At 52.6% G+C, this 230303-nt stretch carries 217 protein-coding genes, 2 tRNA genes, 1 pseudogene, 1 riboswitch and 2 other annotated features (1 of these 223 running past the window's edge); of the genes and pseudogenes, 48 read left to right on the top strand and 172 right to left on the bottom strand.

Features of this window, described 5'->3' with window-relative positions; all coding sequences use genetic code 11:
• On the bottom strand, positions 1–83 hold the start of the coding sequence (locus KNP67_RS09075) for an MBL fold metallo-hydrolase (protein WP_131471263.1). Its footprint begins 538 nt before the window's first position; the window shows 83 of its 621 coding nt (coding positions 1–83); the start codon lies at positions 81–83; its stop codon lies off the left edge, out of view.
• 157 nt (positions 84–240) lie between these two features.
• On the opposite strand from KNP67_RS09075, the gene KNP67_RS09080 reads away from it, so the two are divergent.
• Positions 241–420 carry a DUF2759 domain-containing protein gene (locus KNP67_RS09080; RefSeq protein ID WP_021067729.1) on the top strand — a complete coding sequence of 60 codons (180 nt, stop codon included), beginning with the start codon at positions 241–243 and terminating at the stop codon, positions 418–420.
• 79 nt (positions 421–499) lie between these two features.
• On the opposite strand, the gene KNP67_RS09085 is transcribed toward KNP67_RS09080, so the two are convergent.
• The 22 genes from KNP67_RS09085 to KNP67_RS09190 all read right to left on the bottom strand — a co-directional run bounded on the left by KNP67_RS09085 (position 500) and on the right by KNP67_RS09190 (position 22987).
• Positions 500–2416, bottom strand: coding sequence for an LTA synthase family protein (locus KNP67_RS09085; protein WP_131471264.1), 1917 nt, complete (start codon positions 2414–2416; stop codon positions 500–502).
• A 242-nt stretch (positions 2417–2658) separates the two neighbouring features.
• Positions 2659–3621, bottom strand: a complete 963-nt coding sequence (locus KNP67_RS09090; RefSeq protein ID WP_131471265.1) for an ROK family glucokinase — start codon at positions 3619–3621, stop codon at positions 2659–2661.
• Between the two features lie 93 nt (positions 3622–3714).
• The gene (locus KNP67_RS09095; RefSeq protein WP_021065735.1) at positions 3715–3909 is read right to left on the bottom strand and encodes a YqgQ family protein; all 195 of its coding nucleotides are present in this window, start codon (positions 3907–3909) and stop codon (positions 3715–3717) included.
• Positions 3906–4928, bottom strand: a complete 1023-nt coding sequence (locus KNP67_RS09100) for a M42 family metallopeptidase (RefSeq protein WP_131471266.1) — start codon at positions 4926–4928, stop codon at positions 3906–3908. The genes KNP67_RS09095 and KNP67_RS09100 overlap by 4 nt, the downstream gene beginning before the upstream one ends.
• 15 nt (positions 4929–4943) lie before the next feature.
• Complete coding sequence (locus KNP67_RS09105; RefSeq protein ID WP_131471267.1) at positions 4944–5996, bottom strand: rhomboid family intramembrane serine protease; 1053 nt, start codon at positions 5994–5996, stop codon at positions 4944–4946.
• A gap of 155 nt (positions 5997–6151) precedes the next feature.
• Positions 6152–7108: an L-lactate dehydrogenase gene (locus tag KNP67_RS09110; RefSeq protein WP_021065732.1), complete on the bottom strand. Its 957-nt coding sequence runs from the start codon at positions 7106–7108 to the stop codon at positions 6152–6154.
• A gap of 169 nt (positions 7109–7277) precedes the next feature.
• On the bottom strand, positions 7278–8048 hold the full coding sequence (locus tag KNP67_RS09115) for a DUF92 domain-containing protein (protein WP_058763916.1): 771 nt from the start codon (positions 8046–8048) through the stop codon (positions 7278–7280).
• On the bottom strand, positions 8027–8581 hold the full coding sequence (locus KNP67_RS09120; RefSeq protein WP_214756517.1) for a 5-formyltetrahydrofolate cyclo-ligase: 555 nt from the start codon (positions 8579–8581) through the stop codon (positions 8027–8029). Before KNP67_RS09120 ends, KNP67_RS09115 begins: the two co-directional genes overlap by 22 nt.
• A 55-nt stretch (positions 8582–8636) precedes the next feature.
• Positions 8637–8801, bottom strand: a complete 165-nt coding sequence (gene rpmG, locus KNP67_RS09125) for a 50S ribosomal protein L33 (RefSeq protein ID WP_255313299.1) — start codon at positions 8799–8801, stop codon at positions 8637–8639.
• A gap of 84 nt (positions 8802–8885) precedes the next feature.
• Entirely contained in the window at positions 8886–11087 is a 2202-nt protein-coding gene (locus KNP67_RS09130) for a 1,4-alpha-glucan branching protein domain-containing protein (RefSeq protein WP_214756518.1), read from the bottom strand.
• A 14-nt stretch (positions 11088–11101) separates the two neighbouring features.
• On the bottom strand, positions 11102–11872 hold the full coding sequence (locus KNP67_RS09135; protein ID WP_021065728.1) for a DUF4912 domain-containing protein: 771 nt from the start codon (positions 11870–11872) through the stop codon (positions 11102–11104).
• Positions 11873–11992: 120 nt separating this feature from the next.
• Positions 11993–12655, bottom strand: a complete 663-nt coding sequence (gene phoU, locus KNP67_RS09140; RefSeq protein ID WP_214756519.1) for a phosphate signaling complex protein PhoU — start codon at positions 12653–12655, stop codon at positions 11993–11995.
• A gap of 15 nt (positions 12656–12670) precedes the next feature.
• Positions 12671–13432, bottom strand: a complete 762-nt coding sequence (gene pstB / locus KNP67_RS09145; protein WP_242678926.1) for a phosphate ABC transporter ATP-binding protein PstB — start codon at positions 13430–13432, stop codon at positions 12671–12673.
• 103 nt (positions 13433–13535) lie between these two features.
• Complete coding sequence (gene pstA / locus KNP67_RS09150; RefSeq protein ID WP_058763923.1) at positions 13536–14447, bottom strand: phosphate ABC transporter permease PstA; 912 nt, start codon at positions 14445–14447, stop codon at positions 13536–13538.
• A 1-nt stretch (position 14448) separates the two neighbouring features.
• The gene (pstC, locus tag KNP67_RS09155) at positions 14449–15393 is read right to left on the bottom strand and encodes a phosphate ABC transporter permease subunit PstC (RefSeq protein WP_021065724.1); all 945 of its coding nucleotides are present in this window, start codon (positions 15391–15393) and stop codon (positions 14449–14451) included.
• Positions 15394–15476: 83 nt separating this feature from the next.
• The gene (locus tag KNP67_RS09160) at positions 15477–16415 is read right to left on the bottom strand and encodes a PstS family phosphate ABC transporter substrate-binding protein (RefSeq protein ID WP_131471273.1); all 939 of its coding nucleotides are present in this window, start codon (positions 16413–16415) and stop codon (positions 15477–15479) included.
• Between the two features lie 153 nt (positions 16416–16568).
• Positions 16569–18626, bottom strand: coding sequence for a peptidoglycan D,D-transpeptidase FtsI family protein (locus KNP67_RS09165; RefSeq protein ID WP_198662263.1), 2058 nt, complete (start codon positions 18624–18626; stop codon positions 16569–16571).
• Positions 18627–18792: 166 nt separating this feature from the next.
• Positions 18793–19401 (bottom strand): superoxide dismutase, encoded by a 609-nt coding sequence (locus KNP67_RS09170; protein ID WP_021065721.1) that lies wholly within the window; start codon positions 19399–19401, stop codon positions 18793–18795.
• A gap of 83 nt (positions 19402–19484) precedes the next feature.
• Positions 19485–20954: an alpha-amylase gene (locus KNP67_RS09175; RefSeq protein WP_021065720.1), complete on the bottom strand. Its 1470-nt coding sequence runs from the start codon at positions 20952–20954 to the stop codon at positions 19485–19487.
• A gap of 125 nt (positions 20955–21079) precedes the next feature.
• Positions 21080–21153, bottom strand: a tRNA-Ile gene (locus KNP67_RS09180).
• Positions 21154–21158: 5 nt separating this feature from the next.
• A tRNA-Met gene (locus KNP67_RS09185) sits at positions 21159–21235 on the bottom strand.
• A gap of 108 nt (positions 21236–21343) precedes the next feature.
• The gene (locus KNP67_RS09190; protein ID WP_058763927.1) at positions 21344–22987 is read right to left on the bottom strand and encodes a Na/Pi cotransporter family protein; all 1644 of its coding nucleotides are present in this window, start codon (positions 22985–22987) and stop codon (positions 21344–21346) included.
• Positions 22988–23167: 180 nt separating this feature from the next.
• Here KNP67_RS09190 and KNP67_RS09195 point away from each other — a divergent pair, with 180 nt between their 5' ends.
• Positions 23168–23614 carry a hypothetical protein gene (locus KNP67_RS09195; protein ID WP_251128648.1) on the top strand — a complete coding sequence of 149 codons (447 nt, stop codon included), beginning with the start codon at positions 23168–23170 and terminating at the stop codon, positions 23612–23614.
• Between the two features lie 43 nt (positions 23615–23657).
• Here the strand turns inward: KNP67_RS09195 and KNP67_RS09200 are convergent, their stop codons facing one another.
• Positions 23658–25343, bottom strand: a complete 1686-nt coding sequence (locus KNP67_RS09200) for a methyl-accepting chemotaxis protein (RefSeq protein ID WP_214756521.1) — start codon at positions 25341–25343, stop codon at positions 23658–23660.
• A gap of 217 nt (positions 25344–25560) precedes the next feature.
• Between KNP67_RS09200 and ispG the strand changes: the two genes are divergently transcribed.
• On the top strand, positions 25561–26682 hold the full coding sequence (ispG, locus tag KNP67_RS09205; protein WP_021065716.1) for a flavodoxin-dependent (E)-4-hydroxy-3-methylbut-2-enyl-diphosphate synthase: 1122 nt from the start codon (positions 25561–25563) through the stop codon (positions 26680–26682).
• A gap of 71 nt (positions 26683–26753) precedes the next feature.
• Positions 26754–27335, top strand: a complete 582-nt coding sequence (locus tag KNP67_RS09210; RefSeq protein ID WP_236355694.1) for a hypothetical protein — start codon at positions 26754–26756, stop codon at positions 27333–27335.
• Positions 27336–27385: 50 nt separating this feature from the next.
• Here the strand turns inward: KNP67_RS09210 and KNP67_RS09215 are convergent, their stop codons facing one another.
• The 4 genes from KNP67_RS09215 to KNP67_RS09230 are packed head-to-tail and all read right to left on the bottom strand — an operon-like array spanning position 27386 to position 30857.
• Positions 27386–28783: an NAD(P)H-hydrate dehydratase gene (locus tag KNP67_RS09215; protein ID WP_214756522.1), complete on the bottom strand. Its 1398-nt coding sequence runs from the start codon at positions 28781–28783 to the stop codon at positions 27386–27388.
• Between the two features lie 58 nt (positions 28784–28841).
• The gene (locus KNP67_RS09220; RefSeq protein WP_021065713.1) at positions 28842–29252 is read right to left on the bottom strand and encodes a Fur family transcriptional regulator; all 411 of its coding nucleotides are present in this window, start codon (positions 29250–29252) and stop codon (positions 28842–28844) included.
• Complete coding sequence (locus KNP67_RS09225) at positions 29239–30102, bottom strand: metal ABC transporter permease (protein WP_058763937.1); 864 nt, start codon at positions 30100–30102, stop codon at positions 29239–29241. The genes KNP67_RS09220 and KNP67_RS09225 overlap by 14 nt, the downstream gene beginning before the upstream one ends.
• Complete coding sequence (locus tag KNP67_RS09230; RefSeq protein ID WP_214756523.1) at positions 30099–30857, bottom strand: metal ABC transporter ATP-binding protein; 759 nt, start codon at positions 30855–30857, stop codon at positions 30099–30101. The genes KNP67_RS09225 and KNP67_RS09230 overlap by 4 nt, the downstream gene beginning before the upstream one ends.
• A 189-nt stretch (positions 30858–31046) precedes the next feature.
• Here KNP67_RS09230 and KNP67_RS09235 point away from each other — a divergent pair, with 189 nt between their 5' ends.
• From KNP67_RS09235 to KNP67_RS09245, 3 genes are all read left to right on the top strand, one after another.
• The gene (locus tag KNP67_RS09235) at positions 31047–32579 is read left to right on the top strand and encodes a Ppx/GppA family phosphatase (RefSeq protein ID WP_021065710.1); all 1533 of its coding nucleotides are present in this window, start codon (positions 31047–31049) and stop codon (positions 32577–32579) included.
• A complete protein-coding gene (locus tag KNP67_RS09240; protein ID WP_058763938.1) occupies positions 32576–34741 on the top strand; it encodes an RNA degradosome polyphosphate kinase in 2166 nt (721 codons plus the stop codon). The genes KNP67_RS09235 and KNP67_RS09240 overlap by 4 nt, the downstream gene beginning before the upstream one ends.
• 92 nt (positions 34742–34833) lie before the next feature.
• A complete protein-coding gene (locus KNP67_RS09245; protein ID WP_021065708.1) occupies positions 34834–35004 on the top strand; it encodes a DUF1427 family protein in 171 nt (56 codons plus the stop codon).
• A gap of 33 nt (positions 35005–35037) precedes the next feature.
• Here the strand turns inward: KNP67_RS09245 and KNP67_RS09250 are convergent, their stop codons facing one another.
• From KNP67_RS09250 to KNP67_RS09270, 5 genes are all read right to left on the bottom strand, one after another.
• The gene (locus tag KNP67_RS09250; RefSeq protein ID WP_251128647.1) at positions 35038–35646 is read right to left on the bottom strand and encodes a hypothetical protein; all 609 of its coding nucleotides are present in this window, start codon (positions 35644–35646) and stop codon (positions 35038–35040) included.
• Positions 35603–36505, bottom strand: coding sequence for a deoxyribonuclease IV (locus KNP67_RS09255; protein ID WP_021065706.1), 903 nt, complete (start codon positions 36503–36505; stop codon positions 35603–35605). The genes KNP67_RS09250 and KNP67_RS09255 overlap by 44 nt, the downstream gene beginning before the upstream one ends.
• A gap of 81 nt (positions 36506–36586) precedes the next feature.
• Positions 36587–37939, bottom strand: a complete 1353-nt coding sequence (locus KNP67_RS09260) for a DEAD/DEAH box helicase (protein ID WP_031199865.1) — start codon at positions 37937–37939, stop codon at positions 36587–36589.
• 52 nt (positions 37940–37991) lie between these two features.
• Entirely contained in the window at positions 37992–38930 is a 939-nt protein-coding gene (locus KNP67_RS09265) for a sugar ABC transporter substrate-binding protein (RefSeq protein WP_021065704.1), read from the bottom strand.
• Positions 38927–40690 (bottom strand): ATP-binding protein, encoded by a 1764-nt coding sequence (locus KNP67_RS09270; protein WP_131471275.1) that lies wholly within the window; start codon positions 40688–40690, stop codon positions 38927–38929. The genes KNP67_RS09265 and KNP67_RS09270 overlap by 4 nt, the downstream gene beginning before the upstream one ends.
• A gap of 120 nt (positions 40691–40810) precedes the next feature.
• Here KNP67_RS09270 and KNP67_RS09275 point away from each other — a divergent pair, with 120 nt between their 5' ends.
• Together KNP67_RS09275 and KNP67_RS09280 are read left to right on the top strand one after the other, a co-directional pair.
• Entirely contained in the window at positions 40811–41764 is a 954-nt protein-coding gene (locus tag KNP67_RS09275) for a 4-hydroxy-3-methylbut-2-enyl diphosphate reductase (protein WP_029595228.1), read from the top strand.
• 90 nt (positions 41765–41854) lie between these two features.
• Positions 41855–43425 (top strand): IS3 family transposase gene (locus KNP67_RS09280; RefSeq protein WP_214756524.1). Its coding sequence is split into 2 segments (ribosomal slippage): positions 41855–42494 and positions 42494–43425, totalling 1572 coding nucleotides; the frame shifts between segments, so codons are not numbered across the junction.
• A 70-nt stretch (positions 43426–43495) separates the two neighbouring features.
• Here the strand turns inward: KNP67_RS09280 and KNP67_RS09285 are convergent.
• From KNP67_RS09285 to KNP67_RS09410, 26 genes are all read right to left on the bottom strand, one after another.
• Positions 43496–44608 (bottom strand): Nif3-like dinuclear metal center hexameric protein, encoded by a 1113-nt coding sequence (locus KNP67_RS09285; protein ID WP_214756525.1) that lies wholly within the window; start codon positions 44606–44608, stop codon positions 43496–43498.
• On the bottom strand, positions 44608–45324 hold the full coding sequence (locus tag KNP67_RS09290; protein WP_021065700.1) for a tRNA (adenine(22)-N(1))-methyltransferase: 717 nt from the start codon (positions 45322–45324) through the stop codon (positions 44608–44610). The genes KNP67_RS09285 and KNP67_RS09290 overlap by 1 nt, the downstream gene beginning before the upstream one ends.
• Positions 45325–45421: 97 nt before the next feature.
• Complete coding sequence (cccA, locus tag KNP67_RS09295) at positions 45422–45760, bottom strand: cytochrome c550 (RefSeq protein ID WP_021065699.1); 339 nt, start codon at positions 45758–45760, stop codon at positions 45422–45424.
• A 132-nt stretch (positions 45761–45892) separates the two neighbouring features.
• On the bottom strand, positions 45893–46987 hold the full coding sequence (gene rpoD, locus KNP67_RS09300) for an RNA polymerase sigma factor RpoD (RefSeq protein WP_021065698.1): 1095 nt from the start codon (positions 46985–46987) through the stop codon (positions 45893–45895).
• 35 nt (positions 46988–47022) lie between these two features.
• Positions 47023–48843, bottom strand: coding sequence for a DNA primase (dnaG, locus tag KNP67_RS09305; RefSeq protein WP_235045158.1), 1821 nt, complete (start codon positions 48841–48843; stop codon positions 47023–47025).
• Between the two features lie 107 nt (positions 48844–48950).
• Positions 48951–49799: a pyruvate, water dikinase regulatory protein gene (locus KNP67_RS09310; protein WP_051627707.1), complete on the bottom strand. Its 849-nt coding sequence runs from the start codon at positions 49797–49799 to the stop codon at positions 48951–48953.
• A complete protein-coding gene (gene ccpN, locus KNP67_RS09315; RefSeq protein ID WP_021065695.1) occupies positions 49786–50415 on the bottom strand; it encodes a transcriptional regulator CcpN in 630 nt (209 codons plus the stop codon). The genes KNP67_RS09310 and ccpN overlap by 14 nt, the downstream gene beginning before the upstream one ends.
• Positions 50416–50436: 21 nt before the next feature.
• Entirely contained in the window at positions 50437–52491 is a 2055-nt protein-coding gene (gene glyS / locus KNP67_RS09320) for a glycine--tRNA ligase subunit beta (RefSeq protein WP_021065694.1), read from the bottom strand.
• Positions 52484–53377 (bottom strand): glycine--tRNA ligase subunit alpha, encoded by an 894-nt coding sequence (gene glyQ, locus KNP67_RS09325; protein ID WP_370447070.1) that lies wholly within the window; start codon positions 53375–53377, stop codon positions 52484–52486. The genes glyS and glyQ overlap by 8 nt, the downstream gene beginning before the upstream one ends.
• Positions 53378–53665: 288 nt before the next feature.
• Complete coding sequence (gene recO / locus KNP67_RS09330; protein WP_021065692.1) at positions 53666–54415, bottom strand: DNA repair protein RecO; 750 nt, start codon at positions 54413–54415, stop codon at positions 53666–53668.
• Between the two features lie 3 nt (positions 54416–54418).
• Complete coding sequence (era, locus tag KNP67_RS09335; RefSeq protein WP_029595225.1) at positions 54419–55327, bottom strand: GTPase Era; 909 nt, start codon at positions 55325–55327, stop codon at positions 54419–54421.
• Positions 55328–55362: 35 nt separating this feature from the next.
• Positions 55363–55713: a diacylglycerol kinase family protein gene (locus tag KNP67_RS09340; protein ID WP_029595224.1), complete on the bottom strand. Its 351-nt coding sequence runs from the start codon at positions 55711–55713 to the stop codon at positions 55363–55365.
• Entirely contained in the window at positions 55710–56186 is a 477-nt protein-coding gene (ybeY, locus tag KNP67_RS09345) for an rRNA maturation RNase YbeY (protein ID WP_021065689.1), read from the bottom strand. The genes KNP67_RS09340 and ybeY overlap by 4 nt, the downstream gene beginning before the upstream one ends.
• Positions 56164–58245 (bottom strand): HD family phosphohydrolase, encoded by a 2082-nt coding sequence (locus KNP67_RS09350; protein WP_021065688.1) that lies wholly within the window; start codon positions 58243–58245, stop codon positions 56164–56166. Before KNP67_RS09350 ends, ybeY begins: the two co-directional genes overlap by 23 nt.
• An 18-nt stretch (positions 58246–58263) precedes the next feature.
• Positions 58264–59220, bottom strand: coding sequence for a PhoH family protein (locus KNP67_RS09355; protein ID WP_029595222.1), 957 nt, complete (start codon positions 59218–59220; stop codon positions 58264–58266).
• A gap of 134 nt (positions 59221–59354) precedes the next feature.
• Positions 59355–59789, bottom strand: a complete 435-nt coding sequence (locus KNP67_RS09360) for a hypothetical protein (protein ID WP_214756526.1) — start codon at positions 59787–59789, stop codon at positions 59355–59357.
• A gap of 5 nt (positions 59790–59794) precedes the next feature.
• On the bottom strand, positions 59795–60775 hold the full coding sequence (gene floA / locus KNP67_RS09365; protein WP_021065685.1) for a flotillin-like protein FloA: 981 nt from the start codon (positions 60773–60775) through the stop codon (positions 59795–59797).
• On the bottom strand, positions 60772–61284 hold the full coding sequence (locus tag KNP67_RS09370; RefSeq protein WP_021065684.1) for an NfeD family protein: 513 nt from the start codon (positions 61282–61284) through the stop codon (positions 60772–60774). Before KNP67_RS09370 ends, floA begins: the two co-directional genes overlap by 4 nt.
• Before the next feature lie 136 nt (positions 61285–61420).
• On the bottom strand, positions 61421–61870 hold the full coding sequence (locus tag KNP67_RS09375) for a GatB/YqeY domain-containing protein (RefSeq protein WP_021065683.1): 450 nt from the start codon (positions 61868–61870) through the stop codon (positions 61421–61423).
• Between the two features lie 33 nt (positions 61871–61903).
• Positions 61904–62098, bottom strand: coding sequence for a 30S ribosomal protein S21 (rpsU, locus tag KNP67_RS09380; RefSeq protein WP_029334745.1), 195 nt, complete (start codon positions 62096–62098; stop codon positions 61904–61906).
• Between the two features lie 77 nt (positions 62099–62175).
• On the bottom strand, positions 62176–62841 hold the full coding sequence (gene deoC, locus KNP67_RS09385) for a deoxyribose-phosphate aldolase (RefSeq protein ID WP_021065682.1): 666 nt from the start codon (positions 62839–62841) through the stop codon (positions 62176–62178).
• Between the two features lie 91 nt (positions 62842–62932).
• On the bottom strand, positions 62933–63811 hold the full coding sequence (gene rarD / locus KNP67_RS09390; RefSeq protein ID WP_021065681.1) for an EamA family transporter RarD: 879 nt from the start codon (positions 63809–63811) through the stop codon (positions 62933–62935).
• 132 nt (positions 63812–63943) lie between these two features.
• Entirely contained in the window at positions 63944–65101 is a 1158-nt protein-coding gene (locus tag KNP67_RS09395; RefSeq protein ID WP_021065680.1) for a bifunctional cystathionine gamma-lyase/homocysteine desulfhydrase, read from the bottom strand.
• Positions 65067–66005 (bottom strand): PLP-dependent cysteine synthase family protein, encoded by a 939-nt coding sequence (locus tag KNP67_RS09400; protein WP_214756527.1) that lies wholly within the window; start codon positions 66003–66005, stop codon positions 65067–65069. Before KNP67_RS09400 ends, KNP67_RS09395 begins: the two co-directional genes overlap by 35 nt.
• Positions 66006–66473 (bottom strand): S-ribosylhomocysteine lyase, encoded by a 468-nt coding sequence (locus KNP67_RS09405; protein ID WP_021065678.1) that lies wholly within the window; start codon positions 66471–66473, stop codon positions 66006–66008. It abuts the gene before it with no gap.
• Positions 66470–67114 carry a class I SAM-dependent methyltransferase gene (locus tag KNP67_RS09410; RefSeq protein ID WP_131471279.1) on the bottom strand — a complete coding sequence of 215 codons (645 nt, stop codon included), beginning with the start codon at positions 67112–67114 and terminating at the stop codon, positions 66470–66472. Before KNP67_RS09410 ends, KNP67_RS09405 begins: the two co-directional genes overlap by 4 nt.
• A 339-nt stretch (positions 67115–67453) precedes the next feature.
• Here KNP67_RS09410 and KNP67_RS09415 point away from each other — a divergent pair, with 339 nt between their 5' ends.
• Entirely contained in the window at positions 67454–71113 is a 3660-nt protein-coding gene (locus tag KNP67_RS09415) for a S8 family serine peptidase (RefSeq protein ID WP_214756528.1), read from the top strand.
• A gap of 87 nt (positions 71114–71200) precedes the next feature.
• Here the strand turns inward: KNP67_RS09415 and KNP67_RS09420 are convergent, their stop codons facing one another.
• The 6 genes from KNP67_RS09420 to hrcA form a co-directional block, all read right to left on the bottom strand.
• A complete protein-coding gene (locus KNP67_RS09420; RefSeq protein ID WP_131471281.1) occupies positions 71201–71947 on the bottom strand; it encodes a 16S rRNA (uracil(1498)-N(3))-methyltransferase in 747 nt (248 codons plus the stop codon).
• 3 nt (positions 71948–71950) lie between these two features.
• Positions 71951–72889, bottom strand: a complete 939-nt coding sequence (prmA, locus tag KNP67_RS09425; protein ID WP_029595213.1) for a 50S ribosomal protein L11 methyltransferase — start codon at positions 72887–72889, stop codon at positions 71951–71953.
• 18 nt (positions 72890–72907) lie between these two features.
• On the bottom strand, positions 72908–74017 hold the full coding sequence (gene dnaJ / locus KNP67_RS09430) for a molecular chaperone DnaJ (protein ID WP_131471282.1): 1110 nt from the start codon (positions 74015–74017) through the stop codon (positions 72908–72910).
• A 109-nt stretch (positions 74018–74126) separates the two neighbouring features.
• On the bottom strand, positions 74127–75950 hold the full coding sequence (gene dnaK, locus KNP67_RS09435; protein ID WP_029595211.1) for a molecular chaperone DnaK: 1824 nt from the start codon (positions 75948–75950) through the stop codon (positions 74127–74129).
• 29 nt (positions 75951–75979) lie between these two features.
• Positions 75980–76552 carry a nucleotide exchange factor GrpE gene (gene grpE, locus KNP67_RS09440; RefSeq protein ID WP_029595210.1) on the bottom strand — a complete coding sequence of 191 codons (573 nt, stop codon included), beginning with the start codon at positions 76550–76552 and terminating at the stop codon, positions 75980–75982.
• Positions 76553–76569: 17 nt separating this feature from the next.
• The gene (gene hrcA / locus KNP67_RS09445) at positions 76570–77592 is read right to left on the bottom strand and encodes a heat-inducible transcriptional repressor HrcA (RefSeq protein ID WP_029595209.1); all 1023 of its coding nucleotides are present in this window, start codon (positions 77590–77592) and stop codon (positions 76570–76572) included.
• A 191-nt stretch (positions 77593–77783) separates the two neighbouring features.
• Between hrcA and KNP67_RS09450 the strand changes: the two genes are divergently transcribed.
• Positions 77784–78389: a DUF1054 domain-containing protein gene (locus tag KNP67_RS09450; RefSeq protein ID WP_214756530.1), complete on the top strand. Its 606-nt coding sequence runs from the start codon at positions 77784–77786 to the stop codon at positions 78387–78389.
• A gap of 43 nt (positions 78390–78432) precedes the next feature.
• Here KNP67_RS09450 and hemW read toward each other — a convergent pair whose 3' ends face one another.
• The 5 genes from hemW to lepA form a co-directional block, all read right to left on the bottom strand.
• On the bottom strand, positions 78433–79599 hold the full coding sequence (hemW, locus tag KNP67_RS09455) for a radical SAM family heme chaperone HemW (RefSeq protein ID WP_029595207.1): 1167 nt from the start codon (positions 79597–79599) through the stop codon (positions 78433–78435).
• A 65-nt stretch (positions 79600–79664) separates the two neighbouring features.
• A complete protein-coding gene (locus KNP67_RS09460; protein ID WP_214714599.1) occupies positions 79665–80849 on the bottom strand; it encodes a DUF1015 domain-containing protein in 1185 nt (394 codons plus the stop codon).
• 12 nt (positions 80850–80861) lie between these two features.
• The gene (locus tag KNP67_RS09465) at positions 80862–82025 is read right to left on the bottom strand and encodes a 3-phosphoglycerate dehydrogenase family protein (protein WP_021065664.1); all 1164 of its coding nucleotides are present in this window, start codon (positions 82023–82025) and stop codon (positions 80862–80864) included.
• Positions 82003–83079, bottom strand: a complete 1077-nt coding sequence (gene serC / locus KNP67_RS09470) for a 3-phosphoserine/phosphohydroxythreonine transaminase (protein WP_214714597.1) — start codon at positions 83077–83079, stop codon at positions 82003–82005. The genes KNP67_RS09465 and serC overlap by 23 nt, the downstream gene beginning before the upstream one ends.
• Positions 83080–83180: 101 nt before the next feature.
• The gene (gene lepA / locus KNP67_RS09475; protein ID WP_021065662.1) at positions 83181–85004 is read right to left on the bottom strand and encodes a translation elongation factor 4; all 1824 of its coding nucleotides are present in this window, start codon (positions 85002–85004) and stop codon (positions 83181–83183) included.
• Positions 85005–85224: 220 nt separating this feature from the next.
• Here lepA and rpsT point away from each other — a divergent pair, with 220 nt between their 5' ends.
• Positions 85225–85485 (top strand): 30S ribosomal protein S20, encoded by a 261-nt coding sequence (gene rpsT, locus KNP67_RS09480; RefSeq protein ID WP_021065661.1) that lies wholly within the window; start codon positions 85225–85227, stop codon positions 85483–85485.
• A gap of 30 nt (positions 85486–85515) precedes the next feature.
• On the opposite strand, the gene KNP67_RS09485 is transcribed toward rpsT, so the two are convergent.
• Both KNP67_RS09485 and holA read right to left on the bottom strand, forming a co-directional pair.
• Positions 85516–85950: a GNAT family N-acetyltransferase gene (locus tag KNP67_RS09485; protein ID WP_029595202.1), complete on the bottom strand. Its 435-nt coding sequence runs from the start codon at positions 85948–85950 to the stop codon at positions 85516–85518.
• A gap of 9 nt (positions 85951–85959) precedes the next feature.
• Positions 85960–86970, bottom strand: a complete 1011-nt coding sequence (holA, locus tag KNP67_RS09490) for a DNA polymerase III subunit delta (protein WP_235045161.1) — start codon at positions 86968–86970, stop codon at positions 85960–85962.
• A 90-nt stretch (positions 86971–87060) separates the two neighbouring features.
• Here holA and KNP67_RS09495 point away from each other — a divergent pair, with 90 nt between their 5' ends.
• A complete protein-coding gene (locus KNP67_RS09495) occupies positions 87061–87225 on the top strand; it encodes a YqzM family protein (RefSeq protein ID WP_016508105.1) in 165 nt (54 codons plus the stop codon).
• A gap of 59 nt (positions 87226–87284) precedes the next feature.
• On the opposite strand, the gene KNP67_RS09500 is transcribed toward KNP67_RS09495, so the two are convergent.
• The 7 genes from KNP67_RS09500 to KNP67_RS09530 form a co-directional block, all read right to left on the bottom strand.
• Positions 87285–89417 carry a ComEC/Rec2 family competence protein gene (locus KNP67_RS09500; RefSeq protein WP_131471288.1) on the bottom strand — a complete coding sequence of 711 codons (2133 nt, stop codon included), beginning with the start codon at positions 89415–89417 and terminating at the stop codon, positions 87285–87287.
• Position 89418: 1 nt separating this feature from the next.
• Positions 89419–89988 carry a helix-hairpin-helix domain-containing protein gene (locus KNP67_RS09505; protein WP_021065657.1) on the bottom strand — a complete coding sequence of 190 codons (570 nt, stop codon included), beginning with the start codon at positions 89986–89988 and terminating at the stop codon, positions 89419–89421.
• Positions 89989–90143: 155 nt separating this feature from the next.
• Positions 90144–91787, bottom strand: coding sequence for a methyl-accepting chemotaxis protein (locus tag KNP67_RS09510; RefSeq protein ID WP_131471289.1), 1644 nt, complete (start codon positions 91785–91787; stop codon positions 90144–90146).
• Complete coding sequence (locus tag KNP67_RS09515; RefSeq protein ID WP_021065655.1) at positions 91784–92755, bottom strand: BMP family lipoprotein; 972 nt, start codon at positions 92753–92755, stop codon at positions 91784–91786. The genes KNP67_RS09510 and KNP67_RS09515 overlap by 4 nt, the downstream gene beginning before the upstream one ends.
• Before the next feature lie 143 nt (positions 92756–92898).
• Positions 92899–94413: a flotillin lipid rafts scaffold protein FloT gene (locus tag KNP67_RS09520; protein ID WP_021065654.1), complete on the bottom strand. Its 1515-nt coding sequence runs from the start codon at positions 94411–94413 to the stop codon at positions 92899–92901.
• 3 nt (positions 94414–94416) lie between these two features.
• Positions 94417–94938 carry an NfeD family membrane protein gene (locus KNP67_RS09525; RefSeq protein WP_021065653.1) on the bottom strand — a complete coding sequence of 174 codons (522 nt, stop codon included), beginning with the start codon at positions 94936–94938 and terminating at the stop codon, positions 94417–94419.
• Entirely contained in the window at positions 94938–95339 is a 402-nt protein-coding gene (locus tag KNP67_RS09530; protein ID WP_021065652.1) for a hypothetical protein, read from the bottom strand. Before KNP67_RS09530 ends, KNP67_RS09525 begins: the two co-directional genes overlap by 1 nt.
• A gap of 123 nt (positions 95340–95462) precedes the next feature.
• Here KNP67_RS09530 and rnhC point away from each other — a divergent pair, with 123 nt between their 5' ends.
• The 3 genes from rnhC (at position 95463) to KNP67_RS09545 (ending at position 98609) form a co-directional block, all read left to right on the top strand.
• Positions 95463–96374, top strand: a complete 912-nt coding sequence (gene rnhC, locus KNP67_RS09535; RefSeq protein WP_214756531.1) for a ribonuclease HIII — start codon at positions 95463–95465, stop codon at positions 96372–96374.
• A 72-nt stretch (positions 96375–96446) separates the two neighbouring features.
• Complete coding sequence (locus tag KNP67_RS09540; protein WP_021065650.1) at positions 96447–97259, top strand: alpha/beta fold hydrolase; 813 nt, start codon at positions 96447–96449, stop codon at positions 97257–97259.
• A gap of 327 nt (positions 97260–97586) precedes the next feature.
• The gene (locus KNP67_RS09545) at positions 97587–98609 is read left to right on the top strand and encodes a PTS sugar transporter subunit IIC (protein WP_214756562.1); all 1023 of its coding nucleotides are present in this window, start codon (positions 97587–97589) and stop codon (positions 98607–98609) included.
• 41 nt (positions 98610–98650) lie between these two features.
• Here the strand turns inward: KNP67_RS09545 and pheT are convergent, their stop codons facing one another.
• The 9 genes from pheT to infC all read right to left on the bottom strand — a co-directional run bounded on the left by pheT (position 98651) and on the right by infC (position 106204).
• On the bottom strand, positions 98651–101026 hold the full coding sequence (pheT, locus tag KNP67_RS09550) for a phenylalanine--tRNA ligase subunit beta (protein ID WP_214756532.1): 2376 nt from the start codon (positions 101024–101026) through the stop codon (positions 98651–98653).
• Positions 101027–101038: 12 nt separating this feature from the next.
• Complete coding sequence (pheS, locus tag KNP67_RS09555) at positions 101039–102061, bottom strand: phenylalanine--tRNA ligase subunit alpha (protein ID WP_214756533.1); 1023 nt, start codon at positions 102059–102061, stop codon at positions 101039–101041.
• A gap of 301 nt (positions 102062–102362) precedes the next feature.
• A complete protein-coding gene (locus tag KNP67_RS09560; RefSeq protein WP_214756534.1) occupies positions 102363–103109 on the bottom strand; it encodes a TrmH family RNA methyltransferase in 747 nt (248 codons plus the stop codon).
• A gap of 1 nt (position 103110) precedes the next feature.
• Complete coding sequence (locus tag KNP67_RS09565) at positions 103111–104190, bottom strand: M42 family metallopeptidase (RefSeq protein WP_021065645.1); 1080 nt, start codon at positions 104188–104190, stop codon at positions 103111–103113.
• A gap of 23 nt (positions 104191–104213) precedes the next feature.
• Positions 104214–104696: a dUTP diphosphatase gene (locus tag KNP67_RS09570; RefSeq protein ID WP_029595195.1), complete on the bottom strand. Its 483-nt coding sequence runs from the start codon at positions 104694–104696 to the stop codon at positions 104214–104216.
• 23 nt (positions 104697–104719) lie between these two features.
• Positions 104720–104974 (bottom strand): hypothetical protein, encoded by a 255-nt coding sequence (locus KNP67_RS09575; protein ID WP_021065643.1) that lies wholly within the window; start codon positions 104972–104974, stop codon positions 104720–104722.
• 86 nt (positions 104975–105060) lie between these two features.
• Entirely contained in the window at positions 105061–105420 is a 360-nt protein-coding gene (gene rplT / locus KNP67_RS09580) for a 50S ribosomal protein L20 (protein WP_021065642.1), read from the bottom strand.
• Between the two features lie 28 nt (positions 105421–105448).
• Positions 105449–105643 (bottom strand): 50S ribosomal protein L35, encoded by a 195-nt coding sequence (rpmI, locus tag KNP67_RS09585; protein ID WP_021065641.1) that lies wholly within the window; start codon positions 105641–105643, stop codon positions 105449–105451.
• A 30-nt stretch (positions 105644–105673) separates the two neighbouring features.
• Positions 105674–106204 (bottom strand): translation initiation factor IF-3, encoded by a 531-nt coding sequence (infC, locus tag KNP67_RS09590; RefSeq protein WP_021065640.1) that lies wholly within the window; start codon positions 106202–106204, stop codon positions 105674–105676.
• A gap of 338 nt (positions 106205–106542) precedes the next feature.
• Between infC and KNP67_RS09595 the strand changes: the two genes are divergently transcribed.
• On the top strand, positions 106543–106752 hold the full coding sequence (locus tag KNP67_RS09595) for a hypothetical protein (protein WP_029595194.1): 210 nt from the start codon (positions 106543–106545) through the stop codon (positions 106750–106752).
• 51 nt (positions 106753–106803) lie between these two features.
• Here the strand turns inward: KNP67_RS09595 and KNP67_RS09600 are convergent, their stop codons facing one another.
• The 8 genes from KNP67_RS09600 to KNP67_RS09635 form a co-directional block, all read right to left on the bottom strand.
• On the bottom strand, positions 106804–107667 hold the full coding sequence (locus tag KNP67_RS09600) for a DUF1002 domain-containing protein (RefSeq protein ID WP_029595193.1): 864 nt from the start codon (positions 107665–107667) through the stop codon (positions 106804–106806).
• A 113-nt stretch (positions 107668–107780) separates the two neighbouring features.
• Positions 107781–109718: a threonine--tRNA ligase gene (thrS, locus tag KNP67_RS09605; RefSeq protein ID WP_131471293.1), complete on the bottom strand. Its 1938-nt coding sequence runs from the start codon at positions 109716–109718 to the stop codon at positions 107781–107783.
• Positions 109719–110030: 312 nt separating this feature from the next.
• A complete protein-coding gene (gene dnaI / locus KNP67_RS09610; protein WP_214756536.1) occupies positions 110031–110945 on the bottom strand; it encodes a primosomal protein DnaI in 915 nt (304 codons plus the stop codon).
• A 5-nt stretch (positions 110946–110950) separates the two neighbouring features.
• Entirely contained in the window at positions 110951–112303 is a 1353-nt protein-coding gene (locus KNP67_RS09615; protein WP_021065635.1) for a DnaD domain protein, read from the bottom strand.
• A gap of 42 nt (positions 112304–112345) precedes the next feature.
• Positions 112346–112813, bottom strand: coding sequence for a transcriptional regulator NrdR (gene nrdR / locus KNP67_RS09620; protein ID WP_021065634.1), 468 nt, complete (start codon positions 112811–112813; stop codon positions 112346–112348).
• A 12-nt stretch (positions 112814–112825) separates the two neighbouring features.
• On the bottom strand, positions 112826–113197 hold the full coding sequence (locus KNP67_RS09625) for a hypothetical protein (RefSeq protein WP_029595189.1): 372 nt from the start codon (positions 113195–113197) through the stop codon (positions 112826–112828).
• Between the two features lie 111 nt (positions 113198–113308).
• Positions 113309–113695 carry an adenosylmethionine decarboxylase gene (gene speD, locus KNP67_RS09630; protein WP_029595188.1) on the bottom strand — a complete coding sequence of 129 codons (387 nt, stop codon included), beginning with the start codon at positions 113693–113695 and terminating at the stop codon, positions 113309–113311.
• A gap of 231 nt (positions 113696–113926) precedes the next feature.
• The gene (locus KNP67_RS09635) at positions 113927–114958 is read right to left on the bottom strand and encodes a glyceraldehyde-3-phosphate dehydrogenase (RefSeq protein WP_058763986.1); all 1032 of its coding nucleotides are present in this window, start codon (positions 114956–114958) and stop codon (positions 113927–113929) included.
• A 155-nt stretch (positions 114959–115113) separates the two neighbouring features.
• On the opposite strand from KNP67_RS09635, the gene KNP67_RS09640 reads away from it, so the two are divergent.
• The gene (locus KNP67_RS09640; protein WP_029595186.1) at positions 115114–115596 is read left to right on the top strand and encodes a site-2 protease family protein; all 483 of its coding nucleotides are present in this window, start codon (positions 115114–115116) and stop codon (positions 115594–115596) included.
• A 17-nt stretch (positions 115597–115613) separates the two neighbouring features.
• On the opposite strand, the gene coaE is transcribed toward KNP67_RS09640, so the two are convergent.
• The 15 genes from coaE to dnaE all read right to left on the bottom strand — a co-directional run bounded on the left by coaE (position 115614) and on the right by dnaE (position 135240).
• On the bottom strand, positions 115614–116219 hold the full coding sequence (gene coaE, locus KNP67_RS09645) for a dephospho-CoA kinase (RefSeq protein WP_029595185.1): 606 nt from the start codon (positions 116217–116219) through the stop codon (positions 115614–115616).
• Positions 116220–116231: 12 nt separating this feature from the next.
• Positions 116232–117056 carry a DNA-formamidopyrimidine glycosylase gene (gene mutM, locus KNP67_RS09650; RefSeq protein WP_029595184.1) on the bottom strand — a complete coding sequence of 275 codons (825 nt, stop codon included), beginning with the start codon at positions 117054–117056 and terminating at the stop codon, positions 116232–116234.
• Positions 117057–117076: 20 nt separating this feature from the next.
• Positions 117077–119674: a DNA polymerase I gene (polA, locus tag KNP67_RS09655; RefSeq protein WP_214756538.1), complete on the bottom strand. Its 2598-nt coding sequence runs from the start codon at positions 119672–119674 to the stop codon at positions 117077–117079.
• A 207-nt stretch (positions 119675–119881) separates the two neighbouring features.
• Entirely contained in the window at positions 119882–121609 is a 1728-nt protein-coding gene (gene pnpS, locus KNP67_RS09660) for a two-component system histidine kinase PnpS (RefSeq protein ID WP_214756539.1), read from the bottom strand.
• Entirely contained in the window at positions 121606–122310 is a 705-nt protein-coding gene (locus tag KNP67_RS09665) for a response regulator transcription factor (RefSeq protein ID WP_021065626.1), read from the bottom strand. Before KNP67_RS09665 ends, pnpS begins: the two co-directional genes overlap by 4 nt.
• A 185-nt stretch (positions 122311–122495) precedes the next feature.
• Positions 122496–123431 carry a malate dehydrogenase gene (gene mdh, locus KNP67_RS09670; RefSeq protein ID WP_021065625.1) on the bottom strand — a complete coding sequence of 312 codons (936 nt, stop codon included), beginning with the start codon at positions 123429–123431 and terminating at the stop codon, positions 122496–122498.
• A gap of 30 nt (positions 123432–123461) precedes the next feature.
• A complete protein-coding gene (gene icd, locus KNP67_RS09675; RefSeq protein ID WP_029595182.1) occupies positions 123462–124730 on the bottom strand; it encodes an NADP-dependent isocitrate dehydrogenase in 1269 nt (422 codons plus the stop codon).
• Positions 124731–124848: 118 nt separating this feature from the next.
• A complete protein-coding gene (gene citZ, locus KNP67_RS09680) occupies positions 124849–125961 on the bottom strand; it encodes a citrate synthase (protein ID WP_021065623.1) in 1113 nt (370 codons plus the stop codon).
• A gap of 183 nt (positions 125962–126144) precedes the next feature.
• The gene (locus KNP67_RS09685; RefSeq protein ID WP_021065622.1) at positions 126145–126609 is read right to left on the bottom strand and encodes a DUF441 domain-containing protein; all 465 of its coding nucleotides are present in this window, start codon (positions 126607–126609) and stop codon (positions 126145–126147) included.
• 67 nt (positions 126610–126676) lie between these two features.
• Positions 126677–128419 (bottom strand): pyruvate kinase, encoded by a 1743-nt coding sequence (pyk, locus tag KNP67_RS09690; RefSeq protein WP_021065621.1) that lies wholly within the window; start codon positions 128417–128419, stop codon positions 126677–126679.
• Positions 128420–128514: 95 nt separating this feature from the next.
• Positions 128515–129483, bottom strand: coding sequence for a 6-phosphofructokinase (pfkA, locus tag KNP67_RS09695; RefSeq protein ID WP_029595181.1), 969 nt, complete (start codon positions 129481–129483; stop codon positions 128515–128517).
• Between the two features lie 160 nt (positions 129484–129643).
• Positions 129644–130579, bottom strand: coding sequence for an acetyl-CoA carboxylase carboxyltransferase subunit alpha (locus KNP67_RS09700; RefSeq protein ID WP_021065619.1), 936 nt, complete (start codon positions 130577–130579; stop codon positions 129644–129646).
• The gene (accD, locus tag KNP67_RS09705) at positions 130572–131426 is read right to left on the bottom strand and encodes an acetyl-CoA carboxylase, carboxyltransferase subunit beta (RefSeq protein ID WP_214756540.1); all 855 of its coding nucleotides are present in this window, start codon (positions 131424–131426) and stop codon (positions 130572–130574) included. Before accD ends, KNP67_RS09700 begins: the two co-directional genes overlap by 8 nt.
• Before the next feature lie 14 nt (positions 131427–131440).
• Entirely contained in the window at positions 131441–131995 is a 555-nt protein-coding gene (locus KNP67_RS09710; RefSeq protein WP_021065617.1) for a FadR/GntR family transcriptional regulator, read from the bottom strand.
• Positions 131996–132069: 74 nt separating this feature from the next.
• Positions 132070–135240 (bottom strand): DNA polymerase III subunit alpha, encoded by a 3171-nt coding sequence (gene dnaE / locus KNP67_RS09715; protein ID WP_242678921.1) that lies wholly within the window; start codon positions 135238–135240, stop codon positions 132070–132072.
• Between the two features lie 102 nt (positions 135241–135342).
• Here dnaE and KNP67_RS09720 point away from each other — a divergent pair, with 102 nt between their 5' ends.
• Positions 135343–135534 (top strand): YtzJ family protein, encoded by a 192-nt coding sequence (locus tag KNP67_RS09720; protein ID WP_021065615.1) that lies wholly within the window; start codon positions 135343–135345, stop codon positions 135532–135534.
• 18 nt (positions 135535–135552) lie between these two features.
• Here KNP67_RS09720 and KNP67_RS09725 read toward each other — a convergent pair whose 3' ends face one another.
• The gene (locus KNP67_RS09725; RefSeq protein ID WP_131471297.1) at positions 135553–136518 is read right to left on the bottom strand and encodes a DHH family phosphoesterase; all 966 of its coding nucleotides are present in this window, start codon (positions 136516–136518) and stop codon (positions 135553–135555) included.
• A 77-nt stretch (positions 136519–136595) separates the two neighbouring features.
• Here KNP67_RS09725 and KNP67_RS09730 point away from each other — a divergent pair, with 77 nt between their 5' ends.
• Complete coding sequence (locus KNP67_RS09730) at positions 136596–136910, top strand: YtpI family protein (protein WP_235045157.1); 315 nt, start codon at positions 136596–136598, stop codon at positions 136908–136910.
• 44 nt (positions 136911–136954) lie between these two features.
• Here the strand turns inward: KNP67_RS09730 and KNP67_RS09735 are convergent, their stop codons facing one another.
• Entirely contained in the window at positions 136955–138265 is a 1311-nt protein-coding gene (locus KNP67_RS09735; RefSeq protein ID WP_021065612.1) for a DRTGG domain-containing protein, read from the bottom strand.
• Positions 138266–138426: 161 nt separating this feature from the next.
• On the opposite strand from KNP67_RS09735, the gene KNP67_RS09740 reads away from it, so the two are divergent.
• Positions 138427–139524, top strand: a complete 1098-nt coding sequence (locus KNP67_RS09740) for a M24 family metallopeptidase (RefSeq protein WP_029595176.1) — start codon at positions 138427–138429, stop codon at positions 139522–139524.
• Between the two features lie 43 nt (positions 139525–139567).
• Here the strand turns inward: KNP67_RS09740 and KNP67_RS09745 are convergent, their stop codons facing one another.
• Entirely contained in the window at positions 139568–140290 is a 723-nt protein-coding gene (locus tag KNP67_RS09745) for a metallophosphoesterase family protein (protein WP_029595175.1), read from the bottom strand.
• 12 nt (positions 140291–140302) lie between these two features.
• Entirely contained in the window at positions 140303–141028 is a 726-nt protein-coding gene (locus KNP67_RS09750; RefSeq protein WP_021065609.1) for an SDR family oxidoreductase, read from the bottom strand.
• Positions 141029–141211: 183 nt separating this feature from the next.
• Between KNP67_RS09750 and KNP67_RS09755 the strand changes: the two genes are divergently transcribed.
• Complete coding sequence (locus KNP67_RS09755; RefSeq protein ID WP_021065608.1) at positions 141212–141649, top strand: universal stress protein; 438 nt, start codon at positions 141212–141214, stop codon at positions 141647–141649.
• Positions 141650–141832: 183 nt separating this feature from the next.
• On the top strand, positions 141833–143473 hold the full coding sequence (locus KNP67_RS09760; protein ID WP_251130843.1) for an IS1182 family transposase: 1641 nt from the start codon (positions 141833–141835) through the stop codon (positions 143471–143473).
• Between the two features lie 41 nt (positions 143474–143514).
• On the opposite strand, the pseudogene KNP67_RS09765 reads toward KNP67_RS09760, so the two are convergent.
• The 6 genes and pseudogenes from KNP67_RS09765 to tpx form a co-directional block, all read right to left on the bottom strand.
• A pseudogene (locus tag KNP67_RS09765) lies at positions 143515–144081 on the bottom strand (serine hydrolase); the annotation flags it as partial.
• Between the two features lie 136 nt (positions 144082–144217).
• Positions 144218–145309: an RNA-guided endonuclease TnpB family protein gene (locus KNP67_RS09770; RefSeq protein ID WP_214756541.1), complete on the bottom strand. Its 1092-nt coding sequence runs from the start codon at positions 145307–145309 to the stop codon at positions 144218–144220.
• A gap of 255 nt (positions 145310–145564) precedes the next feature.
• Positions 145565–146158: a 3D domain-containing protein gene (locus KNP67_RS09775; RefSeq protein WP_021065606.1), complete on the bottom strand. Its 594-nt coding sequence runs from the start codon at positions 146156–146158 to the stop codon at positions 145565–145567.
• A gap of 432 nt (positions 146159–146590) precedes the next feature.
• Positions 146591–147802: an acetate kinase gene (locus tag KNP67_RS09780; protein WP_021065605.1), complete on the bottom strand. Its 1212-nt coding sequence runs from the start codon at positions 147800–147802 to the stop codon at positions 146591–146593.
• A 126-nt stretch (positions 147803–147928) separates the two neighbouring features.
• Positions 147929–148816, bottom strand: a complete 888-nt coding sequence (locus tag KNP67_RS09785) for a class I SAM-dependent methyltransferase (RefSeq protein WP_058764001.1) — start codon at positions 148814–148816, stop codon at positions 147929–147931.
• A 99-nt stretch (positions 148817–148915) separates the two neighbouring features.
• Positions 148916–149404: a thiol peroxidase gene (gene tpx, locus KNP67_RS09790; protein WP_021065603.1), complete on the bottom strand. Its 489-nt coding sequence runs from the start codon at positions 149402–149404 to the stop codon at positions 148916–148918.
• 155 nt (positions 149405–149559) lie between these two features.
• Between tpx and KNP67_RS09795 the strand changes: the two genes are divergently transcribed.
• Positions 149560–150378 (top strand): NAD kinase, encoded by an 819-nt coding sequence (locus tag KNP67_RS09795; protein ID WP_031199840.1) that lies wholly within the window; start codon positions 149560–149562, stop codon positions 150376–150378.
• 45 nt (positions 150379–150423) lie between these two features.
• Here KNP67_RS09795 and KNP67_RS09800 read toward each other — a convergent pair whose 3' ends face one another.
• Together KNP67_RS09800 and ezrA are read right to left on the bottom strand one after the other, a co-directional pair.
• Positions 150424–151995 carry an amidohydrolase gene (locus KNP67_RS09800; RefSeq protein WP_021065601.1) on the bottom strand — a complete coding sequence of 524 codons (1572 nt, stop codon included), beginning with the start codon at positions 151993–151995 and terminating at the stop codon, positions 150424–150426.
• Between the two features lie 74 nt (positions 151996–152069).
• Positions 152070–153800, bottom strand: a complete 1731-nt coding sequence (gene ezrA / locus KNP67_RS09805; RefSeq protein ID WP_029595170.1) for a septation ring formation regulator EzrA — start codon at positions 153798–153800, stop codon at positions 152070–152072.
• 236 nt (positions 153801–154036) lie between these two features.
• Between ezrA and KNP67_RS09810 the strand changes: the two genes are divergently transcribed.
• Positions 154037–154519: a GAF domain-containing protein gene (locus KNP67_RS09810; RefSeq protein WP_021065599.1), complete on the top strand. Its 483-nt coding sequence runs from the start codon at positions 154037–154039 to the stop codon at positions 154517–154519.
• Between the two features lie 222 nt (positions 154520–154741).
• On the top strand, positions 154742–155341 hold the full coding sequence (rpsD, locus tag KNP67_RS09815) for a 30S ribosomal protein S4 (protein WP_029595169.1): 600 nt from the start codon (positions 154742–154744) through the stop codon (positions 155339–155341).
• A 43-nt stretch (positions 155342–155384) separates the two neighbouring features.
• Here rpsD and KNP67_RS09820 read toward each other — a convergent pair whose 3' ends face one another.
• Both KNP67_RS09820 and tyrS read right to left on the bottom strand, forming a co-directional pair.
• Positions 155385–156011 (bottom strand): GTP pyrophosphokinase, encoded by a 627-nt coding sequence (locus tag KNP67_RS09820; protein ID WP_021065597.1) that lies wholly within the window; start codon positions 156009–156011, stop codon positions 155385–155387.
• Positions 156012–156118: 107 nt separating this feature from the next.
• Positions 156119–157366, bottom strand: a complete 1248-nt coding sequence (gene tyrS / locus KNP67_RS09825; protein WP_214756542.1) for a tyrosine--tRNA ligase — start codon at positions 157364–157366, stop codon at positions 156119–156121.
• 47 nt (positions 157367–157413) lie between these two features.
• Positions 157414–157611 (bottom strand) — a binding site (T-box leader).
• Positions 157612–157778: 167 nt separating this feature from the next.
• On the opposite strand from tyrS, the gene KNP67_RS09830 reads away from it, so the two are divergent.
• Entirely contained in the window at positions 157779–160280 is a 2502-nt protein-coding gene (locus KNP67_RS09830; RefSeq protein ID WP_029595166.1) for a transglycosylase domain-containing protein, read from the top strand.
• Positions 160281–160324: 44 nt separating this feature from the next.
• Here the strand turns inward: KNP67_RS09830 and acsA are convergent, their stop codons facing one another.
• Positions 160325–162031, bottom strand: coding sequence for an acetate--CoA ligase (acsA, locus tag KNP67_RS09835; RefSeq protein WP_021065594.1), 1707 nt, complete (start codon positions 162029–162031; stop codon positions 160325–160327).
• Between the two features lie 155 nt (positions 162032–162186).
• Here acsA and KNP67_RS09840 point away from each other — a divergent pair, with 155 nt between their 5' ends.
• From KNP67_RS09840 to KNP67_RS09850, 3 genes are read left to right on the top strand one after another with little or no spacing between them, the layout of a single operon-like run.
• The gene (locus KNP67_RS09840) at positions 162187–162816 is read left to right on the top strand and encodes a GNAT family N-acetyltransferase (RefSeq protein ID WP_058764004.1); all 630 of its coding nucleotides are present in this window, start codon (positions 162187–162189) and stop codon (positions 162814–162816) included.
• Positions 162817–162828: 12 nt separating this feature from the next.
• Positions 162829–163461: an acetoin utilization AcuB family protein gene (locus KNP67_RS09845; RefSeq protein ID WP_021065592.1), complete on the top strand. Its 633-nt coding sequence runs from the start codon at positions 162829–162831 to the stop codon at positions 163459–163461.
• A complete protein-coding gene (locus tag KNP67_RS09850) occupies positions 163458–164627 on the top strand; it encodes an acetoin utilization protein AcuC (RefSeq protein WP_021065591.1) in 1170 nt (389 codons plus the stop codon). Before KNP67_RS09845 ends, KNP67_RS09850 begins: the two co-directional genes overlap by 4 nt.
• Before the next feature lie 49 nt (positions 164628–164676).
• Here KNP67_RS09850 and ccpA read toward each other — a convergent pair whose 3' ends face one another.
• From ccpA to KNP67_RS09870, 4 genes are all read right to left on the bottom strand, one after another.
• The gene (ccpA, locus tag KNP67_RS09855) at positions 164677–165690 is read right to left on the bottom strand and encodes a catabolite control protein A (protein ID WP_021065590.1); all 1014 of its coding nucleotides are present in this window, start codon (positions 165688–165690) and stop codon (positions 164677–164679) included.
• A 126-nt stretch (positions 165691–165816) separates the two neighbouring features.
• Positions 165817–166908, bottom strand: coding sequence for a bifunctional 3-deoxy-7-phosphoheptulonate synthase/chorismate mutase (locus tag KNP67_RS09860; protein ID WP_021065589.1), 1092 nt, complete (start codon positions 166906–166908; stop codon positions 165817–165819).
• 139 nt (positions 166909–167047) lie between these two features.
• A complete protein-coding gene (locus KNP67_RS09865) occupies positions 167048–167764 on the bottom strand; it encodes a YtxH domain-containing protein (protein WP_029595164.1) in 717 nt (238 codons plus the stop codon).
• A gap of 22 nt (positions 167765–167786) precedes the next feature.
• Positions 167787–168305 (bottom strand): DUF948 domain-containing protein, encoded by a 519-nt coding sequence (locus KNP67_RS09870; RefSeq protein WP_021065587.1) that lies wholly within the window; start codon positions 168303–168305, stop codon positions 167787–167789.
• Between the two features lie 173 nt (positions 168306–168478).
• Between KNP67_RS09870 and KNP67_RS09875 the strand changes: the two genes are divergently transcribed.
• Entirely contained in the window at positions 168479–169591 is a 1113-nt protein-coding gene (locus KNP67_RS09875) for an aminopeptidase (protein ID WP_021065586.1), read from the top strand.
• Positions 169592–169631: 40 nt separating this feature from the next.
• On the opposite strand, the gene KNP67_RS09880 is transcribed toward KNP67_RS09875, so the two are convergent.
• The 6 genes from KNP67_RS09880 to KNP67_RS09905 form a co-directional block, all read right to left on the bottom strand.
• Complete coding sequence (locus KNP67_RS09880) at positions 169632–170084, bottom strand: Dps family protein (RefSeq protein ID WP_021065585.1); 453 nt, start codon at positions 170082–170084, stop codon at positions 169632–169634.
• 103 nt (positions 170085–170187) lie between these two features.
• A complete protein-coding gene (gene murC, locus KNP67_RS09885) occupies positions 170188–171495 on the bottom strand; it encodes a UDP-N-acetylmuramate--L-alanine ligase (RefSeq protein WP_021065584.1) in 1308 nt (435 codons plus the stop codon).
• A gap of 88 nt (positions 171496–171583) precedes the next feature.
• Positions 171584–172591: a hypothetical protein gene (locus KNP67_RS09890; protein WP_214756543.1), complete on the bottom strand. Its 1008-nt coding sequence runs from the start codon at positions 172589–172591 to the stop codon at positions 171584–171586.
• Positions 172592–172644: 53 nt separating this feature from the next.
• On the bottom strand, positions 172645–173265 hold the full coding sequence (gene ytpR / locus KNP67_RS09895; protein WP_214756545.1) for a YtpR family tRNA-binding protein: 621 nt from the start codon (positions 173263–173265) through the stop codon (positions 172645–172647).
• Between the two features lie 48 nt (positions 173266–173313).
• Entirely contained in the window at positions 173314–174105 is a 792-nt protein-coding gene (locus tag KNP67_RS09900; RefSeq protein ID WP_131471304.1) for a DUF1444 family protein, read from the bottom strand.
• 5 nt (positions 174106–174110) lie between these two features.
• Positions 174111–174422: a thioredoxin family protein gene (locus tag KNP67_RS09905; RefSeq protein WP_021065580.1), complete on the bottom strand. Its 312-nt coding sequence runs from the start codon at positions 174420–174422 to the stop codon at positions 174111–174113.
• A gap of 114 nt (positions 174423–174536) precedes the next feature.
• On the opposite strand from KNP67_RS09905, the gene KNP67_RS09910 reads away from it, so the two are divergent.
• Positions 174537–174869 carry a hypothetical protein gene (locus KNP67_RS09910; RefSeq protein WP_214756546.1) on the top strand — a complete coding sequence of 111 codons (333 nt, stop codon included), beginning with the start codon at positions 174537–174539 and terminating at the stop codon, positions 174867–174869.
• 49 nt (positions 174870–174918) lie between these two features.
• Here KNP67_RS09910 and KNP67_RS09915 read toward each other — a convergent pair whose 3' ends face one another.
• Together KNP67_RS09915 and KNP67_RS09920 are read right to left on the bottom strand one after the other, a co-directional pair.
• Complete coding sequence (locus KNP67_RS09915; protein ID WP_131471306.1) at positions 174919–175935, bottom strand: PTS sugar transporter subunit IIC; 1017 nt, start codon at positions 175933–175935, stop codon at positions 174919–174921.
• Positions 175936–176062: 127 nt separating this feature from the next.
• The gene (locus KNP67_RS09920) at positions 176063–177136 is read right to left on the bottom strand and encodes a M42 family metallopeptidase (protein WP_029595159.1); all 1074 of its coding nucleotides are present in this window, start codon (positions 177134–177136) and stop codon (positions 176063–176065) included.
• Between the two features lie 136 nt (positions 177137–177272).
• On the opposite strand from KNP67_RS09920, the gene KNP67_RS09925 reads away from it, so the two are divergent.
• From KNP67_RS09925 to dhaM, 4 genes are all read left to right on the top strand, one after another.
• Positions 177273–177575: a PepSY domain-containing protein gene (locus tag KNP67_RS09925; protein WP_021065576.1), complete on the top strand. Its 303-nt coding sequence runs from the start codon at positions 177273–177275 to the stop codon at positions 177573–177575.
• 104 nt (positions 177576–177679) lie between these two features.
• Positions 177680–178657: a dihydroxyacetone kinase subunit DhaK gene (dhaK, locus tag KNP67_RS09930; protein WP_131471307.1), complete on the top strand. Its 978-nt coding sequence runs from the start codon at positions 177680–177682 to the stop codon at positions 178655–178657.
• A gap of 23 nt (positions 178658–178680) precedes the next feature.
• On the top strand, positions 178681–179271 hold the full coding sequence (gene dhaL / locus KNP67_RS09935) for a dihydroxyacetone kinase subunit DhaL (RefSeq protein WP_021065574.1): 591 nt from the start codon (positions 178681–178683) through the stop codon (positions 179269–179271).
• Complete coding sequence (gene dhaM, locus KNP67_RS09940) at positions 179264–179632, top strand: dihydroxyacetone kinase phosphoryl donor subunit DhaM (protein WP_256442302.1); 369 nt, start codon at positions 179264–179266, stop codon at positions 179630–179632. The genes dhaL and dhaM overlap by 8 nt, the downstream gene beginning before the upstream one ends.
• 24 nt (positions 179633–179656) lie before the next feature.
• On the opposite strand, the gene KNP67_RS09945 is transcribed toward dhaM, so the two are convergent.
• Together KNP67_RS09945 and trmB are read right to left on the bottom strand one after the other, a co-directional pair.
• On the bottom strand, positions 179657–180166 hold the full coding sequence (locus KNP67_RS09945) for a hypothetical protein (protein ID WP_021065572.1): 510 nt from the start codon (positions 180164–180166) through the stop codon (positions 179657–179659).
• Positions 180167–180271: 105 nt separating this feature from the next.
• Positions 180272–180919 (bottom strand): tRNA (guanosine(46)-N7)-methyltransferase TrmB, encoded by a 648-nt coding sequence (trmB, locus tag KNP67_RS09950; protein ID WP_131471308.1) that lies wholly within the window; start codon positions 180917–180919, stop codon positions 180272–180274.
• A gap of 135 nt (positions 180920–181054) precedes the next feature.
• Here trmB and cydS point away from each other — a divergent pair, with 135 nt between their 5' ends.
• Positions 181055–181165, top strand: a complete 111-nt coding sequence (gene cydS, locus KNP67_RS15655; protein ID WP_021065570.1) for a cytochrome bd oxidase small subunit CydS family protein — start codon at positions 181055–181057, stop codon at positions 181163–181165.
• A gap of 45 nt (positions 181166–181210) precedes the next feature.
• Here cydS and KNP67_RS09955 read toward each other — a convergent pair whose 3' ends face one another.
• The 6 genes from KNP67_RS09955 to pepV are packed head-to-tail and all read right to left on the bottom strand — an operon-like array spanning position 181211 to position 188229.
• A complete protein-coding gene (locus KNP67_RS09955; protein WP_029595153.1) occupies positions 181211–182005 on the bottom strand; it encodes a phosphotransferase family protein in 795 nt (264 codons plus the stop codon).
• A gap of 50 nt (positions 182006–182055) precedes the next feature.
• Positions 182056–184221, bottom strand: coding sequence for a type I pullulanase (gene pulA / locus KNP67_RS09960; protein ID WP_165569416.1), 2166 nt, complete (start codon positions 184219–184221; stop codon positions 182056–182058).
• Between the two features lie 21 nt (positions 184222–184242).
• Positions 184243–185082 carry an NERD domain-containing protein gene (locus tag KNP67_RS09965; RefSeq protein WP_131471309.1) on the bottom strand — a complete coding sequence of 280 codons (840 nt, stop codon included), beginning with the start codon at positions 185080–185082 and terminating at the stop codon, positions 184243–184245.
• Positions 185052–185627, bottom strand: a complete 576-nt coding sequence (gene thpR, locus KNP67_RS09970; protein WP_131471310.1) for an RNA 2',3'-cyclic phosphodiesterase — start codon at positions 185625–185627, stop codon at positions 185052–185054. The genes KNP67_RS09965 and thpR overlap by 31 nt, the downstream gene beginning before the upstream one ends.
• Before the next feature lie 5 nt (positions 185628–185632).
• Positions 185633–186784, bottom strand: coding sequence for an MFS transporter (locus KNP67_RS09975; protein ID WP_131471311.1), 1152 nt, complete (start codon positions 186782–186784; stop codon positions 185633–185635).
• Between the two features lie 59 nt (positions 186785–186843).
• Positions 186844–188229 (bottom strand): dipeptidase PepV, encoded by a 1386-nt coding sequence (gene pepV / locus KNP67_RS09980; RefSeq protein WP_021065564.1) that lies wholly within the window; start codon positions 188227–188229, stop codon positions 186844–186846.
• Positions 188230–188535: 306 nt separating this feature from the next.
• Here pepV and KNP67_RS09985 point away from each other — a divergent pair, with 306 nt between their 5' ends.
• On the top strand, positions 188536–188757 hold the full coding sequence (locus KNP67_RS09985) for a DeoR family transcriptional regulator (RefSeq protein ID WP_081637897.1): 222 nt from the start codon (positions 188536–188538) through the stop codon (positions 188755–188757).
• Positions 188758–188840: 83 nt separating this feature from the next.
• Here the strand turns inward: KNP67_RS09985 and KNP67_RS09990 are convergent, their stop codons facing one another.
• Together KNP67_RS09990 and KNP67_RS09995 are read right to left on the bottom strand one after the other, a co-directional pair.
• The gene (locus KNP67_RS09990; protein ID WP_021065563.1) at positions 188841–189551 is read right to left on the bottom strand and encodes a pseudouridine synthase; all 711 of its coding nucleotides are present in this window, start codon (positions 189549–189551) and stop codon (positions 188841–188843) included.
• A complete protein-coding gene (locus tag KNP67_RS09995) occupies positions 189551–191248 on the bottom strand; it encodes a putative polysaccharide biosynthesis protein (RefSeq protein ID WP_214714552.1) in 1698 nt (565 codons plus the stop codon). The genes KNP67_RS09990 and KNP67_RS09995 overlap by 1 nt, the downstream gene beginning before the upstream one ends.
• Positions 191249–191376: 128 nt before the next feature.
• On the opposite strand from KNP67_RS09995, the gene KNP67_RS10000 reads away from it, so the two are divergent.
• On the top strand, positions 191377–192651 hold the full coding sequence (locus KNP67_RS10000; protein ID WP_035385657.1) for a BaiN/RdsA family NAD(P)/FAD-dependent oxidoreductase: 1275 nt from the start codon (positions 191377–191379) through the stop codon (positions 192649–192651).
• 44 nt (positions 192652–192695) lie between these two features.
• Here KNP67_RS10000 and KNP67_RS10005 read toward each other — a convergent pair whose 3' ends face one another.
• From KNP67_RS10005 to KNP67_RS10020, 4 genes are all read right to left on the bottom strand, one after another.
• Positions 192696–193208: a pyrophosphohydrolase domain-containing protein gene (locus KNP67_RS10005; RefSeq protein WP_021065560.1), complete on the bottom strand. Its 513-nt coding sequence runs from the start codon at positions 193206–193208 to the stop codon at positions 192696–192698.
• 14 nt (positions 193209–193222) lie between these two features.
• The gene (locus tag KNP67_RS10010; protein ID WP_214756547.1) at positions 193223–194263 is read right to left on the bottom strand and encodes a hypothetical protein; all 1041 of its coding nucleotides are present in this window, start codon (positions 194261–194263) and stop codon (positions 193223–193225) included.
• A 117-nt stretch (positions 194264–194380) separates the two neighbouring features.
• Positions 194381–196786, bottom strand: a complete 2406-nt coding sequence (leuS, locus tag KNP67_RS10015) for a leucine--tRNA ligase (protein ID WP_029595145.1) — start codon at positions 196784–196786, stop codon at positions 194381–194383.
• Positions 196787–196824: 38 nt separating this feature from the next.
• Positions 196825–197043 (bottom strand) — a binding site (T-box leader).
• A gap of 42 nt (positions 197044–197085) precedes the next feature.
• Entirely contained in the window at positions 197086–198276 is a 1191-nt protein-coding gene (locus KNP67_RS10020; protein ID WP_051627705.1) for an MDR family MFS transporter, read from the bottom strand.
• A 176-nt stretch (positions 198277–198452) separates the two neighbouring features.
• Between KNP67_RS10020 and mnmL the strand changes: the two genes are divergently transcribed.
• Positions 198453–199430, top strand: a complete 978-nt coding sequence (gene mnmL / locus KNP67_RS10025) for a tRNA modification radical SAM protein MnmL/YtqA (protein WP_029595143.1) — start codon at positions 198453–198455, stop codon at positions 199428–199430.
• On the top strand, positions 199384–199956 hold the full coding sequence (mnmM, locus tag KNP67_RS10030; protein ID WP_029595142.1) for a tRNA 5-(aminomethyl)-2-thiouridylate-methyltransferase MnmM: 573 nt from the start codon (positions 199384–199386) through the stop codon (positions 199954–199956). The genes mnmL and mnmM overlap by 47 nt, the downstream gene beginning before the upstream one ends.
• Before the next feature lie 30 nt (positions 199957–199986).
• Here the strand turns inward: mnmM and KNP67_RS10035 are convergent, their stop codons facing one another.
• Both KNP67_RS10035 and KNP67_RS10040 read right to left on the bottom strand, forming a co-directional pair.
• On the bottom strand, positions 199987–200703 hold the full coding sequence (locus KNP67_RS10035) for an alpha/beta fold hydrolase (RefSeq protein ID WP_021065554.1): 717 nt from the start codon (positions 200701–200703) through the stop codon (positions 199987–199989).
• 89 nt (positions 200704–200792) lie between these two features.
• On the bottom strand, positions 200793–201263 hold the full coding sequence (locus KNP67_RS10040) for a GNAT family N-acetyltransferase (RefSeq protein WP_214756548.1): 471 nt from the start codon (positions 201261–201263) through the stop codon (positions 200793–200795).
• A 164-nt stretch (positions 201264–201427) separates the two neighbouring features.
• Here KNP67_RS10040 and KNP67_RS10045 point away from each other — a divergent pair, with 164 nt between their 5' ends.
• Positions 201428–201925: a hypothetical protein gene (locus KNP67_RS10045; protein WP_029595140.1), complete on the top strand. Its 498-nt coding sequence runs from the start codon at positions 201428–201430 to the stop codon at positions 201923–201925.
• 39 nt (positions 201926–201964) lie between these two features.
• Here KNP67_RS10045 and metK read toward each other — a convergent pair whose 3' ends face one another.
• Positions 201965–203173: a methionine adenosyltransferase gene (metK, locus tag KNP67_RS10050; RefSeq protein WP_021065551.1), complete on the bottom strand. Its 1209-nt coding sequence runs from the start codon at positions 203171–203173 to the stop codon at positions 201965–201967.
• Between the two features lie 132 nt (positions 203174–203305).
• Positions 203306–203425, bottom strand: a riboswitch (SAM riboswitch).
• Between the two features lie 315 nt (positions 203426–203740).
• On the opposite strand from metK, the gene pckA reads away from it, so the two are divergent.
• Positions 203741–205312, top strand: coding sequence for a phosphoenolpyruvate carboxykinase (ATP) (gene pckA / locus KNP67_RS10055; RefSeq protein WP_029595139.1), 1572 nt, complete (start codon positions 203741–203743; stop codon positions 205310–205312).
• Between the two features lie 35 nt (positions 205313–205347).
• Here pckA and KNP67_RS10060 read toward each other — a convergent pair whose 3' ends face one another.
• The 12 genes from KNP67_RS10060 to KNP67_RS10115 form a co-directional block, all read right to left on the bottom strand.
• Positions 205348–206103 carry an alpha/beta hydrolase family protein gene (locus KNP67_RS10060; RefSeq protein WP_021065549.1) on the bottom strand — a complete coding sequence of 252 codons (756 nt, stop codon included), beginning with the start codon at positions 206101–206103 and terminating at the stop codon, positions 205348–205350.
• Positions 206084–206557 carry an RNA deprotection pyrophosphohydrolase gene (ytkD, locus tag KNP67_RS10065; RefSeq protein WP_021065548.1) on the bottom strand — a complete coding sequence of 158 codons (474 nt, stop codon included), beginning with the start codon at positions 206555–206557 and terminating at the stop codon, positions 206084–206086. Before ytkD ends, KNP67_RS10060 begins: the two co-directional genes overlap by 20 nt.
• A gap of 98 nt (positions 206558–206655) precedes the next feature.
• Positions 206656–208008 carry a glucose-6-phosphate isomerase gene (locus KNP67_RS10070; protein ID WP_029595138.1) on the bottom strand — a complete coding sequence of 451 codons (1353 nt, stop codon included), beginning with the start codon at positions 208006–208008 and terminating at the stop codon, positions 206656–206658.
• 106 nt (positions 208009–208114) lie between these two features.
• Positions 208115–209278: an iron-containing alcohol dehydrogenase gene (locus KNP67_RS10075; protein ID WP_214756549.1), complete on the bottom strand. Its 1164-nt coding sequence runs from the start codon at positions 209276–209278 to the stop codon at positions 208115–208117.
• A gap of 68 nt (positions 209279–209346) precedes the next feature.
• Positions 209347–210345 (bottom strand): Gfo/Idh/MocA family protein, encoded by a 999-nt coding sequence (locus KNP67_RS10080; protein WP_214756550.1) that lies wholly within the window; start codon positions 210343–210345, stop codon positions 209347–209349.
• Between the two features lie 94 nt (positions 210346–210439).
• Entirely contained in the window at positions 210440–210832 is a 393-nt protein-coding gene (gene yugI, locus KNP67_RS10085; RefSeq protein ID WP_016509788.1) for a S1 domain-containing post-transcriptional regulator GSP13, read from the bottom strand.
• A 194-nt stretch (positions 210833–211026) separates the two neighbouring features.
• Positions 211027–212271, bottom strand: a complete 1245-nt coding sequence (locus KNP67_RS10090) for a lysine N(6)-hydroxylase/L-ornithine N(5)-oxygenase family protein (RefSeq protein WP_035385656.1) — start codon at positions 212269–212271, stop codon at positions 211027–211029.
• 58 nt (positions 212272–212329) lie between these two features.
• Positions 212330–213520, bottom strand: a complete 1191-nt coding sequence (locus KNP67_RS10095) for an aminotransferase (RefSeq protein WP_214714532.1) — start codon at positions 213518–213520, stop codon at positions 212330–212332.
• Positions 213517–214011, bottom strand: a complete 495-nt coding sequence (locus KNP67_RS10100; RefSeq protein ID WP_021065542.1) for an Lrp/AsnC family transcriptional regulator — start codon at positions 214009–214011, stop codon at positions 213517–213519. The genes KNP67_RS10095 and KNP67_RS10100 overlap by 4 nt, the downstream gene beginning before the upstream one ends.
• Positions 214012–214014: 3 nt before the next feature.
• Positions 214015–214815, bottom strand: coding sequence for a glycosyltransferase family 2 protein (locus KNP67_RS10105; protein WP_021065541.1), 801 nt, complete (start codon positions 214813–214815; stop codon positions 214015–214017).
• Positions 214812–215060 (bottom strand): NifU N-terminal domain-containing protein, encoded by a 249-nt coding sequence (locus tag KNP67_RS10110; protein ID WP_021065540.1) that lies wholly within the window; start codon positions 215058–215060, stop codon positions 214812–214814. Before KNP67_RS10110 ends, KNP67_RS10105 begins: the two co-directional genes overlap by 4 nt.
• Positions 215061–215072: 12 nt before the next feature.
• Complete coding sequence (locus tag KNP67_RS10115; RefSeq protein WP_131471319.1) at positions 215073–215306, bottom strand: DUF1871 family protein; 234 nt, start codon at positions 215304–215306, stop codon at positions 215073–215075.
• Between the two features lie 509 nt (positions 215307–215815).
• Here KNP67_RS10115 and KNP67_RS10120 point away from each other — a divergent pair.
• Genes KNP67_RS10120 through KNP67_RS10130 form a run of 3 tightly spaced genes read left to right on the top strand, consistent with a single transcriptional unit; the run spans position 215816 to position 219616 of the window.
• Positions 215816–218083 (top strand): ribonucleoside-diphosphate reductase subunit alpha, encoded by a 2268-nt coding sequence (locus KNP67_RS10120; RefSeq protein ID WP_131471320.1) that lies wholly within the window; start codon positions 215816–215818, stop codon positions 218081–218083.
• Positions 218084–218112: 29 nt separating this feature from the next.
• Complete coding sequence (locus KNP67_RS10125) at positions 218113–218619, top strand: flavodoxin domain-containing protein (RefSeq protein WP_131471321.1); 507 nt, start codon at positions 218113–218115, stop codon at positions 218617–218619.
• The gene (locus KNP67_RS10130; RefSeq protein ID WP_131471322.1) at positions 218576–219616 is read left to right on the top strand and encodes a ribonucleotide-diphosphate reductase subunit beta; all 1041 of its coding nucleotides are present in this window, start codon (positions 218576–218578) and stop codon (positions 219614–219616) included. Before KNP67_RS10125 ends, KNP67_RS10130 begins: the two co-directional genes overlap by 44 nt.
• Positions 219617–219670: 54 nt before the next feature.
• On the opposite strand, the gene KNP67_RS10135 is transcribed toward KNP67_RS10130, so the two are convergent.
• Positions 219671–221614 (bottom strand): N-acetylmuramoyl-L-alanine amidase, encoded by a 1944-nt coding sequence (locus tag KNP67_RS10135; RefSeq protein ID WP_214756552.1) that lies wholly within the window; start codon positions 221612–221614, stop codon positions 219671–219673.
• A 126-nt stretch (positions 221615–221740) separates the two neighbouring features.
• Entirely contained in the window at positions 221741–222529 is a 789-nt protein-coding gene (locus KNP67_RS10140; protein ID WP_131473017.1) for a MazG nucleotide pyrophosphohydrolase domain-containing protein, read from the bottom strand.
• A gap of 85 nt (positions 222530–222614) precedes the next feature.
• Between KNP67_RS10140 and ytvI the strand changes: the two genes are divergently transcribed.
• Positions 222615–223742, top strand: a complete 1128-nt coding sequence (gene ytvI, locus KNP67_RS10145; protein WP_029595128.1) for a sporulation integral membrane protein YtvI — start codon at positions 222615–222617, stop codon at positions 223740–223742.
• Between the two features lie 4 nt (positions 223743–223746).
• Here the strand turns inward: ytvI and KNP67_RS10150 are convergent, their stop codons facing one another.
• The gene (locus KNP67_RS10150) at positions 223747–224406 is read right to left on the bottom strand and encodes a DUF429 domain-containing protein (protein WP_058764053.1); all 660 of its coding nucleotides are present in this window, start codon (positions 224404–224406) and stop codon (positions 223747–223749) included.
• Between the two features lie 135 nt (positions 224407–224541).
• Positions 224542–225984 (bottom strand): leucyl aminopeptidase, encoded by a 1443-nt coding sequence (locus tag KNP67_RS10155; RefSeq protein ID WP_131473016.1) that lies wholly within the window; start codon positions 225982–225984, stop codon positions 224542–224544.
• 329 nt (positions 225985–226313) lie between these two features.
• Between KNP67_RS10155 and ptsP the strand changes: the two genes are divergently transcribed.
• Positions 226314–228032: a phosphoenolpyruvate--protein phosphotransferase gene (gene ptsP / locus KNP67_RS10160; RefSeq protein ID WP_214756554.1), complete on the top strand. Its 1719-nt coding sequence runs from the start codon at positions 226314–226316 to the stop codon at positions 228030–228032.
• Between the two features lie 45 nt (positions 228033–228077).
• Here ptsP and ptsG read toward each other — a convergent pair whose 3' ends face one another.
• Positions 228078–230108 carry a glucose-specific PTS transporter subunit IIBC gene (ptsG, locus tag KNP67_RS10165; RefSeq protein WP_021065529.1) on the bottom strand — a complete coding sequence of 677 codons (2031 nt, stop codon included), beginning with the start codon at positions 230106–230108 and terminating at the stop codon, positions 228078–228080.
• Positions 230109–230303: the final 195 nt, after the last annotated feature.

The raw sequence follows: 230303 nt of genomic DNA on the forward strand, positions 1-230303 counted from the left end.
TCGACGATGAGGACCGTGCCTTCTTTTTCGAGCACGTATCCGTTCTCTTGGGCCAGGCCCGATGTGATTCTTACTATGTTCATCCAGAACACCTCCCCCATCATTCTAATCGATATTGTGGCAAAATTGTAGCGGAGGCTTTCTTTTCTCGACAGCGTCTACATTATCGGATAAAATAATAATGATATTTCAGTGAAATTTTTATGAATTTCATGACGTATAATAAAGGGGGAACTCGTCATGCATTTGTATGAACCATTTGGATGGATCTCGCTCATCGTTGCACTCGTTGCAATCTGGGGAATGGCCCGTTCGTTTAAGAAGCGCCAATTCTTTCCACTTGCTTTCGCCGCGGTCACTGTACTCGTATTCGGATTTTTCGGCGTCGCGACATTGATTTACGGTGGAATCCCAAGCTAATGAGCACGAAGACGACTCTGGTCGTCTTTTTTTGTATAACAAATAGCGCCGTCCCGGCTAAGCGGGACGGCGCTATTTGTTATTGTTCGGTCTGCTCTTTGAAGCGGAGCAAATCTGAGTAAATCAAATCATCGTTCATTTGGAGAATCTTCTCTGCTTCTGCGCTATCCGGTCCACAGAGCGAGACGTCCTCAACGACTTCACCGCTCGAAGCGTCATAGCATGTCGATTGCGTCCAGACGTATTCGTCGGTGATGACGGTGCCATCCCGGAAGATGGCGCGGCTCGTCCGGTCTTCCGATAACAAGTCACTTCCGAAACCTACCGTGTCCGACGTGTCGATCCCGAGCAAGTGCAAGATCGTCGGCTTCATGTCGACATGACTGCCGATCGTCTCGTGCACTTTACCCTTGTCTTGTCCCGGTAGATGAACCGCGAACGGGACGGACTGGAGCTTGGCGACGTCGTATGGCGTCAACTCGTCTTTGCCGAGCAAGTCGGCCATGGCGTCGTTATGGTTCGTCGAGATTCCGTAATGGTCACCGTAGACGACGAAAATCGTGTCGTCCCACATGCCGTTCGCCTTCAACTCGTCGATGAACAAGCCGAGCGCATAATCTTGATACGCGAGCGCTTGTGGGAAGTTGTTGAGTGTCGTCGAACTCGTCTCGAATTTCGGCACGAGTTCGTAGTCCTCGCTCGGCATCGTGTACGGGAAGTGGTTCGTGAGCGTGATGAACTTCGCATAGAACGGTTCCGGCAGCTCTTCGAGCATCGGAATCGACTGTTCGAAGAAGCTGTCATCGAGCAGTCCCCACTCCGTCATGTCCTCGGGGTTGCCGAGGTCATAGCTCTTCTCATCGAAGAACTGGTCGACGCCGATGTTTTTATACATCAAGTCCCGGTTCCAGAACGATTTGTTGTTCGCATGGAACACGGCCGAGTAGTAATTGTCTTCCTTAATCAATTCAGGGAGTGCCTGATACTCGTTATCGGCGTTCGTGAAGTAGACGGCACCACGCGGAAGTCCGTATAGCGAGTTGTCGAGTGCGAACTCGGCATCCGACGTCTTCCCTTGGCCGACCGTATGGTAATAGTTCGGCCAGTAGTGGGACTCTTCGATCAGTTTGTTCAAGTTCGGCGTGATGTACTCGCCGTTCGACGCTTTCATGTTGTGCGTGAAGTTTTGGGCCGACTCGAACGAGACGACGACCACGTTCTTGCCTTTATACTTCCCGAAGTAGTCCGGGTTCGGTGCTGCATAGTGTTGACGGGTGTACTTCTCGATTTTGGCGAGTTCTGACCCGTCAGCCATCGCCTTCTGGGCCGACGTTTTCGTTTGAAGCATCGCATCGTAGACGTGGAAGTTGAACGTCCCGATATTCTTGACCAACAGTTCCCGGTCGAACGAACGAGTCAACAGTTCCGGACGCTCTGTTTCAGCGAGCGACAAGTTGAACAAGAACACGACGACGGCCGTCGCGAATGTCACGAGCGCTCTCCGATGAGAGGCAGCCGTCGCTGTCGCGTTGATGCGCCATAGGATGAACGGCAAGACGAGCACGTCCCCGAGGATAATCAAATCTTTCCATTCCAACAGTGACGTGAACGATGTCGACAACGTCTCCATGTTCGACGGTTGCAAGATGACCGGCATCGTCAAGTAGTCGGTAAACTCGCGGTAATAAACGGCATCCGCAAACAAGATGAACGATGCTGCGGCATACAGCATGTACAAGACCCATTTCTGCTTATTTCCTTTAAAGAAGAAACTGAACGCGAATAGGAATAGAGTGGAGCTGATCGGGTTGATCAGCAGAATGAATGCCTGAGCGGTGTTTTCAATCGGGATATTGAAGAAAAATTGGTAAACTACGTACGTCTTCGTCCAAAGTAATAGCGAGAAAATCCAAAATAACCGATATTCATGAAACGAAGCGCGGACCGTATCATTCAGTCGCATAGTAAGCTTCGAGAAGCTCTGAGATGACTTCATCTGACGGCCTCCTCCTCTGTTCAACGGGCGACGAGATCAACTGATTCGCGTCCCCCTATTTTTTTATAAGTCCAATTGGCTTGTTATCCATTTCACGTACGATAACAGTCCGGTATCAAGTCCAAATCTTACCCCTTTTTTAACAAAAAATCAACTCCGTCATTACAAATTTTACATTATCCCATACCCGTTCCAAATAAAAAACACGCCTGCGTCAAATCGCAGGCGTACATGGACAAACGTTATACACGAGTCGGGATAAAGTGTTTACGAGCGAGCCACGCACAACCGATGACACCCGCATCGTTCTCGAGTTCCGCGATTTTGAACGCCGTCGACGCATAGACGCGCTCGAGGGCGAACCGTTTGAACTGCTCGTCGAGCGGCTCGAGGAGTGCTTCGCGTGCTTTCGAGACGCCTCCGCCGATGACAATCATTTTCGGGTTCAACGTGTTGGCGATATTCGAAATCGTCAATCCAAGATATTCGGTCATCTCGTTCACGACTTCTGTCGCGACGACATCATTCGCTTTATACGCTTCGAACACGTCGCGTGCCGTCACTTCGTTCAGTTCGTTCAACGATGTCGTCCGACCTTTACGTTTTTGGAGCGCCAGACGGGCGACCCCGGTGGCCGAAGCAATCGTCTCGATACAACCTTTACGGCCGCAGCCACACATGACGGCTTTCGACTCGTCACGTTCAACCGTGATGTGGCCAATTTCCCCAGCCATACCTGCAGCCCCGTGGACGATATTGCCGTTCGTGATGACACCGCCGCCGACGCCTGTGCCGAGCGTGATGGCGAGCAGTTCTGATGCGCCTTCGCCTGCCCCTTTCCACATTTCACCGAGTGCGGCAGCGTTGGCGTCATTCTCTAAGACGGCCGGCAAACCGACCGCTTTCTCGAACTCGCTGACGAGCGCAAAGTTTTTCCAACCGATGTTTGGTGAATATTCGACCACACCTTCTGAAAAGTTGATAAAGCCTGGTGCCCCGATGCCCGCTCCTGCGAAATCTTGCTTCGCTTTGCCCGACGTTTCTAAATAGGCTTCGAATGAAGAGGCAATATCAGTCGGAATATGTACCCCGTTCTCACGAATATCCGTTGTAATCTCCCACTTGTCAGAAATAATCCCGTTCATATCGAGGACGGCCATCTTCACCGTCGTTCCACCAATGTCGATTCCTAATAACCACTTCATGTGTTCCACTCCTCGTCTCGATTAAATCGCTTTCATCCCATAGTTTACACTATTAAACCCCTAGTGCAAACCTTTGCACTAGGGGTTTTTCTGTCAATCTCTTGAATTTTTCAGTTCATGGGTCAAAATAATCTTGGCCGTATCATATTCCCGTTGTTCAATCATTCCGCCCGCATGCAACTCATCGAGTTCCATCATCATGAGCCCGATTTCGGCATCGCGCTCACCGATATAAATGATCGTGCCGAACGATTTCAAAAATTGCTGGACGTCATAAAAATTTTTCATCGTTCGTCCTCCATCGCGGTGAGCACGAAACGGTACAGCAGTTCCCGGGTCGCTTCGAGCGATTTGAGATGCGTCCGCTCATAGCTATGGCTTGACTCGATGCCTGGTCCGACGAGCGCGTGGCGCACATCGTAGCCGGCTCCGATTGCAGCCGAGGCGTCCGATCCATAGTACGGATAGATATCGACTTTATGGGCGATGTCATGTTTACGGCATAGCGCGGTGAATTGACGGCGCAACCCGAGATCATACGGGCCTGACGAATCTTTCGCACAAATCGAAACTGTATACTCGTCCGAGTGTTGCCCGTCCCCGAGCGCACCCATATCGACAGCGATATATTCAGTCACCGCTTCGGGAATTCCGGCGTTGCCCCCGAACCCGACCTCTTCATAGTTCGAGATCAAGTAATGGACCGGGTGTGGCAACTCCGCCTCGACCAGATCTTTCGCCAAATCGAGCAAGATGGCAACGGACGCCTTGTCATCGAGATGACGTGATTTGATATAACCGGCGTCGGTCTGACGGAAGCGCGGGTCGAATGAGACGAAGTCCCCGACCTCGATACCGAGGGCCCTTACGTCTTCGGCTGTATGGACGTCCGCGTCCAAGCGCACTTCAATCGTTGACGCCGTCCGTTCGGCGCTATTCGTATCCTTATAGACATGGACGCTCGATTGATGAATGAGAATCGTTCCTTCAATCGGCGCACCCGTCTCGGCATGAACCAGACAGTTCTCCCCTTCGATTGCGGTCCAGGCGTATCCGCCGACTTGCGTCAAGCGCAAGCGGCCGCTCGGCAAGATTTCTTTCACCATCGCGCCGAGCGTATCGACATGGGCCGTCAACAGGCGGGCTCGATTCGATTTGCCCTCAAATGTCGCCAGAAGCGCCCCTTTGTTCAAGCGTTTCGTGGGGATCCCGAGTGCCGTCAGTTCTTGTTCGACGAATCCGATCGCCTCGTCCGTCATCCCGGACGGACTTGGAATTTCAACCAATTGCTTCAACGTTTCAATCATACCCTTACTCCTTTGTCATCGATTGTAGCCGAGCCAAAATAATATGCCGGACGCCACGAACACGAGCCCCGCAAATAGCAGGCGACGTTTCTTCACATGTTCATCCGGTAAGCCGACCACTCCCGCCATCAGAAAGCCCCCGACGAGTCCACCCGCGTGTGCGGAATGGTCCAAACTAGCGCCAAGGACGAAAGCGAGTCCCACGTTTAATCCTAACATAATAAACAGTGGAGGGCCGAGTGTCTTCATAAATAAGGAGCGGTCGCGCAGTCCGAAATAGAGCAGTGCGCCGACAAGCCCAAACAATGCCCCGGACGCGCCGGCCGAGATGGCTTCGCTGAACGCATACGAGGCGACCGTGGCGATGACACCTGCCAACAGATAAATGGTGGCGAAACGCGTCGACCCGTACATCCGTTCCACGAGCGGGCCGAGTGACCAGAGCGCGAACATGTTGATGGCGAAATGGAACCAACCGATATGAAGGAACATCGGTGTGATCAGACGCCACCATTCTCCTTCGTCGATGAGAGGATTCACTTTCGCACCGAAGCGGATGAGCGTGTTCGGATCGAGCGTCGAGCCGATTGATTCGGCGAACCACATGACGAGGAACGTCACGAACATGAGCGCATAGACGAACTGAGGCTTCCCAAAGGCGAACCGTTGCTTCAGTTCATTTTTCCGTTGTTGGTCGAGGGCGACGGCACGCGGGCGATATGACGTTTCCGTTTCGGCGCACGGCCGCATCTCGAGCTTCACTTTTGCCGCAATCGGGAACGTGAGCGACGACAGACGCTCTTCATCGACGAGCGGGTCACCATAAATGTGGACATGGAGCTTCTCGCGGCCGATTCGGGCCAAGCGAAACGAGTTCATGACCGCCTCGACGTCCAAGGCGACATGGTTCGCCCACGCCTTATCTGTCCGTATGTAGAGGTGATAGACATCCCCCGCTTTCGTGTCGAACAATAAAAGTGCCCGCGACGGCTCTAAGACGCCCTCGATGCGTCCTCCTGCTTCGACGGCACGATATACATCTTCCCAAAAACAAGCTGGTTCTGTCATGTTGGCTCACCTCCTTCTATACTTTCATTCTAAAGGAATTTAGGCAGGACGACAAAATCGAGCATCGCCCCAATCTGCCCCGCTCTTCCGTCGGTCCACAAAAAAACCGTAGTGGCGGGAGCCAACTACGGTCATGACAGAACGAGTAATCGTTCTTATAAGACAGGTTGCATCGTTTTCAATAACACTTCTGCCGAATGATGCATCTTTTGTTTTTCTTCGTCTGACAACTCGATTTCCACGACTTGACGGACTCCTTGGCGGTTGATGATGGCCGGTACACCGATATGGATATCGTTCAAGCCGTATTCACCATCTAAATGTGCGCCGACCGTCAACAACGTGTTCTCGTTACGGAGCACAGCCTTGACGAGACGGAGCAAACCGAGGCCGATGGCGTAGTACGTCGCGCCTTTGCGCTCGATGATGTGGTAAGCCGCGTCCCGAACGTTGACGTAGATGTCTTCGAGGTCTTCCCATGTATACTCGTCGTTCTCTTCAAGCAACTGCTCGACCGACTTCCCGTAGATGCGGGCGTTGCTCCAGGCCGCGAATTCCGTGTCTCCGTGCTCACCCATGATGTAGGCGTGGCAGTTGCGTGGATCGACGTTGAAATAGTCACCGAGCATGTAACGGAGACGTGACGTATCGAGTACCGTTCCTGATCCGAACACGCGGTGTTTCGGTAAACCTGAGTATTTCCAAGCCAAATGTGTCATGATGTCGACCGGGTTCGAGGCGATGATGATGATGCCGTCGAATCCAGATGCCATGATGTCCCCAATCATCGATTTCATGATTTTGGCGTTCTTCTCGACGAGGTCGAGGCGAGTTTCACCCGGTTTTTGCGGAGCACCGGCAGTGATGACGACGATATCTGCTGCACCACAGTCCGTATAGTCCCCTGCCCAGACGCGCATCGGTGAAGAAGCGAACGAGACGCCGTGGTTCAAGTCCATCGCTTCGCCTTCCGCCTTCGATTTGTTGATGTCGATAATGACGAGTTCCTCACAAAGACTTGCTGTCGTCAATTGGTACGCAAAGCTGGCACCGACCGCTCCGGCCCCAACGAGCGCGACGCGTGTTACTTTTGCATGATTTAATGTTTCCATATTGATTCTCCACCCTTCGAACAATCTGTTTCATGTTTTTGTTATGTCTGTTACATAAAGATTGTAACATCATTCACAAACACTCACTACTAAGGAAACCGTTTTCACTTTGGCGATATTGTGACAAAATTCACATTCGTTTGAAACATCTACATTTTCTGTACTACCCTCATCGTAACAAGAGGAAACTAATCGTCGCGGCCGCGGCGATCGACAAAAAGTTGACGGCGTCATTGCCGAGAAAACGCCAGCCCGACACATAAGCCGTCGGCTCACGATGATGCATTTTCTTCTCGGTCAATTTGCCGCACACACGGCATCGATATTTCCGTTGCACCGTGGCCCCTAACAATGTGTCGACGACGCTGCCGCTCAATCCGAGAGCAATCAAGACGAGCGCGAACGTCACATCGATCTCGATAAATGGAAGCGAGGCGAGGATGATGACCGTGGCCCCGACAATCGACATGACCGTACCGAACACGGACACCCCACCACTCGTTCCCGGTTCGACTTCACGGAACGTCCGAATCGAGCGCGGTTTCTGCTTGGCGAGGACGCCGAACTCAGATCCCCACGTATCACTCGTCGCTGCGGCAATCGAGGCGACATAGGCGAATAACCAGGCATCGTTTGGCGCAAGAATCATTCCAAGCGCCGTCACCATGCCGACGCCCCCATTGGCGAGCACTTGTACGAAATCACGGGGACCCGATTTCTCAACAATCTCATCGACAGGCGCCTTGTCCCGGGCACGATATTTCGAGGCGAGCGACGATGTCGAGAAGAAGACACCGAGTAAATAGAGCCCGAACCAACCGAAACCGTAGCCGATGACCGTCCCCGTCACGACCGTCAAGACGGCACCGGAGCGGGTCAACGAGCGCAATCGATAGCCGGCAAAGGCCACCAAACAAGTTACAACGAAGATGGCGAACATAAAATCGTTTCCCTTTCCGTCACGATGAATTCGACAGGAATGTCGTGTGGCTCAATCGGGATCTCATCGAGCAGTTGAACGTCATAGGCCAACGCGATGGTCGTCCCTTTGTACGTGGCGAGGTAGCGATCATAATAGCCGCCTCCCCATCCGATTCGATAGCCGGACCGGTCAAACACGCGGCCGGGGACGATACAGACGTCAATCGAGCGCATCGTCGCTTCAGTCGTCGGCTCCAATATATTCATGACGCCCGGCTCGAGGTCTTCTAGCGAATGAATCTCATGGAACGTGAGTCCCTGTTTCGTAACTTTCGGCACAAACACCAATTTTCCTGCCTTCCATGCTAAGCGGATGAGCGGCAACGTATCAATCTCTAAATCGAGGGCGAGCGTAACAGCCACCGTGTCCGCCTCTTGCCACGCCTTCAGTTCGGTCAATGTATGTATGATGACGCGGTCCCGGTCCGACCGGTCGTCGAGTTCACGGATTTGACGATGTACGGCTTGCCGAAGTTGTTTCTTTTCAATCATTTCAATTCCCCCTTGTTCAAAAAAAAGGCCGCCACATGAGTGACGGCCAGTCTCATTATTTCACTTCGCGGTAAAGCGTGTGACGACGGAGACGTGGGTTGTATTTGCGCAATTCGAGGCGCTCTGGGTTGTTACGTTTGTTTTTCTTCGTGATGTACGTGCGATCGCCTGTTTCTGTGCAAGCTAGTGTGATTTTAACGCGCATTTCTTTCACTCCCATCTTACTAATGTTGTATCAAGTGCTTTTGCTTTACAGTCTAAGCATACTCAATTATCCTACCAATTTTTATTTGAAAAAGCAAGGTTATTTCGTGTTCTTTTTCAAACGTTTTTGCCCGTATGGCGAAGCATCGAGCGGCAGGCAGGTTTTTACGTTATCACCAATCGCATAGCGCATTCCGACTTCCTCAGTCGATAGTTGTTCGCAGATGTACACCGTGTCGGCTTCAGCGAGGACGCTGTTCTCGATTCGGTGAATCGCGTCGAACAGACCGCCGTGTCCGTGCGGATTGCGGGTCGTTTCAAAGGACAACATAGTTGAGTATAACGGAACTTGTAGTGCTTTCGCAAGCGAACGTGCCGCAGGAATCGTCATCCAATCAAATTGATGGATCGCTTTGAACGGAACTTTGGCCACGAGCTCATGCGCAAGTTTGACGTACGCCACGTTTTGGGCCGCGACTTGGTTCATCACGTGCTCCAAGAACGGGCTCGTCAGACGAACGCGGTACACGTGGACGTGGTTGTGACGTTCATACTCCGGTAACCCTTCCTTGAACGGGGTCAAGACGTACACCGTCTCGCCTTCCGCCGCCCGGGCTTCGACCTCGTCGATGACACGGCGTCCGAGATCACCGACGACGTTGCCTGTATATTCTGGCGTCAAGACGAGAATCGCCTCGCCTTCACTGCCACGTTCCTCAGTCACGTAATAGTCGTGCGGAGACAGGAACGTGTCGATGTCAATGTCCACATCATCAAGGAACGGATACGCGCGATAATGGTCGGCGAGCAGTTCATCCGATAACTTGTCTTGATATAGGGCGGTCTCGAGCTCAGCGAACAGACGTGTGTGCTCGCGGAAGCGTTCGGCTGCATATTGGGCCGTCGTCTGTCCGTCGAGGATGAAGGCCCAGTCACTCGATACGGCGAGGACGTAATGTCGCACGAGTTGAATGAGCGCCCGATCGACGAGCGGTGAGGCGTGACGATAATCGGCCACGTCTTTGACGAGTTGTGTCTCCATCATGTGCAAGTGGCGGAGCATCCATTCGTTGCGCTCGTTGATCCACACATCACCATAACCTTTACGCCCCCACGTGTTCATCGAGACGTGTACTGTCTCGAGGTCTTGGAAGTGGCGCTCGAGGAACAGGGCCGGCGTAATCGTCTCGATTCCGAACTCTTCGAGCCGCTCGGCGACCTTGCCGAGGAATTCAGGTCCTTCAAACCACCAATGTCCGAACAACTCGGCATCGAACGGTGCCGTCACGAGGAACGGCGGGAACATTTGTCCACCATGGGCCTCAAGATGCCCTTCGAGCGTCTGCGCAAAATCGAGGGCGTGGTTGTCGATTTGATGTTCGGCCCAGGCGCGGACATAATAGTCTTTCTCATCCGAGTCGCCCGTGATGCGGTGCATCTTCAGACCGGTATCGAATCGAATCCCTTCTGGGTGCATGAACTTTTCAATATACGCCCAGTCGCGGTCATAGGCGAGGTCACGATAAAACTCGCGATAGTCAGGATGGCCCGGATACCCGATCATCGAGCTCCAAATCTTCCCGGAGATGATTTGGTCACGCGGGAACAAGGCGACGCCATGCGGCGAGTAGACCGGTGCGCCAATCCCCTTGTCCGGAGTAGGGTCGGCATCGAGTAAAGCGTGCTCATCGACGAACGTATAACGAACGCCTTCCTCGTACAAGATGCGGTCGACACCCGGCGTATAGGCACACTCCGGCAACCAAATGCCGGTCGGGCGGAACCCGTAATGACGCTCGAAACAGTTCAAACCGGTACGGATTTCCGTGCGGGCGGCCTGCTCCGTGAACAAGTGCGGGTTGAAGCCGTGCGTCGCCGTACATGTGACCATATCGATGAACCCTTGCTCACGATATGTACGGAACGCATGGTTCAAGTTCTTTTCCCAATGCAGGAACGTTGTTTTCAAATCGGTGTAGCGCCCGCGATAAAAATGGAGCGTCTCAACTTCCGGTTCGCTCCGTCCTTCGGCGAGCTCAATCTCAATCAATTCGAGCATCTCATCCAAATGTTCCACGTAACGGTCCTGGACGAGCGGGTCGGCGAGCATCTCGACGACGGGCGGTGAAATGCTGACCGTCCAATGAAGCGGCTTTTGCAGACGGTCGATTTGCCAAAGAATCGGGATATATGTCTCGGAGATGGCTTCATACACCCATCTCTCTTCTAAGCGGTGTTTCTCTTCATGTCGCACGTACGGAAGGTGGGCATGAAGGACGAGTGAAAAATAACCTGGTTTCATCAAATAAATCCTCCTCAGCGCACGAATCGGTATGCAGAATATTTAGGTAGCGTGTCGAGCAGTTCAGGAGACTCGACTTCCCCGTATTGCCAACGTCGTACCGGTTCAGCGAAACGACCATGGCCGGCTGGCTCCGCACGTGGCGTATCAATCGGTGAAGATGCGAGCAACGGAAGAAACTCCCCTTCCATCGTCCGAATCCCAAACTCGAACACATACGTCGTGTTCGGATCGAGTGGCCGAACGAACCAACTGTTCGTCATCTCCGGTAATTCGAACGTATATGAACGGTTCGCATGCCCGCTCGCGTAATCAAGCAACGTGATGTCGAGGATACGGAACGCCTTCGGCAAATCTTCCCACGGACGCATGAACTGCATCGACAACGTCTCCTTGACGCTGTCAGAAACCTCCCAAAAGACGTAGACGGCGTTCGGCGATTGAACGACCGCATGCATCAAATCTTGATCATAACGGTCAGGGAGCTTCCAGAACCCATCTGGGCCTTTATCTAGAAGCGGTGATTGGACTGGCAGCTCATGTTGCAGCGTCGAAGCGACCTGAGTCCCAGATGAGGCGGGTACTTGCTTCGATTTCGGTGTCATTGCTTTCTTCCCTTCGGTCTTTCGTTTTGGAGCGGCGGCTACCGGCTTGGCTGGTTCACCGTGTTGGGAACGCCATTTGCGCCAAGCGTACTGGACTTTCCCGATCGGCATGTCTAATTGTTCTGCAATCTGTTTTAACGTTAGTCCTTGTTGTTTCAAGGAAACGATTTTCTCTTCCATCTATTTGTGGCTCCCTTCCTAAAAAAAAATCCATGTGTTCTACTATTCGCCTCCAACCCGTGAATTCCTGCACAAAAAAAAAGTAAAGAACAACTGGTCTGTTGTTCTTTACCACTCTTCTTACTGGTTTAAATCATAATGTTTCCCTTTTTCGAGGAAAATGAGATGTTCCCCGAAATTCGTCACGTGATCGCCCATGCGTTCTAAATAGCGGGCGATGTTCGAAAACTCATAGACATCGTTCGTCCCGACAGCCATCGTCGGCACAGATCCCATGTATTGTTTGATGACCTGCAAGTTCAAGTCATCGATGACTTTGTCCATCTCGTTCAAGTCACGCACCCGGCTGACCTCGCCTTTATGATAAGCGCGAGTCGCCAGCTCGAGCATGTCAATCAACTGCTCGGCCATCTGTTTGAGCGGCTTGATGTCTAACACGTACGGGACGTGCTCGATGCGCGCAACGGCTTTGGCGATGTTCGTCGCATAGTCCGCGATGCGTTCAAGGTCTGTCGCCGACTTCATCGTCACGATCAAGCGACGAAGGTCGGTCGCGACCGGTTGTTGTTTCGCGATCAACAGAATCGCCTCGTCATTGATTTCGAGCTCGAGGTCATCGAGTTCGTTGTCGTTGTCGATGACCGTCTGAGCGAGTACGAGGTCATGTTTTTCAAGCACTTCGATGGCCGTAGCCGTTTGACGCATCGTCAAATTCGCCAAGCGAACGACCTTGTCTTCTAATTCGTTTAACTTCGTATTAAAAAATGTGCGATTTTGTGCCATGATTGTCTCCCCTTCTTAACCGAACCGGCCAGAAATGTAATCTTCAGTCCGTTTGTCCGTTGGATTCGAGAAGATTTTATCGGTCGCATCGAACTCGACGACTTCTCCGTTCAAGAAGAACGCCGTCTTATCCGATACACGGGCTGCTTGCTGCATGTTGTGCGTGACGATGATAATCGAGTACTGCTCTTTCAACTCTTGGACGAGCTCTTCGACTTTTAATGTCGAGATCGGGTCGAGCGCTGACGTCGGCTCATCCATGAGGATGACGTTCGGTTCGATGGCGAGTGTGCGGGCAATGCAGAGACGTTGTTGCTGTCCACCCGAGAGGCCATAGGCGTTCTCGTTCAAGCGATCTTTCACTTCATCCCAAATCGCGGCGCCGCGAAGCGAGCGCTCGACGATTTCATCGAGTACTTTTTTGTTTTTGATGCCGTGTGTACGTGGCCCGTACGCCACGTTGTCATACACCGATTTCGGGAACGGGTTCGGCTGTTGGAACACCATACCGACCGACGTGCGAAGATCTTCAACTTTATAATCGCGGTCAAAGATGTTGCGACCATGATACAAGATTTCACCGTTCGTACGGACAGACGGCACGAGCTCGACCATCCGATTCAACGTCTTGATGAACGTCGACTTCCCGCAACCCGACGGACCGATGATGGCCGTCACTTCGTTTTTCTTGATGTCGAGGTTGACGTCGATCAACGCTTGATCGTCGCCATACCATAAATTCAAGTTGTTCACGACATAGGCACTTTCTTTTTGCATCACCGTTTCGTTCGGTTGAGTCGTCGTTGTATTCACTTCATGATCTCCTTTGAGTTCTTTTTGTTTCATCATCTCGAGAGTCCTCCTCGTTTACTGCTATGACTTAATGTCGGTTCGTGTACTTGTTACGGATATAGATGGCAGCCGAGTTCATGATGATCAACATCGTCATCAATACAATGATTCCGGCAGCGGCCAAGTTTTGGAATTCGGCTTGCGGACGGCTCGTCCAGTTGTAGATTTGAATCGGGAGCGCTGTGAAATCAGAGAACACATTGCTCGGCGTCGTCGAAATGAACGTCGCTGCTCCGACCATGATCAATGGGGCCGTTTCCCCGATTGCTCGCGATACGGCCAAGATGATTCCCGTGATAATCCCTGGAATCGCCGACGGCAAGACGACGTTGAACGTCGTCTGCCACTTCGAGGCTCCGAGTGCGAGCGACGCATGGCGCAATTCCATCTTGACGGAACGGAGCGCTTCTTGTGACGCGACGATAACAATCGGTAAACTCATCAGTCCGAGCGTGAGAGCTCCGGCCATGATTGAGTTCCCAAGTTCCATAATGCGAACAAAAATCGTCAATCCGAGCAATCCGAAAACGATTGAAGGGACACCGGCCAAGTTTGAAATATTTACTTCGATAAATGATGTGACACGGTTTTTTGGTGCATACTCTTCAAGATAAATCGCAGCACCGACACCGACGATAAACACCATCGGGACGATCAACATCATCAACCAAAGTGATCCAATCAAGGCTGGATAGAGCCCGGCCTGTTCAGGTCGACGGGATGGGAAGTTGCGGAGGAAGTCCAAATTCACCCAGCCGCCACCTTTAGAGACGACATCATAAATCAATGTCGATAGGACGAGCAGGGCAAAGACGAGCCCTGCTAAAAAGACGTACTTAAAGATTTCATTTAATTGGAGACGGCGCTTAATCCGTTGTGAAACGGAAGCACGGTCCATCAAGTTCTTCGTATTCTTGAACTCACTGTTCGGCAATGCCATATTAGTACTCCTCTCTGAAGCGGCGCGTCACCCAGTTCGCGAATAAGTTCATCACGAGCGTAAAGATGAACAACAATGCGCCGACCGCATAGATACTGTAGTATTCGATTGTCCCGTATCCTGCATCACCTTTGGCGATTTGGACAATATAAGCTGTCATCGTTTGAATCGCGTTGAGCGGGTTGAACTCAAAGTTCGGTTGTGACCCACCTGCGATTGTTACGATCATCGTCTCACCGATGGCACGGCTCATCCCGAGGACGATTGAGGCGATAATCCCTGAGAGCGCGGCTGGCATGACGACTTTAATCGCGACTTCAAGACGCGTCGCGCCAAGGCCGAGGGCTCCATCACGAATCTTTTTCGGGACGGCGCTCATCGAGTCTTCCGAAATCGAAGCGATCATCGGAATGATCATGATTCCGACGACGATTCCCGGGCTGAGTGCGTTATAGATTTGAAGCCCTGGAATCAACGCTTGCAAAATCGGTGTGACGAACGACAAGGCAAAGAATCCGAAGACAATCGTCGGAACGCCAGCAAGCACTTCAAGAATCGGCTTCAAAATCGTGCGGGCACGCTCAGACGCATACTCGCTCAAATAAATCGCCGACGCCAAACCGAGTGGTACAGCGACAATCATGGCAATGACCGTAATCTGGAGTGTCCCCATGACAAGGGCCCAGACGCCGAAACGTTGATCGGCACTAAGCGGATACCATTCGGTCGAGCCTAAAAACTCGGCGACCGGTACGCGCTCGAAAAACTTGAACAGTTCAAAACCGAGTGTGAACGCGATGCCGACCGTCGTGACGACCGAAACGAATGCGCTCAAGAATAATAAGAACGGCATGACTTTATCAAACACGTTCGTCGTACTATATTTCTTTTTCTTATTGGCTTCAATCATCTCTCGAATTGACAGCCCTTTGTTTGGTTGATTCATCTCGTGTATCGCTCCCTACCTCTTCATACTAGAAAGCACGGCGAGAAGGCGAGAGCGACTCTCACCTTCTGCCTTCTGCGCTATTACTCGCCAGCGATCTCGTCGATCACTTCAGCGTTCTCATCATATCGTGCTTGTTCCATTCCGACATATCCAACTTCTTCTGAAAGGGCTGCTGCATTTTCATTCAAGAAGCGTGTGTAGTCAGCGACTTGTGGCTTGTCTTTCAATGACGCGTTGTTCACGTATGTGTAAATCTCACGTGAGAGCGGGTATGAAAGATCGTTGATCGTCTCTGTCGTCGGTTCGACGCCTTCGACGTTCATCGCACGAAGCGTATCTTGGTTTTCAATGTAGTACGCATAACCGAAGAATCCGATCGCACCTTTCGTACCGGCGACCCCTGTCACGAGGACGTTATCATCTTCTGACAATTGCGCGTCTTCACGAATGTCCGTGTCTTCAAGGACGGCTTCATTGAAGAAGTCGAACGTTCCTGAGTCTTTACCTGGTGAGAAGAATGAGATTTCTTCGTCTGGCCAGTCTGAGCGGACGTCTTTCCATGTCTTCACGTTAGGGTCAGTCCACATCTTGTTGAGTTCGTCGATTGTGATGTCTTGAGCCCAATCGTTCTCTGGGTTGACGACGAGCGAGAGACCGTCGAGAGCGACAGCGAGTTGTGTATACTCGACACCGTTCTTCTCGGCTTCAGCCGCTTCTTCTTCTTTGATTTCACGTGACGCGTTCGAGAAGTCTGTCTCGCCTGTTACGAAACGTTTAAATCCGCCACCCGTACCTGAGACACCGACCGTGACTTCAACGTCTGGCTGTTCAGCTGAATATTCTTCGGCTACGGCTTCCATAATCGGGAAGAGTGTTGACGAACCGTCCATGACGACTTTACCTGAAAGTCCTTCACCGTCGGCTGCGCCGCCACCTTCTTCATTATTCCCACACGCGGCACCGATGATGGCCACCGAAGTGATTGAAGCGACTAAAGCTGATTTTTTCATCCAAGACATTTCTGACGTCCTCCTTGAGTTTGCTTTGATTTGTGTTGTGGCTTCGTTGTTCTGTCCTACAATTAACATCCTAATAAACTACTATTAACGAGAAATAAACGGAACGTAAAAGAATTGTAAAGACGAAAAAAAGAAGCCACCGAAGTGACTTCTTTATTGAATCTGTGCTTGGACGTCTTCTAAGTCGAAATACGCCTTCATGATGTCGTGCGCGACACGGGTGTTGATCCCTTCCGCCTCGAGGCCTGGCATGATGATGGCCCAAGCGATTTCCGGGTCATCATATGGCGCCCAGCCGACGTGGTTCGAGTTGAGTGTCTTAATCGGTTCACCGTTCGCGTTTCGCTTCGCTTGACCATCTGGCCCTTCCGCGATCGCTTGAGCGGTACCGGTCTTACCGGCCGCCGTGATTCCCGTCTGTTGCAGGATACGAGACGTTCCACTCTCGACCCCTTGCCGGAATCCTTGGCGCGCCCGTTGAAGAAATTCATCACGAATATCGACTTTATTGAGCGCGTTCGGTTGGAACGTGCTGACGACTTGCTTGTTCGCTTCGTCGAGCGAGCCAGGTTCGATGATTTCTTTCAAGAGATGCGGTTGAATCCGGTATCCGCCGTTCGCAAGCGTCGACGTATACTGCGCCAATTGAATCGGCGTGTATGAGATGAACTGACCGATCGACATATCCATGAGGAGCGTAACACGGTCCGGTACGCTACGGAATCCGATTGATTCATATGGGAGGTCGATCCCTGTCTCAATTCCGAGTCCGAACTGCTTATAGTAATGTTCCATCGTATTGAATGCCTCGGTCACGTTCTCTCCGACGATTTGGCCGGTCGAGTAGTAATCGGCGAGCCGCAGGGCAATTTGGAACATATAAATGTTCGATGATAACGCGAGGGCATCAAGGTCGTTGATGTTCCCCATGTTCCGGTACGACGACTTGAGTGACGAACCGATACGAATCGGCGTGTCATAAATATATTCACCCGGTTGGATGACTTCTTCTTCAAGTCCGAACGCGACCGTCGCTCCCTTGATTGTCGAGCCGATTTGACTCGCCCGCAGGACCGTCCCGGTCGAGACGTCTTTGAATTCGTTCGTTTCATAGTCGAGCTCTTGTCCCGAGAGGGCGAGCAATTCACCCGTTTGCGGGTTCATGACGACGGCGAAGGCACGGTCAAAGTGCGGGCTGCCCGAGCGGCCGGCTCGAATCGCTTTCTTCAAAATCTCATCGATTTCTTTTTGGAATTCGATGTCCGTCGACAAGATGATATCTTTCCCTGGGTTCCCGCTAACGCGAGTCGGTTCTCCGACCGGTTCCCCTTTATACGTCGTGAAGACGTCATAGGCCGGGGTCCCGCGTAGCACGTCCTCATACTGTTGTTCGAGATAAGACGTTCCGACCCGATCATTCAAGCCATACCCCTTCGCTTGATACGAAGCGCGCTGCTCGGCTGGGATTTGACGATAACTTCCGAGGAAGCTTTGGAACGTCTCACCGAACGGATAATCCCGCTGATAATACGGTTCGACACTGACGCCAGGGAGCAGTTCCAAGTTTTCTTCAATCAGTGCCATTTCTTTTGGAGACGCCCCGATTTTAATGACTTGTGGGTCGAGCGCATAGCCTGACTCCATGTTATGTTTGATAGCGATGATTTCTTCGGTCGCATCGTCAAACGTGATTTCCGCGTCCGTGATGGAATCGAGCAACAACTGGTCGACGTCTTGGTTCGACAAGGCGGCCCGTTCTTCTTCCGATAAATCAGCCAACAGGTTTTGGACCCGTTCTTGCGAGCGCTCCGGATCGATGGCAATCCAATAATCCTTGCGGTCCCGCTCCGTCACTTTACGGTCCTTCTCCGGCACGTCGACGATTTCCGCGAGCTTGATGGCGACTTCGAGCCGCTCTTCCGTCTTCGTCACTTGCGACCGGCGATACATGACCGAGTAGTTCGAGATGGTGTCGGCGAGCACTTGGCCGTTGCGGTCATAGATTTTACCGCGCGGTACCTCGTACTTGATTTTGCTTGATTCGGTCTTCTGAACTTCACGGGCAATCAACTCACCGTTGACGATTTGGACGACGCCTAAACGGAAAATGAGTGTCGCGAATAAGATGAAGACGATAAAGAACAATAAGTTCAATCGCAACGGAAGGTGGTTGCGCCGTTTCTTCGGCACTTTCACACGGTTTCTGGCCAATTCAGTTATCTCCTTTCTGATTCAATTCCTTCTATAAGTATAGGTAACGTATATGTCAGTGTTATTTCTATTTTTCGACTCGATTTTCACTATATCATAATTTGTTTACAAAATAATGAAATGTAGAAAAAATCCCGAGATTCAATCGAATCCCGGGACAGTGTCATTATTTTGCGTCTGCGTAGAGCTTCGCGACGTAATCCCAGTCGATGACATGGAAGAACGCTTGAATGTAATCCGGACGACGGTTTTGATAGTTCAAGTAGTACGCATGCTCCCAAACATCGAGACCGAGGATTGGCTGAACGCCTTCCATGATCGGTGAATCTTGGTTTGGAGTCGATGTGACTTCGAGTTTGCCGTTTTTCACGACGAGCCAAGCCCAACCAGAGCCGAAGCGTGTTGTCGCTGCTTTCGTGAACTCCTCTTTGAACGCGTCGAAGCTGCCGAACGCTTCGTCGATTGCAGAAGCGAGTTCGCCCGTCGGAGCACCGTTCTCGTTCTTCTTCAACAATTTCCAGAAGAATGAGTGGTTCCAGTGACCGCCACCGTTGTTGCGGACCGCTGTTTGAATGTCAGCAGGAAGTGAATCGAGGTTTTGAAGCAACTCTTCGAGTGAAGAGTAGTTCACGTCTTTTCCTTCGAGTGCATTGTTTACGTTCGTGACGTAAGTGTTGTGGTGTTTCGTGTGGTGGATTTCCATCGTGCGTGCGTCAATATGTGGTTCAAGTGCATCGTATGCGTAATCAAGTTGTGGTAATTCAAATTTAGCCATAACTAAAATCCCCCTTAAATTGGTTTGAACAACGTTCGTTTTAAATGTAACAGATTTGTGACGGTCGACTCAATTGTAATGCTTCACTCGACGTCTTGTTCAGGTAACGCCCAAACCGAAATCGAACCTGCCGCTACTTTAAATACTCCATGTCCGTCTTCATCAATCTCAACGACCTCATCGACGGTCTGTGTCAAATCGACCCATTTCTCGCCGGCACGGTGCTCGCCGACGAACATCTGTTTCTCGGCTGCTTCACTGTTCGAGATGAGGACAGCACAACCCGAACGCTCGATCTCCTCGACACCTTGACGGACCCAACCGATGACGTGTTCGTCATCGAAGTAGTCGTCCTGTTGACCGTACGCTTTCTCACGGCGCGCATAAAGGAGCGGATCGATTGCCACTTTCTTCCCATCGGCCGGGTGCGGTCCGTTGATGCCGTAGTAGTCCCCATAGAACACACAAGGGTACCCGTCTTGGCGAAGCAAGATTAAACCGTAGGCGATTTGTTTGAACCAATCTTCGACCCATGACTCGAGTGCTTCCGCCGGTTGTGAATCGTGGTTATCGACGAACGTCACTGAGTGGAGCGGGTGGGACTGGACGAGCGTATCGTCAAAGATCGTCCGCATATCGAACGATTCTCCTTCTGTCGAGGCACGCTGCAAGTTGTAATGGAGCGGCACGTCGAACAAATCGACGTGATAATCGATGTTGTCGAGGAACTCACGGCATGCATCGAGCTCTGACTTCCAGAACTCACCGACCAAGTAGAAGTTGTCGCCTTTTTCAGCTTTCATTTTCTGGCTGAACTCTTTAACGAAATCATAGTTGATGTGTTTGATGGCATCGAGTCGGAACCCGTCGCACTGCGTCTCTTCGATAAACCACTTGCCCCAGCTAAGAACTTCTTCACGGACTTCTGGGTGGTGATAATCGATATTGGCGAACATCAAATAGTCATAGACACCGAACTCGTCATCGACGTTGTCGTTCCATTTTTTGTTTTCACCGAGGATGAAGAAGATACCGCTATGGTCGTTCGCAGCGTCATAATCTGTACCGTTAAAGTGATGGAAGTTCCATTTGAAAGAGGAGTGTTTGTCGTTTCGACCTTCGAAATCAAACTTGGTCCAGCCTTCAATCTCGAACGGCTCTTCTGACAGCACTTTCGTGCGATCTTCCGGGTCGACTTCGAGCACATCGAACTTCTCGGTCGCATCGGCCCCGGCTTTATGGTTTAAGACGACATCCATATAGACTTGCATTCCAAGTTCTTGGGCATGCTTCGTCGCCTCGAGTAATTCCTCTTTTGTTCCGTATTTGGTCGCGACCGTTCCTTTTTGGTCAAACTCCCCTAAATCATACAAATCGTACACGCCATATCCCGTATCCTCGTCGCTCTGTCCTTTCGTGACAGGGGGCAACCATAATGCGGTAATTCCGACTTCCTTCAATTCAGAAGCTCGTTCTTTCAATCGCTTCCAATGTTTCTGGTCAGCCGGGACGTGCCATTCAAAAAATTGCATCATCGTATGATTTCGTTCCATCTCGCTTCGCCTCATTTCATATTTTTCAAAAAACAAAATGCTAACGGATATTTACCCAGGACTTCGAGTTTGAAAACTAAAAATGAAAACAAAAAACAGCTTTCATCAGAAAGCTGTTCACAAAATGGACCCTGTAGGACTTGAACCTACGACCGGACGGTTATGAGCCGTCTGCTCTAACCAGCTGAGCTAAGGGTCCTTTATTGGTAGCGGCGGAGGGAGTCGAACCCACGACCTCACGGGTATGAACCGTACGCTCTAGCCAGCTGAGCTACACCGCCACGTTGTTATACAGTAATAATATACTGAATGAACGCGTCACTGTCAATCAAAAGTCACATTGAACCAAAAAGTCCCTCCGTCTCAAATGAGCCGGAAGGACCGTTGGATTAGACTGTTGCTTCGTTTCTATCTTCAAGCGTGATTTCTGTGATGTTCATGGCGTGATCACCGATGCGCTCCAAGTTCGAGAGCATATCGACGAAGAACATACCGGCTTGGCCGTCACACTCACCTGTATTCAAGCGGACAACGTGATTTTTACGGAACTGACGCTCCAGCATATCGAGTTTCGCTTCCATCTCGATGACTTGACGCGCTTCGACCATGTCTCCGCTCGCCAACGTTTGAAGTGACTTCTCGAGCGTGGCCCGTGTCAAATCGTACATTTCCGTCAACTCTTTCTGAGCACCGGTCGATAGTGTGACACGTGTCGCCGTCTTATAATCGATCAATTCGATAATATTCTCGACGTGGTCACCGATTCGCTCGATATCGTTGATGGCATGCATGAGTGTCTTATGTTCTTGTGATTCTTGCTCCGTCAAATCAACGGCAGCGAGTTTCACGAGGTAATCTGTGATTTTTGAGTTAAGCGAGTTGAGCGCCTCTTCAATGTGCGCTGACTTCTCGGCATGTTTCTTATCGCCAGTCGTCATATAGTTGCGCGCTTCATCAAGTCCAAGTTTTGCGAAGTCGCCCATGCGGATGACTTCAAACTTCGCTTGTTCGACGGCGATCGATGGTGACTGTTGGATGAAGATTGGATCCAAATGCTGTGCTTTCGTATCGACGATTGAATCTTCACCAGGAACCATTTTCGTCACGATCCAAGCAATCGTTCCGATGAACCAGAACTGGATGAACGTGTTGACGACGTTGAACGTCCCGTGGGCGAAGGCGATTTGCATCTTGTCTTCAATCGCTAAAATATCTGTGATCCAGTAAATATATTGTGTGAACGGGATCAACAAGATCATGAAGATCGTCGTCCCGACAATGTTAAAGATGACGTGGGCTGCTGCCGCACGACGGGCTGCTACCGAAGCACCGATTGAAGCGAGTACCGCTGTAATCGTTGTCCCGATGTTGTCTCCGAACAAGACCGGAAGTGCCGCGTCCAAGTCGATTGATCCACCGGCATACAACTCTTGCAAAATCCCGATCGTTGCTGATGACGATTGAACGATGACGGTAAACACCGTACCGACGACGACACCGAGGAACGGGTTGTCACTCATCGATTGCGTCAAGTCGATGAAGTATTCGCTCGAACGGAGCGGCTTCATGCCGCTTCCCATAAGTTCAAGACCGTAAAACAGCATCCCGAAACCGAAGAAGATTTGACCCAAATGTTGCAATTTCTCTTTTTTAAAGAAGAAAAGAAGAATCGCACCGATAGCGATAATCGGCAACGCGTAGGCGCCGACATCGAAACCGATGATGAACGCGGTCACTGTCGTCCCGATGTTCGCCCCCATGATGACCCCGATTGCTTGACGGAGCGTCATGAACCCGGCGCTGACAAGACCGACCGTGATGACAGTCGTACCTGACGATGACTGAATCAAGACTGTTACAATGATACCAGCTAGTACTCCGAGGAACGGATTCGATGTATACTTATCAAGGATGTCACGCAGGCGGTTACCTGCTGACTTTTGGAGGCCGTCTCCCATCGATTTGATACCGAAGAGGAAGATCCCTAATCCTCCAAAAAACATGAATAACATTTCTTGCAAATTGTATTCCACGATTTTTGTACTCCTTTTGATTGTGAATTAGTTGTGTTTGCTTGGTTTTTAATGCCCTACTCATTATGCCCGCATCACCCATTCGATGTAAACAGGTTTAATGTTAAGGTTTTATTAAACCACTGTATGATTTTTGTTTGTTTTTCTAGTTTTGTACTATAACAGATTGGAGTTCCATTTATGTTCAAGACAACGATTCAGTTTATCCGCCATAGCCTTTACCCGTCCAAGCAGGCGTTACGTCTCCGCTTGGCCCCACTCCACGCCTATATGATGGCGAGTTTAGTGTTGACGTTGACCGTCACGGCACTCGATTACATCGTGTTACAACCAAATTTCTTTTGGCCGATGTGGTTGTTCTTACATGCGTTCGCGATTTTCTTCTTCTATATGGGACTCGTCGCCCTCAGTGCCCTCCTCGTCCAACTCGTCACGAAATGGCGTACGAAGAAGATGTGGCCGTATCGCCAAGCTTGGCCGTATGCGGTCGCGATGTCGCTCATTCCGACAGTCAGTCTCGTCGTCCTGTATCACGTTTCGCCGTCCGCGTCGTGGTTCGGGATTCTACTATTATTTATTTATGTAGTCGTTCCATTATCGCTAATCCCGATTAAACGAACATCATAAAACAAGGCCGGATGAACGCTTCTATGCGCTCGTCCGGCCTTGTTTATTGGAGTGGTGCCAAATCATGCAAGACGTCGTGAAGACGTTCGCTTTGATTGCCGAGATGGGTTCCTGCCGTTTGTAAAGCTCGTTGTGTATCCGTCCATTCTTCGACACCGTCTTGTAAGTCATGCAGTTTTTGCTCGAGCATCATTCCGATTTCGGTCAATTGACCATTCGCTTCCGCCATTTCAAGCAACTGCTGTCCGGTCAGCGATGTCTGTTCCGTGATCGCTTGGAATTGGCTCATTTGTTTTGTGACCTCATGATCAATTTTCTCGATCCCCGCTTCGATATTACGCAATGCCGCCCCTAATGATTTAATGTCGGATTCGAAGCGTTCCATTTCCATGAACACTTCGCTTCGTTCTTGCCGAATGGCTTCAATCGTAGCCACAGCGGATAACGTCGATTCGTTCGTCACTTTCGCCAACTGTCCGACCTCGCTGGCGACAACGGCAAATCCTTTACCATGTTCACCGGCACGTGCTGCTTCAATCGAGGCGTTGAGCGCTAACATTTTCGTCGCAGCCGCGACAGAAAGGATTTTCTTTAGCGCATCATCCGCTCGCTCTGATGTCGCCTCGCTGTCTAATAATCGTTGCTGGACCGCTGCCGCTTTGATGGCAAACGATTCACTCGCTCCTTTGACGCTCGAGAACGATTCCATTTCTGACGCAATCGTTCGATTTAGTAACTCTGTCCGTTGATCGATTGCAGCGATATCTTTTTCGAATGAACGAACGTGGGCAGCGATATCGGTAAACCGATGGGTCGACTCGGTCGTGAACGACTGGTAAGACTGACTTGTCAGCGCGACCGTGGCCGCTACTTCCTTAAAGCCCACGATTTGCTGTTCATTCGCCTCCAGTTGTCTTCTGAACAGCGGCAAGCTTGATTCGAATGCTGTTGACGTCTCGGTCATCGTCACGAGCGAGCGCGTCCATAATCCAATTAACGTATTGTATGCCTGCTCTAGACTTCGCATTTCAATTGAGTTGGCGTCTAATGTGACTGCTGTGAATGAGCGCGTCGCCACCGACTCACGCAATCGTTCGGCAAACTGCGTCAACGGCTTGACCTCACGACGAATCATGACGGCAAACAAGCCAATCATGAACACGAGCATACTGATCAGGCCAACGAAGACGATTTCTCGTAGTGCCCACATCGAACCGAGTACCGACTGTTTCGTCACAACAATGACGTAATGAGCCTGAAGTTCAGGAATCGGCGTCGCAACGATAAACTCATCATGTTGATCACTGACACTCACGTCTTCCACTAAAATCTCATCTAGGCGATTGCTAAACCGGTCTTCAACTTTTTTCCCGCTCAATTTTTCGATATTATCATTGGTCACCAAATACTGACTCGCTTCGAGTCCGTCTGCAGCTAAGATCGAAGCCTGTTGCATATACGTCGACTTTAAAGAACGGGTTAACATCTTTTCGTTCGCGACATACGCCCCATACGTCGTCTTGATTGTCTCTCGCATCACAGTCGCTTCTCGATGCAACCGTTTTTCGATTTCGTCGGTCATCAACTGTTCGGCTTTCATGGCGAACCAGCCGAATACAATTGAAAATGATATGAGCATGATTGGCATCAACGTCCAAGTCAACCGACTTGCCATCGTCCACTCGTTTCGACGCTTCATCCTCTTCAATCGCTTAAATCGCTTCAACATCCTTCATTCCACCTCTTCACACGTCATTTCATTGAATATATCGGTCTTCAGACGGTGGAAAATTATGAAGCATCTGTTAAGATAACGTTAGCGTTTCGTAAGAGCACATCTCGCAAGCGCTTGCCGGGTGCTTTTTCACAAACATTTCGTTATGATAATAAGGAAACCACTCATCTTAAATCGATTGGAACCTTTCCAAAAGAAGGAGATTACGTATATGTCAGAAATTTTGCATCGTTCATTAACCCGTCCGATTCGTGTCGGCAACCTCATCATTGGGGGATCGAATGAGGTCGTCATCCAGTCGATGACGACAACGAAAACACATGACGTCGAAGCGACCGTCGCCGAAATTTTGCGTCTTGAAGAAGCAGGCTGCCAAGTCGTCCGCGTCGCTTGTCCGGATGAGCGCGCTGCCGATGCCCTCGCTGAGATTAAGAGCCGCATCAATATCCCGCTCGTCGTCGATATTCACTTCGACTACAAATTGGCGCTCAAAGCCATCGAGAGCGGTGTCGATAAGATTCGAATCAACCCGGGTAACATCGGTCGTCGCGAGAAAGTCGAAGCGGTCGTCAACGCCGCTAAAGCAAAAGGCATCCCGATTCGCATCGGTGTCAACGCCGGCTCACTCGAAAAGCAATTCCTTGAAAAGTACGGTTATCCGACGGCTCAAGGAATGGTCGAGAGTGCCATGCACCACGTCAAAATCTTAGAAGACCTCGGTTTCTATAACACGATCATCTCGCTTAAGGCATCTGACGTAAACTTGGCCCTCGAAGCGTATACGCTCGCAGCCAAGACGTTCGATTACCCGCTCCACGTCGGAATCACGGAATCAGGCCCGCTCTTCTCGGGATCACTCAAGTCTGCTGCCGGCCTCGGGGCAATCCTTTCGCTCGGTATCGGTTCGACGGTCCGTGTCTCACTATCTGACGACCCGGTCGAAGAAATCAAAGTCGCCAAAGAAGTGCTCAAATCGTTCGGTCTCGCGGCCAACGCGGCGACGCTCATCTCATGCCCGACATGTGGACGCATCGAAATCGACTTGATTTCGATTGCGAAAGAAGTGGAAGAGTATATCCAAAACATTAACGTCAACATCAAGGTCGCTGTGCTCGGCTGTGCGGTCAACGGACCGGGTGAAGCACGTGAAGCCGATATCGGCATCGCCGGTGCCCGCAACGAAGGCCTGCTCTTCCGTCACGGGAAAATCATCCGTAAAGTGCCTGAAGCCACGATGGTCGAAGAGTTGAAGAAAGAAATCGACGCCATTGTCGCCGAGAAACTTGCCGCTCGCGAACTCGAGGAGCAAGAACTCGCCAACCAATCTAACTAATCCTTCGCCCGCTCGGTTGCAACCGAGCGGGCTTTTGGTACAATAAGGGTTATGAGCAAGGAGGGACGAAGATGCACATTGGAATAGACCTCGACGGAACCGTCACGGATCCGCAAAGTTGTTTTCACTATATGAACGACGCACTCGGGTACGCCATCGATTATCATCAAGCGACCGAATACGAGTTGCATACGTATACCGATATGACGCAAGAAGCGTTTTGGCGCTTCATGATTGAGCAAGGCCACGAGGAAGCGATTTATCGTCGCTCACTTCCCCACTCTGAAGTGAACGACGTCCTTTGGCACATGCGAAAAGCACACCGTCTCCATTACGTCACGGCCCGCAGCGAAGCCGTCCGCGCCGTCACCGAGGAGTGGATTCGGCAGCATGAACTCCCACTCGACTCGCTCATCATGACAGGGAGCCATGACAAGGTCGGCGTCGTCAAACAGCTCGAACTCGACCTATTCATGGAGGACCGTTATGAGAACGCGATCTCGATCCATGAACAGACGACCATCCCGGTCCTATTGTTCGACGCGCCGTATAATCGCAAACCGTTACCGGATGGCGTGAAGCGGATCACATCTTGGAACGAGGCGCTCCACATCGTCAATCGCTTCGAGACGACCAAGTCTATCACCATTTAAAAAAAGCCCCATATACGTGGATAAGAATATCCACTGTATACGGGGCTTTTTTATATGCGTCCGATCGCTTCGATGACGTCTGTTGCGAGGACACTCGCCGGATGCATCTGCCGACTCGCGGCTTGTGCCGCCAAGGCGTGCCATAGGACGGCTTGTTCGTTCGGGGAAGACTCGGTGTCGATTCGGTCCGTCCGCGCCCAGAGCGCGAGCAACATTCCGGTCAACACGTCGCCGCTCCCTCCTTTCGAGAGCGCCGCGGCTTGAATCGTATTGACCGCCCCCGTCCCGTCTGGTTTGACAATCAGCGTATGCGTCCCTTTCAAGATGAGGTGAATCCCATGTTGCCGTGCGAAGTCTGACGCGATACGGAACCGGTCCGCTTCAATCTCGGCGACGGACCGTCCCGTCAAGCGAGCGAACTCTCCCGGGTGCGGCGTCAACGTGAGAGGACCTTCCGCTGCGAGATGTTCCGTCGTCAAGGCGCCCGCATCGACGATCAGCGGTTTCGATTGACGACTTACGGTTTGCCATAAACGGTCCGACCGTTCATCGTCGACGAGACCTGGCCCAATCGCCGTAGCCGCATACGTTTTGTCCGGTAATTCATCGATGCCATAATACATCGCCTCCGGTAAACTCGATGCCATGATGTGCGCCTCCGATGGGATGGCCAAGTCCAGTAAGCCAATGCCAGTCCGTAACGCCGCCCGGGCCGCCAAGAACGGGGCTCCAATCAAATGACGGCTCCCGCCAATCAAACATCCATGACCATATCGATTCTTATGACCGTACGGGTCGCGCTCGAGCAACCCCCGATCAAAGTCTGACTCGATCAACACACGCCATTCGGACTTGTGTGACAGTCCGATATCGACCATCTCGACCGTCCCATAATATGGGGCCGTCTGAGTTAAAAAGGCACTCCGCTTATAGCCGTGTAGCGAAAACGTCGTATCTGCCTTAACCGCATGTCCGTCAAATTCTGACGCCTCATCACTCGGGACACCGGACGGCACATCGATCGCCATGACCGGCGCCGACTGTTCACGCATCCAAGTGATGACGTCCCTCGCCTTTCCGGTGACCGGACCACGGAATCCGACCCCAAACAAGGCGTCGACGACATAATCGGCGTCTCGGGGCTCCTCGACGATGGTGACGAAACGGCGCGCATACGCCGCATGCCGTTCCCCTTCCGAAGACTTCGGTTCGCCAAATGGGGCATAGACAAAGACGTCACACCCTCGCTGTGCCGATTCTCGAGCCACGACCCAGCCGTCCCCACCGTTATTGCCGGCGCCGCAGATGACGAGCACCGACGAGCGTGGCCGGAAGGTCAGACGGGCCGCCACGGCTGATGCTGCCCGTTCCATTAACACGTCGGCCGGCATCCCTTGCCGGAGCGCCGTCGCATCGGCTTGTTTGATTTCGGCTGCGGTGTAAATCATCTCGACTCCCCCTCTCTTGATTCGACAAAAAAGGGATTGCATCCACAATCCCTTCTTGTCACTTACATTGTTTACAATACCCGTAAATCTCGAATTTATGATCGACGACCTCAAAATCAGGATCGAGCGTCTCGACATAGCGCATCGGGCAGAGCTCGAGCAGCTTCGTCTTACCGCAACCGCGGCAAATCAAATGGTGATGATGATGATTCGACCCGCACGTGACGCGGAACGCCTTCTCTCCATTCAATTCGGTCGCTTCGAGCAATCCTTCCTCAGCGAATGACTTCAAGTTGCGGTACACGGTGTCAAAACTCATCGTCGGATGTTTCGCGCGCATATAGTCGAGCACGTCCTTGGCACTGACGTAACGCTCTTCCGCCGCGAGAAAGGCAAACATCTCAATCCGTTTCGGTGTCACTTTGAGCGACGACGATTGCAGGCGGGTCAATTGTTCAGTTTCCTTCATAACGAACCTCCTTCTTCCGAGCGAGTCCGAGTCGTTCAGCCAGCATGACGACGGCTAAAATCATAACGGCGAGCAGAACGATGACACCACCCGGGGCGACATCGAGCTCATAGGCGAGGATGAGTCCGCCAATCGTCGCGACTTCTCCGAACACGATTGACCAGAGAATCGTTTGCTTGAAGCTGCTCGTGAACCGGAGCGCAGCCGCGACCGGTAATGTGATCAGACTCGAGACGAGCAGTGTGCCGACGATGCGCATGCTGACGGCGATGACGAGCGCGACGACGAACATGAACAGCACGTGGAGCATCGTACTCGGCAGGCCCGACACTTTCGCCTGTTCTTCATCGAACGACAAGAACAACAGCTGTTTATAGAACACGATGATGACGAGCAACGTGAAACCCGCCACCGCCAAAATCATCCAGATGTCTGATAGACTGACCGCTGAGATTGACCCGAACAGGAGCGTCGACAAATCGATGGAAAACCCGCGCGACAATGAGATGAAGATCGCACTGAGTCCCATCCCGGCCGACATCATGATCGGAATCGACAACTCTTGGAAATGGACGTATTTTCCGCGGAGCCAATTGAGGCCGAGCGCGGCGAGCACGGAGACGAGCGTCCCCAAGTAAAGCGGGTTCAAGTCGCTGAACAGCAGAATATACTGTCCGAGGAACAGACTGAACGAGATTCCGGCAAGCGTCATGTGGGATAACGCGTCGGCAATCAAACTCATCCGTCTGACGACGACGAACGAGCCGATGAGCGGCGCAGTGAAACCAATGACGACGGCTGCGATGAACGCATAACGTAAAAAGCTGTACGTGAACAGATCCGTGATCATGACGTACCTTCATGGACGAGCACTTTGACCGGATACGGTTTAATCGCCGTCAATTCGCCGAGTTCACTATATTCTTTTAATCCACAGTTGCAGGCCATACGCCCGTGATCGAGATGGACGACTTTCGTGACGAGGTCGGTGACGACGTTCAAGTCATGGGTGACGAGAATGAACGTACATGACGTGTGCTCACGCAACAGATGGAGCACCTCATAAAAATCACGCAAATGTTTTTGGTCGACCCCGACCGTCGGTTCATCCAAGATGAGCAAGTCCGGTTGGTTGACGATTGCTCGAGCGATAAAGACGCGCTGTTGCTGGCCGCCGGACAGGCTGCCGATTTTCCGATGTCGAAACTGCCACATATTGACCGTCTCGAGTGCATTTTGAATGGCCGCCTTGTCTTCGATATTCAACCGTTTGAACAGACCGAGGCGTCCATAACGGCCCATAGCGACGACTTCCTCGACCGTCACCGGAAATCCTGAGTTAAACGACGCGGCTTTTTGGGAAACGTAACTGATACGAGACTTGTCTTTGAACTGTCCTTGGGGACGGCCGAACAGTTCGACTGATCCGGTTTGCGGCGATAACAATCCGAGAATCGTCCGAATCAAGGTCGATTTGCCGGACCCGTTCTCCCCGACGACAGCGACAAAGTCGCCTTGTTTAATATCGATGGACACGTCCTGTAGCGCGGCGATCCCATCGTAATGATAGGAAACATGATTTAATTTTACGACGGATGTCGTCATAAGCTACCCTTCTCTCGTGTGATAAATCGTAATCATTTCTACTTGCTTGGCGTCTGTATTATACAGAATATCAGTCTATGCTTCAAGTATAGAGGCAATGCGAGCCGATTGGCGGCGCACGAACTGAAATCCGTATGTAATTTTATGATCTTCGTTGTACACTAGAGATAACGCAGAGGGGGTTTTTCCGTGGAGAAAAAACTAGCAGTCATCGATATCGGGTCCAACTCGATTCGTAACGTCATTTTTGAAGTGAACGGCCACGGTCAGTATTTTGAACGGTTGAACGTGAAAGAAGTGGCACGGCTGTCGAGCCATATCACCGATGACAATGAACTGTCCGAGTCTGGCATCGAGGCGCTCATCGAGACGCTGAATCACTTTAATCGCTTGAACGAGCATCACGAAGTGAAAGAAGTGTTGCCCGTCGCGACGGCCGCCATCCGCAACGCCAGCAATTCCGAGGCCATTTTAGAAGAAGTCCGGCAAGCGACCGGCATGGAGATTCGGTTGTTGAGCGACTATGAGGAGGCGTTTTACGGCTACTCGGCCATCATCAACTCGACGTATATCGAGGACGGCTATTCAGTCGATATCGGTGGTGGTTCAATGGAAGTGACCTACTTCAAAGATCGTGAACTCGTCTTCTATCACAGCTTCCCGTTCGGAGCCGTCACATTGACCGAGGACTTCATGAAGGGTGACACGCTCACGAAAGACGAGCGTAAACAATTGACGACGTTCTTGAAAAAGTCGTTCAAAGAGATCGACTGGCTCGAGCCGCACGGTATACCGCTCGTCGGTGTCGGAGGCACGGCTCGAAACCTCGTTCGGGTCGAACAGTCGATGTCCTTGTTCCCACTCGAGGGAATTCATCAATACACGCTCGGGGCCGACCGCCTGCATGATGTCGTCGACGAACTCATACAAATGTCGCCGAAACAACTTGGGCGTCTCGACGGTTTGTCGAAGGACCGGATGGACATCATCGCCCCGGCCGTGACCGCCATCGATGAACTGGCGAAGTATTTGAAAGTTCCTGAGTTCATGATGAGCAACAACGGACTACGCGAGGGCTTGTTCTATGAGTACTACTTAAAGGAAAACAATCGGGTCCGTTTCGGTGACGTCAAAGAAGAAAGTTTCCGTCATTTCGAGAAGCAGTATGCCGTCGACCCGGTCCGTCATCAACACTTGATTCATCTCGCCCGCCAAATTTACACCGGCTTGATTGAGACGAAGACGATTAAGCCGAAACCGTTCGAACCCGGTCTTTTAGAAGGGGCGTGCCGGCTCGCTTATGTCGGGGAATATATCGACCATAATAACAAGAGCGACCACACGTTCCACTTGATTACGACGAACGATTTTAAAGGGATGAACAACGAGGACAGGCTCGCCCTCGCCTTGGTGACGTCCTATAAATCACGACGCCTGCTCGAACAACATATCGAAGGCTTCCCCGAATGGTTCGACTCGAAGATGTTGAAGAGCTTAGAGCTGCTCGGCTCCATCGTCAAGCTCGTCGACGCGCTCGATTTGACCGAACGTCAAGTCGTAGAGAACGTCGACGTATCCTCGACCGAGGAAGGACTTGTCTTCACGCTTCATACGCACACATCCCCGCGCTTTGAACTGCAACGCGGCATCCGCCATAAAAAACATTTGGAACGTGCGATTGACCAATCAATCGAGTTACGCGTAGAGGAGAGAGATTCATGACCATCTACTTACCCGAACATTTCAATAACCGTGAGCTCAGCTGGCTGAGCTTCAACGAACGCGTCTTGCAAGAAGCGATGGACGAACGCAATCCGCTCATGGAACGGCTGAAGTTTCTCGGCATCTTCAGCTCGAACCTCGATGAGTTTTATATGGTCCGTTTCGGCGGATTGAAAGACGAGGTGCTCGCCGGCTTCAACCGTCCGGAAGACAAGGCCGGTCTGACGCCGAAGCAGCAAATCAAAGCCATCTCCATCAAGGCGCAAGAGCTCGTCGAGGTCCAGTACGCGACATATAAGAAAATCCTCAAGCAGCTCGCCGCGGAGAACGTCCGTTTCTTGCGGCCGAAACATTTGAATAAGACGCAACTCGAGTTCGTCAAACTCTATTTCCGGACGCATGTCTTCCCTGTCTTGACGCCGATTGCCGTCGACGCCTACCGGCCGTTCCCGATGTTGTTGTCTAAATCACTGAATATCGCCGTCGAGATCGCCTCGACCGATGAAGGCAAGAAACGGCTCGCTCTCGTCCAAGTGCCGGCCGTCTTGCCACGCTATCTCGAGCTACCGACCGAGGATGAGGACCATACCGACTTGATGTTGCTCGAGGATGTCATCATCCAGTTCATCGACTCGTTGTTCAAAGGGTTCGAAGTCGAGTCGACGATGCCGTTCCGAATCACCCGAAACGCCGATATGCCGTTCCATGAGGAAGGCAGCCGCGACGTCTTGAAACAAATCGAGAAAGAGTTGAAGAAACGACGCTACGGGGTCGCGATTCGGCTCGAGGTGCAGCAACGGTCACTCAGTAAAGAGCTGTTGTTCATGCTCCAGGACGTGCTCGACCTTCATGACCGGGACATCTTCCTCGTCGATGGTCCAATCGATTTGACGTTCTTGTTCGGGGTCTATAATAAAATCGGGATCGAGTATGATGAGATGATTAACGAGACGCTCATTCCGTTCGTCCCGGAAGGACTTGAACCGGGGAAAGATTTGTTCCAAGCGGTACTGAAAAAAGATTACTTGCTCCACCATCCGTACCATTCGTTCGACCCGGTCGTCCGCTTCATCGCCCAGGCGGCCAAAGACCCGAACGTCCTCGCCATCAAGCAGACGTTATATCGGGTGTCCGGTGACTCGCCGATTATCAAGGCGCTGACCGATGCCGCCGAGAGCGGGAAGCAAGTGACGGTGCTCGTCGAATTGAAGGCCAGGTTCGATGAGGAGAAGAATATTCAATGGGCAAAACAGCTCGAGAAAGCCGGCGCCCACGTCATTTATGGCTATAAAGAGTTAAAGACGCACTCGAAAATTACGCTCGTCGTCCGTATTCTTGAAGGCGGCGTCTTGCAACGGTTCGTCCATCTCGGTACCGGCAACTATAACGACTCGACCGCCAAGCTGTACACGGACATCGGCTTGTTGACAACGAACGAAGAGCTCGCCGAAGACGCGACCAACTTCTTCAACTGGCTCTCGGGGTACGGAGAACGTCCGTCGTGGCATAAATTCGAGACGTCACCGGACGACATGCACGACTTCTTCCTTCAAAAGATTGAGGACGAAATTAAACTGCACGAGAAATACGGCAACGGCCGCATCGTCGCCAAGATGAACTCGATTACCGACAAGCCAATTATCACGAAACTATACGACGCCTCACAGGCCGGCGTCAAAATCGATTTAATCATCCGCGGCATCTGTTGTCTGCGTCCGGGCATTAAAGGCATCTCGGAAAACATCCGTGTCATCTCCATCATTGATCGCTATTTGGAACACTCGCGTATCTTCTACTTCTATCAAAACGGGAAAGAAGACTTATATTGTTCCTCTGCCGACTGGATGACCCGTAACATGCGCAAACGGATTGAGATTCTATTCCCAATCCTCGATGCGGGACATAAGTCGTATATTAAAGACATGCTCGCGCTACAACTCGTCGATAACGTGAAAGCCAGAATCCAGCGTGCTGACGGCAGTTATGTGTATTTGAAACAAGAAGCCGGACAAGAACAAATTCAATCACAAATCATCATCCATCAATACACGGGCGGCCGCTGGAACAACATTCCGAGCGTGTTTGAACGGGAACCTTCGAACTGGGCCGAACGGGAAGTCCTTCGCTTACGAGCTGAAAATGAGAAAATGACAGATGACTGATGTTAGACTTCTCAAACGAGAATGAACATTGTATAATGAATTCGGTTACCTGTTAATAAAGCGTTTTCATTTCGATTATGGAGGAATCATTCATGCAAGAAATCCTATTGTCATTGCTCGCTGGTCTTATTTGTGGCATGATTTTCACCGCTTTGAAGTTGCCGCTCCCTGCCCCACCCGTTTTACCTGGTGTCATCGGCATCTTCGGTGTGTTTCTTGGGATGAAAGTATATCAATTCGCACTCGCGAACTGGCCATTTTAATTCAAAAAACGAAGCCCGCGGGCTTCGTTTTTTTTACATATCGTAATGTCTTGCTTTGTGACACGTCGGGCAAAGCCATGTACCGCTTCCTGCTTCGAGATGATACTCCATCAGACGAACCCCAAATGCTCCAAAACGGCTCAAGTCATCCCCGCATGCCTCACAGACAGTCGTCGGGGCGAGTTGTAACCTCGCCTGCTCGTCCGCCAAATGGGCGCGGAACGTCTCCCGGGTCCACTTCGCAGAAGGGACGCGGTACCCCCGCTCCCACTTATCACGAATCTCGACGTCCGTGTCCCCTTCATACAGGCCCGTTCGCAGCAGCGGATGATGAAAGTCGAGGCCGATCACATCGACGAGACTATACGCCGTCACCTCGGGCGTTGCCTCCGTCCGCCAATAGCGGTCGAACGGGCGCTGCGTCTTCTCGACGAGCATGACTTCGACTTCGGCCACGATTCCATATCCGAGAATCTCAATCCACGCTGTCGCCTCGTCAATCTGCCCTTCCACATAAAACGGGCTCGCTTCTTGAAAATATGTCGGAAGCGCAGACCAGACGTCATATACGTTCGGGTTGATTCGGATGACGCTCATCTTATTGGTGCGCGAGCGTGAACTGTTCGCGCCACTCGGCGTCAAAGCGGTTCGCCCGGAACATCTCGATTTCCTGCTTGTATGGTGCCACTTTCGTCTTCTCACTGATTGGAATATATGGCGTCTCTAAAATCTTCGGCAAGTGGGTGAACGCCTCGTGATGGATGATGCGGTTCAACGTATCAAAGCCGATCTCCCCGTATCCGATATTCTCGTGCCGGTCTTTCTTCGCGCCACGGACGTTCTTCGAGTCGTTGACGTGGATGACACCGAGCCGATCCAATCCGACGATTCGGTCGAACTGTTCGATGACGCCGTCCAAATCACCAACGAGGTCGTAACCTGCGTCATGGACGTGACACGTATCGAAGCAGACCGAGAGACGATCGTTATGCGTCACTCCATCGATGATGGTCGCTAGCTCCTCGAACGTCTTGCCGAGCTCGCTGCCTTTCCCAGCCATCGTCTCGAGCGCGATTTTAACCGTCTCATCGCCAGTGAGCACTTCGTTCAAGCCCTCGATGATGCGAGCGAGTCCGACGTCTTCACCGGCACCGACGTGGGCACCGGGATGGAGCACGACATGGCGCGCGACTTGGAGCGCCTCGGCCCGTTTAATCTCGGCTGCTAAGAACGACACGGCGAGTTCAAACGTCTCGGGTTTCGTCGTATTGCCCAAGTTGATGATATAAGGGGCATGGACAACGATTTCCTCGATGTCGTGCGCCGCCATATGAACGAGCGCCGCCTCGATATTCAAGTCTTCAATCGGTTTGCGACGTGTGTTTTGGGGCGCACCCGTATACACCATCATCGTGTTGGCACCGTAAGATACGGCCTCTTCACTTCCTGCGAGCAACATCTTCTTACCGGAAACTGAAACGTGGGAACCAATTTTTAACATAGTCATTTCTCCTTCATTCTCATCTGTCTTTAGTGTACACAAAAAGAAGAATCGACTCCACGAAGTCGATTCTTCTTTTGGTTAGCGACGGTTCTTCTTACGAACTTCGCGACGTTCCTGACGTTGGCTCTGCATATGTTCACGTGAGGCCGTCTCTTTCAACTTATACTTGAACTTCTTCTTGTAACCAGGCTTGACCTTTTTCTTCGCCTTCTTGATTTCGCCCGCCATCCGGCTGTGCGCCGTTTGCGAGACTTTCATCTTCCGGTCGGTCGTTCGGCGTTTGCGTGTCTTAATCTCTTGAAGTGACCCGTTCTTCACATCGACGTGCTTGAACGTGAAACCACGCTCTTCGAGTCGATTGATCGGACCGTTCTCGTGATCTTCATACAACGTGTACGCTTCACCCGTCTCACCGGCGCGGCCCGTCCGGCCGACGCGGTGCGTATAGAAGTCAAGGTCTTTTGGAATCCCGAAGTTGATGATGTGCGACACACCTTTAATATCGATGCCGCGCGCCGCCAAGTCGGTGGCGATGACGAACTGATATTTCGCGTCGTTAATGTCTTTGATGGCTTGCTTCCGGCGACGAGCTTGCATGTCCCCATGAAGCGTGCCGACGTTGAGTCCCGCCTCGCGGAACGACGTCTCCAACTCATCTGCATCTTGTTTCGTGTTTGTGAACACGAGACAGACGAACGGGTTAATCGTTTTTGCGATTTCGACCGTCAACGCCTTACGGTCACGGTGACGGACCGGGATGACGTGATGCTTGATTTTCGGAACGACACGGTGCTCTTCACTCGCTTCCGCGTAGCGTGGGTCGTGCAAGTATTTCTTCAAGAACGGCTGTAACTTCTCAGGGATTGTCGCTGAGAAGACCATCGTTTGAAGTTTCTCTGGCAACGACTGCGCGATGCGGTCGACTTCAGGCAAGAAGCCCATGTCAAGCATTTGGTCAGCTTCATCGACGACGAAGTGCGTGACTTTGTGCGGGAATAACGCTTGGACTTTCATCAAGTCGAGCAAACGACCTGGTGTCCCGATGATCAGTTGTGGTGGGTTTTTCATCTTGTCGATTTGTCGTTCCCGGTCAGTTCCTCCGACAATCAGACTTGTCTTAATATAGTCCGGCTGTTTGACGAGGAGTGTTTTCAACTCTTCGTGAATCTGCCAAGCGAGTTCGCGCGTCGGTGCGACGACGATGGCTTGGACCGATTCTTCTTTCGGATCGATTGCTTCTAAAATAGGTAAGAGGAACGCAAGCGTCTTCCCCGTCCCGGTTTGTGATTTCCCAATGATATCGCGGCCATTCATCGCAGCCGGAATAATCCGGGCCTGAATGTCCGTCGGTACTGTGATGCGCTTTTCTGTCAAGGCATCGACGATAAACGGTAACAATTTGAACTGTTGGAAGCTGTTCAATCGATACACCTCCTGTTTCTTTCCACTTTTCCTAGCATAGCGGAATCTAATCATTTGTCAATTAATCTTTTGCGAGCCCTTCATATAAATAGCTCGATGTGTAGTAGTGTGGTGCGATTTTTTTGCCGCTCAAATGTAGTTCGAGCGCTTTAAATCCGACCTCGATCATCTCGTTCGGAGATTGGACGACCGTCGCATTCACTTTGCCGTTGTGGATGAGCGGATAAATTTCTGTCACCCCGTCAACCGACACGAGCGTTTTGTCGCTGAGCCCATGACTTTCAAGGGCGCGGACGACACCGAACGTATTGTCATCGTTATGCGAGAAGACGGCATCGAACGGGATATCAGCCTCGAGCCAACGTGACATCTCAATCTCCGCTTGGAACGTATCATAGTTTCCGGTGATGGAAGCGACGACTTGAAGGTTGTCGTTCGCCTTATCATATTCCGTCAATCCGAGACTCCGGTCAATCGTCGAGCGGACTTTGGCCGTCCCGCGCACTTCGACGACTCGAATCGGACGGTCGAGCCCGGCGTGTTGGGCGGCGATATGGTTCGCCGCCATGCGGCCGATCTCGACGTTGTCGGACATGACGGACGTCAAGACGCTCTCATGGTCAATCATGCGGTCAATCGCGATAATTGGGATCCCTTCCCGCTCGGCACGCTCGAGCGACGGACGAATGAACGCCTCGTCGAGCGTCGTCACAAAAATCGCTTCGACCCCGCGGTCAATCAAGGCGTCCAACTTCTCTTTCTCTAACACCCGTGAGTCCTCGCTCGTCGTCGGGACAGGGATGAACCCTTTTTGATTCGCCGTCCTGACGAAAGCAGCCAACAATTTATTGGCGTGCTCATGCTTTTCACTGACGAAGACGAAACCGACTTCGTTGTTCTCACTCGAACGTTCCGGCAATTGAATCGAGGTGATCAGTAAAATCGTCAACGCCCAGACGACAGGTAGCCATAACCAGTAATGTTTGAATCCTTTCGTCATGGGTGCGACCGCCTTGGGATTTTAATCATCATGGCCGTACCTTCTCCTTCAACGCTCTCGATGTTCATGTCACCGTTCACGGCTTTCAAGTATTCGCGGATCATGTAGAGACCTAAGCCGTTGCCGTTCTCTTTCGTCGTGTAAAACGCCGATCCGACCGATTTGACTTGAGCCTCGGTCATGCCGATGCCGTTATCCTCAATCAAGAAGCGATAATCCCGCTCCGTGAACTGAATGGTGACCGTCACATTCCCGTCGGCCCCTTTCGAGTCGACGGCTTCGACCGCATTTTTGAACAAGTTGTAAATGATTTGAATGAGCATGTCGCTCGAGCAGTAAAACGGCGGCATGTCGTTCGGGAAGTTCAACTCCCAATTCGTGACCCGTTTATAACACTCGGCGTCGAGCAAGAATTCAAGGCGACTCGCAAACTCTGTCATATCGAGCCATTCTTCTTGCAGTTTCGCCTGATCTGGCTTGGCGAGCGTGAGCATCGTCGTAATCAAATGGTTGGCCCGGTCGAGCTCTGAGAGGGCGAGGTCAAGCATTTCTTGGCTGCTATGCCCCTCTTTCACCATCTGTAACGTGATTTGGACCGGTGTGAGCGGGTTGCGGATCTCATGAGCGATTCCGGCCGCAAGCTGTCCGAGCGAGGCGAGCTTCTCTTGCTGAAGCAACAGTTGTTGCTGGCTAAGCTGTTCCCGTCGTGCCGTCTCCATGCGGCGGGAATAGTCGTTATACGTATCAAGCAACGTCTCGACTTCTTTGGAGCCGGTCCGTTCTAGTTGAATCGGTTCGAGCGACTGCTGCTTCTTGATGTTTTGCACGAGCTCGAGGAGCGGGCTCGTCAACGTCTTCGACAAGAGCAAACCGACCATGATACTTAAAAAGAACGTGACGAGCGTAATCATTAAATATTGCCAGCGCGTCGCATAGACCGCCTCGTACACAGAATCAGTACTATGTTTGGCGAGGACGCTCCAGCCGGCGACGCGGGCGTCCGGTTCATACATGATGACGTCATCCTTAGTGCTGAAAATCGTCCGGACCGCATAGTCGTCCGTCGCCTCGATAATCGAGCGAGGCAGACGACGTTCCGCGTCCGTGACGAGATTGAACGACGTCGATAACACCTCGCCCCGCTCGTTCAACAAGTAAAGAATCATATCGTCGTTCGCCGATTCGAGCATGCGTCGATATAAATCGGAGTTGAGCACGCTGATGCTGCCGCCGAACATCCCGACCAACCGGTTATCCTCAAGGACCGGTACGTACAAAAATGTCCCGACGTCACCGGAGATGGAAATCGGTTCACTCATGAATAAGTCGTTGCCTCCACCGTTGAGCACTTCGTTAAACTTTGCATCGGCTTTCAGCGTCGTGGCCGGCACTTGACGTTGCGAGTACCATTTAAAGGCATCGTCCCGTAAATCATAATAAAAAATCGAGGTAAAGCTCGTGCGCTGATTCAAATAGCCGGTTCGAATCCGTTCTTCGATATACGTCTCGTTTCCGACGTAGGCGCCGAGATAGACCAAGTCTTCATACAGTTTACCGAGTCGCGTCTCTAGGTTCTCGATACTTCCGTCAATCGCATAATCAAATTGTTCTTTCGCTAGCTCTTCCGCCCGGGACACCGTCACACGATCGGCAGAGAACGCTAGTGAAGAGATGACAAGTCCTAGTATAATGAAGATAATAAATGTAATCTGAAAGAAGTACGATTTTCGAACTTCAAGCAATGTTCTCAAGCGTTCCACGGTGTCCCTCCTTTCTAACCTTAAGATTATAGCATGAATACACGCAATTCTTTTCGTATTTTCGAAACAATGTTAGACTAATACGTATGAAAGCATCGCGAAAGGAGCGTTCCTTACAAAATGAAAGTTAAAAAAATCAGTCCACGCGGATACTGCTACGGCGTCGTCGATGCCATGAAGCTCGCCAACGAAGCGGTGGCCAACCCAGATTTACCGCGTCCTATCCATATACTCGGCATGATCGTCCATAACCGACATGTCACCCAAGCGTTCGAGGACCTCGGCGTCAAGACGGTCGACGGCGAGGATCGCATGAAAGCACTCGAGACCATCGACCGCGGAACGGTCGTCTTTACCGCTCACGGCATCTCGCCGCTCGTACGTAAACGTGCCATCGAGAAAGGATTGACGATTGTCGATGCCTCGTGCCCGGACGTCTTGGTCACGCACGATTTGATTCGTGAAAAGACGGCCCTCGACTATGAGGTCATCTATATCGGGAAGCACGGACACCCGGAACCAGAGGGTGCCATGGGCGTCGCCCCGGGCAAAGTTCATCTCGTACAATATGAACGGGATTTCGAGGCGTTGCCGGCCCATCTCTATGAGACGAAAATCCTCGTCACGAACCAGACGACGATGAGTCAATGGGACGTCTCGGCCTTGATCGAAATGATTCAAGAGCGTTATCCACACGTCGAAGTGCATAATGAGATCTGTAACGCGACACAAGTCCGTCAAGAAGCGGTGGCCGAACAAGCCGGCGATTGCGAACTGTTAATCGTCGTCGGCGACCCGAAATCGAATAACTCGAACCGCCTGGCCCAAGTCTCTAAAGAGATTGCCGGCACGAATGCCTATCGCATCGGTGATTTGAGCGAGCTCGACCTGGCTTGGCTCGATGGTGTCGAGACGGTCGCCGTCACGTCAGGCGCGTCTACACCGACGCCGATCACGAAGAAAGTGATCGACTTCTTGAGCCAATATGACCCGCTCGATTTGAGCACACATGACAAGACCCCTTATCTCGAACTCCGTAGCATCCTCCCGAAAGTGAAGGCGCTCCGTAAGTGACATCAAACCCCGTCCTCGTGATGATATGCTCCCCAATAGGTAGACAGATGAAATAACAAATCTGTTTATCTGATTGGGGAGTGTTTTTTTATGGCGAGAAGTCGGCATTCGATCGAACAAAAACTGAGCGCGCTGCGCATGATGAATGAAGAAAAATATACTTGGAAGGAAATCATGGAGGCCCATCACGTCTCTAAGCATACCCTTCGGGTATGGAAAGTGAAATTCGATACCGGTGGGATCGATGCGTTGAAGGAATCGAAGACATGGAGACCTTACACCAAGGAACAGAAGATTGAGGCCGTCCGCGACTATCTAGATGGGATCACTACTATGGAAGTTCTCTCCAAACATCAGATCAGTGATTGGTCTGTTCTTCGAAGATGGGTTAAGAAGTATACTAGTCATAGCGAGTTAACAGATTCGAGGAAAGGGATGGATCGAGCTATGACAAAAGGAAGAAAAACTACATTCGAAGAACGCTTTGAAATCGTGAAATACTGTTTGGAGAATGGACGCAACTACCAACAGACCGCGGAAAAATTTCAGGTGTCCTATGCCCAGGTCTATGGCTGGGTCAAGAAGTATGACACGAACGGGGCAGAAGCGCTCCTAGACCGCCGTGGGCGTACGAAGCCAGAGGACGAACTAAGTGAAGAAGAGAAGCTGAAACGCCGTATCCGGCAAATGGAGCTTGAGAACGAACTTCTTCGTGCAGACAACCTGTACCTAAAAAAGTTAGAGGAGATCGAGAGGAGGTCGTGATCAGCCAGGTACGGCTACAGCAAAGATACACCGCCATCAAAGAACTATACGAAGAGGAGGCCATTTCGATCGTCCTCCTCTGTCGGGTCGCTGGCATCTCACGGGCGGCCTATTACAAATGGTTGAATCGCACCATACCGGTGCGTCAAGAAGAGAACGAGGAGCTTCTGGAGGACATTCGTCTACTCTATGACCAGGCGAACGGCACATACGGATACCGTCGGATCACGATGACAATCAATCGGCTGCGTCGGCAACAAGGTCTGTCCCCGTTCAATGAAAAGCGAGTCTATCGTTTGATGCATATCCATGGGATCCAATCAATCATCCGCCGGAAGCGGAAGAAACATAAGAAGTCGACGCCACAGCATGTGGCGGAGAACCTGATGAACCGAGAGTTCAGTGCGTCCCGCCCGGACGAGAAATGGTGCACCGACGTCACCGAGTTCAAATATGGTTCCGGAAAAAAGGCATATCTCAGCGCAATCATCGACCTGTATGACGGCTCGATCGTCGCCTATCGTATCGGGAGGTCCAACAACAACGTTCTCGTCTTCCAGACGATGATGCCAGCCATCGCGGGGCTCCGGTCAGGAGCGGGTCCGATGATCCATAGCGACCGAGGGTTCCAATATACCTCGAGAGGGTTCAAGCGAATGGTGGAAGACGCGGGACTGACCCACAGCATGTCCCGGGTCGGACGTTGTATCGACAACGCCCCGATCGAGAGTTTTTGGGGCACCTTGAAAGTTGAGATGTACTACTTGCGTCAGTTCCAGGCCTATAACGAACTCACGACGGCCATCGAGAAATACATATCGTTCTACAACCACGAGCGTCTCCAGAAACGACTAAACGGCTTGAGCCCTGTCGAATACAGGTCTCAAGCCGCCTAGGTTGGTTTTCATTATTTGCCCTGTCTACTTGACGGGGAGCAGTTCATGAGAGGACGGGGTTTTCACATCATCAATAGAAACGAAACGGATTCGTATCGGCTTCGGACACGAAGAATTCGACATCGAGCTTCGCACGTTCTCCTTTTTGCCGCATGACGTCGACGACACCCTGCTTCATGACACTCTCGACATGATGACCCGGGTCGACGACCGAAAGACCGAGAGCCATCGCGTCGTGCGCCACATGGAAATACAAGTCACCCGTCACATACACGTCCGCGCCTTTGAAATGGGCGGCCGACACGTATTTGTTCCCATCACCACCGAGGACGGCCACTTTCTCGATTGTCCGGTTCGGATTGCCAACGATACGCACCGCCTCGACGCCAAAGCTCGCCTTGACGTGCTCTGCGAACGCAGCGAGTGTGAGCGGGGTCGACAGACGACCAATGCGCCCGAGACCGAACACACGCCCCTCGATGTCGTCCCGAATCAAATCATAGGCGACCTCTTCATATGGATGTGCGTCCGTCATCGCCTTGAGTACTCGTTTCTTTTGGCTCTCCGTGACAATCGTCTCGATTTTCACTTCCTCGACATGTTCCATCTTGCCGTGTTGGCCTAGATAGGGGTCCGACCCTTCGAGTGGTGTGAACTGACCCTCTCCCGAGACGGTGAACTGACAGTCCCCATAATCTCCGAGACGACCGGCTCCGGCCCGGCCGAGCGCATCCGACACGGCTTGTCGATGCGTCGTCGGGACGAACACGGACAGTTTATACACCGGTTCTTCATACGTCGGGATGAGCACCGTCGGATCGACCAACCCGAGTGCCTCACTCATCCAGTCGTTGACCCCGCCCTCGCAGACGTCCAAGTTCGTGTGGGCCACATAGACGGCGATGTCATGCCGAATGCATTTCATGACGATGCGCCCTGCCGCACTGCGGTCGTTCACTTGTTCGAGAGCACTGAAAATCGGTGGATGATGGGCGATAATCAAGTCGACGTCTCGTTCGATGGCCTCATCGACGACCGATTCGAGCACGTCGAGCGTCACCATGACCCGATGTACCGGTTTATTCAACGTACCGATTTGGAGACCGATTTTATCGCCCTCGACGGCAAGATGTTTCGGGGCAAATTCGTCAAACAATTGGATGACATGGTTTCCGTTCGCCATTAGTTGCTCACCTCTCTCATTTTGTCACGTAACGTCTTGAACTCCTCCTGTTTCTGGATGAGCGCCTCGGTCTGTGCCCCCTCGGCCATTTGACCGAGCACATAATCGAGCTTGTCCGCTTCGCGTCCCCATTTCAGCTTGAACGCCTCAGGCCGTGTCTCGAGCAAGTAAGGTCCGAACATGAGCTGCCAAGCCCGTTCCGTTTCATCCGAACTATAGCGGGTCTCCGTACCACGTTCTCCGACGAGAATCTCATATACTTTATCGTTCTCTTCGACGATGGACTCGGCGATCAACACGAAACCTGCGTCGAGCAACCATTCGCGGACGTGTTGTCCATCCACGTTCGGTTGCAAGACGAGGCGTTCGACCGCGCCTAACTTGTCACGGCCACTCTCTAAAATCGACCGAATCAAACTTCCTCCCATCCCACAGATTGAGATACAGGTCGCCTCATCTGCTTCGAGGACGGCGAGTCCGTCCCCGAGACGGACGTCAATCTGTTCAGTCGCGCCAATCAACGCGACTTGCGCTTTTGCCGCCTCCATCGGTCCGCGGTTCACTTCGCCGGCGATGGCTCGATTGACGATGCCTTGTTGGACGAGGTAGCACGGCACGTAAGCGTGGTCAGATCCAATGTCCGCCACTACGCTACCTTTCGGGATGAAATCGACGACTTGCTTCAGCCGCCGGTCTAACGTCACTTGTTCTTGCATAGGGACAACTCCTTTTTCTACTTCTTCACTATTAGGGTAACGAATATTGATAGCCAGGACAATAAAAAACGTACCCCGTTAGGAGTACGTTTCCCTCTTATTGTTCGAGCAACCAAGTCGCGAGCACATCCGCCTCTTCGGCAGTGGCGAGGCCAGCTGGCATCGCACCTTTACCGTTGACGATGATGTTCGTGATCTCTTCAGCCGATAAACGTTCGCCGACACCAGTCAAGGCAGGACCGACGCCTCCTTCGAGATTTCCACCGTGGCAACCTGTGCAGCCTTTAGCCGCATACAAGTCTTCTGGGTTCATCTCAGTGACAGACGGACCTTCAGCAGCTTGTTGTGCTTGGTTTACGCCAAAATACGATAATGAGACCATGGCAATGATTGCGACGATCGCAATCGCTGCAAACGGTAACAATGGATTACGCATTGCATTTCCCCCTCATGTTCATTCCAAATTTCTACCCATCACTATTTTACTCAAAAAATAATAAAGAAGGAAGGAAAATCACTCATTTTCCTTCCTTTCTTCTAAAACTTCACATTTTATTCAAAAACACAATTAATCGAGGAAGTCTTTCAAGCGTTTCGAACGGCTCGGGTGACGAAGTTTCCGAAGTGCCTTCGCCTCGATTTGACGAATCCGCTCACGGGTGACGCCGAACACTTTACCGACTTCTTCAAGCGTACGCGTGCGGCCGTCATCGAGTCCGAAGCGGAGACGGAGTACGTTCTCTTCACGGTCCGTGAGCGTGTCGAGCACGTCTTCGAGTTGTTCTTTGAGCAATTCATACGCGGCGGCATCTTGTGGAGCCATCGCATCTTGGTCTTCAATGAAATCACCGAGGTGTGAATCGTCTTCTTCACCAATCGGCGTCTCAAGTGACACCGGTTCTTGAGCGATTTTCAAGATTTCACGCACCTTCTCAGGTGTGAGCTCCATCTCTTTGGCAATTTCTTCAGGCGACGGTTCGCGTCCGAGGTCTTGCAACAATTGACGTTGAACACGAATCAATTTGTTAATGGTCTCGACCATGTGAACCGGAATCCGGATTGTCCGGGCTTGGTCCGCGATGGCACGTGTGATTGCTTGACGAATCCACCACGTCGCATATGTCGAGAACTTGAACCCTTTCATATAGTCGAACTTCTCGACGGCTTTAATGAGGCCCATGTTTCCTTCTTGAATCAAGTCGAGGAAGAGCATGCCGCGCCCGACATAACGTTTCGCAATCGAGACGACGAGACGGAGGTTGGCTTCGGCAAGGCGTTTCTTCGCCTCTTCATCGCCTTGTTCAATCCGCTTCGCGAGTTCAGTCTCATCTTTCGCGCTAAGAAGATCGACGCGTCCGATTTCTTTCAAGTACATGCGGACCGGGTCATTGATTTTAATGCCCGGTGGGACAGATAGGTCGTTCAAATCGACCTCTTCGTCTTCTTTTTTCGATGGCGTCTCTTCGGCATCGGCCGCATCTTCTGTGACGCGGATATCTTTACCTTCTAAATCTTCGATGAAGTTATCGATAAAGTCTGAGTCCACCTCGAAATGGCTGAGGCGATCTTGAATCTCCTGCATCGATACGACGCCTTTTTTCTTCCCTAATTTCTCAAGTTCCTCTATGGCGTTAAATAAATCCTCTTTTTTCTTCTCTGCCATCTAGCAGTTCAACTCCTTCCAAACTTCCTCCACGTTCATCGTTCACGAAGCCGACGACTCCGGGTAATCAATTCTTGTAACTTGGATGCCTGGTCTACTATACTTTCGGCATCTTGTCCGATTTCCCTTTTCGCCCGCTCGATTTGACGCTGTTCCTCATAACTGTTTATGACCTTAATGTATTCATCTAAAACCTCTTCGGTCAGTTCATCCGGTGCGGCCATGAGTCGAATCTCGGCATAACGATTCGCATAGTCCGGACGTTGGTCACAATATCGTTCCATGAACGGAGGGGCGACCTGTTCGAACTCCTCGTGTGTCATGTCCTCGGAGACGATTTCATACAATGCCGTCGCCAACATCCGGTGCACCTCGTCCTGGTAGGACAGACCGAGGCGGTCCCGGACGAAACGAACCCGTTCCGGACCACTCAACATCGCCCGCAGCAATAACTTCTCCGCTTTGACGTAGCGTGGCTCGTTTGCTTTAGACGAACGCCGGCGGACCGGCTCCGGTTCGCGGACGGGCTGTGGGACGGCTTCTTTCGAAGACGTCTTCGGCATCCGCGACAATAACGTCTCGACCGGAATCTCAAATTCGTTGGCCAGCTTCTTCACGTACAGGTCACGGCGAATCGAGTTATCCGTTTTACTAATTTCCACAAGCATAGATTCAATAAACCGTATCCGTTCTCCTTCTCGATTCATGTTTTTCCCACGCCGGAGCGTGCGGTTCATGAAATCGAGGACGGACAACCGTTCCGATTCGACCAATTTACGCCACTGTTCCGCCCCGTTCGTCCGAATGTAGTCGTCCGGGTCGGTCTTCTCAGGTAACATCAACACTTGCACGTCGAGCGGATAGCCTTCGAGCAAGCGGACGACTTTCATCGTCGCTTCCTGTCCGGCCGTATCGCCGTCGTAACAGATGATGACTTCTTCGACCATGCGGGCCAAGGCGCGGGCATGTTGGGACGAGAACGCTGTCCCGAGCGAGGCGACGACTTCTTTCGTCCCGGCTTGCGCGACTTGTAAGACGTCGACGTTTCCTTCGACGAGCAAGACACGTTTTTGTTTGCGCATCGTGGCGCGGGCCTGTGAGAACCCGAATAAGAGTTCACTCTTATTAAATAACGGAGTATCCGCCGTATTGACGTACTTTGGCTGTCGCTCATCGATCGCCCGTCCGCTAAATCCGACGATGGTGCCGTCTCGATCCGCAATCGGAAAGACGACTCTGCCTTCGAACCGGTCGAAATATTCACCGGATCTAGACTTAGAAATCAATCCCGCTTCTACCATGACCTCGAGGTCGAAACCTCTTCGTTCTAATGAATCCACGGTGAATCGGCGATGGTCGGGCGCGTAACCGATCTTATACTGACCGATCGTCGACTCCTCTAAACCGCGCTGCTGCAAATACGTCAATCCGACTTCGCCCGCCTCGGTCTTCATCAACACCTCGTGATACAAGTCGGCCACGACCCGATGCGCATCGCGCATCTGTTTACGGAGGACTTGGTCTCGCGATAATTCCTCGTCGCCCGACACGCCACCTTCGATTGCGATATTCGCTCGCGTGGCGAGGCGTTCAATCGTCTCTGGAAACGATAGTCCTTCCGTCTCCATAACGAACGTGAACACGTTCCCGCCGGCGCCGCATCCGAAACAGTGATACATCCCTTTCTCCGGGGACACGGAGAACGATGGGCTGTTCTCCGAGTGGAACGGGCAAAGCCCGACGAGACGATGTCCTTGCTTCTTCAATTCAACGCGTTCACTAATTAAATCAACGATATCTGTGGCTTGTTTTACTTCCGCAATGACTTCATCCGGTATGCGCGGCAACTTGACCACTCCCTATCCAAACTCGCAACGAAACGGAACGTTCACCACGTTCCGTTTCAATGTCATGTCAGTACTCTATTATACCGTTATCACCAGTCGATTACTAATCCGAGTGCTCAATCCTCTTTTGATTGATCGAGCATCCGCAAAATGATGCCAGCCGTCTCTTCGACGGCCTTGTTCGTCACATCGATGACCTCGCAACCGATCCGCTCGTAAATCCCACGGGCGTATTCGAGCTCCCGGTTAATCCGTTCGAGTTGGGCGTAATCGGCCTCGGGTTTTAATCCGAGCGACTTCAACCGTTCCATCCGAATCGAAATCAATTTGTCAGGGGAGATAATCAAGCCGACACACTTGTCAGGCGGCAATTCAAACAGTTCTTCCGGCGGGCGTGACTCCGGCACGAGCGGCACGTTCGCGACCTTATAGCGCTTCAGGGCCAAATACTGCGAGAGCGGTGTCTTCGATGTCCGTGAGACGCCGACGAGGACGATGTCCGCCTTTTTCAACCCGCGCGGATCACGTCCGTCATCGTACTTGACCGCGAACTCCATCGCTTCGATTTTCCGAAAATAATCTTCGTCCAAACGATAGATGAGTCCTGGTTTTTCACGCGGACTCTCACCGAGTTGACCAGCGAGCACATCGAGCAAATCCCCGAGCAAATCGACCGTCTTCACACCGTACTCTTGTCCGAGACGGACGAGCAACGACCGGTGTTCTTCATTGACCAACGTGAAGGCGATGACCGCTCCTTGGGCACGCGCTTGTGTCACGACGTCGTGAATCGTCTGTTCATCTTCGACGAACGGGATGCGGAGCGTCTCAATCGCATTCTCATGGAATTGGATGCTCGCGGCCCGGACGACGAGTTCACACGTCTCGCCGACTGAATCGCTCACGACAAATACGAGTTGTTTTTGTGTCAGTGTCAAACCAGATTCCTCCTCAGAACGACTCATCGTTAGCGAGCGCGATTAATACTTTCGTCATGTTCGTCTTCGTCATGCGACCGAGCACAATCAGCTTGCCATCCTTCTCTTCAACGACCGGCATGGCATCGATTTGCTTCTCGATCAACTTCATTCCGGCCCGAATCAACGTCTCACCCTTCTCGCATACCGTGATGTTCGGCATCCGGGTCATGATGACGTTGACCGGCAACTGATCGAGATCTTGATTACCGATGGCAGCCCGGAGTAAGTCTTTACGCGATAGGACGCCGACGAGCTCATTGTCTTTCCCGACGACAAACAGCGAGCCGACGTCTTCCAAGAACAACGTCACGACAGCGTCATACACCGTCATCTCGTTACTGACGACTTTCGCCGACGACATGAAGTCTCCGACCGTCAACGAGTCAAGCTTTTCCCGAAGCAGGGATGAGTTTCGTTTGCCGACGAACGTGTAGCCGACACGCGGTCGGGCTTCTAGTATTCCAGTCATCGTCAAAATGGCAAGGTCCGGTCGGAGCGTGGCCCGGGTGAGCGATAGCTCTTGGGCGATCTGCTCCCCCGTGATCGGTCCGTTGACCCTTACGATTTCAACGATCTTCTGTTGGCGTTCATTCAGCTGCATAGCCAACCCCCTCAAGTTTGGTCAGAGTACGAGCGCGCTAAAATCGGCGACATTCTCGATTGTCGCAGCGAGTCGTTTCATCTCGCGCAGACGGTTCTCGCGAATCGCTTCGACATCGCTCATGACCATTGTATTTTCAAAATAAGTGCTAATCGGATGTTCTAGGGCGCGCAATGATGTGATTGCTTGATGATAGTCGCCCGCCTCGACCGCGCGTTCCGTCTCCGGTAACGTCGCTTCGATGGCAGCGTGGAGATCTTTCTCCTCCGTATTTTCAAACAATGACGGATCGACGTCCCCGGCCTCGCCTTTTTTAGCGATGTTGACGACGCGTGTCAATTGTTCGATGAGCAGTTTCGCCTCGCTCGCGAGCATGGCTTGAACCGCATCCGCTCTCGCATCGAGTCGGTCGATCGCAAGGCCAGTCGTCAAGACCGCGTCAATGACGTCATAACGGACTTGTCGCTCTTGCAGACGATACTTCAAGCGAAGCATGAAGAAGTCCTCGAGTTGCGCCTTGACTTGTTCTTTATCGGCATCGTAAAGTCCTGCCTGAAGTTGCGAATCGACAACTTGTGAAAGTAATTTGTCGAGTGGCAAAGCAATCTTCCAATCCGCCAAAATTTGAACGACCCCTTGGGCTTGACGACGGAGCGCAAACGGATCTTGTGAACCGCTCGGGATCATGCCGATTCCGAAGAAGGCAGCAATCGAATCCAGTTTATCGGCGAGTGCGAGTACGGCACCCGTCGATGTCGCCGGCGAGGCATCACCAGCAAAGCGCGGCATGTAGTGCTCACGGATCGCCGCGGCCACTTCCGCGTCCTCACCTTGTTGGAGCGCATACTTCTCACCCATCACTCCTTGAAGTTCTGTGAACTCATACACCATTTGGCTGACGAGGTCGAACTTATGGATGGCACCGGCACGCGCCACTTTGGCTGCATCCGCATTGAACAATGGCGCAAGCGTTCCTGCGAGCTGTTCGACGCGACGGACCTTATCTCCCGTCGTGCCCAACTTCTCATGGAAGACGATGCGGTCGAGACGGACGAGTTGTTCGTCAATCTTCGTCTTTTGGTCTTCCTCATAGAAGAAGACGGCATCTGCCAAGCGGGCCCGGATGACCTTCTCGTTCCCTTTGGCAACGTTTTGAAGGTGTTCAGCATTTCCGTTACGGACGGTCACGAAATAGTTTTTGAGCGTTTCACCGATATAAACCGGGAAATAGCGCTGATGTTCTTTCATCGTCGTAATCAAGACTTCTTCTGGAAGTTCGAGATAACGGGCATCGAATTCACCGAATAGCGCTGTCGGCCACTCGACGAGGTTCGTCACTTCTTCGAGCAACGAGGCATCGAGCGGGACGGTCCACCCCTGTTCTGAAGCCAACTCCTCGATTTGACGTTCGATGCGCCCTTTCCGGTCTTCGTACGAAGCGACAACGAACTCGCGTTCAAGCGTCTCAGCGTAGGCAGCCGGTTCCGTGATGACGACGTCACCCTTACTCAAGAAACGGTGACCACGCGTCACGTTCCCGGTCTTCACGCCTTCGATTTCGAAATCGATTTGTTCGGCACCGAACAAGGCGACGAGCCAACGAATCGGACGCATATAGCGTAGGCTGCTCGTGCCCCACTTCATGTTTTTCGGGAACGTCATGCCACGGACGACGTCTTCGAGTGCTGGGAGCAACGTGCTCGTCGGTTGACCTGATTCATGACGGTCGGCGAAGACGTACTCGACACCTTTCTCTTCGGCGAAGTACAAGTCGTCGACCGATAGGCCGCGGCCACGGGCAAAGCCGGCGGCTGCTTTCGACCAGTTTCCTTCAGCATCTTGAGCAATCTTTTTCGCTGGTCCGCGAAGCGTCTCCGTCAAATCTTGTTGGTTCTCTTCCACGTCTTTGACGAGAACGGCGAGGCGGCGCGGTGTCGAATAAACGGTGATGGCACCGAATTGGACACGGGCTTCCGTCAAGAAGGTAGTTACGCGTTCCGCCAATTGTTTTTCTGAACGGAGGACGTATTGGGCTGGTAATTCTTCAAGTCCGATTTCTAATAAAAGGTCACGCATCAAGGGCACCTGCTTTCTGTTGGTTCAAAAGTGGGAAACCGAGACGTTCCCGCTCTTCGATAAATTTGGCGGCACATGCACGGGACATGTTACGGACGCGTTGGATGAAACCGGTCCGTTCTGTCACCGAGATGGCGCCTTTCGCATCGAGAAGGTTGAACGTATGCGAACATTTAAGGATATAGTCGTAAGCCGGGAAGACGAGGTTTTCGTCCAAGGCACGCTTCGCTTCTTTTTCATACGTATCGAACAATGTGAACAACATATCGACGTCCGAGAGCTCGAACGTATATTTTGAATGTTCGAATTCCGGCTGATAGAAGATATCGCCATATTTGAATCCGTCTGTCCAGACGAGGTCAAACACGCTTTCGACTTCTTGGATATATGACGCAAGACGTTCAAGACCGTACGTGATCTCGACGGCGATCGGATCGCACTCGATGCCACCGACTTGTTGGAAATACGTGAACTGAGTGATTTCCATCCCGTTCAACCAGACTTCCCAACCGAGTCCGGCCGCACCGAACGTCGGGTTCTCCCAGTTGTCTTCGACGAAACGGATGTCGTGCTCGAGCGGATTGATCCCGATCAACTCTAAGCTCTCTAAGTAAAGCTCTTGGATGTTGCTTGGCGACGGCTTCATGATGACTTGGAATTGGTGATGCTGATACAAGCGGTTCGGGTTTTCTCCGTACCGTCCATCCGCCGGACGACGTGATGGCTCTGTGTAACAGACGTTCCACGGCTCGGGTCCGAGACTCCGTAGGAACGTCATCGGGTTCATCGTGCCGGCCCCTTTCTCAACGTCATACGCTTGCATTGTCAAACAGCCTTTCGACGCCCAGAAATTTTGTAACGTCAAAATAATTTCTTGCACGGTCATGTGCTTCATATGTGACACCTCCAAAAGTATTGAAACGACAAAAAACGCCCCTATGTGCCATGCACATAGGGACGGGATTACCCGCGGTTCCACCCTACTTGCCTCGAGATGAGGCCACTCTTTGGATTGTGGGCGCTCTGGAATTGCCATTCACTTCAACCTGGCGTTCGGCTTCCACCTTCCCGAACTCGCTGCACCCACGGTATAAAAGCTACTTGTTTTCCTTCATTGCGCACGCTATTTCATTTGTCTAATCGTAGATTATGGTATCGAATCTTGTCGAAAAAGTCAATCATCGTTCAAGTACAATCGCTGCATTTGGTCGAGGACCCGTTTCGTCTTCAGCCGCAGACCGCTATAGGAGTCCATATACGCATCAAACAGCTGTCGGAGCAGAATCCGCGTCTCTTTCGTGAGCGGAACGTTACTGAATTCGGACAGTTCGTGCCGGCTCATCAAATAGAGCAACTTCGCCAGACGCTCGCTCATGCGAATCGATCCTTCTTCTTGGTGCCGGGCGCAGAGGAAGCCGCCGGCCGTCACCGAGAAGTACATCGGGTCGGTCACATCGTTGCACCGGATGCAGCCGGTCAAGACCGGTGCGACCCCGAGCAAGTGCAAAATGCGCAGTTCGAAGTGATGCGTGATCACTTCCGGATCCATCCCTGCATTGAGCGCCTGCAGGGCGTCGTTCAAGATGCGATAGAGCGGACGGTTCGGGACGCGGTCCTCTACCGTCCGGTCGACGAGTTCGAGCCAATACATGGCGTATGCCATCCGCTCGACGTCTTTTCGGATTTCCGGATAAGACGTGATCACATCCGACGATTTCAATTGGCCGAGGCCACGACTCGCCGGAAAGATATATACCGCTTCGACGAACGGCTGACTCGACGAATGCAGACGGCTGCCCGGCTTTTTCGCCCCTCGTGCCATGACGGCAACTTTTCCGAGCTCTTCGGTGAACAAGGTGACGACTTTGTTCGACTCTCCGTAATTGACGGTCCGAATGACGATTCCCGTGACCTTTTGCAACATGGCTTAATACTCGTCGTCGCGGAAACCGAGGTCGCGGAGTTGGCCCATCTTGTTACGCCAATCTTTTTGCACTTTCACCCATAGGTTCAAATACACTTTCGTCCCGAGGAGCGCCTCGATGTCGTGGCGCGCTTCTGTCCCGATTTCGCGGAGCATCGCACCTTTTTTGCCGATGACGATTCCTTTTTGAGAATCACGCTCGACCATGATCACGGCCTCGACATCAATCATTTCCGAGTTTTCCCGTTTCTTGATCGATTCGATGGCGACCGCGATTGAGTGCGGCACTTCATCACGCGTCTTATGGAGCACTTTCTCGCGAATCAATTCAGAGATGATGAACCGTTCCGGGTGGTCGGTCACTTGGTCGGCCGGATAATACATCGGTCCTTCCGGGAGCAACTTTTTGATTTCTTTAAGGAGCGGTTCGACGTTGTTGCCTTGAAGTGCCGAAATCGGGACGTACGCCGCGAAATCGAGTTGATTCGTATACTGCTCGATGACAGCCGGAATCTCGTCCGGATGAATCAAGTCGATTTTGTTCATGACGAGAATGATTGGCGTGTCGAGCCCTTTCAACTTCTCGATGATGAACTCATCGCCGGCGCCGCGCGGTTCCGTGACGTTGACCATGAAGAGGATCGCGTCGACTTCACGTAGTGCGTTCGTCGCGACTTTCATCATGAAATCGCCGAGACGGTGTTTCGGCTTATGAATCCCTGGCGTGTCGATAAAGATGATTTGCGAATCATCCGTCGTATACACACCTTGGACCTTATTGCGCGTCGTCTGCGGCTTGTCTGACATGATGGCAATCTTTTGTCCGATGACCCGATTCAAGAACGTCGATTTCCCGACGTTCGGACGACCGATGATGGACACAAAACCTGATTTAAAATCTTCTTGATACATAGTGCACCTGCTTTCTAAATTTCCAATACGTTCAATCATATAACGAATTTGTCGATTATATAAGGGCCAAAAATGAATAGTGCCGTGATGGCGGCCCCGATCGCTGCGACGAGGACCGACCCGGCCGCGACGTCTTTCGCTTGCTTCGCGAGGGGGTGGATGTCTTTCGTGACGAGGTCGACCGTGCGTTCGACCGCCGTGTTCATCAGCTCGAGCGCGATGACGAGCACGACCCAGCCGAACAGAATCAAGTTCTCGAGTTTCGTCGTCGGGAGCCACCAGGCAAACACGACGACGAGCAGGCTCGATACGAGATGAATCAGCATGTTGCGTTCGGTCCGCACTGCGTGCACGATGCCGTGCAAGGCGAACCAGAACGGTTTCACACTTCGCCTCGTTTCAGCTCGAAGTGAGCGAGCACTTGTTCTTGGCGCGCCGTCATCTCTGCTTCTTCCTCGGGCGTCATATGGTCATACCCGAGCAAGTGGAGAAATCCGTGAATCGCCAAGAATCCGAGTTCCCGTTCGAACGAGTGGCCATAATCGGCCGCCTGTTCGCGACAACGTTCGACCGAGATGAGCAAGTCCCCTAAGAGACGGGGCTCGTCTTCATCGAGCATGAAGTCCATCTCGTCTTCTCCCATCTCATCAAAGGCGAAACTGATGACGTCGGTCGCCGCATCTTTCCCGCGCCATTCGCGGTTGATGGCTTGAATCTCATCGTTCGTCAAGAACGTGACCGATAGCTCACTCGGTTCTTCGACGTCTTCTTCCATCGCCGCATGGACCAATATGGATTCAACGAGCTCGATTTGAGCATCCGACAATAAGCCGTGCTCATCGTTCGAAATGATTTGCATGTAAGTCTCCTTCTTTCTTCAGTTCTGGATACTCGATTCGTTCATGGAACAGGCCGGTCAGCGTCTCACACGCGCTTTCCCCGACGCGCCATACTTCTTTCGTCGTCAACTCGCAGTCTTCGAATTGCCCGTCTTGTAGCTTATCACGAATAATCGCACTGACGAGCTGACGAATCCGTTCTGGTGTCGGTTGCTTCTGTGACCGGACCGCCGCCTCGATCGAATCGACGATCATGACGACCGCCGCCTCGCGTGTCTGCGGCTTCGGTCCCGGGTAGCGGAACCGTGATTCATTGACGTCACGCGTCTCTTTCGCTTTCACATAAAAGAACTTCAAGAGCGATGTGCCGTGATGTTGCTCGGCGATATCGATAATCTCTTTTGGCAACTTATAACGACTCAACAGATCGGCCCCGTCATATGGATGGGCCATGATGATGTCGGCTGATTCCTCCGGTGTGAGCCGGTCGTGCGGGTTGACGCCGTTCTGCTGATTCTCGATGAAATGGAGCGGACGCTCGGTCTTACCGAGGTCATGATAATAACTGGCGACCCGGGCGAGCAGTCCGTCGGCACCAATCGCCTCGCACGCCGATTCGGCCAAATTGGCGACCATCATGCTGTGATGATACGTCCCCGGAGCCTCCATCAACAACTTGCGTAACAGCGGATGCGTCGGACTCATCAATTCGATGAGGCGACCCGACGATAGGACGCCGAACCACGGTTCGAGGAACGGCAAGAAGCCGAACGTGAGCACGATGGACAACAGCGCGCTCGTGATGGCGAAACCGGATAAGTAGGCGACCATCTCCCACGTCACTTGCGTGTTGCGCAAGAACAAGAGCGCGAGCACCATGATGATATTGATAATGCCGAGCAACACACCGGACAAGAATAGTCGTTTGCGCTGAATCTTCGGTTCGACGAGGAAGACGGCCAAGAAACTTCCGGTCGCGAAATAGACGACCGTCATGAAGCTCGTGTTTTGCCCGAAACTCGCCACAATCGACCCGGCAATCATCGTGATCAACGCCGAGGCGAGCGCGACCCGTTCATCGACGAGGATACGCAACAACAGGACGACGAATGCCGTCGGTGCGAGCACGTACGCATATGTCGTGAACTCGATACCGATATAACCGACACCAAAGAAGATGCCGAGCTGTAACAATAATAATCCATAGACAGTAATCAAGATTTTAGGGCGGAGTAACAATTGTTGGATTTTCGAACGGATTAACATGAACAGAAAACCGATTGTCAACAGTCCGCTCAGTAAGTAAGCCCCGAACAGCGGTGCGAACGAACGATTTGGATCGATAGCCCCTGTCAATTCGAGTTTGCGGTATATTTCGCGCGTCACGACCTCGCCTTGGTTGACGAGCAACTGGCCTTCTTGAATGATGACCGGTTCGACCGCATCGACCGCCTGCTGTTCTTTCTCACGTGTCGCTTCAGAGTCGAACACGTAGTTCGGTACGATCAATTGATCGCTCAGGCTGTTAGCGATCGCCCGGAACTCGAGTGAGAGCGGTGATTGGTCGACAAGTGTCTCAGCCCGATCTCTCGCTTCTGAGATGGACTGTGAGCTCGTGTCGATGCGGTTACCCATCACTTCTTGGAGCGCCGTCACGGTGACGTCTTCGACCGTACGACGGGTGTTCTCGCTCGCCTCGAGCAGAAGGTTCAGTTCATCATCACCGAGGAATCCGTTCACCTCGGTCGAATTCAAGCGATTTTTGATGTCTGATAGCTCGGTGTCATCTTCCGTCTCTTCGAACGCTGCGAACAGTTGCTCGACTTTGGCGATCTGTTGATCGGCAAACTCGCGCCGCAACGAGAACTGACTGCCGACGCTATTGATCGCATCTTGTCGTAACCGCTCCGTCGCCGTCCGGTCTTCAATCGTGACCGGCGAGCGAATGTCCTGTTCGGCAATCCCGAGCGGCTCGACACTAATGATGGATGGGCGCACCGTAAAGTATAGAATCGCGCCTAAAATGAGAAAAAAGAGGACGGAGATTGTCGCGACCGTCCAATGACGTGCTTGCTGCATCAGTGCCCCCCCTTTTGGTTATGTGAGTTCGTTACTATAGGCGTTAATGATTTTCTTGACGAGCGGATGGCGAACGACGTCGGACGACGTGAAATGTTCAAAATGAATCCCATCGACTCCTTCAAGCAGATGTAACGCTTCTTGCAGTCCTGACGCTTTGCCTTTCGGCAAATCGACTTGCGTCAAATCACCGGTGACGACCATTTTCGAGCCGAAACCGAGTCGCGTCAAAAACATCTTCATCTGTTCTTTCGTCGTATTCTGCGCCTCGTCTAAAATGACGAACGCATCTTCAAGCGTCCGGCCGCGCATGTAAGCGAGCGGCGCGACTTCGATCGTGCCGCGTTCGAGCAATCGGTTCGTCTGTTCGACGCCATAGACGTCAAACAAGGCGTCGTACAACGGCCGTAAGTACGGGTCGACCTTCTCTTTCAAGTCGCCTGGCAAGAAGCCCAAGTTTTCACCCGCTTCGACCGCCGGACGCGTCAAAATAATTCGTTTGACTTGGCCTTCTTTCAGCGCACGCGCTGCCAAAACGACGGCCAAATATGTCTTCCCGGTCCCCGCCGGTCCGATTCCGAACACGAGGTCACGTTTTTCGATGGCCCGGACATATCGGCTCTGTCCGACCGTCTTCGCCCGAATCGGTTTCCCTTTGTTCGTCGTGAAGACGACTCGCTCATAATGCTCGAGCAACTCGTCGCCCTTGCCGACCTTGATGTGTTGAATCACACTGATGGCATCGCTTTCGTTCAAGCGAGCCCCTTTTTTAACGAGTTGTTGCAACGTCTTGATAACGGCCTTCGTCAATTCGAGCGTATCGGCCGTATCGGCCTGAATGATTAATTCTTCTCCACGAGGAGTGAGTGCGACCGCGAGTTCTGCTTCGATGGCTTGAAATACCTCGTCCTTCGGTCCGAGGAGCGCCTGCGCTTCGTTCGCATGTTCCATGACGAACGGAATTTTATCAGTCATAATCAATGGTTGTTTCTCCTCCCCATCAGTAGATTGTTCCTTCTTTACTTTAGCACTATCAAGCCGTTCGTGAAAGAAAGACCGTCCATTCCTCCAACAAAAAGAAGCAGTGACACGGAGTCACTGCCTCAGGTTTAACGACGGCGTTTCGACACCGGCGGTTGCAAAATTTCACTCCACACGACCGCTTGCCGAACTTGCTTCATCGAGATGCGCGGTTGTGGCCGCGACTCGGTCGACTCGGTAATCGGTGGAATTTTGACCGTCTGTTCGAACTGGGTACTCACGTGCGGTAGTTCTTCACGTCGACGCGGTGCATGTCGGTCTGTCGTTTCGGCCGGTGCGGCGACACGGCGACGTAGTTTCTGAGGAGCCGGTTTGTCTTGCTTGTTGCGCGGCTCATCGAACGTCGCCTCGACTTCTTTCATCATGTCACCGACCGTATCGAGATAACGTTTCAAATCCGTACTCGGTGGTCGTTCTCCAGTAGATGATGGTTTCTCCATCCGCTTCATGACCGCCGAGGCAATCCCGAAAGCGGCTAAGAGTAGTACCCAGAGTCCATCCATGTCCGTTACTCTCTATCAGATTCGACAGGATGACCGATTGCTTTACGCATTTCTGTATCGGCTTGGACGTTCAAGTAGTTGACGTAATCCATGACCCCGAGTTTGCCATTTCGAAGTGCGTCGGCCATCGCGAGCGGAACTTCCGCCTCGGCCGCGACGACTTTGGCGCGCATCTCTTCGACCGATGATTTCATCTCTTGCTCACGGGCGATTGCCATCGCGCGGCGTTCTTCCGCTTTCGCTTGCGCGATTTTCTTATCAGCTTCGGCTTGGTCGGTCTGGAGGACCGCCCCGATGTTTTTACCGATATCGATGTCGGCGATATCGATTGATAGGATTTCAAATGCGGTCCCTGAATCGAGACCTTTCGTCAATACGGTACGTGAAATCATATCAGGGTTCTCCAAGACGTGCTTATGGTTGTGTTGTGAACCGATCGTCGAGACGACCCCTTCACCGACACGGGCGATAATCGTCTCTTCCCCGGCACCCCCGACAAGACGATCGATGTTGGCGCGGACTGTGATGCGGGCTTTCGCCTTCACTTCAATCCCATCCATGGCCACACCAGCGATGAACGGCGTTTCGATGACTTTCGGGTTAACGGACATTTGAACCGCCTCTAACACGTTACGGCCAGCAAGATCGATTGCTGCGGCACGTTCAAACGATAATTCGATATCGGCACGGTGGGCCGCAATCAAGGCGTTGACGACACGGTCGACGTTACCCCCGGCCAAGAAGTGACTCTCGAGCTGGTTCGTGTTCAAGCCGATGCCGGCTTTGACCGCTTTGATGAGCGGGTTGACGATTTTCGATGGGACGACGCGACGGAGTCGCATCCCGATTAGTGTGAAGATCGAGACGTGGACGCCAGCGGCGAACGAGCTGATCCACAGCCCGACCGGTACGAACGTGAAGAATACGGCGAGCGCAATCAATCCTCCACCCGAGATGAGTAACGTGGTCAATAGTTCTGGTGTCATTCTGTTACATCCTCCTTCGGCTCTATAAAGTTGCGGACGACAACGCGTCCTGAATCGACTTTATACACCTGAATTTTCGTTTGCGAATCGAGATAGCTACCTTCTGTCACGACATCAATCCGTTCTCCGTCAATCTCAGCGGTACCCGCCGGGCGAAGCGGCGTCAACGTGACCCCGACTTTCCCGAGCAACCGTTTGCGGTCATCGTGGGACAAATACCCTTTGTCTGTTGACGTCGAATCGGTCAAAATCAACCCTTTATACATGAGCGATCGATTGGACTGTAGGCGACGATATGCCCAAAATCCGAGTCCAGCGACGATGGCCGTGGCTAAACCAAGCGACAACCACAGTTGTCCGATTGTGGCACCCGCCATAATCAAACTGGCGACGACCGCCCCAATCCCTAGCACGCCGAACAATCCAAAACCGGCAACGAACACTTCAATTCCTAGAAGGACGATCCCGACAAAAAACACCGTCAGAATCACTCCGAGACCAAATGTCATCGTATTGCAACCCCCTTCCGAGTTCACAAGCTACCTCTTATCTCTAGTGTATACGAAACAAGTTCGCTTTTGGTTTCGGAATACGCAAAAAAAGACAGAAACTTTTGGTTTGACCCAAAAATCCCTGTCTCTCTCATTAATTCGTCAATTGTTGTTTGACAATGCGGTTCACAAGACCACCGTCTGCCTTGCCTTTAACTTGAGGCATGACGACGCCCATCACCTTACCCATATCCGACGGGCCTGTAGCATTCGTTTGAGCAATAGCTGCTTTCACGATCGCCGTGACTTCATCTTCAGAAAGTTGTTCAGGCATATAGGCCTCTAGTACGACAATCTCGTCAGCTACTTTAGAAGCAAGGTCTTCACGACCAGCGCTTTCGAATTCTCGGAGGGAGTCTCTGCGCTGTTTCATCTCTCGGTTGAGCACCGTGAGTTCCTCTTCCTCAGTTAGATCTTGTCGACCAAATTTGATGGCCTCATTTTGGAGCGACGCTTTGACCATCCGGATCGTCGTGAGACGATCTTTTTGTTTCGCGCGCATGGCTTGCTTCATGTCGTCCGTCAAGCGTTCTTGAAGACTCATGAGCTAACACCCTCTCTACAAATGAAACTGAAATTAGAATTTCTTACGCTTACGCGCAGCTTCTGATTTCAATTTACGTTTTACGCTTGGCTTTTCGTAGTGACGACGTTTGCGAACTTCGGCAAGAGTGCCATCTTTCGAAACACCGCGTTTGAAACGACGAAGAGCGTCTTCAAGCGATTCGTTTTTACGGACACGAGTTTCCACTAGTTTTCCCTCCCTCCGAATTACACGACTAAGGAAACGTGTTTCACACGTCATAACATATTATAGTGAAAGTAAGTCGTGCGGTCAACCACTAGTTATTAATAGTCGCTGTCTGAACGTCCGCCTGTAACGATGGCGATTCCAGCTGATGCGCCGATGCGCGTCGCGCCGGCATCAATCATAGCTTGTGCGCCTTCGAAATCACGTACGCCGCCTGAAGCTTTAACGCCGAGATCTGGTCCGACCGTCTCACGCATGAGGCGGATATCTTCTACTGTCGCACCGCCTGTCGAGAAGCCAGTCGACGTTTTCACGAAGTCTGCGCCTGCTTTGACTGAAAGCTCAGCCGCTTTTTTGATTTCTTCTTTCGTAAGGAGGCACGTCTCAAAGATGACTTTAACGAGCGTTCCGTTTGCCGCTTCGACGACAGCGCGGATATCGCGCTCAACGAGATCGAAATCGCCGTCTTTCATGGCACCGATGTTGATGACCATATCGATTTCGCCTGCGCCGTTTGCAATCGCGTCTTTAGTTTCGAACGCTTTCACTTCTGGCGTGTTAGCTCCGAGTGGGAAGCCGATGACCGTACATACTTTGACGTCGTCATCTGATTTGAGTTGTTCCGCCGCGTACTTCACCCATGTCGGGTTGACACAGACGCTTGCGAATTTGTATTCGAGCGCCTCGGCACAAAGTTTTGTGACTTGATCTTTCGTTGTTTCTGCCTTCAAGGCTGTGTGGTCGATATAACGTGCTAATTCCATCGTAAAATTCCTCCTCTGATGTATCGGTCTGACATATAGGTCTGACATCTAACATATTATCATGTTTTCTTGAAATGTAACAGCTTTCAATTCAGACGAGTTGACGGCGTTTCCGCGTCTGGATCCAACTGTTCCAACTAAAGAAGAAAATGGCAATCCATATACATGTGAACGCAAAAACGTGATAGCCCGTGAACGGTTCATTATAGAGAATGACCCCGATTGCGAGACTGAGCGTCGGTGCGATGAACTGAAGAAACCCGACGAGCGTGAACGGGATATGTTGCGCCCCGTACCCGAACAAAAGAAGGGGTAGCGCCGTCATCACGCCTGTCCCGACCAACGCAACCCAAATGACCGGTTCGGTCGTCATCGTCAATCCTCCCTGAGACGTTTGCCAACCCAAGAAAATGATAGCGACCGGAACGACCGCGAGCGTCTCGATGCCGAGGCTAACCGTCGAGGCAAGTGGACGGCGTTTCTTCACCATCCCGTAAAACCCGAACGTACTGGCCAAAATGAACGCGATCCACGGGAACGACCCATAGCCGAACGTCAAGACGAGCACGCCGATTGCCGCCACGGTCACCGCCAGCCATTGTACTCGATTTAATGATTCCCGAAAAACAAGCACACCTAACACCATGCTCACGAGCGGATTGATGTAATAGCCGAGTGACGCTTCGATGATATAGCCGTGATTGACCGCCCATATGTAGACGAACCAGTTGGCACTGACGATAAATCCGTTCAACATAAAGGCGTTCCTTGTCGCCCGGTGCCGAAGCGCATAGTTGAACTCGGTCCACTGTTTCGTCCATTTCAAGACAAGTAAGATGAAGAGGAACGACCAGACGATGCGATGGGCCAAGATTTGACCGCTCGGTATTTCCTGCAAAAACTTCCAATAAATCGGTAGGACGCCCCACATGACGTAGGCCCCGACCGTTGGCATGACGCCTTTGTTCACTCTGTTCACCCGCTCTCGTAATCAATTATCGTCAGTGTAGTCGATGCGATTAGGACATTCAAGCGAATTCTTTCACCTTGCACACGACAAAAAGAGGCACGCTCGCGAGCGCACCTCGTATCGCTATGCAACTTAGTTCGGAATCGTCGCCACGGTCGCGAGCGCCTGCTCCAAATCTTCAATCAAATCTTGTACATCTTCAAGGCCGACCGAGATGCGGACGAGTCCGTCCGTAATCCCGAGTTCGAGACGGCGTTCCGCAGGAATTGACGCATGCGTCATCCGAGCTGGTACGCTAATCAAGCTCTCGACCGCGCCGAGACTTTCGGCGAGTGTGAAGTACTTCGTCTTCGCGACGACGAGTTCGGCCGCTTCGGCTGAACCGACGTCGAAGGCGATCATTCCACCGAAACCACGTGCCTGGGACAAGTGGACCCGCTTCGCTTCTTCGCTGCCGACACTCGGATGCAAGACACGGCTGACGGCTTCATGCTTCGTCAAGTAGTCGACGAGCGCGAGCGCGTTCGCTTCAATCGCTTCCATGCGGACCGCGAGCGTCTTGATGCCGCGAACAACGAGGAAGCTGTCTTGTGGTCCAAGTACCGCGCCGACTGAGTTTTGCAAGAACGCCAAACGCTCTCCCAGCTCTTCCGTGCGGGCGACGACGAGACCGGCGACGACGTCGCTATGGCCGCCTAAATATTTTGTGGCGCTATGAAGCACGTAGTCCGCCCCCAATTCGATCGGGTTTTGGAAGTACGGTGTCATGAACGTGTTGTCGACGACGAACAGGACGTCCGCCTCGTCGGCGATGGCGCGGATGAGGCGCATGTCCGTCACGTTCAACAACGGGTTTGTCGGTGTCTCGACGTAAATCATTTTCGTGTTCGGCTGGAGCGCTTCACGGACCGCTTGCGTATCGGCCGTATCGACAAAAGTTGCCTCCAAGCCAAGTGATTGAAATACTCGATTGAATACACGGTACGTTCCCCCATATACGTCAGAACCGACGATGACGTGGTCCCCTGATTTCATTAACATTAAAATCGTCGAGATGGCTGCCATCCCAGAACCGAACGCAAACCCGCTGGCACCGCCCTCGATATCGGCGATGAGCGTCTCAAGTGCCGTCCGTGTCGGGTTGGCCGTCCGCGAATATTCATACCCTTCGCGGAGATTGCCGATGCCGTCTTGCTTATACGTGCTCGTCTGATAAATCGGTGGTGTGACGGCTCCCGTCAACGGGTCCGTTGTTTTACCGCCGTGAATGAGTGCTGTTTTTGTACGCATATTCTGCCTCCTTGACTATTCCTTGACTTAAATAACGTTCAACGCTGTCCGGTAAAATCGTCACGATGACGCCTTCTGTCATCTGAGCCGCTTCTTGTACGCATGCCGCGATAGCCGCTCCGGATGAACTTCCGACGAGCAAACCTTCTTGTTTGGCGAGGTGGGCGACATAATAGAACGCCTCTTCGTCCGTAATCGTGTAAATCCCGTCGACGAGCTCGCGCGGCAAGAACGCCGGCCACGCCTCGACGCCGATGCCTTCTGTCTTGTGCGGCCCTGGTGCTCCACCGTTCAAAATCGACCCTTCCGGCTCGACGACGATCGTCTTCGTCCCGTTCGGCCGCAACTTGCTCGCGACACCTGTAAACGTCCCCCCTGAGCCGGCCCCGGCGATGAACACATCGATGTTCGGCAGGTCGGCCTGAAGCTCGAGCGCGAGCGTGTCGACGTATGCGTCCGGATTATCCGGATTCGAGAACTGTTCCGGCACATAGGCGTCATGTTCGATGGCGAGCTCTTTCGCCCGCGCAATGGCCCCTTTCATCCCGAGCTCCGTCGGCGTGTTGACAACGGTCGCCCCGAGAAGCGCCATGAGCGCTTGCTTCTCTTGACTGAACTTCTCCGGAGTGACGGTCATCAACTTGATGCCGTGACGTTGACAGGCGAGTGCGAGCCCGATCCCGGTGTTCCCGGCCGTCGGTTCGACGACCGTTCCCCCGCGTACGAGTTGTCCACGTTCAAGCGCCCGTTCAATCAATTGCAGACCGAGCCGATCCTTGACACTACCGCCCGGGTTCATCATCTCGAGCTTGCCGTACACTTTGACACCCGGAGGAACCGGTAACGTCCGCAATTCGAGAAGAGGCGTCTCCCCGATCAATTCATAGACGCTTTGGACAATCATTTACGCTTCGTCCTTGAAGATGATGTGCCACTCGTCACGCTTAGCAAGCATGTCGGCCGCGAGCTTCTTCGCACCCTCGAAATCGTGATGGTTCGCGCTGCCGCATTGAATCGGGTTTTGCGCTGGAAGTTCTGTCGCATTTGCTGCATCGCGGAGTGTCGCTTCAACGAGGTCGAGCATCGCTTCGTAATCCCCGTCGTTCAACATCGTCCAATAGAAGCCTGTCTGGCAACCCATCGGCGAGACGTCAATGATTTGATTCGAGTGGCTACGGCTGTTCTCGGCAATCAAGTGCTCGAGCGAATGGACGGCGCGCATCGGCATAAGCCCTTCGTTCGGTTGAATGAAGCGAATGTCATATTTATAAATCGTATCGGCCGTCCCTTTCTTCACTCCAGCTAAACGGACGTAAGGCGCTTGTACTTTTGTATGGTCTAAATTAAAGCTTTCGACTTTATAACTTTTCATGATTGAGTTCCTCCTGATTGTTTCGTGGCCACGACGAGCCAGACGAATTTATTTTTTTGCGTGAGCGTAACCGTATAGCCGTTTGCTTCGAGCATCGCTTGAATCGTCTGGGTATATGGATAAAACTCTCGATTCAAATCCTCGAGTAAATCGGTATAGCCGTTCGCTTCGGCCCAGTCCAAGATGTCCCGTTTCGCTGTTTGCGAGGCGAACATCGTATCGAGCAAGACGAAGCGCGGGGCGTCGAGGTGTTCGACGTAACTTCGAATCGCCGTCCGTTTCTCATCATCCGTCAAATGATGGAACGCATAGGATGACACGATTGTATCGACCTGTTGATCCGTCGGATAGTTGAGAAAGTCACCGTCGACGATATCGAGCTGTAACTTCTCGGCCGCGACGGCCCGCATTTCCGGAGACGGTTCGACCGAAATCAATTCGTGGCGCTCCAAGATTTTTGCACTCAAGTTCCCTGTCCCGCTTCCGAATTCCATGACCCGGCCTTCTAATTGGTCGACGACCTCGTTGAGCATCGTCTCGTACCCGGCGAACACTTCACGATACTGTTCGTCATGTCCGGTCACGGTCGCGTCATATTCTGACGCCCATTCCTTAAAAATGTCCATGAATTGTAATCCCATGTTGTCACCCCATCATCTTTATTCCGACTATATCGATAAGTTTTATATGATTTATCTACTACAGACTGTATCAACTTTAGATTAAAATCTCAAGCGAATTGCCCATATTGTTTGAGAGAGATGAATTATTTATTGTTAATCCGATGAAAGAGTCAGGAAATGAGAAAAGACCTATCCACATTTTAACGTGGATAGGTCCAAAGTAATTGTCAGAATCTTTTAATTTGTTCAAATTCATTACCCTATCGTTTAAAAAATAGGAAGAATTTTGGTTTGAAATCCGCTATCCTTTTCCACAAATGGATTTATTTTTTCAAAAAACGATTGGAGGATACTAAATTGCCACAACCGAAATTTTATTTGAACGTCTCCCTCGCGACTTGCCTCGCGTTGACGCCCGGCCTACTCGGCCTCGGCGCAGAACCTGTCCTAGCCAAGCCATCTGTCAAACAAAGCGTGAGCTCGACCGACAAACATGAGAAATTGCGCGTCGTCGTCGAACTTGTCGGTGCCCCAGCAATCGAACAAGCAAAGAAAAAGGGTAAAAAGTTTAACGAGTTGACGAAAACGGAGAAAGACGGCGCTCAAAAGCTCGTCAAAGCCGAACAAAAGAAAGCGAAAGCTGCCATCTCGAAAAAAGGCGTCAAGGCCGTGACGCTCGAAGAGTTCACGACCGTCTTCAACGGTTTCAGTACGATGCTCACAGCGACCGACGTCAAAAAGGTCGAGGCGTTGCCTGAAGTCGCAAGCGTCCACGTCGTCAACGAGTACGAACGTCCAGAAGTCAAACCGGACATGGTCACGAGTAATGGCATGGTCCAATCACAGCAGACGTGGGGCGATTACGGGTTCACGGGCGAAGGGACGATCGTCGCTGTCATCGATACAGGCGTTGACGCCGACCACCGTGACTTCCGTCTTACGGATGATTCAAAAGCCGAGTTGTCTCAAACAGAAGTCGAGACGGCCGTCAGCACGTTCGGCATGCCTGGAGCTTACATAAACGAGAAAGTCCCATACGCTTATAACTATTATGATGAGAACGATGATATCCGTGACGATTCACCTGGCGCCTCGATGCACGGGATGCACGTCTCGGGTACTGTCGCCGCCAACGGGGATGAAGCGGCCGGTGGCTTGAAAGGTGTCGCTCCTGAGGCACAAGTGCTCGGGCTCAAAGTATTCAGTAACGACCCGAACTATGCTTCGACATACGGCGATATCTACATTAAAGCCATCGATGACGCCATCAAACTCGGTGCGGACGTCATCAACATGAGTCTCGGCTCAACGGCCGGATTCGTCGATGCCGACTCACCGGAACAACAAGCCGTCCAACGTGCCGTCGATAACGGTGTCTTCATGTCGATTTCGGCTGGAAACTCGGCTTACTTCGGCAACGGTTACGACCTTCCGTACGCCGATAATCCGGACACGGGCGTCGTCGGTGCCCCGAGTGTCAGCTCGGCGTCGACATCCGTCGCTTCGCTCGAGAACGATCAAATTCAATTGGACGCGTTCTCAGTCAAGTCGGGTGACGCCACTGACAAAATCGGTTGGAAAAAACAAGACGGTCCTGCCTTCACGCAAGGCAATTACGACCTCGTTTACGTCGGCGACGGCCAACCGAGCCAATACGTCGGAAAAGACGTTAAAGGAAAAATCGTCCTCGCGGTTCGCGACGGCAGTTACTTCTATTCAAACATTCAACAGACAGCCGAAGCGAACGGCGCAGCTGGCGTCATTGTCCGTGGAGCTGTCGGTCACGGCGATTATGTGAGCATGGCATTGGCCAACCCGAAAATCCCGATGGCCTCGCTTAGCATCAAAGACGGGAACACGTTGCAACAACGTCTCCTCGCTGGTGAACAGATGACAATCGGCTTTGCCGGCGATCGCCTCAGTGTCACGAACGGCGCGGCCGGTCAGCTCTCGAACTTCACGTCGTGGGGCATGACGCCAAACCTCGACTTCAAGCCAGAAATTTCAGCACCGGGCGGACAGATCTTCTCGACGTTGAACGATAACCAGTACGGCTTGATGAGTGGTACATCGATGGCTGCCCCACACGTGGCCGGCGGAGCTGCCCTCGTCCTCGAACGCGTCGACCGCGACTTCAATTTGACAGGAACAGCACGCGTCACGATGGCGAAGAACTTGCTCATCAACACATCGAAAGCTGTCACGGATATCGGACCGCTCAACAAACAGTTACAACAAAACCTCCCTTACACGCCGCGTCGTGGTGGAGCTGGTCTCATGCAATTGCATGCTGCCGTCTCGACACCGGCAATCGCGTACGAGAAGAAGACGAAAGAAGCGAAAGTCGCGCTCAAGGAATTGAACCGCAGCAAGGCGACGTTCACGCTTGTCGTCGAGAACTTGTCGGACAAGGCTGTGTCGTATAACGTGTCTTCGTCACTCCAGACCGATCTCGCTATCGAGCAGACGTCTGGACTCGTTCAGAACGCGATGGAAGCCCAAGCGCTCGAGAATGCAAAAGTGACCGTCAACGGGAAGAAAGTCAGTACGGTCAAAGTAAAACCGAACGCGAAAGTAGAACTCAAAGTCGCACTTGACGTCTCGAAAGCGAAAGTGCTCAATCCGAAAACGCTCGACGGCCTCGTACCGGCGAAAGACGTCTTCGAGAACGGTTACTTCGTTGATGGATTCGTCCGCTTGACGGACGTCAACGGTCCTGAGGGCAACCCGTCACTCGTCGTACCGTTCGTCGGTTTCGAAGGAGACTGGGGCAAGGCGCCAATCTTCGATGCCTCCATCTATGAAGACGGCTCGTTCTACGAAGTATCAGGTATGGTCGATCAAACAGGGAACTATCTCGGTTCGAACCTTGACGAATCGGTCTCTGCCGACGCAATCGCCTTCTCACCAGACAAAGATGGCTCAAAAGATGTCGCTGTACCGGTGTTCTCGTTGCTCCGTAACGCCAAGGACGTCAAGTATCGCATCGTCGACGAGGCCGGCAATGTCGTCCGGACGTTGTTCCAAGACGAAGAACTTCGCAAGAACTACTTTGACGGCGGTGCCAACACACCTTATTACTACTCGGCCGCTTACACATGGGATGGTCAGTTGAATGGCAAACCAGCCCCGGCCGGCAAATACTTCTATGAAATCGAAGGAAGCATCGATTACATGAAAAAACAAGCCCAGACGCTTCGCTTCCCAGTCAAAGTCGATTACACGGACCCGACGTTCACGACGAAATGGCAAGGGGAGAGCTTGGCGGTCCAAGCGAAAGATGAGTTCTCAGGCATCCATTCGGTCGAATATTTCTTGAACGGAAAATCCGTCGCCAAGCAAGCTGATGGCAAGGCCTATACGTTCACAGGCGTCAGTGACGCCGATCAAGTCAGCGTTCGCGTCGTCGATCACGCTGGCAACAGCACAACGAAGACGGTCGCTTACTCGACAGACGCGGATAAGCCTGGAGTGTTCGTGAACGCCCCGCTCGCTTTGACGCCATACGCGACATCGGTTGTCCCGGTCGCTGGAACGATTCAAGACGCATCTGCGATCCAGTCGTTCCAAGTCGACGGTGTTGACGTTCCGCTCACATGGGACGATGCGAAGAAAGAACACATCTTCGACACGACGCGGACGTTCGCGGACGGTGTCCATAAGTTACGGTTCGTCGCCGAGGATGCGGCTGGAAACGTGACCAACTTCCAACGTGCGATTTTTGTGGATACGACACCAGCCAGCATCGAACTTGGAAAACTACCGAAAAAAATCGGTAAAAAACAATCGACGGTCAACGTCTCTGTAACGGTGAAAGACAACTTCGACGAAGTGAAACTTCTCGTCAACGGCGACTTGAAATTCAGCCAAGCGCTGAAAGAACCGTATGAGATGCGTTCATTCGCGAAAACACAGACGGTCACGCTTCCTGTGACGTCAGGTGAGAACACGTTCACGTTCGAGGCGACCGACCTCGCCGGCAACGTGACGACGAAGACGATCACACTCGTCAAATAATAATTCGACAGGCTCGCGCCCAAATCGCGAGCCTGTTTTTTCTAGGTACAAAAACGGCTCCCGCATCCGCGAGAGCCGTTTGATGTGTTAATTCAATTCGAGCGCATAAGAGACAGCGGCGAGCGCATAGAGCGGCGCCGTCTCCGAACGCAAGATGCGTGGTCCGAAAGCACAGGCCTGTGCCCCGCGTTCCGTCCACTCATTCACTTCACTTTCGTCAAAGCCGCCTTCCGGCCCGACGATGAGCAGGAGCTTCGCCCCAGGTCGAAGTGCTTTCAACACCGTCGCAAACGCTGCTTGCTCCCCTTGCTTCGCTTGTTCTTCATAGGCGATGACGACGGCATCGAACGAATCGATGCGGTCCGTCAGTTCCCGTGGTGTGATGTGTTGGCACATCGGAACGACGGCGCGGTACGACTGTTCGGCCGCTTCCTGCATGATTTTCTGGAGCCGTTCGACTTTTTTCGGTGCCTTTTTGGCGTCCCATTTGGCGACCGAGCGCTTCGATTCGAACACCCAGAAGTGATGCATGCCGAGCTCAGTCCCTTTTTGGGCGACGAGTTCGACTTTATCGCCTTTCGGAAGCGCATAGGCGAGCGTCACGTCGACGGGAAGTTCGGTCGTCGCTTGACGGCGTTCGAGCACCCGGGCCGTGCCCGTCTTCTTCTCGAGCGTCACGACCTCAGCCTCATATTCGAGGCCGGTACCGTCTAAAAGCACCATGCGATAACCGGGCGTCTCCCGGAGCACTGTCCCGATATGATGGACGACGTCGGCCGGTAAGGTGGCCGTGTCATTAACAAATGACTCACGCGGTAAAAAGTATCGTTGCATGGCTCATCCTTTCTTCGCGATGATGGCGACCCAGTCTTCCATGACCCGTGTCTCTTCAATCGCGAATCCGGACGCCTTGAGCGCCTCTGTCACCTCGGCCCGCTTCTGTCCGATAATACCCGACGTGATGAAGTAGCCGCCCGGTTTGACGCGCGCATATGCATCATCGATGAACAGCATGATGACGTCGGCCAAAATATTGGCGACGACGAGGTCATACTCCCCCGTCATCCCTTTCAACAAGTCACCCGTCTTCACGTCGATGACGTTGCCGACACCGTTCGTCTCGACGTTTTGACGCGCCGATTCGACGGCGACCGCATCCAAATCGAGTGCCTCGACTCGTTCGGCCCCAAGCTTCGCAGCAGCGATGGCGAGGACACCTGAACCCGTGCCGACATCAATCAATCGGTCACCCGGTCGGATATAGTTCTCGATCGCCTGAATGCAGAGCATCGTCGTCGGATGCGTCCCCGTCCCGAACGCCATACCCGGATCGAGTAAGATGACGTTCTCTTCCGGTTGTGGCTCATAATCTTCCCAAAGCGGAACGATCGTCAAATGTTGTGAGATTTTGACGGGCTTGTAGTACTGCTTCCACGAATGGGCCCAGTCCTCTTCGTCCATCTCGACGACCGTCACGTCACCGGTGCCGATATCGAGCACATGACGCAAGCCATCCACTTCTTTTTTGAACGCAGCGAGCGTGTCTTGAAAATCACCTGAGGCCGGTACGTATGCTTTCACATAAACACCGGACGTCGGATACGATTCACGGCCCGACACGTCCCAAATCTCGCCGAAATGGTCTTCGGCCATCATCTGGTCGTAATCTTCGACGTCCTCGATGACGACCCCTTGTGCCCCCACTTCATGTAGTAAATTCGATACGGCTTCGACTGCCTGCTGTGTCGTGTGGACACAAATTTCAGACCATTTCATTGTTTGAACACGCTCCTTTTACTGGCTAAAAAACTTCTTCATCTTTTGGAACAGGCCGTGTTGTTCTTCGACGCCTGCTTCTCCGCTAATCTCTTCGAATTCACGGAGCAATTCTTTTTGACGGTCGGTCATATTCGTCGGCGTCATGATGACGATATTGACGTACTGGTCGCCATTGCCGCCGCCGCGGACGCTCGGCATCCCTTTGCCGCGCAACCGGAATCGCGAACCGGTCTGCGTGCCGGCTGGAACTTTCAAACTCACTTTGCCGTGGACGGTCGGAACTTCGAGTTCCGCGCCGAGTGCGGCCTGGGCGAACGTGACCGGCATCTCCATCGTGATATGTTGGTCGACCCGTTCAAAGATTTCATGCGCCCGGACGCGAACGACAATATACAGGTCGCCGGCTGGGCCGCCGTTAAAGCCAGGACCACCTTTGCCTGATAGACGGATTTGTTGGCCGTTGTCGATTCCAGCTGGAATCTTGACTTCGACTTGCTTCTGTTTCTTCACATGGCCAGAGCCGTGACACGTCTCACATTTTTCTTTAATCGTCTTCCCGCTTCCGTGACATTGGCTACACGTCCGTTGATTGACCATCCGGCCGAGAATCGTGTTCTGTTCGACCGTCTCGACACCGCTGCCGCCACAACGGCTGCACGTATCCGGTTTTGTTCCCGGTTTGGCGCCGCTGCCCATGCACGTGTCGCATTCGACTTCAATCTCAAGGTCGATGATTTCCGTCTTGCCGGTCACACTCTCCATGAAATCGAGGTCGACGACGTATTGATAGTCTTCCCCGCGTCGTGGAGCGTTCGGGTCTTGACGACGTCCCCCACCGCCACCGAAGAACATGTCGAAGATGTCACCGAAACCGCCTTGGAAGTCGCCACCGCCGCCGAATTGGCTGGCCCCTTCAAAACCGAAACGGTCGTATTGGGCCCGTTTCTGTTCGTCTGACAATACTTCGTATGCTTCACCGAGCTCTTTGAACTTGTCGGCCGCATCCGGCTCTTGGTTGATGTCAGGGTGATACTGGCGTGCCAGCTTGCGATAAGCACGTTTGATGTCTTGTGCCGAGGCCGATTTATCTAGGCCAAGCACTTCATAATAATCTCGTTTCGCCACGTTACTCTCTCCTCTACACTGTCTAAACTAAAATTCTACCGAATCTACCTTAACATGGAAAGAGCCAAAGCAGAAACCTGCTTTGGCGCTCTCCTCTCTATCGGTTGCCTTATTTGCGATCGTCGAGATCTTCAAACTCAGCGTCAACGACGTTGTCGTCTTTCGCTTCCGTCTGCGTCTCTGCACCTTCAGCACCTTGCTGTTCAGCCATGTTCGCATATACTTTTTGCGTCAACTCTTGCACGACGTTCGACAATTCGTCTTTCGCCGTACGGAGGGCTTCGAGGTCTGTGCCTTCGAGTGCCGTTTTCGCTTTTTCTTTCGCAGCTTCAGCGCGCTCTTTGTCCGTAGCGTCGACTTTGTCGCCGAGGTCTTTGATCGCCTTGTCCGTTGCGAAGACGAGTTGGTCTGTCTCGTTGCGGAGTTCAGCTTCTTCTTTACGTTGTTTGTCAGCTTCCGCGTTCGCTTCCGCTTCTTTTACCATACGCTCGATTTCAGCCTCGTCGATCCCTGAAGACGATTGAATCGTGATGGACTGTTCTTTGTTCGTACCGAGGTCTTTCGCCGATACGTGAACGATTCCGTTCGCATCGATGTCGAATTTGACTTCGATTTGTGGCACGCCACGTGGTGCCGGCGGAATGTCCGTCAACTGGAAGCGACCGAGTGTCTTGTTGTCTGGTGCCATCGGACGTTCCCCTTGGAGGACGTGGATGTCTACCGCTGGCTGGCTGTCAGCCGCCGTCGAGAAGACTTGTGATTTCGAAGTCGGGATCGTCGTGTTGCGATCGATCAACTTCGTCATCACGCCACCCATCGTCTCGATACCGAGCGAGAGCGGAGTCACGTCGAGAAGGACGACGTCTTTGACGTCACCGGCAAGGACGCCACCTTGGATTGCGGCACCGAGGGCGACGACTTCATCCGGGTTCACGCCTTTGAACGGCTCTTTCTTCGTGAAGTCGTGAATCGCTTTTTGAACCGCTGGGATACGTGTCGAACCACCGACGAGGATGATCTTGTCGAGGTCAGACGGTGTAAGACCTGAGTCTTTCAACGCGCGGCGTGTCGGCTCCATCGTGCGCTCGACGAGGTCGGCTGTCAACTCTTCGAATTTCGCACGTGTGAGTGTCGTTTCAAGGTGAAGCGGACCAGCTGCTCCGGCCGTGATGAACGGAAGGCTGATGTGCGCGCTCGTCACACCAGAAAGGTCTTTCTTCGCTTTCTCGGCTGCATCTTTCAAACGTTGAAGCGCCATCTTGTCTTGAGCGAGGTCGATGCCGTTCTCTTTTTTGAATTCTGCCACGAGATAGTCGATGACTTTTTGGTCAAAGTCGTCACCACCGAGACGGTTGTCCCCTGCTGTTGCGACAACTTCGAAGACGCCGTCGCCAAGTTCGAGAATCGAGACGTCGAACGTACCGCCACCGAGGTCATAAATCAAGATCGTGTGGTCTTCACCTTTATCGAGACCGTAAGCGAGTGCAGCTGCCGTCGGCTCGTTGATGATTCGTTTGACGTCGAGACCAGCGATTTTCCCTGCATCTTTCGTCGCTTGACGCTCCGCATCGTTGAAGTAGGCAGGAACAGTGATGACTGCTTCCGTCACCGTTTCACCGAGGTAGTCTTCTGCATCTTTTTTCAATTTCTGCAAAATGATTGCCGAGATCTCTTGCGGCGTGAATTTCTTGCCGTCAACTTCGACCGTATGCGACGTTCCCATGTGACGCTTAATCGATTGAATCGTGTTCGGGTTCGTGATCGCTTGACGTTTCGCTACTTCTCCGACTTGACGCTCTTCGCCTTTGAATGCGACGACAGATGGTGTCGTACGGTTCCCTTCTGCGTTCGAGATGACGACTGCTTCGCCACCTTCCATGACTGCCACACATGAGTTCGTTGTACCTAAGTCAATTCCGATAATTTTACCCATTGTCTATTCCTCCATCTAATTAAGTAATGTTATTCTGAGACTTTTACCATGCTCGGACGAATGACGCGTCCGTGCATCGTGTACCCTTTTTGAAGCTCCATCGTCACGATGCCCGATTCGAACTCATCGCTCGGCTCTTGCATGACCGCTTGATGATAGTTCGGGTCGAACGGTTGGCCAACCGCTTCAATCACTTCGACGTTCTCACCGTTCAAGACGTCGAGTAACTGGCGGTGAATCATGTCGACGCCCGCTTGAATCTGCTTGGCGTCGTCCGAAGTCGCCTCGACTTGGAGCGCGCGCTCGAAGTTATCGATGAGCGGAATCAACTTCTCGACGACCGTCTGTGACGCGAACTTCACGCGTTTCGCGTTCTCTTCGTTCGTCCGACGACGGAAGTTATCAAAGTCCGCACGGATGCGGAGCTCGCTCGCTTTGAGTGCGTCGATTTCTTTTTGTAAATCCGTCCCTTCAGAAGTTTCTTCCACAAACTCAACATTTGAAACCTCTTCTGCTTCGACAGCCTCTGTCTGTTTCGGATCAAAATCTTTTTCTTCGAGCACTTCTTCTGGTTCAGGCCCGTTTTGTTTGTCAGTTGTCATAATGAGGCTCCTTTCCATCACTCTTCTAATTTCGTTCGCCTTAACGCCTCAATGATTTGTCCCATCATTTGGACACCGTGTCGATAGTCCATCCGGGTCGGTCCAATCATGGCGATTGTCCCGAACGTCTTCCCGTCGAGCGTATAGTCGGACGTGATGACGCTACAATTTTGAAGCGCGACGATGCCATTCTCGCTACCAATGCTCACATAAATCTCGCGGTTTGGCAACGATTCGAGCCAGTCGGTCAACCGTTCCTGTTCATCGATCCATTCGAGGAACGGACGCAACGTGTCGAGCGTCTGAAACTCAGGTTGGTTGAAGATGTTCTTCTTCCCCCCTAGATATAGCGAAGCAGGATGTTGGACTTCGACGGTCGATTGAATGAGTTGCATCATGAACTCAAATTGTTCCTGGTGCGCGAGTCGAAGTTTGGCCACTTCTTCCCCGATTCGGAACTTTAGCTGACCGAGTGGAGTCCCTTTGAGACGATCGTTCAAGAAACGAATCGTCTGTTCGACCAAGTCAGGCGCCATCGGAGAGTCGAATACGACCGTCCGATGTTCGACGTGGCCTTGATCGGTCACGATCAAGACGACGCCGCGCCGTTCGTCGAGCGGCATCAAGTCGATTCGGGCCAGGCGATTCATCTGGCTGTTCGGACCGAGTGCCACCGTCGTATAGTTGGTCAAATCAGAGAGCAGGTCAGCGGCTTGACGGATGAGCACTTCCGACTCTTGGGCCGAAGCGCGCAGTCGTTCACCGAGACGATACGTCTCGCGCTCGTCGATGATTTTCGTCTCGACGAGATGGTCGACATAATACCGATAGCCGATTTCGGACGGGATTCGTCCGGCCGACGTATGCGGCTTTTCAATCAAACCCATGTCTTCTAAATCGGCCATGTCGTTACGGATCGTCGCCGAACTGAATGATAAGTCATCCCGCTTCGATAACGTCCGCGACCCGACCGGTTGAGCCGTCTGAATATAATCATCGATGATCGCTCGTAAAATGAGCAATTGTCTCTCTGTCAGCACAACATCACTCCTCTCTGAAGGATTGGCCTCGCTTTATTAGCACTCATATTTACTGAGTGCTAATCACACTTCAAATATTATCATGTTCTCCTTATTTGTCAATTCATTTGGCTCATTTTTTCCAGTCCGTTCAAGCGTTCGGATATGCATGTTTCGTCAACATTCGGTATGATACGAAATGAGGTGATTAGATGTTTACAACACAACAATTCGACGTATTCACGCAAGACGGACTCGACGCCCGGATGGCCGGGATCCGCTCAGAGATTCAACCGCTGTTTCACCGGATTTATGACGAGGTCGGGCCTCAGCTCGAAGCCGACGTCGGCATCCCGCTCTATTTACATGTCGCCAAGCATGCCCGCCGGACGGTCAATCCGCCGAAGGACACGTGGATGGCGATTTGCCATGACAAACGCGGCTATAAGAAACATCCCCATTTCCAGGTCGGCTTATTCGACGACCGCGTCTTCGTCTGGCTCGCCTTCATCTATGAGATGCCGAACAAGGAAGCAATCGGCCGCCGGCTTATGGCACTCGACTTCAAATCGGATTTCCCTGACTTCCATATCGCCGGGGACCATATGAAGAAAGACGCGTTTTTAATCGAGGATATGTCAGCCGAATCGATTGAGACGATGACGGAACGCTTCGCGACCGTGAAAAAAGCTGACTTCTTAATCGGCCGCCAACTTCCGGCCGATGCGTCGATTCTTCAAAACGAAGCCGCCTTCCTGGCGCTCGTCGAGGATACGTTCAGCCGGCTCATGCCGATTTATCGTGACCTCGTGTTATAACCGAAACAAGGGCGAACCCGCATTGGGTTCGCCCTTTTGTTGTTCAGTTAGATACTTGCGCTTGCGAGTCGTTCCATTTCGCTTCACCGATGAAGGCCGCGAATGCCTCATTGGCGAGCGGGAGTCCCGACTCGGTCAAGCGGACGTGTGTGTCCGTCGTCTCAATCAACCGCTTCGCCTCGAGCTCCGTCAGGACGTGCCCGAACACCGAACGCATCGATACACCGTACTTCGACTCGAACGTCGCAAACGACACGCCTTGGCGCATCCGTAGTCCGAGGAACAGCTCTTCTTCCATCTTCTCGAACGTCTCGAGCGTCGTCGTATTGCGGACCGGTAACCCCTCCGCTTTGATATAGTGCGGAATCGGTGCGATGTTCGCCCGACGTTCCCCGTTCAAATAACTGTGCGCGCCGGCGCCGAAGCCGTAATACTCTTCGTTGCGCCAGTACACTTGGTTATGACGGCTCTCCCGTCCTTCAAGGCTATAGTTTGAAATCTCATATTGTTTCAATCCACGCCGTTCGAGCGTCTCCATCACTTTTAAATACATCGCGACTTCGATATCTTCGCCCGGAAGGCGCAACTTCCCTTTTCGCTCTTGAATCGCGAACACGGTGTGCGGCTCGAGAATCAACGAATAGGAAGACACGTGTTGAATCGGGAGCTCGAACGCCAAGTCGAGGTCGCGCTCAATCTGCTCGAGCGTCTGTTCCGGCAACCCGAACATCAAGTCGATCGAGATGTTATCGAATCGCTTCGCAGCTTCCGTCACGGTCGCAAACACGTCATCGGCCCGGTGCGTCCGTCCGATGCGCTCGAGTCCGCCGTCGTCGAACGTTTGGACGCCGAAACTGACGCGGTTGACTCCTCCTTGCTTCATCGTGTCGAGTTTCTCCGCACTGACGAAGTTCGGGTTCGCCTCGACCGAATACTCCAAATTCGGAGACGCGAGCGGGAGCAGATGACGTGCGACCATGTCCATGAGTCGTTTCATCTGCGCCTCATTGAGCGCCGTCGGTGTCCCACCGCCGATAAAGATCGTCTCGATCGTATCGGTCGGGTATTGTTCGAGCGAGAGGATGATTTCCCGTTCAAGTGCATCTAAATAGTCATCAACCGGTTGGTTCTTTAAGAACACCTTGTTGAAATCACAGTAATAACAAATATGTTCACAAAATGGAATGTGAAGATATACGGCTTTAGCCATGGCGGCCACCCCTTTCTTCTCTTCCATTTATAACGCTTTTCACGCCGAGACGCCACTCTGCACGTTCAATCGAACCGATGAATGAACAGACCGCTCTTCAGTTTCGGTTCGAACCACGTCGATTTTGGCGGCATTTGACCGTTCTCGTCGGCGACGCGCATCAGCTCTTCCATCGCCGTGGCATGACACGTCAATACGACGACGTCATCACGTTCAGCCAAGTCGGCGAGACGTTTCGGTGCGTCTTTGCCGCCGATGAAATCGATTCGGTGATCGGTGCGAACGTCCGTGACGTGAAAATACGGTTCGAGCACATCCCGTTGCAGCGTCGCGACGTCGAGCGACGTCGTCGTCTGCAGTTTTTTGAGCATGAAATGCTCGCCCCGGTAAGACAAACCGAACGTGCCCCGCTCGTTCGGGACATACAAAGCAGGGACCGACTCGAGGTCATACGATAAATCCAGATTTTCGAGCAGTACCATCACTTCTTCTGTGTCCACTTGATTCAGGATCCGGTGATATGGCAAAATCGTCAGCTCATCGCTCGGGAACAAGACGCCGAGGAAGTGATCCCGCTCTTGTTTCGATTCCCCTTCATGAATCGGGCTCCGTGCGACGACGGCTGCGGCTTTGGCCCGGTGATGCCCATCGGCGATATAGATGGCCGGAATGCTGGCCCCGAGCATGATGACGCGTGCTTGATGCTTGGATGGCACGGCATAGCCTTCATGGATGACACCTTCACTGTCCGTGAAGGCGAACAACGCCTCTCCTGTCGTCGCATCGTCCAAGATGCGACGCAACCCTTCGTCCGGCGCGTGGCTCATCAAAATCGGGCCAGTGTGCGCTTTCGTCGCCGATACGTGCTCGACGCGTTCGCGTTCTTTCGCGGCACGGGTGTGCTCATGAATCTTGATGCGACCGGCCTCATAATCGGTCACCGAGAATGTGGCGACGAGCCCTGTCTGGACACGCCCTTGATCGGTGAGCCGGTAAACATAAAATCCGTGGGTCCGTTCGGTCAACTCGCTCTCGTAAAGCCGTTCGAGCTCATGACGGGCTCGTTGTCCCCACGCCTCGAGCGGCATGTCCGCCGTGAACACTTCTGGTTTATCGACCGCAAGGAACGAGTCGGGACGCAGTTTGACGTCTTCACGTGCTTGTTCGACGCTGACGATATCGTACGGGTCGGCTGCGACGTTCTCGGGATGGGTTGGCATGTATGGGGCAAACGGTTTGAATACGACCATAATTATTCCTCCTTAAAATTCGCGGACGCGCATGACGCCCTCGATGTCGTACAGGGCGTGCACAGATAGCGTCTCATGTTTATGGTTGTCGATGTCGATCAACGTATAGGCCACGTCGTTGCGGCTCCGGTTGACCATGTTATCTATATTGATTCCGTTCTCGGCGAGCCGGCTGGCGATTTGACCGACCATGTTCGGGACGTTCAAATGGAGCACGGCCAAACGCCGCTTGCCGACGTAAGGGAGTTCCGTGTTCGGGAAATTGGCCGAGTTTCGGATACTACCGGTCTCGAGATACAGTTTGAGCGTATCGACGGCTTGGATTGCACAGTTCACCTCAGACTCGTGGGTCGAGGCGCCGAGGTGCGGGAACGCGACGACTTGCGGATGTCCGAGCAGCACTTGTTTCGGGAAGTCGGTGATGTATGTCGCCACGTTGTCATCGAGCGCTTCTAACAAATCGGCGTCATTCACGAGTTCACCCCGCGCGAAATTCAAAACGGTGGCGCCCGGTTTCATCTGCTTGAACCATGTCGCATCAATCATGTGGCGCGTGTCATCCGTAAGCGGCATATGAATCGTCAGGATGTCGACGTCGGCGAGCAACTCGCTCAACTGCTTCGCCCGTTTTACTTGTTGTGAGATATTCCAGGCCCCGTCGACCGATAAGTGCGGGTCGTACCCGATGACGTCGATGCCGAGATGGAGCAAATCGTTCGCGAGCGACGCCCCGATTGCACCGAGACCGACGATGCCGACGCGCTTGCCTCGCAGTTCGGACCCGACGAAACGCCGTTTCTGTTGTTCCATCGCTTCTTCGAGCGATGTCTGATCGGCAAACGTATGATTGTTGACCCAGTTCGCCCCTTCCAAAATCGGACGGACCGATAACAGCATGCTGGCGAGCACGAGTTCTTTGACCGCGTTCGCATTCGCGCCCGGCGTATGGAACACGACGACCCCTTGACGGGCGAGCCGGTCGAGCGGGATATTGTTCACGCCGGCACCGGCCCGGGCGATGGCGAGCAAGTAAGGCGGGATGTCCGCCTGATGGACGTCATGGCTCCGAATGACCCAGGCGTCCGCTTGTTCGGCGTCATTTACGGCATACTCGCTCGGCTCGAAACGCCGTAACCCGTCTTCTGCGATTTGATTATACGTTTTTATATGAAACATCTTGTCCCTCCTGTTCAAACTCATGCATCACATCGATGAGACGCTTCACGCCTTCGAGCGGCATCGCGTTGTATAGACTGGCTCGCAGGCCGCCGACCGAACGGTGACCCCCGAGCTCGATTAATCCGCGTGCCTCGGCGAATCGTTGAAACGCCCGGTCCGTCTCGGCATCCCCGGTCGTGAACGGGATGTTCGTCAGCGACCGCTGCTTGCCCAAGACGACGGCATGAAACATTGGCGATGCATCCAAGGCGTCGTAAAATAGACCACTCTTCTCGACGTTGCGACGTTCCATCGCCTCGACCCCGCCTTCTCCCTCGACCCAGGCGAGCACGCGCTCGGCGACGTATAGACTGAACGTCGATGGAGTGTTGAGCAGCGTATCGACGTGCTTGCTGTACGCGAGGTATGACGGCAAGTCACGGTCGACAATCAAATCGCGACGGATGATGACGAGCGTCAATCCGGCCGGCCCGATATTTTTTTGGGCACCGGCATATAATAGCCCATAGCGCTTGACGTCAATCGTTTCCGCCAAGATGTTCGACGAGACGTCGGCGACGATCGGGACGTCCGTGTCCGGCAGTTTCGTATAGCGCGTCCCTTCAATCGTGTTGTTCAACGTCACATGAAGATAGTCGACGTCTGAAATCGTCTCTGGCCATGCGGGAAGGTCTCGATACTTGACCGCTGCCGAACTGCCGGCGACGACGACGTCACCGTAGTGTTTCGCATCAGCAATCGCTTTTTTCGACCAAATCCCGCTGTCGAGATAGGCGAAGCGCCCCGACTCGCGCAGGTTCATCGGCACCATCGAGAATTGTAGGGTGGCACCGCCTTGTAGAAACAGGACGGCATAGTCGTCAGGAATCTGCATCAATCGCCGCAGTCTCGCCTCGAGCTGCTCGACGATTGTGGCGAACGTGTCGGAACGGTGACTCATTTCGACGATGGACACCCCTTGTTTATAGGAAAGAAACTCGGCTTGCACTTCACGTAAGACCGGTTCCGGCAAGACGCCCGGCCCGGCTGAAAAATTATAGATCACCGCCACTCCTCCTCTATTTCTCTGTAAGTACGTACTATTCCGTGCCTGACGTGCCGAATCCTGCCAAATGACAAAAATCGCCCTTATCCGGAGATAAGGGCGAACGATTATTCTTCGTCCATCGACAAGACGGACATGAATGCTTCTTGTGGCACTTCGACGGAACCAACCATTTTCATGCGCTTTTTACCTTCTTTTTGCTTCTCGAGCAATTTACGTTTCCGCGAGATGTCACCACCGTAACATTTGGCGAGAACGTTCTTACGGAGTGCCTTGATTGTCGAGCGGGCCACAATTTTCGTTCCGACTGCTGCTTGAATCGGCACTTCGAACTGCATCCGCGGGATGAGTGCTTTCAGCTTCTCGACGATGACCTTCCCACGTTCGTAGGCGAAATCACGGTGCACGATGAAGCTCAAGGCATCGACGAGCTCGTTGTTGAGGAGGATATCCATCTTGACGAGTCGCGACGGACGATAGCCGATCAAGTCGTAATCGAGCGACGCATAGCCTTTCGTGCTCGACTTCAACTGGTCGAAGAAGTCGTAGACGATCTCACTGAGCGGGATGTCGTACGTGATTTTGACGCGGGTCGTGTCGATATACTGCATATCGATGAAGCTACCGCGTTTCTTCTGACAGAGCTCCATGATGGCACCGACATAATCGTTCGGTGTCATGATGGCCGCTTTGACGTATGGCTCTTCAATCAATTCAACTTTTTGCTGTTCTGGCATCTTCGACGGGTTGTCGACGTGGATGACGTCCCCTGCTGTCGTCGTGACGTGATAGATAACCGACGGTGCCGTCGTAATCAAATCAATGCCGAATTCACGCTCGATTCGCTCTTGAATGATTTCCATGTGGAGCATGCCGAGGAATCCGCTCCGGAATCCGAATCCGAGTGCCTGTGACGTCTCCGGCTCGAACTCGAGCGCCGCGTCCGACAACTGAAGCCGTTCAAGTGCTTCACGCAAATCGTTGTACTTCGCCGCGTCAATCGGATAGAGACCGCAGTATACCATCGGGTTCATCTTCCGGTAACCCGGGAGTTGTTCCGTCGAAGGGTTTTTGGCGAGTGTGATCGTATCACCGACACGAACGTCGCCGACCGTTTTAATCGACGCCGAGAGCGTCCCAACGTCGCCGACATTCAATTCTTTCACCGATAACGGTTTCGGTGTCGAGACGCCGAGGTCCGTGACTTCAAACGATTTGCCCGTCGACATCATTTGTACCTTGTCTCCGACTTTGACCGAACCGTTAACGATTCGAATCGAAGCGACGACGCCGCGATAAGCGTCATAATACGAGTCGAAAATCAACGCCTGAAGTGGCGCTGACGGATCTCCCGTCGGTGCTGGGACGAGTTCGACGATCTGTTCGAGAATCTCTTCAATCCCGATTCCCGCTTTGGCCGAAGCCGGTACGGCATCACTCGCATCCAAACCGATGACGTCCTCAATCTCTTGACGGACGCGTTCGACGTCCGCAGACGGCAAGTCGATCTTGTTGATGACCGGGATGATTTCAAGGTCGTTATCAAGCGCGAGATAAACGTTCGCGAGCGTCTGGGCCTCGATGCCTTGCGCCGCATCGACGACGAGGACAGCCCCTTCACATGCTGCGAGTGAACGTGACACTTCATACGTGAAGTCGACGTGTCCCGGTGTATCGATCAAGTGAAGGATGTACTCTTCTCCGTCTTTTGCGGTATAGTTCAATTTAACGGCGTTCAACTTGATTGTAATCCCACGTTCCCGTTCGAGATCCATCGCATCGAGCGTCTGTTCTTTCATTTCACGCGCCGTGAGCGCACCAGTTCTCTCGAGAATCCGGTCAGCGAGCGTCGACTTCCCATGATCGATGTGAGCGATGATGGAAAAGTTCCGAATCTTCTTCTGACGATTCTCTAATTCTTGTTTGTTCATATATGGGTTCACCTATCCTTCTCATGCATACCGTGTCATTATATCAAAATCCTAAGTTAATGTGTACGACCTACTTCAACAATACCACATATAGTTTTCAGAATAATCATCAAGTGGTTGCTTTTCGAATAAGCGTTTGCTACAATTGTGCTTGTTCTGTTGAATGATTACTTGAAGTAATAAGAACATACACTTTCTTGTTTCAGGGGGTGACAAAACAATGGCAAACATCAAATCAGCAATCAAACGTGCAAAAACTTCTGAAAAGCGTCGCGTCGCGAACTCGCAAGAGAAAGCAGCAATGCGTACAGCAGTGAAACGTGTTGACGCTCTCGTACTCGAAGGAAACAAAGAAGCTGCTCAAGAAGCTTTCGTCCTCGCTACGAAGAAAATCGACAAAGCTGCAGCAAAAGGTCTTATCCACCAAAACAAAGCTGGCCGTGACAAATCACGTCTTGCAGCTCGCATCGCAGCTCTCTAATTAGAGACTAAAACGAAACAGCCGCCTCCATTAGGAGCCGGCTGTTTTTTGGGTTCGCATGACGTAATGGGTCCCGATTTCAGGAATCTCGAACGGTTCGCCCACGACGACTAGCCCGTTCCGCTCATAAAAACGGACTGCCACTTCTCGGGCGTTGCACCACCACGACTCATTGACCGCTTCATGCAACGCCTGTAAAAACGACGAGCCAATCCCTTGACCAGTAGATGTCGGGTCAGTCGCCATCCCTCTGAGTTGGTACGGCACCGTCTGACCATCGAAGTCACGCCCCACTTCCATCACGGTCGCGATGGACACGACACGTCCATCTTCGACCCAGGCGAAGTGACGCGTCGTCTCCGCGTCATCCCCTTCAAAATAACACGTCTCCACCGGCAAACCGGGCCGCAACACTTCATGCCGAAGCGGAATCACCGCTTCTAACCCTACTTCCTGTAACCCCATGTCCTCACCTCACAGTAATGTCAATTGGCAGACGAGCGTATCAAACACGATCTGCTTGTCACCCCGTCCCGTCTTCATTGCCTCATCCGCGTCGGCAATCAATGTCAGTGCCCGTCCGAGCTGAGCCTCGGAGAAATTCCGGCTCGCTTGCGAGGCCAGTTTCACCGTATACGGATGCGCCCCGATTTTCGAGGCGATTTGCTTCTCGCCATACCCCTTCTCCGTCAGCTGTTTCGCGAGATACATATTCCGGTACTGTCGCGCGAGGAGTGCTAACAAACCGATCAGCTCTTGACCTTGCTTCTCTAAATCACGGACGAGCCGAAGCGCCGCATCCGCACGACGGGCCACTAAGAATTCGGACAGTTGGAACACGTTGTCTTCGAGTGTCCGCGGGACGAGATCGTTGACGATATCAATCGGAATCTCTGCCCCTTCACTCGCGTACAGTTGCAACTTCTCGAGCTCGCGGACGAGTTTGCCCCAATCATCCTGACAGAGGAACAACAGCCGTTCGACGGTCGCCCGCTCCATTTTTTGGCCGCGCCGGTTCAGCTCGTCGCCGACGTAGCGCATCAGCTCCGACTGGCTCGGTTTTTTCGCTTCGAGCACGATGGCCCGCTCTTTTAAGCGCTTGACGACTTTTTTCCGTTCGTCGAGCTTCTCCGCTTCGATAATAAAGACGAGTACGGAATAAGGCGCTGGTTGTAACGCGTATTCGGTCAATCGCTCGACGTTTTGCTTTTGCTTCTCTTTTGCCCCCGTCAAGAACTGCGCTTGTTTGACGATGACGGTCCGATACTCGCTAAAGAACGGTACCGTCTCCGCCTCATCGAGCGCCGTGTCGAGTGACGTCTCGTGCAAGTCGAGCTGCATGACATCAAAGTGGTCACCAGATGGGTTGGCCGCTTTGATGATGGCCCGCTCCCACGTCTCTAGCAAATATTTTTCTGTCCCAAACAGGACGTACACGTTCGACAACTTTCCGTTATGCAGCCACGGTTCATTCAAAACACACACCACTTTCACAATTTATTCTTATCTAAACATAGATTATCCTTCACTGATTCGCTATACTTAGGACGGAACCATTTCAAGGAGGGACTCACTATGCATATTAACTCTGTTCGCCCACAAAGCGAAAACCCGTTCGAGAACGACGTACAGTGCAAACGTAACGATGCCATCGATTCAGCAATCGGCTTCATCGTCCCGTTCGGCTTTTTCTTCACCATCTTCGCGATTGGTGTCCTCATCAAGTTCTTGAGCTTATAAGTCAGTCAGAAAGCGATTGCCCCGGGGGAGCAATCGCTTTTTTAGTTTATCATAGTTTTTCATGGCGGTACTGCCTTCGTCACAATCCCGCGACACCGATTTCGTTCACAGACGACCATCCCGTCCTCGTCCGTCCGTAATACCCGCTTTCCCTCGAGACGTTGTAGCGTGTCAAGATGCGGATGTCCGTAACGATTGTTCCTTCCGACACTGATGATGACCCATTCCGGATTGATTCGGTTCAACAGCGCCTCACTCGACGATGTGTTCGACCCATGATGCCCTAATTTGAACACATCGACGTCAACGGTCGGAATCATCTCTTCCCGCGTGTCCGGCAAATCCCCAGTCAATAAATACGTGAGCGCCCCGACCTGCATGAACAGCGACACCGAGTTCGCATTCTCGTCCTCGCCCGCCTTTCCCGGTGCGACGACCCACATCCATGGATACGGCCTATCCCCGCTCGACAGGAGCCTGACCGGGACTTGATAGGTCTCCAGCTCGGCCAGTAACTCGTCTCGTTTGCCTTGATCCGCTACTTCCGCCGAGAGCCACACCTCATCGACTTCGATGGACGAGAGCAAACCGGACAGTCCGCCGACGTGATCATGATCGGCATGGGTAAGCAATAAGAAGTCGAGGCGCGTCTCCCCTCGCTTCCATATGTACGGGGCGACGACGTCCGCTCCCGGGTCATAGGTGGACCGTTTCGATTCTTTCGGGTCTTGAAACACTCCGCCGACATCGATGACTCCCGTGACCTCGCCGTACTCGACGACGACGGCATCGCCTTGTCCGACGTCTAAAAACGTGACGCGCGGCTCTTCGCCCCATTCAAGGACGCCATGCATGAGCAAGAGCGCAATCACGGCAAGCCCCCAACCGCTCCATCGTTTCCACTCAAGGAGCATCAATCCGCCCCACAGGACGACAGCGAGGCCAAGAGCGTGCCAAAACGTAAACTCATGCAGCGGAAGCCAAGGCCGCCAATCGTGATGCAGGGCGAACGTCCCATTCAGGCCATCGAGGATCGGATGCAGGAGCTTTTCAGCGGTCGGCACGATATACGCGAACAGGGCGAGCGGAATGACGATCCAGGAAATTAAGAAAGCGCCGACGACGTTATACACGGGTGCCAACACCGATATAATCGGTTGAACGGGCCATAACAAGATGAGCCCGAACCATTGAGCATATACGGCCAGCCCGAACGGTCCTGTCCAAATCGGGCGAGTCACGAGCAAGAACAACGTCATCGCAACCGTCAACTGAAACCCTAAATTCCATAGCAAGTACGGTTGCAAGGCGAGCAAGAACGCCGCGCACCAACTGAGCAACCGAATCGGGTCGCGGACACGGTAACCAAACAGTGACAGCCCGAGCAACACGTCGGCGACGAGCACGGCCCGCGCCACTGGCGGCGAAAACCCGGTCAACCATCCGAACAACGTGACCACAACGAGAATCAACATTGTCTTCGTCTCTCGTCGCAACGGCAACGGCCGCGTCGTCCAACGCAATCCGAGCACGAGGAGCGCGATATGTGAACCGGAGATGACGAGCAGATGGAGCAGACCGGTCACCCGGTAAGAAAACGAGGTATCCTCATCGAGCAACCGACTCTCCCCGAACAATAACGCCTCCATATAAAGCGCCACATCCGGCCGATACGTCGTCTCGATTCTCGCGAGCTGTCGTTCCTTCCAACGGAGCATCCGTCCACTCATGCCGTCACTCGGACGACACGCCTCGATGGCGACGTCACTCCCTTTGAACGCAAGTCCGGCCCCATACGCCCAAGCCGCCTCGTCGAACCCACCTGTATTGCGCAACGGTGCGAACGGGGTCTGCGTGAACGTGACGAGGCACGTCTCTCCGGGACGACCGAGCGAGAGGTCACGGCCGGTCAATACACCCTCCTTTCCGTCGATTTGTCCATACAGCCGCGCCGATTGGCCATTGTCCCGCCGGCTCTCGATGGCGAACAGATAGGGTCCGTCCACCGGCAACGGTTCGGCGTCAGGACGTACGAACACGAACAGGACGAGCAGGACGGCACCAACGTGCGCATAGACGGATTGACCACGCCAAGTGAAGGCGATGGCGACAGACAACAGGAGGCAGAGGGCGACTGATCCGTGTATCCCGGCAATGAATAGGCTGATTGGCAACAATGGATACAGTGGCATGTCATGGAACCAAGAGATAACCTTCCATGCTTTCTAACGTCTTCTCCCCGAACCCTTTGACGTTGCCGATCTCTTCATATGACTTGAACGGCCCATGCTGTTTCAAATGATTGAGAATCGCCTCGGCTTTGGCCGGACCGATGCCCGGTACTGTCATCAATTCGTCCTTCGTCGCACTGTTAACATGGACCCCGTTCGTCCCCCCGCCCGCTTCTTCAGCGGCAGGCACAACGACCGTCTCCCCTTTTTTCGGGACGCTCACTTTCGTCCCATCGACGAGCAATTGGGCCAAATTCAATTGTTCGGGATCAGCCTCGGCCGTCAAGACGGCGAGAGACAACACATCCCCAACACGGGCCCCTTGCGGCATCGTATACATATCGGGCGCCTCGACAGCCCCGGTCACATAGACGACGATTTCGGTCGGGACGCTCGGCTCGATTTCCGGCTCGGGTGTCGCCACGAACTGTTCGACCATCGGCGTCTCCGGTTCTTTCGAGTAAAACATATAGCCCACCCCAATGAATAATCCGACGAGCAGCACGACGACATACCGTCTCCACTTTTCCATACGTCTCCTCCTCGCGTGAGTCTTCCCTCTAGTATGAGCAAATAGACATCGGTGCGCCCGTTCCGCCTTTGACGTTTCTGATGCGCTTATGACCCTGATAGGCGTGTGTCGCATCCGCTTCGAGACGACAAAAAAGAGACAAGCCGAAACTTGTCTCAGTGCTCTTCAAAATGTTGGACTTGGCTCGCGAGTGCGGCGGCCTGCCCTTCTAACTCCTGCATCAAGGCGAAAATTTGATCGAAGCTCGCTTGTTGCTCTTTCATCGAGGCCGCGACTTCTTCATTGCCCGCCGCGAGTTCCTCGGTCACCCCGCTCACTTCCTCGACCCGTTTCAAGACGTTCGTGACTTCCGTGCTCGATGCGACCATCTCGCGCTCGATCGTCCCGACGAACGAGGCGACGTGATCGGTCCGGTCATGGATTCGACTGAACGCCTGCTTCGTCAATCCGAACGCCTCGAGCTGTGCCGTCTGCTCACGACTCGACTCTTCGACCATATCCGTCAAGCGGGCGACCTCATCGCGAATCGTCTGGACGACTCCGAAAATCGAACGTGTCGCCACGTTACTTTCTTCAGCCAGCTTCTTGACTTCGCTGGCGACGACTGCAAACCCTCGTCCGGCCTCCCCAGCCCGTGCAGCCTCGATGGCGGCGTTCAAGGCGAGCAGGTTCGTTTGGGCGGCGACGTCTTCCACGAGTTTTGCCATTTTTTCAATCTCTTCGGTCTTCCGGGCGAAGTCATCCATCCGATTGACGAGTGATGCGTTGCGCGCGCTCGAGCGCTCTAGAATCTCTTCCTGGTCCGTCAGCGTCTCGATACCGGCCGCGACTTCACGAGTCATCTCGGTCGTCTGTTCAGTCGTCTGCTTCGTCTGGTTCAAACTCGTCTCGAACGAGGTCGCCATGATGCCGACCGATTCGAGCGTCTCTTGCAGTTCCGTTGCAATCGACTGTGCCCCGTTCGCCATCTCATCGACTGCATTCGTGATGTTCGACGTCGTGCTGACCACGGCCTCGTTCTCGGCGGCCGCTGTCTCCGTCATATCGTTCACTTTCATCGAAGTGACGCGAATGGACCCGATGACCGTCTGGAGCGACATCGTCATCTCTTGCATGGCCCGCTCTAACCGTCCGATTTCATCACGGCGCGTCGAATCCGGCAACGTGATTAACCGGCCGGCCGCGATTGCTTCCGCCGCCTCAACGTTTCGCTCGAGCGGATGGGTGATCGAGCGGGCGAAGAAGAAGTTATAGACACTGAGTGCGCCGATGACGAAGACCGTCAACAATACCGATACGAGCAGGAGACGTTTCGTCTCGCTCGCCGCCTCGGCCTGTAGCGCCTCATAGAACGTACCATTTTTCAAGAGGAGTGTGTTCACATCGTTCAATACTCCTTCGAGTTTGGCGGCTTGAATCCGGGCCGCAATTCCGCCGGCCTCGGCCGTCTCCACTTCAGCTTCAATCCGTTCATACTTCGTTGTCGCCCGTTCAAGGTGCGTCGCGAACTCTGGAATCAGATATGTCTGTTCGAGCATCGCAAACGTTTCTCCGTTCGTCGCCCGGATGCGCTCGAGTTGCGTCAGCGTCGATTGACTCATCTGCTCGCCGAGCGATGTCCAAAGTGACTGTTCTTGCAAGAGCGACGTCTCGAGCTGTGACAGCTCGATCATTTGCGTCCCATACTGTTCATTGTACGTCTGCAGACGATTGAGTGTCGTCAAAACGTAACTCATCATCAACACAATCAACAAGACCGTGAACACGGTCGAAAAGATAAACCGTTTCCGTAAACTCATTTCAGCGTCCCCTCCATCAACTGTTTCTGAAACGCCTCAAACTGTTTTGTCTCTTCGTCATCCCACTGGACACGACGAAGAGCGGCCAAACCGACACCGTTTTGATCGATTCCGAGTTCGACGTGGGTATTGAACGCCTCGTTCTCGAGTCGATTCGCGATTTCAACGATGGCCAAATCAACTTGTTTCAACATCGACGTGATGACCGCGTCCGGTGCAATCATCGATTGATCACTGTCGACCCCGATGGCCTTCACACCGTTCCGCTCAGCCGCCTCTAGAACTCCGACCCCTGTCAGTCCTGCAGCGGCGTATAACACGTCCGCTCCGGCTTCAATCTGTTTCTCTGCCAATTCGCGCCCGATTTCAGGTGATGCAAAATCGTTCGCATAGTCGACGAGCATCGTCACGTCATCGTTGACACTTTTCGCTCCGAGTTCGAAGCCAGTCCCAAACTTTTGAATCAGTTCGTTGTCGACGCCCCCGATAAATCCGATTTTGTTCGATTCCGTCTCGAGCCCCGCGACTGCACCGGCTAGCGCACTTCCTTCCGTCTCTTTGAACGTCACGGACATGACGTTCGGTAATGTCGATACGGCATCGATCAACGCGAACTGTTGCTCCGGATGTTCGGCCGCTACCGCTTCCAAGTCCTCTTGACAAGCGAACCCGAGCCCGATGATGACGTCATGTCCGTCGGCGACGAGCTGTTCGAACCCGGCCTTGTACGTTTCCGTCTCATCCAACTCGCGGTAATCGACGAACCATTCCCCCGTCTCACGGAGTTGTCCCATGCCGCGCATCGCCGCATCGCTGAATGACTGGTCCCCGAGACCAACATCAGACAACACAACGCCCATCGATTGACGGGTTTCAACGGTTGCTTCCGGTTGGTCAATCACAGACTGACAACCTGGTAACCAAGTCACACATGCGGCCAACAAGCCGATGATGAGTGATTTCTTCATAATCGCTACTTCCTCTCTCTAATGGTCTGACATCTCACTTATCGTCAGAAACCGATCGAGTTTGAAGCCTTTCGTTTCAAATTTAGGGGAATTTGAGTAAAACAAAAAAAGCCACAGACGATGACTTGTCTGTGGCTCCCTACTTATTCTTCCGTCGCGGCGAACGTTGACTCGCTCAACTCGCGATTCGCACTCGGCTGAACGTTGCCTTTTCCAGCAAAGTTGTCGAGTAAATCTTTCATATCGATTCCTGACGACGCTTTGAGCGTCTGTTGCAGCGATGCCATCAAGTCGGTGGCGTAACCCGTGACTTTGCCGGCTCCGCCGTCTTTGCCGCTGCCCGTATCGACGACCGTAATCTTGTCGATATTGCCAAGCGGTGCTGCGATTTGTTTCGCATAATCCGGAAGCATCTTGACGACCATGTCGAGGATGGCGGCTTGACCATACTGCTCGAACGCTTCGGCAATCTTTTGTTTCGCTTCGGCTTCGGCGAGACCCGTCAAGCGGATAATGTCAGCTTCGGCTTCCCCTTTGGCCCGTTCCGAATCGGCCTCGGCCACACCGGCGAGGCGGACCCGTTCGGCGTCGGCTTTCGCTTCCGCTTCGATGCGGTACTTCTCAGCGTCGGCTGCGGCGATTTGACGTGCCTTGTCGGCTTCGGCTGACTGCTCGATCGCATAGCGGTCGGCGTCGGCTTTCTTCTTCACTTCAGAATCGTACTGTTTCTCACGACGCATGATTTCTTTCTCTTCGAGCTCGATTTGCTTTTGACGTTCGATGATTTGGACCTGCATCTGTTGCTCGGTGACTTCTTGCTTCGCTTTCGCTTCTTCGAGCTCATACGCTTGGTCGGCGCGGGCCTTGGCGACGTCTTGTTCACGGCGATACGCCGCGATACGAAGCTGGTTCTCTTTCTCGGCTTCCGCGATTTCTGAAGCACGTTCAAGTTCCGCTTTCTTCGCGTCCTTCATCGCTTCTGCTTGTTTGATGCGCGTCTCTTTGTCCGCTTCGGCCGTGGCGATATCGGCATCTCGCTTCACTTGCGCGATTCGTGGCTTCCCGAGCGATTCAAGATAGCCGTTCTTGTCACGAACATCTTTGATGGTGAACGAGACGATAACGAGACCCATCTTGGCCAAGTCTTGTGAGGCGACGCGTTGCACTTCTTGCGAGAACTTATCACGGTTCTTATAAATCTCTTCAACTGTCATTGAACCGAGGATTGAACGGAGGTGACCTTCGAGCACTTCTTTCGCCTCGTTCTCGCGTTCGATTTTCGGTTTGCCGAGGAATTGTTCGGCCGCCGTGGCAATCTCACTGATTGAGCCGCCGATTTTGATGATGGCCGTCCCGTCCGCCATGACCGGTACACCTTGCTCGGTATACACTTCCGGCGTCGTCACCTCGAGCTTGCTCGAGAGAAGACTGAGTGGTTCTGCCTGCTGGAACACCGGCAAGACGAACGTTCCGCCCCCACGGATAATCTTCACGCGGTTGCCTGACGCGTCGCTATGGACGTTCTTTTTCCCTAAGTAGCTGCCGGTAACGATGAGCGCCTCATCTGGTCCGACCGTGCGATACTTCAACACGAAGACGAAAATTAAGGCGAGCAAAATCACTCCGACGATAATACTGGCTAAAATAGCTGTGTTCATACGTTAAAACTCCTTTCGGATTGTCGGTTCGTCATACTCCATGACGACCGCAATGTTTCGTTCGACTTCGATGATGACGACGCGTTGTGTCGTATCGATGGCTTTTCCGTCGACACTCTTGGCCGTTTTTAGTACGGATCCCGTTACCGATTCGACGAGCACTTCGCCAAACCCACCTTCTGGGACCGGGACCGTCAATCGACCAATCAGGCCGACGAGGGATTCATCGGTCATTCCGATCGATTCTTCCGCGTTCGATAGCGGCAAGAGGACAAATAAGTACAGGAGCGTCGTGAGCGCGAATGAACCGACGAGGGCGACGGCAAGCCCTATCATTGGCGACACGTGGGCAAGCGCATTTAAAATCAATCCGATTCCCGCACCGAGCGCTAAAAAGGATAAGATGACGGCGGGATTGAACCAACCATCAAATACATCGAACGCATCTGAAAAAATCATGTACACGAATGTACCGAGACCCGCGATGATGAGTACCCACCAATACAGCTGATCTAACGATTCCATTACCACTCCTCCTCGGCGCGACGCTGTCGTTCGTACGAAAGGACGCGGCGCAAATGTTCGACTTCGAGCGCGAGCGCCTGTTCAATCGTGTCCCACTCTGCCAACGGTCGGGTCGGTTGATTGACCGACTGTCGGACCCGTCCTAACGTCTGCTCGAGACGTAAGCGATCATAGCGGTCGACCGCCTCCATCCGTTCTTGTCGCAGAAGTGACAAATAGTGATCGACTTCCGCTTGTAACGCAATGATTTGCTCGGTCGCCGCTTCCGACGATTCCTGCATGAGCAAGCGACGCACCCTGACTTGATGGGCGATCAGTTTTGCAATCCGAGCTTCTAGCTCGAGAATATGTTTATAGAGAGATTCTGCCTCATCTTCATCCGTGTCATCGCGCCACCACATCTCCGACTCACCTCGCTTCTTTCTTTACTCACTTGTCTATACGTTTAGAGCGAAACTTTGGTTTCAAAATAACTAAAAAAAATGTAAGATTGATTTGCTAGCGTTAGAAAGGAAGTGCTCACATTGGGCAATCAAGTCATTAAATTATCAGCTACCGCCCAGGAGGAACTCATCGCGAGTTATCGGGCCCATTCAGTCAATCCTCCGCCACACGCACGATTCAGTGCTAAAACACCTCAGTGTGTGATTACGGTCTACAATTCGGGTAAAGTCATGTTCCAAGGACGTGATGCCGACACGGAAGCCGCCAAATGGGGAACGAGCATTAAAAAAGAACCTAGCGTTCCGAAAAATGTTCTGCCGGAAGGCTTTTCGGACTGGTCTGTCATCGGGAGCGACGAAGTCGGAAAAGGTGATTATTTCGGACCGCTCGTCGTCGTCGCCGCCTACGTGCCAAAAGAGAAAATCGCTCTCGTCAAAGAGCTCGGGGTCAAAGACTCCAAACTGCTGTCGGACACAGAAATCGTCCGAATCGCCAAAGACTTGCACGTCACCATCACCTATCAGAAGGCGACGTTGCACAATCCGGCGTATAATAAAATGCAACGGACGATGACGCAAGGCAAAATGACGGCCATCGCCCATAACGCCGCCTTGTCGGCCTTATTGCAGAAGCTCGATGCGACACCGGACGCCATTTTAATCGATCAGTTCGCTGAAAAGAACATCTACTATAACCACCTTCGTTCCGAAAAAGCAGTCGTCAAAGATGACGTCTATTTCTCGACGAAAGCGGAAGGATTGCATGTCGCCGTGGCCGCCGCCTCGATTCTCGCTCGCGCCTTGTTCTTAAAAGAAATGGACAAGTTAAGTGCGACACTCGGGGTCACGTTACCGAAAGGCGCCGGCGCCAAAGTCAACCAAGTCGCGGCCGATTTGATTCTTCGTTATGGTCAATCCCGTTTGAACGAGGTCGCGAAAGTTCACTTCGCCAACACGAAAAAAGCAATCCGGTTGAGCGAGTTGAAACGATAGTCCTACATTTGTAGATATGGTATATTATTTTTAGGGTTTAATGAACTTAAAAATTTTTGGAGGATAGCGTTCATGTTGCATTATAAAACGTACACATTAAGCGACGACCATCCTTGGGTCATCTTCATCCATGGCGCGGGTGGAAGTCTGTCGCATTGGTATCGTCAAATTCGGCCGTTCAAAAAGAAATATAACGTGCTCCTGCTCGACCTACGCGGACATGGCGGCTCTTACAACGCAGAACAGTCGTTGAATCAACCGCTGAACGCGTATACGCTCGATGTCGTTGTCGAAGACGTCGTCGAGGTCATGGACCACTTACAGATTGAAAAAGGCCACATGGTCGGCCTATCGCTCGGGACGATTGTCATTCAAGCGATGTTCGAGCACCATCCGGAACGAATCGCTTCAGTCGTGCTCGGCGGGGCCATCGTCAAGTTCAACGTCCGCTCGACGTTGTTGATTCGCCTCGGTAGTCTCGTACAGAGCTTCGTGCCGTACATGTGGCTATATCAGCTGTTCGCGTGGATTTTATTACCGAAGAAGCGTCATAAGAAATCACGCATGATGTTCGTCCGCGATGCGGCCAACCTGTGTCAACGCGAGTTCATCCGCTGGTTCAAGATGACCGAGAATATGAATCCGTTGCTTCGTCATTTCTCTTCGATCGAGACGAACGTACCGATTCTCTATATTATGGGTGACGAGGACTACATGTTCCTCGAAGCCGTCGAACGGACTGCGAAACATCAGCCGACGGCTCGTGTCCAAGTCGTCACTGACTCGGGCCATGTCGTCAATGTCGACCAACCCGATCATTTCAATTCAATCTCGATGGCATTCATCGATCAACAAGTTGGCTCACTTGCAGCCAGCACGTCTTAATACGAGACGATCCTTCATTGGGTCGTTTTTCTTTTTGAGCGGTTTTCAATTTTTTTCAAATTAATTTTCAGAAAATATTGATTATTGAAAAATATCGTGTTACTCTTAGACAAATCTTAACAAACGGAGGAGCTGGCAATGATGAAAACCCATGCGCAACACGGCCTACTGATTATTATTCGACTGAGGGACTGAAAATCGACTCGATGACCGAGACGAATTTTTGGGCCCTTGTTTCGATGGTTTCGGACGAGGCGCTCATGGTATGACCGACGCGCCTATCCCATCCGGATAGGTTTTTTTATTGGATTGACACACATAGAGGAGATGATGGAAGTGAAACAGTACGCAATGGACCGAATGATCAAAATATCAGCAGGAATGGCAAGCGCCGTCCTCGTCACGCTCGGGGTTGGACTCTTGATTGAAACGATTGGGAAGATGGCCGGCATCGAGACACTCGTCTTGATCGGGCAAGTCGCGAAATCATTGCTCGCCCCGGCACTCGGTGCCGGTGTCGCTTATCAGCTCGGCGGCAATACGCTCATTTTGTTCAGCTCGATGATTGCGGCAACCGTTGGTGGTGCGGCGCTCCAAGCGACCGAGAGCGGGCTCGTCCTCGTGCCCGGTCAACCGATCAGCGCCTTGATTGCAGCAGCAGCTGCGGTCTGGTTAGGCAAACGTGTCCTCGGGAAAACGAAATTTGATATGATGGTCGTCCCGGTCACCGCTGTCCTTGGAGGCGGCATCGTCGGAGTCGGCGCAGCAGCCGTCACGACACCGCTCATCAACTCAATCAGCGCCAGCATCACCGCTTCGGTCAATACGTCTCCAATCGCGACATCGCTCGTCATCGCGCTCGTATTTAGTGTCATGCTCATGTCACCTGCTTCGTCGGCCGCACTCGCCATCGCGCTTCAACTCGACCCGGTCGCCAGTGCCGCCGCGTTGATCGGATGTACGGCCCAGTTCGTCGGCTTCACGCTCATGGCATATCGTCAAACAGATCCAGGCGGTTTGGTCGCCTCGTTCTTCGTCACACCGAAAGTCCAGTTTCCGAACGTCGTCAAAAACCCTCGCGTCGTCATGCCGCCTTTCATCGCGGCGATGATCAGCGCGCCGATTGCGACGCTCGTCTTCTCACTCGAAGTCCCTTATGAAATCGCGGGACTCGGGCTCAACTCATTGATTGCGCCGCTCAACATCCTTGCCGCGCAAGGAATGGACGCGTTCCTCATCTTCGTTGGAACGGGAGTTGTCCTTCCGGCCATCATCACGCTCGTCTTGTATAAAGTGACATGCCTCGTCGGTTGGACAAAGTTCGGCGACTTGGCTCTTGAAGTCCAGTAAACTCAAAAAAGGTGTCCACACGTGGTGGACACCTTTTTAGGTTATGCGCGAACTTCCGCACCGTGTGCCGCTTGAACGGCAGTGAGAATCGCTTCATACGACGCCGTCACTTCTTCATCTTGAAGGGTGCGGGTCGGATCTTGATACTTGAGCGAGAAGGCGATTGATTTCTCATCGTCCCCTACGTTCTCCCCGATATAGACATCGAACAAGGCGAGGTCAATCAAGAGCGGTCCTGCCGCCTGTTTGATGGTCGCTTCGACTTGACCGGCCGGGATGTCCCGTTTCAACACGAGCGCCAAATCACGTGTGATGGATGGGAAACGTGGTACGTCTTCATAGATGAGCTCGGCTGACTGTTGCAACACGTCCAAGTCGAGTTCGAACACGTACACTTCTTTCAATCCATACACGTCTTTCGACACGCCTGGATGGACTTGTCCGACGTAACCGATGACACGTCCGTCGATGAGCACGTTTGCGGTACGACCTGGGTGCATATCGGCAATCACGGCCGCCTCATACGTCGCTTCGACACGTAGCGCAGACAAGAGCGTCTCAACGGCTCCTTTGGCGACGAAATAGTCGACCGGGACACGCGTACCTTGTGAACGGTGATCGTACCAAAGTCCCGTCAATACGCCGGCGACGCGCTCCGTTTCACGTGGCAACGTCTCGCCTTGTTCAACATAGACGCGTCCTGTCTCATACAATCGCACGTTCGCTTGTTGACGCGACGTATTGTAACGAGCCGCCTCCAACAGACCTGGGATGAGCGATGTCCGGAGTACCGAACGCTCTTCGCTCATCGGCATTGCCAAGTTCACTTGCGTCAAGTCGGCTCCACTGAAGCGTGAGGCGTTCCCGACGCTCGTGAGCGAGTACGTGATCGCTTGCGACAATCCTGCGCCTTGGAGGATGCGACGGACGCGACGGCGCAACACGTTTTCTTTCGGGAGGTACCCTTTCGAGTGTGACGCCGGAAGGCTCGACGGAAGACTGTCATAGCCATAGAGGCGTGCCACTTCTTCCGTGATGTCAGCCGGCAACTCCAAGTCAGGGCGACGCGACGGTACGTGGACCGTCAACGTCTCGTCCCCGGTCACATCGAGACCGAGACGTTCCAAGATGCGGACAATCGTCTCTTGCTCGAGGTCCATTCCGAGTCGATGGTTGATATAAGCGACCGAGACATCAATCGTCCGAGCCGCAGAGTCTTTGTCCCCAGCGATGACGATGTCGCTAATTGTGCCACCGCTCACTTCGACGATGAGTTCGGCCGCACGGTCAAGGGCCAATTGTAACCGTTCCGGGTCGACCCCTTTTTCAAAGCGGGCACTCGAATCCGAGCGTAAACCGAGCGTACGGCTCGTCTTACGGACCGATGCCGGTGCGAAGTAGGCCGACTCGAGGATGATACTCGACGTCGTCGCATCGACTTCGGTGTTCGCTCCACCCATGACGCCGGCGATGGCGACAGGCTGCTCGCCGTCCGTGATGACCATCATCGAGGCATCGAGCGTGCGCGTCACGTCATCGAGCGTGACGATTTCTTCCCCGTCATACGCTTGGCGAACAGCAATCGTCGTTCCGAGTTTCGCCGTATCGAACGCATGAAGCGGTTGACCGAGCTCGAGCATGACGTAGTTCGTCACATCGACGACGTTGTTGATTGGGCGGACGCCTTCTGCGATCAAAATATTTTTCAACCATTGTGGCGAGTCACCGATGACGACGCCGTCGACACGGCGTGTCGCATAGTACGGACAGTTGTCTGTCTCGAGACGAACGCTGACCGTGTTCGCGACATCTGTCGTCACGTCAGCAGTCGGTAATGTGTATGGGCGCTCAAGGATGGCCGCGACTTCATGAATGATCCCGTAAAGGCTTAAGCAATCTGAACGGTTCGGTGTCAATCCGAGCTCGATTACTTCATCGTCGAGGTCTAACAGACGGATGACGTCCGCACCGACTTCGACCGGTTCGCGGAACGTGTGAATGCCATCCTGCTCGTCTTCACGAATTTGTTTCTTCTCGAACCCGAGTTCCTCGAGCGAGCAAATCATCCCTTGCGACTCGACGCCGCGCAGCTTCGCTTTCTTAATTTTAAGGCCTGGGAGACGAGCTCCGACTGTCGCCACGATGACGTGTTGACCAGCGGCGACGTTCGGCGCGCCACAGACGATTTGAACCGGGCTATCCGCACCGATATCGACCGCCGTCACGTTCAATTTGTCGGCCTCCGGATGCTTCTCGCAAGCGAGGACATGCCCGACGACGAGTCCCGACAAGCCTTCCGACCGGCTGACGACGCTCTCGACTTCAATCCCGTTTTTCGTGATTAAGTCACCGAGCGTTTGTCCGCTCAAATCGGATACGTCAATATATTGATTCAACCATTTTTTTGATAATAACATGTGTGATCCCCCTTAGAATTGCTCGATGAAGCGTAAGTCGTTTGTATAGAAGTGACGAATATCGTCCACCCCATGTTTTAACATCGCCATCCGTTCGACACCGATTCCGAATGCAAATCCGGACATCTTCGTCGAATCATAGCCTGCCATTTCAAGCACGCGTGGATGCACCATTCCGCCTCCGAGAATCTCAATCCAGCCTGTCTTCTTACAGACGTTGCAGCCTTTGCCGCCGCACTTGAAACAAGAGATATCGACTTCGACCGACGGCTCTGTGAACGGGAAGAAGCTCGGACGGAGACGAATCTCACGCGTCTCACCGAACAACTGTTTGACGAACACTTCGAGCGTGCCTTTCAAATCGGCCATCGAGATATGCTCATCGATGACGAGCCCTTCGATTTGCATGAATTGATGCGAGTGCGTCGCGTCATCCTCATCGCGACGGTACACTTTACCCGGGCAGATAATGCGAATCGGTTTTCCTTCCGCTTGGAGCATCGTCCGTGCTTGAACAGGCGACGTATGCGTCCGGAGGAGCGTCTCGTCTGTCACATAGAACGAATCCTGCATATCGCGGGCCGGATGGTCTTTCGGGAGGTTGAGCATCTCGAAATTGTACAAATCCGTCTCGACTTCCGGACCTTCGGCAATCGTATAACCAAGACCGACGAACAAATCTTCCATCTCATCGACAATTTGTTGGAGCAAATGGGTATGACCTGGCAGTGACGTCCGACCTGGGAGCGTGACATCAATCGTTTCCGCCGCCAGTTTCGCTTCGAGCTCGACTGCCTTCACTTCCTCGATCCGTGCCTCTAACGTGTCTTGGATTGTCGTCCGGACCGTGTTGACGAGTTCGCCCACTGCAGGCCGCTCTTCAGGAGAGAGTTTCCCCATCCCGCGGAGCACCTCGGTCATCGGCCCCTTCTTCCCTAAATATTTGATGCGGACTTCGTTCAACTCTTTTTGCGAAGATGCCGCTTGAATCTCTTGCAACGCCTCTTGTTGTAATTGTTCCAACTGTTCTTTCATTCTTGTTTCCTCCTCTACAAAAAAAGTCCCTTCAGTCGATGACTGAAGGGACGAATAATCGCGGTACCACCCTACTTGGCCGAAATCGGCCCACTTGAGAGCATCGGTATCGGGATGCTACTTCGGTGTTGTCTCCAACACGACTCGAGAGTGAATTCAGCGCCGACCAAGGCATCGGCTCGCAGTCTCGGCCCATGCTCCCTGTACTCGTTCGGTAGTTCGCGTACTATGCTCTTTCAACGTCTATTCATTATTTTGTTCGATGTAATTAACCTATCACGATTCGTCAGTGCTGACAAGGTTATTGTAGCGCGATCCGATACATGAGAATACCGGCCGCGACGGCCGCGTTCAACGATTCGGCATCGCCGAGAACCGGGATATGGACACGGGTGTCACATAATTCGAGCACGTCTTGATGTACGCCTTGTGCCTCGTTGCCGATGACGAGCGCGACCTTCTCACTAAAATCGACTTGCTCGTACGATGTCGCTTTCGCGAGAGCCGTGCCGTAAATATGGAAGCCTTCGCTCTTCAATTCAGGCAACGTCTCAAGCAAATCGACCGAGCTCACGTTGACGTGGAACAAGGAACCTTGTGTCGCGCGCACGACTTTGGCATTGAACGGGTCGACCGTCCCTTTTCCGAGCAAAACCGTGTCGAAGCCGGCCGCGTCCGCCGTTCGAATCATCGTTCCGAGATTACCTGGGTCTTGGATTCGATCGAGGACGAGCACATGTTTCATCTTTCGTTCGACCGGGGCCATCTTGACGACAGCGAACACACCTTGCGTTTTCTCTGTCTCTGACAATAAGTCAGCCACATGGTCGGATAGTTCGAGGACAGGCATCTCATCAAGGCGCCATGATCCTTTCGGGGTATACGACTCCCCCATAATCAGTTGGACGAGACGTCCGGCACGGATGGCCTCGTCGACCAAATGCTCGCCTTCGACCAAAAATTGTCCGGACTCTTGTCTGCCTTTTTTCGTCATCAAACGCTTTAAGCGCTTAATCGTCTCACTTTTCGTAGACGTGATTTTCGTCATATTATCCCTCTTTCAACCATTGAACCGTTTCGTGGTCGAGTCGTTTCGTGAGCGCTACGACCAAATCGACGGCTGCTTCATAATCTGCTTTGTGAATGATTGAGACATTCGTATGCAAATAACGGACCGGTACCGTAAGTGCGACGGCCGGCATCCCGACACCTGCCAAATGGAAGCGGCCTGCGTCCGTTCCACCGCCCGGCGTCAAATCCAATTGGTACTTGATGTCGTTCTCTTTCGCCACTTCGACGATCAAATCGATGAGGCGCGGGTTCGTGATGGTCGTCGCATCGAAGAAGATGACTTGAACGCCTTCCCCGAGTTTCGACAATCCTTCTGCTGGTGTCATCCCTGGTGTATCTCCAGGAATACCCGTATCGACGGCGATGGCGACGTCCGGTTTGACCAAGTTGGCAGCCGTGACGGCACCGCGCAACCCGACTTCTTCTTGGACCGTCGCTCCAGTAAAGACAACACCCGGAACTTCGTCGTCTTTCAATCGTTTCGCCGCCTCGATGGCGATGGCACAACCGATTCGGTTATCCCACGCTTTGGCCATCAAGAAGTCTTCATTTTTCATGACCGTGAACTCACAGTGAGGGACGACCGTATCGCCCGGGCGAATGCCCCACTCCGCGACTTGATCTTTCGACGTCGCACCGATATCGAGGAACATGTCTTTAATCTCGACAGGTTTCTTGCGCGCCTCGAGCGGAAGCACGTGCGGCGGTTTCGCACCGATGACTCCAGGGATTTTTTCGCCTGAGCGTGTGACGACGTCCATGCGTTGCGCGAGCAATACTTGGTTCCACCAGCCACCGAGCGCTTGGAAACGTAAGAAGCCCCCTTCTTCGATTCGTGTCACCATGAAGCCGACTTCATCCATATGGCCGGCAATCATGACACGCGGTCCATCCGCGTTGCCCGTCACCCGTCCAAACAGACTGCCTAACCCGTCTTGTTCGAACGCTTCCACGTGAGGCTCCAAGTATTCGCGCATCAATGAGCGGACTTCTCCTTCATTTCCCGGGACACCGGTGGCATCCGTCAAGCGTTTCAGCATATGTAATGATTCGTTCATGGGACATCGCTCCTTCGTTTCGATTAGTAACCTTGATTTTGTCGCTCATGGTTCTTTTCATTTTTTGCCATATACGCCATCACCATCAACTCTTCGTTGATGCCGAGCGTATAGCCAAGTTCGAGATAAGCCGCCATCAGCGTCTCGTACATCGGTTCCGTCTTCGACAAACCAAAGTTCGTCACTTTGCGGAACACGTCTAAAAAAGCGTCAGTCGCATCAAGATACGAGCTACCTGCTGGGAACGAATCGCGTTCATACCCGAGGGCAAGACCGAGCGACAATAAGAAATGAATGCCGTCGACATACTCTTCTAAGATCACGTCTTGAGGCGACGGGCCCTTCGTTGACCAAAATTTAAAGCTACGGGTCTCATTGGCGAGTTCACCGAGTTCGACGAGCAAAGCGAGTAGCCGCTCATCAAATTGGTTCCCGGATAGTTGATGTTCTTCTTTGATCCGCTCATCTAATTCACGCTGCCGATCAAATAATGTTGTCCAGTTCACCGGTTGCTCCTCCTATTCTGCATTCAAAGCAGTACTAAAATCATTAAAGACCAGCCGACTGCCAAAATCAATACTTGTATTTGAACGCTTTTTGGGGCATGAACCGCCTTTTTCCGCGTCAAATGAAGCCCGAACAGAGCACCGATCGCACCGCCGGCATAAGCATATAAGACGTTAAAATCACCTTCGCCGAGCGTGTACCGTTTCGCCTGCAAATAGGTGTAGACGTTCAAGACGATGAGTGCCAACGCGACGATGGCCAAAACAGATGGATTCATAGTCCGCCCTCCTTATCTTAAGTTTAAGGAATTAATCAGAAAAAAGAAAGCGCCGAGATAAGGTCTCGGCGCTGTCGATTGAACGATTACGCGTTCAATTTTGATTTAGCTGTATCAGCAAGTGACGCGAATGCCTGTGCATCTGTCACAGCAAGCTCAGCAAGCATCTTACGGTTGATGTCGATTCCTGCAAGCTTGAGGCCGTGCATCATACGGCTGTATGAAAGACCGTTTGTGCGTGCTGCCGCATTGATACGTGTGATCCAAAGACGACGGAAATCACGTTTCTTTTGACGACGGTCACGGTAAGCGTACATGAGTGACTTCATGACTTGTTGTTTTGCTACTTTAAATAGAATGTGTTTCGAGCCAAAATAACCTTTGGCAAGCTTGATTTGCTTTTTACGACGTTGACGAGTCGTATAACCGCCTTTTACGCGTGGCATATGGTTTCCCTCCTAAATTCTTTCTGTATTACTTCGCGATCATGTTGCGAATGCGTTTGAAGTCTCCAGCTGAGACGATAGCACCTTTACGGAGCTTACGTTTCGCTTTAGTCGATTTGTTACCAAACAAGTGACTTGTGTAAGCGTGTGAACGCTTGAGTTTACCTGATGCAGTACGTTTGAAACGTTTAGAAGCACCACGGTGCGATTTCATTTTCGGCATGAGTATTTCCTCCCCACTATGACTCGATGATTAATCTTCTTTCTTCGGAGCCAGCACTAAGAACATGCTGCGTCCTTCCATCTTCGGCTTTTGCTCAACTGTTGCCAAGTCGGCACATTCCGCCGCCAATTTTTCCATGACGCGTCGGCCGATTTCCGAGTGTGTGATGGCGCGTCCGCGGAAACGGATTGACGCTTTCACTTTGTTACCATTTTCAAGGAATTTGCGAGCGTTACGCAATTTCGTTTGGAAATCGTTTTCCTCGATTGTCGGGCTGAGGCGCACTTCTTTCAATTGGATGACCTTTTGGTTTTTACGCGCTTCTTTCTCCTTTTTCTGGAGTTCGAAACGGTATTTTCCATAGTCCATGATTTTAGCGACCGGTGGGTTAGCTTTGTCGGCGACCAAGACGAGATCGAGTTCAGCCTCTTCTGCTAAACGTAATGCTTCATTACGCGATTGCACACCGAGTTGTGCACCGTCCGCTCCAATTAAGCGAACTTCACGGGCACGAATGTTTTCGTTGATAAAGAGCTCTTTGCTAATGGTTAGCACCTCCATCGTGCGGTTGCACGAGTTTTAGATTGATAAGACAACATGGCAATAAAAAAAGCGTCGGCAGTTTCCCGCCCACACATCATTTCGGAGACAGCAGAGACCAAGGCTCGACTGCTTCACGTACATGATGGACCTGACCGAATCTGTTCGGACGAGGTGAGAAGCGGGCGCTTCTGCTTTGTTGTATTTAATCACTATGTCATCTTAACACCAATAGGATTAAGATGTCAAGAATTCGCGCATGAATAATTGGTAGCTCACACTTTTATGATGATAACAGTCATTTCGCTGTTTCGCAATACCTTTTGCGAGGGAATAAAATAAAAAAGGAGGGATGGACCGTGTCTTGGAGAAAGCACGTGAAAGACGACCATGACTATCACGACCAAATCAAACACATCGTACAAGAGACGATGCGCCACCATGAGGTGAGTGATGCCAAGCTTGAAGCGGTGTTGACGGACTTATTAGAAGAAATGAACCGCATCACGTTGAAGATCGTCGACGACCATGAGTCCGCTCGCGACTATATCCATAAACGATGGTATTAAAAAAGGGCGCTCGCCCTTTTTTAATACCATCTGTCATGTGGTCAACATCAATCAATTCGTCAACGACTTGAAGAAATTGCTGAGCGCCTCGAACAAACGAGCGAAGAAGCCTTGGACTTCCTCGGTCTCGAGGAACGCCTGGACGTCTTGACCGGCCCCTTGTAGCCCGTTGCTAATCGCTCCCCAATCCAGATTCGCTTGTTGCATGTTCTCGAACAGCGTCGTCAATTGCGTCAACTGCGTATCGGACAATTGGACGTTGTTTTGATTCAACACTTGGATGACGATATCGCGAATCTCGATGTTCGTCTCCGGTGCCTTGTTCGCAATCTCAGCTTTAATCTCGTTCATGAGACCGGCTACGTCTTCTTGACCGACCGTCTTCCCGATTTCAGACGTGACGGCCAGTTCTTCCTGCGCCAAGTCTTTCCGCTCCTCGGACAATTGAATGCCTGTCTCGGCCGCCGTCTGATCGTACGCTTTCATAATGCCCGTGAGCGCCGACGTCCCGGTGACGCGAATCGGTGACGTGATATAAATGTCGGCATCGGTGACACCGGCGGTCACGAGTGCGTTCGCATACATATCTTCGGTGACCCATGTCACGTTTTCCGTTTTAATATCGAGACCTGTCCCGTCAGTCAGTTTGATGCGGGCTGATGAATACATGCCCCCGCCGCGCTGCGCTTGTGGGACGGCATCCCCTAAATATTTTTCTTCATCGGCCACGGTTGTGATAATCGGCTCAATCCCGGCCGGCGCCTCGACTCGTTCGAGCACCCAGTCTCGTTGGCTGGCCGATAATGATTCGCCGAGTGTGACGATTGTATCATCGACGATGGCTTCTGCGTTTACTTTTGGAATCATGCTTGTCGCGACGACTGAACCGATCGTGAGCGCCACTAATGGTTTCATATAATTCAAAATGAATCACTCCTTTCTTCTACCTTACGTCTCCATCCCTTGTTCCGCATCCGTCTTGAGACCGAAAAAAACGACCACCCTTCCGGTGAAGGATGGTCGACCGATTAACGTGAACGGTTCGCGATTTCGTCTGTGAGGGATGACAAGAAGGCATCGAGTGTGGCCGATACTTGTTCTTGCTGTCCGTAGCGACGGATGTTGACCGCACGCTCATCTCGTTCTTTATCACCGAGGACAAGTGTCATCGGGATTTTCTTCATCTGGGCTTCGCGGATCTTATAGCCGAGTTTTTCGTCACGGAGGTCCGTTTCGACACGGACGCCGCGCTTGACGAGCTCTGCCTTCACTTCTGCGACATATTCGTCGTGGACGTGCGAGACAGGGATCAATTTGACTTGGACCGGTGCGAGCCATGTCGGGAACGCCCCTTTATATTCTTCAATCAAGTAAGCGACGAAACGCTCCATCGTCGAGACGACACCACGGTGAAGGACAATCGGACGATGATCTTTGCCGTCTGGTCCTGTGTACGTCAAGTCGAACCGCTCAGGGAGCAAGAAGTCGAGTTGGACTGTCGACAATGTCTCTTCTTTGCCGAGCGCCGTGCGGACTTGGACGTCGAGTTTCGGTCCGTAGAACGCCGCTTCACCTTCCGCTTCGAAATAAGGGAGACCGAGCTCATCCATCGTCTCTTTCAATTGACGTTGGGCCGTTTCCCAAATCGCATCGTTGTCGAAGTACTTCTCTTTGTCGGCCGGGTCACGGTATGACAAGCGGAAACGATAATCTTTAATGCCAAAGTCGGCGTACACTTCTTGAATCAAGTGGACGATATCTTTGAACTCTTGCTTCATCTGCTCCGGTGTGACGAACGTATGCCCGTCGTTCAACACCATGTAACGGACGCGTTGGAGGCCTGTGAGCGCCCCTGACATCTCGTAACGGTGCATACCGCCGAGCTCAGCGATGCGAAGCGGGAGTTCGCGGTATGAGCGCGGCTCATGTTTATAGATCGTCATGTGGTGCGGACAGTTCATCGGACGAAGGACGAGTTCTTCGTTGTCCATCTCCATTTTCGGGAACATATCGTCTTGATAGTGATCCCAGTGACCCGATGTCTTATACAGGTCGACCGAACCGAGGACCGGTGTGTAGACGTGCTGATACCCGAGCTCGAGCTCTTTGTCGACGATATAACGTTCGACCGTACGACGGATCGAGGCACCTTTCGGGAGCCACATCGGCAAACCTTGGCCGACTTCTTGCGACACGAAGAAGAGATCGAGTTCTTTCCCGAGTTTGCGGTGATCGCGCTCTTTCGCTTCTTCCAATAGACGCAGGTGCTCCGCGAGTTGTTCTTTCGTCGCGAACGCCGTTCCGTAAATCCGCTGAAGCATTTTGTTGTCCGAGTCGCCGCGCCAGTAAGCACCGGCCACACTCATCAACTTGAACACTTTCAATTTCGATGTCGATGGGACGTGCGGTCCGCGGCACAAGTCGAAGAATTCGCCTTGATGGTAAATCGTGAGCGTCTCGCTCGCCGGGATATCTTCAATCAATTCGATTTTGAGTGGGTCCCCGAGCTGTTTGTAGCGCTCGAGCGCTTCGTCGCGCGAGACGACTTCGCGTGTGATGTCCAAGTTCTCGTCGACGATTCGTTTCATCATTTTCTCGATTTCTGGAAGGTCTTCCTCGTTGATGCGGCGATCCATCTCGATATCATAATAGAAACCGTTCTCGATTGTCGGTCCGATGCCGAGGTAGATGCTACCTTCTTCGCCGTACAACCGTTTGATGGCTTGGGCCATCAAGTGGGCTGACGAGTGGCGCATCAAATCGATACCGTCTTCTGAGTCGGGCATGACGAGCTCGATTTTACCGTCCTGTTCAATCGGACGACGGTAATCGATCATCTCACCATCGATTTTGGCGGCGATTGCTTTTTTACGAAGTCCTGGACTGATTGAACCTGCTACTTCTTCTGCTGTGATGCCGGCCTCAAACTCTTTGACGGCCCCATCTGGAAATGTCAATTGAATCATGTGTCAACTTCCCCTCTCTACATTTAAAAGAAAATAAAAAAAGCCCATCCCTATGAAAGGGACGAGCTTTGATTCTCGTGGTACCACCCTCGTTCCCAAGCGATCCGCTTGGCTCGAACACACGATAACGAGTGTGAATCGCCGCACGATTGACCCGTACGGTGCTCTGAGGGAGTAAGGCGATCGGCGTGTTTAGGAAGCTCTCACCAGCCTTCCCTCGCTTTGAAACCCGTTACGACGTCTCATGTCCTCTTCAATGCATCGGTTATATGCTTATTAGTATAGTCAACTCGTTCCAGAAATACAATCCCTTTACCGCCGTCGATTCTCACCTTTTAACTCGATTTGCGTCGTCGTCGTCGAGATGCGTTGCATGAGCCGCTGCGCCTTCATTTTGTTCTGTGGCGAACCGTCGATCGAGAAATGGGTCTCGAGCTCTTCTCCGCTGAAGTTCGAGCTGTAAAGCGTCGGCAAGCGATGCATCATGCGATACTGCAAAATAATGCCGAACAGTTCATCCCGTACCCACGGACTGATCGCCTCGGCCCCGATGTCATCAATCAATAACACCGGCACGTGTTGGAATGACGTCAAAAACGAATCGAACGAGTCGGTCCGGATTTTCCGTTTCGCTTCCGAGACGAATCCCGGGGCGTGGACAAGGATCGTCTCGATGTCCGCCACTTTCAGCTCATTAGCGATCGCCGCGAGCAAGTACGTCTTCCCGACGCCGAAGCTGCCGTGAAGGTATAAACCGTTCACTTTTTGGCGGGTCTTCATGCCTGAGACGAACCGCATCGATTCACGGAGTGCGATTTTACGGGCATCATCGGACCAGTCGAACGATTCAAAGCTCGCCTCTCGCACTTCTTCCGGCAAGAATAGGCTCTTGAACTTCCGGTCCATCTCTTTTTGGCGCCGTGCTTGACGATGCTTCACCGTCTCTTCATAACGGATTGCGATTTGACCGAGGTCGACATAGAGCACTGGCTGATGGCCCGGGATGACGGCTTGCTCCTCGATGAGCTTCTTATCGTCCATCTGTTCCGCATATTCACTGAGCTTCGTAAAGCCGACCTCGACCGCCGTCTCGTCTAACTCCGGATGTGCCTTTAAAAAAGCGACGACTTCTGGATGTTCGAGGGTGCGCCGGCGAATCGATTCGTACGCTTCCCGCACTTCTTTCCGGTTCATCATTTGGGCGAGCGTTTGATTGATGCGTTCCATGTCCCTCATCCTTTCTCTTTCAATTCATTCAACAGCTTAACGAGTTCCGCGTCGTCTGGGACCGATGCCTCGAGCTCTTGTTTTCGTTTTTGATCGTACGTCCGTTGCTCTTTCGCCTCGTCTTCGAGCCATTTTGGCATCTCGGTCTTGTCTTTGCGTCTCGAGCCGACGGTCGTCCGCTGTTGCACATTCTCCCGTTTCTGCTGTTTCTTCTCGATGAGCGCATCTTGTGTCGCTTCTTGTTCCAACGCGTCTTTGGCGTTTAAATAGCCCGCCGTCTTCCAACTCGTCGCGATCCGCATGACATAGTTCTCACTGAGCCGCGTCTGCTTCTTCACTTCGATACAGTAATAGAACAATGCATTGATGACACTTGGCGCGAGCCCGAGCGTATCGACGAGATCGATAATGAGTTGCTCGTCACTCTTCGACAGTTGTGGCGTCTTCCGTAACGTCGACACGTATTGATGCGGATGCGCTTCTTCCATGACCGTCACGTCATGCAAATCACCGATTTCTGCTTTTACCGTCTCGTCCGACTTCACTTTCCGATGGCGCGTTTGTTTCTTCTTCAACTGCAACACCATTTGGCGGCAGCCGTCGCGTTTCTCTTGCTCGCTGAGTGGTAGATACGCCTCGTGGACGAAATACTCCTTCAACATCTCGGCCATCGTCTCTTCATCGATTTGTGAGACGTAGGCAAGCTTCGTGATTGTCTCATCGAGCTTCTTCGTAAAGAAGCCGACGGGGAAGTTCGTCAGTTTTTTGACGATTTCCATATCGAACGTATAGTTGATCTCGATTTTGGCGCGGTCAGGTTTCTCGTAGTTCTTTTGGGTGAACGCCATATGATTGACGCCTTTGACGTCGAACACTTCATTAAAGTCTTTCGTCACCTCGATAATCCCGGCCGGCAATGGATCGATCGTGAATCGTCCTTGCAACTGTTTAAAGCGAACTTCCCCGACTTTATAGAAGAGAAAACTCGACAACAGTCCGTCGTTCAAGAACGTATGGGGTGCGAGCGGGACACGCAGTTGATATACGTACTGGGTCAAACGCTCATCTTTCGTCTTATACGTCCGGACGAGACCGATCGCCTCGAGCCGGAACAGACAGTCCGTCAGCTCGTTAATCGAGTAATCGAGCATTTCACAGAGCGCGCTGTGCGACATATAATTCGATTTCATCTTCCCGGGCTTCAGCTCGCTCCAAAGCGTCTGATACATCGCAAGCGCCTTCACACCGATGACCGGCTGATATAAGTGGTACAACGACTGATACGACTCGCGATCGATGAGCCCAGTGCTCATAATCAACAGTTCGTCAGTCCCGTACAGGATTCGTTCTTTTTCCATGATAGGTCTCCCCTGAAAAAAGGCGACCAGCAGGCCGCCCCTCTAGTTGGTCGATTTTTCTTGCTTCATTAAATCTTCAAGTTCTTTAAAGAACACAGAGATATCTTTGAACTGGCGATAGACGGACGCGAAGCGGACGTAGGCCACTTCATCGACACGTGCCAATTCATTCATCACGAGCTCACCGACTTGCTCACTCGGGATCTCGGACTGACCGAGCGCGCGTAACTGTTGTTCGACTTTCGTGACCACGCCTTCGAGTTGCTCTAGCGTGACCGGTCGTTTTTCGCACGCCCGAATAATCCCGCGAAGTACTTTCTCCCGGCTGAACTCTTCCCGATTCCCGTCTTTTTTAACGATGATGAGCGGGGTCTGTTCGACCGTTTCAAACGTGGTGAAGCGATAGCCGCACTCCTCGCATTCGCGACGGCGACGAATCGAATAGAAATCTTGTACTGGTCGGGAGTCGAGCACTCTCGTTCCATTATGATCGCATTTAGGACAACGCATGCTCAGCCCTCCTTATCGTTCGACAGATTGATTCCCGATGGCGCGGAGCGGGAATTTCACTTGCAGCGCCTCATAATATGTGGTGACGATTTGACCAAGGTCCGGCCCGAGCATCTGATCCCGGTTCAACGTGAAGTCGACAGCCGTACGTCCGCCATCCACTTGAATGACTGTCGCCAGCGCGTCCCAGCCGTCGCCGTTAAACGCCACTTCGCCCCGGTCTGTATCGACACGGCGAACCGTTTGTCCTTGTGCCTCAATTCGTTCGCGGAGCCACGTGAGCACGGCGGTCGGCGATGCTGCCACGTAACGTGTGCGCAGCGCCTCATTTTTATGCGAATCGTCCGTCTGGACATGTGTTTGAAACTTATCCAATAATCCCATTATCCACCTCGACACCTTATTTATATAGGTTAAGCATATCAAAATTAAGCGGTTAACAAAACAATTAAAAGGGCTGACCGAAATTCGGCCAGCCTCAAAAGGTCAATCTGATTATTTGCTGATTGCAACTTGCGCTTCCGGAACACGAATCGGTCCCATTCCGCGATCAAGTTTCACGTCCTCACGAACTTTTGCTTCCAAGCCTTCCGCGATGTACTGCGAAGCTGTGGCCGGATCGATTCGGTCCCCACATGTGAACACATCGACTGATGCGTAGCCATGCTCTGGGAAACTGTGAATCGTTAAGTGTGATTCTGAGATGATAACGACTCCACTTACACCGTGTGGCGCAAATTTGTGGAAAGCGACTTCGCGGACTTCAGCGCCCGAACGAAGTGCTGCATCGACGAACAAGCGCTCGATGTAGTCGATATCGTTCAATTTGTCGGGATTGCACTCCCAAAGTTCTGTAATAATGTGACGTCCCATAGTATCCATATTAGTGGATCCCCCTTTACATCAATGGTCTCAAAGTAGTTGATGATCACTCACTTTGTGCCTGAATCGCCCACAACCACGGGGGCAAGTTAGTCCTAAGAGGTCCTAACCCTTTAAGTTGCGTTTGTCAGACCAATTGAAGTTCACGAGTTAGAGTGTATCGCGTTTGGGACGTCGATACAAGACATTTGTTTCAATTCTTTAAAAATATTTTTGTGTAAATATATTTTTTCAGACGTGGGTTTCTTGTTGTCCGATTTGTAAGTAGCTCGCGACCATGTCCAACAAGTCGACGACACGGCACGAATAGCCCCATTCGTTATCGTACCAAGCGAGTACTTTGACGTGATTGCCCCCGAGCACCATCGTCGAATCGGCATCGATAATCGATGAACGTTCATCCCCGTTGAAGTCGATGGAGACGAGCGGTTCGTTCGAGACACCGAGAATACCTGTCATCTCTCCATGTGCGGCACGCTCGAACGCCTGATTCACTTCATCTACCGTCACGTCACGGTGCAACTCGACGACGAGGTCGACGAGTGAGACGTTCGGTGTCGGTACGCGAAGTGCCATCCCGTTCAACTTCCCTTGCAATTCAGGCAAGACGAGTCCGATGGCTTTGGCAGCCCCAGTCGAAGTCGGTATAATGGAACTACCACAAGCGCGAGCGCGCCGTAGGTCTTTATGCGGATTGTCGATATTGTTTTGATCATTCGTATAGGCATGCACGGTCGTGACGAGCCCCGTCTCGATTCCGAACGTCGAGTCCAATACTTTAACGACCGGACCGAGGCAGTTCGTCGTGCACGAGGCGTTCGAAATGACGTGATCGTGCTCAGGTAAATAATCACGATCGTTTACCCCCATGACAATCGTCCGCAGCTCCCCTTTTCCTGGTGCCGTCAAAATAACTTTCTTCGCACCGGCCGTCAAATGTTTTTTCGCCCCGACATCTGAATTGAATTTACCAGTCGCCTCGATGACGATTTCAACCCCGAGCTCATTCCACGGCAACCGCTCCGGATCACGCTCGGAGACGAGCATGATTCGCTTCCCATCAACTTCAAGCGCATCCCCATGCGCCCGGACCGTGAGTGTGAACGGTCCGTGGACCGTGTCGTGCTTAATCAAGTGGGCGAGCGTCTCCGCCGGATAACTCGCATTGATGGCGACCACGTCGTGACGCCCTTCGAGCATCAATTTTCGGAACACCATTCTCCCGATTCGACCAAATCCATTGATTGCAACTTTCGTCCCCATGTAAAGTCCCCCTTTTTTCTGCGTTACGACACCATTATAACGGAAAAATGGAAGCGTTTTCACTATGAATCGTCACATTTCTTTCACTTTTTTACAGTTTCAGATTTGAAAAAGAGGGAAATTTGGTGAAGAGCTTGGAAAGGAGCTAGGACAGCATGTTCGATTGGACCGATTTAGACAAATTTATCATCTCGTTTTTCATCATTTTGCCGATAGTGACGATTATCCATCAATTCGGCCATTTCTTCTTCGCGAAACTATTTGGGGGTTCGCTCGATATGGAGATTGGGACCGGTAAGAAATTATTCAAAGTCGGGCGCCTGCAATTCAACCGTGTCTACTTCTATGACGCGTGGTGTCAGTTCAGCGACTTGAAATATAGTAACCGCTTGACCCGGAGTCTCGTCTACGCGGGCGGATCCATCTTCAACCTATCGAGCATTTTGATCGTGAACGCCTTCATTTTGATGCGTGAGATTGAACCGACGCTCTATACGTATCAATTCGCGTACTTCTCGTTTTATTACGTGTTCTTCTCGCTCTATCCGATTTATTATTCGAACGGTCATCCAAGTGACGGCCGAGCCATCTTCGATACATGGAAGAAAGGCCGACCGGACTCAGACCCATTGAACTGAACAAAAAAAGAAGGCGCTCAGTCGCCTTCTTTTTTCATGTCTTCAAATTGTTCGACGAGGCGGGCCACTTGGGCCGACAAATCGCCTAAGGCACCGTTGTTGTTGATTAAAAAATCAGCCTGTTGCTTCTTCTCTTCAATCGGCATTTGGGCATGGATGCGCGCGAGCGCTTCAGCTTTCGTCAAGCCGTTCCGCTCCATGAGGCGCATCAGCTGAATCTCCTCCCGACAATAGACGACGACCGTATAATCGACGAGGTCCCGCATCGTCCCTTCGAACAAGAGCGGGATGTCGAAGATGACGACCTTCTCGCCCGCCGCCTCATAGCCACGCATCTCCTCGAGCATCTCCTCGCGGATGGCCGGATGCATGAGTTGATTCAGCAATTGACGTTTGGCATCATCATGGAAAATCTCACGTCCGAGCGCCTGACGGTTCAATGCGTCGCCCGAGAAGCATTGTGGGAACGCCTCACGAACGGCCGCGAACGCCTTGCCTCCCGGCTCGATGACGATCCGCGCCATTTTATCGGCATCGATAATCGGGATTCCTTGTTTTCGAAACAGACGGGATACGGTCGACTTCCCTGTCGCAATTCCACCTGTCAAACCAATCTTCAACATCGTGTCCACCTCTTACTGTTGGCAGTGCGGACAGTAGTGCGTGCCCCGTCCGCCCAATTTCATCTTTTCAATCGGTCGGCCGCATCGTTTACACGGCTCACCGGTCTGACCATATACGTAGAGCGTCTCTTGATACGTTCCGCTCGCCCCATCCGGATTCGTGTAGCTTCGGATTGTGCTCCCGCCGCGCTCAATCGCTTCAGTCAACACGGCCACAGCTTCTTGATGCACCAAGCGCACCTCGTCAAGCGAGAGCGAGGCCGCCGGGCGCGTCGGATGGACCCCGGCCCGGAACAACGTCTCATCGACGTAAATGTTGCCGAGACCGACGAAAATCGACTGGTCGAGGAGTGCCGTCTTGATGGCACGGACATTCATCCGCTTCAAGCGGGTGTGGAGCGTCTCCGCCGTCACTCCCGAATCGAACGGTTCAAGTGCGAGTAGCGACAGCGGCGGTGTCACATACAACTCGTCATTCGTCTTCAGTTCCATCGTGCCGAACTTTCTGACATCATTGTAATGAAGCGTCGTCCCGTCCGTGAACGTGAAGACGACGTGCGTATGTTTGACCGGATTGACCATTTCGTCATGTGGGAAGAATTTCCCTTCCATTCGGAGATGCGAAACGAGATATCCGTTCGTCAATTTGAACAAAATAAATTTCCCCCGTCGCTCGACGTCTTGTATCGTCTCGTCGAGCAACTGTTGTTTCCAAATCTCCGGTTCGTGTCCCCGAATGATTTTCGCGTCGAGCACTTCGACATTTGCAATCGTTTTTCCGGAGACGAACGGTCGCAATCGGCGACAGACCGTCTCCACTTCTGGTAATTCAGGCATATTGATTTCCTTTCTCGCTCTTATTTCGTGTCGAACCACGTCTCACCAAACGAACCGTCCGCGCGGAGCGGGACATCCAAGGTGATTGTGTGCTCCATCGCTTGCTTGACGATTTTTTCGAGCGCTTCCGTCTCTGCTTTCGGTCCTTCGAAGATGAGTTCATCGTGGACTTGAAGCAATAGTTTCGAGCGTAAGCCCGATTCGCGGAGCGCCACATCGACGTCAATCATCGCTTTCTTGATAATATCGGCTGCCGTCCCTTGAATCGGCGTATTGATGGCCGTCCGTTCGGCGAAACCGCGCAAGTTGAAGTTGCGGGAATGGATGTCCGGGATATTGCGGCGGCGTTTCAACATCGTCTCGACGTAGCCGTGTTCCCGGGCCCGTTCGATGGCGGCATCCATGAATCGTTTCACTCCTGGGAACTGCTCGAAGTACGTATCGATGAACGTCTGCGCTTCTTTTCGGCTAATGCCGAGGTTTTGCGACAGCCCGTAATCACTAATGCCATAGATGATTCCGAAGTTGACCGCTTTCGCTTGGCGTCGCATGAGCGACGTCACTTCTTCTTTGGCGACCCGGAACACGTTGGCTGCCGTCGACGTATGGATATCCTCGTCATGCAGGAACGCCTCGAGCATCTTTTCATCCTGCGACATGTGGGCCATGATGCGGAGTTCGATTTGTGAGTAGTCGACCGCATAGAGCACCCAATCGGATTCGCTCGCCGTGAACGCCTTACGAATCCGGCGCCCTTCTTCCAAGCGAATCGGGATGTTTTGCAAGTTCGGGTTGACCGACGATAATCGTCCCGTCTGCGTCAACGTCTGCGTGTAACGGGTATGGATTTTCCCGTCGTCCTTGATGACTTTCTGTAACCCCTCGACGTACGTCGACTGCAACTTCCCAAGTTCGCGGTAATGCATGATATGTTCGACGATCGGGTGGAGTGGTGCAAGCTTCTCAAGCACGTCCGCCGCCGTCGAGTACCCCGTCTTTGTCTTCTTGACCGGCGGCAACGCCAGCTTCTCGAACAAGATGACGCCGAGTTGCTTCGGTGAATTGATATTGAACGCTTCACCGGCGAGACTGTGAATTTCGGTCTCGAGCTGAAGCAGGCGTTCGCGAAGATCGTCTTCCATCACCTTCAACGTCGCCACATCGACATGAATCCCGGCCCACTCCATCTCAGCGAGCACCGAGGCGAGCGGTCGTTCCAAATCCTCATACAGCGATGTCTGCTCGTTTTTGACGAGTTCGTTACTGACGTTGACGAACAACGTCAAGATGGCCATCGCCTTCTCCCCGAGGTGCTGGTCGAGGACGTTTTGATCCGGCACGTGCAGTTTGGCACCTTTTCCGTATACGGCCTCGTCTTCCGGCAACGCATATTCGAAATGGGCGGCAATCGAGTCGAGCGTCGTCCCGCCCGACAAGTTGAGCAAATAGCCGGCGACGAGCAAGTCCTCGTAGCCTCGGAGCGACACGCCGTGGCGTTTCAATTGAATGATTGTCTGTTTCGCATCGAGACAAATCGTGGCCCGGTTTTCATCCGCCAGCCATTCGCGGACAGCCGGCACGTCTAAGAGCGACACGTCACCGACGGTCACCCCGGCTTTTGAAGCGATGGCTACGCCAATGACCGATTCTTCGAAATAATCGTCGCGAAGTTGTTCGAGGAAGAGGACCGCTTCTGTCAAATCTTGCTCGTCAATCCCGATATGGTTCACATCACGCACTTCCACGGCTTCCTCGCTCGACGCGTCGAGACTCAGTTTCCCGAGAAGCGACTTGAACTGCAGGCTCATGAACAGCGGCTTCACTTTTCCAGCGTCATACGGATGGAACGTGAGCTCGTCCATGGTGACGTCAATCGGCACGTCGGTATAAATCGTCGCCAATTGTTTCGACATGAGCGCTTCCCGCTCGTTCGCCTCGACCTTCTCTTTTTGTTTCCCTTTCAGTTCATGCGTATGTTCATATAGGCCTTCCACAGAACCGTAAGCTGTGAGTAATTTGAGGGCCGTCTTTTCACCGACACCGGGGATACCCGGAATGTTGTCGGATTTATCGCCCATCAGACCTTTCAAATCAATCATTTGAAGCGGACTCAGTCCCTCATACCGCTCGTTGAACGCCGCTGCGTCCATCGTCTCGACATCAGTGATGCCGCGCTTCGTCAAATAGACGGTGACACGGTCGTCAATCAACTGCAGTAAATCCTTATCACCAGTGACGACCGTCACTTGGTCAAACTCAGTATTTTTTGAAAGCGTCCCGATGATGTCATCGGCCTCGTACTGGTCGAGTTCGAGCACTTTGATACCGAACGCCTCGCAAATCTCACGAACGATCGGGAATTGCTCTCGAAGCTCACCCGGTGTCTTTTGCCGTCCACCTTTATAGTCGGCATACGTGTCGTGGCGGAACGTCTTTTTCGACGCATCGAACGCGACCGCGAAATGTGTCGGCTGTTCGTCTTCCATCAGCTTCAATAACATCATCGTGAACCCGTACACGGCGTTCGTGTTCCGACCGCTCGCATCCGTCATCGGAGGCAACGCGAAAAAGGCACGATACGTGAGTGAGTTTCCGTCAAGGAGTAGTAGTTTATTCATTGGACAACCTCCATTCTATCTGGTTCCATCATATCATACGGGTACATGCGTTCGAAAAAAAAGACCCTTTTCTAGTTACTAGAAAAGGGTCGATCTTCCCGATCGAGTGGAGATGAGCACCAATCGGGACACGAGATGATGAAGAGGTCTCATCCATAGAGTAGCATCGCTTTGTAAAGCCGGTATGAATTCGCCATGAATTCCTTGTTAAGCACTCGGGAATTTGATGGTGAATGTCGTTCCTTCACCTTCGATGCTGTCGACTTGAATCGTCGCGTGATGGAGATCGACGATATGCTTGACGATAGCAAGACCAAGACCCGTCCCGCCGGAGTTTCGGCTCCGCGCCTTATCGACCCGGTAGAACCGTTCAAAGATTCGGCCCACTTCTTTCGGCGCGATGCCGATGCCGTTGTCTTTGACGATCAAATAAGAGCCGTCCGGTCTCTTCTCGACCGCAATCTCGACCTGGCTACCTTCCGGCGAGTAGTTAATCGCATTGGCGACGAGATTCAAGATGACTTGTTTGATTCGGTTCATGTCCGCCTGCAAGACGACTTCCCCATCATGACGCGACTCCAAGTGAATCGATTTCTGTTCCGCTTTTTGACTGAGCACGAGACAGACTTCCTCGACAAGCTGATTGAGTTGGACCGGGGTGAACTCCAAATGGAAGTCTTCCCGTTCGAGCCGCGACAGTTCGAGCAAGTCCTCGACGAGCATCTGCATGCGCGTCGCTTCCTTTTGAATGATATCCAAGAATTGATCGCGTAGTTCCGGCACTTCTTTCGCCCCGTCGAGCAGCGTCTCGCTGAAACCACGAATCGACGTGAGCGGCGTCTTCAGTTCATGACTGACGTTCGCGACGAAATCCTTGCGCATCTTCTCAAGTCGCTTCAACTCGCTGATGTCGTTAAAGAGAAGCGTCGTCCCGCGCAACATGCCTGTATCACTGAAAATCGGTGCGGCCGATACCATATACGTCTTTTGGTTGAAACCGGACCGAATCGATAGTTGTCGGCGATGCGGCTCCTCTGTCAAATAGACGTCTTCAATCAGCGTCTCAACGTCCGGGCTCGGCAAAATTCCATGATAAAACTGACCGATCATCAACTCATCATATTGGAACATGTCGCGATACGAGCGGTTGACGAGCGTCACGATGCCACGTTCGTCGACCAAAAGTAACCCTGCCCCCATATACTCGATGAGCGACTCAAGCCTTGCCCGTTGAACCGATTCCCCGAGTGAGATTGTCTCCAAGTTGCGGGCGAGCACGTTAATCGACCCGGCCAGGCTGCCCGTCTCCTCATCGTTTCGCAACTCGTAGACGCGGGCCCGATAGTTCCCGTCCGCCAGTTCCCGCAAGACGATGGTCGCCTCGTCGATCGGTCGGATGAATTGGTTCGTCAGGTTGTGTAACACGAAAAGGATTAAGAAGAACGAGAAAATCAAGGCTAGCGCGATGGTCAGCCAAATCCGGTCATACACCCCTTCCAAATCGGAGACATAACGGATAAAACTCAAATATACCGTGTCACCGGATGACAGTTCGATCGGCTTCGTGAACTGAATCAAGTCCTCGCGTGTCTCGTTGCCGAACGTCCCGCCTTCCGGAATCGACGAGGCATCCATCCGGAAATCAAAGGAACCGACCCGAAACGGTGTCCCGGCGATGACTTCCATCCGACGATTGAGGAGCAAGATATCGAAACTGCTCTCATCATCGATTTGACCGACGTAGTCTTGGATGTCCGCAAGGTCGCCTCCGTCTAAATAGAGCGCGGCCAACTCAGCGTCTTCTTTCAAGCGGTCGCGTTCAGAATCTAAATAGAAGTCTTTGAACAATTGACCGAGCACGATCCCGAGGGTCAATAAGACGCCCGTCACGAGCAGGATGAGCGTCGTCAAAAACCGCGAGCGGTACGTCTTCATTCGGGCATCGGCTCTTCCATCTTATAACCGAGGCCGCGAATCGTCTTGATATAGGTCGGTTTTTTTGTCACCGGTTCAATCTTCTCCCGGAGGTGGCTGATGTGAACGTCCACGATGCGCGTATCTCCGACGAAATCGTAATTCCATATCGCCGACAAGAGCTGGTCGCGCGTCAAAACGCGTCCTTTGTTCTTGGCTAAGTAGGCTAACAGTTCGAACTCTTTCGGTGTCAACTCGAGCCGTTCGCCGTTTTTGAACACTTCATAGTTCGACGCGATGATTTTCACGTCGCCAATCTCGATGACGTCCGTGTCTGTCGCCGGAGCTTCTTGTGGGGCCGAACGGCGCAGGATGGCTTTGACCCGGGCCACGACTTCTCGTGGGCTGAACGGCTTCGTCAAATAGTCATCGGCACCGAGTTCGAGGCCGAGTACTTTATCGAACTCATCGTCTTTCGCCGTCAACATGAGAATCGGTGTGTTCACTTTTTGTTGGCGGAGCCGTTTGCAAACTTCGAGACCGTCCATCTCAGGCAACATCAAATCGAGGACAATCAAAACGGCATCTTGTTTCTCGGCCAGTTCAAGTCCGGTCTTTCCATCGTGCGCCGTCTCGACTTCGAATCCGGCTTGTTCTAAATTAAACTTTAATAACGTCGCAATCGACACCTCGTCATCGACAACAATTACTTTATCAGCCACGCTTAGTTCCTCCTCTAATCTATCTGTTCAGTCATGTACACTACCTATTTTACAAATCAATGCCACCTACGACCAACCTCAAAGCAAATCTTTACAAAAACAAAACAAATCCACGTTCTGCTTTCAGTGTAGCATGCGCCACGCATACAAAAAACCTCGTCTGCCATGGCAGACGAGGTAAGCCCTCAGTTGAGGACGTTCAGGACGGAGCGGACCGAGTCGGCTGAACGCTGTAGCGCCGCCGTTTCGGCTTCCGTCAATTCAAGTTCGAGCACACGTTCGATTCCGTTCGCACCAAGAATCGTCGGAACACCGAGATACAAGTCGTGGAAACCGTATTCGCCGTCGAGATACGCGATGGCCGGTAAAATACGCCGTTGATCTTTGAGAATCGCTTCGACCATCTCGACGATGGCCGCGGCCGGCGCATAGTAGGCCGATCCGTTCCCGAGCAGTTGGACGATCTCACCGCCGCCTTTACGGGTCCGATTGACGATTGCTTCGATGCGGTCGGTCGGCAACAATTTCTCGAGCGGGATTCCTCCCGCATACGAGTAGCGGATGAGCGGGACCATGTCATCCCCGTGCCCGCCGAGCACGAATCCAGAAACGTCCTTCACGGATATATTCAACTCCGCAGCGACGAACGTCCGGAACCGGGCCGTATCAAGCACACCGGATTGACCAATGACCCGCTCTTTCGGGAAGCCCGACTCTTTGAAGGCGGCATACGTCATCGCGTCGACCGGGTTCGTCAAGACGATGATAATCGCGTCCGGCGAGTAACGGGCCACTTCTTTCGTGACCGCCCGCATCACTTTGGCGTTCGTCGAGACGAGGTCGTCCCGGCTCATGCCTGGCTTGCGCGCGATTCCCGCTGTGATGACGACGATATCCGAGTCCGCCGTTTCGGCATAGTCCGACGTCCCTGTAATCCACGAGTCAAACCCTTGAATCGGCGCCGTCTCTTGCATATCGAGCGCTTTTCCTTTCGTCGGGTTCTCGTTTTCTTTGATATCGAGCAAGACGACGTTACCGAGTTCTTTTTGAGCCAAATACAGTGCCGTCGTGGCCCCCGTGAATCCGCTACCGATAACCGAGATTTTATTGCGACGAATCATTGTGCTCTCCCCCTTGGTTTAGCTGATGTCTTACATGTTTTTAATTAATTCATCCGCAAACTCTGAACACTTCACTTCTGTCGCGCCGTCCATGAGACGAGCGAAATCGTATGTGACGACTTTCGAGGCGATCGTCTTCTCCATCGAGTTGATGATGAGGTCAGCCGCTTCGTTCCAGTTCATATGACGAAGCATCATTTCACCAGACAAGATGACCGATGACGGGTTGACCTTGTCGAGGCCGGCATACTTCGGTGCCGTACCGTGTGTCGCTTCGAAGATAGCATGGCCCGTCACGTAGTTGATGTTCGCTCCAGGGGCGATCCCGATTCCGCCGACTTGGGCAGCGAGCGCATCCGAGATGTAGTCACCGTTCAAGTTCATCGTGGCCACGACATCGAACTCACGCGGACGTGTCAAAATCTGTTGCAAGAAGATATCAGCGATTGAATCTTTTACGATGATTTTGCCTTCTGCTTCTGCTTTCGATTGCGCTTCATTCGCAGCCGCTTCGCCTGATTCTTCTTTGATACGGTCATACTGCGCCCATGTGAAGACTTTGTCGCCGTACTCTTCTTCTGCAAGCTCATAGCCCCAGTTTTTGAAGGCGCCTTCTGTGAACTTCATGATGTTTCCTTTATGAACGAGCGTGAGCGATTTACGGTTGTTCGCGATGGCGTACTCGAGCGCCGCACGAACAAGACGTTTTGTTCCTTCAGACGAGATTGGCTTGATTCCGATTCCAGACGTTTCTGGGAAACGGATTTTGTTGACGTTCATCTCTTCTTTCAAGAATGAGATCAACTTCTTCACTTCGTCGCTACCTGACGCGTATTCGATTCCTGCGTAGATATCTTCTGTGTTCTCACGGAAGATGACCATGTCTGTATCCTCTGGGCGTTTGACCGGTGAAGGGACGCCTGTGAAGTAACGGACCGGGCGCAAGCACGTGTACAAGTCAAGTTCTTGACGGAGTGCTACGTTGAGTGAACGGATTCCGCCGCCGACCGGTGTCGTCAATGGACCTTTGATGGCAATCAAATATTCACGGATTTGATCGAGTGTCTCGTTTGGAAGCCATTCGCCTTTTTGGTTGTAGGCCTTCTCCCCAGCGTACACTTCCATCCATTCGATTTTCTTCTCGCCGCCATATGCTTTTTCGACAGCCGCATCAAAGACGCGCACTGATGCGTTCCAAATATCAGGTCCTGTGCCGTCGCCGATGATAAATGGAATCGTCGGTACGTTTGGTACGTTTAATACACCGTTTTCAACTGTAATCTTTTCGTTTTGTGTCAACATAATGAATCCCCCTAAGTACATTTATGTAGGCCGACGCGAGCGCCGACCTACGTCAATTGTTAGTTTACCAAAGTTTATGTCTAAATTGTGACTCGAACTTCTCGTTCGGCGTCAATTAACGCTCGTTCACCGGGACGTATGACCGGTTCGTCTCGCCGATGTATTCAGCGCGAGGACGGATCAAACGGTTGTCCGCGTACTGCTCGAGGATGTGGGCAATCCAGCCCGACATGCGTGAGACAGCAAAGATCGGCGTGAACAACTCTTCGTCGAGGCCGAGCGCGTAATATGTTGACGCCGAATAGAAATCGACGTTCGGTTTCAAGCCTTTTTCCGTCTCGACGAGATGATCGATTTTCTCAGACATCTCGTACCATTCCGGTTCGCCGATTTGAGCAGTCAATTGGCGGCTCATCTCTTTCAAGTGTTTCGCGCGTGGGTCGCCGTCCTTATAGACACGGTGACCGAAGCCCATGATCTTCTCACGGCGTTCGAACTTGCCGCGGACGTAGTCTTCGACTTTGTCGACCGATCCGATTTCATGAAGCATCTTCATGACCGCCTCGTTCGCACCTCCGTGGAGCGGGCCTTTAAGGGCGCCCATCGCCGCCGTCACACCAGAATAAATATCCGACAATGTGGCAACGCAGACGCGTGCCGTGAACGTCGAAGCGTTCAATTCATGGTCGGCGTGAAGGATGAGTGCCTTGTCAATCGTCTTCTCGGCGACCTCGCTCGGCTCTTCTCCATTCAACATGTACAAGAAGTTGCCCGCATAAGACAAGCCCTGTTTTGGTGCAACCGGTTGTTCGCCTTTACGAAGACGAGCGAATGCCGTCACAATCGTGGCGATTTGCGCTTGGAGACGAATCGCTTTGCGCATGTTCGCTTCCGGACTCATATCTTCAGACTCTTCATCATAAAGCGCGAGCTGTGAAAGTGCAGTCCGAATCGTCGCCATCGCATTGGCCGATTTCGGTGCCCGTTCGAGCGTCGCGATGACGTCTTCTGGCAATTTGGCTTCTTTCACGAGCGCTGCTGAGAGCTCAGTTAATTCATCTTCTTTCGGAAGGCGGTCGTTCCATAATAGGAAAACAACCTCTTCGAATGTGGCGTGGTCTGCCAAATCGTCAATCGTGTATCCTCCGTAAGTCAATTGTCCGTCGATAATCGAACTGACTTTTGAGGCCGCTGCCACAATTCCTTCTAAACCTTTTGTCGTTGACATCAATAACTCCCCCTCAGTCTTTAAAAGTGATCGACCGCATATACAGTCTGTGTGTAGGGAATAAGGGCGAGGAGTCGAAGACTCTCCCCAATCCGTTTCGAGCTCGCTCCACCCTGTCCTTTATCTAGTATAAACAATTTACTGAAAAAAAGAAATGTAAGCGTATCCAGCCGTCAAAAAATGTCAGAACCATTTTTGTAACAGGCTAAATCCACCTAAAATCAAGGCGGCGATGCCGGCTCCGACGAGCGGTCCGACCGGCACGCCTTTCATGAAACCGACGGCCAGGATGGTCCCAGCGAGCAATGCCGTCGTGACGACGGGGTCGACCCGCATCAGTTGGACCCCTTGGCCGGCGGCAAGCGCGACGAAGATTCCAGAGGCGAACGCGATGATGCCGACTGGACCTTTAATACTATTCCACAATTCCCGGAATCCGATGTCGCCGGTCGCAATCGGCACGAGGACGGCAATTGTAATAATCGTTACCCCCCAATGGATGCCTTTTGAGGCGAGCGTCGGGAACAATTGGTCGCCGAATCCGACCGCTTTAATAATCAAGAGGACGCTGCTGGCGATGATGACCGACTGGTTATGGGAGATAACCCCAATCAATACGAGCAACAGCAAGAATAAATAGGCACTCATCACACACTCTCTTTCTGAATGGAAAAAGAACCGACCTCATGAAAAGGTCGGTTCGATTGGCATTCGATTACGCGTTGTAGATTTTACCAGTAAGTGGGTCGATTGAAATCATCTGTCCGTCGCGGAACGTTGATGTCGCTGATTCGACACCGACGATAACCGGCTTGCGGAGTGATGGTCCAACGATACCGGCATGGCTCGTCAATCCACCGTCTTCTGTGATGATTCCAGCCGCTTTTTCAATCGCTGGCATCATTTCTTTATCTGTGAATGGTGCGACGAGGATCATGCCCTCTTTCGCTTTCGCATTCGCTTCGTCTGCATTGTTCGCAACGACGACTTCACCGACGAGACCACGCTCACCGATCCCACGTCCGTTTGCGAGGGCGTGACCGACGATATGAACTTTCATCATGTTTGTCGTACCAGCAGTCGCAGCCGGGATACCAGCCGAGATGACGACGAGGTCACCGTCTGTAACGAATCCAGCGTGACGAGCTGCTTCTGAAGCTTGTACCAACATCTCATCCGTGTTGTTCGGCATCGTGTCAGCCACGATTGGGTACACGCCCCAAACGAGGTTCAATTGACGTGCCACACGCTCTGACTCTGTGACCGCGATGATGTTCGCCTCTGGACGATACTTCGCTGTACGAGCAGCCGTGTAACCTGATTGTGTCGGTGTCAAGATCGCTTTCGCGTTCAAGTTGATTGCCGTGTGGGCAACCGCTTGTGAGATCGCATCCGTTACCGTGTGCTCACTGCGCTTCTGACGATCTTTGAGCAAGTTTTTGTAGTCGAGCATTTGCTCAGTACGAACAGCGATTGCTGCTTGCATTTGAACTGACTCGATTGGGTAGTCCCCTGCTGCCGTCTCACCTGAAAGCATGACTGCGTCCGTACCATCGAGGATGGCGTTGGCAACGTCAGATGCTTCCGCACGTGTTGGACGCGGGTTGCGTTGCATTGAATCAAGCATTTGTGTAGCCGTGATGACCGGTTTCCCGAGGTCGTTACACTTCTTGATCAATTCTTTTTGAACTGGTGTGACTTCTTCTGTTGGGATCTCGATTCCGAGGTCACCACGAGCGACCATCAAACCGTCAGAAATCGCCAAGATTTCGTCGATGTTGTCGACACCTTCTTGGTTTTCGATTTTTGGATAGATTTTGATGTGTGACGCGTTGTTGCGCTCGAGAAGTTGACGAATCTCAACGACGTCAGACGCACGGCGTACGAACGATGCCGCGATGACATCGATGTCTTGAGAAATACCGAACTCGATGTCGGCGATGTCTTTGTCTGTAAGGGCAGGAAGGTTCACTTTGACGTTAGGCAAGTTGACACCTTTCTTCGTCTTGATGACGCCTTCGTTTTCGATGACGCAGCGAAGGTCACGGTTCGGGAGTTTCTCAACGACAAGGAGACCAATGAGTCCGTCGTCGAGCATGATGCGTGAACCGACTTCAACGTCTTCGTACAAGCCTTCGTACGTGACTGAGAAACGATCTTTCGTTCCGACGATTTCTTCTGTCGAGACGATGATGACTTCTTTGCCTTTTTCGAGGAGTGCTTTTCCTTCTTCAAACGTATGTGTACGAATTTCAGGACCTTTCGTGTCAAGAAGTACCGTCACGACTTTACCGGCAGCTTTTGATGCTTCGCGAATGTCACGGATACGTGCGCCGTGCTCTTCATAGTCACCGTGTGAGAAGTTGAGACGAGCGACGTTCATTCCGGCTTCAATCATTTCTGGAAGACGTTTCTCTGAAGCTGGTCCAATCGTACATACAATTTTCGTTCTACGCATAAATAAAAACCTCCTAGGGGATGTATTACATTTACACACAGAAAACGGGGGGTCAACCGACCTGATCCCGTCTCTGTGGAGTTCACTGCTACTCGTTAAATCGAAAGTTGGTTCGAAAGATCAATCAACTGCATATCAATCGAATGTTTGTTATGGTCGAGCGCTTCATCGATATCAAGATCCATCATCTTACCGCCGCGGATACCGACAACACGTCCGGCTTTGCCTTCGAGTAAAATCTCAACGGCATACGCACCCATGCGGCTCGCAAGCACACGGTCAGCAGCAGTCGGGGAACCGCCGCGTTGGATATGTCCAAGAATCGTTACACGCGTCTCTGAGTTTGTCTTCTCAGCGATCATTTTTCCGATTTCTTCGGCACTGCCTGCGCCTTCGGCGACAACGACGATCGAATGTTTCTTACCGCGCGCCACACCATGGTTGATGCGGTCGACGATGGCACTCAAATCTTCTGGACGTTCTGGGACGAGGATTGACTCGGCACCACCGGCAAGACCGGCATAAAGTGCGATGTCACCTGCATCACGACCCATTACTTCGATGACGTACGTCCGCTCATGCGACGACGCCGTGTCACGGATTTTATCAATCGCGTCAAGCGCCGTATTGAGCGCCGTATCGAACCCGATTGTTGCATCCGTTCCTGGGATATCGTTGTCAATCGTTCCTGGAAGCCCGATTGTCGGGAATCCAAGTTCCGTCAACTTCTGGGCGCCACGGTAAGAACCGTCGCCCCCGATGACTACAAGCGCGTCGATATTGAATTTCTTCAACTGCTCGACCGCTTTGGCACGGCCCTCTTCCGTTCTAAACTCAGGGCAACGGGCAGAACGTAAGAATGTTCCTCCACGCTGGATGATGTCACCGACAGAACCGAGGTTCAATTCAACGAGATCTCCTTCGATTAGACCTTGATAGCCGTTATACACACCGTACACTTCTAGACCTTCGAAAATCGCTTTTCGGGTCACGGCACGGACTGCAGCGTTCATTCCGGGGGCGTCTCCCCCACTTGTCAATACCGCAATACGTTTTAAATTCACGTCACTCACCTCTTATGTGTTTTAACGAAATCTGAAAATAAAATACCATGTCTGACCTTTGTTTTACAACACAAGTATGTGAAAAAAAAGCATGGGGTATGCTCAAAAGCAGTCAACTCGTGAGTGATTTAACGTGAACGCAAAGCGATTGTTAACGTTTTCACGAGCCAATTGTGCCAATTTCATGATATTTGGCAGCGCGCCCTTGCAACAACTCGTTTTGAGTCCGTCCTCGCAACTCAGTCATGTGTTGTGCTAATACAGGCTTTAAGAGTGATGACTGTAATGACACATCGATATGGGCACCACCAAACACCTCGGTGACGACTTCATCGACAATCCCTAAATTCAACAAATCTTGTGCCGTAATCTTCATCGTTTCCGCAGCGCGTTCCGCAAGCTTCGCGTCTTTCCAAAGCAGGGCAGCCGCGCCTTCTGGTGAAATGACCGAGTACGTGCTGTTTTCAAGCATGAGCAACCGGTCGCAAACACCAATCCCGAGCGCACCGCCCGATCCGCCTTCCCCGATGACAATCGAGATAATCGGAACTTTCAACGTCGCCATTTCAAACAAGTTGCGGGCAATCGCTTCGCTTTGTCCACGCTCTTCGGCCGCTTTCCCAGGGTAGGCGCCTTTTGTATCGATGAACGTGATGACCGGACGATTGAACTTCTCTGCTTGCTTCATGAAACGAAGCGCTTTGCGATAGCCTTCTGGATGTGGCATCCCGAAGTTGCGTTTCATGTTCTCTTTCGTGTTCCGCCCACGTTGATGACCGATAATCGTCACCGGGACGCCGTCGAGTGTGGCCAATCCCGCTACAATCGCAGCGTCATCATAGCCGTGACGGTCACCGTGCAACTCGATGAAATCCGGGAACAGGCGATCGATATAATCGAGCGTCGTCGGGCGTTTCGGATTTCGCGCCAGCTGCACGCGATCCCACGGTTTCATATTCCCATAAATGTCTTTTTCTAATCGATGAAGCTTCGCTTCAAGGTGACGGATTTCACGGGATAAATCGATTCCTTTCGTCTCCGCCGTCTCACGCAACTTCCCGAGCTGTTCATTTACTTCTTTGATTGGATCAAACATGATGGACCTCCCCGCCGTGTAACACGATCATCTTCTTCAAGAACGAACGCATCTGTTCACGATGAACGACGGCGTCCAATTGACCCGCTTCTAATAGAAACTCGGCAGTTTGGAAGTTGTCTGGCAATTTTTCACGAATCGTCTGTTCGATGATGCGACGACCGGCAAAGCCGATCAACGCTCCAGGTTCGGCGACGTTCACATCACCAAGCATCGCGAAACTCGCCGACACGCCACCTGTTGTCGGATGCGTCAAGTAGGCGACATACAGAAGACCCGCCTCGTCATGTTCTTTCAAGGCGATTGACGTATTGGCCATCTGCATCAAGCTGACCATGCCTTCTTGCATGCGGGCACCGCCCGAGGCCGTGAACAAGACGACCGGCAATCCGTCTTTCGTCGCGGTCCGGACCGCCGAGGCGATTGCTTCTCCGACGTAGGCGCCCATCGACCCCATACGGAAACGGGCATCCATGACGCAGACGACGACCGGGAGCCCATCGATTGTGGCACGACCGCAAACGACCGCTTCCTCAATCCCAGTTCGTTCCCTGTCTTTTTTCAATTTATCTTCATAATCTGGAAAATCAAGCGGGTTCTCTTTGACGAGCGGTCCCGCAAATTTTTCAAACGATTGACCATCGACTAGCATATGAATCCGCTCATCTGCACTGAGCGGGAAATGGTAGCCGCAATCACACACTTTATGATTCTCGTTTAACTGTTTCGTGTAATGCATATATTTACAAGATGGACATTTCGTCATCAAGCCTTGTGGTGCATCAATCTTTGGTTCTCGTTGACGCAATGGCATATATCGTTTAGGTTTCTTGAAAAAAGCAGTCATCGCTTCCCCCTCGTTCATTCCGGCATCCCCGCCCCACGCCACATCTCCAATAATCGTCTACGTTCGTCTTCCGTATATAGGTCGCCTGCGTCCGTGCCGTCATAAAACCGGTTCACTTCGCTCCAGATTCGAATGAACAGTTCATTCTTTAATCCGAAGATGAGGTTTTGCCTGAAGGCGCGGTCCGTCTCAACGCTCGACTCGAGCAACGCGATGCGTTCCGGGGTCGGTTCGACCTCCGTCAACGCCAAGCGCTCAAGCAAACGCAACATATCGACGATGTCCGACGCCTTCGTCTGTTTCGTGACGATGAACTCTGACAAGATTTCAATGTAACGGTGCCGATCCTGTTCGCACAAAAACGTGCCGCCGCCGTGTTTCGTCTCAACAATCCCAAGGAAGCTGAGAGCCCGTAATGCTTCACGGACTGACGCACGGCTGATGGACAGCGTTTCAGCGAGTTCCCGTTCTGACGGGAGACGGTCGCCCGGCTCGAGTGCGGCCTGGACGATTAACGTTCTGATTTTAGAAATGTTTTCGTGAAATGAGGATGCGTGTTTTCCATGCATCTGACCGTTCAACTCCCTTTTGGATGGCATTATCTCTAAAGTGGTCAGACCAATTAAACAGATTATACCACTTTTTATGACTTGGTACTAGTTCCCGTGCCGGGCAATTTCGAGTCGACCCGTTTCAACACGACATCCGTATCGCCGAACCGCTGCCTCAATCCTTGCAACAATGCCTCTGTCGGATTGACGGCATATGTCGAGGCGAGTTGTTTCACTTCTTTCGAATCAGAGAATCGGCAAATGACGGGGACATCCCCTGGCGCTGTTCGCAATAGTTCTTCAAGGTCGGCGAACGACTCTAGACGCAATCGGACAAACAACGCTTGGCCGTGGAGAGGCCGGACGCGTTCGACGACGAGTTGGCGACGCCCGTCCCGTTCATTCGGATGCACCTCGAGCAAGAGGACGTTCCCGACGTAAAGTGAACGAGAGAATTGGGTGAACACGCGTGGAAAAATCACGACCTCGTCTTGCGAGACGCCGTCATCGACCATGACGACACCCATCTCTTCATTCTTTTTCGTCTTGAACGTACGAATCGCATCGACATAGACGACGATGAATCCCCGTTCGCCGTTCAACACTTCATCGATCGTCACCGTCTCAATCGAGAGCGGGGCGACCGTCGTCAACGGCGAGTGGACGATCCACGTCCCGAGTGCTTCCCGTTCTTCTTCGGACCAATTCGGCTCGATTGGTGCCGAGCGCTTCAAACCGAGTGCGGACAGCTCATCTGGGAGCAGATGCGTCTCTGTCTCCTCGCGAAGCCGTTCAACGGCCTCGAACGCACGGTGGCGATCGCCGTGATACATCCGGTCGAGGGCACCGGCTCCGAGCAGGCGCCGCAACTTCGGCTGGTCTTTCGAGCCCCACTCCATCAGTTCGAGCAGACGTTTTACGTCGGTGAATTCGGAATGGTGTTCAATCAACCGTTCGACGTCGCGTTTCGTCAAGCCTTGGACCGCCTTCAACCCGAGACGGACCCCCGGCCCTTCTAAAAAGGCCCCGGCTTGGCCATGCAGGACGTCCGGCGGATAGACGGGAATTTTCCCTTTTCGCAGCATGCGAACGAGTTGGTTCGTCTTGTCGTACGTGACGAGATAAAAAATCCGTTCGAAGTGCGCCTTCACGAAAGCCAAGCGATAACTGATCAAGCTGTAGGCCACCGCGTGTGAACGGTTGAAGCCGTAGCCCGCGAACTTCTCAATCCACGAGAATACTTGTCGCATCGAGTCGCTGTCGAACCGCTCCGACGAACGTTCCAAGAATCGACTCTTCTCGACGTCGATGGCCGCCACATCTTTCTTGGCGATGGCACGGCGAATCAAATCGGCCTCGGCATACGAGTAGCCGGCAAGTTCTCGCAGGAGGCGCATGACTTGCTCCTGATAGACGAGCACGCCGTTCGTCGTACGCATAATCTCACCGACGACCGGGTGGACCGGCTGATGCGGCATGCCATGCTTTCGCTTCGCATACGTATCGATAAACTGCATCGGACCTGGACGATAGAGCGACATCGTGACGACGATATCCTCGAACGTGGTCGGCTTCACTTGCCGGAGCGCTTGTTTCATCCCTTCCGATTCGAACTGGAAAATCCCGTCCGTGTCACCGCGAGCGAGCACCCGCAACGTCTTGGCGTCATTCAATGGAATTGTCTTCAGCGAGAACAGTTCATCCGTCTCGCGAATGAGCGTCTCCATCTGACGGAGTCTCGTCAAGTTGCGCAGGCCAAGCAAATCGATTTTCAACAGGCCGAGCGCTTCGAGATCCTTCATATTATATTGGGTCACTTGCTCCCCTGCTGTCGGCTGTAACGGGGTGACGTCATCAAGCGCGTCGCGACTGAGTACGAGTCCGGCCGCGTGGACCGAGGCTTGACGGGGCAATCCTTCGAGCTGGGCGGCGATGTGTAACAGTTGCGACCGCTTCTGACTGCCGGCGAACCATTTCATCTTCGTCGGATTGGCCAAAATCCCGGCCAACCCGTCGTCTTTCACTTGTTTGCTGGCCGCCTGCCCTTCTTCAAGCGTCAGCCCGAGCGCCCGCGCGACATCACGTAGCGCCGCTTTCGCGCCGAACGTCGCGAGCGTCCCGATTTGGGCGGCGTGGTTGGCCCCGTATTTATCGAGGACATAGCGGACGACCTCGTCGCGCCGCTCGTCTTCGAAGTCTAAATCGATATCCGGCATCGTGATTCGTTCCGGGTTCAAAAACCGTTCAAATAACAGCTCGAACCGGACCGGGTCGACCTCGGTGATGTGAAGCGCGAAACTGACGAGTGATCCGGCCGCGGACCCACGCCCCGGACCGACTTCAATGCCTTGCTCCCTAGCGTAGCGGACGATATCCTCGACGATGAGGAAATACGAGGCGAAACCGGTCCGCGCTATGACGTCGAGTTCATAGCGGGCTCGTTCGATATATTCCTCTTGGAACAAGTCGAGCGCCTTCAATCGTTCGGCGACGAGACGTTTCAGTCGGTCGATCGCATGTTCAATCTCTGGAATCGACGAGGTCGCCTCCGGCAAGCGTGTGACCGAGATGAGGGATTCGAACTCGTCCAACGCCTCAAGCTCGATCGGATCGAACCAATCGTTCATTTCACTCGGCAGTCTTACGTACTTTCCTTTCCGATGCACATCTTCTTGTGAGATGAGCTCGCCTTCACCGATGGCGACGATGGCGCGATAGGCCTCGAAATCCTCCGGTCTCATATAACACGTGTCCGGGGCCGGTACGAGTCGTGTCCCCAGTTCGTCACGCATCTCGCGTAATTGCCGGAGCATCAGCGTCTGTTCCGTCGATTGCGGCGCCGGCAACCCGAGCCACAGTCTGTCTTCATTCACATAACCGAGCAAATGGTTATAGAGGCGGCGGCGGTGAACCGGGTCGTTCGCTTTCCAGTTCTCCGGTAAGATGAGCACCGCCAGTTCGGTCGCTTCGGTCAAGCCATCGGCCTGGACGATGCGATACAGTTCGGGCACTTGTTCATTGGTCAACGCATAGACGAGAACGGAGACGTCGAATCCATCCATTCGTAGCGTCGTCCGTAATCCAATAACGGGTTTAACCGCATAGCGTTCACATAACCGGACGAATTGCGGCAAGCCGTATAACGCATCGTCGGCCAAAGCGACTGCTCGACTCCCCCGTTCGGCCATCTGGGCGACATACTGTTCGAGCCGAATCGTACTTTGCATCAAGCTATAAGCCGATCGTACATTCAAGTGGATCACAAGAGTCCCCCTTTCTTTTTTCACAATTGTCAAACTCATTTTGGCACTTGTCTGATACAATAATTATAGACAAAACTTCTCCTAAAAGGGGGTATAAACCGTATGATTATTAATCGGGGTAAAATCGCACGTGACAAGCTAGAGAATTTACAGAACGGCCAGACCGTCTTCGCCGACAGTCCGGAGATTATCGAACGACTCCGTCGTTATATCACCGAGTATCAACTCGATGTCGTCGAGGATGTGACCGACCGTGGTACGTGGTTCATTCCACAAGAAGAGGATAAACGCTGAAGAGAGCTGACCAACGGGTCAGCTCTCTTCTGTTTCGAACGTGAACGGGGCCGCGACTTCATCGAGCGCCATGATCACCTCGTCCATCTCTTCCCATTTATCGATCGTGGCACCGGCGGCCATCGGATGACCACCGCCGCGATAGCGTTTCGCGACTTCATTGATGACCGGTCCTTTCGAACGGATCCGGACACGAATCTCGTCCTTGTTCTCGACGAACATGACCCAACACTTCAGCCCTTCAAGGCCAGAGAAGCTGTTGACGAGCAGCGACGCCGCTTCCGGTGTCGCATGGAACGTGCGCAAGACGTCTGCATCGATTTTGACGTAGCCGACACCCGCGTCGGTCACATTGACGTTTTGTAAGACATAGCCTTGGAGTTGCAACGTCGCCAAATTCGTCTTATACATTTGACGATACAGCCGGTTCGTATCGATGCCATGGTTAATCAGCCCAGCCGCGACTTCGAACGTACGTGGCGTCGCGTTGCGGAACTGGAACCGTCCCGTGTCGCCGACGATTCCGGCGAACAACAAGAATGCGGACGCCTCGTCAAGTTCAAGCCCCCAAATCCCCGCAAGTTCAGCAATCATCTCTGAGGTCGAACTGACAGTCGTGTCAACGATTTGATGGGTCGCATACGCATCCTCGTCAGGGTGATGGTCAATCTTGACGACGATTTTGCCGGTCAAGGCGTGCGGCCCATCGATTCGTTCATGGTTTGCCGTATCGAGCACGATGACGAGCGCCTCTTGATACATCTCCGGTTCGACATGCTCCATCTTACCTAAAAACTCTAAATCACGGACGATGCCGCCGACGACATAGACCTGCTTTTCCGGATAGGCGACTTCAAGAATCCGCTTTAATCCGAGCTGACTCCCGAGCGCGTCAGGGTCGGGACGGACGTGTCGGTGAATCATAATCGTGTCCGCCGCTTCAATCAATTTCAATATCGTTGCTGCCTCTGGCCAATGTGCCATTGCCATTCCTCGCTTTCTTGAACACTATTCTATGGTATGATGATAACAGATTACACGTCTGAAAGGGGTTTCTTCACTTGGGTCAATTAGTTATGATCGGACTCATTCTGTTTTCGTTAGGCGCTTACTTCGTTTCCAAACGACGCGCTTATTTGACGAAGACACCGTACCGGAAAGCACTGTTCAACACGCAAGCGCTCATCTGGCTGAGCATGTTTCTCGCACTCTTCGCCGTCAACCAAATGGTTGGCGGACTCGGACTCGGCTCGACGATCGGTTGGATCGTCAGCATCGCTATGCTCGTCTTGGGTGTCGGCAACGCCATCGTCGGGTTCATTCGCTATCGTAAAATCTATCCGCTCGCTAGCGAAGAGCCAATCAACCAATCATAAGAGAAATAAAAACGAGCTGATGATGGCATCAGCTCGTTTTTTTGTTAGCGGTCAATCAATTGCGCCGTGACAAGCGCCTTGGCGACGAGTTGGGTGCCTTGTGTCATCTCGACATCGACTTTCCCGAACTTCCGGCCAAGGTCGAACACGTTGGCCGAGACGCGAATTTGACTCTCGATTTGAATAGGTTTCATAAAGTAGACCGTAATATTTTCGACGACGAGGTCGCCTTTTTTCATATGGCGCAGACTGCGGGTCGCTCCTTCGACGAGCAACGTCGTCAACACCCCTGACGATGCCGTCCCCATGTGGCTCGTCATCTGTGGAGCGACCTCGACGGTGAACGCCGTCCCGTTCGAAGCCGGATCTTCTTTCAACTGGTTCGTGATCATATTGTCGAACGTCTCGCCGACTTGCGGTTGGCGGTTGGCGAGTTGGAGCGCCTTCAACACGTCTTGGCGGCTGATGATACCGAGCAGACGGCCATAGTTATCAACGACCGGCAACATCTCGATGCCTTCCCAAACCATTTGGTGAGCCGCATTGGTGACGCTCGTCTGAACGCCAACCGTGATCGGGCTCTTCGTCATCACTTTCTCGATCTCGGTATCATGCGGCCGGTCGAGCAAGTCTTTCGCCGTGATGACGCCGACGACTTTCATCTGCTCGTCGATGACGGGATAGCGGTTATGTTTCGTCCGTTCGTTCAGTTCGTGCCACCGTTTGACCGTATCGTCCACTTTCAAATAGAACGTGTCGTGCAGCGGGATGACGATATCCGAGACGAGTAGAATCTCTTTTTTAATCAAGCGGTCATAGATGGCCCGGTTGATCATCGTCGCGACGGTGAAACTGTCATACGACGTCGAGATGACCGGCATGTGATACTTATCGGCCATCCGTTTCACTTCATCGGTCGTGTCGAATCCCCCCGTGATCAACACGGCGCCACCGGACTGGAGCACAAGTTCATGCGCCTTTTCCCGGTTTCCGATGATGACGAGTGAGTCGACGTCGATATATCGCATCATCGCCTCAAGCTTCATCGCCCCGATGACGAACTTCGAGAGCGTTTTATGGAGCCCGTCTCGGCCACCGAGCACTTGCCCGTCGACGATATTGACGACTTCTGCGAACGTCAGCTTCTCAATGTTCTCTTTATGTTTACGCTTGATGCGAATGGTGCCGACCCGTTCAATCGTCGAGACGAAGCCTAAATTCTCCGCTTCCTTGATGGCCCGATACGCCGTTCCTTCTGATACTGCCAATTCCTTCGCGATTTGGCGGACCGAAATTTTAGATCCGACATCGAGCGACTCGATATGTGCTATGATCTGTTCATGTTTTGTTGTCATGTCACGAGTCCCTTTCCTCAATACATTTTCTGTCATCCTCAGTATACTGTATCAGTCTTCCTTCTTCAAACTGTACTACTGAAAATGTGACATTTCCTTTCCGTTTTGGAAAACGGTATAATGAAACAGAACGCCAATGAACGAGAAGGAAGGGAAACGAGTTGAATCAACGAACCAACCATATTGCACAATCTTTGGCCACTAAAGGGTTAGACGCTGCTTTTGTCACGTCGAAAGCATCAGTCTTTTATTTTTCGGGAGTATATGCCGAGGCACATGAGCGGCTCATCGCCATCCTCGTCTTGAAGAACGGCACGACCGCTCTCGTCTGTCCGGCACTTGAAAAAGGCATCGTCGAGGCGAGCGACTGGAATGGCGATATCGTCACGTACATGGACCACGAAAATCCATGGGACAAAGTCGTCAAACTGTTCCTCGACCAACAGATTATCCCCGAGCGCATCGGGATTGAAGGCGAGCATTTGACCTACAACCGCGTCGAACAGCTCCGCGCCGGCTTTGCCGGTCTCTCAATCATCGACTTGACCGAAGAGCTTCAGGCGCTTCGCATGATTAAGTCTCCGGACGAGGTCCGCCTGATGAAACGCGCCGCCGAACTCGCTGATATGGCGATTGAGGCAGGGATTCGCACCTTGCGTGAAGGCGTGACCGAGCTCGAGGTCATCGCCGAGATCGAATATGCGATGAAGAAACAAGGTGTCCGCGAGATGTCGTTCGACACGCTCGTCTTGTTCGGCGAGAACAGTGCCGATCCGCACGGCGTACCTGGTAACAATCGCTTGAAGAAAGGCGACTTCGCCTTGTTCGACCTCGGTGTCATTTGGCAAGGCTACGCCTCGGATATCACGCGCACCGTCGTCTACGGCGAAGCGAGCACGAAGCAACGTGAGATTTACGAGACCGTCCTTAAGGCCGAAGAAGCCGCCATCGAGATGGCGAACGTCGGGACGACGCTCGGATCCATCGACATCGCGGCTCGCCAAGTCATCACGTCGGCCGGCTACGGCGAATACTTCACGCATCGCGTCGGACACGGAATCGGCATCGAGGTGCACGAATTCCCGTCGATGGCGGCCAACAATGATATGACGGCCCAAGTCGGGATGACGTTCACCGTCGAACCAGGAATTTATCTCCCTGGCGTCGGCGGCGTCCGCATCGAAGACGATATCGTCATGACCGAGAGTGGTCCGATCTTGTTGACGAGTTATCCGAAGACGCTCCAAGAAATCAATTGAGTCACAACAAAGACCAGCCGTACGCGGCTGGTCTTTTTCACGGTCAATAAAAGAGTCGGAACATGACGTCACGTTGCGGCACATCATTCCGTTCCATCGCTTCCAGAAATGCCTGCTTGTCATAACGGACCGACTGCGGATGGATGGCGAAGCCTGTCTCATCCCACTCGAGGATGCCGTAACGGGCCAAATCGTCACGGGCGACACCGAGCGCACCGGGATTGAAATAATGTTTCGTGTCGTCATGGAACACATGCTCCGGATGATGATGCCCGAAACAGATGACGTCCGCTTCATAAGACCCATACAACGACTGCATGTTCGAAAGTGTCGCCTCGACGATGTCATGGAACGGCTCCTCGGTGATCGGCACGTCCCGCTTCTCGCTCGGGATATGATAATGAATCCCATATACCCGCGTACCCTCGACAACGCGTTCAATCGTACGCGGCAACTTGAAGAGCGCGTCCGCATAGTCAGGCCTAAGCGTGCGCGCCACCCACTCGTGATGCGGACGGGTATGGGCATAACTGTCAGGGTGACCCGTCCCGGCCATGAGCGACAAGACAGCCTCATCATGGTTGCCGGTGATCATGTGTACACCACGGTCGAGCAGACGTGCCATCACTTCGTTCGAGTCGGGCCCCATCGCGATCATATCGCCCAAACTCCAAATCTCGTCGACCTGCTGGCGATCGAGCTCGGCCAGCACCGCGTCGAGCGCTTGGACGTTTCCATGGATATCGGTCAACATGGCCAATTTCATGCGGTTTCCTCCTTATTTTCGGTATTGATGGACGACGTTGACACCTCCGGTCACATCGATGATGGCACCTGTGACCATATCGGAATCACGGGCGAGCAGGAATAGAATCATGCGGGCGATGTCTTCGCCCGTCCCGTGTCGTCCGACCGGGGTCTGGTCGTCCGGTTCGGCCGCTTCGATTCGCATTTCTTTTTGCGCGCCGACGATATTGCCCGGGTTAATCATATTGGCTGTGATGCCGTGTGCCGCTTCCTCGAGTGCGACCGATTTCGTCAAACTGACGAGCCCGGTTTTGGCGGCCGCGAAAGCCGACCGATGAACCCAGCCTGGTGCCGTCCCACTCTCCGGGAAGCCATATGTGATGATGCGGCCGAATCGTTTTGCCCGCATACTCGGGATAGCCCGGCGCATCAGCCAAAACGAGGCTGACAAATTGCCGCTGATGACCTCGTCCCACTCCTCGTCCGTCAAATCGACGAGACACTTCCGTTCGAAGATGTAAGGCCCGGCGTTCAAGATGAGCGCGTCCGGCTCTCCGAATTTGGCCACCGCCTCTTCATAGCCACTCAGGACAGCTTCGCGGTCCGTCAACGGGGCCTCGACCATATGTAACCGTTCATGTTGCCAATCGATCGGCTTCCGCTGCAATACACTGACGTGCCAACCTTCCTCCAATAATCGTTCCGTCACAATGCGGCCGATCCCTTTCGCACCGGCCGTGATGACTACATGTTTCATCGTCATCCCTCCTCTGTATCATCTTACCCGTTCCGCTTGCCCATTTCCAAACTTCAACCTGTTCCATCAGAAAGTTGTGAAAATTTCACACATTTCTGAAAGAACCGGGCGTGAATTGAAGCAGAAGTGGTATACTATACATGTAAGCCGCACGTACATTTCAAGCGAAAGGTTGGGATTTACATGGCAATTGTCTACAAACATATTCTATCTGCCGTCGACGGCTCGAAAGAGGCCGAACGTGCATTTGAAACAGCAATCGACGTCGCACTTCGAAACGATGGCAAACTGTATATCGGACACGTCATCGATACACGGACATTCGCCACGGTTGAAGCGTACGACCGGACGATTACCGAGCGTGCCGAGACGTATGCGAAAGAACTGCTCGAGGACTACGTCAATCGCGCGAAAGAACGAGGTGTCAAAGAAGTAGAGACGGTCATCGAGTACGGCTCTCCGAAAGTGACAATCGCTAAAAAAATCGCACCGAATCACGACATTGATCTCATCATCTGTGGAGCGACCGGGTTGAACGCCGTCGAACGCTTCTTCATCGGTAGCGTCTCTGAAAGCATCGTCCGCTACTCGAAGTGTGACGTGCTGATCGTCCGCCAATAACGTTTCAAGAGGCTGGGACATAACTCAGTAGATTTATAAGAAAGAGGCCACCTGGCGCGACTCGTTCGCGCCAGGTGGCCTCTTCTCCTTTTTATGGGTTCGTACGCACATTTCGATATAAACAGATAGGGGCGACCTCTGATAAAGTTAAAGTGACCAAACCATAACTTTGGAGGTGCCCCTATGTACAAAGAGTATACCATGAACCAGTTGGTTTTGCCCCTAGATTTAGAAGTTCGGCTCCCGGAGAACGACATCGCCTTCGCCGTCCACGACCTCGTCGAACAGATCCCGGACGAGGCGTTCGAGACGTTCTGGCGAACGACGGGCTGCCCGGCCTATCACCCGCGGATGATGATGAAGATCGTCCTCTGCGCGTACACGCAGTCCGTGTTCTCGGGCCGGAAGATCGAGGGCCTTCTCAAGGACAGCCTGCGCATGATGTGGCTCGCCCAGGGACACGAGCCGAGCTATCGGACGATCAATCGGTTCCGAGTCCATCCGGACGTCGCCCCGATCCTGAAGTCCGCCTTCGTCACGTTCCGTTGCCACCTCGTCGAGGCGGGTGAGATCGACCAGGAGGCGATCTTCATCGATGGCACGAAGCTCGAGGCGAACGCGAACCGATACACCTTCGTCTGGAGGAAGGCCGTCGAGAAATACAGCGCCGCACTCGTCGAGAAGTCGAACCGGCTGTACGAGGAGCTGATGTCCGAGCAGGTCATCCCAGAGATCGAGCGCGAGAGCCCGGAGGCGCTCTCGGTCGAAGAACTCGAGGAGGTCGCGGCGCGACTCGGGGAAAAGGTCGACGCGATCGATGAGGAAATCGCGTCGACGACCGACGTCAAGGAACGCAAACGACTGCGCGCGAGACGCAAGGAACCCCGCCGCCTCCGCAAGCAGGCCTCCGACTTCGCTGCCCGGAAACGCCGATACGAGGAACACATGGCCGCCTTCGGCACGCGGAACAGTTACTCGAAGACCGACAGGGATGCGACGTTCATGCGGATGAAGGATGATCACATGAAGAACGGACAATTGAAGCCCGGCTACAATGTCCAGATCGCGACCTCGGGCCAGTACACGCTGGCGTATGACGTCTTTCCGAACCCGACCGATATGAGGACGTTGGCCCCGTTCCTCGACGAGGTCGAAACGTTCCTCGAGTTACCCGCCTACATCGTCGCCGATGCGGGATATGGGAGCCAGCCGAACTACACGGACATCCTCGAGCGCCGGGGGCGCATTCCCTTGATCCCGTACACGATGTACCGGAAGGAACAGAAGAAGAAGTGGCGCGAGAACCCTTTCAACATCTCGAACTGGGCGTACGACAGGGAATCCGATACGTTCACCTGCCCGGACGGGAGACGGCTCCCGTTCAGCCACGAATCCCGTAAGACCGACAGGGACGGGTTCGTCCGCGAGTCCCGCATGTATCTGAGCGAGGACTGCGGCGGGTGTCCGTTCCGCGACCTGTGCACAAAGGCCGAGGAAGGGAGCCACCGCCAGGTCGGTGTGAACGTGGCCTGGGAAGAACAAAAGCATATGACGAGAACGCTGCTTTCGGATGAGAAAACGGGTGCCCTCTACGCCAGACGCAAGACGGACGTGGAACCAGTTTTTGGATATCTGAAGGCCAATTTGGGTTTCACCCGCTTCTCCGTCAGGGGAAAACAGCGCGTGAGACGCGAGCTCGGCTTCGCGCTCATGGCGGTGAACCTGCGGAAGTTCATCGCCACCGTTGTCGCCCGAAGTACAAAGAAAGGGTCCGGTCACCGAAAATCGGTGACCGGACCCCTCTTTTTGATTGAAATACTTTAGAACTGGCTAGTTATGTCCCAGCCTCTTTCGTGTGTAGTCGCTTATGGCATCAGGTTATCAATCGGTCGAACCGTCTCAGCCGCCAAATTACTGAACTCGCGAAGGTAATCGAGGTATCGATCGCCACCATAATTATAGAGTTGGTTATACATCCTGACGACGACGGTTCGATAAGCAGGAATAACCAATAGCAATGGCCCGGTGTTCCCAAGAATTTGATACGACCCAGCTGGTACAGCCTCCCCTAGTTCGCTCCACGCTTTCGGCTCGCCTTGGACATACCAAAACAGCCCGTTTGTCGGGAACGTTGAGTTGGGATATGCGGGACTTTGAATCGATGTCGCGAGACGAATCATTTCTTTCGGCACAATCTGAACTCCACGATGACGTCCGTTATTCAGATGAAGATTGCCCCATTCCGCGAATTCTCGCGCAGTCGTATGTAGGTTCGACCCCATTCCATCATCAAAAGGATACAACTTATACGACGCTTCCTCGTCAGGATCGTCAATGACTTTGACGAAACTCGGTGCCGCATCGGTCGCCCATTCCGTCCGCGAGAGTCCCATCGGCTGAAACACCCGCTCTCTTAATAAGTGAGTGAAGTCATATCCGTATAACCGTGTGAACTACTCACCACTTATTTGCTTCGCGAATTGAAGTGGGAGCTTCTTGGGAAGACCGTGCTTTGACCAGCCACGATTATGGGCCAAGCTCGTCGGGCAGTCCCTGCCCTGAGGTGTTTCAGTTGGCGAGGCGCAACAGGTTGAGGCTCGCGTTGACTTCGCGGTCGTGGTGCGCGCCGCACGCGGCACACGTCCACTCCCGAATTTGTAAGTCTTTCTTGCCGCCGTTCTCGCCACAGCTCGAACAGACTTGGGTCGAGGCGAACCACGGGTCGGCCTTGATCAGCGTCCGGCCGTAGAATTTACATTTATATTCGAGTTGTCGGACGAACTCGCCCCACCCGGCGTCCCCGATTGATTTCGCCAGGCGGCGGTTTTGCATCATCTCCCTCGGCTTCAGCGTCTCGACCACGACGACTTGGTTCTCGTCGACGATGCGTCGCGACAGCTTGTGGAGGAAGTCGTGCCGGCGGTTCCGTACCTTTTCATGCTTTTTAGCCAAAAGGAGCCGGGCCTTCTCGCGGTTCCGGCTGCCGGGCTTCTTGCGGGCGAGGGCGCGCTGCGCTTGTTTGAGCCGATCTTCGGCCTGTCGCAGGTTGCGCGGGTTCGCGATCTTCTCCGTGACGAAATCGTCGTTCGTCATGGTGGCGAAGTGTTCCAGCCCGAGGTCGATCCCTATGTTGTGCTCGGCCGGGCCCCACGGCTCGTCATCCTGCTCGACGAGGAGCGACACGAAGAACGTGCCCGTCCTCGTCATCGACACGGTCGCCGAGCGGATCTCCCCGTCGAAGCCGCGATGCTGTGTGAACCGGATGAACCCGACCTTCGGCAGACGGACTTTTCCCGTCTCGATGCGGATCGTGCCGTGCTGGTTGTTCGTCGTGTAGGACGCGCGCGATTTCCGTCTCGACTTGAACACCGGGAAGCCGGCCGTCCCGGCGAAGAACTTCGCGAACGCCGCGTCGAGGTGCAGCTTCGCGTTCGCGAGCGCGAGGCTGTCCGCCTCGCACAGGAACGGGAACAGCGGCTTGTAAGAGGCCGGTGTCGGCGGTTTCCGCCTCGGTCCGCCTGCCGCCTTCGCCTCCTCGTGGATGGTGATGCGGTCCTCGAGCAGCTTGTTGTAGATGAAGCGGGCGCAGCCGATCGTCTTGATCAGGAACTCGGCCTGCGTCGCCGTCGGGTGGAGCCGATATCGGTAGCCCTTCAGCATGTCCGTCCCTCCTTTGCCCGGTACCAGGATGATGCTTGTCCCATTCCGATACCCGCGGAGGGGGCGAGGAAATCTGACGGAATCACGAACTTTTGTTCGTCGTCCTGTCACAGCGGTGGCCAAGGGCGTCGGGGACGGGCGATTCATCTCCTACCTACGCTGGGCCGTGCCCCGAGACGCTTAGAGGAGGGAGAATTCTCGCCTAATTTAGTTAAAAAAGGGCCACCGCAAATGCGATGGCCCCTCGTTCACGTATTATAACACTTTGACAGTAACCGTCTTACGACCGAAGTTGAGGGCCGCACTTTGTGAGTACATCAAGATGTCGATTTTGTTACCTTTGATGGCGCCGCCTGTGTCAGCCGCTGTGTATGTGCCCATCAACTTCCCGCCGACGTACACTTGTACTTTCTTACCGAGCGGAATGACGCGCGGGTCGACAGCGACGACGTTACGTTTTTGTGCCCGTACGTTCCAGCCTAATGCCGTAACGCCTGAACATCCTTTGCAGTACGGTGTGTAAGCCGATGCGTTCATCGTATATGTTTTCACACTAGCCTTCGCGACCGTTTTCTTCACGGTGCGTAAGTACTTTGTAGCGATCCAACCTGACTTGCCTTTGTAGTTGACGCGAATCCAAGCTCCTTTTGAGCCAGTGCGTTGAAGTTGTTGTCCTTTATTGATTTTCCCAATCACTTTACCGCTGAGCGTCCCTGCCGAGCGGACGTTCAATCCGTTGACTTGGCTTTGTACGTAAACTTTTGAAGACGCCTCAACTTGTTGTTGGGGTAAGAGCATAGCGAGTGTCATGACCGTCAGTAGTAAGACCGTTCCAATTTTTTTGAGCATGTGGTTTGTCCTCTCCTAGTCGGTTTGTTCGTTGTAAGTTCGTGTTGTCGAATCTGTGGTGCTGTTCCAGTTGAAACATGTCGTATCGATTACGGAATGTTTCGTCCAGATAACTATATGACGAATCGTATGACCGTGCGTTTACAACTAAAATTCATTTGAGTGTCAGCTAAGTTACGATTACATTACAAAACCGCCATCTTTTAAGGGAAGATGACGGCTTTGATAAAAATCTTTAGGTTTCGTCATATTAATTCCCAATTAAAGGGATTAATATATCTGCTTTGTTACGGAAACCATGTTTTCTTACGTCAAATGTTACAAACGAGCACTTTCGATTCGGCCCATCGTCACAAAACCATCTCATGCCGTATGCCAAAAGCACTAAAAAAAGCCCGTCCCGTATGAATACGGAACGGACGTTGTAACAGCTTAAACGTGTGATTCGACGAGGTTGGCGATGCGAACAGTATCGCGTGCGATGACCAATTCTTCGTTCGTCGGGATGATGATGACTTTGACCGGTGAGTGCGGGTAGTTGATGAACAACTCTTTGCCGCGTGCTCCGTTGTTGAGTGATGGATCCCAGTAGACGCCCATGAACTCAAGGCCACGAAGGATGCGCTCACGGATGACGTCAGAGTTTTCTCCGACACCAGCTGTGAAGATGATTGCATCGACACCGTTCATCTCTGCCGCATATTGACCGATATAGCCGTGGATGCGGTTCGAGAAGATTTTGAGCGAGACTTCGGCACGGTGGTTGCCTTCAGCCGCTGCTTGCTCGATGTCACGCAAGTCACTCGAGATACCCGAGAGACCGTAGACACCTGACTCTTTGTTCATGACGTTCAATACGTCTTCAGCCGACTTGCCAGTCTTCTGCATCAAGAACGGGATGAGGGCCGGGTCAAGTGATCCCGAGCGCGTTCCCATCGTGATTCCTTCGAGTGGCGTGAAGCCCATCGTCGTGTCGATCGAACGACCGCCGGCAACCGCTGCGATTGATGCACCGCTACCGAGGTGGCATGAGATTAAACGAAGGTCTTCAAGCGGACGACCGAGAAGCTCTGCCGCACGTTGCGTGACGTACTTGTGGCTCGTTCCGTGGAAACCGTACTTCCGGACGCCGTGCTCCGTGTAGTACTCGTACGGAAGGCTGTACAAGAAGTTCTCTTCCGGCATCGACTGGTGGAACGCCGTGTCGAAGACCGCGACTTGCGGTACGTTCGGTAAAATCGTTTGGAACGCACGAATCCCCGTCAAGTTTGGCGGGATGTGGAGCGGTCCGAGTTCGACGAACGATTCGATGTTCTTCATGACTTCATCGTCGATAACGACCGAATCCGCGTACAACTCTTTTCCGTGAAGGACACGGTGACCGACGCCTGCGATTTCGTCGAACGACTGAATGATATCAAGGTCAATCAATTTTTCGAGCGAGAGCTCGACCGCTTCTTTATGTGAATGAAGCGGTGTGACGATATGGAACTTTTGTCCTTCGCCATATTTAATCGTGAAGATCGCATCTTCTTTTCCGACACGCTCGACGAGCCCGACGGCGAGCATCTTCTCAGATGGCATTTCGAGAAGTTGGAACTTTAATGACGAACTACCTGCGTTGACTGCCATAATTTTTGTCATGTCATACACCTCTTACCTTTCGATTTAAACACGAGTCTTTATCTGTTCTCTTAAAAACCGATAACTGTATCATAATGAAGATACTTGATATGGCATACGTTTTTCAAGTCTTTTGCCCAATAAAAATTATGTTGTTTTAAACCAATCGTCAATCTGTTTCACAATATTGGCAACAGCACGCACATCCGTGAACGATGGCAACTCGACGAGGAGTGCTTGTTTCGGGCGTTTGACGCCTTCCCCAAGCTTTTGTAACATCAATAGGCTTTTCGCATATCGCTCGTCTTTGAACATCGTCGTCGGTAATTGAAGAACACCTTTGACGACAGCCTCACGGTCCATCCACTGTTTTAATTTCCCTTCGTCATCCTGTTCAAACAAATTGTTCGGGATGACAAAAATCCCGTGACCGCCTGGTTTCAAGTGACGCATCGCCTGCTCGATCAACAAGAAGTGCGAGTAAGAATGGCCTTCATCCCGTTTCAAGGCGTAGCCAGACGCCATGTCATCGTTCGGATAATAGCCGATCGGCAAATCGACGAGTGCCAAGTCGCTCGGCTCGACGAACAGCGGTGCGAGTGCGTCTTGATGGAAGTACGATACCGGCTTCCCGAGCAGGTTGCTGATTGCGTAAGACAGACGCAGCATCGTCTCATCGACTTCGACCGCCTGTGCGGTGGCATCTTTCAATTGTGTCAACACGGCGTGGACGAGTGTCCCCGTCCCGCTACCGAGCTCGAGCACGTTCGCCCCGTCCTTGACGAGTTTCGTCGCCAAGTACCCGATGAACAGGCTGACGGCGTCCGGCGTCGGTTGATGGTTCGGCGGGAGTGTCGTCGTCTCCTCGAGGACGAGCAGACTGACGGCTTTGCGGACATCATCCGTTTTCTCCTGTTCGACATTGACTCGCTCAAACACTTCAATCAATGCCTCGAGCGGCAATAAGTCAAGGTCTGTCGTCAGCTTCTTCGCTTCTTTCTTCCAATCCCGATACAGTTGTTCAAATCGTTCCATCTTCGATCATCCTTTCCATACAAAACCGGCCCTCTTGTGGAGAGCCGGTCGGTTCACTTCTATTAGTGTAAGCGATTCGTGGTCGTTTCGCCAAGCGAATCAGTTCGCAGCGTCAAACGCCTCGAGCGCCGCATCGAAATCAACTTCCTCAGTCATCTCATCCATGTACTGGACGTACTGGACCGTACCGGCCGAGTCGATGACGAATACCGAACGTGCGAGAAGACGGAGTTCTTCCATCAATACGCCGTACGATTTCGCGAACGATTGGTCGCGGTGATCCGATAACATGACGACATTATCAAGTCCTGACGCCGCACACCAGCGACGCTGTGCGAACGGTAAGTCGTTTGACACCGTCAAGACGGTACCGCCGAGCGATGACGCCTTCTCGTTGAATGCGCGTGTTTGCGTGTCACAGACACCTGTGTCGATCGATGGAACGACACTAATCAATTTCTTGCCTGGGTATGACGCGAGCGTCACCTCTTCAAGTGCCGTCGTGAGCGCTGTAAAGTCCGGTGCAGTATCTCCGACTTTGACCGGGTTCCCTTGCAGTGTAACGGTATTGCCTTTAAATGTTGGCATCGTTTCATCCCCTTTTGCATGATTTATACTTCTTCATCATAGCGATGGCGCCGTCTCGATGACAAGCATCCTGCCTCAGACGGCCTGATTGTGATTTTCCCTATATCGAGCGTCTAAAACGCTGTATAATGAAAGAGACTCAATTGACAAAGGGGATGACTAGGATGAGAAACAACGTTTTTTTGTACCATCGTAACGTCAACGACTTTACAAAAGAAGTAAAGAAATTAATCGAAATCGGTGAGAAATACGGCTTCAACGTCGTCAATCGTCCTGAAGACGCCAACATCATCGTCGCCATCGGGGGAGATGGCGCGTTCTTGCAGGCCGTCCGCTATACAGGATTCCGTCAAGATGCTATCTACGTCGGGTTTGGCCGCGGCTTGAACGAGTTTTATTGCGACTTCGATATACATAAACTCGACGAAGTCGATCGCTTGTTCTCGGACAACAGCGCCCGTATCGAAGCCGGTCTCGAAGTGCGGAAATACCCGCTCTTGTCGGCATCCATCAATGAATCGACTCCGATGCTTTGTTTGAACGAAGCCTCAATCAAGTCGAGTATCATCAAATCGCTCGCCATCGAAGTGTACATCGACGACCTCCATTTCGAGACGTTCCGCGGTGACGGCATGGTCGTCTCGACACCGACCGGCTCGACAGCGTACAACAAATCACTCGACGGCGCCATCGTCGACCCGCTCATCCCATGTATGCAAGTGAGCGAGATCGCCTCAGTGAACAATAATCGTTACCGCACGCTCGGCTCGTCGTTCATCGTGCACGACTCACGCAAACTCTCGCTCCGCATCGTTGAGGACGGGAACGACTATCCGATTATCGGCATGGACAACGAGGCGCTCAGCTTGAAGTATACAGACCGCATCGATATCGAACTGTCTGACCAGGTCATCAAGACGGTCAAACTGAAAAACAACTCGTTCTGGCACAAAGTCCAACGCTCATTCTTCTAAACGACAAAAGGCTAGCCGTCCTCGTGGATGGCTAGCCTTTTGTTATTACGTGTTGACGACGTCGGCCTCGTATACCGGAGCCCCGTCGACGACCGTCATGACGAGTCGGTTGTCGAGGATGTCGCGTCCACGCAAGTCGAAGAAGTCCTCTTCCCACACTGTGAACGTCGCGTTATAGCTCTGAATCAACAAGCCGTCGCGTCCGTGTGTGCCTGTGGCGACACGTGGTGCATACGTGAAGCTACGGAGCGCCTCATACATCGATAGGCGTTCCGGCGGGTTGAGCGCCCCTGACTCCTCAAATGACTGACGGGTGACCGCCGCATACAAACCTTTCCGTACATCGACGGTAGAAATCGGGGCGTCACTGCCTCCAAGGACGAGCGCTCCCGTATCGAGCATCGATTTGAAGCGGTAGGCGTCATCGACGCGGTCGTTGCCGAGCCGGTCGAACAACAAGTTCATGTCGTCCGACAAGAAAATCGGTTGGGCATCAATCAACACCGGCAACGCTTGAATCCGTTTCAAGAGCGCGTCGTTCAAGAGTGAGGCGTGAATGATTCGGTCTCTCGTCCCGCGCTTGGCCGGATATTTCTCAAGCAGCGTGATGAACTGTTCGGCGGCGGCGTCCCCAATCACGTGGGCCGCCACGTTCATCCCGTAGGACCGCGCCTTTTTGACAAGCGCCTCGAGATGATCCGGACGATGGACCTCGATTCCCCGCTGTGCCGGATCATCCGTGTACGGTTCCGACAAGAGTGCCGTCCGTCCCCCGAACGATCCGTCGACGAACAATTTCATCGCCCCGAAATCAAAACGCGGGCGCTTGGCGAGCGCATCGTGACGAATCAACGTATCGACGACTTGTTCATGGACGAGCAGATGCGCGTGGAACGGGAGGTCCGCCAACACGTCTTCATACGCTTGAATCGTCTCGAGCGGGTCACCGTGATAGAACAAGTCTTCCGTATGGGCATTGACGATGCCGTGGGCGAACAGAGAGTCGATGGCCCGGTGGAGCGAGGCGACATTTTTCTCGCGATTCCCGCCCAGCTCTTTGTGGAGCAGGTCGAGCGCCGCATCGTACAGCACCCCGTTCAACTTGCCGTCCGCATCGCGTCCGAGCTTCCCGCCTTCGATGACGGTATGATGAATCAAGCCGAGCCGTTCCAACCCTTTCGAGTTGACGACGGCAACGTGGCGACAGACCCGTTTCAAGACGACGGGGCGGTCCGGAATAACGGCATCAATCATCTCACGCGTCGGCATCTCGCCAAGCAGACGGTCATTGAACCCTTCCGCGACGATCCAATCGTCGTTTCCACCCTTTTGCTTCATCGATTCGAGCAGAGCTTGCAAGTCCGTCGTCTCGGTCGCATCGATCCGGTCGAGCGCTTCCCCGTACCCGATCAAGTGGATGTGTGAGTCGGTGAACGCCGGATAGACGCTCTTCCCTTCAAGATTCACAATTTGCTTGATTCTTCCGGCGTATGTACGACGAAGGTGGCCTTCTTCCCCCATCTTCAAGATCCGGCCGTGCTCCACGTACATGGCACGAGCTTGTTCATGCTCTTTGTTCATCGTATAAATCTTTCCGTTAACCCATAGCGTTCCCATCACAAAATTCCTCCTCGATTCAAAAAAGATTGACGTACACGTTAATTCCCGTTTACGTCAATCTTCATGCATCATTATTTTCGTAATAGCTCTTGCTGTTCCAATCCTTTTTCGACGCGTTGGCGAATCTCACGGGCCGCACCTTCATCGAAACGTCCGAGGACACGCTCGCCAATCTCGACGGCCGTCCCATACTCACCATGTAAAAACTTGTTCTCGGCGAGCGTCAAGGCGATATGCACCTCGTTGTCGCGACGGCGATAGCGGTTCGCATACTGCAGAAGCTGTTCGGCGTACGTGACTTGGCGCAAGAGCGCTTTGACCCGGTCCCGGAAGTTGTCCATCGTCTCTTCGACGTCGTGGCTGAGGCCGACGATATACGTCATATTAAACGGTGCTTTCTCGAACTGTTCATCCAACGATTGCACGCCTTTTTGCAACTGGCGCATATCGCTCGTCAAATCAGTCGGAACGACCGGCATGGCGCTCTTCGCGAGCAAACGGCGATGGGCAGACAGTTCGCGCTTCCATGACTCGAGTTTGTTGCGGACTTCGAGTTCTTCTTTGCGAAGGGAGTTCGTGTTCTCGATGAACCGTTCATGCATCGCACTGAACTGATCGAGCGAACGTTTCGCTTCTTGTACTTTTGATTTAATCATGCTGAACGGAATCATCTGGGCGACGAGCGCCTGTTCGATGTCGAGTACGTTCGCTGTGAGCGTCGCACGCTCCCTTTCGAGCTGTTCAAACTCTTCGCCGACACGGGCATTAATCTCGTAATTGCTGACGAGGCGGGTCATCTCTTGATGGAGACGAGCCATGACTTCACTCGTCTGGCGGTCACGTTCTTTCACGGTCGCGAATTCTTTTTTCACGTATTGGCGTGCATCGACTTCGGTCCGGAACGCTTCGAACAGCTGATCGATGTCCGAGCTGAGCTGTTGCATGTCCATCTCGAAATGATCGAAGTCGAGTTGTTCAATCCGGTCCATGAGCGCGGCCCGGCGATCTTCCGCTTGCTCGATCTCTTCCATTAAACCGAGCGGCTCAAGCGCGTAGCCGTCCATTTGCATCTCTTTATGACCCGAACGCAACTGGTTGAGCTGTTGTTTCAAATCGATTTGCACCGTGCGCACGAACTGCGGGATGACGCCGACGAGTTCACGAATCTTCGTCACTTTCTCAGACAAGACTTGGCCGGCGATATACGCCTCCGACACTTGTCCTTCCTGCTTCAACGTGATCATCTCGGTCCGCTTCGCTTCCGCTGCCGCGATTTCAGACTCGACGAGCTCGTATGTCGGGCCAAACGCACTGTTTTGGGCGACGAGCGTCTTCCGGAATTGATACAACTCTTTCTCGTCTTTTTTGACGATATCGAGAAGCGACGAATGGTGTTGATTGAACTCATCCATCTCATCGAGCATGGCGTGTACCATCGACTCGAGCTCTTCAATCAACTGTTCCGTCGCGTTCAAATCGGATTTCACTTTAAGGAAGCGATATTTGTCCAAATCTTCTTCGGCATGATAGAGCGCCTCATCGATTTGTCCCGTATGTACGCTGACGAGTTCGTCCCACGACTGATGCCACCGTTCGAACTTCTCTTTCGTCTCGCCTTCCATCGGCCATTGTTTGAACTTCTGCAGTTCAGCCGGCACACTGGCGCTGAGCACACTTTGTTTGCGCATGTCTAAATCATCAATTTTCTGGTAAAAATTCCTTCGCACGAGCATGCTTCCCAGCATGGCCCCTAATACGATGACAATGATTCCAATTAAAATTCCGTAGATTCCGTAATCCATCTCTGTCACAACCTCCAAGCCGCTTTCGTGGACTTATGTATCTAAATGAATAAATGAAGTATTTTATGAGTATAGATAATACTAATCATATTATAGAACCAATGATTTGCATAGGTTTTCCAACGGTTTAGGGAGAGAATGTTATTTTCCACGCGAATCTTTTGAGAAGACAAACCGAAAAAATGCGTGTACCATAATGCTAATTCATCATGCATTCATTCATAGGAGGGAATCAAATGTTTCAAACAACGACTTACACCGGCGATTTGGCCGCCGGGTACGACATGCTCAATAAACAGCTGGCAGCACTTCTAGAAGGCGAGACGAACCGTGTCGCCAACCTATCGAACGCGAGCGCATTGCTCAACCAGTTCCTCGACCGCATCAACTGGGTCGGCTTCTATTTAACAGAGGGAGAAGACGCCCTCATCCTCGGGCCGTTCCAAGGCCTTCCGGCTTGTGTCCATATCGCGTTCGGTAAAGGAGTTTGCGGCACGGCGGCCTCGACGCAAGAGACGCAACTCATCGCAGACGTCCATCAATTCCCGGGCCATATCGCTTGTGACGCGGCTTCTAACTCAGAAATCGTCGTCCCGCTCGTTCGCGACGGCAAGACGATCGGTGTCCTCGATATCGACAGCCCCGAGTTCGACCGCTTCTCAGATGTCGATCGCCAAGGGCTCGAGCAATTTTGCCAGACATTACTTCGCTTCATCTGATTGACAAGCGAATCGTTTCGTCGTATACTGATTTTTGTGCATGAAATGACGATAGCAGTCATTGACAGACGTATCCACCTTTCGGGCCTCGACTGAGTCGGAGGAGCATCTCGTAGCTTCGCTATCAAGTGAAGGTGCTTGAACCTAGAAAGGGGCGTCACCCGTCTTTGACACCGTTGTTCTTTTGTGCAAAATACATGAACAACAAGGAGGAGTCCAAACATGGCTCGTTACACAGGTCCAGCTTGGAAACTCTCGCGTCGCTTAGGCATCTCGCTTAGCGAAACGGGTAAAGAATTAGCAAAACGTCCTTACGCACCAGGTCAACACGGAAATGGTCGTCGTAAAATCTCTGAATACGGTCTTCAGCTTCAAGCGAAGCAAGCACTCCGTCACATGTACGGAATCAACGAGAAGCAATTCCGTCGCATCTTCAACGATGCTGGGAAAATGCAAGGTATCCACGGTGAGAACTTCATGTTCTTGCTCGAGTCACGCCTTGACAACCTCGTTTACCGTATGGGTCTCGCTCGCACACGTCGCGGAGCGCGCCAACTCGTCAACCACGGTCACATCCAAGTTGACGGTTCACGTGTAGACATCGCGTCTTACCGTGTAAAACCAGGTCAAGTCATTTCAGTTCGCGAGAAGTCTAAAAACTTCAAAGCGATCGCTGAAGCTCTCGAAGTAGCACCAGCTACAAAAGACTACGTCACATTCGATGCTGAGAAGCTCGAAGGTACATTCGTACGTCTTCCTGAGCGCGCTGAATTGAACGACCAAATCAAAGAGCAACTCATCGTTGAGTACTACTCACGTTAATGCTTTTATCCCCTTCCCTGCCTCGGCAGGAAAGGGGATTTTTTTATTTCTTTAAAATCTGTTCACGAATCCGGCCCATCTGGGTATCGAGCGCATCCGCCATCTTCGCCGCTTCAATCAACTCGAGTTTCGACGCCTCCGGGACGACGTGCTGGTATTTATAATGAAGTTTATGCTCCGTCGCCGCCCAAAAATCCATGGCGAGCGTGCGAATTTGAATCTCGGCTGGCACCCAGATGACGCGTTCCGCCAAATACACTTTCGTTCGGACGATGAGATGCAAGCTCCGATAGCCGCTCGGTTTCGGATGTTGGATGTAATCCTTAATCTCATCAATTTCTAAATCGTCCCGTTTTTTCAAATGATCGAGGATGGCGTAGATGTCATCACGAAAACTCGTGACGATTCGCACTCCGGCGACGTCAGATATATTGTCCCACAGCGCTTCCACTTCGAGGGGAAGCCCTTTTTGATTCATCTTCCGAATGATGGACGGCAACGTCTTCATCCTCGTCTTCACGTGTTCAATCGGCGAATAGCCGAGCCGCGTCTGCCAATCGAGGTCGATGATGCCGAGATCGCTCTCGAGTTCAGTGATCGCCATCTCGTAGTACCGGAATCGCTCCCGCCATTGATGGAACTGCTCGCCAAAAAATTCTTCAATGTCCATAACAAAGCCTCCTTGTCGTCTATACTTGCTATCGTAGCAGACCGAATCGATGTTGAGTCAGAAAAAAACGTCCATGTTCGCAACATTGGCGGACATGGACGCATGCATCAGACGTGACGGATCACGAAGTATTTTTTCTTACCGCGACGGATGATGGTGAACTCACCGAGCGTATCGGCGCGTGTCACCGTCTTATCCAGCGACTGCTCCCGCTCCCCGTTCAAGTAAATCGCCCCGTTTTGAACGTCTTCACGGGCTTGACGTTTCGATGGTGCAATCTTCGCTTCGACGAGAAGGTCGACAAGGTTGCGCTCGCCTTCGAGCTCGAACTGTGGCATGCCCTTGAATGCGGCATCCATGTCTTCTGGTTTGAGCGTTTTTAAGTCGCCACTAAAGAAGGCAGTCGTGATGCGTTGCGCTTGATCAAGACCCGCTTCTCCGTGGACGAGTTTTGTCATCTCTTCAGCGAGACGACGTTGGGCGACACGCTTCTCCGGTGCAGCGACCACTTCTGCTTCGAGCGCCAAGATGTCTTCGTGCGACATGAACGTGAAGTATTTGATGAACTTGATGACGTCAGCGTCGTCGACGTTAATCCAGAACTGGTAAAACTCGTACGGCGTCGTCTTATCGGCGTCGAGCCAGACTGCACCACCGGCCGTCTTCCCGAATTTTTGACCGTCCGACTTCGTCACGAGCGGCACCGTCAACCCGAACGCCTTCTCTGAGTGACCGAAGCGGCGGATGAGTTCGAGTCCAGCCGTGATGTTGCCCCACTGGTCGCTGCCCCCGACTTGAAGGCGGCAGTTCTCGTTTTCGTACAACTTCAAGAAGTCGAACGATTGCAACAACATGTATGAGAATTCCGTGTACGAGATTCCGTTCTCCAAACGTGAGTCGACCGAGTCTTTGGCGAGCATGTAGCTGATCGGGAAGTGTTTCCCGATATCACGTAAGAAATCGATAATCGATAACTCTTCCGTCCATTCGTGGTTGTTGCGGATAGAGATTGGATTCTCACCTTCGAGCGGGAGGAAACGGCTCAATTGGTCTTTGATTCGATCCGAGAACTGTTTGACCGTGTCGAGCGTGTTGAGCGAACGCTCGTCCGAACGACCTGATGGGTCACCGATCATCCCAGTCGCGCCACCGACGAGGGCGATGACGTGGTGTCCCGCCTCTTGGAAACGTTTGAGTGTTAAAATCGGGAGCAAGTGCCCGATATGAAGCGAGTCCGCCGTCGGGTCGAACCCGGTGTAAAGCGTCGTCGGTTTGTTCAACTGTTCTTTCAATCCTGCTTCGTCCGTCATTTGGTTGACGAGACCTCGAAATTCTAAATCCTTCAATAATTCCATCTGTTCCACTCCTTCGATTGACATAAAAAAACGTCCCTTCTCATATGAGAAGGGACGGAGATTCCGCGGTACCACCCTAATTGCCACAGCTGTGGCCACTTGTAGCGAGAGATAACGGTCTCGACCCGGCCGAACGGCACGCTCCAAAAGTGTAATTCATCGATTGACATTGGCTAGTTCACAGCACCCACTAGCTTTCTGGACAAGCGGTCAGTCGACTACTTCGCTTTCTTCATAGCATCTTTGTTTATGGACTATGCTTTACATTTTATAAGTTCTATTTCCAAATTGTCAACTGGAAGATGGAAACTTGCAGCCGACAGTTGATTGGGAGGAAGGTCGGCAATGACTTGTGCTATAATCGTATATATTACTGTCCAAAATAGTTTTACACCATATTAAGGAGGCTGTCATGCTGCAAAAGATTCGAGACACATGGAACCAACCAAAGTCCTTGAAAGCCCGCCGTTATGCCAATGTATTTTACGATGTATCCTGGAACGTTCTGCTCCTAACGATTATATCGGTCGTTCTCATTGGATTTTTAGGCGCCGGGATCGGAGCGGGTTATTTCGCTTCACTCGTCAAGGATATGCCGGCACCCGCTTATAAGACGATGACGTCACAAATCAACACGTACTCATCGACTTCTGACATTTATTTTGGAAGCGGTGAACGAATCGGAAACTATACGACGGATGAAGTACGGATTCCCGTCGCCGTCGACAAAGTTTCTCCGTTCGTCGTCGACGCGTTACTCGCCACAGAGGACGTCGAGTTTTACGAACACGATGGTGTCGTCCCGAAAGCGACGCTCCGTGCCATCTTACAAGAAGCGACCGGTTCGGAAGATCGGACCGGTGGCTCTACGCTCACACAACAGCTCATCAAGAACCAAATGCTGACGAACGAAGTGTCGTTCGAACGAAAAGCGAAAGAGATTTTACTCGCCCTTCGCCTCGAGAAAGCAATGAACAAAGATGAGATCTTGAACGCGTACTTGAACGTCGTCTCATTCGGACGAAACTCGATGGGACGCAACATCTCAGGGATTGAAGCAGCCGCTCGCGGTGTCTTCAACACATCGGCTGAGAAGTTGACGTTACCACAAGCCGCTTTCCTCGCCGGGATTCCGAAAAACCCGTTCCTTTATACACCGTATTACCAAGGCGGTGTCATTAAAGAGGACGTGGCACCGGCCATCAACCGGATGAAGACGGTACTCAACCGGATGTACGTCGCCGGGAAGATCACGAAAAAAGACTACGACGCTGCATACAACTACGACATCACAAAAGACTTCATGAAGACGCAATCGAAGCCGCGTGACCGCTATCCGTATGTTGTGCAAGAAGCTGAACTACAAGCCCGACAAATCGTCACGAACTACTTGCTTGAACAAGACGGCATCGTCTTGTCAGATTTAAAAACGGAAGAACAAAATACCATCCGGTCAACATATGCCAAACGTGCACACAATATGTTGCGTCAGGGTGGATTCAAGATTCATATGACGCTTGACAAAAAAGTTCATGAGGCGATGCAACAACCGGCTAAAAATGCCAATAACTTTGATAAAGATCAATACATCAAAGAAGAAGATCGGACATTGCCTGAACAGACGGCATCAATCATGATTGAAAACAAAACAGGGCGCATCCTTGGTTTTGTCGGTGGTCGTTATATTAACGGCAAGACAGATGAAGTAAACCGCGCCATGCGCATGGAGCGTCAAATCGGATCGACGGCCAAGCCAATTTTGGTGTATGCCAACGCGATTGAAGCTCGAATGATCACACCTGAGACGGTCATTTTAGACGAAGAGTATTTCTACAAATTTACCGGTCCGGGACAGCCTAAAAAAGAAGTTTTAAATGAGAGCAGAACGCATAACGGTCCGGTGACGGCCCGCGAGGCATTGAAGCGTTCCCTCAACGTCCCTGCCGTTAAGATTTACGAAGAACGGAACCAGAAAACTGCTGATACGCAAAAACTCGTCGATATGGGCATCGAAGTATCGGAAGCGAACCGAAATGCATCATCGATGGCTCTAGGCGTCGGAGAAGTCAGCCCGGTCAACTTGGCCGCATCTTACGCGATGCTCGCAAACTACGGCGAACATGTCGAGCCATACTTCATCGAACGCATCGAATATAACGGTGAGACCATCTTCGAGAAAAAAGCGAAAAAGACACGCATCTATACTGACCGTACGTCTTATCTCGTCATCGACATGTTGCGTGATGTCTATACGTCAGGAACAGCGACGTATGCCAAATCGCTCTTAAATGTCCCTGGCGATTGGATGGGTAAATCTGGTACGACGAACGAACGACGCGATTCGTACTTGGTCGGTTCGAACCCGAACGTCACGCTCGCCGTGTGGTCTGGTTTTGACTCACAATTAGCTGAGATGCAAAACAGCTATGAAGTCGGTCAGTATTATCAACGGACACAACGTATCTGGTCACAGACTGCCAACCGCGTATTCGCCGATAATCCTGAAATCTTCAACGCGGGTGCACGCTTTACCCAGCCTTCTAGTGTTTCTGCCGCTGACTTCAAGGACTCTGGTTCATTCTCTGAGAAGAAAAAAGTCGAAGAGAAGAAGAAGGAAGAGGAAGCGAAGAAGAAAGCCGAAGAAGAGGCGAAGAAGAAACAAGAAGCCGAAGAGAAGAAACAAGAGGCTGAAGAGCAGAAACAGGAAGCTGAAGAAGAGAAACAAGAAGCTGACGCTGCTGCGAAGGAAAAGGCAGCGGCTGACGCAAAAGCGAAAGCAGAAGCCGACGCAAAGAAAAAAGCGGAAGCTGATAAGAAGAAAGCTGAAGAAGAAGCAAAGAAGAAAGCCGAAGCTGAGAAAAAGGCTGAGGAAGACAAGAAGAAAGAAGACGCCGAAGCTGCAGACGGCGCCTAATCCGACAAGAAAGGTCGACACATCGCGTGTCGACCTTTTGTCGTTCAATCTTCCATTGTCGATAAGTCACCCGTCTCGAGGTTCAACTCCCATGCTTTCAAGACGCGACGCATGATTTTCCCGCTTCGCGTTTTCGGCAATTTGTCTTTGAACTCGATCTCACGCGGAGCCGCGTGAGCCGCGAGTCCTTCTTTGACGAACTTTTGAATCTCCGCCTTCAACTCGTCCGACGGCTCATAGCCTTTACGGAGCGCGATGAACGCCTTGATGATCTCCCCGCGGACCGGGTCCGGTTTCCCGATGACCCCTGCCTCGGCGACAGCTGGGTGCTCGACGAGACGACTCTCGACTTCGAACGGACCGACCCGCTCCCCTGCCGTCATGATGACGTCATCGACGCGGCCTTGGAACCAGAAGTAACCGTCCTCGTCCATATACGCCGAGTCACCCGAGACGTACCAGTCTCCCCAGAAGTAACTCTCATACTTGGCGTCATTCTTCCAAATTTTCCGCATCATCGACGGCCATGGCGTCTTGAGTGCCAAGTTGCCCATCCGGTGCGGCGGGAGTGGTTGACCGCGGTCGTCTAAGATGGCCGCTTCACAACCCGGGATGGCTTTGCCCATCGACCCCGGTTTGATATCCATCGTCGGATAGTTACAAATCATCATCGCGCCGGTCTCTGTCATCCACCACGTGTCATGAATCCGTAATCCGAACGATTCGTTCCCCCAACGAATGACTTCCGGATTGAGCGGTTCTCCGACCGAGAGGATATGGCGGAGTGACGACAAATCATATTTTTCAAACGCCTCTTCTCCGGCACCCATGAGCATCCGGAACGCTGTCGGCGCGCTGTACCAGACCGTGACACCGAACCGTTCGATGACCGAATACCAGAACTCAGGATTGAATCGTCCCCCGACGATCACGTTCGTCGCCCCGTTCAAGAACGGTGCGAAAATCCCATAGCTCGTACCCGTCACCCAACCTGGATCGGCTGTGCACCAGTAAATGTCGTCCGGTTGCAAGTCGAGCACCCATTTGCCGGTCATCAAATGCTGCACCATGGCGTTATGGACATGCAAGACACCTTTCGGTTTCCCGGTCGACCCTGACGTATAATGCAAAATCATGCCGTCTTCGCGGTCGACCCACGTGATGTCGAGATCGGTCGAGGCATCACCCGCCAATTTGCGGTAGTCGATGATTTTCCCTGCCTCTTTTACCTCGTCACCGACGATTAAAATCGTCTCCAAGTGCGGGAGTTGATCGACCGGGATACGCGGTAGGAGCGCCTCGGTCGTGACGATGACTTTCGCTTCCGAGTCGAGCAGACGGTCGTGGACGGCTTGCTCCATGAACGCCTCAAACAACGGACCGACGATCGCCCCGAGCTTGAGTGTACCGAGCAAAATAAAATAAAGTTCTGGACTCCGTGGCATGAAGATGAAGACGCGGTCGCCTTTCTCCACTCCAACCGATTTCAGAACGTTTCCGGCCCGATTGCTTTCTCGTTTCATGTCCTCATACGTGTAGCGCTCTTCTCGTTCCCCATCGAAATAGAGCAACGCCAGCTTCGTGGCGAGTTCACCTTCTGCGTGACGGTCGATTGCTTCGTATGCCATGTTGACGTTCCCCGTCAAATTCCAAGAAAATAATGCTTCTGCTTGTGTCCACTCGAACGACTGACAAGCATCTTCATACGACGCCAATTGATGTTCCCCTGATAACGCTTTCAATTTTTCCATCGCTAAAGATTCGCCTCCCCTGTAATGAATGGTATAACCACTTTCAGTATAGTGTTAATATTATGACAAATCAATGAATTTCCAAAATCTCCAAAAGAGTGTGAAACAAGCTAAATGAAAGCGCTATAATAGAAGGTGGAAAAGGTGGTGACTCCATGGAAAAACAATATCATTCAAAGGTGTGGGAAACCTCACTCGGAGCCGTAATCATCGATGGACCGATCGAGAGCGACGTGTTGGCCACGTATCGGCTCGATGAGGGATTGACCGCATTTCGTGAACCTGAGGACCAACACAAGGCGCTCGTCGAAATCGCTGACTTGAAAGAAGGCCGCATCATCGTGGCCCGCGTCGATGACCTCGTCATCGGTTATGTCACGTATTTATATCCGGACCCATATGAACGTTGGAGTGAAGGGAACGACCCCTATATCCTCGAGCTCGGCGCGATCGAAGTGAGCCCGCGCTTCCGTGGCCAACGGATCGGCAAGCAACTGCTCGAAGTGTCAATGATGGACTCGCATATGGATGACTTCTTGATTTTGACGACCGAATATTATTGGCACTGGGACTTGAAAGGGAGCGGGCTCTCTATCTGGGACTATCGGAAAGTGATGGAAAAGATGATGAACCACGGCGGACTCGTCTTCTTCCCGACCGATGACCCGGAGATTGCCTCGCATCCGGCCAACTGTCTCATGGCACGGATTGGCAAGAACGTCCGGCAAGAAACGATCGACCATTTCGATTCGCTCCGGCTGCGGCGCCGGTTCATGTATGACTAAGGAGGGACCTGGATGTTGATTGAACAAATGATGAACCGTCATGTCGTGACGATTCAACCGACCAACACGATCGCCCATGCGGCCAAGCTCATGCGTGATCATAAAGTGCGCCATCTCATCGTCACCAACCCGGCCCGACAAGTCGTCGGAATCGTCGGCCAGTTCGAGATGAGCGGAGCGACGAGCGTGTTCCATCCGGAGAGCGAGAGCGCCGACTTCAAAAACCCCGTTTCGAGCATCATGCGTCAAGATGTGACGACGGCACATCCGTACGACTTCTTCGAAGATGCGGCCGCTCTGTTTTATGAGTATCGCCTGACCTGCCTGCCGATTGTCGAACAAGGCAAACTCGTCGGCGTCTTGACCGAGACAGACTTATTGCGTTACTTCGTCCAATTGACGGGCGCGCTCGAGCCGAGCTCTCAGATTGAGCTCTTGGTCGAGAACACGACGGGGACGCTCGAGAAAGTGACCCGGCTCCTCGCCAAGACGAACGTCAACATTATCAACGTGTTCGTTCATCCGACGCCCGACCCATATAAACGCATCATCTCGTTCCGCGTCCAGACGATGAATCCGCTCCGCATCATCGAACGGTTGAAACGCGAAGGTTATGACGTGCTCGGTCCGGAGATGTCCCAATGAGACCGGCCTACATATTCGGGGAGAACGAGAACTCGTACCGCTTCCATGCGGATCATCCGTTCAATCCGGTCCGCCTGGAGCTGACGACGTCTCTGCTCATCGCCTCAGGTAAACTTCAGGCCTCCGAGTGCATCGCCCCGCCCCTCGCCTCGGTCGAGTCGCTCGCGCTCGTCCATGACCTTGATTATATCGAAGCGGTTCAAGCGGCGGCGGCCGGTGAGCTGTCGACATTGAAAGCGAACAAGTTCGGCCTCGGCACTGAAGACACGCCGATTTTCCCAACCATCCATGAAGGGGCGGCCCGGCTCGTCGGGGGCACCGTTCACGCACTCGATTTGGTCGCGAGCGGTAAACTGGAGCGCGCCTTTCACGTCGGGGGCGGCCTCCATCACGGGATGAGGCGGAAAGCGTCCGGATTTTGCGTGTATAACGACGCAGCGGTTGCCATCGCCCACGTCCGTAAAGCGTACGGCAGCCGGGTCCTCTATGTCGATACTGACGCCCACCACGGAGACGGCGTACAATGGCTGTTTTATGACGATGACGATGTGATGACGTTATCCATCCACGAGACCGGCCGCTACCTGTTCCCGGGGACAGGAGCCGTCACAGAGCGCGGCAACGGGAATGGGTACGGCTATAGCTGGAACGTCCCGGTCGATGCGTTCACCCAAGACGAGTCGTTCTTGCGCTGTTATGAGACAGTGTTCCGGGAAGCGTGCGAATGGTTCAAGCCGGATATCATCGTGACGCAGAACGGGGCCGACGCCCATGCCTTTGATCCGTTGACGCACCTTGCCTCGACGATTCGGACGTTCGAACAGATTCCTCAAATCGCCTCTCGACTTGCCGACGAGTATACGGAAGGAAGACTCGTCGCCCTCGGCGGCGGCGGCTATGATTGGTATCGGACCGTACCCCGGGCTTGGGCGCAAGTGTGGGCCGGACTGACGCGCGAGGCGCCGTACAGCGGCGACATTCCGCCCGAATGGATCGAGCAGTGGCAGGACAAAGCGGATTTAGCCTTGCCGACACGCTGGGATGACCATCCGTACACGTTCCAACATATTCCCCGACGCCAACAAATTGAGGAGAAAAATTGGGAAGTGACGAAACGGGCGTTCTGGCCGTTCATTTCGCACGATCGCAAATCACTATATGTCTAAAAAATCCCCTCGTCCGCGGAGTGACTCCGACAGGCGAGGGGATTTTTATTCAGTCTTGACGTACCGAATCGCGACGTTCGATGCGGTGCGGCAAGACAACGTTCTTCTCTTCGACTTCTTCCGCATTCAAGATTTTCGTCAAGAGACGCATGGCAACGGCACCGATGTCATACATCGGTTGGACGACCGTCGTCAATTTCGGACGAATCATCGTAGCGAGACGCGTGTTATCATGGCCGACGACTTCAAAATCGTTCGGGACCGAGAAACCGGCGTCTTGAATCGCGTGAATGACACCGAGTGCCATCTCATCCGTACCGGCGAAAATCGCTTTCGGGCAATCGTCACGTTCGAGCATCTTCTGCATCGCCTCAAGGCCTGATGCGTACGTGTAATTCCCAAGGACGACGTCACTCTCACGGAACGGGAGTCCGGCGTCGTCAAGGGCACGGCGGTAGCCAGAGAATTTCTTCTCGCCATTGATTTGTTGCTCGAGTGGACCTGTGATGAAGCCGACTTGTTTATGACCGTGGCCAATCAACATTTCGGTCGCGTCGTATGCCGCTTGCTCATAATCGATGTTGACCGCAGGGAGGTCATACCCTTGGTTGAGTGTCGCCGCGAGGACGATTGGGACGGGTGACTTTTTAAACTCGTTGACGAGGTCTTCATGCAGACGACCGCCCATGAAAATGATGCCGTCGACTTGTTTCCCGAGCAATGTGTTCAACAAATGGATCTCTTTGTCACGGTTCGAGTCCGAGTTCCCGAGGATGATGTTGTACTTGTACATCGTCGCGACGTCCTCGATTCCGCGGGCAAGGTCTGCGAAGAAGATGTTCGAGATATCTGGGACGATGACGCCGACCGTCGTCGTCTTCTTACTGGCCAGTCCACGTGCGACAGCGTTCGGACGATAGCCGAGACGGTCAATCGCATCCTGGACTTTCTTGCGGGTCGTCGGTTTGACGTTCGGGTTTCCGTTGACGACGCGTGAGACGGTTGCCATCGACACCCCGGCTTCTCGTGCGACATCATAGATGGTTACATTGTTACTATTCATTAAAACTCCTCCTACAAGCAATGATTTTCAAACGATTTTCAAAAAACGTGTCAAAAAAGGAAGACAGGTATCTGTCATCATTTTACCCTGTCTTCACGCTATATAAAACGTTTCCAATTGGAAAGCTTACTTTTTCACCAAATCAAGTTGAGGGAACTGGGCCGTTAGCCCGTCCACGAATTGATCGAACTGATCGAAATCGAGTTGTTGCTGGGCATCCGATAAGGCGATGGCCGGGTTCGGGTGTACTTCCACCATGACCCCGTCCGCTCCGACTGCAAGCGCCGCTTTGGCCGCTGGCAGTAACAAGTCGCGTCGTCCTGTCGAGTGCGTCACGTCGACCATGACCGGCAAATGCGTCTCTTGTTTCAAAATCGGGACCGCGGTGATGTCGAGCGTGTTGCGTGTCGCCCGTTCATATGTCCGGATACCGCGTTCGCACAAGATGACTTGGCTGTTGCCGCTCGCCATGATGTACTCGGCCGCATAGATGAACTCTTCAATCGTAGCCGATAAGCCACGCTTCAAGAGCACCGGTTTATCCGTCTTCCCGACTTCTTTCAGCAAGTCGAAGTTTTGCATATTGCGCGCACCGACTTGGATGATGTCCACGTATGGAAGTGCCGATTCGACCGCACCAGGCGTCATGATTTCAGAGATGACCCGTAAGTCATGACGATCTGCCGCTTGCTTCAGCAGTTTCAATCCCTCGAAGCCGAGACCTTGGAAGTCGTATGGTGAAGTACGTGGCTTGTACGCCCCGCCCCGCAAGATTTTCACTCCGGACAGCGCCAATTTCTCAGCGACGGCGTTCACTTGCTCAAACGATTCGACCGCACATGGTCCCGCAATCAGTTGCGGACGTCCATTGCCGATTTTGACATCATCGAGCGTGACGATCGTGTCTTCGGCTTGGCGTTTCCGTGAAACGAGTAGCGTCTTGTCACGGTCTTCGCCTTGCAGTTCGGCCGAAGCTTTAAACATCTCTTTGAACAGATGTTGCAAGCGAGCCGTCTCGAACGGACCCGGATTCTCTGCCGCGATGAAGTCGAGCATCTCACGTTCACGTACCGGATCGTATCGCTCCACACCTTGCAGACGTTTTACTTTTCCAATCTCAACAGCGAGTGTGCCACGGCGGCTGAGCAAGTCGAGCATCTCACGATTCAACTCATCCATCTCGCGACGTAATCGATTCAACTGATCTTGTGGACTCATAATTACCCTCTCATTTCTAAGCCGTTCTTTCCAGATTCCTAATTATAACGAACTTTAATCGCTTTGTCATAGGGAAATGGGCTGACGACACAAAATCAACAAAAAAAAAGCGCCCGGCTAGTCCCGGACGCGTCATCACTTATTTGTTGCCGTTTTTAAGGTCTTGCTTCAAGTTGTTCAATTCTTGTTTCGACTCATCGTCGAGCAAGTCTTTCACAGGTGCCTCGAAGTCTGACTCATAGTCTTCCGATTGGTCACGGCTGCTCGTTGTTTTTTGTTTGTTTGCAGCCGATTTCGTCGCGTTCGATTTGTTCGCGTTCGGCTTATTGTCTGATTGTTTCGGTTTGTCTGTCGACGCTTCTGACTTCGACGACTCGTTTGACTCATTTGAGGCTTTCGCTTCGTTCGAATCTTTTGCTTCGTTCGACTGCTCTTCTGAAGCCTTATCGAGTTGCTCTTTCACTTCGGCTTCCGCCTCCGCTACGAGTTGATCAGCTTTCTCCATCGCTTCTTCGATTGACAATTCGTCTTCATCGACTTGTTGTTTCAATTCAGCCGCTTCACGGGCCTTGTCTTTTACGAGGTTTAAGACCGGAGCCGCTTTATCGCTCGCTACTTTAATCCATTCGCCGACGACCGGTTCTGCTTTTTCACGAACTTCTTTCGACTTGACGGTCAATCGCTCACGCGACGTCGCCGTTTTCTCGTCGAGGTATGTCCGTACTTCACGTCCGCTCTTCGGTGATGTGAGGAGTGCTACTGCTGCACCAATCACGCCGCCGAGGACGACACCTGCTAAAAACCCACCGCTTGATTGCTGTTCATTCGTATATGTCTTGTTCTTGTCGTATGTCATCGTTACTTCCTCCTTGTGATAGTTATGATTTGATTGTATCGTCTGTCGCAATCAACCCTGGTGAAACCGTAGTCGGTTCTTGTTTACGGTCCCGACGGCCGCGACGACGTGATGGTCGTTCGTCTGAAGACGTTTCTGTTTTGTTTTTCTTAAATAATTCTACAGCGACCGATCCCCAACGTACCGCTTGGGCAATCTGCTCTTTATTCTCGTCTGCTGCTACGTGAACAGAAGAAGAAACCGTCCGTACCGACTCTGTCACTTCGTTGAGTGACGTGCCGAGCTCATCAAGGGCGTGTGCCACCGGTGCGAGCAATTCTGTTTTCTCCTCGACGTTATCCACGAGACGGTTCGTCTTATGTAAGAGCGCCGTCACTTCCATTGTGATTCCGTCTAATTGACGTTCTAAGTTTTCAGTTGTGTTGGCGACGCTGCCGAGTGTCCGATTGACGTTCGACAAGACACGTGCCAAGAAAAATACGAGTACGACAAATGCGAGTGCTGCGACGAGCCCTGCAATGCCTCCTAATGTGATTTCCATGCATCCATTCCTCCTATTCAATAATGTGGTGGTTTCATTATAGCACCATTATGACTCAAAAGATTTGTCACAACCGTTTTCGCCATCCGGTCTGATTATTCCTTTACCCGTTTTTATGTTTTCGATTACACTAAAATAGAAATAAATTTAAAAAAGTTAAAAGGGGTGTTCGTATGAGAGATCCAAGAATCACGCAACTCGCTGATGGATTAATCAATTATTCAGTCGAATTGAAACCGGGGGAACGCGTTCTCATTGAAAATTTCGGCGTCGAGGAATCGCTTGTCGAAGCGCTCGTCGAAAAGGCGTATGAGGCTGGGGGGCATCCATTCGTCTTATTGAAAGAGAGCCGCATCTTGCGCAAACTTTATACGGGAGCGAGCCGGGAACAGCTCGAACTCATGGCCGACATCGAACGCAAACAGATGCAAGCGATGGACGCTTACATCGGCCTTCGTGCCGGTGACAACATCAACGAACTGTCAGACGTGCCGGCCGAGCAACAAAAACTCGTCGGGGCCACTATCGGTAAAATGCATACCGAGGACCGCGTCAAAGGAACGAGATGGGTCGTGCTCCGTTATCCATCGCCGTCGATGGCACAACTCGCTGGTAAATCGACTGAGGCGTTCGAAGACTTCTACTTCAACGTCTGCACACTCGACTACGGTAAGATGGACCGGGCCATGGACGCGCTCGTCAGCCTCATGAATGAGACCGACCGTGTCACAATCAAAGGACCAGGGACGGACCTCACGTTCTCAATTAAAGACATTCCGGCCATCAAGTGTTCTGGCCAAATGAACATTCCGGACGGTGAAGTGTTCACAGCTCCGGTCAAAGATTCGATCAACGGTGTCATCACGTACAACACGCCGTCACCGTATCACGGCTTCACGTTCGAGAACGTGTCGTTGACGTTCAAAGATGGAAAGATTGTCGATGCGACAGCGAACGACACAGACCGAATCAATGAAGTGTTCAATACGGACGAAGGGGCACGTTTCGTCGGCGAGTTCGCCATCGGCGTCAACCCGTACATCCAACATCCGATGAAGGATATCTTGTTCGATGAGAAAATCGACGGCAGTTTCCACTTTACACCGGGTCAGGCGTATGATGACGCTTATAACGGCAACAACTCGTCAATCCATTGGGACCTCGTCAATATCCAACGCCCTGATTACGGCGGCGGCGAGATTTGGTTCGATGATGTCTTGATTCGTAAGGACGGGCGTTTCGTCGTCGACTCGCTCTTGCCACTCAACCCAGAGAACTTGAAATAACAAAAACAAGCGTGCCGATGACGGCACGCTTGTTTTTTCGTTACAGCTTCGTCTTTTTACCGAGCGCAGCCGACATCATCCAAATCTCTTTTTCGAGTCGTTCGATATGAGACACGAATGTGTCCTCGATGGCTTCGTCCCCGTCTTCGAAGTTCTCCATCGCGTCTTGCATCTCTTGGCGAATCTGTTTGAAGTCACTGATGACATCTTTAATCATCTGCTCGGTATCCGCGTGGCGGTCCCCTTCTTGCAACGTCGAATGTTCGAGATACTCCTTCATCGTCGCATACGGTTCGCCATCGTTCATCAATAGACGTTCCGCCACGTCATCGTACAGTTCGGCGACGAGATTATACAGTTCCTCTAATTTTTCATGATACGTGAAGAAGTGAGGGCCGCTAATGTACCAATGGTAGTTGTGCAGTTTGACGAATAAGAGGCCATAGTTGGCTACCTCTTTGTTCAATGTGTTTAATGCGCCTTGGCTTGCCATCCTTAACATCTCCTTTTCCAAATTCAGTCGCTAGTATTATTACCGTCTTAGCTCGATGTTAAACACAAAAAAAAACGAACGGCATCAGCCGTTCGTTCTCGATTCACGCTTCAAGTTGGACGTGTTTCTCATATTCGCGTTGATAAGTCTGGATGTCCCCAGCCCCCATGAACAGGAGGACGGCATTGTCATGTGCCTGGAGCACTTGCGTTCCGCCACGCTTCAACACGTTCGCGCCTTCGATGCGCGATTGCAGGTCTTCAATCGTAACTGTACCTTCTTGTTCGCGAGCCGAACCGAAGATGTCACACAAGTAAACGGCATCCGCTTCGGCTAATGCCGCAGCGAAATCATCCATGAATGATTTAAGACGCGTGTACGTGTGCGGTTGGAAGATAGCTACAACTTCACGGCCGACGTATTTTTTACGCGCCGCTTCCACTGTCGCACTGATTTCCCGTGGATGGTGGGCATAATCATCCACTAACACTTGGCTTCCGAGCGTCGATTCGCTGAAACGACGTTTCACGCCGTTGAACGTCTCGAGGCGGTCTTTGACCAACTCTTTCGGTAAGTTCTCGTAGTCACATGTCGCGATGACGGCAAGTGCGTTCAAGACGCTATGGTTCCCGTATCCTGGAATCCGGAACGTCCCATAGAAGTCGTCACGCAAATACACGTCAAACGTCGTCCCGTTATCCGTCGAGTTCACGTTCTCGGCGCGGAAGTCGTTATGAGCGCCAAAACCGTAATAGACGATTGGCACGTTCGCTTGAATGTGTTGAAGATTTTCATCATCCCCGCAAGCGATGATGCCTTTCTTCACTTGCTTGGCCATCTCTTGGAATGCGTCGATGACGTCATCGAGTCCTGAGAAGTAATCAGAATGATCAAAGTCGATGTTCGTCATGATGGCATAGTCCGGACGATAGTATAAGAAGTGACGCTTATACTCACAAGCCTCGAAGACGAAGTTTTTCGAGTCTTCGACACCTTCACCCGTACCATCGCCAATCAAGAATGATGTCGGCTCGATGCCACGCATGACGTGGGCCAACAGACCTGTCGTCGATGTTTTCCCGTGAGATCCAGTGATGGCGACACTCGTGTAGTGGTCAGCCAACTCGCCTAGAAACTCATAGTACTTGTATATCGTCAATCCGAGTTCGCGTGCCCGAACAACTTCAGGGTGATCGTCTGTGAAGGCGTTACCTTGGACGACGATTTGCCCTTCAGTAATGTTTTCAGGGTCAAACGGAAGGATTTCAATTCCTTTACGGTTCAATGCTTCTTCAGTAAAAAATGCTTTGTCAACGTCCGAACCTCGGACCTCATTATTCATGTCATTTAAAATTTGAGCTAAAGGACTCATGCCCGTTCCTTTAATTCCGACGAAGTGATAACGGTTCATCTGTAAATAGCCCCCCTAATTCATTGCGGTCTGTTTCAAAAATGCGACAAACCTTTGTCATTATAGCAAAACTACCGGAGTCATGCTATTACAGATTATTGTTTTTTTTAGCCAATCGGCGACTCTTGTACATCGCCATCCGGTCTTGCGGCGTCATCATGACGTTGAGCGGAGGGCCTTCCGCTTTGTATGACACGCCCATGGCAGGCGTCAATGTTTCTTCATCAGGCACATCGACCGGTTCGTCCGACTGTAATGTTTTCGCAACATCCTCAACAATCGGTGCCACCGTCTCGATCGATGCTTCAGTCGGCAACGATGGTTCGGTCACATCTTGTTTTTCTTCACGAACGGCAATCTTTGACGATTTCAAATCGGTCGACCCCATGAAGACCGAGGCAAATCCGCTCTCTACAATCGAGACTTCCCCGAGGAGCGGTTTTGTATCTGATTCATCCGGCTCATCTTCCAAGACGGTCGGACTCTCGTCAATCGGTTGCGATGTTTCCGCGGAAATAATTGACGCTTCGATTGGTGAATCTGTTTGCTCGGCCACCATTTCCTCAAGCGTCTCCGCTACTGGCGCTTCGTCCGCTGTGACATCAAAGTCAGACTGTGGTGTCATCGCTTCGTCCGTGTCCGGCGCCGATTCATCAACCGACTCCATCACCGGTTCATCTACTGATTCGATCACCGATTCGTCTACTGATTCAACAACGGATTCGTCTACTGACTCCATCACCGATTCATCTACTGATTCGACCACCGATTCATCTACAGAATCAATTACCGGTTCGTTCTCAGGCTCAGGCGTTACGCTTGGTGGCACCGCCTCTGACATTTCCTCAACTGGGACGGCCACTCGCTTCGCTTGGCGCATCGCTGAATCGTCTCGCGTCTCCGGAGAATGTTCAGTCGGCAAGATGATTTTCGGTTTCGGTCGGGCGTATCCATAAATCGGAGATGGTACATCCGACGGCACAAATTCATCCTTCGGCTCGGGCTTCGGTGCAGGCGCACCTTTCTTCCCTTCTTGGGATAGTTCGCGTCGAATTCGGTCTGCTTGCTGTTTTAATGAACGTTCATATGCATCCATACTTGATTCCTCGCTTTTTCACTCAATCCTATTTAGCAAAAAATCGGTCGATTTTAGCGACCGATTTCAAATGCTTTACCTACTTCATATTCGTCATCTAATACGAGAATTCCTTTTTCTTGCGGTGCATCAGGCAAGTTCAATTCACGCGCCGAACAAATCATCCCGTGTGAGCTCTCACCACGTAATTTAGACGGGCGAATAATCAAACCTGATGGCATGACTGCACCCGGTTTCGCGACGACGACTTTTTGGCCAGCTGCGACGTTCGGTGCGCCACAGACGATTTGGACCATACCTTGGTCAATCTCGACCTGACAAATCGACAATTTATCGGCATCCGGGTGTTTCTCAGCTTCTTTGACATAGCCGACGACGAATTTCGGGGTAAAGTCCACGCCCGACAACTCGGCTTCGATATTTTGTTTACGCAAGATGACACCGAGCGTCTCAATCAATTCGGCCGTCAATTCGACCGGTCCATGCCAATCGCTGACATCAAAATAGTTGCTCGCGTTGAACACGTTGTAGCCATTGACTTTCCCTGTCGTCGACTTAACGATGGCGACATCGTCTTTCCGTTCAACAACTTGATGATGGCGATCGCCTTCTCTTAACAGGACCATGAGGACATCGCCGATTCCTTCACGGTTATAAAAAGCATTGATTTGCATACGTAAAAACGCCCCTTCTTTCAAACTAGACACAAATAGTTTAGCAGATTATGCGTCGGTTGGTGGGTTCTTTTTTCCGACAATGAAAATTGGCTCGAGTACGCCAGCCTCATAATGGAAAGAAAGAGCCGTCACCGGAATCCGACCGTTCGTGAAAAAGTCGAACATGAGCTGCTGCATCGCATCATAACCCTGATCGTTGCGGATGTCCGCGATGATCATCACGTCCTGGTGCGGTACCCCGACGAGCATATCGCCTTCGATACGGCGCTCCATGACCCGCAAGAACTCATCATTTAAAATCCGTGACGCTTCATACCCGTCCCGAGCAGCCAGAAAATAGAACGTATTCCCGGCCACGGTATCTTCTTTTAAATCGGTCGGCAACTTCTTGACGTTGTCTCGTGCCAATTCGTCAAGACGCGTCAAAGGCATCCCGTCCAAATGCCGCTCTTCGATCAAGCGATAGCCGTTGCCCAAATCGAGTGCATAAAAGACAGCCGTCTCAGCTGTATGTGGCGTCATCGCGAGTGCTTCCCCACGCTTCGTCTCCGTCGAGAACGAGGCCGAACGGATGACGGGATAAATGTTCGCTTCATTGCCAGCGAGTGTGACCGCATCGTCGGCCGAGAGCGCTGTCTCGATGTAGTCGACGACCTCTTCAATGGCGACTTCTCCCCGGACTTTCGCTTTCGCTACGAGCGGGGCGAGACGGATGTTGACGCCGAACCGGTCCGTGGACCGCTCGATGCGCAACACCTCGTTCTCACGGTCATACGAGGTCCGGTACCCTTCCGTAAACCGGCGTTCGAGATGGCGACGTAATTCATTCCGTTCCATCTAGCTCACCCTAACCCATGAAGGAAGGCTTCGACTTGCTCAGGCGTCTTCCGTTCGCGTCCGACATAGCGGTCGACTTCTTGTCCGCCGTTGAAAGCGACGAAGCTTGGAATCCCGAAAATGTCGAGTTCTTGAGCAAGCTCCATCCATTCATCACGATCGACGTAATAAAATGACCAGTCTGAGAACTTCGCTTCAATGTCCGGCATGAATGGGTCGAGGAAACGGCAATCGCCGCACCACGTTGCTGAAAACATGAGGACGCTCTTCCCTTGTTTCGCTGCTGTATATTCGTTCATCGTTGTCAGTTGTTTCATCTTCACCACTCCTGTTCTTTTTTCCTCATTCATGATAGCATAAGTCCGTTGTCACATTCCGCTCTCGTGTTTTATGATAGTCGGGAGTGAAGACTACGTGAAAAAGGTGAAGTCATGACAAAATGGACACGCGAACAGTTGAATCCAGAAATGAAGCATCCACTTGAACAACTCGTCGGCGTCATCGGCATGTTGGCGATTCTGCGCTACGGTTATTTGTTTATCGATACGGACAAATCACGAGGCGAGATTTTCATTTGGCTCGCCGTCGGATTCGCCGTGATTTACATACTTGAACGCGTCGTCAAGCGTCTTGTGCGCAGGCTGCCCATCATTCGAAAACGTTTTTTACTCCCCGTTTATGCCGTCCTGCTCGTACTATTCCTCGCGAGCTTCCGCGTCCCGCGGGAAACGGTCGAAATCGTCCGGAATTTTTTCGGGTGGTGAACGAAAGAGAGCGTCCCGCTTATTTGCCGGGACGCTCTCTTTCGTATGTTCAATATTCGATTTTCATGTCGTTCGGTCGAATCCGGTTCATCCGGACCAACACTTGATAGACGGCGTAGCTGAGCACCGCTGGCCCGACGATTAAAAAGCCGAAGACGACGATGAACGTATACCAACTGAAGCCCATCGTTTCGAGCATGACGATCGGTCCGACGAGTCCACTTGTTCCCATGCCAGCGCCTGCCGCGACGCTATCGAGTTCAAACAACAGAATCGCAATCGGCGCGAGCACGGCGCCGGCCACGGTCGGCGGCAACAGAATCCATGGGTTTTTGACAATATTGCCGACTTGGAGCATAGATGTACCGATGCCTTGGGCGATGGCGCCTCCGATGCCATTGTCCCGATAGCTCGTGATGGCAAACCCGACCATTTGGGCAGCACACCCGACCGTCGCCGCGCCGGCGGCAATCCCGCTCAAACCGAGCATGAGGGCGATGGCCGCGCTCGAGATCGGAGCCGTGAGGGCGAGCCCCATCAACGTCGCGACGACGACTCCCATGAACAGTGGTTGTTGTTCCGTTCCCCATTCGATCCATGTGCCGAGCTGTGTCATGAACAACCCGACGTATTTACCGATATAGGTCGCACTCAAATAACCGATGCCGATCGTCGTGAACGGCGTGACCAAAATATCGAGTTTCGTCGACTTCGAGACGAGCTTGGCGACTTCGACGGCGAGCAACGTCGCCACATAACTGCCGGCTGGTCCGAACTCATAGCCGAACGCCCCGACGACGAGTGCCGAGAACAAGATGAGTGGTGGTGCCTGGAGCGCATAGGCGATGGCGATTCCGATGGCAGGCCCGGTCAAGCCGATGGCCACGTCACCAATTTCGATGAGCGTCGAACCAAATCCAGACAGGTTCGTCTCGAGCAACTGTCCTCCGGCCGTCTTCATAATCAAGCCGATAATGAGCGTACTGAATAATCCGAGTGCCATATAACTGAGAGCCGTCACGAAATAGAGCGACGGACTGAGCGTAATCCCTTTTTTCTTAAGCATGGAAATTCCTCATTTCTGTCTTGTCAGTCGTAAAGTTCCTGTCTTCACACTTTTATCAGTATAAACGTTTCTCGTGAAATTTCAATATGAAAAAAACGCCACTCCACGAGTGACGTTCTTCGTTCAATTAGCGTGAAGCCCGGAGCGTCTCCATCGTCGAGCGATCGAGTCGTTTGACGAGTGCCTTCAGGAGCGCTTTCGCCGCGTCGTAGTCGTCCGTATGCAAAATCGAGGCATGCGTGTGGATATAACGCGCCGCGACACCGATGACGGCCGTCGGCACCCCTTCCCCGCTCATGTGGATGCGACCCGCATCCGTGCCACCTGGCGAGACGAAATACTGGGTCTTAATGTTTTCATCAGATGCCGTATCGAGCAGGAAGTCACGCATCTCAGGAGACATGACCATGACTCGATCGAGGATACGAATGAGTGCCCCTTCCCCGAGCTGTCCGAACTCTGTCTTATTGCCTGATGCATCGTTGGCTGGTGATGCGTCGAGGACGAGCGCGACATCCGGACGAATCATTTCGGCTGCTGTTTGGGCACCACGGAGACCGACTTCTTCTTGTACGGTCGCCCCGGCGAACAAGATGTTCGGGTGATCGGCTTTTGTCGTCTCTTCGAGCAACTCGACGGCGAGCCCGACGCCGTAGCGGTTGTCCCATGCCTTGGCCATAATTTTTTTCGGATGTTTGAGCGGCGTGAACTCGCTCGTCGGCACAGCCGGTAGACCCGGACGTACGCCCCACGATTCGGCCTCTTCTTTCGTATCGGCCCCGATATCGATAAACATTTGCTTCATGTCCATCGGCTTGTTCATCGCCTCCGGTCCAAGCAAGTGCGGCGGCGTCGATGCGACGACCCCTGGAATCAATCCATCGGCCGTAACGATGTCAAATCGTTGTGCCATGAGCACTTGGCTCCACCATCCGCCGAGCGGTTGTATGTACAGCATCCCGTTTTCTGTGATCCGGGTGACCATGAACGCGACTTCGTCCATATGTCCAGCGACCATGATGCGTGGGCCCGCCTCGTCCCCGACCCGTTTCCCAAAGATTGAGCCGATGCCATCCGTCATGACTTCATCGACGTGCGGTGTGATTCGGTCACGAACAAACCGGCGGACCTCTGATTCAAACCCGGGCGCGCCCGGAAGCTCTGTCAACGTCTTGAATAAGTCTCTCGTTTTTTGTTCCATTTCCATCCATCCCTTCAACCGTTCTTGTATCATTATATACAGAACTTTTCGACAGATGCGAATGGTTTTCGTTCCAATGGGGTACAGGTTTTGGTACGATGTACATGATAGCCATAGTTCAAGGGGAGGTAGTCATATGAAGAAAAGATATTGGTTAGTTGGAATCGGGGTTGCCATCGCAGCCGCACTTATGACGAAAAAAGTGTTAGATGAACGAAGCTTATCGGCCGAGGATGCGCTTGAGTACACGAAGCGTGCATTTTCAGCCAAAGGTCACGTCCAAGGGGCATGGATCTCGGCATCACCTGAGATTTATACGTATGACGGACGCGAGTACGACGTCTTCAAAGGCGGCATCTCGGTTCTCGAGAACGACGAAGAGAAGACGTACCAATTCACAGTCGATTCAGAGACTGGCGCTCTACTTGAATATGCATGAGATGAGGTCGGCGAATATTTTCGCCGACTTTTTTTGTTTAATTCACCCAAAAGAGTGGAAAATTGAATATGGTACTTTTCAAACTCAAAAAGGAGTGATCCCACGTGAAGAAACTGATCGGTGAAGCAAACGAGCTCGTGTCACAAATGGTCGAAGGTATGGTCCACGCCCACCCTGAACTGTACGGTCGTGTGGAAGGATTCAATGTCATCTGTCGTGCCGACGGGGCCAAGTCCGGGAAAGTCGGACTCGTCTCAGGTGGAGGGAGCGGTCACGAACCAGCGCACGCCGGTTATGTAGGCGATGGGATGCTCGATGCCGCCGTATGCGGTGAAGTGTTCACGTCCCCGACGCCGGACATGGTGCTCGAAGGCATCAAAGCGGCCGATGGCGGCAATGGCGTATTGCTCGTCGTCAAAAATTACGCAGGTGACGTCATGAACTTCGAACTCGCCGCCGAGCTCGCGGACGCCGAAGGGATTAAAGTCGATCACGTCGTCGTCGCCGACGATGTCGCTATCACGAACAAAGAAGACCGTCGCGGTGTCGCCGGTACCGTGTTCGTCCACAAGATTGCCGGTGCAGCCGCAGCGAGCGGGAAATCACTCGACGAAGTGAAAGCGCTTGCAGAGAAAGTCGCGGCCAATGTCCGCTCAATGGGGATGGCCGTCGAACCTTGCTATATGCCGGTGAGCGGTAAACCTGGATTCGATTTGAACGAAGAAGAAATGGAAATTGGAATCGGGATTCACGGCGAACGCGGCGTCGAACGGAAACCGACGACGAACGTCGATGCGATCGTCGACGATTTACTCGATCATTTGAAAAAAGAAGTCAGCCCCGGCGAAGTCGCCGTCATGGTCAACGGTATGGGCGGAACGCCTCTATCTGAACTGTACGTGACGTATCACTTCGTCGCGAAAAAATTGGAAGATGCCGGCTATTCATTGAAACGAAAATACGTCGGCAACTATATGACGTCACTCGAGATGCACGGCTTCTCGATCACTCTCTTGCCGCTCGATGAAGAGTTGACGGGCTATCTCGATGCACCATCGGCGGCACTCGGTTTCAAACTCTAATCTACGAATGAGGTGTTCATGCAATGTTGACGATTGAAGGATTCAAGCAAGCATTACGGCACGCCCAATCAGAGATTGAGGCGAACAAGGATACATTGACCGATCTCGACCGCGCCATCGGCGACGGAGATCACGGCATCAATATGTCGCGTGGCTTTGAAGCGGTCGTCGCTGTCCTCGATGATGACTACGCAACTCTCGGCGACTTGAGTAAAAAAGTCGGGATGACGCTCATGTCGAAAGTCGGTGGCGCAGCCGGTCCACTTTACGGTTCCGCCTTCGTCAAGGCAGCGCCTAAGTTTGGTGACGCGACCGAAGCCGATTTCAATCTCGTCAAAGAAGCGCTCGTCGAAGCAGCGACAGCGATCAAGGCGCGCGGGAAATCGGAAGTTGGCCAAAAGACGATGGTCGATGTGTGGGACCCGTTCTTGAGTGACTTGAACGAGTCCGACGACTTTGACGCGAAACTTGATCAACTCGTCGGTGCGACCGAGGATATGGTCGCCACGAAAGGACGGGCGTCTTATTTCGGTGAGAACTCTCGCGGCACCGTCGACCCGGGGGCACTCTCGAGTTCAATCGTCTTAAAAGCGATTATGAAGGAGGTTGAGTGATATCGTAGAGCTCATCATCGTATCCCATAGCGCCAAAATCGCTGAAGGGATTCAAGACTTGATGAAAGAGATGGCCCCATCCGTTCCGATTCATTTAGCGAGCGGGCTTGAAGACGGTAGCATCGGGACTGATGTGACCCGAATCCTTGAGGCCATCGAAGCCGTCGACAAAGAGGCACTCATCTTATCGGATATCGGTTCGGCCACGATGAACGCCGAACTGGCCGTCGATATGTATGAAGGCGAGAAGACCATCCAGTTTTATGACGGTCCAATCGTCGAGAGCGCCTTCGTCGCTTCCGTTTCAGCCGGTAACGGCATGGACGTTGCTCAAATCGTCGAACAGTTAAAAATGGCATAAAAAAAGAGCCTCGCGGCTCTTTTTTTAACGTGGGTTATCGTTTTTCTCGTAAATCGGGTTCATGTATTCAGTCGTCGAGTAGAAACGTGGCACGACAACGAACAAGATGACAGCCGGGATTGCGATCAAGAGTAACAAGATCAACACAGGCAACCAATAGACGATTTGTTGTCCGAGCATGTCGATGTTTGCGTCTGCAAATTCAGTCGCGCCTTCGACTTCTGCAAGGTCAGCTGTTGCGAGGATTTTGTTGTCCGTCGCATCATAGTAATGGAACTCCGTCTTACGTGTGATGAAGATGCCGTCACGGACCGTATCAATTTCAACGACCGCCGCGATGACTTCGTTGCCATTCGAGTGACGGAGCGTCTCTTCTTTTACGATTTCAGCCGTTCCTTCTTTGTAATCATAGTGCGTGGCCTTCAAATCCTCTTCAAGGGCGTCCAAGAACGCCTCATTTGCCGAGGTATTAAGTGGTGCGATTGTTAGAATGAAGATTAGTGCAAGCAGGCTTGCCCATGCTTTTTTCAACATCCCCATGTTCCCCCTTCTCTAATTCCAGTTTAGCGTCATTCCTATTGTACCAAGAAGAAAGAAAAAAGTGTGAAGAAAATGCTATTAAAATAAGAAAAAAGCGTGTCAAATTTTCGGGCGGAACGCGGCCTCCATCCGATAAATCGGTTGTCCCATGGCGCTGAAGCGCTCTTCGTACTCGGTACGGACGTTATCTGCCGGTTCGTTCGCGTGAAGATCAAGTGAAATATCTGTGAAGTACATGCCGTATTGACTCATGCTTTCGAGTGAATATTCGAACAGTGCGCGGTTATCCGTCTTGAAGTGAATCTCGCCTCCGCGTGGCAACACAGCCTCGTACGTGGCGAGGAATGTCTTATACGTCAAACGACGTTTCGCATGTCGGGTCTTCGGCCATGGATCTGAGAAGTTCAAATAGACGCGGTCGACTTCGCCGGCTTCGAAATAGTCGACGAGTTGCTTGGCATCCACAGTCAAGACGCGGACGTTCGGCATCGGCGTTTCGACGAGCTTTTGCACGATCGACACGGCGACGCTCTCGAACAACTCGATAGCGATGAAGTTGACGTCCGGGAACTGCTGGGCCATCCCTAAAATGAATTGCCCTTTCCCCGACCCGACTTCGATGAAGAGCGGATTGTCGTTCTTAAATTCTGATTTCCAGTTCCCTTTTAACGTTTCGGGATGAGTGATAAAGACGTGTTCTTGAGCTTCCATGTATTCTTTAGCCCAAGGCTTGTGACGTAAACGCATGTTTTTCCAACCTTTCGTTCAAGAAATGTTCAAGTTTCAGCTGACTAGCCGCTTCGCGCGAGCAGTCCCCTTGCGATTATACACGAAATCATTGTTTAATGAACATGAATCATCCTTCACAAGGAGGTTATATCGATGAGCACGTTAGATCAATTTCTTATTTTTTACGCGGCTCCGTTGACGTTCTTCGGCGCCGTCATCGCGACGTTCGTATGGGCGTATTTTATGAAACCTGATGATGTCTGATGCATATGGAAAGGGATGGCTCACACTCGTGATCCATCCCTTTTTTCATTGTGTCCGTTCCTCTGCTTCATCGAGCAATTCCCGGAGCACGGTCAATCCTTCTGCGCGGGCGATGCCGTTCTGTTCACCATATAAGGTCAGAACCGTCTGGGCAATCGCATACCAGTGCATTCGATAGTGTAACTCGGAGGTGAAACGGATGCCGTAATGACTGAACCACGTCTCCCAGTCCACCTCGTCGACGTAGCTGTAGACGACCATGGCCAAATCAAAAGCACGGTCGGCGATGATAGCGTCATCCCAGTCGGTCAAATATAACAGACCGGTCTCATCCTCAATCCAATTGTTATGGTTCAAGTCTGAATGGCAGACGACGAGTTCACGTTCGTCATCAATCGGCTGATGGACCGACAACCAACGAATTGCCTCATCAATCGTCACGTCTGCCTCGTCTTGCTCGTAAGCGGCACATTGCCGGAGCAACAGTGAGGACGTGACCGGTGTATGATTCAACTGCTGCAACATGAATAATAGTTCTTTCGAATGATGAATCTTCCCAAGCTGTGCCGCCACATCAGCCCGTTTCATATCGGCTGGCGAGAGCTCACGACCTTCGATGAACTGTTGGGCACTGAGGACGTCACCGTTAAACATCCGTTTCGTCCACAGCAATTTGGGGACGATGCCTTCGGCGGAAAGAATGGCTAAAAACGGGGACGAGTTTCGTTTGACAAAGATTTTTTGTTGGCGCGTCGTCGCTACGTACGCTTCGCCTGTAATCCCGCCTGCGGAAGCCACCGTCCACTCTTCACCGAGCGCACCGATTATATCTGAATACATATTCATCACGCTCAAATCTCATTAAGAATTACAAAGATACAATCACCATATTAACACGCGATAATCGTCATTGACAACGACTCGACTTGAATCTGACTCGGATTTCGTTCAATCGGGACGAGGCTAGCCGTTTCCCCTTGAACATACACGTTCCAGTCCCCTTCCGCTTGGAACGTCACATCGTGGAATGTCCCGTTCAAATAGACGCGAACGCGTTGCCAGGCGTCATAAGAATGGCTCGCCGTCAGCTCGTAGGCAATCACGCCCGGGGGCGACGGAAGGAACTTGAACTGCTCGATGACTTTCTGCCGGGTGTCGTAGCGGAAACATGTGTGACGGCGCCGCAGTTTAAGGAGCGTCTTCACGAACTCGACCTCGCTTTGGCGTTCGTCACGCAAGTCCCAATCGAAATGATTGATGCGGTCCGGCGCATTATAGCTGTTCTCGACCCCTTGTTTCGTCCGGCCGAACTCTTGACCGGCGTGGAGGAATGGGACGCCTTGCGATGTGATGACGATGGCCGTGGCGAACCGTTGCATCCGCAACCGCATCGTCTCGTCCATATCCTCACACGATAACAGCAATTTATCGTACGTCGTATAATTGTCATGCGCTTCTACGTAGTTAATCGTGTATTGCGGGCTCGGGAAGCGCCCGACGGTGACATTCGGGATTTGAACTGCCCCAGTGATACATTCGCGCAGCTCCCACTCCCGCCATTCGTTCCCGGAGACGAATCCACGCTCCCGGTCGTTGAACGTCGACCCTTTCAAAGCGTCTCGCATCATGTCATTGAAATGACCGATTCGGGGCATGAAGGCCGCGTTATGTGACGAGGCTTTCAATGACGGGCTGAGAGGCGTTGCTAAGTCCCACCCTTCCCCGTAAATCAAAATCGAGCGGTCGATTTTATCGAGTGAGGCCCGAATTTGATTCATCGTCTCGACGTCATGAATGCCCATTAAGTCGAATCGGAAGCCGTCAACGTGATACGTCTCGGCAAAATACGTCACACAATCGACGATCATCCGCCGCATCATATATCGCTCCGACGCCGTGTCGTTTCCGACCCCAGTCCCGTTCGCGACCGTCCCGTCATGTTCGTAACGGAAATAGTAGTACGGCACGAGTGCTTCGAGCGATGATTGTTCTCGAATGAAGATATGGTTCATGACGACGTCTACGACGACGCGCATGTCATGGCGGTGCAAGGTATCGACCATCTCGGCATACTCGAGGATACGCGATAGCGGCTCGTCCGGTTGCGAGGCATAGCTACCCTCCAAACCGAACCAGTGAATCGGGTCGTAGCCCCAGTTGTATGGCATCCGGGTCGCCTCGTCGACGCTGCCAAAATCATGGACCGGCAATAACTGCAGGTGGGTGATCCCGAACTCTTTCAAATAATCGAAGCCGGCACTGTTCCCTGCGCGCGTTTTCAGCCCGGTCTCGATGATACTGGCATATAGCCCTTGCCATCGACTCGTCGAGGCTGGGTGGCTCGTGAAATCACGAATATGCAGTTCATAGATGACGGCATCTGTCGCTTTGCGGAGAGGCGGGCGTTCTGCCGGCTCCACGTGCTCAGCGACGGCTGTCTCAACATCGATCAATACGCCAAATTCGCCATTTAGGCTGACGGCTTTGGCGTAAGGATCGACGACCTCGTTCGTTTCGACAGGTGTCTTGACGTACAGTCGATAAAAATAGCCTTCGTACAGTCTAGGAACATCGGCATGCCAGACGCCTCGACCGCTCCGAGACATGCGAAACCGTTCAATCTCACGATGCGTTTCGGGATCATGGATGACGAACCAAATCGAAAACGCGACGGGCGACCAGACATATGCCTCAATCGATTGCCCGGAAAATGAAAGGCCGAGCGGTCCGTCATAGGCATAGCGACGTTCAAACTCGTCCGTATGCACAATTTCGCGGGGCACGACGACAATCGTCTTATGTCCAGGGTGAAACACGGTATAGACCGCTTCGAGCGTAACCGGGCGCGTCAATTGGATATCTCGTTCAATCGTACCCGCCTCTGTCGTCCATTCATTGAGCACCACATAATCGACCGGTCGACCGTTTTGTTCGATTTGTACCGGTACGGATTCATATTTGGCAATGACCTCGAGTCGAATCGTCTCGAATGAGAGCAAGGAAGCCCGTTCAATCGTCACATGAGACGTCGTTTGCTGATTTGGTGTGTGATGCATACACGTTCCATCCTCTCCTACCTACTGGTCCAAAAATTGTCGAAACGGCATCTGGGCTGTCGCATCTAGTAGTTTCGCCACATCTCGAATTTGTTGGGCTTTGACGATCGGCGCCCTCGTGTTCACTTGTTTCATCCACGGTTCATAATCCGCGCGTGAGATGAACTGAGTCGACCGAATTTCAGGCACATGATCGAAATAGCCTTGTGGGGCCACCGTCACTTTTTGGATGACCCCGTCATAGGACGGAAGAAACTGTCGAACGATTTCTTCGGTGCGCGTCAACGCGATGAGCGGGTTGACTACACGTTTATTTTCCCCTTTGAGCGGTTGATGAATCCACGTCTTCTGCTTCGATATGTGATAGATGCTGCGGTCGCCGTCGAGCCATTCGACCAGGTAAATATGCGATGGTCCGATGATGAGGTGGCTCAGTTCGACCGTCGCCCCGTTCCATTCGACGACCGGACGATACATGAAGAAATGTTGATCGTTCCATTCGGATACCATCTTGCGATATCCGTATTCTCGCAAGAATGGCAATAACGGGACGTCCGCCTCGGTCGCCCCTTCACAGGCGTACTGCAATTTTTGGATATGACGGCGGTTTGTGAGCAGTGTCTGGAACTGTGACTCCGAGAGCGGCGTCGGTTCGAGCTCGATGCGTTCCGTACGGCGCCAAAATTTCCACCACGGGTTCACAAACTCCATGATTTCGGGCGGATTCAACCGATTGGAATCGTGGAGACGACGCATGCGCGCGACGTCGGATTCGACATACTCTTGAAAGCGATTGAATTGGTCGAGCATGTTTCGTTCATATTTAGATGTTACGTCAAAAATTTTAATCGGGATCGCCATGTGTCCTCCTCTGACCGCTTTAACGGAAATGCTTCGACTGCCTCATAGGCAGGGGTGTGACTCGGGTTGATTTGATAAAGGACGACCGCTTCAACCGATTCCTCGATGGTGAACGTCGGGGCGATATATGGGATGCGTGTGCCCGTGTCCCACTTTTTTGCGAGTGTGACATGTGGGACGAACGGTTTACGGTCGAGTGCCGGAATCTCTTCGGCTAACTTGCGTCGAAGCGTCCCGGTGAGTGTCGTCAACTCCACGGACGGTTCCGGGACGATCGTCAAGACACGCGGACGATCCGGTCTCCCGAAGTGGTCGATTTGCTGGAACGTCAGCGCGAACGGGGCCGTCGACGTTGTCACTTCACGTGTGAGTTCTTTCACTGCCTCGACTTCATCATCGTCCAATGAACCGAGAAACTGAAGTGTCAAATGAAATTCCTCCGGACGATACGTCCGACGATACGAATAAAACGGCAAGATGTCCTGCTGTACGTGTTCGAACGTGTCGTCCTCGATCGGTAGCGCCAAAAAGTAATGTGTCGACATGACCATCATCCTTTCACTCGAAAACGTCTCAGTCCAAAGAAAAGGACCGCGCCAATGATGCTGACCACCGTGTACATCCAAAATACACCGATGATGCTGTTATATTCAATGATAAATCCACTGAGGAGGTTGAATCCGGCCGTCGCTAGTCCTGACGTGATGGCCATATAGACGCCAATCGCCGTCGAGACGACGTTGCGGCTGACAAGGCTGCGGACAAATTGAAGTGCGACCGGAATCAATAATCCGACGACCAGTCCTTGAACGATGGCAAGAATCCAAACGACCCAAATCGGGGGCTCAAGTGCTAACCAGCCGTTGCGAAGCGCAGAAATCAAGGCGGCTCCCGCCAGCACGTTGACCGTACCTAGACGTGAGACGATTTGGTACGCCACTTTCATGAATGGAATTTCGCATAATACCGCGACAAGGAACAGTGTCCCGACGAGCGTCGTCGAGCCTCCGATGCTCGTCACATAAATTCCGAAGTAATAGTTATTCGCGTAAATCGGGCCGAAGACGAGCATGCCCCCAATCAAAAAGGCGATGAACGGCCCATTCCAGACGGCCGACCATTGGAACGGTGCCGTCGTGTGCACTTGCTTCGGTTCCTGTTCAGATACGCTCCGCACGAACAGCGTACCGATTGCCAGCATGACCGCGCTGAGTAAAAACGTACTCGCGAGGCCCCATGTCGTGTCCGAGATGCGACCCATGACGAACACCGCAATCGCAAATCCGGCCGATCCGAACAGCCGGATGGCCCCGTAGTCGATTTTGGCGCGTGACGTATACTCGAGTGTCATCATATCGACGAGCGGGATGTGTGCACATTGGAAGATGGACCAGGCGATCATCAATATAATAATCCATACGTAAGACGTCGCGAACAAGAACGTGAGCGATAAGGCAGCCGCCCCGAGCATCGCAATAATCAACCAAGCCCGAACCCGCCCCGTTCGGTCGGCGAGCATGCCCCATAGCGGTTGGACACCGATTGAGAGGATCGGCATGATGGCGACGATTGTTCCGACCTGACCTGGAGACAAATCAAAACGTGACTGCGAGAAGAAAAGCGTCATGTAAGGAATGAGGGCTCCTTGGGCAAAGAAAATGGCGACGTAAATCGATTGAAACGATATTTTTTGTTGGTTCACAGTAAACTTCCTTCCTAACAGACAGAGAGCCGACCGAATCAGTCAGCTCTCACGGGTCATTATTTAGCGAGCTCATAAATCGCTTCCGCATAGATGGCGGCGGCGCGAAGTAAATCTTCAATTTCCATGTATTCATCGACTTGGTGGGCGACGTCTTTCGCTCCAGGGAACAGCGCCCCAAAAGCGACACCAGCCTCGAGCGAGCGCGCATACGTCCCTCCGCCAATGGCCATCAAGTGCGCTGACTCGCCGGTCTGACGCTCATAGACGCCTGCCAACGTTTTCACGAGCGGATGGTCTTCGGCCACATGGTGCGGCGGCATATGATGACGCGTCGACAGTTCGAACCCGAACGACAAGGCGATTTCTTTCAAGTTTTGCAACCGTTCCTCGAATTTCGCGGTGTATGGATAACGGATATTCACCGTCGCCGTCCGTTCGTCCCCTTGATAGCGGAACACACCACCGTTAATCGTCAAATCGCCCGTCTCATCACTCGCTTCGATACCGAGTGAAATCCCGCGTGAATCGGCGAACACGTGACGAATGAACTCGATGTAGCGCTCTCCTTGAATGTCGAGCGGGAGCGTCAACAAGAAGCCGGCGAGGACGTAGGCCGCGTTGACTCCGTTATCTGGTTCCATGGCGTGGGCGGCCACACCTTTCATCGTGAACGTATACGTCCCTTGGTCCCATGTGCACGTGCCGTCCGCTTCATATTTTTCGAGATACGCTTCAAACTTTTCTTCGAGAACGTCTTCTGTCTCGAGTACCGCTGTCGCAAAGTCCGGGACCATGTTCGGCCGTTCTCCGCTCACGAACGAGACCAAGTGATGTTTCGAGCCTGGCACCCGTTGAATTGGGAGCTGCTTCAAGACGCCATCGTATAGCCCCTTTTCAGCATTGATAATTGGAAAGTCAGCGTCCGGTGCGAAGCCATATGTCGGCATCGCCTCTTGTTTGAAGTATTCGCGGACACAACGCCATTCGCTCTCCTCGTCGCAACCTGCAATCAGGCGGACGCGTTTCGATAGCGGCAATCCAAGTTCCTTCACGATGCGCAGTCCGTAATAAGCAGCCATCGTCGGTCCTTTATCGTCATTGCTGCCACGGGCGAATATTTTCCCGTCGGCGATGGTAGGATTGAACGCCCCATACGTCCATCCCTCCCCAGCCGGCACCACGTCTAAGTGACAGAGGATGCCAACGATTTCTTCCCCTGACCCGTATTCTAAATGCCCCGCGTATCCGGCGACGTCTTTCGTAGCGAACCCGTCTCGCTCTCCGAGTGCAAACATGTAATCGAGAGCTCGGCGGACTTCAGGTCCAAACGGTTCGTTCGGGCCGGTCTTCGTCTCATCAAGCACGCTTGGGATTTGCAATAACCCTGTTAAATCTTCTAAAAATGCGTCTTTTCGTGCGTCGACTTCTTGTCTCCAATTCATATGGATCTCCCCTTTGCGAATGTTCTCTCCCTTATTAGTATATCCAAATGTTAGAAAGACGAACATTCATTTCGAAAATATTTTTTCGTTCGTCTTTTAGCCTTTTGTCTACGTCTTTACATATCCTTCATTCGATATTTACGTTCATAATCGTTTCTTTACATTTCGATTGTTCGTTCTTTTCTCTTGCAATTCTATGCAGGAGCGGTATACTAAAGGTGTAATTTTAGAAAATAACAATTTCATATTTCATTTGTCGTCCGTAGGTTTTGTCTTTCATCATTCTACGCATTGGGAGGTTATCCAATGAAAGGTTCAACAGATCGTATGCTAACCCGCATCAAGTCCATTTATTTGTTCATTAACGAAAGGGAATGCGTCACCACTTCTGAACTAGTAGAGGAGTTCGGGATCACATCACGCACCGTACAGCGTGATTTGAACGTGCTTGAATACAACAATCTGGTTGAAAGTCCGAGTCGCGGAACGTGGACATCATCAAAACGTTCGCTCAAGACGGCAAATTAAATAACAAGTTACGAGGGATTCCGGCAACGGGTCCCTTTTTTTGCGCCCAAAAAGGCACGTGTCGGCTGACACGTGCCTTCATTTCATGTGAAGAACAAGTCGACTTCTTCTTCGCTCAATTCCCGATACGCCCCGGGTTCGAGCGTCGGGTCGAGCTCGAGCTCGCCGATTTGGACCCGTTCGAGCTGCTCGACGTGTTTCCCGACCGCGGCAATCATCCGTTTTACTTGATGATACTTCCCTTCCGAGAGCGTCAGCCGGACCGTCGAACGACGTCCGGATTTGCTGATGAGCTCAAGTCGGGCCGGTTTCGTCGTATAGCCGTCCTCAAGCTCGACACCCTCGGCGAAGTGACGGACATCGTCTGTCGTCATCTCCCCGTCAACTTCGGCGACATACACTTTGTCGACATGTTTACGCGGTGACATGAGCGCATGATTGAACGCCCCATCGTTTGTGAGAAGCAACAGACCGGTCGTGTCCTTGTCGAGACGTCCGACCGGGAACAACTCGTAATGGGCGTAGGACGGGTCGATCAAATCGACGACCGTCGATTCGACCTTGTCCTCGGTCGCACTGATGACACCTACCGGCTTGTTCATCATCAAGTAGACGAACGGTTTGTACTCGACGACCTCGCCTTGCACGGTCACCCGTTCCGTTTCAAGGTTGACTTGACGTTTCGCATCTTTGACAGGCTGGTCATCGACACGGACGACCCCTTGTTTCAGTAAAATCTTGACGTCTTTGCGCGAACCGTATCCCATGTTCGCCAATAATTTATCAATTCGCATTAAGCTTTCCTCCGATACTGGAATCGTTTCCCTAATAGTTTTCCGGCCAAGTGGCTTCTCCAACCGAGATAGCCGTATACGACGAGACCGATTCCGAAACCGACGATCGTGGCAACGATATCATTGCCCCAACTCGGTTCATTCCGGAGCGTGACGAACAGCGAGCCATACACGGCGATAAACATCGCGCCACCCATGGCAAACATGAGCATCGTCCGACGCAACAGTTGCTTATACGGAAACTGGAGCGCCCGTTGGATTTTCCAAACCATGAGGATAATCGCGACGATATAACCGGCAATCGTCGCATAACCAGCGCCGATCCCGCCGAGTGCATACACGAACGGTACGTTGAGCACAGCTTTCGTGATGAGCCCCATCGCCGTCGCGAAAATCGTGAAATATTGACGGTTGATCCCTTGCAGGATGGCCGCCGCCACCGAGTAATAAGCGAGGAAGAACGCACTCGGTGCGTAGTGGAGCAGGTAGACCCATCCTTCGCGGTCACCCGGGAACAACGTCCCGAACAACGGCTCCGCGAGCGCGACCAATCCGATGACGGCCGGGATGGTGACAAAGAACGATACTTGGAAAATATGGTTCACTTGATTGCGAACTTTGTTCATATCGCCGTGCGTGAACGATTTTGTCACGAGCGGGATGGTCGCCATCGACACACTCGCAGCAATCGACACCGGAATCAACACGATTTTATGGGCGTTCCCCGTCAAGAATCCGAACGCGGACGTCGCTTCGGCGACCGACTTCCCAGAGTTGAGCAACGTATTGACCATCGTCAACTGGTCGACGAACTGATAGAGCGGCGTCGACAGACCGACCATGACGATTGGAATCGAATAGCTGAGCAACTCGAGCAATAGTGATTTCATCGAACGGACCGGTGTGCCGGCCGGATTATCGGTTTGACGATGGATGTCTTTCCGTTTGCGCCAGTACATGGCGAGCACGACGATACTACCAATCGCACCGATAAAGGCACTGAACGTCGCAATCGTGACGGCGAGCACTTTCAAACCGTTCAACTCGGTCGTCGCCACGGCAGCGGTGCCACCGAGCGAGTCGGCGAGCGGACGAATGAGTGCCGAGTCCGAGAAGACGAACAAGACGAGCATCGTCCCACTGAGCAGGAACATGATGCGGACAATCTGTTCGATGACCTGGGAGATGGCCGTCGGGGCCATGTCCTGATGTCCTTGGAAATAGCCGCGCACCATACTCATCGCTGGGATGAGCAGGAGGGCGAAACTGACGCTACGCGTGACGAGCGTCAACGAGTCGATATATTGCTGATTGTTCTCCGAGTTGCGGACCATGAGTTCCGATAACCACGGTGCTGAGAAGAACAGTAATAAAAAAGCGACGACTCCGGTCACGAGCATCAGCTTCATCCCTTGGCGGAACAAGCGCTGACTCGTGCCATATTCGCCGAGCGCATTATACTTGGCGATGAATTTCGATACGGCCACGGGAATCCCCGCCGTCGAAATGGCGATCATGAGCGCATAATAGGTGTACGCCGCCTGATAGAGCGTGACACCGGCAATCCCGACCATCGCTTGGAACGGGAACGTATAGAGCAGTCCGAGTGCACGTGAAATCAAATTTCCGGCTGACAGCAGCAGCGTGCCTTTGACGAAGGACTCTCGTCCTGAATCTTGTTTGACGCTTGATGACATGAGATACCTCCATCTATTGTTTCACAACTAATGTACCTAATTTTACAAAACGACCGTTTCTCATTATACTCTTACTGTTGCAGATAATAAAGTTACGAATTTGATTTGAAAGAGAAACGAGGGATACCATGATGAAAGATGTAATCGTCATCGGAGGAGGCCCAAGCGGTCTGATGGCGACCTATGCCGCCGCCAAAGCCGGAGCGAACACGCTCCTAATTGATAAAGGTTCGAAGCTCGGACGCAAGCTCGCCATTTCTGGCGGAGGACGCTGTAACGTGACGAACCGCAAGCCCGTCGACGAGTTGATTCAATTCATCCCGGGGAACGGACGCTTCTTATATAGCGCCCTCGCCCAGTTCGACAACCAGTCGATTATCGACTTGTTCACCGGGTTCGGCATCCCGTTAAAAGAGGAAGATAACGGCCGGATGTTCCCGGTGACGGATAAAGCGCAAGACGTCGTCAACACGCTCCTCGGGGCCATCGACCAACTCGGTGTCGAGATTCGCAAAAATGCGAAAGTGAAGACGCTCCATTTTAATGAAGCAAATGAGTTCGAAGCGGTCGAACTCGAGGACGGAGAGCGGATCGAGGCCGGCGCTTGCGTCATCGCCGTCGGTGGACAATCTGTCCCTCACACCGGCTCGACCGGGGACGGCTATCCATGGGCCGAGAAAGCCGGCCATACGATCACCGAGCTGTTCCCGACTGAAGTACCGATTTTGTTGAACGATGCGTTCATCGGCACGAAACAGCTGCAAGGGCTGTCACTCCGTGATGTCGCCCTCACCGTACACGGCAAGAAAGGCAAGCCGATTAAGACACACCGCGGCGACATGATTTTCACGCATTTCGGCATCTCGGGTCCGATCGCCCTCCGGTGCAGTCAATATACGATTAAAGAACGCAAACGTAGCAAAGAGCGCGTCGTCGCCCTCTCGCTCGACTTGTTCCCGGACATGGCACGTGACGAGCTGTATCAAGAGCTTTGGAACCAAGTGCAAGACCAACCGAAGCGGGCCGTCAAGAACGTCTGGAAAGGGTTCATCCCGGAACGGATGCTCGACTTGTTGTTGGCCGACCTCGCGTTCGGCGAAGAGGACGCGAGCCAACTGAAGAAACAATCGGTCATCGATTTCGCGACCCGATTGAAGACGTTCGAGTTGCACGCCACCGGGACGCTCGATTTCGATAAAGCGTTCGTCACGGGCGGCGGCGTTTCCGTCAAAGAAATCGCCCCACAAACGATGATGTCGAAGAAAGCAGACGGCTTGTTCTTCGCCGGCGAAGTGCTCGATATTCACGGCTATACGGGTGGTTATAACATCACGGCCGCCTTCACGACCGGACACTGTGCCGGTTCACACGCGGCGCAGTTCGCGAAACAGACGACCGTATAAAAAAAGAGAGCCAATCGCACGTGCGATCGGCTCTCTTTTTAGTGTCACTGTTTTGCTTCAAGTTGACGTCTTACTTCCGCCTCGAGCTCTGGCTCGGGTGGCAACCAGCCTTCCGGCTTCATGACTTTATTGTCTGACGCCCGGAGAATCGGCTTGCCGTCTGGTCCGAGCTTCGCCATATTGGCACGCTGCACGATTTCAAACAACGGAACCGGGTCGAGCCCGAGTTCGACGAAACTGCCCATCACGAAATAGAGGGCGTCCGTGAGCGCATCACCTTGTCCGACGAGACGCGCGACGTCGTCCGTCGGCGGTGCGTCTTGGAGCGATTTTTGAACCGCCTGTTCGAATCCTTGTTGGAACGTGGCGACGGCAGCAAGGAACTCGTCTTCATTCCGTGCCGATTGATGTAAAAATTCGACGACAGCTTCTTCTGCCGTCCAGACCGAACGTTTGACAGCACGGTCTAAGCCGAGCGGTTGCGGTGCACTCGCCTCCGGGTGTCCGAACGTCTCGTGGAACTGGCGAACCTCTTCATAAAAGTAACGTTTGCTCATCTCATTCTCTCCTATCAGTCGACCGAGACGAAATCGTCAAGGTCGAACACATCTGGTCGCACGATGGCGAATATCTCATTGTCTTGCAGGAACATGCCGGTCGAGCCGTAGACGCGAGGTGTCACCATCTGCCCGTTCATCGTCCCTTCGTCCGGGTTGACCGTATAGAGGACGAGTTCTTCCGAATCGAGGACGTAAATGCGCCCTTGGCGTTCGACGAGGCCGACACCGCGGAAGTTCTCGAACTTCTGTTGAATCGAGGCGCTCATCCCTTCGGTCGTGAGCGGTTTTCTCGACTCGACAGCCCATTCCGTCTTCGGTTCCGCTACTGCTTCAGAGTCCGCTTCATCTGTCGTCGATGTCGAATCGTCGTCTGAATCGGTTTCCGTCGCTGTACCCGTTTCCGCCTCACTGTCGTCGACCGTCTCTTCCTCGAGCGTCCGCTCTTGGACGTACAACAGTTCTACATCCGGCGTGTCCTCCAAACGGCTCATGATAATCATTCGTTTCGTCTCTTCATCGTAACCGAGGCCGAACAACCGGTCTGTCGAGGCGATTCCTTTAATCAATTTGCGTCGTTGTTCCGTCCAACGGCCTTCTACCCGCTCGATTGTCACGAGAACCCCGTTCGCCGTTACGGCATATATCTTGTCCTCGGAAATCATGCGCATGCCGATGAACTCGCCGAACCGATACGGTTGCCCTTCGTTCTCCAATATGAGCGACGAATTCACGCGATTGGCGTTCCCGCTCACTTCGAAGAACTCTTTATTTTTCGTCAAGACAAGATACGATCCGATCGTGTCACTATAGTACACTTCATCAATCTCTTGAATCTGTTCAAGGGCATCGGTCGTATCGATGTCCTCCTCGTCCGGCGAGGCTTCGACGGGAGGTACCGAAGTCGATTGATGGCTCGTTTGAATATCGATTTTCTCAAACGTCGAGGCGATTTGGCTTTGGATGTCCTTGTCCGAAAAGACGAACACATAGCATAAAATCACACCGACGACGACGGCAAATAGCGTCGTATATAGTACGTATGAACGTTTCATGGACGTTTCGTCCCCTTTATATGCAGTATCGCCCTTTAGTGTAACAAACCCGACCCGAAAAGAAAACGACATGACGAAAAAGAAAGGAACGTGTGACAATGTCACACATTCCTTTGCTTATCCTACGACGATATTGACGAGTTTCCCTGGAACGACAATCACTTTGCGGACCGTCTTTCCTTCCGTGAACTCTTGAACGCGTTCGTTCGCAAGCGCATCGGCCTCGAGCGCTTCTTTCGAAGCGTCGCGGGCCACGTGCATCTTCGCACGAAGCTTCCCGTTCACTTGGATGACGACTTCAATCGTGTCGCTGACGAGTTTCGACTCATCGAACGTCGGCCATGCCGCGTACGTCAAGTCTTCTGTCATGCCGAGACGTTCCCATAACTCTTCGGCCAAGTGTGGCGCGACTGGGGAGAGCATCTTGATGAAGTTGACCATCTCTTGTTTTGGAAGCGTGTCTTGTTTGTACGCCTCGTTGATGAAGACCATGAGTTGCGAGATCGCCGTGTTGAAACGGAGCGCCTCGTAGTCTTCTGTCACTTTCTTCACCGTCTGATGGTACGTCCGTTCGAAGTCGGCCGTCGGAGCGCCGTCCGTGAGCTCCGTCTGGTCGAACAAGCGCCAGACGCGGTCAAGGAAGCGACGAGCGCCGTCAAGGCCGTTCGTCGACCAAGCGATGGCTGCGTCGAGCGGTCCCATGAACATCTCGTAAAGGCGAAGCGTGTCAGCACCGTGCGATTTGATGATATCGTCCGGGTTGACGACGTTCCCTTTTGACTTCGACATCTTCTCGTTGTTCTCACCGAGAATCATCCCTTGGTTATAGAGCTTTTGGAATGGCTCGTTCGTTGGAACGATGCCGATATCATAGAGCACTTTATGCCAGAAGCGAGCGTAGAGCAAGTGTAGGACCGCGTGCTCCGTACCACCAATATATAAGTCGACCGGAAGCCAACGCTTCAACTTCTCTGGATCCGCGATCATGTCTTCATTGTGCGGATCGATGAAGCGAATGTAGTACCAGCAGCTACCGGCCCATTGTGGCATCGTGTTCGTCTCGCGCCGCCCCTTCTCACCTGTCACAGGATCCGTGTACGTCAACCACTCGTCGGCGTTCGCAAGCGGTGATTCTCCCGTACCCGACGGCTTGATTTCATCGATAATCGGGAGTTCGAGCGGAAGCTCTTCAATCGCAACGGTCTTGAGCGTACCGTCTTCCATATGAATGATTGGAATCGGCTCGCCCCAATAGCGTTGACGGCTGAACAACCAATCGCGGAGACGATACGTCGTCTTCGCACGGCCAGTGCCGGCGAGTTCGAGTTCTTCGATGATTTTGGCGATCGCGTCGGCTTTATTGAGGCCGTCCAAGCTGCCTGAGTTGACGTGGACGCCGTCCTCGACGTAAGCCGCCTCATCCAAGTTGCCGCCTGTGACGACTTCACGGATCGGAAGGTCGAACGTCTTCGCGAACTCATAGTCGCGCTCATCATGTCCAGGTACGGCCATGACCGCGCCCGTGCCGTATGTCGACAACACGTAGTCAGCGATCCAAATCGGAAGCTTCTCCCCGTTGACCGGGTTGATGGCGTAAGCGCCGGTAAATACACCCGTCTTCTCTTTGGCGAGATCGGTCCGTTCGAGGTCTGTCTTTTTCGAGACTTCTTCGACGTACGCTTCGATGGCGACGACTTGTTCCGGTGTCGCGATTGCTTTCACAAACGGGTGCTCCGGTGCGAGCGTGACGTATGTCGCGCCGTAAAGTGTGTCCGGACGTGTTGTGAACACCGTCACGACTTTATCGTGACCGTCGACTTTGAAATCGACTTCAGCCCCGACCGACTTGCCGATCCAGTTGCGTTGCATCTCTTTGACGCTGTCTGGCCAGTCAAGCCCTTCTAAATCATCGAGCAAGCGCTCGGCGTATTCCGTGATACGAAGCACCCACTGTTTCATCGGCACACGGTAAACCGGATGGCTTCCCCGCTCCGACAACCCGTCGATGACTTCTTCGTTGGCGAGTACCGTCCCGAGGGCCGGGCACCAGTTGACGGCGACTTCGTCGACGTAGGCGAGTCCGCGGTCATGAAGTTGTGTGAAGATCCATTGCGTCCACTTGTAGTATTTCGGGTCGGTCGTGCTGATTTCACGATCCCAATCGTACGAGAAACCGAGCTCTTTCAATTGGCGGCGGAATGTGCCGATGTTGCGCTCTGTGAACTCGCGCGGGTCGTTCCCTGTGTCGAGGGCATATTGCTCGGCCGGAAGACCGAACGCGTCCCAACCCATTGGATGGAGGACGTTGAAGCCTTGCATCCGTTTCATGCGGGCGATGATGTCCGTCGCCGTGTAACCTTCCGGGTGACCGACGTGAAGTCCGGCTCCTGACGGATAAGGGAACATGTCAAGGACGTAGAAACACTCCTTGTCCGGGTCCTCTGTCGTCCGGAATGCATCTTTCTCGTCCCAACGCTTTTGCCATTTCGGCTCGATGTCTTGATGTTTAAAATAGTCCAACATTCATCCTCCTCTGCATAATAAAAAGCCTTCCGCCCCGGTAATGGGACGAAAGGCTTGAAAGCTTTCCGCGGTACCACCCATGTTGCATTTCTGCCACTTGAGACGCCGGTAACGAGGCGTAACTCCGGTTCACCCTACTGTTCGTTCAGGCGAACTGCTCCAAGGCGAGTTCTCGCGGTCCATATACCGGTTCACACCACCCACCGGCTCTCTACAAATACAGACGTCACGATACTATTCCTCTTCTACGCATGTGTATGATCTCACTCGTTCATTTTAGCCCAATCTGTTTTAGAGCGTCAACTTGATTTTTCAGGTACTCGGATGTCCTTCATGAAAATGAAGAACGCGAGCGCGATGGCCGTAAGCAAGAATAGCATTGTAAAGACGGCACCGATGCCGAATACGTCATAGACGAGACCCGACACGGTCGGACCGATCATCCGACCGACCGAGGCTGCGATATTGACGAGTCCTTGGAACTGACCTGCTTTCCCCGGCGGTGCGAGTTTCGCGGCAATCGTCGGAACGGCCGGCCAAATGAACATCTCCCCGATCGTCATGACGATCATCGCGACCATGAACATCGTGAAGCCCCCCGCGAACGGGACGACCGCGAAGGCAGCGAGGAAAATGACGGCGCCGACGATGAGTTGCTTCTTCAAATCATCTTCAAAGTAACGAAGCGCCCGGTTGAGGAGCGGTTGAGCGAACACGATCAAAGCTCCGTTCACCGTCCAAAGGAGTGAATATTGGCTGATTGTCACGCCAAGGTCTTTCGAATGGACGGCGATTGTCCCTTGCCACTGCACGTAAACGAACCAAAGGGCCGCGTAACCGATGGCAACGAACCACATCGATTTCATCGTCGCACTCGATAACGTCGTCGCCGCAGCCTCAAGCTGCGACTGGACGACCGGACGTGCCGGGTCTTTCAAATAACGGAGCCCGAATAAGAGGACGACGACGAATAAGACCGATAAGAAGAAGTTGGCGTAGAAAATCAACTCGATATCGATGCGCGCAATCTGTCCGCTCATCGCTGTCCCGAGGGCGACCCCGACGTTTTGAGCGACGTAAATCGCGTTGAACGAACGGCGTCCGCCTTCCGGCCAAATCAAGCCGGCAAAGGCGTATACCGTCGGGAAGACGAGACCGCCGGAGAACCCGATTAAGCCGAGCCAGCCCAAGTAGCCGAGGAACGTGGCATGGAACAACAAGAACCCGAGCGAGCTCACGAGCAATAGGCCGACCGAGAGGATGAGCGTCCGCTTCCCGCCGATCCGGTCAAACAGCGTCCCCCCGATATAGTTCCCGGCAATGGCGAGGGCCGAGTTAACGAGCAACGCCATCCCTGCGAGCGTCATTGACTCGCCTAAATATCCATTTATATAGAGTGTGTTAAATGGCCATAAAAAAGACGCCGCCGTCGTATTGAGCGCCATCGCGATGACCAAAATCCATACCGAAATCGGCATTTTGTTGTTCATACCAGTTACTCCTTTCCTACCCGTTAAACGATAAAAATTCGGCACGACGGCCGAATCAAAAATAAGTCCTCCTCCAAGCTAACGGAACGCCTCATAACTGTCAAGAAAAATTACTTATTATGAAATAACGGTGACTTATCTTTGTGATAGCATGAGCAAAGAAGGAGAGGATATTCATGCAAAACCCGTTTGGCGAAGCCAAATATCACAAATTAAATGAAGCATATCGCCGCGAGTTCGGCGGAAAAGTGTTCAAAGTACCGCTCGACGGGGGCTTCACTTGTCCGAACCGGGACGGGCTCGTCTCGAAGGGCGGGTGTACGTTCTGCTCGGATGACGGAAGTGGCGACTTCGCAGGCAATGCCTGTGATCCGATTTCGGTCCAATTCGCCGAAGTGAAGGCGCGGCTGCACCGAAAATGGAAACACGCCCGTTACATTGCCTACTTCCAAGCGTTCAGCAACACGTATGCCCCCGTCGCCCGGCTCCGGGAATTGTTTGAGCCCGCCCTCGCGGAGGACGGTGTCGTCGGTCTATCGATTGCGACCCGACCGGACTGTCTGCCAGACGACGTCGTCGACTATCTCGCCGAGTTGAATGAACGGACATCTCTCACGGTCGAACTCGGCCTGCAGACGATTCACGATGCGACGGCGAGGAAAATCAATCGTGGTCACGACTACAAGACGTTCTTGGAAGGACTCGACAAACTCCGGCGACGCCAAATCAGCGTCGTTGTCCATATCATCAACGGCCTGCCGGGCGAGACGACGGAGATGATGCTCGACACGGCGCGAGAAGTTGCTAAAATGGACGTACAAGGAATCAAGATCCATTTGCTCCACGTCTTGAAGCAGACCCCGCTCGCCAGACAATACGAAAAAGGACTGCTCGAGCTCATGGACGAGACGACTTACGTCTCGCTCGTCTGTGATCAATTGGAAGTATTACCGCCCGAGATGGTCATCCATCGTCTGACCGGTGACGGTCCACCCGATCTGTTGATCGGTCCGACGTGGAGTCGGCACAAGATGGCCGTCCTAAACGCCATCGATGCCGAATTAATGCGTCGTGATTCTTTCCAAGGAAAAAAGAAGGATGAGAGCCATGGGATTAATGAGAGTTTTACCGTTCGCGAAATACCTACTTCGTGAACATGTGACGCCAGGTGCCGTCGCCATCGATATGACGGCCGGCAACGGGCACGACACATTGTTTTTAGCCGAACTCGTCGAAGCGACGGGACATGTCTATGCGTTCGACGTTCAAGCCGCGGCGGTCGAGGCAACACGGACTCGTATCGAGGAGGCAACATTGACGGACCGTGTCACCGTCATTCATGATAGCCACGACACGGTCCGGGACATCGTGGCAGACGAGACACGCCCAATCACAGCGGCCGTGTTCAATCTCGGCTATTTACCGGGAAGCGACAAGTCGGTCACGACGACCGGCAATACGACCATCGACGCCCTCGAGCAACTGCTCGACGTCATGGCTGTCGGCGGCGTCATCGTCGTCGTCATCTATCACGGCCATGAGAGCGGCAAAGTCGAGCGCGATGAGGTGCTCGCATATGTCGAATCACTCGATCAAAAACGGGCCGGCGTCCTCCGTTACGGCTTTATCAATCAAATCAATCATCCCCCGTTCATCGTGGCGATTGAAAAACGAGAATAAAAACAGGCGACTCATGCGAGTCGCCTGTCTTCATTCTCGAATCAATTCATAAAACGTGATGAGCGTCTCCGCGAACTTCGTATTCAGTCGTTCATAGCCGAAGTGCGGGAACCCTTCAAGCCGGCGGATATACACTTGGTCGCCGCCGATTTTCCGGCAGACGTTGAGTGTCAATTTCACATCGGCGAAGCGATCGTCCGGTGCGTAGAAACAAGCGAGCGGCAGACGCGGCAGATGTTTCTTCTCTTCTTGATGCTCGACGATTTCCTCTTCGATTTCACGGTATTGACCGTACGTGATCTCCCCGAAGCGCGACGACTCTTCCCCGCCACCCATGAACGTCATCATGCCGAGCGGAAGGTCAGGACGGAAACGGTCGACCGCACTGGCCACGACTTGTTTCAGTCCGCCGATTTGGCGGGACGGATGCCAGTCGAACAGCGGTGAGATGTACGTCAGACTGCCGAGCGGCACGTCATATTCCTGGAGCAAGCGGTTCGTCAACAACGCCCCGAGACTGAACGCGATGACGTGAATCGGCAGCTTGTACTGACTCGCCTCACGTAACGTGTTCTTGATTAACAATTTATGGTCTTCCGCCGTCAAACCGACCGTCTGGCCGGTCACGACGAGGACTTCATACTCGTCCCGCAACCGTCCTAAAAACGCCTCACTCAAACGCGACGTGAACTGGAGCGGATACACGATCACGATGACCCCTTTTCGTGATTCTTCTTCATAAGCCATGCTGTCACCTCATTTTGTTATCACATATCTTTATACTAACAAAAAACATCAGCCGAGACTGATGTTTGGTTGAAAATCCGTCTAGGGTCTTAGCGCGGGTCGTACCGTAAATGAATCAGTTCCATCGGTTGATCGTATACTTCTTCTTGTATTCGATTCAGTTCGATGAACGCCTCATGACTCAAAAAAGCGATGGCTTGCTCGTTCGAGCTTTCGACGTACAGCTCGATCGGTTGGACTTTCCGTTTCCGTAGATGCGACAACAGTGCCGTCCCTAGGCCTTGGCGGTGATGAGCCGGATGAAGATAGAGACGGAGTACTTCCCATGTGTCCCCGCGGTCGATGGCGTGATAGAAGCCGATGACGTCGCCTTCGGCCTCACCGACAATGAACAACTGCTCTTTCGCTTCCTCGCTTGAACTGATGGCGCGGACGATCTCTTCTTGTTGATAGGCGCGTTCCATTACTTTCGAACGAACCTCGTCTCGTTCACTGACCGTCGCGAGCGCAATGTCGCGGATGGTGGCGGCATCTTCTGGCACGGCTTCTCGAATCTTCATAACGGCATCCCCCTTTTGGCCAATCTAGTAGTAACATTCCCCATCGGCAAAAAAATATCCTGCCCGTTCATTACTTTTTGATGTCGAAATGAAGGAAAACGTTATTTTCCATCTTGTGTCGGGTATAAGAGTATCAATGCCAACTTACAAAAAGGAGTGTTACCATGGAACCGAAACTACAACACGATCCACAAGTCGAGCAAGCCAATCATCCGAACCGTCAGTTTGAACAAACGAACACAGGAGGTCCAAAAATCACAGTCGTAACTGGGATGCTCCTCGGCGCCCTCGTCGGCGGCCTACTCGCCTTACTTAGTACGTCAAACCGTGAGAACACAAAACAATCGTTCTCGAGCGCGAAGTCATCGGTCGGCGGTCTCGTCGATACGGTCAAGCAAGACCCGGCCGGAACGGCGTCACAAGTCATCGGTCAAGTGAAAGCAGCGAGCGAGGTCATTCAAGACGTCGCGACCGACGTGCAAAACGTCTATGAAAAAGTCGCCGGTGAAGTCGACACGGTCAAACAAGACGTGAACAAAGTCGTCGGGACGGCGCAAGAAGCGAAATCGGATTTACAATCGATCGGCGAGAAAGTCGTCGAAGCGAAAGATACGGCACTTGGCAAAGAGAACTCAACAACTGAAGACAAGCCGCAAGCCTAAAAAAAACGACCTTTCGAGTGAAAGGTCGTTTTTCTATGCTTATGCGAAACGTTTCGCGCCTTCTTCGAGCACTGCCGCTTTGTCCGTTTGCTCCCATGGGAGTTCAACGTCTGTACGACCGAAGTGGCCGTAAGCTGCTGTCTGCTTGTAGATTGGGCGACGAAGGTCGAGCATCTTGATGATGCCGGCCGGACGGAGGTCGAAGTTCTCACGAATGAGTTCGACGAGCTCAGTCTCGCTCAATTTGCCTGTGCCGAACGTATCAACCGCGATCGATACCGGGTGAGCAACACCGATTGCGTAAGCAAGTTGAACTTCTGCTTTGTCAGCAAGTCCCGCTGCAACGAGGTTTTTCGCCACGTAACGAGCTGCATACGCTGCTGAACGGTCAACTTTGGTAGGATCTTTACCTGAGAACGCGCCGCCGCCGTGACGAGCGTATCCACCGTACGTATCGACGATGATTTTGCGTCCTGTGAGGCCTGCATCCCCTTGTGGTCCACCGATTACGAAGCGGCCAGTCGGGTTGATGAAGTATTTCGTGTCCGCGTCGATGAGTTCAGCCGGGATGACTGCATCGATGACGTGCTCTTTCAAATCAGCTTGGATTTGCTCGAGCGTGATGTCTTCCGCGTGTTGTGTCGAGATGACGATTGTGTCGATGCGAACTGGGTTGTTCGCTTCGTCGTATTCGACTGTCACTTGTGTCTTACCGTCTGGGCGAAGGTAAGCGAGCGTGCCGTTCTTACGAACTTCTGCCAAACGACGTGACAATTTGTGAGCGAGTGAAATCGGGAGCGGCATGAGTTCCGGCGTCTCTTTTGTTGCGTAACCGAACATGAGACCTTGGTCACCAGCACCGATCGCATCGATTTCTTCTTCAGTCATTTGTCCTTCACGAGCTTCGAGCGCTTGGTCAACACCTTGCGCGATGTCTACCGATTGCTCATCGATCGATGTGAGGACAGCACAAGTCTCTGCATCGAAACCATATTTCGCACGTGTGTAGCCGATCTCACGAACAGTTTCACGAACAACTTTCGGGATATCCACGTAAGTTGATGTTGTGATTTCACCTGCTACGAGCACGAGACCTGTTGTGACAGACGTCTCAGCCGCAACGCGGGCGTTTGGATCTTCAGCTAAAATTGCATCCAAAATCGCATCTGAGATTTGGTCACAAATTTTATCCGGATGTCCTTCCGTGACGGACTCCGAAGTGAAAAGTCGACGGTTCAAGTTTGCCATTTCGAAAAACCTCCTATAATAAAGGGTGATGTGTGGACGGTACTCGTTCCCCTTACGCGTTGCTTTGGGACGGTAATGAAAAAAACCTCTCGCCATGTTCAAATGGGAAAGGTTGAATCGTTCTTCCTTACCCTCTTATCGTTCGAAGCTTACGCTTCGCTTCAGGATAGCACCTTTTCCGAATAACAATGAAAACTCGGACGGTTGCTGGGCTTCGTAGGGCCTTGTTCCCTCCACCGCTCAGAATAAGAGTATCCGTTACGAAGACCATCATATAAATGACACCCCGTTCTGTCAAGCGTATCGACCGAATTCGTCAAACTTTTCACAAACGGTCAAATAGTTATGTTTGTGAAATATCAAACATTTTTTTGTCCGTTTTGGTTTTTGTACTATGACCTGGTACAGAATATGTTAGAATGACAATGTAAGAAAGCGCTTACTTTAAAGGGTAAAAAATGCTTGTTTTTGATTAGTATGTCACATATAATAAAAACGTCATACTGATTAAACGCGGAAGTATGCGGATTTCATCCACATCTATTTAGGGGAAAGGTGGGATTCAGGATGGCGACAACGCTCCTGAAAATCGAAGAATTAATTAAAGGTGCCGACATGATGCGGAACTTGACGGTTCCAGAACTGGTGGAAGAAGCCATTCGCAACGGTGAGGGCGTACTGACGAAAGACGGGGCTTTATCGGTCAGTACCGGGAAATTCACAGGACGGTCACCGAAAGACAAATTCGTCGTGCAAGATGAAGTCAGCAATCATTTAGTAGACTGGGGTCCAGTCAACCAACCGATCGCGGAAGAGAAGTTCACCGCGCTACTCGACAAAGTGTTGACGCACCTCGAAACGAAAGACAAGCTCTATTATCTCGAGGCTTCTGCGGGGGCAGACGAGCACTATACGCTCCCGGTCCGTGCCATCACGGAATACGCGTGGCACAATTTGTTCGCCAAACAGTTGTTCTTGCGTGAATGGCCGACGAAAGGTGCCTTCGAGCCCTTCACGGTCATCTATGCACCGAGTTATAAGGCCGATCCAGTCATCGACGGGACGAACTCCGAAACGTTCATTCTCGTCTCATTCGCCAAGCGGACCATTCTGATCGGGGGAACAGAATACGGCGGTGAGATTAAAAAATCGATTTTCTCGGTCATGAACTTCTTGTTGCCGGAACAACATGTGTTATCGATGCACTGCTCGGCGAACGTATCGGACGCCGGCGAGACGGCCCTTTTCTTCGGTCTATCGGGAACTGGGAAGACGACACTGTCGGCCGACCCGGAACGCCATTTGATTGGGGATGACGAGCACGGTTGGTCACCCGACGGCGTCTTCAATATCGAGGGCGGTTGCTACGCGAAGACGATCAATTTGTCGCGCGAGAACGAGCCGGAAATCTACGATGCCATCCGTTTCGGCTCATTGATTGAGAACGTCGTCTTAGACGAGAACCGGGCACCGGATTATAAGAATATCTCGCTCACCGAGAACACACGGGCCGCCTATCCGATTCAATTCATCGATAACGCGATGCTTCCGTCACGGGCCGGTCATCCGAACACGATCGTCTTCTTGACGGCCGATGCATACGGGGTATTGCCTCCAATCAGCAAATTGACGAAAGAGCAGGCGATGTACCACTTCTTGTCAGGGTATACGTCAAAACTCGCCGGCACGGAGCGCGGCGTCACTGAACCACAGGCGACGTTCTCGACCTGCTTCGGGTCACCGTTCCTGCCGCTCGCACCGGAACGCTATGCGGACATGCTCGGTACGCTGATTGAGAAGCACGACGTCGACGTCTATCTCGTCAACACGGGTTGGACCGGCGGCGCGTACGGAGAAGGATCACGGATGAAGCTCGCCTATACACGGGCGATGGTGAACGCGGCGGTCAACGGCAAATTGCGTGACGTCGAGACGACGCGCCACGACATTTTCAATGTCGAGATTCCACGCCACATTGACGGCGTGCCAGGCGACGTGCTCAATCCGCGGGACACATGGAAAGACGGAGCACGCTACGATGCCGAGGCAACGGCGCTCGCCCGGAAGTTCCAGGACAATTTCAAACGATTCACGAAAGCGAGTGAGGCGGTCGTTGCGGCCGGACCAATCATCGTATAACGAAAAATGAGACGATTGCCGATTCGGCAGTCGTCTCATTTTTTTGAGTTGGCGAGCATCCATTCCATCGCCGCATCGGTCGTCTTCCATTTTTCCCAGAACGGGAGTTGATGGGCGAACGGGACGACCCAAAGTTCGGCCCGCTCCCCCATCCGTTCCGCTACCGCCGTCGCATGGCGCAGGCGGACTTGTTCATCATCGGTGCCGTGAATCAACAACGTCGGTGCATCCCATTCCTTGTAGAGCGGCGAGCGCTCGACATAAGCGGCACGGGCCGCTTCCGGGTCGCCACCGGTCATACGGCGCAACATCTTCCGCATCGAACGCTGTTCTTCATATGTCCACTCGAGATTGGTCACACCCGCCCATGACGTGACGGACGTGAGCGGTCGTTCCGCGGCGAGCGACAACGCCATCATGCCCCCGCGCGAGAAACCAAGGGCATGAATAAACGTATCCGTTCGACGGACACGATCGTAGAGAGACAGGACGTCCTCTAGATCGGCGCCGCCGAAGTCCTCTTTCCCGCTCCCGCCATGGTTACCCCGGTAAACGGGCGCCACGACGTGAAAACCTTTGGCAGCGAACTGCATCAACCGGGGCAAACGCACATCCCCGATGCGTCCTGTTCCGCCGCGCAGATAGAACAGGACGTGCCCGTTCGGCCGTTTCGGTGTGATCGTATAGGCGACGACGTCCTCACCGTCACGCGTCGCATACCAGCCACGATGGACCGGATAACCGGCGTACGGCGGCAGGACCTCGACCTTGTCAAACCAATTGTTTTTCATAGAGCACCTTCATCGTTTCCGGGAGCACCCGGTCTTTCATCATGAAGCTGTACCGATTGTTCCGGAGCAGATTCGTCGGCAATTCCTTCATAAGGACGGCCCCATCGGTCTCGTCGACCGCCGGATGATCGTCGAAACGTTCGATTTCGGCGAAATAAATATTTTTAATGACCGTGTCGCCACGCCCAAGCACGCGATATTGGCCGAGATAATGGAGCGTCTTCACGACACCGCCCGTCTCTTCATACACTTCCCGAATCGCGGCGTCATCCTCGTGTTCGCCGGGTTCGACTTTCCCACCCGGAAACTCGAGCCCGCGCTGCTTGTGCTTCGTCAGCACCCATTGATTTTCAAAGCGAGCGACGACCCAGACGTGGAGCGGTGTATCCGAAAATGGATAGTGCGCAAAGCTCAACTCGACTTTATTGTGATAGTAGTCCGTGAATGTCAACATAGTCCATCCCTTTCTTTCCCCTGTCTACTCTCACTTTACCTTGTCTTCCACTAGTTTCAAACAAAAAAATAGGCCCGCCGGAGCGGACCTACTCAAAATTATTGGTTCAAGCGCTTTTCAAGCTCAGCTTTTTGCTCTTCGTAACCTGGTTTTCCAAGCAACGCGAACATGTTCGCTTTATACGCTTCAACGCCTGGTTGGTTGAACGGATTCACTCCGAGGATGTATCCGCTCATCGCGCATGCCTTCTCGAAGAAGTAGAACAAGTAACCGAGGTGGTACGGCGTCATCTCTGGCAATTCGACGACGAGGTTCGGGACTTCTCCGTCCGTGTGGGCGAGGAGTGTTCCTTCAGCTGCCTTGTCGTTGACGAATTGAATCGTCTCACCAGCGAGGAAGTTCAAGCCATCGAGGTCTTGTGAATCTTCCGGCACGTTCATCGCGTGACGGACGTTCGTGACACGGATAACCGTCTCGAACAAGTCACGACGACCTTCCTGAATGTATTGTCCCATCGAGTGGAGATCCGTCGAGAAGTCGACTGCCGCCGGGAAAATCCCTTTGTTGTCTTTCCCTTCTGACTCGCCATAAAGCTGTTTCCACCACTCCGATACGTAATGCAAGGCTGGTTCGTAGTTGACGAGCAACTCGATCGACTTGCCTTTCGCATATAAAGCGTTACGGACGACCGCGTACTGATACGCTTCGTTGTCCGCCAAGTTCGGAGACGAGTAAGCCGTTTGGGCATCGCGTGCACCTTCCATGAGGGCGTCGATGTCGATGCCTGCTGCCGCGATCGGAAGGAGTCCGACCGGTGTGAGCACCGAGAAGCGACCTCCTACGTCATCTGGAATCACGAACGTCTCGTAGCCTTCTGCATCCGCGAGCGTCTTCAAGGCGCCACGGGCACGGTCTGTCGTCGCATAAATACGTTCACGTGCGCCATCTTGACCATACTTGTCTTCCATGAACTGTTTGAGGACACGGAACGCGATGGCCGGTTCAGTCGTCGTTCCCGATTTCGAGATGACGTTGACTGAGACGTCCTTGCCTTCGAGCACTTGGAGCAACTCCGTCAAGTATGTCGACGAGATGTTGTGGCCGGCGAAGAAGACTTGTGGTGCGTTGCGTTCTTCCTTAGATAACACGTTGAAGAATGAATGTTGGAGCATCTCGATTGCCGCGCGTGCGCCGAGGTATGATCCACCGATTCCGACGACGACGAGGACGTCCGAATTTTCACGGATTCGTTCCGCAGCCGCTTTGATGCGAGCAAACTCATCCGTATCGTAGTTTGTTGGAAGGTCGACCCACCCAAGGAAATCGCTACCTGCCCCACTGCGGTCATGAATGACCGAATGCATTGCTTTCACGGTTTCTTGCAATTGATCGACTTCATGTTCCCCGACGAAAGACAGGGCGTTTGAATAATCGAAACGTACTGTTGACATGTCATTTCCTCCTTTAAATCGCTCATTGAAGAGCCATACATGACCCATCATAAACGGAAACGTCGGATTCGTTCAATCATTATTGCAAAATAGGCATGAAATCGCCTTATTTGCTCAGTTCAAGAATCGCTGCGACGTCTTCACGTTCGAGCGTACGGAAGCGACCGAATGCGCCTCGTTTCATCGCCGAGTCGAGGATGGCGTCAAATGTCGATTCATCGATGTCATAGTCACGGAGTGAGCTTGGTGCACCGAGCTCGTCGAAGAAGGCGCGGACAGCTGCAATCGTCCGTTTCGCCGTCTCAAGATCGTTACCGGCCGGTTCAACGTTGAATACTTCCGTCCCGAGGCGTGCAAAGCGAGCGGCGTTGTCTTCTTCAAGCACATGCTCCATCCAGCGCGGGAACAAGATTGCGAGTCCGCCTGCGTGTGGGATGTCATGGACAGCCGAGACCGCATGCTCGATGTTGTGTGACGCCCAGTCGCCCGAGGCGCCCATTTGGAGCACTCCGTTCAAGGCGATCGTTCCGGCGAACAAGATGATGGCGCGCAAGTCGACGTTCTCCAAGTCATTGACGAGTTTCGGTGCCGATTCGACGACCGCTTTCAACACGCCTTCCGTCATACGCTCTTGGACCGGCGCATGGTTCGGGTGGAAGTATTGCTCGAAACAATGACTCATCATGTCGACGATACCGTAAATCGTTTGATCTTTCGGTACCGATACCGTATAACGCGGATCGAGAATCGAGAACGTCGGATAGACAAGCGGGTGGCCCCAACCGTACTTCTCTTGCGTCTCCCAGTTCGTGATGACCGAGCCCGAGTTCATTTCAGAGCCAGTCGCTGCGAGCGTGAGCACCGTACCGAACGGGACCGCTTCTGTCGGGATGTGGTCGCGAAGCACGATATCCCAAGCGTCGCCTTCATACGGGATGGCCGCCGAGATGAGTTTCGTACAATCGATGACCGAACCACCGCCGACCGCGAGCAACGCGTCGATGTTCTCTTCGCGTGCTTGTTTGACCGCGCGACGTACCGTCTCGATGCGCGGGTTCGGCTCGACGCCTGAGAAGTCGACGTAGTCGATCCCAGCATTGTTTAACTCGGCCACGACTTCTTCGTACGTGCCGTTCTTTTTGATGCTCCCGCCTCCATAGACGAGCATCACTTTCTTGGCGTCAAGCGCCTGTAACTCGCTCGCGAGTTTTTCGATTTGATGAGTCCCGAAAATAAGTTTCGTCGGGTTTCTGTATTCAAAGTTGTGCATAATTCATCCTCCTTCGAAAATATGTAACACCTACACTATATACCCTGTTTTTTGTGATTGAAAAGCAATCAGGCCTGAGCGTAGATGCGGTCGATGATTGTATGGAGCGTCACCGCCTGTTCCGCTTGCTGGTACGACGGCTCCTGACGACACGCCTCGAGAAACGTGTGAATCTGTCTCGCATACGGGTCTTCGAGCGCGAGGTGAGCCGGTGTCTTATCGAACAACGCCCCGTGCTCTTCCGTATGGATGACGAGTGGGAACAGCGACGCGCCACCGTTCGTCCCACGCAGTTCGACCCGCATCGTGTCCGCCGCGTCGACGTTGGCCATGAAACTCGCGTCTAAGAACAAGGATGCCCCATTATCGAACGTGACCATCGCCCGCGCCGTGTCTTCGACCGAAAACGCGTCCGCGTCCCAATCGCCCATCAGCCCGACACCAGGTCGCGTTCCGAGATATTGACCGGCGTGACCGACCACATCGACCGGCTTCGGATAATCCATCAAATAGAGGGCAAGGTCGAGCATATGCACCCCGATATCGAGCAGTGCGCCGCCGCCCTGCAACTCTTTATTCGTGAACACGCCCCATCCCGGGATGCCACGGCGCCGAAGGGCGAGCGCGGTCGCGGCATAGATGTGTCCGAGTTCACCCGCCTCGATCATCCGCTTCAATAGTTGGGTATCCGACCGATGCCGGTAATGGAAGCCATAATGAAGGGTTCGCTCAGCTCGTCTGGCCGCCTGTAGCATCTCGTTCGCCTCGTAAGCCGAGATGGCCGGCGGTTTCTCGCAGAGGACGTGACAGCCGGCCTCGAGTGCGGCAATGACTTGTTGTTTATGTAAGGCGTTCGGTGTACAGATGCTGACCGCATCGAGTGTCTCTTCGGCGAGCATCTCCTCGACCGTCTCGTACACCCGTTCGATTCCGAACTGCTTCGCCACCGCCTCCCCGCGTTCGCGTGTCCGATTCATGACGGCGACGACGTCTGCGCCTGCTGCGATGTATTGCGGGATGTGGGCGGTCTTGGCAATCCCGCCCGTACCGATGATTCCGATTTTCATGGTCCTCACTCCTTTTCTGTACTGTTCGTGAACGTGTGGGACATTTCCTGTACAAAAAAAAGACGACCTGCACAGGGCAGGTCGTCTCAATCACTTACTTTTTGAAGTTCGTGTTTTTGATCCAGTCTTCGAGCTTGTCCTTGAGGACAGTGAAGCCTGGTGCTTCTTCTTGCTTGAAGTTTGAAGCTTCGTTGCGGCGTGGTGCGCCACGACGAGCTGGCTTAGCCGACTTCTCGCGTTTTGGAGCTTCTTGTGTTGCTTTCATTGAAAGCTTGATTTTCTTAGATGCTTCATCAACATCAAGAATTTTCACTTCAACTTCTTGACCGACTTGAACGTACTCGTTCACGTCTTTCACGTAGTCGTGTGAGATTTCAGAGATGTGGACAAGACCTTGAGTCTCGTCGTCGAGTGCGACGAACGCACCGAAAGGTTGGATTCCTGTTACTTTACCTTTTAAAACTTGATCTTTTTCGTATTTTGCCATTACAAACACTCCTATGCTAAATTCATCAACTTACTATAACATACTTTTTTCGATAAAGTGTACAAATTAGTAAAAAAGATTATTTGGGATTGTTTTTGTGTTTCAAAGTCGACGGGTCGGGTAAATACAAATCAAGCAAGACTTCAAGTATTCCCCCCTGATTCCGCTAGGCTAACGCCTAGCCCTTTTTTTGTTCAAAAACTTGTAAACGGTTGCTGCGCGGCCACATCAAACACCGTTTCCCCCATCATTTCATTCAACATGATTGCGTTTCGATACACTGCCATCCCCAAATTCGTCGCTGCCGGACCGTGCGAATGTTCTAAATTCGTATGGGTAAATAAACTTCCCGCCAATGTCGTCTTCGTCGCAATCTGATAGCGATTGTTGACACGCCACTGCTGGTCCGCCTCCCATTCAATGTCGAACCGTTCGACCCATGTCGGGATGCGCGGTCGATATCCGGTCGCCGCCACGACCGCATCATATTCACCCGTAAACGATTGCCCCGTATATTGTTGCGTCCCTTCGACAGTATAAACGATTTCGTGTGCGATGTGCTCGATTTCAATCTGCGTGTACAGGTTCGTCGCTTGATCACTTCCGTCCGCCGTCCGATGATACAAAAATCCATAAATCGCCCGAAGCGTCTCAGGATTGACCCCGTTCCGGAACCGCTCGAACGCTTTCCCGAGCTGCTCCCGCTCCGCATAGGGCAATTGATTGAAATAGTCGACATACGGCAAGCTGAAAATTTCCTCGCCGAGCTTACCGCTCTCTAGTGATTCGAACACATCCGAGCGCGTCACCCAATCGATGCGTTGGCGCATTTTATCGGACCGGGTCAATAAGTCGAGATACACTTCAGCCGCGCTTTGACCGCTACCGATGATGACGATGCGATCGGTTTCAAGCAAGCGCTCCCGCTCCATCCGATACGAACTCGTATGGACGACATCTTGGAAGGCGTCCGGGACAAGCGGTTCTGCTCCCGTACCAATGACGACGTGACGTGACGACAGCACCGTTTCCCCATCCGGTGTCTCGACCGTGACGAGAAACCTATCCGCCGCCGGACGGACATCGGTGACCCGGTGTGAGAACTTGATCGTGTCGAGCGAGGCGGCGACCGATTGTAAATACCGGTTGAACTCCGTCCGGGGAATTGTCGGGCTCTCCTGGACGATGAATGTCTGCAAGCGGCCGTTCTGTTTCAAATAGTTCAAATAACTGTGACGGTTCGTCGGATCGGCAAGCGTCACGAGATCATATAAGTAATGCGTCTGCATCGTCGCCGACTCGAGCAGCATGCCTTCGTGCCACTTGAAGTCGTCCTGTTCCTCAAAGCAGACACCCTTCAATGAAGTCGCTTCACTGAGCGCCATCAATCCGAGATTGTACGGCCCACAGCCGATTGCTACAAAATCCACTTGTTCCATTGGCTTCACCTCGCTCGTCTTTTCCCACCTATTATACCGCTAAAACGTAAACAGACCCTCATCGCTGAGAGTCTGTTGTTGTTGTTGTCGTCACCTCGAACTGTTTCATAAACCGATCGATGCGACGAATCGCTTCTTGTAACTGTTCGACCGACGTCGCGTAACTGGCACGGACGAAGCCTTCACCGCTCGCACCGAAGGCGTTGCCCGGTACAACCGCGACCCGTTCCTCGAGCAAGAGACGCTCGGCGAACTCTTCGCTCGTCAATCCGGTATGGCGAATCGATGGGAAGGCATAGAATGCGCCTCCCGGCACGTGCGTCGGTAATCCGGCGTCATTGAGGGCCTGGATGAAGTAGTTACGGCGCTGCCGATAGCTCTTCACCATCTTCGGTACATGTTGGTCGCGGCTACGGAGCGCCTCGAGACCGCCGAATTGGACGAGTGTCGGGGCACACATCATGCCGTACTGATGGACTTTGAGCATCTCTCGCGTCACGACTTCCGGCGCGCATGTGAAACCGAGCCGCCAGCCCGTCATCGCGAACGCCTTCGAGAACCCGTTGACGACAATCGTCCGCTCGCGCATATCGTGGAGCGTCGCGAAACTCGTGAACGGCTCATCGTAAGACAGCTCGGCATAAATCTCATCGCTGACGACCCAAAGATCGTGTTTCGTCGCGAGTTCCGCAATTTCGGTGAGCTCTTCGCCCGTCATCGTGGCCCCAGTCGGATTCGATGGGAAACAGAGGAGCATCGCCTTCGTCCGTTCGGTGATGGCCGCCTCGACATCGTCCCGGTTCAAACGGAACCCGTTCTCCGGACGACAGGCGACAGGAACGACCGTCCCGCCGGCGAGTTCGATGAGCGGTCCGTACGAGACGAAGGCCGGCTCGACGACGATGACCTCGTCACCCGGGTTGAGCAGCGCCCGGAACGCGATATCGAGCGCTTGCGAGGCGCCCGTCGTGACAATCAATTCCGTCGCCGGATCATACGTCGCCCCGAACCGGTCCGTCATGTAACTCGCGATTTCTTGTCGCAACTCGAGGAGTCCTGCGTTGGCGCTATAAGCCGTATAACCTTGCTCGAGCGCTGCATAGCTCGCCTCGCGCACATTCCATGGCGTGATGAAATCTGGCTCCCCCACCCCGAGAGAGACGACGTTTTCCATCGTTTGCGCCAAATCGAAGAAGCGGCGGATGCCGGACGGCTTCATCGAGACGACTTGTTGAGATAGTGACTTCATGGCGTGATGTTCAACCGTTTGTCTTCGACTTGTGGGGTGAACAAGATACCATCGTGTTTATACGTCTTCAGTTTGAAGTGCGTCGTCGTCGAGACGACCGAATCGAGCGGTGACAGTTTATCCGACACGAACGACGCGACGTCTTGGAGTGAGTTCGCCCGAATGACGACTTGCAAATCGTAAGCCCCTGACATTAAATAGAGCGCCGTCACTTCCGGGAAGCGATAAATCCGCTCGGCGACCTCGTCGAAGCCGCGGCCACGTTTCGGTGTGACTTTGACGTCGATGAACGCCGTGACGTCGTGCCGATTGATTTTTTGCCAGTTGACCATCGCCCGGAAACCGAGCAAAATTCCGTCCGCCTTGAACTTCTCGAGCATCGCCTCAACGGTCGCCTCGTCTGTCGCTAGCAAGTTCGCCAACAATTTCGTCTCGAGGTAGCCTTTCTCTTCGAGCAACTCGAGCAGTTCTAATTCTTTCGATGTGTACATAATTTATTCTCCTTCCGTTCTACCGGGGAACGCCCCTGTGAACGTTCTCTCTGTCTGTCTCACGTAGTCCCGTCGCTCGGCTTGAACGATATGGAAGTTTTTCATCTCCATATTGACGAGGCCGTGCTTGTGACAGAACCGATCAAAGTAACGACGACGCGTCTCATCTTGTTTGGCCGACAGATTGTCCGTGCCGTTGAACGCGTATAGCACGGTCGCGCGCGCGGGATGCCGAATCGTCCCGACTTCGCTGACACGTAGAATGAAATCCCAGTCCCAGTAGTTATAGACATCCTCGTCGAACGGTCCAATCGTCTCGTGGAGCTGTTTTCGATACAGCGTGCCGGACGGGATGAACGTCGAGTCTTGACGGAGTCGTTCCAAATCGAGGTCGTAGGCGAACGCCTCCCAGTCGGTGACGCGTCGGCGTCCGTCTTCCCATATGAAGCGGAACAGTTCCGCATCCGTGAAGACGAGGTCGGCCGCGCGGATGTCCTCGAGCGCCTGCTCGAGATGTGTCGGCATGAGCAGATCGTCATCGTCGAGCAACAAGACATACTCGCCGTTCGCCTCTTGCACGCCGAGATTGCGGGCTTTGACGTGATGGTTCTCGCCAAGTTCGATATAACGAATCGACAATCGATTCAAAAAAGGCGCCAAAAGATGCTGTTTTGGCGGCCCGTCATTATTGATTACAAGTACTTCGAACTGTTGAAACGTCTGGACGACCAGGCTTTCCAGCAGTTCGGTCAGTTCTGTCTCCCGTGAATAGACCGGGATGACGATGGAAACGAGCGGGTTCATCCGCGGTAAGCAGTTTCGACGTGTGGCAAGATTGTTTCCCAGCTCACGCCATTCTCTTTTGATACCGTGACGAAATCGCCATAAGCGAATACGCTCTCCACGCCTTCGATGGCGACGAGTTTCGCGAGAAGCGGTTGGTCCGTCTCTTCGCCAGCTTTTACGCTTTGGCTTTTCGCGCCGAAGACGTTCTCAGGAAGTGTGATTTTCATTGCATTTGGATTCGGTGTTGGATCGATACGTAACATCGTGGTTCCCCCTTATAAGTGACAAGATTCTGAAGACGCGAGTAAGTGTGCCGCCATGGCCCGTGTTTCCGATTCGGTCGGACAGTCGCCGAACGCGTCTGTCAAAATCCGGCGAATCGTTTCATCCAACTCATCGATCGTGTCGATGTGGATGAGCGCCAAGGCGATATTATCAAACTCTGGTCCATACGACCCAAGCCCGTAACCGAGTGGGTCCCATGCTAATAATAAGTCTTCTGCTCTCATTTGTTAAACCCTTCTTTTTACCTTGATTTCAAATCGTACTCCCTCAATCTACCTCACTTTTCAATCCGATGCTAGTGAGCGTTCGAATTTCCCTCGTTTTCAAAAACAAGCGACCACTATATATAGTAATGAATCAACAGTGAAAAGAAGCAGGATTTTCTCGAAAAATAACGAAGGCGACTGCCGAATGAGGTCGTTCGCTTCTCGATTGACCGCTTACATAAAAATGAATGTGCTGTCGTTTAACCGTCGCTCAAACTTTTTTCTATCTCAAATCTCATCTCAAATCGGATGACAGCGCCGTTTTTGAGTAAAAGTAATTCAAGCGTCTGCAGTTTGCCGAATGTCAAGATTTGAAAACTAAATATAGGTGATTTATGATTAAAAAGATAAAAAAACGTCAATATATAGTTAAAAGCTAAAAACGCTTTTAACTATATATTGACGCAATATAGGGTATTTCGAGTTATACCTTTATAATATCTACATCCGAAGAAGGAGTGATCGTTTTGACATCCCCTATCCACCACGAGACGCTGTTGGCTGCGACGCCAACGCTCGCTGACGTCTCGACATTGATCCAATCCCTTAAACAACGCTACCCACAGCTCAGTGTTGAACGATATGAAGAACGGGCCGTTCGGGCGCTCGAAGGAAAGACACTGACACAAGATGTAGTATATGAACTCTTGACGATGCACGCCCTCGACATGTTGCAGGCAGAAGAGCCGGACTGGACGTTCGTTGCCACTGAGATGTACTTAAACCGCCTCTATTTAGAAGCGGCACGAAACCGTGGCTATGACGCCTCGATGCGTTACGGTGCGCTCTATCCGATGATTGAGACGCTCACGACAAAAGGCATCTTCACGTCGGCCCTACTCGATACGTACTCAAAAGAAGACATTGCCTACTTGGAGACGTTGATTGACCCGTCACGCGACCGCATGTTCACTTACATCGGTCTCCGGACGTTGTCGGACCGTTATCTCGGCCGTGACCATGTCAAGAACCTATACGAGTTACCGCAAGAGCGGTTCATGGTCATCGCCATGACGCTCATGCAAAAAGAGAACGCCGACCAGCGCGTCAAGCTCGTCGAAGAAGCGTACTGGGCCCTCTCGAACCTCTATATGACAGTGGCCACTCCGACGCTCTCAAACGCCGGGAAATCATACGGACAGCTCAGCTCATGTTTCATCGACACGGTCGATGACTCGCTCCGTGGCATCTACGACTCGAACACGGACGTGGCCACGCTCTCGAAAGGCGGCGGCGGAATCGGTGTCTATCTCGGCAAAATCCGTTCACGTGGCAGTGACATCAAAGGATTCAAAGGCGTCTCAAGCGGCGCGCTCCCTTGGATGAAGCAGTTGAACAACACGGCCGTCTCGGTCGACCAGCTCGGCATGCGCCAAGGATCGATCGCCGTCTACCTCGACATTTGGCACAAGGACATCTTCGAGTTCCTCGACGCGAAATTGAATAACGGGGACGAGCGTCTCCGGACCCACGACTTGTTCACGGGCGTCTGTTTGCCAGACTTGTTCATGCGTACAGTCGAAGCCCGCGGCGACTGGCACTTGTTCGACCCGCACGAGATTCGGACGGTCATGGGCTTCAGCCTCGAAGACTTCTACGATGAGACAGAGAACGGCGGCTCGTTCACAGAGAAGTACATGGCGTGCGTCAATACGCCTGAACTGACTCGCGTCACGGTACCGGCCATCGACCTCGTCAAACGGTATATGCGCTCACAGCTCGAGACAGGAACACCTTACATGTTCTTCCGCGACGCCGTGAACCGCGCCAATCCAAACAAGCATGCCGGCATGATTTACAGTTCGAACCTCTGCTCAGAGATTGCGCAAAACATGTCGCCGACGACAATCGATGAAGAGTACACGGAAGATGGGAAAATCGTCATCACGAAGACGCCTGGCGACTTCGTCGTCTGTAACTTGAGCTCGATTGCCCTTGCCCGGGCCGTCAAAGCGGACGTCCTCGAGCGCCTAATCCCGATTCAAATGCGGATGCTCGACAACGTCATTGACTTGAACACGATCGAAGTACCGCAAGCGATGATCACGAACCAGAAATACCGCGCCGTCGGACTCGGTACGTTCGGCTGGCACCACTTGCTCGCACTGGAAGGCATCCGTTGGGAATCGGTCGATGCCGTCCAATATGCGGAGAAGCTGTACGAGAAAATCGCCTACTTGACGATTCAAGCATCGATGGAACTCGCCAAGGAAAAAGGTGCGTTCGGCGTCTTCGAAGGATCAGAATGGCACACAGGTGAGTACTTCAAACGTCGTAACTACCGTTCACACGATGAACTCGATTGGGACGGTCTTGCCGCAGCGGTCCACCAAAACGGTGTCCGTAACGCCTACATGATGGCGGTCGCTCCGAACTCGTCGACGGCCATCATCGCCGGTAGCACCGCGTCAATCGATCCGGTCTACAAGAAGGTCTATTCGGAAGAGAAGAAAAACTATAAGATTCCGGTCACGGTGCCTGATCTCAATCCGGAGACGAATTGGTTCTATAAATCAGCGTTCGAAGTCGATCAGCTCTGGAGCATCCGTCAAAACGCAGCGCGCCAGCGTCATATCGACCAAGCGATCAGCTTCAACCTGTACGTCAAAAACGACGTCAAAGCGACCGAGCTTCTCTCGATGCACCTCGAGGCATGGTCGCTTGGCATGAAATCAATCTACTACACACGTTCGACGACCGTTGAAGTCGACGAATGTGAATCGTGTGCTTCATAACGTCACGTAACAGAAAGGTGGGAACGACCATGCACATCGCCATCGTCTATAGTTCCATGAGCGGGAATACTGAAGAGGTCGCCGAATTGATTCAAGAGTCTCATGTCAATCGGGGCGACCGTGTCGTCTTGTTTGAAGCGGACCGCATCGGCCATCGCGAAGCCCGCTCCCTCGCCACATACGATCTCGTCTATTTCGGATCGTACACGTGGGCCGACGGCGTCTTGCCGGACGAGATGAAAGACACGTTCCGACTCGTCTTGAAGGAGCTCGACGTGCCGCTTCGCCAAGCCGCCGTGTTCGGGACCGGCGACAAGATGTTCGTCCATTTCTGTCGTGCGGTCGATGAAATGGCGTACCATCTTTCAAAATACGGGATTCCCCTCGCCGGTGAAACGTTGAAAATCGAGCAATCGCCGCGCAATCAACCGTACAACGTCCGTCATTGGGCCGAACGGTTGGCTAGAAACGCCGAAGAAGGAGTATATGTCCATGACCATTCAAAAGATCAAACTACTGTCGCCCAAACATCCTAACCGGGCGACAGCCATTATCGGAGGCGAGACGAGTTCTATCGTGAATTGGAACGACATTGCCTATCCACAGTTTTACACCATCTATAAGCAACTGCTCTCGAACTTCTGGATTCCAGATGAGATCTCGATGTCCAAAGACATGCAGCAATGGCCACAGTTGACAGAGCGCGAGCAAGACGCCTTCAAACGCATCATCGGTCTGTTGTCGATCCTTGACTCGGTGCAGACGCGTTACATCCTTGAGTCGTCGATGTTCTCATCGGACTCGTCAGTCCACGCCGTGCTCGCCGTTATCGCCCAGCAAGAAGTCGTCCATAACCAATCGTATAGCTACGTCCTCTCGAGCCTCGTCCCGCTCAGCGAACAAAATCGTATTTTCGATATCGCCAAGGACGACGAGATGGTCATGAAACGCAACCAATTCATCTTGGACTTATATGAGGACTTCCGCGCCGATCAAACGGCCGAGACGTTCGCCAAATCGCTCGTCGCCTCGATCATCCTCGAAGGCATCAACTTCTATTCCGGGTTCGCCTACTTCTACAACTTGGCGCGCCATCAGAAGATGGTCGGCACGTCGACGATGATCAGTTACATCCAGCGCGACGAGATGCAACACTCGTATTTCGTCAGCCAGTTGCTCCGGGCCGTCTTGACGGAGAACCCGGAGATTGACGCGGACGGCAGCTTCAGCCAGTTCGTCTATGATACGATGGCGGAAGCCGTCGACCTCGAAATCGAGTGGTGTGAGTATGTATTGCGCGACCTCGACGGACTCGACGTCAGCGAGATGCGCGACTACGTCAAATACCTCGCCAACAAACGTCTCCGTGTCATCGGCTTGAACGATCTGTATGAAGGGTTCAACGAGGATGTCATGCCTTGGATTCGCGCCTATTCAGACGACTCTCTGAATGCCACCAAATCTGACTTCTTCGAACAGAAATCACGCTCATACGCGAAAGTTACCGACGCTAACGGCTTCGACGACCTGTAAACACAAACTGCCCCGACTCACAATGAGTCGGGGCAGTTTTATCATGGATGAAGCTTAATGATAGGCGCGTACGTACTGGGCAATACCTTCGGCGACGCCTTCTGCCATCCGCTGGCGTGAAGCGTCACTTCGTAAGTGCCCGACGTCCTGAGGTGATGAGATAAAGCCAAGTTCGACGAGGGCCGATGGCATCGTATTATAACTAATGACATAATAGTTCGCCGTCTTGACGCCACGGTTCGTCATCCCTGACATTTTACCCATTAAGTTGGACTGGATATTCGTCGCGAGCACTCGGCTCTTGGTACTGTGGGCCGAATAGGATGAATAGAACGTTTCAACACCCTTGGCCGCTGGCGTCGTCGCCGCGTTCGTGTGCAGGCTGACGAACAAGTTGCCGCGAAGCGTCTTAGCGGTCTGAACGCGTTGATCGAGCGTCAAATAGACGTCCGTCGAGCGCGTCAACCGGACTTGATACCCGTATTTCGAACGAAGATATGTCTCGACCCGCTTCGACACGTCGAGGACGACCGTCTTCTCATAGAGCGAGCCGTTGACCGCACCAGGGTCACGCCCACCATGTCCCGCATCGAGGACGATGACGGCACCGCTCGTTGCATTCGGTTTGAGCGTCATCGCGTAAGCCGTCGAGATATAGCCGTCGCGGCCATTGTACTTAATTTTATAGAAACCGTTCGCTGAACCGTAATGGTCGACTTGGGTCCCGTGTGCGAGCCGACCGAGGACTGTCGAACTCGCCGAGGCGCTTGCCCGGACGTTCAAGACGTCTCCCGGCGTATTCGTATATACTTTCCCTTTTGGCGTGGCCGCAGGAGCGGCCGGGGCCTTACCAGCTGTCAGCCAAGACGTCGGTGTATAGAACGTCTCCGTTCCGATATAGACGACCGACCAGCTCGCATTGTGTTTGCTGTAAGTCACGGTCGTATACTTTGGCAACACGCGAGCGACCGGTGACGACTGAAGCGTCTTCTTGTACAGGTTCGCATTCCGATTCGCATAGCCCTGTGCTTTTTGAACGACCGGCGGCTTCGCTACCGGCGGTTTTGCCACCGGAGGCGCACCCGTCGTGATTCCGACGGTCGGCGTGTAGTACGTCTCGTTACCGATATAGACGACCGACCAGCTCGTGTTGTATTTGCTCGAGATGAGCTTCGACTTGATCGGCAGTACTTTCAACACCGTCGAACGTTGATTGCGCTGCCCGAACAATTTCAACTCCCGGTTGGCGTAGCCATCCGTTTTCACCACTGCCGGCTTTGTCGTCACCGAAGGAGTAGCGGGTGCACCCGCTGTAATCCAGGCCGTCGGCGTGAAGAACGTCTCACTGCCGAGATAAACGATTGACCAGCTCGCATTGTACTTGCTCGAGACGACTTTCGAGTTGACCGGTAATACTTTCAATACTGTCGACTTTTGATTCCGTTCACCGAACAGCTTCAACGCCCGGTTCGCATAACCGTCTTGTTTCGTCACGGTCGGCGTCGATGTGACGACTTTCGGCGCAATATACGCTTTGGCCGCATAATACGTTTTGCCACCGATATACACTTTTGCCCAAGACGAGTTGTGGACCGCATATTGGACGGTCGTGCCTTTCTTGAACGTCCGATAGACAGTCGCTTTGCTATGGGCGGACACACGGATATTCAAGTTGACCGTGGTCACGCCTGTCGAAGTGGCCGCTTGCTTCGTTACGGTCGAAGATGGTGTAGCGATTCGCTTGATATACTGTGCTGAAGCATAATACGTACGACTGTTTAAATATATTTTGCTCCACTCTTTGTTATAAGTTACATATTTTACTTTTGTTCCCTTTTTTAGCGTTTGAATCAATTTCCCGTTCGTGCTCGGTGTAGCGCGCACATTCAGATTGACAGTTGTTTCTCCTTCCAAAGTAGCCGCTTCAGCTGACGGTATTTGGATTGAAAACAACAAGACAATCATGATGAGGGCAAGTTTAAAAAGCTTCATATTCATCCAAAATATTCCTTTCTTCTACGCGCATCGCAACTGAAAACACCTTCATAATAGCACATTGCTTTTATTAAAAAAGTAAATATTTGAAAAAACGATGAATACTTTTTACAAAAAAAGGGAATGTTTTTACCCTTGTTTTCGAACAATCAAGAACGAATCGGCACCATGCCGCTCGGTCTCGACCACGAAAGAGTCCGGGAGCTGGAAAGCTGCAGTCAACGAGCCGTTTGTTTGGAGCGGAGGCTCTGGCTGACGGATCACGAATCCATCAAGCCCTTCCACTTCGGCAATTTTTAAAAATCGCGTCAAATGCCCTTCTCGCTCTCTATATCGGCTCGCCTCCTCGAAAGGTTTAGCCGCCACCCCACCCCAATACCGTCCTTGGACGTGTTCCGAATAGACGCGGACCGACGCTTCCGTGATCGGGTCCGGGGTATGGTCGAAACGTCCGAAGTCCCGGGATGACTTGTCTTCGATGAGTGAGCCAATCGCTGCATATAAATCAAAGTCGTTTTGGGACGCAAGGTCGAGGACCGCTCGTTGTACAGCCTCGATATGTCGCTGCAACGAACCCGGCGTCGCGGACGCCTTCAGTTTTTTGTCCCCTTCATAGGCGTTTAAAATCCGTCCGACTTCCCCGGCCTCACGAACGAGCCGATAGTACGTCTTGTCCTGCGCCCCCTGACCATTTCCAGCCTCTTGACGCTGAAGCGTGATGGCGTACTGGTTCGCCAGACACGTCGAAATGACGAACACGTCCATCAGTTCTTCCCGTAGCGCCGACTGGTCGTTCGCATACAATGCTCCGCCGACTTCACCGACTTCTTCTAGCAGTCGGGCCAACCCCGATAGTGGCCGCCAATAGCCACCTAAATGAATAATCATTTGATCGATTCGTCGTTGTAATTCCTTCATATTTAATCACCCATCCATCCTCTTTATTTACCGCCTGCGTGGTATACTATGCTCAATCAAATTGTTAGGAAAGGGGCTATGCATCTTGTCGCCAGCCAGACTATGGCAATTACTTCGTTTCCTGCTCGTCATTATCGGCCTCGTCTTCGTCATCTGGGGACTGAGTGTCCTCTTCACGTACACGTATCCATTCGTGTTCGCTCTCTTGTTATCCTTGTTGACGGTCCCGCTCGTCAATTGGTTCGAGCGTGAGACCAAGTTACCACGCGCCCTCGGCACACTCGTTTCTTTGTTGATTGTCATGAGCGTCGTCAGCGGAATCATCGCCATCGTCGTGACGCAACTCATTCGCTACTTGACGATTGCCGCCGAAAAACTGCCTGCCCAGATTGAAACGTTCACCGAATACATACAACGCCTATTCAATGAAAAACTCGCCCCGTTGGTCAACGATGCGTACGACAGCATCCAACGGCTGAACCCCGAACAGGCGAACTCGCTCGAAGGCGGTATCACCGAAATCGGTGTCCAACTCGGCGCCGCGATCGGCGTCTTGTCCCGAGGTGTCGCCGGCTTGTTGCAGGACATCTTGAGCGCGTTGCCGCTCGTCTTGCTCTTGTTCATCGTCATCGTGCTCGCCTGGTTCTTCATCACGAAAGACTGGCCGGACTATATGAAGTCCATCGCTCGCTTGAATGAACGAAAAGGCTTCAAGGAGTTCGAGCTCGTCATGACGAATTTACGCTCGGCGCTGTTCGGTTACGTCCGCGCGCAATTGACGCTCATCTCGATCACGTTCGGAATCGTCTTAATCGGCATGTTCATCCTTCGTGTCGACAATCCGTTCTCGTTCGCCCTGCTCGCGGCCATCTTTGACTTGTTGCCGTACCTCGGTGTCGGAACGCTGTTATTGCCGTGGGCCGCCTATGCCGCCGTCACGGGCGAATGGTTCCTCGCGATCGGGCTCGTCGTCCTCTATATCGTCGTTATCGTGCAACGCAATCTGGCCGAACCGAAAATCGTCGGCTCTCACATCGGCCTCGACCCGCTCGCCGCCCTCATCTCGATTTTTGTCGGGCTCCAGCTGTTCGGGGTACTCGGCTTCATTTTAGGGCCGGTATTGGCCGTCCTGCTCAAAGCCCTCTATAACGCCCAAGTGTTCCACTATATGTGGAAGTTCGTCATCGGGCCGACGACACCAAAAGAGCGATGACACGTCATCGCTCTTTTGTCTTCGGTACCGCCACGAACGGTGCCCCTTCAGTTTGGTCCGGATGCGTCACCATCCCGGTCGTGCCCGCCTCATAGGCGGCAACGGCCAAAATACAGGCGTCGATGATATCATCGACTTGCACGTTCGACATCTTCCATTTCCATGGCGAGCTGTTCGAATAACGGCGCAACAACTCGATCCGTTCGAGCTCTCCCGCCTCGGTCTTCTTGCTGAAGGCCGCCTCGTTCCCCGTCATGACGGCAAAACACACCTCAGGATGCGACTCGTAGACATCCGCATCCGTGATCGTTTGAAACTCACGGATACGCGGTACCAAGTTCCACGCCTGTTTACTGATCCCTTTTCCGACCAGTTCCCGGCTCTTCGCATTCGCCTCGGCATAGGACGCCTCCATGAGCACGTCTTGAATCGGCGGCGTGAAGATGGACGACTTCCGCTGCTTCAGTTGTGACCGCATCCAGGCATCACACGACCGGTCCGGCGCATCAATCGTCGCCAAGTCTTTCGGCATGTCGACAAAATGAACCGCCCCTTCAATCAATAAATCTTCCAACTTTTCTGAGATGGTCAAACAGAGCGAGATGCTGTCGTACGTGATTCGTACCCAGCTCCCGCGCGCGCCATCAATTCCTACTCCGACCACGTCGTCCCTCCTGCATCAAAAACAATATTCCGAGCACCGCACATAAGACGGTGACTCCTAACAACCATTGACTCGGCCAAGCCGTGTATCCGAGTCCGGAGACGACGGCTAAGCCAATCAATAACAATCCTGACTTCAACGTTTCCACTCTTCGAGCATCAATGCGAGCGTGCGCACCATGACCCCAGTCGGTCCTTTTGGTCCGAGATCGCTTGCCGCCGAACGTTCACTCGTCCCGGCGATATCGAGGTGGAGCCAAGGCGTGTCGCCGACAAACTCACCGACGAACGCGCCACCAAAGATCATATGCCCATAACGGCCCGGCGAATTGTTCAAATCTGCGACTTCTGATTTCCGGACTTGTTTAATGAAGACGTCGAAGTATGGCATTTGCCAGACGAGTTCATTCGTCTCTCGGCTCGCAGCTTCTAAGGCGCCGTAGAGCGACGCATCGTTCGTCAGGCAACCAGTCACTTCTGTGCCGAGCGCGACGAGCACACCGCCCGTTAGCGTCGCCACATCGATGATGGCTTGAGGTTCATACGTCTTGGCAAAGGTGACAGCGTCGGCGAGGACAAGACGACCTTCCGCGTCGGTATTGAGCACTTCAATCGTCTTCCCGCTCATCGCTGTGATGACATCATCCGGTTTGAACGCGTCCCCCGAAATCATGTTGTCCGTCGATGGGATGACGCCGATGACGTTCACGTTCGGTTTCGTCGTCGCAAGCGTCTCGAATAGGCCGAGCACGGTCGCCGCGCCCCCCATGTCGCCTTTCATACCGACGATGCCGTCTTTCGGCTTGATTGAGTAACCACCCGTATCAAACGTGATTCCTTTTCCGACGACGGCGACGGGCGCTGCATCGCCTGCACCGTGGTATTCGAGGACAATCAATTTCGGCGGGATGGTCGACCCTTGATTGACGGCGAGCAGTGCACCCATCCCGAGCGCCTCCATCTCTTCCTTTTCCAAGACGCGATGGCTGAATCCATGACGTTCGGCTAATTCGACCGCATAGTCCGCGAGTGTTTCCGACGTCAAAATATTGGCCGGCATCATCGTGAGCGTCCGTGCGACATTGACACCGCGTCCGTAAGCGGCACCCGTCAACGCTTCTTCCTCTACACCAGCACCGAGCAACGTGATCGTCACGTCTGACTTCGCCGGCTTCGGTTCAGATTTGTATGTAGGGTGCTCATATGTCGCCATTTCATACGCTTCGGCAAACAGTTTCGCCGTGTTCGGTCCGAACGTGTCGAGCGCGACCGCGACGTTCGTGAAGGCGCGTGCTTTAATTTGTTTCGCGACTTTACCGAACCAATTGCGCACGTTCTCAGGCGTATTCTCGTTGCGTTGTCCGAGACCGACGAATAGGATGCGTTTGACCGTTCCTTCGAACGTCGGGACGATGGACACTTCCCCTGTTTTCGTCGAGATGTCCGACGCTTGGATGAGCGACTTGACGCGCCCGTTAAACAACGTATCGAGGCCTTCGTCAATCGTGTCGGCCGCACCGATTCCGACGACGATCGTGTCGTATGAACCGTTCCAATCTAAATCCTTCACTTGATACATGTTTGCCACTTCCCTTCTTTATATATGGTTAGCATAACGAACTTCGGCGAAATAATGAAACAGTATGCGTAAGAGTCATGAATTCTTCGAATTCAGGCGTTAACTCCTCGTTGTGACGATGATTTATTTTATGATAGGATAAGAAAGTACGCAATCAGGCATCCCTCACTGTTGAGGCGAGGCCATTTTGTTCGGTCGAGGCTTCCCCTAGTAGTAGACCGTTGCTACTTTAATCTTCCAGGTTTTCGTTAGTTCCTTTTTCATTTCGGGTAAGAACTAACGAGATAACATTGGAAACCACTATTTCTTTGAAGAGAGGGACTACGCTTATGTCACACATTAAAGGTATTGGCGCATCTGCAGGAATCGCAGTTGCGAAAGCATTCGTCATGGAGACACCTTCATTCGACATCCCGACAAACAAAATCGAGGACGTAGCAGCTGAGAAAGCCCGTTTCCAAGCGGCCATCGCTCAGTCAAAAACAGAACTCGAAGAAATCCGTCAAATCACGCTTCGTGAGCTCGGTGAAGACAAGGCAGAGATTTTCTCGGCTCACTTGCTCATCGTCGAGGATCCTGAGATCGTCTCACAAGTGAACGACAAAATTGAAAGCGAACACATGAACGCTGCGAAGGCGCTCGATGAAGTCGCTCAAATGATGGTCATGATCTTTGAATCGATGGATAACGAGTACATGCGTGAGCGCGCAGCAGACGTTCGTGACGTCACGAAACGTGTCATGGCGCACATTCTCGGTGTCACGTTCATGACGCCAGCCTCAATCTCAGAAGAAGTCATCATCATCGCTGAAGATTTGACGCCGTCTGATACAGCTCAGCTCAACCGTAAGTACGTCAAAGGATTCGCGACAAACATCGGTGGACGTACATCTCACTCGGCAATCATGTCTCGTTCACTCGAGATCCCTGCCGTCGTCGGTACAAAAATAGCACTTGAAGAAATCAAAAATGGCGATCTCGTCGTCATCGACGGGACAGAGGGCGACGTGTTCGTCAACCCGTCTGAAGAACTCGTCAACGAATATAACGAAAAACGCGCTGCATTCGAAGCGTATAAAGAAGAGTTGAAACAACTCGTCAACGAAGAGTCGATCACAGCCGACGGCCACAAGGTCAAACTTGCAGCGAACATCGGTACACCGAACGACCTCGAAGGCGTATTGAAAAACGGCGCTGACGCCATCGGTCTTTACCGGACTGAGTTCCTCTACATGGACTCGGAAACGTTCCCGACGGAAGAAGAGCAGTATACAGCTTATAAAGCAGTCATCGAAGGTATGGACGGCAAACAAGTCGTCATCCGTACGCTCGATATCGGTGGAGATAAAGAATTGTCTTACCTCGACCTTCCAAAAGAGATGAACCCGTTCCTCGGCTATCGTGCGATTCGCCTTTGCCTCGAAGAGACGGACTTGTTCCGCACACAGCTTCGCGCGCTTCTCCGTGCCTCAGCGCACGGTGACCTCGCCATCATGTTCCCAATGATCGCGACGCTTGAAGAGTTCCGTGCTGCGAAAGCCATCTTGCTTGAAGAAGAAGCGAAGTTGAAGACAGAAGGAATTGCTGTCGGTAACTACGAAACTGGGATGATGGTCGAGATTCCATCGACTGCCGTCATGGCGAAGCAATTCGCGAAAGAAGTCGACTTCTTCTCAGTCGGCACGAACGACTTGATTCAATACACGATGGCAGCGGACCGCATGAACGAGAAAGTCTCGTACTTGTACCAACCGTTCAACCCGGCCATCTTGAACTTGCTCCACAACGTCATCACAGAAGCACACAAAGCCGGTAAATGGGTCGGTATGTGTGGAGAGATGGCTGGAGAAGAGCTTGCGATTCCAATCCTGCTCGGACTCGGTCTTGACGAATTCTCGATGTCGGCTTCAAGCGTCCTTCGCGCACGTAGCCTCGTGAAGCGTTTGACGAAGTCGGAAACAGAAGCAATCGTCAACGACGTCCTCAACATGGATACAGCTGAAGAAGTCGTGAACTTCCTCAGTGAAAAATTCGATATTAAGAAGTAACACAAAAAAAAGAAGTTCTCGCGGTTGCGAGAGCTTCTTTTTTGTTTACTCGGCTCCTTTGTCATCCGTTCTGAAGTCGAGCGCTTCCCCGGCGACGACCGTCTCTCCGAATGGGACGACGACGATTTTGCCGTCTCCGTTCGTCCAGATGATCGGCGTGATGAGCGATGGGACTTTGTCACGAATCAAGTTGAGATCGACATCGAGCAAGACGTCCCCTGCTTCGACCCGGTCGCCTTCTTTCACTTTGGCGACGAAGCCCTCCCCTTTCAGGTTGACCGTGTCGAGTCCGACGTGGATGAGAATCTCTCGTCCGTCGTCCGCTAGTAGGCCGATTGCATGTTTCGTCGGGAAGAACGTGGTGATTTGACCGGTGACCGGCGCAACGACTTGTCCCGAGCTCGGCTCGATGGCAAATCCTTCACCCATCATCCGGCCCGAGAAGACTTGGTCCGGCACATCGTCAAGCGATAAGATGACACCCGACATCGGGGCAAGGAATCGATGGTCGGCATGTTCAGCCGCTTCCGGTGTGATGACAGCTTTTTCTTTCGGTTTATATTCGCCGCCTTCGATGATGGCCGCGATTTGCGATTTGAGCGTATCCGATTTCGGACCGAAGATGGCTTGAATGTTATCCCCGACCTCGAGCACTCCGGCCGCTCCCAAATCTTTCAGCAAGTCTTTATCGACTTGTTTGACATCGTTCACAGTGACACGCAAGCGTGTGATACAAGCATCGAGGTGTTTGATGTTATCCGGTCCACCGAGTCCAACGAGCACCTCATACGGTAAATCATCTCCGACGACGGCGCGGGCGCCTTTGCCTTCGGCGACGGTTTCACGTCCCGGTACTTTCAAGTCGAACTTCGTGATTGCGAAACGGAACCCAAAGTAATAGATGACCGCGAAAACGAGACCGACTGGAATGACGAGCCACCAGGCTGTCCGGTTCGGCAACACCCCGAACAAGAGATAGTCGATGAGTCCGCCCGAGAATGTCATCCCGATTTTAACATTGAGCAAGTGCATGGTCATAAAGGAAAGTCCAGCGAAGACGGCATGAATACCAAAGAGAAGAGGTGCAACGAAGACGAACGAGAATTCAACCGGCTCGGTGATTCCCGTCAAGAATGAAGTGAGGGCTGCTGAGAAGTAAAGTCCTTCAACGTCTTTGCGACGTTCTTTCGGGACAGTATGGAACATGGCGAGACAAGCGGCAGGTAATCCGAACATCATGAACGGGAATTTGCCGGTCATATACGTACCGGCTGTAAATTCGACCCCGTCACGAAGCTGGGCGAAGAAGATCCGTTGGTCCCCTTGGACGAGATCCCCCGCTTGGTTCGTATATTCCCCGAACTGGAACCAAAACGGAGAGTACCAGATGTGATGCAGACCGAACGGGATTAGTGAACGTTCGACCAAACCGAAGACGAAGGCGGAGACCGCGACGTTCGCTTCAATGATCGTGCTCGAGAACGTGTTGATCGCTGAACCGATTGGCGGCCAAATATAGGCGAGGGCAATCCCGATCAATAAGCTGAACGCGGCGGTCGCGATTGGCACGAATCGTTTCCCTGCAAAGAACCCTAAGAAATCCGGCAACTTGATGTTGAAGTACTTGTTGTACGCGAATGCGGCAATCAAACCGGCAATGATACCCCCGAATACCCCCATTTGGAGCGTCGGAATCCCGAGTACCGTGGCATAGGCCGGGTCTCCTTGAGCTATTTCCGCGGTAATACCGTTCCACGTGCTGATAACCTTGTTCATAATCAAATAACCAACGATAGCTGCTAACCCGGCAACACCGTCCCCGTTGGCTAGCCCGATGGCGACACCGACGGCGAACAGAAGACCTAGATTGGCAAACACGATATCCCCGGCATCTGTCATAACTTGCCAGACGAGGACGAGTGAATCGTTTGCCAAGAAAGGTAAGAGCGAAACGAGATCAGGGTTTTGGAACGCGGTACCAAATGCGAGTAATAGACCGGCTGCCGGTAGAATCGCAACCGGAAGCATGAGTGCCTTCCCGATTCGCTGCAAAACACCAAACACTTTCTTCCACACCATGGTTCCCTCCTTTTGTCAGAATACTTACTTTTCCCCATCTGCCAGTAGGCTGAAACCGTTTCACCCATACAAAAAAAGCCAACCCATAATGGATTGGCTTTGGGCTAACCTAAATTTTTGAGACAATATAAAAACACCTTCGCAGTGGTACACTTTAAAAAAGTGCTAGCATCGGAGGTGTTTTTGCGTGGG

Source organism: Exiguobacterium sp. s157, from assembly GCF_018618205.1.
GTDB lineage: Bacteria > Bacillota > Bacilli > Exiguobacteriales > Exiguobacteriaceae > Exiguobacterium > Exiguobacterium chiriqhucha.

Coding starts and splice junctions, on each gene's coding strand:
- KNP67_RS09080 (WP_021067729.1), top strand. CDS start 241: ATGCATTTGTATGAACCATTTGGATGGATCTCGCTCATCGTTGCACTC.
- KNP67_RS09085 (WP_131471264.1), bottom strand. CDS start 2,416: ATGAAGTCATCTCAGAGCTTCTCGAAGCTTACTATGCGACTGAATGAT.
- KNP67_RS09090 (WP_131471265.1), bottom strand. CDS start 3,621: ATGAAGTGGTTATTAGGAATCGACATTGGTGGAACGACGGTGAAGATG.
- KNP67_RS09095 (WP_021065735.1), bottom strand. CDS start 3,909: ATGAAAAATTTTTATGACGTCCAGCAATTTTTGAAATCGTTCGGCACG.
- KNP67_RS09100 (WP_131471266.1), bottom strand. CDS start 4,928: ATGATTGAAACGTTGAAGCAATTGGTTGAAATTCCAAGTCCGTCCGGG.
- KNP67_RS09105 (WP_131471267.1), bottom strand. CDS start 5,996: ATGACAGAACCAGCTTGTTTTTGGGAAGATGTATATCGTGCCGTCGAA.
- KNP67_RS09110 (WP_021065732.1), bottom strand. CDS start 7,108: ATGGAAACATTAAATCATGCAAAAGTAACACGCGTCGCGCTCGTTGGG.
- KNP67_RS09115 (WP_058763916.1), bottom strand. CDS start 8,048: ATGTTCGCCATCTTCGTTGTAACTTGTTTGGTGGCCTTTGCCGGCTAT.
- KNP67_RS09120 (WP_214756517.1), bottom strand. CDS start 8,581: ATGATTGAAAAGAAACAACTTCGGCAAGCCGTACATCGTCAAATCCGT.
- rpmG (WP_255313299.1), bottom strand. CDS start 8,801: ATGGGAGTGAAAGAAATGCGCGTTAAAATCACACTAGCTTGCACAGAA.
- KNP67_RS09130 (WP_214756518.1), bottom strand. CDS start 11,087: ATGAAACCAGGTTATTTTTCACTCGTCCTTCATGCCCACCTTCCGTAC.
- KNP67_RS09135 (WP_021065728.1), bottom strand. CDS start 11,872: ATGGAAGAGAAAATCGTTTCCTTGAAACAACAAGGACTAACGTTAAAA.
- phoU (WP_214756519.1), bottom strand. CDS start 12,655: ATGGCACAAAATCGCACATTTTTTAATACGAAGTTAAACGAATTAGAA.
- pstB (WP_242678926.1), bottom strand. CDS start 13,432: ATGCAAAAAGAAAGTGCCTATGTCGTGAACAACTTGAATTTATGGTAT.
- pstA (WP_058763923.1), bottom strand. CDS start 14,447: ATGGCATTGCCGAACAGTGAGTTCAAGAATACGAAGAACTTGATGGAC.
- pstC (WP_021065724.1), bottom strand. CDS start 15,393: ATGAATCAACCAAACAAAGGGCTGTCAATTCGAGAGATGATTGAAGCC.
- KNP67_RS09160 (WP_131471273.1), bottom strand. CDS start 16,415: ATGTCTTGGATGAAAAAATCAGCTTTAGTCGCTTCAATCACTTCGGTG.
- KNP67_RS09170 (WP_021065721.1), bottom strand. CDS start 19,401: ATGGCTAAATTTGAATTACCACAACTTGATTACGCATACGATGCACTT.
- KNP67_RS09175 (WP_021065720.1), bottom strand. CDS start 20,954: ATGGAACGAAATCATACGATGATGCAATTTTTTGAATGGCACGTCCCG.
- KNP67_RS09195 (WP_251128648.1), top strand. CDS start 23,168: ATGTTCAAGACAACGATTCAGTTTATCCGCCATAGCCTTTACCCGTCC.
- KNP67_RS09200 (WP_214756521.1), bottom strand. CDS start 25,343: ATGTTGAAGCGATTTAAGCGATTGAAGAGGATGAAGCGTCGAAACGAG.
- ispG (WP_021065716.1), top strand. CDS start 25,561: ATGTCAGAAATTTTGCATCGTTCATTAACCCGTCCGATTCGTGTCGGC.
- KNP67_RS09210 (WP_236355694.1), top strand. CDS start 26,754: ATGCACATTGGAATAGACCTCGACGGAACCGTCACGGATCCGCAAAGT.
- KNP67_RS09215 (WP_214756522.1), bottom strand. CDS start 28,783: ATGATTTACACCGCAGCCGAAATCAAACAAGCCGATGCGACGGCGCTC.
- KNP67_RS09220 (WP_021065713.1), bottom strand. CDS start 29,252: ATGAAGGAAACTGAACAATTGACCCGCCTGCAATCGTCGTCGCTCAAA.
- KNP67_RS09225 (WP_058763937.1), bottom strand. CDS start 30,102: ATGATCACGGATCTGTTCACGTACAGCTTTTTACGTTATGCGTTCATC.
- KNP67_RS09230 (WP_214756523.1), bottom strand. CDS start 30,857: ATGACGACATCCGTCGTAAAATTAAATCATGTTTCCTATCATTACGAT.
- KNP67_RS09240 (WP_058763938.1), top strand. CDS start 32,576: ATGACCATCTACTTACCCGAACATTTCAATAACCGTGAGCTCAGCTGG.
- KNP67_RS09245 (WP_021065708.1), top strand. CDS start 34,834: ATGCAAGAAATCCTATTGTCATTGCTCGCTGGTCTTATTTGTGGCATG.
- KNP67_RS09255 (WP_021065706.1), bottom strand. CDS start 36,505: ATGTTAAAAATTGGTTCCCACGTTTCAGTTTCCGGTAAGAAGATGTTG.
- KNP67_RS09265 (WP_021065704.1), bottom strand. CDS start 38,930: ATGACGAAAGGATTCAAACATTACTGGTTATGGCTACCTGTCGTCTGG.
- KNP67_RS09275 (WP_029595228.1), top strand. CDS start 40,811: ATGAAAGTTAAAAAAATCAGTCCACGCGGATACTGCTACGGCGTCGTC.
- KNP67_RS09285 (WP_214756525.1), bottom strand. CDS start 44,608: ATGGCGAACGGAAACCATGTCATCCAATTGTTTGACGAATTTGCCCCG.
- KNP67_RS09290 (WP_021065700.1), bottom strand. CDS start 45,324: ATGCAAGAACAAGTGACGTTAGACCGGCGGCTGAAGCAAGTCGTCGAT.
- cccA (WP_021065699.1), bottom strand. CDS start 45,760: ATGCGTAATCCATTGTTACCGTTTGCAGCGATTGCGATCGTCGCAATC.
- rpoD (WP_021065698.1), bottom strand. CDS start 46,987: ATGGCAGAGAAGAAAAAAGAGGATTTATTTAACGCCATAGAGGAACTT.
- KNP67_RS09310 (WP_051627707.1), bottom strand. CDS start 49,799: ATGAGTCGTTCTGAGGAGGAATCTGGTTTGACACTGACACAAAAACAA.
- ccpN (WP_021065695.1), bottom strand. CDS start 50,415: ATGCAGCTGAATGAACGCCAACAGAAGATCGTTGAAATCGTAAGGGTC.
- glyS (WP_021065694.1), bottom strand. CDS start 52,491: ATGCGTGACCTTTTATTAGAAATCGGACTTGAAGAATTACCAGCCCAA.
- glyQ (WP_370447070.1), bottom strand. CDS start 53,377: ATGACCGTGCAAGAAATTATTTTGACGTTACAAAATTTCTGGGCGTCG.
- recO (WP_021065692.1), bottom strand. CDS start 54,415: ATGTTGCAAAAGGTCACGGGAATCGTCATTCGGACCGTCAATTACGGA.
- era (WP_029595225.1), bottom strand. CDS start 55,327: ATGTATCAAGAAGATTTTAAATCAGGTTTTGTGTCCATCATCGGTCGT.
- ybeY (WP_021065689.1), bottom strand. CDS start 56,186: ATGCAAATCATTTCGAACGATGAGCACGGCTTATTGTCGGATGCTCAA.
- KNP67_RS09350 (WP_021065688.1), bottom strand. CDS start 58,245: ATGCAGCAAGCACGTCATTGGACGGTCGCGACAATCTCCGTCCTCTTT.
- KNP67_RS09355 (WP_029595222.1), bottom strand. CDS start 59,220: ATGACTGATAAAATTCCGTTCGTCATGGAACATGCGAACGAAGCGCAG.
- KNP67_RS09360 (WP_214756526.1), bottom strand. CDS start 59,789: ATGGATGGACTCTGGGTACTACTCTTAGCCGCTTTCGGGATTGCCTCG.
- floA (WP_021065685.1), bottom strand. CDS start 60,775: ATGACACCAGAACTATTGACCACGTTACTCATCTCGGGTGGAGGATTG.
- KNP67_RS09370 (WP_021065684.1), bottom strand. CDS start 61,284: ATGACATTTGGTCTCGGAGTGATTCTGACGGTGTTTTTTGTCGGGATC.
- KNP67_RS09375 (WP_021065683.1), bottom strand. CDS start 61,870: ATGAGTCTTCAAGAACGCTTGACGGACGACATGAAGCAAGCCATGCGC.
- deoC (WP_021065682.1), bottom strand. CDS start 62,841: ATGGAATTAGCACGTTATATCGACCACACAGCCTTGAAGGCAGAAACA.
- KNP67_RS09395 (WP_021065680.1), bottom strand. CDS start 65,101: ATGCGTACAAAAACAGCACTCATTCACGGCGGTAAAACAACGGACCCG.
- KNP67_RS09400 (WP_214756527.1), bottom strand. CDS start 66,005: ATGATTGTCCAAAGCGTCTATGAATTGATCGGGGAGACGCCTCTTCTC.
- KNP67_RS09405 (WP_021065678.1), bottom strand. CDS start 66,473: ATGAAAAGTTATAAAGTCGAAAGCTTTAATTTAGACCATACAAAAGTA.
- KNP67_RS09410 (WP_131471279.1), bottom strand. CDS start 67,114: ATGGGATTACAATTCATGGACATTTTTAAGGAATGGGCGTCAGAATAT.
- KNP67_RS09420 (WP_131471281.1), bottom strand. CDS start 71,947: ATGCAACGATACTTTTTACCGCGTGAGTCATTTGTTAATGACACGGCC.
- prmA (WP_029595213.1), bottom strand. CDS start 72,889: ATGAAATGGTCTGAAATTTGTGTCCACACGACACAGCAGGCAGTCGAA.
- dnaK (WP_029595211.1), bottom strand. CDS start 75,950: ATGGGTAAAATTATCGGAATTGACTTAGGTACAACGAACTCATGTGTG.
- grpE (WP_029595210.1), bottom strand. CDS start 76,552: ATGACAACTGACAAACAAAACGGGCCTGAACCAGAAGAAGTGCTCGAA.
- KNP67_RS09450 (WP_214756530.1), top strand. CDS start 77,784: ATGTTTACAACACAACAATTCGACGTATTCACGCAAGACGGACTCGAC.
- hemW (WP_029595207.1), bottom strand. CDS start 79,599: ATGGCTAAAGCCGTATATCTTCACATTCCATTTTGTGAACATATTTGT.
- KNP67_RS09460 (WP_214714599.1), bottom strand. CDS start 80,849: ATGGTCGTATTCAAACCGTTTGCCCCATACATGCCAACCCATCCCGAG.
- KNP67_RS09465 (WP_021065664.1), bottom strand. CDS start 82,025: ATGTTTCATATAAAAACGTATAATCAAATCGCAGAAGACGGGTTACGG.
- lepA (WP_021065662.1), bottom strand. CDS start 85,004: ATGAACAAACAAGAATTAGAGAATCGTCAGAAGAAGATTCGGAACTTT.
- rpsT (WP_021065661.1), top strand. CDS start 85,225: ATGGCAAACATCAAATCAGCAATCAAACGTGCAAAAACTTCTGAAAAG.
- KNP67_RS09485 (WP_029595202.1), bottom strand. CDS start 85,950: ATGGGGTTACAGGAAGTAGGGTTAGAAGCGGTGATTCCGCTTCGGCAT.
- KNP67_RS09495 (WP_016508105.1), top strand. CDS start 87,061: ATGCATATTAACTCTGTTCGCCCACAAAGCGAAAACCCGTTCGAGAAC.
- KNP67_RS09500 (WP_131471288.1), bottom strand. CDS start 89,417: ATGCCACTGTATCCATTGTTGCCAATCAGCCTATTCATTGCCGGGATA.
- KNP67_RS09505 (WP_021065657.1), bottom strand. CDS start 89,988: ATGGAAAAGTGGAGACGGTATGTCGTCGTGCTGCTCGTCGGATTATTC.
- KNP67_RS09510 (WP_131471289.1), bottom strand. CDS start 91,787: ATGAGTTTACGGAAACGGTTTATCTTTTCGACCGTGTTCACGGTCTTG.
- KNP67_RS09515 (WP_021065655.1), bottom strand. CDS start 92,755: ATGAAGAAATCACTCATCATCGGCTTGTTGGCCGCATGTGTGACTTGG.
- KNP67_RS09520 (WP_021065654.1), bottom strand. CDS start 94,413: ATGAACACAGCTATTTTAGCCAGTATTATCGTCGGAGTGATTTTGCTC.
- KNP67_RS09525 (WP_021065653.1), bottom strand. CDS start 94,938: ATGGAATCGTTAGATCAGCTGTATTGGTGGGTACTCATCATCGCGGGT.
- KNP67_RS09530 (WP_021065652.1), bottom strand. CDS start 95,339: ATGTGGTGGCGCGATGACACGGATGAAGATGAGGCAGAATCTCTCTAT.
- KNP67_RS09540 (WP_021065650.1), top strand. CDS start 96,447: ATGTTGCATTATAAAACGTACACATTAAGCGACGACCATCCTTGGGTC.
- KNP67_RS09545 (WP_214756562.1), top strand. CDS start 97,587: ATGATGGAAGTGAAACAGTACGCAATGGACCGAATGATCAAAATATCA.
- pheT (WP_214756532.1), bottom strand. CDS start 101,026: ATGTTATTATCAAAAAAATGGTTGAATCAATATATTGACGTATCCGAT.
- pheS (WP_214756533.1), bottom strand. CDS start 102,061: ATGAAAGAACAGTTGGAACAATTACAACAAGAGGCGTTGCAAGAGATT.
- KNP67_RS09560 (WP_214756534.1), bottom strand. CDS start 103,109: ATGACGAAAATCACGTCTACGAAAAGTGAGACGATTAAGCGCTTAAAG.
- KNP67_RS09565 (WP_021065645.1), bottom strand. CDS start 104,190: ATGAACGAATCATTACATATGCTGAAACGCTTGACGGATGCCACCGGT.
- KNP67_RS09575 (WP_021065643.1), bottom strand. CDS start 104,974: ATGAATCCATCTGTTTTGGCCATCGTCGCGTTGGCACTCATCGTCTTG.
- rplT (WP_021065642.1), bottom strand. CDS start 105,420: ATGCCACGCGTAAAAGGCGGTTATACGACTCGTCAACGTCGTAAAAAG.
- rpmI (WP_021065641.1), bottom strand. CDS start 105,643: ATGCCGAAAATGAAATCGCACCGTGGTGCTTCTAAACGTTTCAAACGT.
- infC (WP_021065640.1), bottom strand. CDS start 106,204: ATGGAGGTGCTAACCATTAGCAAAGAGCTCTTTATCAACGAAAACATT.
- KNP67_RS09600 (WP_029595193.1), bottom strand. CDS start 107,667: ATGAAACCATTAGTGGCGCTCACGATCGGTTCAGTCGTCGCGACAAGC.
- thrS (WP_131471293.1), bottom strand. CDS start 109,718: ATGATTCAATTGACATTTCCAGATGGGGCCGTCAAAGAGTTTGAGGCC.
- dnaI (WP_214756536.1), bottom strand. CDS start 110,945: ATGGAACGCATCAATCAAACGCTCGCCCAAATGATGAACCGGAAAGAA.
- KNP67_RS09615 (WP_021065635.1), bottom strand. CDS start 112,303: ATGGAAAAAGAACGAATCCTGTACGGGACTGACGAACTGTTGATTATG.
- nrdR (WP_021065634.1), bottom strand. CDS start 112,813: ATGCGTTGTCCTAAATGCGATCATAATGGAACGAGAGTGCTCGACTCC.
- KNP67_RS09625 (WP_029595189.1), bottom strand. CDS start 113,197: ATGGGATTATTGGATAAGTTTCAAACACATGTCCAGACGGACGATTCG.
- speD (WP_029595188.1), bottom strand. CDS start 113,695: ATGGATACTATGGGACGTCACATTATTACAGAACTTTGGGAGTGCAAT.
- KNP67_RS09635 (WP_058763986.1), bottom strand. CDS start 114,958: ATGGGGACGAAAGTTGCAATCAATGGATTTGGTCGAATCGGGAGAATG.
- KNP67_RS09640 (WP_029595186.1), top strand. CDS start 115,114: ATGTTCGATTGGACCGATTTAGACAAATTTATCATCTCGTTTTTCATC.
- coaE (WP_029595185.1), bottom strand. CDS start 116,219: ATGTTGAAGATTGGTTTGACAGGTGGAATTGCGACAGGGAAGTCGACC.
- mutM (WP_029595184.1), bottom strand. CDS start 117,056: ATGCCTGAATTACCAGAAGTGGAGACGGTCTGTCGCCGATTGCGACCG.
- polA (WP_214756538.1), bottom strand. CDS start 119,674: ATGAATAAACTACTACTCCTTGACGGAAACTCACTCACGTATCGTGCC.
- pnpS (WP_214756539.1), bottom strand. CDS start 121,609: ATGAAGACGTACCGCTCGCGGTTTTTGACGACGCTCATCCTGCTCGTG.
- mdh (WP_021065625.1), bottom strand. CDS start 123,431: ATGATTCGTCGCAATAAAATCTCGGTTATCGGTAGCGGATTCACGGGG.
- citZ (WP_021065623.1), bottom strand. CDS start 125,961: ATGTCAACGACAAAAGGTTTAGAAGGAATTGTGGCAGCGGCCTCAAAA.
- KNP67_RS09685 (WP_021065622.1), bottom strand. CDS start 126,609: ATGAGTGCCTATTTATTCTTGCTGTTGCTCGTATTGATTGGGGTTATC.
- pyk (WP_021065621.1), bottom strand. CDS start 128,419: ATGCGTAGAACGAAAATTGTATGTACGATTGGACCAGCTTCAGAGAAA.
- KNP67_RS09700 (WP_021065619.1), bottom strand. CDS start 130,579: ATGTTTGATCCAATCAAAGAAGTAAATGAACAGCTCGGGAAGTTGCGT.
- accD (WP_214756540.1), bottom strand. CDS start 131,426: ATGACTGCTTTTTTCAAGAAACCTAAACGATATATGCCATTGCGTCAA.
- KNP67_RS09710 (WP_021065617.1), bottom strand. CDS start 131,995: ATGCATGGAAAACACGCATCCTCATTTCACGAAAACATTTCTAAAATC.
- KNP67_RS09720 (WP_021065615.1), top strand. CDS start 135,343: ATGATTATTAATCGGGGTAAAATCGCACGTGACAAGCTAGAGAATTTA.
- KNP67_RS09725 (WP_131471297.1), bottom strand. CDS start 136,518: ATGGCACATTGGCCAGAGGCAGCAACGATATTGAAATTGATTGAAGCG.
- KNP67_RS09735 (WP_021065612.1), bottom strand. CDS start 138,265: ATGACAACAAAACATGAACAGATCATAGCACATATCGAGTCGCTCGAT.
- KNP67_RS09745 (WP_029595175.1), bottom strand. CDS start 140,290: ATGAAATTGGCCATGTTGACCGATATCCATGGAAACGTCCAAGCGCTC.
- KNP67_RS09750 (WP_021065609.1), bottom strand. CDS start 141,028: ATGAAACATGTAGTCATCACGGCCGGTGCGAAAGGGATCGGCCGCATT.
- KNP67_RS09755 (WP_021065608.1), top strand. CDS start 141,212: ATGGCAATTGTCTACAAACATATTCTATCTGCCGTCGACGGCTCGAAA.
- KNP67_RS09760 (WP_251130843.1), top strand. CDS start 141,833: ATGTACAAAGAGTATACCATGAACCAGTTGGTTTTGCCCCTAGATTTA.
- KNP67_RS09770 (WP_214756541.1), bottom strand. CDS start 145,309: ATGCTGAAGGGCTACCGATATCGGCTCCACCCGACGGCGACGCAGGCC.
- KNP67_RS09775 (WP_021065606.1), bottom strand. CDS start 146,158: ATGCTCAAAAAAATTGGAACGGTCTTACTACTGACGGTCATGACACTC.
- KNP67_RS09780 (WP_021065605.1), bottom strand. CDS start 147,802: ATGACAAAAATTATGGCAGTCAACGCAGGTAGTTCGTCATTAAAGTTC.
- KNP67_RS09785 (WP_058764001.1), bottom strand. CDS start 148,816: ATGGAACGATTTGAACAACTGTATCGGGATTGGAAGAAAGAAGCGAAG.
- tpx (WP_021065603.1), bottom strand. CDS start 149,404: ATGCCAACATTTAAAGGCAATACCGTTACACTGCAAGGGAACCCGGTC.
- KNP67_RS09795 (WP_031199840.1), top strand. CDS start 149,560: ATGACTAGGATGAGAAACAACGTTTTTTTGTACCATCGTAACGTCAAC.
- KNP67_RS09800 (WP_021065601.1), bottom strand. CDS start 151,995: ATGGGAACGCTATGGGTTAACGGAAAGATTTATACGATGAACAAAGAG.
- ezrA (WP_029595170.1), bottom strand. CDS start 153,800: ATGGATTACGGAATCTACGGAATTTTAATTGGAATCATTGTCATCGTA.
- KNP67_RS09810 (WP_021065599.1), top strand. CDS start 154,037: ATGTTTCAAACAACGACTTACACCGGCGATTTGGCCGCCGGGTACGAC.
- rpsD (WP_029595169.1), top strand. CDS start 154,742: ATGGCTCGTTACACAGGTCCAGCTTGGAAACTCTCGCGTCGCTTAGGC.
- KNP67_RS09820 (WP_021065597.1), bottom strand. CDS start 156,011: ATGGACATTGAAGAATTTTTTGGCGAGCAGTTCCATCAATGGCGGGAG.
- tyrS (WP_214756542.1), bottom strand. CDS start 157,366: ATGGAATTATTGAAGGATTTAGAATTTCGAGGTCTCGTCAACCAAATG.
- KNP67_RS09830 (WP_029595166.1), top strand. CDS start 157,779: ATGCTGCAAAAGATTCGAGACACATGGAACCAACCAAAGTCCTTGAAA.
- acsA (WP_021065594.1), bottom strand. CDS start 162,031: ATGGAAAAATTGAAAGCGTTATCAGGGGAACATCAATTGGCGTCGTAT.
- KNP67_RS09840 (WP_058764004.1), top strand. CDS start 162,187: ATGGAAAAACAATATCATTCAAAGGTGTGGGAAACCTCACTCGGAGCC.
- KNP67_RS09845 (WP_021065592.1), top strand. CDS start 162,829: ATGTTGATTGAACAAATGATGAACCGTCATGTCGTGACGATTCAACCG.
- KNP67_RS09850 (WP_021065591.1), top strand. CDS start 163,458: ATGAGACCGGCCTACATATTCGGGGAGAACGAGAACTCGTACCGCTTC.
- ccpA (WP_021065590.1), bottom strand. CDS start 165,690: ATGAATAGTAACAATGTAACCATCTATGATGTCGCACGAGAAGCCGGG.
- KNP67_RS09860 (WP_021065589.1), bottom strand. CDS start 166,908: ATGAGTCCACAAGATCAGTTGAATCGATTACGTCGCGAGATGGATGAG.
- KNP67_RS09865 (WP_029595164.1), bottom strand. CDS start 167,764: ATGACATACGACAAGAACAAGACATATACGAATGAACAGCAATCAAGC.
- KNP67_RS09870 (WP_021065587.1), bottom strand. CDS start 168,305: ATGGAAATCACATTAGGAGGCATTGCAGGGCTCGTCGCAGCACTCGCA.
- KNP67_RS09875 (WP_021065586.1), top strand. CDS start 168,479: ATGAGAGATCCAAGAATCACGCAACTCGCTGATGGATTAATCAATTAT.
- KNP67_RS09880 (WP_021065585.1), bottom strand. CDS start 170,084: ATGGCAAGCCAAGGCGCATTAAACACATTGAACAAAGAGGTAGCCAAC.
- murC (WP_021065584.1), bottom strand. CDS start 171,495: ATGAACCGTTATCACTTCGTCGGAATTAAAGGAACGGGCATGAGTCCT.
- KNP67_RS09890 (WP_214756543.1), bottom strand. CDS start 172,591: ATGGATGCATATGAACGTTCATTAAAACAGCAAGCAGACCGAATTCGA.
- ytpR (WP_214756545.1), bottom strand. CDS start 173,265: ATGCAAATCAATGCTTTTTATAACCGTGAAGGAATCGGCGATGTCCTC.
- KNP67_RS09900 (WP_131471304.1), bottom strand. CDS start 174,105: ATGGAACGGAATGAATTACGTCGCCATCTCGAACGCCGGTTTACGGAA.
- KNP67_RS09905 (WP_021065580.1), bottom strand. CDS start 174,422: ATGAAACAACTGACAACGATGAACGAATATACAGCAGCGAAACAAGGG.
- KNP67_RS09910 (WP_214756546.1), top strand. CDS start 174,537: ATGACAAAATGGACACGCGAACAGTTGAATCCAGAAATGAAGCATCCA.
- KNP67_RS09915 (WP_131471306.1), bottom strand. CDS start 175,935: ATGCTTAAGAAAAAAGGGATTACGCTCAGTCCGTCGCTCTATTTCGTG.
- KNP67_RS09920 (WP_029595159.1), bottom strand. CDS start 177,136: ATGGAACAAAAAACGAGAGACTTATTCAAGACGTTGACAGAGCTTCCG.
- KNP67_RS09925 (WP_021065576.1), top strand. CDS start 177,273: ATGAAGAAAAGATATTGGTTAGTTGGAATCGGGGTTGCCATCGCAGCC.
- dhaL (WP_021065574.1), top strand. CDS start 178,681: ATGTTGACGATTGAAGGATTCAAGCAAGCATTACGGCACGCCCAATCA.
- KNP67_RS09945 (WP_021065572.1), bottom strand. CDS start 180,166: ATGTTGAAAAAAGCATGGGCAAGCCTGCTTGCACTAATCTTCATTCTA.
- trmB (WP_131471308.1), bottom strand. CDS start 180,919: ATGCGTTTACGTCACAAGCCTTGGGCTAAAGAATACATGGAAGCTCAA.
- cydS (WP_021065570.1), top strand. CDS start 181,055: ATGAGCACGTTAGATCAATTTCTTATTTTTTACGCGGCTCCGTTGACG.
- KNP67_RS09955 (WP_029595153.1), bottom strand. CDS start 182,005: ATGTATTCAGATATAATCGGTGCGCTCGGTGAAGAGTGGACGGTGGCT.
- pulA (WP_165569416.1), bottom strand. CDS start 184,221: ATGCATCACACACCAAATCAGCAAACGACGTCTCATGTGACGATTGAA.
- KNP67_RS09965 (WP_131471309.1), bottom strand. CDS start 185,082: ATGGCGATCCCGATTAAAATTTTTGACGTAACATCTAAATATGAACGA.
- thpR (WP_131471310.1), bottom strand. CDS start 185,627: ATGTCGACACATTACTTTTTGGCGCTACCGATCGAGGACGACACGTTC.
- pepV (WP_021065564.1), bottom strand. CDS start 188,229: ATGAATTGGAGACAAGAAGTCGACGCACGAAAAGACGCATTTTTAGAA.
- KNP67_RS09985 (WP_081637897.1), top strand. CDS start 188,536: ATGAAAGGTTCAACAGATCGTATGCTAACCCGCATCAAGTCCATTTAT.
- KNP67_RS09990 (WP_021065563.1), bottom strand. CDS start 189,551: ATGCGAATTGATAAATTATTGGCGAACATGGGATACGGTTCGCGCAAA.
- KNP67_RS09995 (WP_214714552.1), bottom strand. CDS start 191,248: ATGTCATCAAGCGTCAAACAAGATTCAGGACGAGAGTCCTTCGTCAAA.
- KNP67_RS10000 (WP_035385657.1), top strand. CDS start 191,377: ATGATGAAAGATGTAATCGTCATCGGAGGAGGCCCAAGCGGTCTGATG.
- KNP67_RS10005 (WP_021065560.1), bottom strand. CDS start 193,208: ATGAGCAAACGTTACTTTTATGAAGAGGTTCGCCAGTTCCACGAGACG.
- KNP67_RS10010 (WP_214756547.1), bottom strand. CDS start 194,263: ATGAAACGTTCATACGTACTATATACGACGCTATTTGCCGTCGTCGTC.
- leuS (WP_029595145.1), bottom strand. CDS start 196,786: ATGTTGGACTATTTTAAACATCAAGACATCGAGCCGAAATGGCAAAAG.
- KNP67_RS10020 (WP_051627705.1), bottom strand. CDS start 198,276: ATGAACAACAAAATGCCGATTTCGGTATGGATTTTGGTCATCGCGATG.
- mnmL (WP_029595143.1), top strand. CDS start 198,453: ATGCAAAACCCGTTTGGCGAAGCCAAATATCACAAATTAAATGAAGCA.
- mnmM (WP_029595142.1), top strand. CDS start 199,384: ATGGGATTAATGAGAGTTTTACCGTTCGCGAAATACCTACTTCGTGAA.
- KNP67_RS10035 (WP_021065554.1), bottom strand. CDS start 200,703: ATGGCTTATGAAGAAGAATCACGAAAAGGGGTCATCGTGATCGTGTAT.
- KNP67_RS10040 (WP_214756548.1), bottom strand. CDS start 201,263: ATGAAGATTCGAGAAGCCGTGCCAGAAGATGCCGCCACCATCCGCGAC.
- KNP67_RS10045 (WP_029595140.1), top strand. CDS start 201,428: ATGGAACCGAAACTACAACACGATCCACAAGTCGAGCAAGCCAATCAT.
- metK (WP_021065551.1), bottom strand. CDS start 203,173: ATGGCAAACTTGAACCGTCGACTTTTCACTTCGGAGTCCGTCACGGAA.
- pckA (WP_029595139.1), top strand. CDS start 203,741: ATGGCGACAACGCTCCTGAAAATCGAAGAATTAATTAAAGGTGCCGAC.
- KNP67_RS10060 (WP_021065549.1), bottom strand. CDS start 206,103: ATGAAAAACAATTGGTTTGACAAGGTCGAGGTCCTGCCGCCGTACGCC.
- ytkD (WP_021065548.1), bottom strand. CDS start 206,557: ATGTTGACATTCACGGACTACTATCACAATAAAGTCGAGTTGAGCTTT.
- KNP67_RS10070 (WP_029595138.1), bottom strand. CDS start 208,008: ATGTCAACAGTACGTTTCGATTATTCAAACGCCCTGTCTTTCGTCGGG.
- KNP67_RS10075 (WP_214756549.1), bottom strand. CDS start 209,278: ATGCACAACTTTGAATACAGAAACCCGACGAAACTTATTTTCGGGACT.
- KNP67_RS10080 (WP_214756550.1), bottom strand. CDS start 210,345: ATGAAAATCGGAATCATCGGTACGGGCGGGATTGCCAAGACCGCCCAC.
- yugI (WP_016509788.1), bottom strand. CDS start 210,832: ATGGCAAAATACGAAAAAGATCAAGTTTTAAAAGGTAAAGTAACAGGA.
- KNP67_RS10090 (WP_035385656.1), bottom strand. CDS start 212,271: ATGGAACAAGTGGATTTTGTAGCAATCGGCTGTGGGCCGTACAATCTC.
- KNP67_RS10095 (WP_214714532.1), bottom strand. CDS start 213,520: ATGAAGTCACTATCTCAACAAGTCGTCTCGATGAAGCCGTCCGGCATC.
- KNP67_RS10100 (WP_021065542.1), bottom strand. CDS start 214,011: ATGTACACATCGAAAGAATTAGAACTGCTCGAGTTGCTCGAAGAGAAA.
- KNP67_RS10105 (WP_021065541.1), bottom strand. CDS start 214,815: ATGAACCCGCTCGTTTCCATCGTCATCCCGGTCTATTCACGGGAGACA.
- KNP67_RS10110 (WP_021065540.1), bottom strand. CDS start 215,060: ATGTTACGTATCGATCCAACACCGAATCCAAATGCAATGAAAATCACA.
- KNP67_RS10115 (WP_131471319.1), bottom strand. CDS start 215,306: ATGAGAGCAGAAGACTTATTATTAGCATGGGACCCACTCGGTTACGGG.
- KNP67_RS10125 (WP_131471321.1), top strand. CDS start 218,113: ATGCACATCGCCATCGTCTATAGTTCCATGAGCGGGAATACTGAAGAG.
- KNP67_RS10130 (WP_131471322.1), top strand. CDS start 218,576: ATGACCATTCAAAAGATCAAACTACTGTCGCCCAAACATCCTAACCGG.
- KNP67_RS10135 (WP_214756552.1), bottom strand. CDS start 221,614: ATGAATATGAAGCTTTTTAAACTTGCCCTCATCATGATTGTCTTGTTG.
- KNP67_RS10140 (WP_131473017.1), bottom strand. CDS start 222,529: ATGAAGGAATTACAACGACGAATCGATCAAATGATTATTCATTTAGGT.
- KNP67_RS10155 (WP_131473016.1), bottom strand. CDS start 225,984: ATGTATCAAGTGAAGGATTTAGATTGGAACGGTTCATACGACACGATC.
- ptsP (WP_214756554.1), top strand. CDS start 226,314: ATGTCACACATTAAAGGTATTGGCGCATCTGCAGGAATCGCAGTTGCG.